The following is a 230686-nucleotide window of genomic DNA, read 5'->3' as shown; positions in this document are numbered from 1 at the left end:
ATGGTGGTTGGGGTGCTTCTTATATGGCCCGTATTGTTGGTCAAAAGAAAGCACGCGAAATTTGGTTCTTATGCCGTCAATATGATGCAAAAGAAGCATTAGAGATGGGCTTGGTTAACACTGTTGTTCCTTATGCCTCTCTTGAAAAAGAAACCGTTCGTTGGTGTCGTGAAATGCTTGAAAACAGTCCAATGGCATTACGTTGCTTGAAAGCAGCATTAAATGCGGATTGTGATGGTCAAGCAGGCCTGCAAGAATTAGCCGGTAATGCAACTATGCTGTTTTATATGACGGATGAAGGTCAAGAAGGTCGCAATGCCTTTAACGAAAAACGTCAACCTGATTTCTCTCGATTTAAACGTAACCCATAATGAGAAACGCCAAACTCTATTCATTCAGCCTACCTGTAGATGCAGGCGTTGTTCTGCGCTATCAAAGGCTAAAAACGCGTGATGGTTTTCTTGTCTGTTTAGAGCAAAATGGCAAACAAGGATGGGGTGAAATTTCACCTCTTCCTGAGTTTAGCCGTGAAACTTTAGAGCAAGCACAAGCATCAGCGCAATCTTGGTTAACTGCGTGGTGTGCGGGGGAAAACCCAGAGCACAGTGGACTGCCAAGCGTGGCATTTGGCCTAAGTTGTGCATTAGCAGAGCTTGAAGGCACATTGCCACTAGAGGCAAACTATCGCGCGGCACCTTTATGTAATGGCGACCCTGATGATTTGATTTTAAGCCTTAATGATATGGAAGGTGAGAAAGTCGCTAAAATCAAGGTGGGATTATATGAAGCGGTACGTGATGGAATAGTTGTTAACCTGCTATTAGAAGCCATTCCAGACTTAAAATTAAGATTGGATGCGAACAGAAGCTGGACACCAGCTAAAGCAGAAGGATTTGCGAAGTATGTAAACCCTGCATGGCGCGATCGCATTGCATTCTTAGAAGAGCCTTGTAAAACACCAGAAGAGTCGCTGGCTTTTTCGCAAGCAACAGGAATTAATATTGCTTGGGATGAAACAGTACGAGATGACGGGTTTGAAATAAAACCACAACCTGGTGTTACTACCATTGTGATAAAACCCACACTGGTGGGAAGCCTTGAACGTTGTCGCTCTTTAGTTGAGCAAGCACATGCTTTAGGGCTTGATGCTATTATTAGTTCAAGCATTGAAAGTAGCTTTGGGCTTACTCAATTAGCAAGAATTGCACAATGGTTAACGCCAAATAGTATTCCAGGACTGGATACCGTTGATTTAATTAAGCAGCAGCTTATTCGTCCTTGGCCAGATGTGGATATTCCGCTTATCTCTCTTGAACAGCTAGAGACTGTATGGCAACAGTAGCTCCATTTAAACAATGGCCGTGGCATCACTGGGCACAATTAAGCCCAAATGAAACGGCCATCATTTCAGGTGATTTACCTATTACATGGCAACAATTAAGTTGTCATATTAATCAATTAGCAAAACATTTTATTAAGCAGGGTGTTAATACCCAAAGCACAGTATTGTTACGTGGCAAAAATCATATCAATCTTGTTTTTACACTACTCGCTATTTTTCAATGTGGTGCGAAGGTTTTACCTCTAAATCCACAACTTCCTAAGTCCTTATTAGATGATTTACTGCCCCATTTAAACATTGATTTTTATGCTGATCTGAGTGAATCAATACAGGATCTAGAGGCTACCTTGCTTGATCTTAATGGTGTTGAGTTTGATAACAGATCACGCCAGCATAAAAATGAAATTTGGGATATATCATGGGCGCCTTCTCGTATGGCGACACTGATCTTGACCTCTGGATCATCTGGCTTACCTAAAGCTGCTGTACATACATTTGAAGCACATCTTTGTAGCGCTGAGGGTGTTCTATCATTAATACCTTTTGAAAAAAATGATAGCTGGTTGCTCTCTTTACCTCTATTTCATGTATCTGGGCAAGGTATTCTTTGGCGTTGGTTGTTACGTGGTGCAACGCTAGTGGTACGTGATATGCATCCTTTTAAAAAAGCGCTACAAGGTTGCACTCATGCTTCTTTAGTACCTACTCAACTTTGGCGTTTCTTGCAAAATAGTACTCAACAAGATAATCAGCAGCCTACTACCTTAAGATCTGTTTTATTAGGTGGAGCGATGATCCCTATTGAGTTAACACAAGATGCAGAACATCGTGGAATTCAGTGTTGGTGTGGTTATGGAATGACAGAAATGGCTTCTACTATTTGTGCAAAGCGTGCAGATGGTAAAGCAGGAGTAGGACTTCCACTAAAAGGCAAAGAAGTTAGGTTAGTGGATGATGAACTCCAGATAATGTCTGACAGTGTTGCGCTGGGGTATTGGTTTGACAGTAAATTAAAACCGCTATCGCTTACGGCTGATGGCTGGTATTCAACACGAGATAAAGGCTGTTTTAGTGCAGGCGAGTGGTGTGTTTTAGGCCGTTTAGACAATCTTTTTTTCAGTGCGGGTGAAGGAATTCAGCCAGAAGATATTGAAAAAATCCTTAATACACATCCAAGTGTTAGCCAATCTTTTGTTGTTCCTATCGATGATGCTGAATTTGGACAACGCCCAGTCGCAGTTGTGGATGCTGATATTGAAATAATCAATCAATTACCACAGTGGTATCACTCCCAATTAGCCGGATTTCAACGACCTGTTGCTTGCTTACAACTTCCTGAAAGTCTTAAAAATGGGGGAATAAAAATCTCCCGTAAACAAGTGCAAGAATGGGTGAAAGGGCAATTGTTAAGTTGATATTTATTTTTCACATTTTCTCTCAAAATCTATATTGTTAATGTAAAGCGTCGATAAAGAGGGGGGATAGTGAACAGGTTTCTTATGAGAAAGGCGCCCGAAGGCGCCTTATTGTTTTGCCGAGTTGCTCACAAGGCTTCTTATTATGCAGTTACTTAGCTTCTGCTTTTGCTAAAGCTTTCATTGCTTTTTCAACACCAGCGCCATATTCAGGATGGACTTTCTTAAATAAGGCAATTTGGCGTTTTTGTGTATCTTTACTTGCTTGGATTAATTCACCCGCGATGCGAGCAAACATACGTTGATGCTCTTCATCACTCAGTAATTCATACAGTGCACGAGGTTGGCTGAAATAATCTTCGTCTTCACGATGGTTCCAGTGATCTGCTGCACCTTCAATCGATAATGGTGGCTCTTTAAAATTAGGCTGTTCTTGGAACATACCACCATTATTTGGCTCATAAGTAATACCGCTACCACTATTGCCATCAACACGCATTGCACCATCACGATGATAATTATGGAATGGACATTTGGGTGCATTAACTGGGATCTGATGATGGTTAACACCTAAACGATAACGATGAGCATCACCGTAAGAGAATAGGCGGCCTTGTAGCATTTTATCTGGAGAGAATCCGATACCAGGAACAATGTTAGCAGGACTAAATGCTGCTTGTTCAACATCAGAAAAATAGTTCTCAGGATTACGGTTTAACTCAAAGTAACCCACATCAATTAATGGATAATCCGCATGAGGCCAAACTTTGGTTAAATCAAAAGGATTATAAGGTACAGTTGATGCTTCTTTTTCTGGCATCACTTGAATTTGTAAATTCCAACGTGGGAAATCACCGCGCTCAATAGCATCAAATAAGTCACGCTGTGAACTTTCTCTGTCTTGACCTACGAGGGTTTGTGCTTCATCGTCCATAAGGTTTTTAATGCCTTGTTGGCAACGGAAGTGGAATTTAACCCAAAAACGCTCATTATCTTTATTAATAAAGCTGTAGGTATGGCTACCAAAGCCGTGAATAAAGCGGTAGCTTTGTGGTAAACCACGGTCACTCATATCAATGGTTAATTGATGTAATGCTTCAGGTAAATGAGAGAAGAAGTCCCATTTATATGCCATATTGCGTAGGTTAGTTTTAGGGTCGCGTTTTACAACGTGGTTTAAGTCAGGGAATTTCAGCGCATCACGAAGATAGAAAACAGGGGTATTGTTACCCACCATATCCCAGTTACCTTCTTCAGTGTAAAATTTTAATGCAAAACCACGAATGTCACGTTCTGCATCTGCGGCACCTCTTTCACCAGCAACTGTTGAAAAGCGAGCAAACATTTCTGTTTTTTTGCCCACTTTAGAGAAAATTTTAGCGCGAGTATATTGTGTAATATCGTGAGTAACTTTAAATGTGCCAAAAGCGCCTGAGCCTTTTGCGTGCATACGTCTTTCAGGAATAACTTCACGATCAAAGTGAGCAAGTTTCTCTAGAAACCAGACATCTTGAAGCAACATTGGGCCACGAGGGCCTGCGGTCATTGAGTTATTATTGTCTACAACAGGTGCACCAGACGCCGTTGTTAGCTTTTTCTTTTCCATCACATATCTCCAGTTTATGAAATAGTAAACGTTCTAAAAAAATAGCATGTGTGAATAAAACGAAGCAAACAGCCTTATACTTATTATGGTTAATATTGACTGCAATTCCACTTTAACAATATTGACCTCATTAATAAAACCAATTAGACCAATAATATTGATAGTCGTAACTTATTTACATAGATTGAAAATTCTACAGATTAGCTTTCAATTTTGACTCAAATTGTTTAATAAATTTGTTGTATAATTATAAGTTAGGACAATTATTTGCTGGGGTAATAACAATGAAAAAATATTTATTGGTCGGCGCTATAAGTACACTATTTATGGCGGCAAATGCCAATGCAGTCTCAATGAATATTCAAGCAGGCAAACACTACACTGATGTTCGTGCAGGACTAGGTGATCCTAATGCGGGCCTTTCGTTTAATGGTAACTGGGCACGTAGCGATCATGATGGTCAATTAGGTAGCCTTGGTGCAAAATTTGCACTCCCTTTAGGTCCTTTTTCAGCAAGTGTTGGTGGTAAAGCACTCTATTTATCACCAAAAAATGGTGATGATGGCGCTGCTTTAGCAGGCGGTGTTGGACTTAACTGGGATGTTTTACCCTCTTTAAGTGTTTATGGTGAGGCTTATGGCTCTCCTGAAGGATTAACGTCTGGTAGCAAATCTTATTATGAAGCCGATGTGGGCGCACAATTAACAGTGTTTAAACCATTGCATGTCAATGCAGGTTATCGTGTGATTGAAATCGAAAACTCACATAATAGAAGTAATAATAAATTAGCTGATGGTTTCTATGTTGGTGCAGGTTTAAGTTTCTAAGCAAAACTTGCAGTAACGTTAAATAAAAAGCAGGTGTTGAAACAATCAACACCTGCTTTTTTGTTGTCTGTATAAAAAAATGATTAACCGACTTGAGGCAATAAACCAAAAGTGATGGCGACTTGAATACCGATCACAACTAAGCCACAAGTAAAGACAACGGCTAATGCACCTTTTCCACCCTTGACTTTGTATTTATCAGTGCTGTGTTGCTCTTGTCTTACTTTCCAAACTAATAAAGCAGGTAGTAGCAGTGCCAAAATAGATAATGCAATGGCAGCATAAGCTAATGCTTGTACAAAGTTAGGAAAATAAAGAGCACAAAGTAAAGGTGGAACGAATGTTAATAAGCTTGACTGCATACGACCTGTTGCACGATTACTGCGTTTAAATAGGTCAGCAAGATAATCAAATAAGCCTAGTGCAACACCAAGGAAGGATGTAGCTAATGCCAATGCGGCAAATAGGTTTACCGCAATATTGACGCGAGGCGTTGCAACGACATCGCGGATAGCGGTAAGTAGGCCATTTAAACCTGATTGTTGCGCCATAATTCCCATAAAGGTATTTGTAGGAATGGCTCCTAATGTGGCAATTTGCCATAAAATATAGGCAACAAGAGGGATCGCACTACCAGTAATAAAGATAATACGTAACTTTCTAATATCACCATTCATATAACTTACAATACTTGGCACGCTACCGTGAAAACCAAATGAAGTAAAAATAACAGGAATAGCAGAAAGAATAAGCCCTTGAGCGACAGGCATTGACGTTAAATTGACGCTTTCAACGTGAGGTAACATCACAACCAGCATAAAGATTAAGAAGAAAACTTTTGCTGTAAATAGCAGTCGATTGATCATATCAACTGATGTGGTACCAATACCCACCACAGCACCGCCAATCACTGTAAAGATAATAATACCTTGTGTGACAGAGAGTTCATGACCAATCCATGAAGATAGGGTAGATGAAAGCAATTCACCAGCACCGCTAATATAAGCTGTCGTCAATGCATACATCAATAAGAGTAGAGCAAGTCCAGTGATCACTTGACCACCAACACCAAGATAACGCTTAGCAATTGAACCAAGACCAGTATGAGGATCGTTGTATTGATAAACTTCCACTAGCAAGAGTGCGGTATAACTCATTAATAACCACAGTCCTACGAGTAATAGCATAATAGTACCAAAGCCAATACCCACCGCAGCCAGTGGCATTGCCAACATGCCTGCCCCAATTGTTGTTCCTGCAACAATAAAAACACTACCTATAGTGCGATTTTTCACTAAGTCCTCTGCTTGCTTGCTATTTTATTTATATAAAATGCAGAGTATAAGAATGGTAAATATCTGTCAAATTTTAATTACGTATGCTGTAACCATATCTTTACAGAAAATAAAGTGTGAATAAAAAAACGCCAATTAATAAATATCAATTGGCGCTTAAAAGAGGGATTAATTAAGGATATTAATCGTCAAGCTCTACCATTCGTCTTATCTGATCGCGATTAATTTGTTTCAATTGCCCAGTTTCTGCGTCTTTATAGGTAATTAATCCAGTTTTTTCATCTTCTTGGGGTTTATCTGTTGTTAAAATCGTTTCCCCATTTACTGTTTCTATTTTTTGTGGAGTTGAACAACCCGCAACTAATAAAAGTGATGTAGAGATAGCAACAACTGAGAAAATAGAATTTAATTTCATAGTATTTTTCCTTTTTTCATCAATGTAATTTAATTCTAGTCAATGATGGATAACAGTGTTAGAAAAAAAGGAAAAATAAGATAATTCAAATCATTCAGAGCAAATTTCTATTTCAATGTCACTAATAGGATGACAGCTACAAGGTAAGATTTCATCGGGTTGGATAAATGCTAAAGGTTCATTGCGATAGCAAACCTTGCCTTTCACTAAACGTAGACGACAAGAGCCACAATAACCTTCACGGCATTGGTATTCGACTTGGACTTTTCCATGCTCTAAAGCATCAAGCAATGAAGGATGGGTGTCAGTATGAAACTCTAGCGGTGTTGAAAGACCCTGCTGATGCAGGGTCACTTTATGAGATGCCATAACGTATCAGTGTTATTTCTCGGTATTACAGTTCAAAATTACTCAAGTCATCAGTATCAACTTGTGAATCAATTTGACCCACAAGATAAGAACTGACTTCAACTTCTTGAGGTGCTACTTGAACGTTGTCAGACACTAACCATGCATTGATCCATGGAATAGGATTTGAGCGTGCTTTAAATGGTAATTTAAGACCTACTGCTTGCATACGAATATTTGTAATGTATTCAACATATTGGCAGAGGATTTCTTTATTTAAACCAATCATAGAGCCTTCTGAGAATAGGTATTCAGCCCACTCTTTTTCTTGCTCTGCGGCTTCAACAAACAAGTCATAACATTCTTGTTCACATTCTGTGGCTATTTCTGCCATTTCAGGATCGTCTTGACCTGAGCGCAGTAGATTCAGCATGTGTTGTGTGCCAGTTAAGTGCAATGCTTCATCACGTGCAATCAATTTAATGATTTTTGCATTACCTTCCATTAATTCACGTTCAGCAAAGGCGAATGAACACGCAAAGCTCACATAGAAACGAATTGCTTCTAACGCATTAACACTCATGATACACAAATAAAGTTGTTTCTTTAATTTGCGTAAAGTCACATTAACGGTTTTGCCTTGAACATGATGATCACCTTCACCATACATATGATAAAGGTTAGTTAATCTGATTAACTCATCGTAGTAAGAAGAAATATCACGCGCACGTTTTAAAATTTCTTCATTTTCAACGATATCATCAAATACGACAGAAGGATCGTTAACGATATTACGGATAATATGAGTATAAGAGCGCGAGTGAATGGTTTCAGAGAATGACCATGTTTCAACCCATGTTTCTAACTCAGGGATCGAGATTAAAGGCAAGAATGCTACGTTAGGGCTTCTACCTTGAATCGAATCCAATAGTGTTTGATATTTTAAATTACTAATAAAAATGTGTTTTTCATGATCGGGTAACGCATTGTAGTCAATACGGTCACGAGAAACGTCCACTTCTTCTGGACGCCAGAAGAAGGAGAGTTGTTTTTCAATTAGCTTTTCAAAAATAGGATATTTTTGCTGATCATAACGCGCTACGTTAACAGGTTGCCCAAAAAACATGGGCTCCTTCATTTGATCATTTTTAACTTGTGAAAAAGTAGTATAAGACATAGCTTCCTCAATTAAATTTTACACGCGCCGCCTTCACAATCTGAATCTTCCGTCTCAACGACTTCTTCCAGATCACCCTGTACATCATCTGCACCATCACGGGTATTGTGATAATAAAGTGTTTTCACACCATATTTGTAAGCGAGCAGCAAATCTTTCAGCAGTTGGTTCATTGGAACCTTACCGCTAGGGAAACGAGTAGGATCGTAGTTAGTGTTCGCTGAAATCGCTTGGTCAACAAATTTTTGCATAATGCCCACTAACTGCAAATAACCTTCAATACTTGGCATTTGCCACAGTAATTCATAAGCGCCTTTCAAACGCTCATACTCAGGAACCACTTGACGTAAAATACCGTCTTTAGAGGCTTTAATGCTGATATAACCACGAGGTGGCTCGATACCATTGGTTGCATTCGAAATCTGAGAAGAGGTTTCTGATGGCATCAGTGCAGACAATGTTGAGTTACGTAAACCGTGCTCTTTAATATCTTTGCGTAAGCCTTCCCAGTCGTAATGTAGAGGTTCTTTTGTCAGAACATCTAATGATTTTTTATAGGTATCAATAGGTAGAATACCTTCAGCGTAAGTGGTTTCATTAAACCATGGGCATGCGCCTTGTTCTTTCGCTAATTCATTAGATGCTTTTAATAAATAGTATTGAATTGCTTCAAATGCACGATGAGTTAAGTTATTTGCACTACCATCAGAGTAGCGAACACCGTGTTTTGCTAAGTAATAAGCAAAGTTAATAACACCAATACCTAAGGTACGACGGCCCATAGCACCTTGTTTAGCGGCTAAGATCGGATAATCTTGGTAATCTAATAGCGCATCCAGTGAGCGAACAGCTAAACGAGCTAGCTCTTCTAAATCATCAAGATTTTCAATTGCGCCTAAGTTAAAGGCCGACAAGGTACAAAGTGCAATTTCACCATTAGGATCTTTAATATCATTTAATGGTTTAGTCGGTAGTGCAATTTCTAAACACAGGTTTGATTGGCGGATAGGTGCAATGGCCGGATCAAATGGGCTGTGCGTATTACAGTGGTCAACGTTTTGAATGTAAATACGACCTGTAGATGCACGTTCTTGCATCATTAATGAGAATAGCTCAACCGCTTTAACTTGTTTTTGGCGGATGCTCTTATCTTTCTCATATTGTACATATAGGCGTTCAAATTCATCTTGGTTGGCAAAGAAAGCATCATATAAACCTGGAACATCAGAAGGACTGAATAAGGTAATATCCTGACCTTTGATTAAACGTTCATACATTAATTTGTTTAATTGCACACCGTAATCTAAATGACGAACACGGTTATCATCAACACCACGGTTGTTTTTCAGTACTAGTAGGCTTTCAACTTCTAAATGCCACAATGGGTAGAACAGTGTGGCAGCTCCACCACGAACACCACCTTGCGAGCAAGATTTCACCGCAGTTTGAAAGTGTTTATAGAAAGGAATACAACCTGTATGGAACGCTTCGCCATTACGAATAGCACTGCCTAATGCACGAATACGTCCCGCATTGATACCAATACCTGCACGTTGAGAAACGTATTTTACAATAGCGCTTGATGTAGCATTGATAGAATCAAGGCTATCGTCACATTCAATCAATACACAAGAGCTAAATTGACGAGTTGGTGTTCTGACACCAGCCATAATTGGCGTTGGTAATGAGATTTTAAAAGTAGAAATCGCATTATAAAAGCGTTCGATATAGTCCATACGTGTTGCTTGTGGATAACGGGAAAACAAGCAAGCCGCAACTAAAACATATAAAAATTGTGCACTTTCGTAAATTTCGCCAGTAATGCGGTTTTGAACGAAATATTTACCTTCTAACTGTTTAACTGCAGCATAAGAGAAGTTCATATCACGTTGATGAACAATAAAATTATTCATCTGTTCAAATTCTTCTTGGGTGTAATCTTCAAGAAGATGACGGTCGTATTTACCTAAATCAACTAATTTTTTAACGTGCTCATAGAGCGTTGGTGGCTCAAATTGGCCATAGGCTTTTTTACGTAAGTTAAATACGGCAAGACGGGCAGCAAGATATTGATAATCAGGAGTTTCACCTGAAATTAAGTCTGCAGCAGCTTTTACCAGTGTTTCATGGATATCAGCAGTTTTGATACCATCATAAAACTGAATCTGAGAACGTAATTCAACTTGTGATACAGAGACATTTTCTAGGCCTTCAGCAGCCCAGGCGATTACACGGTGAATTTTGTCTAAGTCAATGCGTTCTTTATGACCATCACGTTTTGTGACGAGCAGGCTGTGATTCATGAGCGATGCACCTTTCTTGCATTAGTGCTACCTGAAATTTTATACCGCAAAAAAACGCTCCCGATGACAATGTGTGTCAAGGAGTCTTGTGGTGTGAAATTTAAGGAAACACAATATATAGGGGTTAGTTCAAATGGTGATAACAAGATAAAGGTAATTGAGAGATTGATCAAGTGTACAAATCTGATTGTTTCTGTGGATAAATAGGGGATAAATTTTTTAATAACTGCCCGTACCCTGCATAAATACAGGCAGTAAGAAACTCAAATTCAAGTGACAATGATGTAAAGTCAATTTTAAAAAATGTGATCGTTTGATGTTTTATTAAACCAAATCAAACTTTCAGTTTCACGAATTCGAGTTATGTGTCGATTGTGTGTGCACCATATAATTCACATCGACATTTGGCGCTAATCGGAATTTGTCAGTGATTGGGTTATAATGTAAGCCAATCATATTTTTGCTACGTAAGTCGGTTTCATCAACCCAACTGAGCAGTTCTGATGGACGAATAAACTTATTAGCATCATGTGTGCCCTTAGGTACCATATTTAGAATATACTCCGCACCTACCACCAGCATTAGCCATGCTTTTTTATTGCGATTGATGGTTGAGAAGAAAACATGTCCACCGGGTTTTACCAATTTTGCACAGGCTCTTACGACGGAAGAAGGGTCTGGAACGTGTTCTAACATCTCCATACAGGTGACAACATCGTAAGCATGTGGGTTATCATTCGCATGGTTTTCAACGGTATCTTGAATATAAGTCACAGGAATACCTGACTCTAGTGAGTGCAAGCGTGCAACTTGTAATGGCTCTGTGCCCATATCAAGGCCTGTAACTTCGGCACCGACACACGCCATACTTTCAGATAAAATACCGCCACCACAGCCAACATCGAGGACTTTTTTTCCAAATAAGCCGTCAGCACGTTCTTGGATATAGTTAAGTCTTAGTGGGTTTATACGGTGTAATGGTTTAAATTCACCTTCAAGATCCCACCAGCGTGATGCGACGCTTTCAAACTTGTCGATTTCATGCTGATCCACGTTAGCATGTAAAGAGGTTGTTTTATCATTCATCAGAAAGTATTACTCCTATTTTTATATTGCCATGATTCTACCAACGTTAGACGGTGAAATCGAAGAGAATAGCGAAAGGATCATTAATTTAGTTGTTTCCTTTTTCCAAAAATTGGCGATTTGTGGTATAGTTCTAAACCTTTGAATCCGTAGTATGAGGGACAGTGGCTCCATGAGCGACATTGCCAGAGAAATCACACCAGTTAATATCGAAGAAGAGCTGAAAAGCTCATATTTGGATTATGCGATGTCAGTTATTGTAGGACGCGCATTACCCGATGTTCGAGACGGACTGAAGCCAGTACACCGCCGAGTTCTTTTCGCGATGAATGTACTAGGAAACGATTGGAATAAACCTTATAAAAAATCAGCCCGTGTTGTTGGGGATGTTATCGGTAAATATCACCCGCACGGTGACATTGCTGTCTATGAAACGATTGTTCGTTTAGCACAGCCTTTTTCTATGCGCTACATGTTGGTTGACGGGCAGGGTAACTTCGGGTCAGTTGATGGTGACTCGGCGGCTGCAATGCGTTATACCGAAGTTCGTATGGCGAAAATCGCCCATGAACTGCTGGCGGATTTGGAAAAAGAAACGGTTGATTTTGTTCCTAACTATGATGGAACAGAACATATTCCAGCAGTTATGCCAACCCGTGTTCCAAACTTGCTAGTCAATGGTTCATCAGGGATTGCGGTGGGGATGGCAACAAACATTCCTCCACATAACCTAGGCGAAGTTATCAACGGCTGTCTTGCTTATGTTGATAACGAAGACATCACTATTGAAGAGTTGATGGAACATATCACGGGGCCTGATTTCCCGACTGCCGCTATTATTAATGGTCGCAGAGGAATTTTAGATGCTTACCGTACTGGTCGCGGAAAAATTTATATCCGTGCTCAGGCTGATATTGAAACTGATGAGAAAACCGGTCGCGAAACAATTATCGTAACGGAAATTCCTTATCAGGTGAATAAAGCGCGTTTAATTGAAAAAATAGCAGAGCTTGTTAAAGACAAACGCATTGAAGGTATTAGCGGATTACGTGATGAGTCTGATAAAGATGGCATGCGTATTGTTGTTGAAATCAAACGTGATGCTGTGGGTGAAGTAGTATTAAATCACTTGTTCTCACAAACACAAATGCAGGTTTCTTTTGGTATTAATATGGTTGCACTTCACCAAGGTCAGCCAAAGCTATTAAATCTAAAAGAAATTATTTCTGCTTTTATTCGTCACCGTCGTGAAGTCGTTACTCGTCGTACTATCTACGAATTACGCAAGGCGCGTGATCGTGCTCATATCTTAGAAGCACTGGCTGTTGCATTGGCGAACATTGACCCTGTTATTGAAATGATCCGCCAAGCACCAAACCCAGCAGAAGCAAAAGCAGCGTTAATCGCACAACCTTGGGATTTAGGTAGTGTTTCAACCATGTTAGAACGTGCTGGTGACAGCAATGTTGCTCGTCCTGAATGGTTAGAGCCACAATATGGTGTGCATGATGGTAAATACTATCTTACAGAACAACAAGCTCAAGCTATTTTGGATCTGCGTTTGCAGAAACTAACCGGTCTTGAACATGAAAAACTGTTAGATGAATACCGTGACTTATTGCTTCAAATTGCTGAATTACTACATATCTTAAGAAGCCCTGAGCGCTTGATGGAAGTCATTCGAGAAGAGCTAAATGCGATTAAAGATCAATATAACGATCCACGTCGTACTGAGATCACTGAAAATACAGCAGATATTAATATTGAAGACCTGATTAATGAAGAAAATGTGGTTGTTACACTTTCTCATCAGGGTTACGTTAAATATCAGCCACTTACCGATTATGAAGCGCAACGTCGTGGCGGTAAAGGTAAGTCTGCAGCAAGAATTAAAGAAGAAGACTTTATTGATCGTCTGCTGGTGGCTAACACCCATGACACCATTTTATGCTTCTCAAGTCGTGGTCGTCTCTATTGGATGAAAGTTTACCAGTTACCAGAAGCAAGTCGTGGTGCTCGTGGTCGTCCGATTATCAACTTATTACCTCTTGAGCAAAATGAACGTATTACGGCTATTTTGCCAGTGAGAGAGTATGAAGAAGGTAAGTTTGTCTTTATGGCAACGGCAAGCGGTACAGTGAAGAAAACACCTCTGCAAGATTTTAGCCGTCCTCGTAGCGCAGGTATTATCGCAGTCAACTTAAATGAAGGCGATGAGCTAATTGGTGTTGACTTAACCGATAGCACGAACGAAGTTATGCTGTTCTCTGCTGATGGTAAAGTGGTTCGCTTTGCAGAAGATTGTGTTCGTCCAATGGGCCGTACTGCGACAGGTGTTCGTGGTATGAAACTGATTGATGACGACAAAGTCGTTTCTCTGATCATTCCTCGTGGTGACGGCGATATTTTAACTGTCACTGAAAATGGTTACGGTAAACGAACTGCACAAAGCGAATACCCAACGAAGAATCGTGCTACACAAGGCGTTATCTCTATTAAAGTGAGTGAGCGTAACGGTAAAGTGGTAGGTGCAATTCAAGTTGAAGAAACTGACCAAATTATGATGATCACTAATGCAGGTACATTAGTTCGTACTCGTGTTTCAGAGGTCAGCATTGTTGGACGTAATACACAAGGTGTTACCTTAATTCGTACAACAGAAGATGAGTTGGTCGTTGGCTTACAGCGTGTTGAAGATGAAGATGACGCATTAGATGATGATGAGGTTAATGAGGTTATTAACGAAACATCATCTGAAGAGCCTGGATCAGATTTAGCTAATGATGCAGACGAAGAATAATATTTATCATTATTGTGATGTATAAATAAAAGAAAGCAGGCATAATTGCCTGCTTTTTTTATGGTGGTAGGATCAGTGCATCATCAGAAATAATTATCCTGATGATAAAGATCATATTATTCAGACATACAGTAACTTCTGCTAGAATAGAATAAGTTTCTTAAGCGGTAGGAATATTGATTAGGGTGGTTGTTTGAGATATCTCTCGTCCTTTAAAACATCGTTAAAAATTTCCCGCTACCTTTTTCGCGTATTAGGTATCATGTTGTGGGCGATGGGGGCATTATTAACAATGTTTTACCTCATCAATATATTTAATGATACAAAGTCAGATATTAGGCAAGAGTATAGTAATAACTACACTAATCTCCTCAGTTTTTTTCGACAAACTTCTGGCACCATCCGTGATTTACAATACCTTGCAGAACGTCATCAAGAGCAAATTAATTTAAATCCAGGTATAAAAAATTCATTATTTTATGAAGGGCCATTTTCACTTCATAAACTCAATGAAACGGCGAACTGTGAATTATTTAAGGGACAAACCAATAACTATTTTCGTTCGTTTAACAGTATCTTATATTATTGGAAAGATAATACTCCTGCATTACAAGGGATAAACCAAGTTTTCATGGTAGGCTCGCACAGTATGTGCATGATTAATTTCCCTTTGCGCGCATCACCAGTAGATACTGAAATGTTGAAAAAGATGGTTTACGAAAATACACGTAATTACATTAATCAACGGGCGCAAGGCAAAGAAGTTAATCAATACTGGATAGTTCCTGATGCAAAAGGGGATAGTGGCATTTTATATGTTATGTCACCAGTTTATGCTTCGGGCAAATTTATTGGATTAATTGGTATTGAAAGAGCAATTCGTCTTGAATATTTCTCTCCAGCCAAAGATAGAGTAATTTCTATCCATCTTCTAAATAGCCGAAATACTACAGTATTAAGCTATCCTGCAGAAAATACTTATCGTTCTGTTAAGCAAGTTGCTGATGTGAGTGCTCCTTATTTTGGTTTTGATGAAGATTTCAGTGAGTTAGTTGCAAAACGAAAACTATTGCCATCTTCTTTTAGTGTGGTGTACTCATTACCACTAAAGCAAATTCTAAATGAATTTAAATTCACTATTTTTAATGCTCTGATTTTAAATATTATTTCTGCCATTTTTATTTTTATTTTTGTGTGGATCTTCGAAAGAAAAATATTCTCACCAGCAGAAAATAACGCTTCCCGATTAGAAGAGCATGAACAGTTTAACCATAAAATTGTGGCATCGGCGCCTGTCGGAATTAGTATTCTGAGAATACGCGATGGTATGATCATTTTAAGTAACGAATTAGCACATAACTATTTTCGGTTACTTAGTCACAGTGATAAGCAAAATATTTTATCTATTATTGCTGAGAAAAGTAGCAATATGGTTGATGTGGTAACGAATAACCGCAATCACTTACAAATTAGTTTTGTTAATTCACGCTATCAAAATGAAGATGTGGCTATCTGTGTTTTAGTGGACATTAGTGCTCGTGTTAAAATGGAACGTTCGCTACAAAATATGGCAACAGCGGCAGAACAAGCTAACCAAGCAAAATCAATGTTCTTAGCTACGGTGAGTCATGAATTACGTACACCACTTTACGGCATTATTGGTAATTTAGAGTTATTACAATCCTTTGCGCAAAATGATGATACAAGTCGATTATTAAAAACGATGGATAACTCCTCATCATTACTGCTAAAAATTATTAGTGATATTCTCGATTTCTCAAAAATTGAATCTAAACAATTAAAAATTGAGATTAAACCGTTTAATTGTCGCCAAGTACTCTCTTTTGTTATTTCTAACTATTTACCTTTAATTGCGAAAAAAGATTTAGCTATCTACTGCTTTATCGAACCAGATGTACCTAAAATTGTAAATAGTGATCCTGTTCGTGTACAACAGGTTATTTCTAATTTATTGAATAATAGTATTAAATTCACTACGACAGGATGTATTACTTTACATCTTTATAAAGATGAGTATTACCTGTATTTTGATATTCATGATACAGGACGAGGGATCGGTGAGAAGGCATTACATGAGCTTTTTGAACCATTCTTCCAAGTTTCACAAAATACAGAAAGTGCATCTGAAGGGACAGGATTAGGTTTAGCTATTTGTGAAAAACTCATTAACTTAATGGATGGTGATATCAGTGTTGTATCACAAGAAAATATTGGTAGTCGATTTACAGTTCGAATACCACTTTATGGTGCGTTAGAAGAGAGAGAACTTGCTACTGAAAAGGATATGTATAAAGAGAGCACTGTTCGTTGTTTTATTAATATCAAAAACCTTTATTTAGAAGGGTTTATTGGGCGATATCTCAATTACTTTGGGTTGAACTGTGAATTATTAACAGAAGAAACAACACTGTCTTCAACGGATTTTATTATCACAGACTTTGATTATCCGAGAAAGCATCATTGCCAATTTATTAGGCTCAATGAACACTACCTCGAGCCATCCAAAAAGATAGCAGAGAACATATGGGTATGTAGTACTTATAAGTTAAATGAATTAACAAAAATAATACTACAATTACCGCAAAGCAAAATTGAAGCAAATTGTGTTGATATGGCTGAGCTGAATACAGATTGTGGTTTACAAGCGTTGACCATTTTGATTGTTGATGATCATCCAATAAATCGCTTATTACTGACCGATCAGCTGAAAAAAATTGGTTTTAATACAGCAACTGCAGAAGATGGGTGTGATGCATTAGCCTATTTAGCGAAAAATCATATCGATATTATTCTGACTGATGTCAACATGCCGAATATGAATGGTTATCAGCTTGCAACTCACATACGAGAAATGGGGAGCGATATGCCAGTCATTGGCGTAACAGCGAATGCAATAGCAGAAGAAAAGCAACGTTGTATTGATGCCGGAATGAATGATTGTGTGTCTAAGCCTGTATCGCTTTCTATTTTAAGAGAAGTTCTGGTAGGACATATACAGAAAAAGTAGCTTATGTGTCATCATAAACTTAATAAATAGAGAAGAGATTAATCTCTTCTCTATTTATTAAGTTTAATTGTACGGATAAGGTAGACATAAAGAATGATACCGTAAATAACACATTCTATGGCTTTTAGGGCATTATCAGATAAAGGATGAGTTATAAGATATTACATCGGTTTAATGCTTACTGGGTGGGATACTGCGAAGAATAAAGACAAAAAAGCAGAGAAGCTCCCAAAATAGGTTGAGCTTCCTGATTTTATCGGTACTGCAAACGGTCGCTTGAAAAGATCAATCTGGGCCGTTAATTTCTTTATCAATAGTTACTGATGATAAGTAATTAAGTAATGCAATATCGTTATCAACACCCAGTTTCATCATTGCTGATTTTTTCTGGCTACTAATAGTTTTAATACTACGATTAAGTTTTTTTGCGATCTCAGTGACGAGAAAGCCTTCAGCAAATAATCTCAGTACTTCACTTTCTTTAGGTGACAAACGTTTATCGCCATAACCATTTGCATTGACTTTCTCAAGTAGCTTCGCGACACTTTCAGGCATAAATTTCTTGCCTTTTTGCAACGCTGCCAATGCTTTAGGTAGATCCGTTGGAGCACCTTGTTTAAGTACAATACCTTCAATTTCAAGATCAAGGACGGCACTTAAAATAGCTGGGTTGTTATTCATGGTAAGTACAATAATCGACAAATTCGGGTAATGTCTTTTGATGTACTTAATTAGTGTAATACCATCACCATACTTATCACCAGGCATAGATAAGTCAGTAATTAATGCATCTGCATTTAACTTAGGTAAGTTGTTGATAAGTGACGTTGAATCTTCAAATTCACCGACAACATTGACCCATTCAATTTGTTCTAAAGATTTACGAATACCGAATAAAACGATTGGGTGATCATCGGCAATAATAATATTAAGGTTATTCATGTTTAATTGTTACCTTGCTGCAGCAACTGTTGAATCCATTTATCCAGTTGAGTGATACGTTCTTTGATCTCTAATTCATTATGATTTTTTATGTCATGTTCTAAATATTCACAGCTTTCTCTGAGATATTCTAAATCTAACATGGCAAAAACCCCTTTTAGACGATGAGCTGTTTGGGCTAGAGAATGAAAGTCTTTATTTGTTGCCTCTAAGTGTAGTTTCTCAACATCAATAGGAACAGTACTGATAAATAGTTCCTTATAATCACTACCATTCAACTTCTTCCTATAATTATTAAGAATTACTTCGTAATTATCAAGGTTATTATTTTCATCCAAAATACTCTCTTCAGTTGTATCTAGAGAAAATGACTCATTTTCTTCAATTAAATAAGTAACAGCTTCTATTAAAGGATCACCGAAGTTATAGTTACACTTTATTAAATCTTTTGATATTTTTTCAAATCCAACAATAGAGCTCATTAATAATATTGTTGGGGACTCAGGGCTATCATCCGGAGTATCTTTAAGTATGATATCGTATTCGGGATAAAGATTCTCTCTATTTTTATCAAAGTATGTCGCGCCGTATTTATCAAGTTGTCGGCAGATGATTTTTTCTATTTCAGGGTTTTTTATGGCGAGTTTTGCGCTTATTCCTTCCAATAATACGTTAAAAGCTCGTTCTTCCGTATCTATATGCTGGTATGGGAGTGCAATTCGGAAATGAGAACCAATACTTTCTTGGCTCTTAATTGTTAGCTCACCCTGAATTTTATTACACAACAAATGGCATAAATAAAAAATAATCCCAGAATTGGAATAATATTTATCTCCCATTGCTTGCCCTAGGAATGGGTATTTTATATTAGCGATATCTTGTGGTGTTAGCCCACTTCCACTATCAATAATATCAATAAGTATTTCTTCTTTATCTTTATTTTTAACTAAATTTAGATTAACAGTTATTTTTCCATAGTTAGTCGTACTAATGGCATAATTAATCAATGATAAAATAATCTTACTTAATGCGGGGCCATCATTAATTAAAAGTAAACCAGGCCTTATATTATTATGGAAATAAAGGGTTAAACCTTTTCTTATCATAAATGGTGATGCAGTTATCAAAATAGATTCAACTAATGTTGAAAGCTCAAATTCATCCTTGTGAATTTTCCATTCTTGATTTTCTAACTTATTAATTAACGTAATATTTTCTATCCATTCGGAAATGTAATTTGTTTTTTCTAATAATAAGCTAAGCAATTGCTGATGGGTACTTTCGGGCAATAATTCTTTGAATTGATAAACCATCTCATTTATATCTTTGATAGGACGCATTAATTCTAATGACATATTAGATAAGATCTTACGTCGTGCGATGGTATTTTTTTCATATTCTTGCTGTGCAAGTTGTAATTTTTTATTGATAAGTGCTTCGTTGTCTTTATTCAGAAATATGAATAATGACGTATTATCAATATTGCTGTTATTGCTGGTTCTAATCTCATAAATCTCATTATTGATCGCTGTTTGGATTAAGCCGTTATGTTCAATCGCCATCTGTCGGATCTTTGATAAATCGATATGAGGTAATAGTTTTTCAGCATGGCTGTTGCTAATAATTTTATGGTTAGAAGAAAAATTGTATACCAATAACCCGATTGGAAGATTAGAAATGATGTCGTTAGTCATCTCTTCTTTGATGCGTAGATTACGAGTCATTGAGATGTACGGGAAAACATACTTGTTACGTATATAGATGTGTCCGAAAACAGAAACTGAAATAAAAGCAAGTAGGCTAATTAATAACCAGATGTTTTTATAAGCAATCTCTTTGATAATTAATTTCAACGGATATTCATAAGAAAGTGAATAGGGAATGCCCACAATAGGTTGAGAAAAAATCAAAGAAGAGCCGTCGGTTGAAATTTCAATGCTATTTTTATCGTAAACCGACTGTTGGCCTGTTGGCAGTAATCTTAAGTAGTGCGGCGATAGTTCTGAAGGTAAAAAATTATTGATAGGTAAATCAAAAGCGACCACGCTAGTAAGTTGCCCTGGCACATTAAACATAATGCGGTAGGTATAGTAATAGATATTTTCTGTAGACATCTTTCTAATAGGGGAAAGACTCTCTTTTTCATCTAAAGCGGTTGATTGCATCAACAGCTCAGAGCGTTTGTTCTCAGCGGTTAGCGTTAGGTAGCTTTCTTTGTAACGAATTTCTGGTTTAAGGACAGAGTGAGTCGTAATTAAGATAAGATCATTTCCTTTACCATTTAGATAATAAAGTGAACTGTAATCATTACGTACACCCCAGATAATTTCGAGTGAATTAGCAAAGCGTTGTGCTAGCTGGAACGTTTGTTCGTTAGGTTTACCAAATATAATGGCATCTACAGTTTGATCTCGACCTTCAAGCCAAAAGACATCAGAGCGTAGTTTTATTGGAGTTAGTGGTAAAGATGGAAAGAGGGTCGTGTCTGATATTTTATTTGATAACTGAAAAAGCTGATTAGAGTGATAACGGTAATCTTCAACCTGCAAAGCAAATTTATGAGTCGTGTTGTTAATAGCATTCTTTTTACTATCGAGCCAAGTATCAAAATAGCTGTAAGCGTATAGAAAAAGTGATATGACCATAAAAAGAAGAAACAGGACATATAAGCGAGTTAGTGTATTTGGCTTGAGTTGGTTCAATGTACGCATTCAGTTTGCGAGCCTTTAAGAGACAATGTAGTTAAAAAAGAAAAGTTGAATAAACAATCACCATTATTCAGCCATTATATTAACAGGTTATCGCTTTAAAAGGGATATTCGGATGAACTTTGAGCAAACAAACAAAAAAAACAGATTTTTTCACAATAGAAGCTAGACAGCGGGGTCAGAGATAGGCATAATTCGGCGCTATGGAAGGATGGCCGAGTGGCTGAAGGCAGCGGTCTTGAAAACCGCCGATGGGAAACCATCCTAGAGTTCGAATCTCTATCCTTCCGCCAGAATTAGCCGGCTTAGCTCAGTTGGTAGAGCAACTGACTTGTAATCAGTAGGTCACCAGTTCGACTCCGGTAGCCGGCACCATATAAGAACCCGTTATCTTGTAAGAGATAACGGGTCTTTTCTTATCTCTATTTTATTTACTGTCATATTTTCACCATCATCTTTTTAAGTCTTTTGCCTTCTCTGTTGTTCCACATATCTCACAATACCCTCTTGTTTATTATTTCTAATTATCAAAATTTAACCACCATATTAATGGGTTAGCATTTTTTAAGCAAAAAAAGACTGAGAATTGAGCAAACGGATAAAAAAGTCATTTTTTTTACAATCAGGACTAGACAGCGGGGTCAGAGATAGGCATAATTCCGCGCTATGGAAGGATGGCCGAGTGGCTGAAGGCAGCGGTCTTGAAAACCGCCGATGGGAAACCATCCTAGAGTTCGAATCTCTATCCTTCCGCCAGAATTAGCCGGCTTAGCTCAGTTGGTAGAGCAACTGACTTGTAATCAGTAGGTCACCAGTTCGACTCCGGTAGCCGGCACCATATAAGAACCCGTTATCTCGTAAGAGATAGCGGGTTTTTTCTTTGATTAAATCTTAATGCTAAAGCATGTATGTACTAAAAAAACACCACATTAATAAAAAGATAGTGGTGTTTTTAGAGATTATAATGATTACCAGCCCATAACCGACCAGTTAAATACTCGCCCCAAGATTTTCACTTCTTCTAATGTGGAACGTTCATCAGGATAATCAACCGTATTATAACTACGAATGATAATAGTGTTATTAGGGAGCCGATGTAAAATTTTAACTCTTAAAAGATCACCTTGTTGAATAGCATAAATACCACCATCAACAATTTTTGTATGTCCTGTGCTGATAGTCACTATAGAGCCATCAGGAATAACAGGAGACATACTGTCGCCATGTACTTTAAAAGCAACGGCATCACTAGGTTGTACACCGTAGCGATTAAATGTAGAACGAGAAAATCTCAACAATTCCACCTTTTGATTATCAGTGGTACAACTTCCGAAACCAGCAGCTAATTCAATAGTAGTATAGAAGGGAATTTCAACTTCATCTCGTTCTATTGGTGTACTATTATCCCAATCATCAACTGGAGTCATTTCATTTACTGAAATGCCGTCATTTCTTTTTGCTCCTCGCCCATATTCTAACCATTCCGGTCGAATATCTAACCATTGACTTAATGCTAAGATGTTTGTTGGATCAGGAATTGATTCACTGTTTAACCATTTCCAGACTGCGGGTGCACTGACTTTTATGCCTTGTTGAGCTAACGCGTCTGCAATTCTTTTGCCCAGACCACGACCAGCAATCCCTGAATCTAAACAAGCTTCTTGAAGCCGTTTTGTGAACTCCGTTTTATTATCGTTTTTAACCATTGGTTAATTTCCTTTGCCGCTTGACGCCACGTTGGTTAAAATATAACATTAACCACTAGTTAATAAAAGTGCGAAAAGTACAAAATAGTAACTAAATAAACCAATACAAGAGTGGTAAGTAAAAATCACGTTGAGATAACGCCGTAAAATGCGGGTGATTTAGATGCATAAATGCCATGCCTTGTCGTGGTAAATGGATGACCAAGTTAGTAATGATAGGAAATCAAAAGGAGCATTAAATGAGACTAGCAGACTTGCCTAAATATTTTTCACCAAAAAGCATTGTATTCAGTGATGTAGGAACTGTTAAACCAGTAGATTCGCTTTCTGTGACTGATGTGATGACATCAATTAGCCTAGTTACGCGAAAAGGGCGTATGGGCATAGAGTTGTTTTTAGCTAAACATAATATTAGTTACCCAGATGAAGCGATAGAAAGTCTTTATCAATATGCGTTAACTCAGGTATACCAATATAAAGCCATTGATAAACTAATTGAAAATGATAAAGCCAAGGTTTTACATATTATTGCCAATTATGCCTTTCAAGATTATGCAAGAAGTGCAGCAAGCAAAAAGGTTTGCCCTGATTGCAGTAATGGATTTATTGAAGTTGACGTTTTTACTACCAAAAGCTATACATCAAAACCAGTTAAAGGCTTTGAGCGAAATCTTAAAAATGAACTTAAAGCCAAACCTACAGGTAACACTTCTTACCGAGAAGTGAGAGAGACAACTCGAATTGTTTGCCCTACTTGTAAAGGGAAAGCTGAAATTCGCTTGGCCTGCCGTTGTCATGGGCGTGGGCAAGTTTTAGATAAAAAAGAGAGTGAAAAGCAGGGGATATCAGTTTTTAAACCTTGTAGTAAATGCGCAGGGCGCGGATATCCTCGCTTAAAATTCAGTGAAGTATTAGCGCAAGTACAAACGGTGGTGAGTGTTTCTAAAACAGTTGCATACAGTAACTATAAGGCATTATTTGAACATTTAGTGGAAGAATGCTTTAAAGAAGAGTCTTTATCAGAAAAAATTCTTCAAGAAGTGACTATTAGGTAATGATTTTCTATACTTATTCATTTTTATAGAATTTAATTATTGACTTTTGGAAAAAATAAACATACTATATCCCCACAGTGAGAGATTTGTATCTAAAGACCTCACAACAGAATATAAAAAGCCTCACTTAATGAATTGACCCCAGTTTATTAAAGTGAGGCTTTTTTGTATCTGCATTTTCTTAACGAATATAATGTAACAATATTTGTTAACGCTTATTGTCAATTGAAGACCACAATGTGGTCTTTTTTTATATCCGCCATTTATCTAATTAGATAAATAAAACATAAACATACTCATGTTAAAACCGCGTTTAAATTTAAGTACGGCAGATGAGTATCTTATTTATTACATTTCCTCCTATTGGAGGTAAGCCATGAGAAACAATGAAAGAAAATCCAGATTTATGGGAACAGATATTTATTGCTATTTCTTCAATGAAAGAACAAGGAATATCAGCCTCTCTAGCTGGAGGAATGGCTATTCTTCGAGGTTTATATAACGGCGGAGGATGGAAACAAACCTCTATAGATGGGCTGATGTGTGCAATGTTTGCTTGGTTCATTAAAGATATTCTAATTTTATTTAATATTAATCATGAGTTTGCTTATTTAGCCAGTGTATTTATTGGTTATATCGGAGTAGATTCCGTGAGTAAACTTCTAAAAGGAAGAGCAGGAGTTAAAAATGGCTAAAATAGCGCGAGGTGAGCGTAATAATAACCCTGGTAATATCCGGCATGGTTCGAAATGGCAAGGGTTATCTGCTGAACAAACAGATAAAGACTTTTGCCAATTTATTTCACCTGAGTATGGAATACGAGCCATCTACAAATTATTACAAACGTACCAAAAAAAATATGGTTTAAATACGATTAAAACCATTATCAATCGTTATGCTCCGCCTAACGAAAATAATACAATAGGCTATATTAATCGTATTTCAAAAGAAATAGGTATCGAAATTGACATACCTATTAATACACAATTAAAAAATATCATTATTCCTTTAGCAATAGCGATTGTTAATATTGAACTTGGCTACCAACCCTATTCTGAAAAAGTCTTTGAAGATGCTTGGTTATTATTATGATTTCTTCATCTAGAATAATGGTAATAGTTATTTTATGCCTAGGCACAGGATTGGTTTGGTTGATTGATAAAAATAAATCTTTGAAAAATGAATACGATGATATTTATCAATCTCTTATTCAACAAATTGCAGAGAATAAAGAATATCAATTAAGAATTAATCGACTTAATCAACTGGATAGTCGCCATTTACAGGAACTTACTCATGCAAAAAAAGAAATTGCTCAGCTGCGTGATCTTAGTGAACACAATCCTAAGCGGGTGTACGTCAATGCCGAATGTCCAAAAGCCTCTGCCACTTCCACCACCGGCTTGGATGATGCAAACGCCGCCAGACCTACTGACTCCGCTATCCGAAATTATTGGTTACTCAGAGAACGAGTTGCGCAGTCAGAGCAGATCATTTTAGGTTTACAGGATTATATTCGCCAAGAGTGTATTAATAATGGGTGATCTTATTGTATGTACAGGTGTTTTTTTATAGACATAGTTATGACGAAGTGTCAGCTATATGTCATGATTATGAGTGCTTACATTATATCAACAGACTTAGTAATATAACGCTATCCAACGTCACTATTAAAAACACCATGAAAATCACCCTTGCCACACACCATCACCTTTCTGTGCTTATTGAGTTAGACTCTTATGCTCAACAAAATTCTTCGCGTATTGAAGAAATTAAAGCTTGGCTATCTAGCCAAGCTATTTATCTTATTGAAGTTAACGCAGAGGTAGTGGGTTATGGGGTGATCCATTCTCACTTTTTTGGTTATCCTTTTATTGAACTTGTGATGATAGCTCACGATCAGCGCGGAAAAGGCTATGGCAAAGCATTGATCTTATTTTTTCAAGAACAACTAACAACAGAAAAATTGTTTACGTCAACGAATCAATCCAATACTAAAATGAAGAATTTACTGCTTCAGCTAGGATTTATTAAAAGTGGTTGTATTGAAAATCTTGATGAAGACGATCCTGAAGTTATTTTTTGTTTTATACAATAAAAGCCATCTTAAGTAGATGGCTTATTATTAAAATATAAAAACTATGCTTGTGTTTTGCATTCGCATTGTTCTGTAATCTCAACCGGAATGTAATAATTAACGTCTTTTAGCAGAGCGCTTGGTTGAGCTATAAGGTGTTCAATTACATACTTATCTTTAAAAATATATTCCTCAATATCAGCTAATCCTTTCTTTCTTGGTACATTTAATTTTTTAAGTAAAATACCATAAATATTATAAATAATGTCTTTATAATCGAGTTTTAATAATTCTTCAGGAATACTAAATTTTAAATATTTTACATTCTCAATTTTAGCTTGATTAGTAAAATTTGGATTATAAAAATCAGATTTATTTTCTATCATCGTGGCATATTTTACCGTTAATTCATTATTGTTTTTTGATAAAATATTATGTGTAGCAAAAACACGATCATATTTGTAATTTGCTGTTTTAAAAAAAATTTTCCAATAGAATTCACGTGGTTTTTCAGTAATGAAATTCCAGTCAATAACATTAGCTTTATAAATATGGTCTATTCCTATTAGTGAAAGGGAATTAATTGTAACGATTTCAATATCTAAGTTAAAACCCTTAAATTTTCTTAATGGCAAGGTAAAGCCGTGTGCTAACCAATTTTCTTTTCTACGATAATTATAAGGCGTCATATTGAACAGCTTTTTAAACGCTCTTGAGAATGTTTGTTGAGAATCAAACTGATATTTTAATGCAATATCAAGAAGGGGGGTTCTTTGTAAGCGTAATTCAACCGCCGCGCAAGAAAGGCGTCTAGCTCGAATATAAGAGGCTAATGTAAGCCCTGTTTGTTCTTTAAACATGCGTTGAAGATGCCATTTAGAATATCCTGATTTTTGTGAAACATTTTCAAGTTTTAGATCTTTCTCTAAATTTTCTTCAATCCAATAGATAATATCTGTAATGACATTTTCGCTAAACATATTTTAACTCTAATTAAAAAATTATAATTGGTGATATAAAACAATACGGGTATTTGATAAATTTACATAAGATACTGTAATGAATTCATTGGTGATTGTAAATTTATAAAAATATTTATCATTATCTAGGTTTAAAATAAGACGTCATCGTTAATAAAATAAATGATTAATTTTAACTTATTGATATTTAAGGAGAAGTGTTTTTATTTAGAAAGGATGAACGAGTAATTAGATAGTCTTTTTGAGCAAAAATCTAAGCTAAAAATGTTATTTTTATAAAACTATTAATCTATTTATTTAAAAATAGAATAATAAATAGTTAAAAGACTAATTGAATAGAATATAACTACTGTTATTAAGCTTAATTTAAAAAAATCAACTAAAAATAGAGAAAATAAGAGCCATCGGAAAACTAAGAGGCCAAGTTAAAGCGATTAATAATGCACTTAAAAGGCGCATAGCAACGCTGGGATCTTTAGTTAAAAAGAAAGTAATAATAAACGAGAACACAGCGCCAATAAGGTAGCTTATTCCAATAACAGAGATAGCAGACATAACGAATCATTCAGTAAATAGACTGTGGTAATTGTACTCCAAAATTGTTAAAGAAACAGGGGAATAGGGCAAACTTTTCGATAAATGTCATTACTAATGTGCAAATTTTAAACATTCATCTCACTTTTGATCGCTAGTTTCTTTTGGGGGTGATCACACAAGATAATAACAAGGTTACATCCGAAAAATCAAAATAATGAAATATAGTGAATTGATTTAATTCGTTATTTATAACAATCTTTATTGTCTTGAACTGATGCTTACTAAAAAATAAAACAAGAAGGCATAGATCTTTTTTAGCGACTTCACTATAAAAATTGAAATTTGCAAATGATGATTTTTAAGGCACGGTAGTGATGCAGAGGTAAACTATATGTTTGTAAAATACGCAGGTTAATTATATTGCATCATAATATCAACAGAATGTAACAAATGGAATGAATACCATTTTATACATACTTGTAGATAAATTAGCTTATGGATGGCGCGACTTAATGGATTTAAGCGTTAGCTAGGAAGCATTTTAAATCCCCTTTTCAATCTTTAAAGGGGATTTATTTTTATGTCTGTTTTGGATAGGGATTAATAGCCGTCACTACATTAAAATGGTAACTTACCAAAGTAGTAACCCGTCAATGACGTTTATTTTGATGAAAATAAACGCTGTTTTGATTAATAAACAATTAGCGTGGTGGTTTTTATGATCCCTTATCAATCAACTTTGACGTTTTGGTTTGAAGAGTGCACACCAGAGCAATGGTTTAAAAAAGATCTGCTGTTTGATAAAGAAATTAACCGTAGGTTTGGTGAATTATGTTTAAGCGCAAGTCGTGGTGAACTTGCGTCATGGCGTGAAACTATAGAAGGGCGTTTAGCTGAAATAATTATCCTTGACCAATTTTCACGTAATATTTGGCGTGATACGCCAAAAGCCTTTGCACAAGATAATATGGCTTTAATTTTAGCGCAAGAAGCTGTTCGTTTACCTGAATATCTAACGCTAACCCCCGTTAAGCGTAAATTTATGATAATGCCATTTATGCATTCAGAATCACCTAAAATACACCAAGATGCCGTCGTATTATTTTCTCAACTTAATGACGAAAATACGTATCAATATGAACTACGACATAAAGAGATTATCGATAAATATGGCCGTTATCCTCACCGTAATCAAATCTTAGGCCGTACATCGACACCTGAAGAATTAGAATTTTTACAGCAACCTGGCTCTTCATTCTAAAAAAAATGCATACCTAGAAAAGGTATGCATTTTTGTTTCTTTTTTATGGTTGATTAATCAGCCATAAAATCGAGGTCACATTGTAATATGCCATAAGTTATAGAAAGCGATACGGCCTGATAATTCAGCAATAATTACCGCAACAGCACAAGTGACTAGTGTCATTTTTGATGCCTGTGCTTTTAGGGCAGTAAATCCTACGATAACAATACCCAATGCTAATACCGCTAATTGGAATCCCCAGAAAAGAGATTGGTCAGCACTCAGTTGAGGGCCTGTAAAGCCTAGGAAGCTCACATAACCTGAGCGTGTAGCAAAAGTGATAATAGCACCGATAATAAAGGACAATGCGCCTAAACGTCTTGCGCCTGTTGCCATTGCCAGTACACCGCCACCCACTAAGAGGGTCATCCAAAATTGCAAGGTGGTGTAATCTGTATTCCAGTTAGCAATAGTTGGAATGTGGTAAACCTGAGGGATTGACCAAACAAAAGCTAAACCAAAAACAACGGTAAGCAGATTACAAATTTCACGTAATCCTTTCCATTTTTTCATTATAGTGAGTGCGACAGTTGCAAAAGCAAATCCCGTAAACACACCACTTAGAAAGGCTTCGTTACTCATTGGAGAACGGCCAACACCTAAGAGCATATTGAAAAAACGCAGTGGTTGACCAACGTGTAACCCACCAATACCTAAGCCAATTAATGTTAAGACTAAGGCTAAAATATTGGCATTACGCAGTTGGTTATCATCAATCTGACCTAATTTTTTACTGATATAAGCAATAAGAAACAGGCCTGCTGCTGAAGAACCTAAAACAGTAAAAAAGACTAGAGGAAGTTCATGCATGGTTTATACCTCCGCCGCATTTTGAACTGAGCCGGTTTTATCACCAGAAGGTTTTGCTTCTTTGTGTGCTTTGATAACGATATTTGGATTAGTCAGGCTTGGATCTGGCATTGGTGCAATACCGCACTCTGTGCCATGTTTCGCTCTGATCACTTCAATATCATCAAAATCAAGTGCGCGTTGAGGACAAGACTCAACACAAACCGGTTTCATGCCTTGTGCTACACGTTCATAGCAACCATCACACTTAGACATGAGTTTTTTCTTCTCATCGAATTGTGGCGCACCATAAGGGCAACGCAATTCGCAATAACGGCAACCAACACAAATATCTTGGTTAACAACCACTAAACCATCTTCTTCACGTTTATGCATAGCGCCAGTTGGGCAACCTGCAACGCAAGTAGGGTTTGAACAATGGTTACAAGAAATGGATAAATAATAACTATAGATATTTTGTGTCCAGATCCCGTCTTGTTTTGCCCAGCTACCACCGCCATATTCATAAACACGGCGGAATTTAGGGCCTAAATCTAAATCTTTTTCATCCTTGCAACTGACTTGACATGTTTTACAGCCAGTGCATTTAGTGGAGTCAAAATAAAAACCATATTGCTTCATGAGTTAACTCCTTATGCACGTTTCACTTCAACAAGGTTTGTATGTTGCGGATTTCCTTTAGCAAACGGCGATGGGTGCCAGCTTGTTAATGTATTAATACATCCACCAGTATCTACACCTGTTGTATCAAGTGAACGCCATGCACCTTGTGGTACTGCAATCACACCAGGTAATACACGATCAGTAACTTTGACAAGAATATTTAAGCGACCACGTCCGTTATAAATTTCAGCGATATCGCCTGATTTTAATCCGCGTTCTTGCGCATCAATTGGGTTTAACCAGAATTGATGTGGGATAGCTTCACGTAACATGGCAACGTTATAATAGCTCGAATGGACGTGACCTTTATCGTGGAAACCCGTCATTTGCAGAGGGAATTTCTCTTTAAGCTTAACGTTCTCAACACCTTCTTCATTCTTACAATATTCTGGAATAGCAGGAATACGGTCGCCTTCAGGTAAAACCCAGCCTTCAGTATCTTGCATTAATTTTTCAGAATAAATTTCAATCTTACCTGACGCTGTTTTTAATGGATTAGCGATAGGATCTTGACGGAATGCTTCAAGTGCGACGTATTGATTACGATTAGGTAATTTACGATCGATAATTCCCATATCATTGGTTTCTGCAAAAGTAGGCAATGCAGGGTTTTTCTCACGCATTTGGTTATAGCAATACTCAATCCACTCTTCGTAAGTCCGGCCTTCTGTAAATTGCGCTTTAGTACCCATTTTTTCTGCAATATCGGTTAAGACATCATAGCAAGGGCGGTTTTCCCAAAGCGGTTTAATCGCATTTTGTAAGCGGACAACATAGTGGTAAGCACCACTTGCGTAAGAGTTATTGATAAGATCGTTTGTTTCGACTGTTGTCACATCTGGTAGTAGAATATCTGCGTATTTTGCAGAAGGTGTCATGTGGTTATCCCACACTAAAATAAACTCACATTTTGATTCATCTTGCAGTAAATCATGGGTTTTATTTAGATCAGCATGTTGGTTACCAATCACGTTACTGGAATAACACCACATAAATTTAATGCTAGTATCGAGTTTATCTTTATTTCTAACACCTGCATTTTTACTCGTTAATTCCTCGCCACGTGCAATCGCTTCAGACCACATAAATGTTGGGATCAGCGTTTTTACTGGGTTAGGAAGTGCAAAGCTTGCTACAGGATAAGCAACGTTACCGCCCCAACAGCCAGTATTTGTACCTGGACGGCCAATATGACCAGACATTAATGGCAACATCATAATAGAACGGCAGGCTTGTTCGCCATTGGTAGTACGTTGAATACCCCAACCTTGAGAGATCCATGCGGCTTTTGCATTACCAATTTCACGTGCTAATTGAATAATACGCGCAACAGAAATGCCGGTTAGTTTGCTTGCCCATTCAGGGGTTTTAGCAATACCATCAGGACCATTACCTAAAATATAATCTTTATAAGAGCCATTTTCAGGTGCTGATGCTGGAAGTGTTTGTTTATCCCAACCGACGCAATATTCACGTAAGAAATCTTCATCGGTGATACCTTCTTGGATCATCACATAACCTAATGCTGCAACTAATGCGGCATCGGTACCTGGATAAATCGGTATCCACTCTGCACCCAGTGTTGTCACACTGTCAGTACGACGAGGGTCGATAATGATAACTTTACTTTTGCTCTTATCTAACGCATTCAGCGTTTCATAGAACTGACCACCACCTGACATACGTGTTTCTGCAAGGTTATGACCAAACATTACAACGAGATCTGAATTCTCAATTTCTGTTAACAGAGATTCCAACATATCGCCATAAACATAAGGAACGATACCTGTTAATTGAGAGTAAGAATAAGTACCGTAGTCACTTAAAAAGCCACCTACAGTGCTTAATAAACGTTTACATGCGGTTCTACCGTGTAAGTTTGCGCCAGTAGAGCCTGTACCGTATTGATAATAAATTGCTTCATTACCATACTTTTCAATGGTGTATTTTAATTTTTCGGCGATGATTGATGTCGCTTCATCCCAAGAAATGCGTTCAAATTTACCTTCACCACGTTTACCAACACGCTTCATTGGATATTTTAAACGGTCTGGATTGTAGGTTTTCCAACGAACAGAACGACCACGCAGACAAGGACGAATTTGGTGAAGACCGAATGTTGAATCGTCATACATAGTTTCATTAGAAATACGACGAATAACGCCATCTTTCACATGAACTTTTAATGGACAACGGCTACCACAGTTCACTAAGCATGCACTGTATTTGATAGTTTCTGAAGTCTCATCAGGACGAATACCCTGGGGGGTTTGAGCATTAGCAGCGAATGGTAATGAAACCGTTCCTGCAACAGCGGCAGCACCAGAAATAACTGCTGCTGACTGAATGAATCCACGCCGACTCATTTCAGTAATAGAAGTATTATTTTTAATTTTTGACATTGACATTACCCTAACATTTTTCACAACAAGTAAAGTTGTATATATATGTTAAGTTATAACCCTTCTACCTATAATGATTTATATCAATATAAAAAATGTTAATAACGTTATCTAAAAAAATAATTATTAAACAAATGGTTACATTTTTTGATAAATACCACTTTAGTGGTAAATAAAATATCAAATAAATAGGATTTAACAATCAATCAATATATAAAAAATAATATATCGATTTTTAGTACATTATAATAAAACAAGATTGTTAACATGATAACAAAATAAAAAATTAAAAATATTTGTTAATACAAAAAATCAAAAAGGAGAGTTTATCTCCTTTCTGATTTTCGATAAAAAATGATTTATTGCTGATTATTCTCTACAGGAAATCTCAGTGCTCTTACATCATTTCCCGTTGGGGATTGGTGCACCCTTAAACCAAATTGGGGCAAAATAGCAAAAATATGATCAAAAATATCAGATTGAATCGCCTCGTATTGTACCCAAATAGTAGTGTTGGTAAACGCATAAATTTCAATAGGAAGCCCATCAGAGGTTGGTGCTAATTGTCTTACCATAATTGTCATTTGCTTATGAACATTAGGGTGATTTTTTAAATAAGCTTCAACATATGCGCGGAAGGTTCCGATATTGGTCATGCCCCGTTGATTTAATGGTGTTTGACATTCATTGCCTAAAGTTGCATTGAATTGATTAATTTCACTTTCCTTATTTTTGATATAAGGAGCTAATAAATGGGCCTTTTCTAGATCATCAAGTTGTTTTTTATCTAAAAAATGGATGCTATTAATATCAAGAGCAAGGCTTCGTTTAATACGACGTCCTCCTGATTTTGTCATTGCTTGCCAGTTTTTAAAGGAATCTGAAATTAGAGAATAAGTTGGAATGGTCGTAACCGTATTATCCCAATTACGCACTTTCACGGTTGTTAAACTGATATCAATGACGGCACCATCAGCACCATATTTAGGCATTTCTAGCCAGTCACCAAGGCTTATCATGTTGTTTGCAGATAATTGAATGCCGGCGACTAATCCCATAATAGGATCTTTAAACACCAACATTAATACAGCCGTCATGGCGCCTAAACCACTGAGTAAAATAAGAGGCGATTTGCCAATAAGTAGGGAAATAATCATTATCCCAATCAGTACAGAGGCGGCGAGTTTTAAGCTTTGAAAAATACCTTTTAATGGTAATCGGCCAAAGGAGGATGAATTTCTCATGATCTGCATACAGAGATCCATAATAGAGAAAAGCATCAATAAGCCGAAAATTAAACACCAAGCTTGTGCGCTGGTGGTGAGGATTTCTTGTGTTTTACCTGAACCCATCCAAACAAGTGCTTGGATATTAACAACGACACCTTGGATTAAAAAAGCAAAACGACTAAATAGTTTGTTTATTTCTAATGAAACTTGCCACTTTTGGTCATATTGATTGATGGCACTCGAAATTCGAGGTAGGACTAATTTGTGTAAAATAAAATGAAGAACAAGGGCAACAAGAAAAATAATGGCTAAAACGAGTAATAAAGAAGCGACTTGAGCGTATTCTTCATTGAATTGACGTATCCATGTAAGCAGTTGCTGCTGCATAAAATATCCTCATAGTTAATATGTATTGTGTATTAAGAGTACAGAAAAGAGATCTTAGTTCAAGGAGGTGAATTTTTTGTTACGAAAGGTGCGCGAGTAAATAAGGTGAGGAAAAAGAAAATAGATAGAATAAAAGCCAGAAATAGTCTTTTTTGCGATGAGGGGGCTATTTCTGGCTTTGAGCTGTTTATTATTTTAAATCAAATAATTACAGTAATCTAGTTGATGATAATTGTACAACAACTTGGTGCAAGTGAGTAATAAAAGAAGTCATTGATTTCATATTAAGTATCCTATTAATAAAATGTGATTTACGTCACAAATATTTTCTAAGATTGATTTTAATCACATTCTCATAACAGTCAATAGCTTTATGCAAAAATATTTTAAATTTTAAATTATTTTTTATGCAAAAGGCATTTTTTGCTTATTTAATCAGTGGTGTCTTATTGGTAAGTTTTTTATCTTATTGTTTATTAAGTTTTTTATTTCTTTTTGTTAACAATGCTCAGTTGACTTTTTTCTATTGTGATTTTCACTTGTTTTTTTTGCTTTAAGCTAAAAATGGAATCGAAAAAAGAAAGGAAATCACTCAATGAATATCGAAACAAAAGAAGAACGTTTACAAAAAATCTTACAAGGTGAGAAAGGTGCAATAGCACTGACACCTCCTGTATATGGTGCTCATGCTCAAGCCGTTATTGATTCTGATGTGGAAATTAAATTCAATCAGATAAAATCATCTCCTGATGATCCTGATAACGAAGTCAAAATGAATCGAGTTATCAAATATGAAGTGGTTGTCACGGGAATTAATCTACGTTTGGCTGAATGGCGTACAAGCCCAAAAGGCATTTTAATTTTGCCAAATAACAAAGATGTCTACATTACGATAGTAGATGACAGCAAAACAGAGATCTCGTTAACGGGCAATCGAAGTGGTGTGGCGTCATTACAATTAATTTTAAAAGATGAAGATGATGAAAATATTGTTTATTACGCAACGCCGATACAAATTCGTGTTACCCCACCTAAACCCAATCCTAATACCGACTGTTCATCGACTCATTGTGAAAAATTTGATGACTTGTTGACAATACGTTCAGAATCTATGCAATGGCCAAGTCAGTGGGAAAGTATATCTAAAAGTTTTGTAGTACATCTTCAAGATAAAGAAGGTGAGGATGTTCAAAATAAAGAGATCAAATTAGCTTACGATGTAGATAATAGTACATTAACTGTTGAGCCTGAAATTTATAATTCCGATGGCGAGAAAATCAATATTGGCAAAACTAACAAATACGGTATTGCAAACTTTAAAGTCAAATTTAAAAATAGTGAACCTAAACAAGTCGCTATATTCTATGCTGAAACTGAAAATAGCGAAGAACCAACGAAGCCAATTAAATCAAGAGATTATTATGTTGAAATGACAACGGAGAAATTACCTTCTCCTAAAGTGCCTGCAACATTAAATGGTATTCTCAGCTACCATAGTGAAAATTATTGCGTTAACGCAAATCTAATTTTAGGTCGTGACATTAGTGAAAGCACTCAAGTTGGATTTTATTTTAATGATCAACTTAAGATGTTGCCATGTACTGATAAATCAGCAGTTTCTGTGAGATTAGAAAATCAGTTATTAACAAATGGCATTCATTATATTTCTTTCTTTACGGTTGATATCTTCGATAATATCTGTTTTTCTCGACGTGAGCGTATTATTGTTGATAACTCTTTAACGGGGGAATGTAGTAAGCAAATTAAAAATATTGCGCCAAAACCTTGCATTAGTGTCACTATTCCACAGATTTGTGATCGCTACTTTAATTCCGTCAATATTAGGCTTGTTCCTTCCTTATGTTTACAAATTAAAAACCGTGTAGCGAAAATGAATATCCAAAAAATGGTTATCATCTTTAATGGTTATTCTAAGGTAAATAGTAGTGAAAGAACGTTGGTATATCGCTCAACATTAGAAATCTACGCCGATGATCCTCGTTTAGGGAATTTCTTGCACGATACAACTCCTAATAATGAGCCTATTAATATGGTTGAAATCGTTGAGCCTGCATTAGAGAGTATTTTGGCTGATGCATTGCCTAATATTGAAGTAGGGCAACTCGGTATTCAGGTAATGGTCTTTGAAAAAACAGGAAATTGTTACCTCTGTGGAGAAAATATGTATACGGTATCTCTGCGTTTACCTTGTGCTTAATACAACTCCATTCTAGTTTCTACTCAAGAGCCACATCATGTGGCTCTTTACTTAGCAAAAACTAATAGGAATATTATTATTTTATCGGCTATTAACGAGTCATTCTTTTTATTGCACTAGTTATCGATAAAATGGTGAGTGAGCTTAAAATAAGCTGTATACCAATCAATGCCATTACTAGAGCTACGGATGTTTCAGGCCCAAACGCAAGTAGAAAATAGGCGATAACGAGATCTAAAAAACCTACCAAGATATTAAACCAGCCATAAAAGTTATCTTTAATTTGTTTGAAGCCGATATTTAGACGCAATATCCCTGCAAAAATAAAGAGAAAGCCGATAAAAAAAGCTAGGCTAAGCATACCGTTTAGCGGATCGGTAATAAAAATATAACCAAGTAAAAGATAAATAAAACCCGCTAATAAAGTGATGAGCATTGACCAGCCTGAAGAGACTTGAGAATTGAAACCACCAATAATACTGGATATTGCACAGGCAAAGAAAACGATGCCGAGTAATACACTGATAACAACACCTGAAGAGAGAGGGTTAATAATACAGATAAAACCTGCAATAAAGCCCAATGTAGCGATAATATTCATTAAGGTACATTGTCTTTTAACCAGTTTCTCTGTTAGCTGAGATAAATTATTTTTATTAATATCTAACATAGCAACCTCTTTATGCTTATATTTTGGACATAAGTTAAATTATAGCAATTTTTGCTTATATAACATGACTTCTTTAAATAAAACTATAATTAAAAAGAGGTAGAGAAGGTGATAAATCACCTTTGAAATATAAAATTGAAGGAGTAAGGTAGTGGCTAAGGTAAAATGTTAATAAAAGTTATAGCGGAGGTAAAATGTCTGATGTTGTGTATTTAAATAATCAGTTTGTACCTAAAGAGCAGGCTAAAATATCTGTTTTTGACCGTGGTTTTTTATTTGCAGATGCGGTTTATGAAGTTACCGCAGTTATTGATAGTCAACTCATTGACTTTGACGAGCATTTCCAACGTTTACAGCGTTCGTGCAAAGAATTAGGATTATCCCTTCCTATCACGAAATTGCAATTAATCGATATTCATCAGAAGCTTATTGAAAGCAATCATCTTCATGAAGGGCTTATTTATTTACAAATAACCCGAGGTACTGATTCATCTCGCTTTTTTGATTTTCCGTCTTCATCTATTTCTCCCACAATTGTTGCTTTCGTTCAACACTCCACCGTAATTAATCACCCCAATGCCAAAAAAGGTATTTCAGTAGTTAGTGTTGACGATATTCGCTGGCAGCGTTGTGATATTAAAACCGTTGCATTATTAGCCGCGTGTTTAGCGAAACATTATGCACATCAACAAGGTGCTGATGATGCTATTTTAATAAAAAATGGCTATATAACGGAAGGTAGTTCAAGTAATTTTTTTATTATAAATCATGATAATGAAATTATTACACGACCTCTGAGTCAGGATATTTTACCGGGGATTACGCGCCAAGCAATTATTCAATTAGCGCAAGAAGAAGAGCTTAAAGTCATTGAGCGTTTATTTACGCTTGATGAAGCTAAAAAAGCAAAAGAAGCTTTTATTAGCTCGGCTACCACGTTAATTTGGCCTGTAATTTCAATAGATAATGAAGAGATAAATCAGGGGGAAGTTGGACATTTGTCTCAACGTCTACGAGAGATCTACCTTGATAAAGCACTTAAAAAATAATTGAATAGACAAATATACTTAATAAAATTTATCGCACTGTTTTTAGATTTTTATTGCAATATAACAGTGCGGTAAATTTATTATTCATTGTATTAATTATGATGTTCAATAATCATTACAGCGGTTGTATCTGGTTCTAAAGCCCGGAATATATGAGTAACATCACCGGGATAGCAAATATAATCACCGGGTTGCAATTCTTGTTGATTATCTATCGTTCCCACCATTGCACTACCACTAATAATAATAATGTGTTCAGTCACATTTTTACTGTGAGGATCTGACACCCTATCTTTTCCCGGTTGAGCAATTACGGTGTATATATCGCGCTTTGCCCCCATAGGGCAGGATGAAAGTAAAAAAGCATGGTAATACGCTTTTTCTGCACTAATTTTAAAACCATCACCTTTGCGAATAACTTTGACTTCAGGTTGTGGTGCTGAAATAAGTTGAGAAAACGGAATGTTTAATGCAACACAAATCGCCCAAAGTGTTTCAATACTCGGGTTTCCTTGGCCTGCTTCTAATTGAGATAATGTGGATTTTGCAACACCTGCTCGTCTTGCAATTTCAGCAAGCGAAAGGCCTGCTTTTTTTCTTTCTCGGGCAAGGGCCTGAGAAATAATTTCAATAGGCGCACAAGGCGATGACATCATAGCTTCCTTTAAAATCATCTTGCAAAAAAATAGATCGTTCAACATAATGAACGATATGTTCAATAAAAAATACGACATTTTATGAAAATTAACAGTCGGCTTGATAATAACGTACTTAGAGACATTCTGCTTGTTTCATTAGCAGATGGTATTGTTGGTATCTCTTATGGCGCTTTAGCTCATACACAAGGGTTTGATTTTTGGGTGCCATTAGTGTTATCCATTTTCGTTTTGGCGGGTGCTTCTGAGTTTCTTTTTATTGGTGTAGTGGCAATGGGAGGAAGTGCAATTTATGCAGCGCTTGCTGGATTAATGGTTAATGCACGACATATTCCCTTCAGTATGGCTGTAAAAGATTTACCCGGAAAAGGACTTAAATCATTATTAGGCTTTCATATATTAAATGATGAAAGTGTTGTATTTGGCTTATCTCAACGCACAGCTGAACAGAATAAACTTGCATTTTGGGCATGTGGGTTGAGCATTTTACTTGTTTGGCCTTTAGGAACCATGATAGGCGTTTATTTAGGATCATTTATTGTTGATATTAAGATGTTAGGGTTAGATGCGATGTTCCCCGCTATTATCTTGGCATTAAGTTTGCCAGCATTAAAAAATAAACTAACACGTAATGCTGCGATTATTGGTAGTGCCATTGCTCTTATAACAACGTTATTTTTACCTGTAGGGATACCTGTTTTATTGTCATTAGTTGGCGTGTTATTTGTGTTAAGGAGAATATAATGTCCACAGTATCTATTATTACAGGAATTGTTATTCTTGCTGTTGGCACATATGCTATGCGTCTTTCCGGAATATTACTTAATAATAGGTCCGGTGTTTCGCCTCGTGTAAAAGAGATACTTTCATTATCAGCAATTGTTATTTTATTTTCAGTGGCAACGACCTCAACATTTTTTGATGGCGATCAGCTTGCTGATATATCAAAAATTATTGGAGTTGGGGTAGCTGGAGTTTTAACTTGGAAAAAAAAGCCATTTATTATGATTGTGCTTAGTGCAGCAATAGTGACTGCTGGGTTACGTTGGCTAATAAAGCTTTGGGAATAAACCAACAATTAACGTTACGATGATAAAAGAGAAAGGAGGCGTTAATGCCTCCTTTCTAATAGTTTTTTAATTAACAGACGATTAATCATTTTCTGATAATTTGATTTCTAATGGTAGTGTGATAATAAAACCAATACCTCTATTATTAAGTCCTTCAGTCACAATTAATGAGGCTTGAATTTTATTAGCAAGATTTTGTGCAATGGATAACCCCAAGCCACTACCAGTTTCATTTGAACCAGGAACACGATAAAAACGTGAAAAAAGGGCATTAATATGTTCTTTTGCCACCCCAGGTCCGTCGTCACGCACAAAAATATTAATCCCTTCTGCATACCTATTCTCAATAGTGACTTCTACTTGGCTACCTCTAGGGCAATATTTAATAGCATTATCAAGTAGATTATTAAATATAGAGAGTAATGCCTGTTTATCAGTTTTAAGAGGTAATGGATGCCCTTCATTTAGTGATAATTCGATATTTTTACTAATTGCATATGGAACACGTTGTGCTATTGCATTACCAATGATGTTATAGATATCAAGAGTTTCTATTTTAAGTGGAAAATCATCACATTCTAATCGGGCTAAATCAATTAATTGATGAGAAAGAGCCGCGGCTCTATCAAGCGATTGCTTCATATCATCAATAATTTCTTCGCGTTCATGTTGATCATCGACTAAAGAGAGTAAATGTAATTGAGCAATAACCGCTGCAATAGGTGTTCTTAATTCATGGGCAGCATCTGCCATAAATTGTTTCTCACGAATATTCGCTGCATCAATTCTTGCCATTAACTGGTTTAATTCTTTAAAGATTGGACGTATCTCTTTAAATTGTTGACCGACATTAATGGGCGTTAAGTTACGAGGTTTACGATTAGAAATAAGTTCTGCAGCTTGTCTTAACGGGCGTAAACTAAAATAAGCTGTAATTAAAATAGCAAAAATAACCGTTGCTAGAATAAACAAAAAGGGCACAAATGTTCCTTCAACAGGGTTACCTATAACATGGCCCCTATCTTCAACGGATTCACCAATAAACACTTTTATTTTGTGTTTTTCTCCCCAACTAAAAGAGAGTATCCATTTTTCTCCCGCAACTGAGACTTTTTCTGACGCTAATGAAAGCACTCTGGTTGGAATAGGTAATTCAGGGCGATTAGTATAAATTAGGGTATTATTTTCATCTAAGGCGATAAACCAAGGTAAATATTGTAATTCATCATCTTCACCATTAAGCATAGCGTCGATGTACATACCTTGTAAGTTATGTGCAATTTCTTTGAGTACTTCAGGTTGGTCAGCAACACTCTCTAGAGTATTAGCAAAACCCTCAGCAATAATTTCTTGCTGTTTATTATAAATTTTTTCAAATTCAGCAAGATAATCAAATTGTATCCAAGCTAACCATACGCCCCAAAGCATAACAATAGAGATAATTTGAAGAACAATGGTGTAAATAAAGAAAGAACGGATCTTCATTTAGTTAGCTTCTTTTTTTAATAAATAACCCACACCACGCACCGTGATAATTCGCTCTTTACCTATTTTTCTACGTAAATTATGCATATGGACTTCAAGTGAATTACTTTCAATTTTATCATCTAGACCAAATAAGCGTTGTTCTAACTCGGATTTACGCACTACATTGTCAGTATTACGCATTAATTCGTATAGCAACTGATATTCTTTACCTGATAATAAAAGTAGTTCGTCATTTAAGGTGACTTGATGGTTTGCTGGATTAAGCTGTAAATCCCCAATAGACCATATTTGTGATGAAAAACCCGCCATTCTACGGCTAACTGCTTTTACACGGGAAATAAGTTCAGGCATAGCAAAAGGCTTTGGTAAAAAATCATCAGCCCCTGAATCTAATGTTTGTACTAAATTGTCGATTTGAGTTCGGGCCGTTAAAATGATGATCGGAATTTTTTCACCGTTCTTTCTAAGTGCAATAAGTTCATCTTGCCCATCACCATCAGGTAGACCCAAATCTAATAGCATTAAATCAAAAGGGCGCTGACTCAGCTGAACACGAGCATCAGCAAGTAACCTAACCCAACATGGGTGAAAACCGGCAATTTCAAGCCCACGACAAAGCGCTTTACCGAGTTGTAAATCGTCTTCAACCAATAAAATATTCATAATAATACCTATCTAAAATCGTCTAAAGAAAGTATAGGAGCCAAATAAAAATTGAGCAATATAATAAAATGTAAAATCAGGTTTGATTAATGAACTCTTAATGTAAGATAAAAATTTATTTAATATGCTTTTTTACTAAAAATAAGAAACTTTAAAAAGAAAATATTATTATAAATGGAGTGTCTAGATAATCTTGTTTTATATTTCGTTACTCCAAGGCATTTAATGTTAATTTTCAAAAATGAATTAAGATTTGAATCGTTGTTTTTGATTTTTTATAGCCAGTATGTTTCCACGTTATTATGCTAAGTTAATTTAAATGATTTATCTAAGATGCTTGTTATTTTTGAATAAAATATAACTTTAATTAAAAATAATTAAATTTGGTAGTGTGTTTGAGATAATGTAAATATAAAAAAATAATTTCATTGATTGATATGTCTGTTAAAATGATGCTTTATTGTTTTATTGAAATAAAATAATAGAATTATTATATCCCTGTTGTGCAACATTTTATTAGATTTAGATTATTTACTCTATTCATCTATACTCTTACAGTTGAACTCCGTATTTTAAAAGGAATTTAAATTTTATTAAAAGGAATTTATATGAAATTAGATGGTGTTATTTAGTATAAATTAAATCATTCTGTGTCAGAAATGCTCCCATCCCTCTGGGAGCATTTCACATGGCCGTTATTACTCACATAATGAGTCATCCCATAATTTTAAATCAAATGGTAAATTTAACGGTTTTGCTAGTTCACTCGCTATATTTTGAAATTCTGATTTTGCGTGTTCTAGACGTTGTTTATCACTTTCAGGAATAAAGTTATCTTTTGCTGGTAAGTCATCTAAGTTGTATTCTTCCACTAATACTTCATCGTCCCAACGCTGAAATAGCCAATAACTACCAGGCACCAGTGTATAATTAGTGCCTTTAATTAATGTTTTTCTATCAGATTGGTAATGCACGGGAATTAATTGATTAGCGACATTATCCCAGATCCAGCCTTTATAAGTGCTATCAGTTAAACGTGTTATCGACCAATGCATATCATCAGGCTGATAAAAATTAAGTTCTATTAGAGGTATATAAATTGGATTATCTGTGGAAAATGAGGCTTGAACGAGTCCATTTGTAAAATAGGAGATATCCAATATTTTGTTATTGTTGTTTAATTTTAAATGACAACCATCCCATTTTGTTATTTTCAAACCGTTTTTTTCTGGAACTTCTGGAATTGAAATTATGAGGTCTGTTGCACTGTCTTTGGCTGATGGATAGTAATGGCCTGTAATGTATTCATCATTACTGCCATAAAATTTCCATGTTGCTAAGGGGGTGTGCTTAAAATAGGCATTAAAAATAAAAAAAGAAAGTAAAGCAATAGTCAAAAAAAGAAAAATCAGTCGTGTTTTTATAGTCATTTTACTTTATTGCCTATTTTCTATTTACTCTTAAAGTTGTATAAATTTAGTGTAACAGAAATGAATCATTTAATTAAAGAAGGTAATATACTTTTACCAGAAAAAGGACATGTGTTTTATGTCATTAAGGTAAATATACTTAAATAGGATTTCACCATGATTAAAAATTCAGTTTTAGCTTCATACCCTTTTTTAAAAGAGATGGAAAATGATGAATATTATCCTGCTCACCTTGTAAAAAAAGGACAAGATTTACTTAAAATATTGTGTTTGAAAATTGAAGCAACTTCACCTAAAAAGTTATCAGAACTTTATGTTTTAACTCAAGAAACAACAGATCAATTTAATGATCTTGCTGAGGCTTTTTGTGAAGAAGGTAGTGATATTGAAACTGTTGCAAGAGAGTGTATTGCCGAAGATTTTGGTATTATTGCTGATGAATATGGTTTTAAAGATGCTGATATAGAAGAATTAATTGCAACAAGAGATTGGTAAAAAAGGATGAGAAAACAAGATAATGTTTTCTCATTTTTATTATTTTTAATTATCTAATTATATAAATAAAATTTATATAAAATAAAAGCAACGTATATTTATCTTAAGCTATTTACTATCTAGGCGAGAATAGAATAATTTAGTTGACAAAAAAATATTTATTAATAAACTAGCCTACAGTTTGGTCGATAAGACTCGTAAGCGTTTACGTTAATCAACGCATATAACTTATTTTTAGCCTGTTGTATTGGCAGTTATGTGCCGTTGTACAATCGTATTATTGGAGTCTTTCATTATGTCTTTTCATGACAAAAATTACTTTTTAGGTATTCCTAAACTACCTACCCGAGCAATGGTTTTTCTTGTTCCTTTTTTCCTTTCTTTTATTATGTCAGGTATTGTTGCTTTTATTAGCACCATCAAATCGTTAGGAATGGGTATGTATGTTATCTCCCCATGGTTAAGCTCTTGGGGGATCTCTTGGATGATTGCTTTTCCAACAGTCTTATTTGTATTGCCTATCGCAAGACGTTTCTCTCTGTTACTGGTTAAGCCTGCAAAATCGAATAACTAATTAGAAAAAAGATCAGTGTTCGGTGCTGATCTTTTTCATTCCACTCATTTCTTGTTTTATTTTTTCAAATAATATCTTATGACATTGTAGAAGATTAAAATAACGTAATAGTTTATTGAGTAACTCTTACATTTTTTAATAACTATAAGGTTTAAGTCAGAATAAATAATAACTAAGAAATAGATTATTTATCATCACAATGTGAAGTAGAGCATCGCCTTGATGGATAAGATCCGATAGCCTTAAACTTGTATATTAAATCCATTTATTTATAAGCGAAGTAGTTTTCTTTGCATAAATTCTTATTGGTAGCAGGAGGCTTTATATGAGTTTGTTGTTCTCCCCTAAAAAATTAGGCCCCCATCAGTTAGATAATCGTATTATTGTTGCACCTATGTGCCAATATTCGGCACAAGATGGTTATCCGACGACATGGCACACTATGCATTATGGGCAGCTTGCATTATCAGGTGCTTCGCTTGTGATTGTGGAAGCAACTGCCGTTGAGCCGAGAGGTCGTATTAGCTATAAAGATTTAGGTATTTGGTCTGATCAGCATGGCAGTGAATTAAAAAAATTGGTTGATAATATTAAGCAATATTCCTCTGCTAAAATTGGTATACAAATCGCCCATGCAGGACGTAAAGCATCAACCGATTTACCTTGGAATGGCGGTGTATCATTAGCACCAGATTCTCCTCATGGTTGGCAAAAAGTTGCACCTTCAGCAATTCCTTTTGGAAAAAATCATCAGCCTCATGCCCTGACGATTGAAGAAATTGAAGAGATAAAACAATCCTTTATTGATGCGGCGAAAAGAGCAGAATCAGCGGGTTTTGATGTTATTGAAATTCATGGCGCTCATGGATATTTATTGCATGAATTCTTATCCCCATTATCAAATGATAGAACAGATCAGTATGGTGGCGATTTTAATAATCGTAGTCGGTTATTAGCAGATGTTTTTGTTGGTGTGAAAAATGCTGTTTCTGACAATGTTTGTGTTGGTGTGAGGATTTCTGCAACAGATTGGGTTGACGGTGGCTGGGATCTTGAAAGTGCAGTTGCTTTAACACAACACCTTGAAGAATTAGGTTGCCATTATATTCATGTTTCTTCTGGTGGTTTATCTGATAAGCAAAATATTAAACTAGGCCCTAATTATCAAGTGCCATTTGCTCAGGCTATTTATAATGAAACACAATTGCCAGTTATTGCGGTTGGACTTATTACTGAGCCAGAACAAGCTGAAGCTATTTTATTAACAGAGCAAGCTGACTTTATTGCATTAGGTCGAGGTATTTTATACGATCCTCGTTGGCCTTGGCATGCGGCAGAAAAACTGAAACAAACCATAAAAGTTGCACCTCAATATTTACGTTGTGCGCCTCATGGTAGTAAAGATTTTTTTAAATAGTTATTTTTTAAGCCATGGATAGTCATAAATGTTATGTGATTATCCGTGGTTTTTTCGTCAATAAAGCTTCTCATGATAGAGAATAATAGTGGTGTAAGCTTATTGAATAATGAGATCGGATCATAAAGTAAAATGAAAATAAATCCTTTATTGCTTCAACCTAGGATTGCTTAAGACGATGTGTTTTGAATGCGAACACATCATCAGAGAATTAAGCATTCTTTGATGACTCATTAATTTATAGCGAGTCATATTATGAAAAATAAGCATTGGTCACGTGTAGAATATCTGCATGAAACAGTAAAAAATAAAAACATTATCATTAAAGGACAACATAGCTATTACAGTGATTGTTGGGATGAGGGTTTTGAAGCTTCGGTTGTGCGCTATCTTTATGGTGATGAAATTAGCTTGCAATGGAAACCATTATGGGAAATTGATAAATTATATATCGGTGATTATGTTTGTATTGGTGCACAAGCCGTTATATTAATGGGCGGAAATCATACCCATCGCCTCGATTGGTTCTCACTTTATCCTTTTATGGATAAAATTGAAGAAGCTTATATAGGTAAAGGTGATACTCATATTCAGGATGGTGCATGGATAGGAATGCGTGCAATGATAATGCCCGGGGTCACTGTTGGTGAAGGGGCTATTGTCGCTGCTAATAGTGTTGTTTCCAAAGATGTGGAACCTTATAGCATTGTAGGTGGAACACCAGCAAAACATCTTAAATATCGTTTTGATCCAAATGTGATTGAGCAACTTTTATTGTTAAATATTTATCAATGGTCAGAGACGAAATTTGAAGCGCTTAGGCCTTATTTATGTCAATCCTCAATTGATAAATTATTAATCGCAGAAGCAAATTTTATTGAATAAACATAGACCCCTAAATATAAAAATATTTAGGGGTTTTTACTTAGTTATTTTTGTAATATAGATTTATAATACTATATAAAATATGAAAAAATAACGTTATTATTATTTGACCTTTATCTCAAAATTAAAATATTTTTATTTTATAAAATTTGTTCTTATTTTTAATATGCTGATTATTTCTTGTGTTCTTATTATTTATCTTTTTTCTTTAGTGATTGATTTTGTTTTGAAAATACAAAATTAGTAATTTTCTTTTTTATTTATATTATAATTATATGATGAAGTTATTATTCATTTGCAATGGAGTTTCCTTGGTAAATTAATTTTTTTATAAAATATATAATGTGTAAAAAATAAAATACATATTACTCTATATATGAGTTTATTAATTATGGAGTGATATAAATATGATTTGTAATATCAGTTTCAAAATAAAATTATTGGCTATTATATTATTTTCATCTACATATTCTTATGCCAATAATACCACTTTATTAGGTGGAAATAGTAAAGCAGATGGTAATGAATCGACAGCAGTTGGATATAATACGTGGGCACATTCAGACCAATCAACGGCAATTGGTGCTAATGCGGGTGCTGAAGGGATCAATGCAACTGCAATTGGACATAAAAGTACAGCAATTGGTGATAATGCATTGTCATTAGGAAGTGGAGCTATGGCAATTGGTGAAGGATCTCTTTCTATTGGCTCTCAGGCATATAGTGAAAATAAAGACGCCATTAGTATAGGAAAAGGTGCAATAAATAATGCTGAAAATGGTGTTATTTTAGGAAGTGGTAGCCGTCTTTCTAATAGTGCAGATAATTCTGTGATTATTGGAAGTAAGTCAACAGGAACAGCGAATAACGCAATTATATTAGGCGATAAAAGCAGTAATAATCGAGATAATACGCTATCGATAGGGAGTGATACAAATCAACGACAAATTATTAATGTTGCAGCAGGAACACAAGATACAGATGCTGTGAATGTTTCTCAGCTGAAAGAAGAGAAAAATAATATTCTAATTGAAGCTGATAAGCGCATTAATGACAATAATATTGTTATTAATGATAAAATTGAGCAAGAAAAAAATGCGTTACTCAAAGCAACCACAACTCAAATAAATGAAAATAATAAAGTAATACAAAATGATATTTCTAAAGCAAGTGAAGCTGTATTAAAACAAAGTGAATCTAAAGCAAAGGTATTAGCTGATGATGCAAATAAAAAATCAAATCAATATACCGATAGTAAAATAAAAGAACATCAAGATACTATTATTAATTATCTTAATGAAGAAAAAAATGAATTTTATCTTTATACTGAAGATAAGCTTTCAGAAATGAAAGCTGGTGTGGAATCTTATACTGATGATAAAGTCAATGATATAAAAGAAGGAATAGAAAAGCATACTAATAAAAAAATTAGTGAATCTGAAAGTAATATTAAAAATTACACAAATGATAGATTTATTGAAATTGAAAATAGTGGTAAAGAGTATACTGATTTTAAAGTTAATGAGCATGATGTAAAAATAGTTGAGCACATTGGTAATGTTAGAGATGAAATTACGATATCAACAGAAGGGAAAGTTAAAGCATCAGAAAAAAGTGCTAATAGTTATACGGATATAGAAATTAGTAAAATAGCATCAGGAATGGAGGGACTTATTGGTAAAAATAATGAAAAAATAACAAAGGAGCGTGAGAAGTATATTACTCAAAAGGGAAATGAGTATATTAATATCACTAACAACATTATTAGTGAGAGAGATGAATCGTTGAAGGAATATATCGAAAGATCAAAACATGACTCTATTTCTATTGCGAATGAGTATACCAATAATAAAATTAAGAACATCTTTATTGATAACGATATTGCACTGAAAAATATGGATAATAAAATTGATAAGGCAGATAAGAGAGCAAGTGCTGGTATTGCTTCCGTTGCAGCTATGGCGAATATTCCCTATGTGACGGCTCACACTTTTAGCTTAGGTGTGGGGGTTGGTAATTATCGAGATGCTAATGCACTTGCAACAGGCGCCCAGTATCAAATAACAGAAAGTGCCATTATTCGTGTTTCAGCTTCATGGAATACAGAAGATCGCGGCGTTGTGGGTGGTGGTATTTCTTATGGTTGGTAACTTTATGTTATATCGTGCCGTTTAGGCGTGAAGCTGAAATAGGGTTGTTATTTTTCTATTTATAAGCTGGCTTTTATGCTGTAGCTTTGAATAATAAAGATGACAACCTTTTTTATATTACGAGTAAATTATGATCTATCTTCATTCTGGCGGTGGTGTTTGTGAAAAGCAGATAAGAGTTAATCAGGCTGCAACAGATAAAGCGCAAGAAATAGCAGAAACTAAAATGAAATCTGTAGCAGAAATAGCCTCACCTGTTGATTTTCCAAATAAACTTGATGCTATAGGTGCAATATTGTTGATAGAGCCTTCAATTGAATTTGCTCAGGAAGTAGGGCGTAAATATTCACAGTTTATCGATATTGTGATTGCAGAGAGTTCTGATAAAGGAAAAAAATTAACTGTTTGTCAGATTGAATTCGCGGTAGTTAAAATCTGTGTTCTCTAGGTTTTGACTTAATGTAGTTATCCACATTAACTGTGGATAACTCTTGTCTTACATGTTATTAATCTTATTTGTTGTTGATTTTATTGAAAATTTTCTTTTGATTGAAAAATATCCATTTGAATTAATTATTTTAATATCTTGTTATTATTAAGAATAATTTACGACATAATAAAATCATGTACTTTTTAATTAAGGCAGGTAAAAAGAGGTATTTTACTCTTTATACGAAGCTATTTGTCGAATAATGGTGTGGGTTTACCGGCATTATCGACAGCGACAAAATTAAATTGGCCATGGATCACTTCTTCTCGTCCTTCTGCGTACATATCTTCCAGAAAAATAGAGACATTAACAGTTAAGCTAGTACGTCCAACACGAATAACTTCACCTACAAGTTCAATAATCGTACCTGATGGGATCGGGTGATTAAAGTTAATCTTTTCGGTTGAAACAGTCACTAGGCGTTTACGACTAAAGCGTGTGGCGGTAATAAATGAGACTTCGTCCATCCAAGCTAATGCAGTACCACCAAAGAGTGTAGAGTGATGATTAGTAGTGGTGGGAAAGATAACTTTAGAAACACGAGTAACTGAATTTTTGATTTTATCTTGCAGTTCAGGAGATAAGTCAGAGATAGACATAACAATAAAGCCTTCTTCTTTTTGATACTGTAGGGAAATATTCCCCACAGTATAAAATAGAGTAAATTGAAAGCAAAGTAGATGAATGGCTGATAATGTCGTCAGTAATTAAAAGGTAATTTCGCCTGCTAGAAAAAGAGTAGCATCACCTGTAAGTAGAATACGGCCATTTTTTAATTCACAGTCGATATTTCCACCTCGCTTTGAGACTTGTCTTGCATGTAATTGTTTTTTATTGAGCTTATCGCTCCAAATAGGAACTAAGACACAGTGAGACGTGCCAGTAACGGGATCTTCATTTACTCCTTTTACCGGTGCAAAGAAACGAGAAATAAAATCAAAAGGTTTATCTCCTTTTGCAGTAATAATAACGCCAGGTAAATCTAACTGTGCTATTTGAGAAAAATCAGGTTGATAATTAATCACTTGATCTGGTTCAGACAAAAAGCAAACATATCTATCACGCGCTTGCCAAACTTCATTGATGGTTAAATTAAGTTGTGTTTCTAGTTGTGATTTTATGCTGTTATTTAACGTCGCAGGAATGGTTGGAAAATCAAGCGTAAAAAATGAGTCTTGGCAAGAGACGGTGAGCTCACCTGAAAGTGAATGAAATTTAAATAAATTATCTGGAACGTGTTTAATCGTCTTTAATACAAATGCGGTGGCTAATGTGGCATGCCCACATAATGGTACTTCTATTTTGGGTGTAAACCAGCGAATGTGATTATCTACTAAAAAGGCGGTTTCAGGTAAATTAATCTCACTGGCAAGTGCAATTAAGGTGGCATCAGGCAACCATTCTTCCAACAAAATGACAGCTGCGGGGTTTCCTGAAAAAGGTGTAGAGGAAAAGGCATTAACATAATAAATAGGAAGAACAGTCATCGCATTACCTTAGTGATAAACTATCAATAAATAGAAGATAATGAGATTAAGTGTTTTAAATACTAGGTGCAATATATAAAAATCACCTTTAAATAACAGGGTATAAAAGTAAAAAGCCATGCCTAAAAGTAGATGAGGCATGGCTTCAGTAACGAGCAAGTGAAATTAAGCTTGTGCTTTCTCTTTGCTATCTGCGCTTTGTAAAATCTTACGAACTGGAATAATCAGTGCAGCAAGAACAATGGCACAAATAACCAGTGCGATAGAAACATGAGAGAAGAAATCAGGCATAACATCCAATTTGTCTGGACGAATATTCCCACCCATTAAACCAGCAGCTAAATTACCTAATGCGCTTGCACAGAACCATAATCCCATGACCTGCCCACGCATTCTTGCTGGGGCTAAAATAGTCATTGTGGCAAGGCCAATTGGGCTTAGACATAATTCACCTAATGTCAGCAATAAGATGCTACCAATCAACCAAAGTGGTGAAACGCCTTGTCCTGTTGCGATAACGCTCTCAGATGCAAACATCATGACGGTAAAGCCACCTGCTGCAAATAAAATACCAATCACGAATTTAGTGATGCTGCTTAAATTCATATTCTTACGTGCCATCATTGGCCATAACCAACTAAAGACAGGAGCAAGAACAATAATAAACAGCGCGTTTACAGACTGGAACCAAACTGCTGGGATCTCAAAGCCCATAAAGTTTAAGTCTGTATAGTCATTGGCAAATAAGTTAAATGATGTTGGCTTTTGTTCGAATGCAGACCAGAAAAGGGCGGCTGAAACCAATAAAAGGAAACAAACAAATAAGCGAGAACGATCACTACTACTTAATCCAGCGAATAGGAATAAATAGATAAAATAGGCGATAACACTACCAGAAATCACGTAGACCATAAAGTTAGCCACAGCAACTGGGTTAAAAGGAATAACACCAGAAATAATAAGGCCAACAATTGCCATAAGAACGACAGATAACGCTAAAACCCATTGACCGACATTACGACGAACAACCGTTGGGCGATCCCAGCTTGAATCTAAACCAACTTCGCTATCAAAACGACGCATGGTCGGTACGGCGTAAAAGCGGAAAATCAGTAACGCAACAAGCATACCAATCCCACCGATACCAAAGCCCCAATGCCAGCCATAATCACGTACTAAGAAACCCGTGATGAGTGGTGCAATAAATGAGCCCATATTGATACCCATATAAAATAAGGAAAATCCACCATCACGGCGAGTATCATCCCTTTTATATAAGGTTCCTACCATCACTGTGACACAGGTTTTAAATAACCCTGTACCTAATACAATCAGTAATAAACCGATAAAGAACAGATCTTGTGACCAAAACGCAGAAAGTGCGATGGATAGGTGCCCTAATGCGATAAAGATAGAGCCATACCATACAGCTAGGCGTTGACCTAACCAGTTATCAGCGAGCCAACCTCCAGGTAGCGATGTTAAATAAACACCACCGGCGAAAATACCCACAATAGCAGAAGCCTGCTCTCTGGGGATTTCCATGCCACCCTCATAAACGGTTGCCGCCATAAATAGAATTAATAATGGGCGAATACCATAGAAAGAAAAGCGTTCCCACATTTCAGTGAAGAAAAGGGAGCTTAATGGATATGGGTGGCCAAAGAAAGTTCGGCTAGATTTTGAGTGAGTAGATTGCATCTTAAATTCCCAAAAAAAACCTCTACAGGTCGTTTGCAAGTAAAAAGAACAAAATATTAGCAAGTGATGAAACAAAACTATTTCATTCTGTTATCAGTATTCACTGCATTTAATTAATATATTTTTAACATACTTTTGTCAGAATTTAGTGACTAAAAGTATATTTAATACTTTATAAACCATTTTTTGGTGCAAAAGTCGATAAAAATCTCATTTTGCAATAGTTAACCTTGCAATTTTTTGAAAAAAGAGGACAAGAAAGTTTTAGAGGTCTTAACAAATGGGTGTTAAGAATGTTCTTAATAAACAATAAATTACAAAAAATAGAATAAAAAAAGTAACAATTAGGCCTTTAAATGTAAAAGTGTAATTTTTTGAAGAAAAAAAACTATTAACTGATCTTATTTGTGGATTTTTTGACTACTTTTCTTGTGGCGTTCTAAAGCTTAACCAAGAATAAATTAGATTAAAAAAGACAACAGCTGCGGTGAAATAAAAAACAGCTCTAAATCCATAGCTTGCAGCAACAAAAGCACCCATTAACGGTCCTGTAACATTTCCAACATCTCTTAGTGCTTGGTTATAACTAAAAATTCGACCAGCAATAGCAGGGGTAATGTTATAGAGAATAAGCGTTTGTACTGCAGGTAACATGGCCGCATTAACTGCGCCAAGTAAAAATCGTAACGCACCAAGTTCCCAATAATTACTGACCAGCGCCATTGGAATTAACATAAAAATAGAGAGCCCGAGGGTAAAAATAAGGACTTTATCAGGGCCAATTCGGTCGCCTAGCTTACCAAAGCGAGGGGCGCTAATAAGTGCAGCAATACCAGGTACAGAGGCAACAACGCCACTGATAAAGGCAAGGTTACTGACCGATCCTGTTAATTCACGGATATAAAGTGTCAAAATAGGCGTAACAGAGCCCGTTGCCACTTGTATGATCATTGTGGTGAAAAATAGACATACAACGAGTCTTTTGTTTTTAAGTGATGAAAAAACTTGTTTTGTGGTTAATGCGTCTTTTTTAGAAACAGGCGTGAAGTTTTCACTCACAAAAAAGAGGGTGACTAAAAAACAAATAAATAAAACCGCTGAAGTAATAAAGAATACAGGGCGCAAACCATAGAGGTCAGCAAGCATCCCTCCAATTAAAGGACCAATTAAAGCGCCACTTACGGCACCTGTTGAAAGGGTCCCTAATGCCCAACCACTTTTTTTGACAGGAACTTGAGTTGCAATTAATGCGTTAGCATTAGGAACAAAGCCACCTAATACACCTAGCAAGGCACGTAATACCAATAATTGCCATATATTTTGTGCAAAACCAATTAATACCATGACGATGGCCATGCCAAGGGCAGAGCGTAATAGCATTAATTTTCGACCTTTCCTATCAGATAATTTTCCCCAGAAAGGGGCGGCGATAGCAGAAAAAAGAAAAGTAATACTAAATGCTACACCCGTCCAAAGGTTAAGTTCTTCATGATCGGTTATACCTAATTCTTCAACATATAAAGGAAGAAAAGGCATAATCAAACTAAAACCTGCGCCAGTTAGAAAACAACCAAACCAGACAATATAAAGATTACGTTTCCAAGAATTATTTCGGGGCTTGAGATCCATGTTACTCCTTTAGCCGAGAACGAGAGAGTAAACCAAGAAAATAGGCTGAACATAACCGTAGTGACGTTGAATATTATGACAACGCATCGGTTTTCTTATTTATAGTGAATAAGAATATAGCCATGATACAGAATAAGTGCGATAGGTCTTGCTCTTATAATGTTTTTTGCAGGAGTTTACAGCGTGTGCTGTTGTTGATTTTATTATTGTTGTATCAGCGTGTTGTCATATTACAAAGTGGCTGCTTTGGAATAAAACAGCCACTTTGTAATTAATGTACTTTCTTTATTTCGTTATATAAAGAAGCATCACCTTCTGGGCGGGTTTTAAAGCGGCGATGCAGCCACATATATTGGTCTGGCGCACGTAAAATCTCTTGTTCAACCACTTTATTCATCGCTTTAGCAGTATTTTCCTCATTATCAACGGGGAAATCAGCAACAGCCGGAGAAATAATTAGCTCATAACCCTTACCTTCAGGTAAGCGTTTGGGTGTAAATGGAATTAATGCAGGTTTGCTGGTTCTTGCCAGAATATAAGTTCCTGTTGTTGTTGCCGCTTTATCAACAGCAAACAAAGGTACAAAAACGCTTTTCCGTGGACCATAATCATGGTCAGGTGCATACCAAACAATTTCACCCGCTTTTAAACTACGTATCATGCCTTTGACATCTTTTCTGTCGATCATCGATTTATTTGAGCGTAATCGACCCCATGTTTGTAGCCAGTCCATAACAGGGTTATCGTTAGGGCGGTAAACACCAATTCCTGGGTTATAGATACCAAAAATACGAGCACCCAGTTCAAGAGTAAGAAAATGTATCCCAATAAGTAAGATGCCTTTCCCAGTTTCATGCACTTTGGAAATATTTTCAATCCCGCTGACTTTAAACCAGCGCTTAACTCGCCAATCTGGCCAAAACCACGCCATACCAGTTTCGAATAATCCCATACCAACGGATTCGAAATTTTTATTAACTAGGGCTTCTCGCTCACTTTTTGGCATTTGTGGAAAACAAAGTTCAAGATTTCGTTCCGCTATTTGGAGTCGTTTTTTTAAAAAAACTTTAGAGAAACGGCCTAGGCGTGTACCTAGCCAATAAATGACAGGATAAGGAAGCAGAACCAGAATATAGAGTAATCCGATCCCAAACCAAGTCAGCCAATACTTAGGCTGCAAAAATGATTTTTTAAATGGAGGTGACTTTATCATAAGCCTATCTATTTACTATTTTTCCAATGAATATCTTATATTGTGACACTTTTTGGCGCAGATAAGAAATTTTGTCATAAATTAGGTGAAATTATTTCAATGCCTTGTAATGCAGTCACCAATTCAGCAATATTTTTTGCGGCCATTTTATCCATCACTTTGGCTCGATGAACTTCAACAGTTCTTATTGAAACACAAGCAACTTCAGCGATTTCTCGGTTCATTAAACCTTGAATAACATAATAAGCAATGTCTTTTTCTCTTGGGGTTAATGATGCATAGCGACGACGAATATCATGTGCTGTAAAACGGATATTTGTTTCAAGAAATGCGGCATCTAAGGCAGATAGCAGTGCATTGCTATCAACGGGTTTTTGTAAAAAATCAATAGCTCCCTTTTTGATCTCCTCCACAGCCATAGGAATATCACCATGGCCCGTTAAAAAAATCACAGAAAGTGTGCTGTGCTTATCAATTAAATGCTGGTGGACTTGTCTACCGTCAGGTTTTGGCATCCGCATATCTAATAGCACAACCCCTTGTTGATAGAGATTGACATTGTTGATAAAAAATTCGCTATCATTCCAAACATGGGCTGAATAACCTAAGCTTTCTAATAAAAACTGACAAGCATCAGTGACTGCAAGATCATCATCCACAAGGTGAATAGTGGGCATTTTTTCTCCGTTATTTATTTTTATTAGGGAAAATAAGTGTGATTTTTAATCCGATATTATTTTGCTCATTTTGTTGATTTTCAATGTGAATATCCGCACCTTGAGAAAGTAGTAATCGTTGGCAAATCACTAAACCTAATCCAAGCCCTTCCGTTTTTGTTGTTTGGAATGGAGAAAAAGGTTGTTCAAGCTGACTATGACTCATTCCGCCTGCATCATCTTCAATAACGACAAGCAATCTATCCGGTGCTTTGTGTGTACTTATCTTCAAGTGTTTCGCACCTGCTTGCAGGCTATTGGTGATTAAATTAGATAAAATTTGCTCTAATAAGGTTTCAGGTAAACACAGAGTATCATGCTCATCAACATTGGTTTTCAGTGAAACTTGTGGGTATTTTTCTTCTACACGTAAAAGTTTCCAAATATGGTGGATACACTCAGCGATATTCTGATGAGAAAGCGTAATTGTATCTGTGTTAGGTGTCTGTTTTCCAACCCATAAACGTAGATTTCTAATGATATCAGCACCGCGTTGTGCTTGTTTGTCTATTTGTTGCAATGCAGGTAATAGCGGGTGTGACTCATTTTCTTTTTTAAGACGAATAACACTACCTTGTGCATAACTTTTTATGGCAGAAAGAGGCTGATTAAGTTCGTGGGCAAATCCTGAAGCCATCTCCCCCAATATATTTAAGCGTTGAGCATGTTCTAATTCTTCTTTTTGCTGCCTTAATCGATTATGTGCATGCTCTAATTGTTGACTGCGACGTCTTACTAAATAACTAATCCACACTTGGTTTAAAATAAGAAAAAGAATAGCCGCCAACGAAAGACCAATAATAAATTGGTGTTGGATTGCCCAGCTTTTTGCATCTTGCCAAAGTTGTCGTTGTCGAGGATGTTGGTTGACTTCTCTGAGTAAGTTTTCAACTTGTGTATGTGACGCAGGGGCTCCCCATTTCATGGGTTTACTGTCATCTGTGAGTAAAATGCGAGTTACTTTATCAACTAACTCATCAGGCACAGTGTCTAATGCGGCGAATGACCAATTAGGATATAGGGGGGTACTGGTTAAACACGGCGTATTAGTTTGATAGGAAATCACTGGACGATAATCACTTTTTCGAATCAACCCCTCATTATCCATATTTTCTAGTAGGCAGACGGGAATAATTGCCGCGTTAATATCTTCATCTCGTAAGAGATAAAGCAAGGCATCAGCAGGAAAACCGGTGAAACGTAATGTGAAATCTTTATCGGGATCAATACCTTCTTCGCGTAGTGCTTTATAACCTAAAAGATAACCACCAAAAGCATCAGGAGCAATGGCACCCACACGCTTTCCTATTAGCTCGTGAACAGACGTAATTGGGCTGTCATTACGAACTAAAATCAGGCTACCAATCACATTTCGTGTTGTGTTATCAGGCTCATAACCAGAGCGTAAAGAGAGCAACCAGCGTAATGGAAAAGCATTATCTAATTGGATAAATTGCGCAGGGTTTGTTAGCAAGAAATCAACATTTTTTTTCGCTACTGCTAGCTTCATTTCTTCCAGATTTAAGGGAACTAACACAAAATTTTCTGAAGGAAATTGTTCATTTAATGTTTGAACAAGAGGCAACCAGTGTCTTTGTGTTGAAGCATCACCCCGTAAAGCTAAGACGCCAATGCTCCACTCTTTTGCAATGGCATGTAGAGGTAGTACAAAAAAGAGTAGCAATAATCCGATACTTACTGCTTTTCTTATCCCAATTGTCTGTTTTATCGTCATAAATATCTAATGTTAAATATTGTTTTGGATCAAGTTCATACCCAGTATGTGGTAAACCACAATAGGTGTTGTCTTCAGTAATTTTTACAATGCTCTTATAACAAAACACATACTTTTTACTTTCTATTTCCTTCACTCATTGTGAGATTGTGTTGTTGAGTGATGCTGGAGACAAATATGGATCTTGGAAAACGAAAATTTCTACAACAATTAGGGGTCCTTACTGCGGGTGCTTCACTGGTTCCTTTAGCTGAAGCCGGCATTAAATTATCACCTGAGCGTCGTGAAGGCTCGGAAGATAAACGCTATGGCATGCTGATTGATTTACGCCGTTGTGTAGGATGCCAGTCCTGTACTGTGAGCTGTAATATTGAAAATCAAACACCCCAAGGGCAATTTAGGACGACAGTAAACCAATATCAGGTTGCTATCAAGGGGCAAGAAGGGATAACTAACGTCTTGCTACCTAGATTATGTAATCATTGTGATGAACCGCCTTGTGTCCCAGTTTGCCCTGTCCAAGCAACTTTCCAACGTAAAGATGGCATTGTTGTTGTTGATAATGAACGTTGTGTTGGTTGTGCTTATTGTGTTCAAGCATGTCCTTACGATGCACGTTTTATTAATCACTCAACACAAACTGCGGATAAATGCACTTTCTGTGCGCATCGCCTTGAAGTCGGTTTATTGCCAGCCTGTGTCGAATCTTGTGTTGGTGGCGCACGTATTATTGGTGATATGAAAGATCCTAATAGCACTATCAGCAAAATGCTGCGTACACATGAAAAAGAGCTGAAAGTATTAAAACCAGAAAGTGGCACATTGCCACAAGTTTTCTATCTCGGCCTCGATGATGCATTTGTACAACCGTTAGCAGGTCAAGGACAACCAGCATTATGGCAGCAGGAGGTTCACTCATGATCTCGCAAGTCTCTCAAATTCAAGAAGTCATGGCGATCCCGCAAGAATATTTTTGGTTGCCTTGGGCTGTGCAGTATTTCTTTTTTATTGGTATTGCTTGCAGTGCAACACTTTACGCCTGTTGGCAGTGTTGGAAAGGCCGAGCCGGTAATCAACGTTTAGAAGCTGTTGCGGTATTTATTGCAGTAACCGCGGGTATTACAGCACCGCTTGCTTTAACTGCAGATTTACACCAGACCGCGCGTGTATGGCACTTTTATGCTTATCCAACACCGTGGTCGTGGATGGCATGGGGTTCAATATTACTGCCATTATTCTCGGCGTTTAGCATGCTTTACTTTGCGGCAATGGTTGTTCGCTTAGTGTGGAAACGTGAATATAAATTAACACGTTGGGTTGCATTAGCTTGCTCATTAACTGCAATTGGTTTGCTGTTATATACAGGGCGCGAAGCCTCTATCTTAAAAGCAAGACCTGTGCTGTATACCTATTGGTTACCGATCCTTCTGTTCTTTAGTGCAATGCAAGTACTACCAACATTGTTGGCATTAGGAACGCGCCGTGAACCTATACATCAACGTGAATTAGCGATGTGGTTTGTAAGTTCATTAATGTTATTAGCAGTATGTACGGGTTTTTGGGTTGCTGGCGATACTATTTCAGGTCAAGCCATTAGACAACAATTAGCAATGGGAAGTCTTGGCTGGTGGAGTGCTATGGGCGTTATCGTACTATGGGTTATCTCTGTTGCGATGGGACTTTTGATGGCAAAACAAGCCCGTTCGGTTGCATTTATTACCATGATGGCATTTGTATCAATGGGGCTTGCGTGGGTATTACGCTGGTTAATGTTGATGGGTGCGCAGTATCTTCCAAAATATAACATTATTACAAATCCTTATGAGTTTACGCTAGGCAATGATGGACTGATGGCAATCGTTGGAACATTTGGATTGTGGATAGCGTTAACCATCATCTTTAGAGAAAGTATTCGTTGGGTTGTCAGGAGAGTGCAGCATGGCTAAATTTACAAGACGTCAATGGCTTAAAGGTGGATTAGTTATCGGTGGTATTGCCGCATTTGCTGCCAGCTACCGTGATGTTGCTAAACGTGCCGTAGATGGTTTAGTTGATGGCACATCGGGTAAAGTGACACTTGATAGGATCAATGGTAACTCGTTATTACCTGAAGGTAAGGTTGTTAAAGAGAGCAATTGGCAAGCGAATACTGATCAATCTGTTTGTATGACCCAATGTTTTGGTTGTTGGACGCAATGCGGTGTTCGTGCTCGTGTTGATCGAGCAAACAATAAAGTATTACGTATTGCTGGTAACCCTTATCATCCACTTTCTCATGATCATCATTTTGGCTACAACATGCCAATTAAAGAAGCATTTGAAAAAATGGGGGGTGAAAGTGGGTTAGAAAATCGCTCTACGGCTTGTGCGCGTGGTGCAACCATGATGGAAAGCCTTGATAGCCCAACTCGCATTCTTGAGCCGATGAAACGAGTCGGTAAACGGGGTGAAGGTAAATGGAAACGCATTAGCTTTGAACAATTGATCCAAGAAATTGTTGAAGGCGGTGATTTGTTTGGAGAAGGTCATGTTGATGGTTTACGTGCGATCCGTGATTTAGATACTCTTATTGATCCCAAACAACCCTCATTAGGCCCTAAAGCTAACCAATTATTAATGACAAATGCGGGTGATGATGGGCGTGATACGTTTATTCGTCGCTTTGCTCAAAACTCATTTGGTAGTAAAAACTTTGGTGCTCATGGCTCTTATTGTGGATTAGCGTATCGTGCTGGTTCTGGTGCGTTAATGAACGATTTAGATAAAAACGCCCACGTTAAACCAGATTGGGATTACGTTGAATTTGCACTGTTCTTAGGAACATCACCAGCACAATCAGGTAACCCATTTAAGCGCCAAGGTCGCCAATTAGCTAATGCACGTATTCGTGACTCGTTTAATTATGTGGTTGTTGCACCTGCTTTACCGTTAACAACAACATTAGCTAACGATCATGGGCATTGGGTTCCTGTTCAACCAGGAACGGATGCCGCTTTAGTGATGGGAATGATCCGCTGGATCATTGAAAATAAGCGCTACAATGCAGACTATCTGTCAGTGCCAAGCGAAGTTTCAATGAAAAATGTGGGTGAGAAGAGCTGGACAAATGCGACTCACCTTGTGATCAGTGATGAAAAACATCCACTTTCAGGACAAATGCTCACCACGGCACATTTTAATGATATTGCTGAGGGGGAAGAGCAAAACTTAGTGTTATCACTAGATGGTGAATTAGTTCCTGCGACACAAGTCGATAAAGCACAATTATTTGCTACGCATAAAGTCACTTTAAAAACAGGCGCTGAAGTGACGGTAAAATCAAGTTTCCAATTACTTGATGAAGCGGCTAAACGTATGACACTGGCTGAATATAGCGAGCGTTGTAAAGTACCAGAAACGACCATTGCTGCATTAGGCCGTGAATTCACCGCTTATGGACGAAAAGCTGCTGTTATCTCTCATGGCGGTATGATGGGAGGAAATGGTTTTTATACTGCTTGGAGCGTGATCATGCTCAATGCACTAATAGGTAACTTAAACCTTAAAGGTGGGGTATCTGTTGGTGGCGGTAAATTTAATGGTGCAACAGATGGCCCTTGTTACAAAATGGATAGCTTTAAGGGTAAAGTGAAGCCAAAAGGTATGGTGTTATCGCGTAGTAAAGCAGCCTATGAAAAATCCGATGAATATCGTGAGCGTGTAGAGAAAGGGGAATCTCCATATCCGGCAAAAGCGCCTTGGTATCCGTTTGCAGCAGGGCAATTAACTGAGCAACTAGGTTCTGCATTAGCGGGTTATCCTTATTCATTAAAAGCATGGATCACGAATATGACCAATCCTGTTTATGGGATCGCTGGTATTCGTCAAGTAATGGAAGAGCGTCTTAAAGATCCGAAGCATTTGCCTTTAATTATCGGCATTGATGCCTTTATGAATGAAACAACCGCGCTGGCAGACTATATCGTGCCTGATACTCACAATTTTGAAAGTTGGGGATTTAGTGCGCCTTGGTCTGGTGTTCAAGTGAAAGCAAGTACCGCACGTTGGCCGATTATTGAACCTCGAGTTGCTAAAACAGCGGAAGGCCAACCAATCTCAATGGAAACATTCTGTATTGCTGTTGCCAAAGCCTTAGATTTACCCGGTTTTGGTGATAAAGCTATTGAAGATATGGATGGAAATTTCTATCCAATCAACAGTGCAGAAGATTACTATTTACGTGTTGCGGCTAATATGGCTTTTATGGGTGAAAAACCGGTTGCACCTGCAACTAATGAAGATATTTTACTGAGTGGTGTTGATCGAATTTTGCCAGCAATAACTTCCACATTAAAAAATGAAGAAGTATTGCGTGTTGCATATATTTACACCCGTGGCGGTCGTTTTGCTCCTTATGACAAAGCATGGAATGGTGATGAAACTGGACCTCAGTGGAAGAAACCATTACAAATTTGGAATGAGGAAGTTGCGAAAAATCATCATGCAATAACGGGTGAGCGTTATAGTGGTTGCCCAACTTATTATCCACCACGTCTTTCAGATGGTAGTGATATTCACCAGCACTATCCTGAAAATCAATGGCCATTAAAACTAATGTCCTTTAAGTCTCATGTCGTGAGTAGCTCTACGGGTATGATACAACGTTTACGAATGGTGAAACCGAGTAATTTGGTCGCAATTAATCCTCAAGATGGTAAAAAATGGGGAGTTAATCATGGTGATAAGGTTCGTATTGTAACACCTGGTGGGCAAGTTGAAGCTGAGATTAGTTTACTCGATGGTGTGATGCCAGGTGTTTTAGCGATTGAACATGGTTATGGGCATCAAGAATTAGGCTCTCGTCAACATTACTTAGATGAACAACCTTTACCGATGGATAAAGATATTGGTAATGGTATCAATCTTAATGATTTAGGGTTTGCTGATCCAACAAGAGAGATAACCAATACTTGGTTAGACTGGGTATCTGGTGCCTCTGTTCGTCAAGGTTTACCTGCTAAAATTGAACGTATCGCTTAATTATTTGCCTTGAACTTTAATCTATCACTTCACTCTTTAAGATGGAGAGTGAAGTGATAACAAAGTGAATAGTTTTTTATATTATAAAATATACATAATATTAGTTTAATTGTTTTAATATCATATGTACCCTACATACATAGTATTATAATGAATTTAAGGTGGCCAACACGCTTATTCGTCACCATGTTTACAGAGAGTAATAATAGGAATCGGACTCCTTTTTTCTTTTCTTTATTTTATAATTTAAAGGAATAAGACTACTTTTCATATATGTATTTTAAAATGTTATATATGAAAAATAGCTCAATTCTATTTTTTACGTTAATTTTTTCAGTAATATGTCTCTTGTGTGAATATACTGTGCTATTGCTAATACGTAGCTTTTTAGCTATTTGGTGATTAGGCAATTCGTTCATCCAATAATTAATAATTTTTTGCTCTTGTGTGCTGAAAATAGAACACATAGAGTGTTTATATGTTGGAAAAAATACTTGGCATCGCGATGTGAATAAAGACGTTTTTTCAAGCACCCAAGGAAGTACTCTTTTGGGAAGGATAAAACAGTTATTTGTCAATGCGATAGGTCTTTCCTTATCAGGATAGTTTGCATCAATGTAGAGATAAAGTCGGCAATTTCTTGTTAAAATGAAAAAGAGTTGCAAATGTTGGCAGTGTGCTATTTCTCGGCAATATCGGGTAAGGTCAATGAATATAATATCAGGCATAGAATGATTAATATAATTATTAGCTTCTTGTATAGATGATGCGTCAATAATTTCATGTCTTATATTTCTTTTGGAGAAATAATGCTTTATACCGTTACGAGTAAAGAAACATTCATCAATAATTAATACTTTCACAAATAACTTCCTTGTTTGTTGCTATTCTATTAATTTATTAAAATAAAGATAACTTCATTTTATGTCAATTCGGCTTATATGTTATTTTTTTTAAGATATATCGAATAAAATAATTATTATTACTCTCGTATTAAATGATGATTTATTTATTAATGTTGTTAGTTATTTCTCATAATATGAAAATTATGAATAGATAATATATAAGAAATTATTATGCGGAATGATAAAAACGAGAACAGGAGTACATTGTACTCCTGCTTTGCGTTCGCTATCTTTTTGTCGATCTTTTTATTAATGCTTGGTGTTGTCTGAAACAGAATCTTCAGATGACTCAATTTTATCAATACCTGCTTGAAGAATATGAATCAACTGTTTAGCTATGTCTGTTGTGAGCCAAAGTGTCTTATCTACAACTGCATTTTCTGGATGATGTTCGTTTTCAGGAAGATAATGTAAACGCAACATCATGGCATCGTAGATGTCAACGGTACTGATATCCCAGCCTACAACAGGATGTGTCTGTATAACTTCATTTTTTCTACTCATAATACCTCCTAATCATACAGCCGGTTTTGACTAAGAGAGAAGCTCCCACGCAATGTGGTTACTTTTCAGTATACGAGATTTATCATGATTAAAAAGATAAATTTTTGTTGTAACAAAAAAATGTGTGCTGGCTCTGATAAAAGAGTAATGCACCATTAACAGCCGAACAAATGTTATATGGTGCATTTTAGAAGAATATCAAGGGGTGAGATTAATTGACACTAATATCCCAGTGAACATTTTCATTCGCTAGGAATGGGATAAGTGCTTCATTACCACAAAGAATTTGCGCAGGTGCTTCAATGTTTTTTTCTGTTAGCGTAATGGTGCCTTCATTTACAGGTAACCCATAAAAACGTGGACCATTAAGTGAACAGAATGCTTCAAAGTGCGCTAATGCATCAAGTTCTTTAAACACGGTTGCATAGGCGGCTAATGCAGTAGGGGCGTTAAATACACCCGCACAGCCACAAGAGGACTCTTTTCGATGTTGCAAATGAGGTGCAGAGTCTGTTCCTAAGAAAAAGCGAGAATTTCCAGATGCTACTGCTTGTCTTAATGCTTCTTGGTGAACATTACGTTTAAGAATTGGTAGACAATAGAGATGAGGCTTAATACCGCCAACCAACATATGATTACGGTTAAACATCAAATGTTGCGGAGTAATGGTGGCACCGAGAAATTCATTTCCTTCTAGCACATACTGAGCCGCTTCTTTGGTTGTGATATGTTCAAAAACTATTTTTAGCTCAGGAAATTGTTTGCGTACAGGGGACATGACGTTATCAATGAAACGCGCTTCTCTATCAAAAATATCAATATGTGAAGCAGTAACTTCGCCGTGGATCAACAATGGCATACCGATTTTTTCCATCACACTTAAGATTGGATAAATCTTTGTAATATCAGATACACCATGGCTTGAGTTCGTTGTTGCATTTGCTGGGTAAAGCTTACAGGCAGTGAAAACACCTTGTAAAAAACCTTGTTCAACTTCTGAAGGCAGTGTGCTATCTGTTAAATAGCAAGTCATTAAAGGTTCGAAGTTATCACCAGCAGGAATAGCTGCTTTAATTCGATCACGATAAGCGCGAGCTGCTTCAATAGTTGTAACTGGTGGAACGAGGTTTGGCATGACAATAGCTCTGCCAAAATAATGACTGGTATAAGGAACAACGGTTTTTAGCATGTCATCATCACGAAAGTGAACATGCCAATCATCAGGACGGCGAATAGTGAGGGTGATAGGTTGTGCAGTGGTCATATACCGGCTCCGTGTGTCTTAGGAAAATCGAAAGATCAAGGATTGGATTGGACTAAGTAGTCAAGCCGGAAACGAATGCTAATACGAAAACGATTAAATAGCTACCATTTAATCGTATTTTTTATTATGTATTATAGAATATTGTAAGGGAAAACAGAGAATAAAATCAAAAGGTTACGAGGGTGACACAAATAGAAATGGCTCCTCCAACTGGACTCGAACCAGTGACATACGGATTAACAGTCCGCCGTTCTACCAACTGAACTATGGAGGAATAACACTAAGTGGCGTGTATCATATAGCGGTAGTTTTGATATGTCAAAGGACAATCCTCGATATTTGTTTAAGTGCGTAGATAAGCAACATTTCGTACGTTTCTAAAACGGATGCTCTTATAAAGAGGTGTGGTTTTTTGCAATAACGAATAAAAATAAGGAGATGAAGTGTTTAACAGTAAAAAATGGAGATCTTAAAAAAATACATTAACGGAAAAGAGAGGGAATTGGATCATGCGGATGATAGAAAGCAAAAAGCCCGCACTATAATAGCACGGGCCTTTCTAAATTTGGCTCCTCCAACTGGACTTGAACCAGTGACATACGGATTAACAGTCCGCCGTTCTACCGACTGAACTATGGAGGAAGCGTGTTCTCTTGAGAACGAGAAGGATGATAGCGAGGGTGATGAGCTTTGTAAAGTAAAAAAAGTGAAATAACAGTTTAAGTGGTTAAAAAATAACTAATTTATAGGTTTTAAATCAAATAAGGCTACTTTAAGATAAAAATATTCAATAAATCACACTAGGTAAAATGGAAAACATGAAAACGAGTGTTTTTATTAGTCATTAAGTTATAGAAAACTATTGATAAAACTTAGAGAAAAAGAGGCCAGTAAAACCAAAGAAGAAAATAAAAGGCTAGAAAGCAAAAAGCCCACACTATCACAGTGTGGGCTTTTCTAAATTTGGCTCCTCCAACTGGACTCGAACCAGTGACATACGGATTAACAGTCCGCCGTTCTACCGACTGAACTATGGAGGAAGCGTGTTCTCGTGAGAACGAGGCGAATAATAGCTATCCTTTGTCACCTTGTAAAGTAAAAAAATGAAAAAAAATACCGTTTGCTCAAGACTGCATCAAGTTGTTTCTTTTTTGATAAAAATGTATAAAAAATAAATGGTTATCAGTAGATGCCATGTACAATAAGATATTTCTATTATGAGGTGTAATTCTAAAGTCGATAAGAAGCACAAAGAGGTCTTTTCAAAAGAAAGTTTTTCATACTGTTTAAGAATACAATGTAAGGAATGCTGAGGTTAAAGAGAAGATCCAGAGATAATGAACATCACCGATTTATCAACGCCAATTTTAATTGAGTTCGAGGAATTTAAAAAAGCACTCCTTTCCCATACGAAAGATAAGGAAGGAGGTTGGGATACGGCTGTTTCTGGATTAGCGTTGTGTCATTATACAGCAACGACAGAATCAGAAGGGTGGATGTATGAGCCAAGTTTGGCTATTGCTGCTCAAGGTGCAAAACAAATAACAATAGGCTTAGAAACAAATTGTTATCGCCCTATGAATATGCTTTTGACATCATCTGATATACCTACTTTTGCTAAAGTTTGTGAAGCCTCTAAAGAGGCACCATTTTTAGCTATTTTACTTAAATTAGATCTCTCTTTATTGCCTGAATTGTTAGCTGAAAATCGATTTGAATTATTGCAAGAAAGCAATCAACATAGAGCTCAACAAGTCGTTCCCGTCACAGCACCAATATTACAAGCAGTCACTAGGCTTATTAAACTGATTGATACACCAGAGGATGTGCCTTTCATTGCTCCTTTGATCCAAAAAGAGATCCTTTATTACTTATTACGATCAAATGGTGGGGCTAGGCAGCAGTTATTAGCATCGCAACACCCTCAATGCCGTCAAATTAATCATGCGCTTGATTGGGTTAAGTTGCATTATCAAGACACTATTCGCATTGAAGATTTGACCACATTAGTAGGAATGAGTACCTCTTCATTTCATTTCCACTTTAAAAACCGAACGGGTATGACACCATTACAATATCAAAAATGGCTACGCCTTAATGAAGCCCGACGCATTATGTTAATTGAAATGGCAGACGTCTCTGAAGCCGCATTTAGAGTGGGATATGAAAGCCCATCACAATTTAGTCGTGAATATCATCGATTATTTGGTCTAGCTCCTTTAAAAGATATCCAACGATTAAAAGAATCTGACACTGAAAGGGTATCTTTGGATTATTAGGCAAGAATAATGGAGAAATGAGTTAAAGCAATAATGAATGATTGCGTTACAGTCATGCTATTAGATATTGGTATATAAAGGAGTTTGAAGTGGCTAACGTATTTATTATTAATGCATCAAAAGAATTTGATGGTTCTGAAGGAAAACTCAACGATCATTTAACGCAAGTTGCGACGACATTGCTATCTTCACATCAGATAAATGTGCAATCAACACGTATTGATGATGGCTACGATAATGATGAAGAAGTTGATAAATATTTATGGGCTGACGTTATTATTTATCAAATGCCAGCATGGTGGATGGAAGGTCCTTGGATCTTAAAAAAATATATTGATGATGTATTTAGTGCCGGTGGCGATAAACTATTTATTGATGATGGTCGCACACGAAAAGATCCTTCAAAGAAATATGGTTCGGGAGGGTTGCTACAAGGTAAAAAATACTTACTTTCTGTGACTTGGAATGCGCCATTTGAATCTTTTGAAGAACAAGAACAATTCTTTGAAGGAAAAGGTATTGATGCTGTGTATTTTCCATTCCACAAAGCAAATCAGTTTTTAGGCATGGAAGGATTGAAAACCTTCGGAATGTTTGATGTGGTAAAACAACCACAAATTGAAAAAGATATTCAGGCGTATAAAAAGCACTTAGAACAAGAAATTATTGGTTTGTATCATTAAACTTAGCCAAGTGTATTTATTGGCTATTTCTTATTTACAAGAGGTCTAAACAGCCACATGCGGTAGAAATGAAAAAGATAAATTAAAAGATGAGGAAACGTGGCTGACTTTAATAGAAAATATTGATGGGATAGCTAATAGCAAAAAGCCCGCGCTATGACAGTGCGGGCTTTTCTAAATTTGGCTCCTCCAACTGGACTCGAACCAGTGACATACGGATTAACAGTCCGCCGTTCTACCGACTGAACTATGGAGGAAGCGTGTTCTTCTTGAGAACGAGGCGCATAATAACGATGATATATCAGGGTGTCAACGCTAAAAGTAGATTAAATATCTGTTTGGTTGGTTTATCGACAAAGTGGTTAAATAATAGAAGTTATTCTCCGTGTCTTTACGGTTAACACGGAGAATGGATCAAGATTGGGGTGATAATTGTGATGCCGAAATAGATTGTTGGACAGGATCGAATGCCATCAAATAGACATCATAAAAATGAATTTCTTGTTTTTTACTAATAATCTCTAGAATGTCTTCTTTTATCTTTGGTGAAATTGCGGGATGTTGCTGAATTTCATTTACTGCTTCATCAGACAGTTTCTCAAAGGTATACCATTCACCGTTATAGCAAACTCTTAAATCAAGTACGCCAATATCTTCAAATTTATAGATAGGCTTAATATCAAATAGCAATACTCCGGCCATCACTAGGAACATTAAAGTAAAAAGCACCAGTGAAATAATGCCAAAATAAGGAGAGTAGATAAGTAATGCGGCAAGTAATATATAAGAGAGAACCATGCTGATACATAACCAGATATGGTTTTTCAAAAATTGACTATTAAAGTGTGGTTTTCCGTCTCTTTTTTCAGCTTTATTGATCCGGTCTAAATCACGCTCTAAGATTTCTTTTAATACATTCATTGTAAACACCTTAAGAGATGAATGTTGCAAACTTGTTTCTTGTTGCTAGATTATCACGGAGACAAGATAAGCAGGTAGAACAGTTTTTTTAAATTCTGAGATTAACTGTTATTGTAATGCCATTAAGATTATTCTTAGTTGTTGTTAATAATAGAGATAAAATATCAAATAAATTTTATACACAGTGATAAAAATAGAGGAAGAATTGTATTTTTAATGTGCAATTCGCATTTTTTTAATCTTTAGACGCATAAAACTATTGCTATTAAACTTGTCTCATGCGTTAATGAGTAAGGCCTCAATACAGACCTGATTTATGATTGACATTCTAAGTTAATGAGTTTTAAACAGCATCGCTTTTTGACCGTTTTCTTCATGTGTGCCCATAAGTTATAGGTAGTTCAGGCCAGTAGATGCCGAGAAGGCAACGTTTTATTGATATATAGGAAAGTCACATGTCTGACAAAATGAAAGGTCAAGTTAAGTGGTTCAACGAGTCTAAAGGCTTTGGTTTTATTACTCCAGCAGACGGAAGCAAAGACGTATTCGTTCACTTTTCTGCCATTCAAGGTAACGGTTTCAAAACTCTGGCTGAAGGTCAGAACGTAGAATTCACAATTGAAAACGGTGCAAAAGGTCCAGCAGCTGCTAACGTAACAGCTCTGTAATTTAAAGCCTTTTAAAAATTTTCTTCAAGCCTGTCACCTTATGGTGGCAGGCTTTTTCTTTATGGGTAAAATAAACAAAAAGAGAATGATAATATTTATCAGGAGAGAAAATGCAGATTAATGATAAGGTTGTTGTGAAAACGGATGGTGTTGACGATCGTGAAGGGATCATCCTACTTATTGAAGAATTTAACGAAGGTATTATGTATTTAGTATCACTCCCTGAATATCCAAAAGGAATTTGGTTTTTTAATGAAAAAGAGGGTGGTGAAGGGACATTTGTTAGGCCAATACAAGAAAAGTGATTTGTGTTTAGGTTCGGTTCATTTACAATTTTAAATCAGCTACTTATACTTTTGCTAAATTTTAGTGAGGAGAAGTCACCTTGGATACGCAAAGTTGTAGGTTAACAGTAACTCAGTTAACTCAAAATAAATTTATTCAAATCGATAGGTAGGCTGTTTTCTTCATTAAAACTGCTTACCATTTTTGGTGGGCAGTGCATTGCAATATTCCTTTCTTACATATTTCTGTGTTTGCACTTACCCAAAAAATTTCCTTTATATTACTAATAAACAAGGTAAAGGCATGTGCTACATTTTTTTCTCTCTATTTCCTCCACCTAGGTTGATACATTAATTCTAATACTCTGAACATTTAGAGATAAATTTTCATACTTATTTTTTAATCATCATGTAGAGGAAATAAACATGACGATGACACCTTATATTTTAAATTTGGTGATTGCCATGTGTCTTGGTGCTTTGATTGGGGCTGAGCGTCAATGGCGACAAAGAATGGCTGGTTTAAGAACGAATGCACTCGTTGCCACCGGAGCGGCTGTTTTTATCTTAAGTTCAATCGAGACTTCACCTGATAGTCCAGGCCGAATAGCGGCTCAAGTAGTTTCGGGAATAGGCTTTTTGGGCGCAGGTGTAATTATGCGTGAAGGAATGAATATTCGAGGATTAAACACAGCGGCAACACTTTGGTGTTCTGCGGGAATAGGTGTGTTATGCGGTTTAGGTTTGTATCAATTGGCGACTATAGCAACACTTCTTATACTTTGTGCCAATATTTTATTACGGGAAGCCGCTCAACGTATTAATGCTCAACCACAACACCAAGCAATAGATATTGAGCAACGTTACTCAATTCGAATTATTTGTCATGAAGAAGATGAAGTTTTGGTTAGAACCCTTATTCTACAAGCAATAAATGGTTTACATGTTCGATTACAATCTTTGAGTAGTGCAGATACATTGATGCCTAGCCAGCTAGAAGTTTGTGCAGAGTTGCTGGCAACTCCAGTTGAACAAAAAGAGATAGAAGCCATTGTTTGTCGTGTTAGCTTAGAAAAAAGTGTAAGTGCGATTAATTGGAAAATTGCAGCTGAACACCCTGCTTAACTGACAATAGTTTGAGTAAATGTATCTCTTATGATGACTCTCTATATTCTATATAGGGAGTTTTTTGTTCCCTTAATATAGGGAAGATATTAAAAAATAATTTAAAGAGAATATAAATGTTATAGAAAGTTATAAGCATATAACCATATTTCTTGTGAGCAAATAGACGTAATGGTTAATTTTAAAACTAAGCACCTTATTGAAGAATAGTGAGATCTGTATCATGTATTAAGTATTATTACTGATATATAAAAATAAAGTATTTTATTAATGTAATTATTATCAATGTAACTATTACTCTATGGGATAAAAAAATAGAACTTTTTTATTCATAACTGGTTAATTAAGAAGACACAGTAAGATAAGGGAATTATTTTCGTTTTATTTTAAACACTCATTTTTATGTAATTTGATTAATATGCAATTATTTATATTGTGGTTAACCCGTATATTGTGAATTTTAAGCGAAAATGACTGAATAGAGTTTAAGCGTATTTGATATGGTTTCTCTTTTTTATTAATTATTGATTTCAGATTGGTTTGATTTATCACTCTTTATTTTATTTTGAATAAACGATGATCATCAAAATCAAGTAAGCGTTTGCCACTAGTTATTTACTTATTAAATGAGGCACTTAGGTGTATTGTAGGACAAAAAATCGTTATTAAGGGGCTTAGTGCAGTATAGAATTTCGGATCGAAAAGCGTGTTTTCTATTGATTATACTAGGAATTTTTTTAATACCTAAATAATACTCTCAAATTATTTCAATGTATTTGGCGAAATATATATCAATGTTTTTTATCAGGTTTGATTTAAGTTTCAATTTTTGAGTAATATTTTTAATTTAACCAAATTAGTGTTAAGAGAAAGTAGGCCAAGAGGTGTTAAATGGCTAGTTTTACCCGCTACAGCAAAGCTGATGAATGGCCGAGTAATGTTGTTTATAATTGCTCATCAGTGATGTACAAATTTTTTTGAAAGAATGTAATTTTTTTTGTAAAAAGCATGTAGAAAAAATGATACCAATAAGTAATCTTATAATGAGAATAGAAAAGGCATACCAAGCATTTCTTAGTGTAAAATAATAATTTCATGAGTTTATTATTTGTAACTTTGTCAAGGATGTAAATCTTACTTATTACAGAAAGAGAATTATCTTAGAGTGAAATAGCTATGCCATTGTCATTTATTCCGAAAATAAATATAAAGGATTATTAGATATTGACCTTTTTTGATTTACTTAAAAAGATAAAAACAAGTTCGAACTACCATTAATTAAAAAAGTATGTCATCAAAAAAAAGTTGATAAACATTTCACGATAGCTATCTCAAAAAGATAGGCTCATTTCAATAGAACTGAAAGCAATACACAAAGTATTTGTATTCACGGCATGAATAATCTCAATTATTTTCGATTTGAAAAATAAAGTTACAATATTTTACTGATTTTTCTTTTCACGAAAAACAGAACACTTTTGTGGCGTAAATGATGGAACCTTGTTATTGCTTTTTAAGCTTGATCTAATAAATGAGATATAGATCTAGATTACTTAGATATATCAATATTTTTATTACCTTTTTATGAAGAGGAAATGCCTTTTTAAACCTAAAATTACTCAAAAAAGGGTAATAATAAGGGCTAAATTAGTGATAAGTGGAGCTGAATATTTAGATATGTATTTTAGTTATCTAAATAAAAATATAACGATATTTAAATGTCAGTCTGCGCCTAACTCTGTCAACATCAACTTTTGTTAAGCAATGGTGTTACTTAATATCAGCACTTTTGGCTCTGTAATGCATTAAGACTTGTGCTAGCTAGGTTGAAATGAAGGTTCTGAACACAGAAGGGAAGGGAAAGTGAAACAATACTCATCATTTTTAGGAGCAAAACAAATTACGATAAAAGTTAGTTTCAGCGATAAAAAGTAACATTTGATATTTTATCGTTTGTATTGATGATAATGGAGTAATCAATAAGATGTTATTTTGATCGTATTTATTTTGTTTTGTTTACATTGAAAAGGTATGGCTATACAAGTGTTAAGCATGGCGTGGTGTGTTTGTCTGCACAGACGTTTTCAACATTTAGCTGTAATCTCAAATAAAAGAAACAAAATTTATATTCGATTTTCTCCCTTTATGGATTAATTACTTTATATTAGGGATCTCCAAATCTTTTTTTTATAAAACTGAAATTAATATTTCAAATTTAGTCTATTTTTTTATAATAAAAAGAGGGGATTTTATAATATAAAAGGATTCAAATGACCTTAATATTTTATTTTTTCTTCATTAAATATAATGTCTATAATTTATTTATATTTATTTTACCAATATACGTAACCACACATTTCAAATGTTTTTTTAAATTATCATTTTACACACTAATTAAATAGGGCTTATTTTTATAAATTAACTTTCTTTTTTTTACATTTTTCTTAAGCCAAATATTGTATTATATGTATATGCTATTTTATTAGTTTGGTTGGTTTGAGATTGTTTTTTATTAAATTCATTTTTTATTTTTTTCTATTTTTAATATTAAAAACCTCACTAATATAAATATTCCCTGTTTATAAAATAGACTTCAAATCATAAATAAAACTTACTTATGTGAGGATATTATTTAACTGTGATTAATTTACAGTCAATAAAACTCTTATTAAGAGTTCTGTAATTTAAGTGTTAAAAGCTTATCTTTAAATATAAATATATTTATACTATTACGTATGAAACTTTAATGGTGTGGAAATAAATATTCAATGATTTGAGGGTGATGATGCATAACTAAGAATTTAATTTTATATGACTTATCCTTCTGAATCATAAAAGCATGGGCGTATCGCTATGATTTAAAAGAAAAAAATAATTAGTTAAATTAAGATAAAAAAAAGAATAACTAGAAATAATTATGATAGCTTGTTTTTTAAACAAATTGTAAATAAAAAGTGATCATTTCTGAGGGTTTAAGTAAATGATGAAAAAAATAATATCTGTAGAAATATTTATTAAACCGGAAGAGCTTGTTTAGATAAAGATGAGGAGTAGATATTGCAATATATGTTACTGTGATCAAAAAAATCTTCAATTGTGGATTTGTCAAATTTTTATGCTGTATTTTTAGGTTTATAAGTTTAATAGATCGTATAAAATAAAAAATTATCATTAATATTTTAATTTGGGTAGATAAGCTTATTAATTTACACAGAGTTTTATTACTTTTATCACTTGAATAGTTAATGAACTAATTCCATAATAATGATTATCTTTTTGTGATGTGACTCACATAGTATTTAAATTGGACTACTTTATCCGTTGAATAACTTAATCGTTAAGGAGTAAAGTTGTCGCGTTAGGATTATTCTTAACGAGCTATATTGGCGAGCATTTAAAGTTTACTTTTAATTTAAATGTTTTTTTCGCTACTTTTGAAAATGACCGTAACTAAGTAATACAAGGTAGTGTTACTACGAGTCATGTTCATAAAATGGGGCCTGGAAATTTAATATTACATTTATATTAATTTCCTTGGGATCTTTCATTAGGGAGATCCTCTTTGTTCAATATAATCGGACGGGATGTAAAGAGATGAGTACGGTTGAATTGCTTAAGCATATTTATGACATAAATTTATCGTATTTGCTTTTGGCGCAAAGGTTAATTAACCAAGAAAAGGCTTCAGCAATGTTTAGGCTTGGTATTAGTGATTCCATGGCTGATGCTCTTGCAGAGCTTACATTGCCTCAATTGGTTAAGTTGGCTGAAACAAACCAACTAATCTGTAATTTCCGGTTTGAAGACAGCGAAACAATAGAACAACTCACCAAAGAATCTAGAGTGGATGATTTACAACAGATCCATACTGGAATTCTTCTTTCTTCAAACTTGTTTCGTCAGTTAGCGGAACAAGATACTTCTGCAACAAAGAAACGGGCATAACAATGAGTGAGAAAAGTATCGTCCGAGAAGCGAAAGACATTCGCTTAGCAATGGAATTAATCACCTTGGGTGCCCGCTTACAAATGCTTGAAAGTGAAACTCAATTAAGTCGGGGGCGTTTAATTAAATTATACAAAGAATTAAGAGGGAGCCCCCCTCCAAAAGGAATGTTACCTTTTTCAACGGATTGGTTTATGACATGGGAACAAAATATCCATTCCTCTATGTTCTACAATGCTTACCGTTTTTTATTGAAAAATGGGGGATGTGTAGGTGTTGAGGCAGTTGTTAAAGCTTATCGTTTATACTTAGAACAATGTCCACCTGTTAAAGATCAAGAACCTATTTTAGCACTAACAAGAGCATGGACATTAGTACGCTTTGTTGAAAGTGGTATGTTACAACTTTCAGTTTGTACCAAATGTAATGGTTCATTTATTACACACGCACACCAACCTGCTAGCAATTATGTTTGTAGTCTTTGCCAGCCTCCTTCTCGCGCAATAAAAAAACGTAAACTTTCCGCCAATCCTGCCGATATTAACTTACAACTGTTGGATGGTCTTGAACAGTTTGCAATGTGATTCGAGATTGAAAGTTAAATATCAGGTTATAGAGCTTAGTTATCTATAACCTGAGCCGTTTCCTCTCCCACTCCTATCTCTTGCTGCTATGTTCGCCATTCTCTCTATAACGAAATTAGCTAAAGGGATATCGCGTGTTAGTACTCTTAGGATATATCGTGGTTATGAGCGCCGTCATCGGGGGATATCTTCTCGTCGGTGGTAGTTTAGGCGCCTTATACCAGCCAGCCGAATTTATAATTATTTTTGGTGCCGGTATCGGTGCTTTTATTGTAGGTAATAATGGTAGAGCAATTGTATCGACAATGAAGATCCTACCGAAATTACTTCGCAGTACCAATTACAATAAAGCGATGTACATGGATTTAATGGCACTCATGTTTCGTTTGTTGTCAAAAGCGCGTCAAAACGGCATGTTGGCATTAGAGAGAGATATCGAAAACCCACAGCAAAGTGATATTTTTTCCCAATATCCTCGCATTATGAAAGATGTCTATATGCTCAGTTTTATTACGGATTATATGCGTCTCATGGTGACAGGAAATATGAATCCTTATGAAATTGAATCTCTGATGGATGAAGAGATTGCAACTTTTGAGGAAGAGAGTGAAGTTCCTGCAACGGGATTATCTGCTATGGGTGATTCACTACCTGCATTTGGTATTGTTGCTGCTGTGATGGGTGTCGTTAATGCGTTAGGCGCAGCTGATAGACCTGCTGGTGAAATGGGCGTTCTCATTGGTCATGCAATGGTCGGAACTTTCTTAGGTATTTTATTAGCATATGGTTTTATTTCACCATTAGCTTCTCGACTCAGACAGCGCTCTAGTCAACAAATGAAAATGATGGAGTGTATCAAAACTACACTGTTATCTAGCATGAATGGATATGCGCCACAGATAGCGGTTGAGTTTGGACGTAAAACCCTCTTTCTGGCAGACAGACCTTCTTTTATTGAATTGGAAGAACATGTACGTCAGGTACGGACACCGATGCAGGCAAATCCTGATGCAATGAAAGAAGAGTAATTATGAAGAGTAATTCACAAATCATTCGAGTTAAAAAGCGAGGGAGAAAGCAACATCACGCTCACGGTGGTGCATGGAAGATAGCTTATGCTGACTTTATGACTGCAATGATGGCTTTCTTTCTTGTGATGTGGTTACTTTCAATCTCTAGCCCACAAGAATTAACTCGTGTAGCAGAATATTTTCGTACACCGTTAAAAGTCGCGATTGAAAAAGGACGATTTAGTGGAGATGCAACAAATCCTATTCCTGGAGGAGGGCGTGATCCTGTCTATAACGAAGGTGATGTCTTGCCAAAAGGCGAGGAAGATAAACAGCTCAATGAAAAGCAACAATTCCGCCGACTAAAAGATAATTTAGAACAAGTCATTTTAAATGATCCTAGATTAAAAGATCTGAAGCCTCATTTATTAATAGACATGATGGATGAAGGATTACGAATTCAAATTATCGATAAAGCAAATCGCCCAATGTTTAGAGTTGGTAGCGCCACCGTCGAACCTTATATGAAGGATATTTTGACGGCAATTGCCCCTATTTTAAATGACACACCATATAAAATCAGTTTATCAGGTCATACCGATGATATTCCTTATGCAAGTGGCGCTTTTAAATATAGTAACTGGGAATTGTCAACCGATCGCGCTAATGCCTCTCGCCGGGAATTAATTGGTGCAGGATTAGGTGAGTGGAAAGTGTTGCGTGTTGTAGGTATGGCATCAACAGTTCATTTAGTTAAAGAGGATGGTTTTGCTCCAGCTAACCGACGGATCAGTATTTTGGTCTTAACGAAGCAAGCAGAACAAAAAATTGTACAAGAAAATGAGCGGGTTGCACCGACAGTAACAGAGGCTATTGAAATTGAGCCTCTACTTTCAGGGCAAGAAACCCCACAAGAAAAAGCAGCAAATACACAGACGGGGTCGTCTGTGTCTTCTGCATCTGAGCTTCCCGAATCAAAAAAGGAAAATGTTGAAACAGGAGTTTCTGGGGAAAGTTTGCCATCACAATCGACAAATATTACTACAAAACAGGGAACAGCCCCCTAATTTGTTGGTAATCGCGTAAAGGTGAATGAGTAACGATGGATATTACTGAGTTTTATCAAACATTTTTTGATGAAGCAGATGAGTTGTTAGCTGATATGGAACAGCATTTACTGTTACTTGATCCAGAAAATCCAGATCAAGAACAGATGAATGCGATTTTCCGTAGTGCACACTCCATAAAAGGAGGAGCTGCAACATTTGGCTTCGTTAAACTTCAACAGACCACTCATGTGCTTGAAAACTTGCTCGATAGTGCAAGACGTCATGAGATGGCGCTCACCGACGACATTATTAACCTGTTTCTGGAAGCGAAAGATATTATGCAACAGCAATTGGATGCACATAAAAACTCACAAGAACCTGATGAGGAAACATTTAACTATATTTGTGAGAAGTTGCGTCAGCTGGCTCTCGATGTAAAAGAAGAACAATCAGCTCCTCATGTTGAGGCCGTTGCTGGATCTGAAACTTCAGTTTTACATGTCACTGAGACTGAAACTTCTGCCTCATCATCGGATGTGGATAGTGTACAAAATGACGCCATAGTAGCAGAAACATCGAAAATGGCTGCTGATGGACATTATTACCATCACATCATTTTGTCTGATCTTAAAGAGACCGATATTGATTTAATGCTTGATGAATTAAAACATCTTGGGGAAGTCAGCCAAGTTGAAAAACAACATCATGGCCTTGAGGCAATATTAAAAACAACCGCAACCGAAGAAGATATTAGTGCGGTACTCTGTTTTGTGATTGAGCCCGAACAAATCTCGTTTAGACAAAATACTACGACAGAAAAAACGGTAGAGCATATTGCGACATCAGAAGAGTGTGAAATATCTGCTGATGATGCTCATATTGAAGAACAAGTTGAGCAACCAGCGCCCGTTCAATCTGTTATTGCTGAGAAAGTAACACCATCAGAACCAGTTAAAACACCAACTGCGACAGTATCTGCACCTGCAAAAAGGCCAGCCACTGCACCAACACCTAAAACAGAATCAACCAGTATTCGTGTTGCGGTTGAAAAAGTTGATCAACTTATCAACTTAGTTGGTGAATTGGTTATCACACAATCAATGTTGGCTCAGCATAGCGATAGCCTTGAACCGTCTATATACAGCGATTTGTTAAGTTGTATTGCACAACTGCAACGCAATTCTCGTGATCTGCAAGAATCTGTGATGTCGATTCGTATGATGCCAATGGAATATGTATTTAGCCGATTCCCGCGAGTTGTCCGTGATTTAGCAGGAAAAATGAATAAAAAAGTTGAGCTAAACATGATTGGTAGCTCGACCGAACTTGATAAAAGTTTAATTGAAAAAATTATCGATCCACTGACTCACTTAGTCCGAAATAGCCTCGATCATGGTATTGAAATGCCAGCAGATCGCGTTGCTGTTGGTAAGCCAGAAGCAGGACAATTAACATTGTCTGCGGAGCATCAAGGCGGCAATATTTGTATTGAAGTGACTGATGATGGTGCAGGATTAAATCGCGAACGAATTTTGAAAAAAGCCATTTCTTCAGGGCTTTCAGTTTCTGAAAATATGAGCAACGAAGAAGTTGCTATGCTTATTTTTGCACCTGGGTTCTCAACCGCAGAAGTTGTGACTGATGTTTCTGGTCGCGGTGTGGGTATGGATGTTGTGAAACGAAATATCCAAGAGATGGGTGGTCAAATTCAAATTAGTTTTGAAGTGGGCAAAGGAACTCGTATTCGTATTTTACTGCCACTTACATTAGCTATTTTGGATGGTATGTCAGTTAAAGTACAAGACGAAGTCTTTATTCTGCCATTAGGTACAGTAGTCAGTTCTTTACAACCTGAAGAGGATGATATTTATCCATTAGCTGGTGATGAGAAGTTATTGCAAGTAAGAGGAGAATATTTACCTCTTATTGAATTGCATCGTACTTTTAATATTGAAGGTGCTCAAACAGATATTACTCAAGCGATTGCGGTTATCGTACAAAGTGCCGGACGCCGTTATGCTTTATTGGTAGATAAATTAGTTGGTCAGCATCAAGTTGTCGTTAAAAATATAGAAAGCAATTACCGAAAAGTACCGGGTATTTCTGCCGCAACAATTATGGGCGATGGTAGTGTGGCTTTAATTCTTGATGTACCAGAATTACAACGCTTAAGTCATACACAAATGACAAATAAGAAAAAGAATACAACTGCAAGCGCAGTCATTTAATAGTGAGGATAAAATAAGATTATGGCTTCGGAACATTTCGAGAAATTATCCGGTGAAACTGTTGGACAAGGATTTCTAATTTTTACGCTGGGCGACGAAGAATATGGAATTGATATTTTAAAGGTTCAAGAAATTCGTGGATATGATCAAGTTACTCGTATTGCTAATTCACCTAGCTTTATTAAAGGGGTAACAAATTTACGGGGCGTTATTGTTCCGATTGTTGATCTGCGTATTAAATTTTCACAAGAAAGTGTAACTTATAATGACAATACTGTTGTTATTGTGGTTAACTTATTAAATCGAATTGTAGGAATTGTTGTTGATGGTGTTTCTGATGTTCTTACGCTGAAGCCAGAGCAAATCTGCCCTGCGCCGGAGTTTGCGGTCACAATGTCTACAGAGTATTTAACAGGCTTAGGTACTTTAGATGAAAGAATGCTTATTCTTGTTGATATTGAGAAATTACTCAATAGTGAAGAAATGGAATTAGTTGATAGCGCAACAATTCAAGCTAAATAAGTTTTTATTTTTTAAAAAATAATCTAAATACTGTTCCGGTAAGCTTGCCGGAATAGCTATTTCTGTCTTTTTTATTTTATTAGCGAGTGCTAAAGCATTAAATTAACTTTAAGGTAAATTTAAAGATAAAAAAGAACTGTTAATTTGAGTTAAGTTCTATTTTATTATTTATTAATTTATAAGTAGCTATCACCAAGTTGTAATATTTTTCTACTGACGGAAATAAATATAAAGTTTTTTATACTTATAATTTTAATTAAAAACAAGTATTACCATCGCTTTTTAATGGGGCAAAAACGTGACTAAGACGAAATGAAACCTATAAAGTTTCTCTTAAGTCTGCCGATAACTTGCTCATTACCATTTATTATAAAAAAGGGAAACTATGTTTAGCCGAATGAAAATAGTGACTGGATTATTATCCATTCTTCTGTTGTTTGGTGTTTTGCAATTTATCTCCGGGGGAGTTTTTTACTCAAATATTATTGAGACAAGAAATGACCTGAATAAAACACTAACAATACAGGATCAACGTGAGCGCCTAGACGAAAGTTGGGCTAACTTACTCCAAGCTCGTAATAATATTAATCGCGCTGCGATTAGCTTTTTATTACAAGATAAAAACCTGAATGTGGATGATTCTCTTTCTGTTGACTATCTTACGGGTCTTGCTCGTAAAAATATGTCTCGTGCAGATGAGAAATTTAAAGAATTTGAAAAAAACATTACCGCTTATCAAGTTCACTCAGAAGATGATGTTCGTAGCCTAAAAGGGCGTTTTATCGAATATTTCTCTGCATTAAATCAATTGGAAATTTTACTTCAAGATAAGAATTTAAAAGATTTTTTTGAGCAACCAACGACAGGTTATCAAGATGCTTTTTATAAAGAATATCTTGCCTACGTTATGCGTAATGAGAAGTTTAATGATGAATTAAACGTGGCATTAGAAGCCTCTCACCAACGTACAGTTATCACAATGGTTGTTTTAGCCATTATCGTTATCTCTGCATTAATTTTATGCTGGTTTGCGTTACGTAATGCCTTGATTAGACCATTAAATTCACTTCTATTAAGTATTAAAACCTTCTCTGAAGGCGATTTACGTCCAAATATTGAAGTGAATGGCCGTAATGAAATGAGCTTGTTAGCAAATGGCTTAAAGCATATGCAACAAGAGCTTATTCAAACCGTTCGTGGAGTCTATCAGAGTACAGAAAATATTTATAACAGCACGAGTGAAATTGCGGCTGGAAATAATGATCTATCTGCACGTACCGAAGAGCAAGTGGCTTCATTAGAAGAAACCGCTGCTAGCATGGAACAGTTAACGGCAACCGTAAAACAGAATGCAGATAACGCTCGTCAAGCAAGTAACCTTGCTAATGATGCCTCAGATATCGCTCGTCAAGGCGGAAAAGTTGTTGCTAATGTGGTGCAAACAATGCACGACATAGCCGGAAGTTCTCAGAAAATCACCGATATTACTGCAGTTATCGATGGTATTGCATTCCAGACCAATATTTTGGCACTGAATGCGGCCGTTGAAGCAGCAAGAGCCGGTGAGCATGGTCGCGGATTTGCGGTAGTTGCCGGTGAAGTTCGTAACCTTGCACAGAGAAGTGCAGAAGCTGCTAAAGAAATAAAAACACTGATTGAAGATTCTGTAAGTCGTACTGAAACTGGCTCTGTGCTCGTTGAAAGTGCGGGTGAGACGATGACGCGTATTGTGGACTCCGTAACTCGTGTTACTGACATCATGGGCGAAATCGCTTCTGCATCAGATGAACAAAGTCGAGGGATTTCACAAGTTGGCCTTGCGGTGTCTGAAATGGATCGTGTCACTCAGCAAAATGCCTCTTTAGTAGAACAATCTGCAGCCGCTGCTGCTGGTCTTGAAGATCAAGCAGTTGCATTAACCCGCTTAGTTTCAATCTTCAAATTACCGGGTCAGGAAGAAAAAACGCTAGAAAGAAAGGAATCGGATGCAACCCCTGTAGTTAAAGCCGCTGCTCCACTTATAAAACCAGGAACCTCAGAAAAGAAAAAGAGCAGCAGTGTTGAAGATCCCGCTAACTGGGAAACTTTCTAACAACAACAAGTGGCTGACAAGCGGTGGCTTTTTACCACCGCTTTAAACGAGGTGAAGGCATGTTTAGGTTTCGCAAATTAAAGATATCCACCAGTCTATATTTATTACTGATGATGTTTTGCGTTATGCAGGTGATTTCTAGTGGCATTTCGCTAGGGATTGTCCATTTGAATAACGAACAGATCACCAGAGTTGATTTAGATACATCTAAGCGAGATGAGTTAGGATTAAGTTGGGCATCTTTAATACAAACACGTAATGCGATTAATCGTGTTGCTATCGCAGTGAAAACTGAACAGTCAACGGATTATATTCAATCTATTGAATCAATAGCACTTTCACGCTTGGAAACGGCGAATACTCATTTTCAAAATTTCCTTGCTGAAATAAATAAAGAGGCAATACCGACAGAAGAAAAAGAAATCGTTGAAGCGGTGAAAAATGATTACCACGTTTTATATGGTGCATTAACTGAATTACATAACATGTTAAAAAACGATAATTTCCAAGGTTTTTTAGACCAACCAACGGAACGTTATCAAACGGCAATGGAAAATTCATTTAACACTTATATGAATTATGTGCAGACAGAAATTACAGAATCGATAGAGCAAGGACATCGTTCTTATACTATCGCTATCTTAATGTTTATCGGCGCAATAGCGATGGTTATTGTTGTGTCAATCGCGGCTCACCGTTGGCTAAGTTTTAATATCATTAAACCTTTCGCAAGTTTAAGCCGTTATTTTAATGATGTTGCGACTGGTAAATTAAATCGTGAAATTCTTGTATTTACGGATGATGAAATAGGGGATGTGTTTAGACAATTACGAGATATGCGTGGTGAGCTAGCGCGTTCTATTCGTATTGTTCGAGATAACAGCCACGCTATGCATTCTGGCATTCAAGAAATTTCTAAAGGAAATACGGATTTATCCTCAAGAACTGAACAACAAGCTGCTTCATTAGAAGAAACTGCGGCAAGCATGGAAGAGTTAACAGCGACGGTAAAACAAAATGCTGATAACGCCCTACAAGCAAGTAAGCTCGCAGAATCTGCTTCTGAGACAGCCATGCGTGGTGGTCAAATTACGCATAGTGTTGTTGAAACCATGGATGCGATTACACAAAGTTCTCAAAAGATAGGAGCTATTATCAGTGTGATTGATGGTATTGCGTTCCAAACCAATATATTAGCACTTAATGCGGCCGTTGAAGCTGCACGCGCAGGCGAACAAGGACGAGGATTCTCGGTTGTTGCTGGAGAAGTTCGTAACCTTGCTCAACGTAGTGCTGATGCTGCAAAAGAAATCAAATTATTGATTGATGAATCTGTTTTACGAGTCTCTCAAGGTTCTCAACTCGTTAATAATGCAGGGCAGACAATGGAGGAACTCGTCACATCAGTAAATAAAGTCACTGAATTAATGGCAGAAATCGCCTCAGCTTCTGATGAACAAAGTAGAGGTATTCACCAAGTCGCTGATGCAGTCAGTCAGATGGATCAGGTGACACAGCAAAACGCTGCTTTGGTGGAGCAATCAGCATCTGCTGCCGCAGCATTGGAAGATCAGGCTAATAACCTTGTTGATGCTGTATCGGCATTCGAGTTGCCTGACACGGATGAGAGTAATACCTCTTCATCCCTAGAAGGTAATGGGTTGAAAAAAGCAGATAAAAAATCATTTTTTAAAAAGACCCATTAAAAAACAATGAAACGTAATGTTACTGAAGTCTTATCAGATATCGCTGCTCAACCGTTGGATATTTTTACTCAACGGTTCATGTTGTCCGATGATCAGTTCCAATCTATATGCCAATTGATTTATCAAAAGGCAGGTATTGTGCTGACTAACAACAAAAGGGAGATGGTTTATAACCGTCTCACTAGGAGGTTACGTGAATTACGGATGAATAACTTTGGTGACTATCTTGCGTTTCTTAAAAGTGATGTACGCAACCCTGAATGGCAAGAGTTTGTTAATGCTTTAACTACGAATCTCACTGCATTTTTCAGGGAAGCACATCATTTTCCTATTTTGGCGAAACATGCCAGAAAAAGAGCAGGAGCAGGGGGCGTCTACCGAGTATGGTGTGCAGCTGCATCTACTGGAGAAGAGCCTTATTCAATTGCGATGACTTTACGCGATGTTTTTGGGAATAACCCTTATAAAACCAAAATTATTGCCAGCGATATCGATACAAATGTGTTGGATAAAGCACGAAAAGGTGTTTACCGACAAGAAGAGCTTAAAACATTAAATGATGAATATTTGAAAAAATATTTTCTCAAAGGTGTCGGCGATTTTGAAGGATACGTAAAAATTAGACCACAAATCAGTGAAATGGTCTCTTTTCAGTATTTGAATCTACTCGACAAGCAATGGGATTTAGAAGGCAGTTTTGATGCGATTTTTTGTCGTAATGTCATGATTTATTTTGATAAAACGACACAACAAACCTTACTTAACCGCTTTACCTCATTACTTAAACCAGACGGAATGCTGTTTGTTGGGCATTCTGAAAATGTAAGCCAGCTTAGCAAGGATTTCTACTTGCATGGGCATACCGTTTACGGGCTGACACCAGCAAGGAGAGGTTATGAATAAAATAACGGTACTCTGTGTTGATGATTCGGCGCTAATGCGCCAAATCATGCGAGAAATCATCAACAGTCATAGCGATATGGAAGTTGTTGATTGTGCACCAGATCCTATAGTGGCTCGTGACTTAATAAAAAAGTACAACCCACAGGTATTAACGTTAGACGTTGAAATGCCACGTATGGATGGTATTGATTTCTTGGAAAAACTGATGCGATTAAGACCGATGCCTGTCGTTATGGTTTCATCATTAACAGCTAAAGGCTCAGAAGTAACGCTAAAAGCGTTAGAACTGGGTGCTGTTGATTTTGTGACTAAACCACAGCTTGGTTTACGTGAAGGTATGCTCGCTTATAGTGAACTGATTGCAGAGAAAATTCGTGCAGCCGCTCTTGCACGAATTAGTCGGCGCGAAGTTCAAGTAGTGCCTTCTAAATCATTGTCATTTACACCGATGATTTCGAGTGAAAAGTTGATTGCTGTAGGTGCATCAACTGGTGGCACAGAGGCTATTCGTAATTTTCTAGAACCATTACCCGTTACCAGCCCAGCGGTGTTGATTACACAACATATGCCAGCAGGGTTTACACACTCATTTGCAGAACGATTAAATCGTTTATGTCAAATCAGTGTAAAAGAAGCTGAAGATGGAGAACGTGTATTACCAGGGCATGCGTATGTTGCGCCGGGTGATTATCACATGGAGCTTCGTCGCAATGGTGCTAACTACCAGATCCACATTAATAAAGAACCTGCAGTAAACCGCCATCGTCCTTCAGTCGATGTACTATTTCGTTCAGTTGCAAAATATGCGGGGCGTAATGCCATTGGCGTTATTTTAACTGGAATGGGAAGTGATGGTGCTGCTGGGTTATTAGAAATGCGTCAAGCAGGAAGTTATACCTTTGCACAAGATGAAGCGAGTTGTGTCGTCTTTGGTATGCCTCGAGCTGCGGTTGAAATAGGCGCAGTTGATGAGGTGAAAAGTATAAGCTCAATGAGTAAAGCGGTACTGATGAAAATCAGTAGCACGCAATCATTGCGTATCTGATTAAGTTCAGTTTAAAAAGCAACACAGTAATTTGCCGATATATTTTGAAGGAGTTTTCAATGGCAAGTAAGGATCTGAAATTTTTAGTGGTTGATGATTTTTCAACAATGCGCCGCATAGTTCGTAATTTGCTAAAGGAATTAGGATTTACGAATGTAGAAGAAGCAGAAGATGGTGCTGACGCGTTAGCTAAATTACGCAATTCGGCAATTGATTTTGTGATAACAGACTGGAACATGCCAAATATGGATGGTCTAGAGCTTCTTAAAAATATTCGTAGTGATGCGGGACTTGCAGCAACACCAGTATTAATGGTGACCGCTGAAGCTAAAAAAGAAAATATCATTGCAGCAGCGCAAGCCGGTGCAAGTGGGTATGTTGTTAAACCTTTTACAGCAGCAATTCTTGAAGAAAAACTAAATAAAATTTTTGAAAAACTGGGCATCTAAGGAGTCGCAATGAGTGGGAATCCAATTATGCCGAAAGATAATATTGAAATGACATCTGATATTATCAGCCGGATCGGACAATTGACGCGGATGTTGCGCGACAGTTTGCGAGAATTAGGATTGGATAAAGCAATAGCCGAAGCAGCAGAAGCCATCCCTGACGCTAGGGAACGATTGGATTATGTTGCTCAAATGACCGCTCAGGCAGCTGAGCGTACATTGAATTGTGTCGAAGCTGCGCAGCCTAAACAGGATGCGTTAAGTGCCGATGCGACTAAGCTTACTGAACGTTGGGACCAATGGTTTGAACAGCCAGAAGAGCTGAAAGATGTACGCTCTCTTGTAACAGATACCCGCAATTATTTGCGGGATATCCCTGAGAGTACGGCTTTTACTAACAGTCAGTTACTGGAAATTATGATGGCACAGGATTTCCAAGATCTGACAGGTCAGGTGATTAAGCGCATGATGAGTGTCGTTCAAGAAATTGAAAAGCAACTCGTGATGGTATTAATGGAAAACCTGCCACCAGAGCAACTTGAAAAGTCTAATGTGAAAAAAGAGACTGATTCTTTATTAAATGGTCCACAGGTTAATAAAAACAATGCTGGTGTGATCAAAAACCAAGATCAAGTTGATGATTTGCTAGAAAGTCTAGGTTTTTAACCTGTGATGAGTTTTAGGGCGATAAGGACGTTGAGATATGCAGGACGCATTCGCTCTATGCTCTGCTCTTTTAGGATGGTGTACTTTATGGATAAAAAATCACGTAATAACGCTTTGATAGCCCACGCTATTGAAGAAAATGTAAGCCGCTTTTTTTAAGCGGCTTTCGATGTTGCTTAAATCAGGATCAATATAAGAAAGTACATTATTTTCTGTGAATTTCGCTGATTTCCTTATAATTAGCGACAATACTACCTTTATTGTTATTTTTATCATTAGATTGCTTTCTAAGCGCCTACCGCCATAGCCCAAAAAGCCCCGTAAATTTGCGATTGTTCAGCCCATCAATTTCCTCTGAATTTGTCATGCTTAGAGTCATTTCATTCATGCTTTTAATCTCATTATCTAAATCGGACAGACTGTGGCTGAAGATAGCGATCTCGAAAAAACAGAAGACCCCACACCCCATAAACGGGAAAAAGCTAAAAAGGATGGACAAATTGTCCGTTCTAAAGAGCTTTCATCCGTTTTAATGATCTTGGGTGGTGTGAGTTTGCTGTGGATGAGTGGTGGATTTATCACTCGTGGGCTACATGCCATGTTAACGGAAGGATTTACATTTAATCATCACCTTATTGGTAATGAGAATTTGTTGATCCCTCGATTTGGTAGCTTGATTAAACAAGCTGTTTTTGCGTTATCACCTGTGTTTTTTGGTTTAGTGCTTGTGGCAATTGGTGGCTCTGCTTTATTAGGTGGGATTAACTTTAGTAGTAAATCTATTAAGTTTGATCCGAAAAAATGGAACCCTATTTCTGGGTTAAAACGTATATTTTCAATGAATGCGTTAGCAGAGTTATTTAAAGCGATACTAAAATCAACCTTTGTGGGGATCGCGGCAACCGTTTTTTTATGGCACAACTGGAACGATATTCTTCATCTGATCACACTTCCTCCGCTTAGTGCATTAGCCAATGCGATGCAATTGCTGATTTTTGCTGTCTACATTACGGTTTTTATGCTGATCCCGATGGTGGCATTCGACATTATTTTCCAAATCCGTAGCCATCTGAAAAAGCTACGTATGACGCGCCAAGAAATTAAAGATGAATTTAAACAGCAAGAGGGTGATCCTCAACTTAAAGCGCGTATTCGTCAGCAACAACATGCTATGTCTCGCCGTCGAATGATGGCTGATGTACCGAAGGCTGACGTTATTGTTACGAACCCAACACACTATGCTGTCGCATTGCAATATAACGACAAAATGACCGCACCTAAAGTGTTAGCGAAAGGTGCAGGGGCTATTGCGTTAAAAATTAAAGAGATTGGTGCAGAAAATCGAATTCCGCTTCTAGAAGCGCCACCGCTTGCTAGGGCGTTATATCGTCACAGTGAAATAGGCCATGCAATACCTTCAACCCTTTATGCCGCGGTTGCAGAGGTGCTTGCATGGGTTTATCAACTGAAACGATGGAAAACCGAAGGTGGTTTAAAACCTAAACAACCTATGAACTTGCCAGTGCCTCCCGCACTGGACTTTGCTGGAGAAGATAATCGTCATGGCTAATTTGGCCTCATTACTCCGCTTGCCGGGAAATTGGAAAAGTTCTCAGTGGCAGATACTGGCAGGGCCAGTGCTTATCTTGTTGATACTGTCAATGATGGTATTGCCATTGCCACCTTTTCTATTGGATTTATTATTTACCTTTAATATCGCACTTTCGATCATGGTGCTGTTAGTGGCAATGTTTACAAAACGTACTTTAGACTTTGCTGCTTTCCCGACTATTTTGCTGTTTACCACGTTGTTACGTTTATCATTAAACGTTGCTTCAACACGTATCATCTTAATGGAAGGACATACAGGGCCAGAAGCTGCAGGGCGCGTTGTTGAGGCCTTTGGCCATTTCCTTGTTGGCGGTAACTTTGCTATCGGTATTGTGGTCTTTATCATCCTTATTTTGATTAACTTTATGGTTATCACCAAGGGTGCGGGACGTATTGCTGAAGTGGGTGCTCGTTTTGTATTAGATGGAATGCCGGGTAAACAGATGGCAATCGATGCTGATCTGAATGCGGGCATTATTAACGAAGATGAAGCTAAAAAACGTCGTAAAGAAGTTTCATTAGAATCTGACTTTTACGGCTCAATGGATGGTGCGAGTAAATTCGTTCGTGGTGACGCCATCGCAGGCTTAATGATCCTTGTGATTAACGTGGTGGGGGGCCTTATCGTCGGTGTCGCTCAACACGGAATGGCGTTAAACGATGCAGCAACGACTTATACTCTTTTAACCATCGGTGATGGTCTGGTTGCTCAAATCCCAGCATTGATTATCTCAACAGCAGCGGGTGTTATTGTTACTCGTGTTGCAACAGATGAAGATGTTGGGCAACAAATGGTGACTCAACTATTTGATAATCCTCGTGTACTGATGTTAACAGCTGGGGTGTTAGGCTTGTTAGGTTTAGTCCCGGGAATGCCTAACTTTGTTTTCCTCTTCTTCACAGCAGCATTAGGTGGATTGGGTTGGTATATTTTACGTCGTAACGCTAACCCTGAAGTGCAACAACAAAAAGAGATGGAAGAAGTTGAGAAGCAAAACCGTGTTGTTGAAGCGTCATGGGAAGATGTGCAACTGGAAGATCCATTAGCGATGGAAGTGGGATATCGCTTAATTCCAATGGTAGATAACCGCCAAAATGGTGAGTTATTAGGACGAATTAGCGGTATTCGTAAAAAGTTTGCTCAAGAGACAGGCTACCTTCCTCCTGTTGTTCATATTCGTGACAATATGGAGTTAAGACCTTCTTCTTACCGTATTTTGATGAAAGGGGTTGAAATTGGTCATGGAGAAGCGCATCCGGGGCGTTGGTTAGCAATTAATCCGGGTAATGCAGTCGGCTCTTTAGACGGTGATATCACTCAAGAGCCAGCTTTTGGTTTACCCGCGGTTTGGATTGATGACAGTTTAAGAGAGCAAGCACAGGTTCAAGGCTATACCGTTGTTGCGGCAAGTACTGTTATTGCAACGCACTTTAACCATGCATTAACGAAATACGCATCAGAACTATTTGGTCGCCAAGAAGCACAAATGTTATTTGATAGGGTCAGTAAAGAGCTCCCTAAAATGACAGAAAATATGATCCCAGATATGCTTTCACTCACGGTGTTGCATAAGGTATTGCAAAATCTGCTTTCTGAGCAAGTGCCTATTCGTGATATGAGAACCATATTAGAAGCCTTAGCAGAGCATGCACCAGAACAAAAAGATCCGGCCGAATTAACGGCAGTGGTTCGTGTTGCACTTCGCCGTGCGATTACACAACACTGGTTTGGTGATCAAGATGAAATCCAGGTGATTGGTTTAGATGCAAGCTTAGAACGTATTTTGGTTCAAGCAATGCAAAGTGGTGGTGGATTAGAGCCGGGTCTTGCTGAAAATATTGAACAACAAGCGGCAGATGCTGTACGCCATCAAGAGATGTCTGGTGGTGCTCCAGTATTATTAGTGAATCACACATTGCGTTCATTACTTTCACGCTTCTTACGGCGTAGTTTGCCACAATTGGCGGTGTTATCGAATATGGAAATTAGTGAAGGTCGTCGGATCCGTATGACATCAATGATTGGTGGGCAACCACATTAATCATTTTCGTTGATATACCGTTATCTACCGCTAAGGCCACTTTATTAAGTGGCCTTTTTTATATTGATAGACATGAAGAGGGATGTGTTCGCGCTTTTATTTATGATAAAGGGTAAAGCTGGTACATCAATAAATAGGTGGTTTGATGATGTTATGAAAAGTGTAGTAATAATTTGAATAATAAAGAAATAAAGGCTCAATTAATAGTGAAAATGTAGATAAGAGAAATAAAGTGTTACGAGAAGAAGATAGATAATAGTGATGTATAGTGGCTTAAAGTTAATAACGTTTTATCAATAAAGAAAAACGCCATCAAGATTGATGGCGTATCATGTGAATTCTAATAATTATCGAGAAAACCTAAACCTGAATTTTTCGCCCAGCTAATGTAGAGCGCTGTGCTTGACCATCAGAACCATAAAGGGTTGGGCTGTGGTTCTTCTGCAAAAAACGGATAGCATCACTATTACGAGAAATATGTTGCTCTAATAGTAATCCGTTATGTTGATTAAGATGTTTTAGCTCCGCCGTAATATCCATTATCTGTATCCATAAATCAGATAAGAATGGTAATCCGGTGTAAGGTTTTTCTACACCAGCTTGTAAGCTTAGCGTATGACGCTGTTGGTCTGTATGACCTAAAGCCGACAAGACAAAATTCTTCTGTTCAGTAACTTCGTGAAGTGCATTGATATCAATGTTACCTGCACACAATAACTGTTGTTCAGCACGTAGAATACTGGCAATAGTATTGAGCTGTGATAATTGAAGATCTAAAGTCTGGCGGAGTTCTTCCATCATAATCATTAAAATATTATTGAGTTATGCTTTCAGCAGCTTCACGGAAAAGAGCATCCGCGATTTTACCGCTGTCCATGGTTAAGGTTCCGTTGGCAATTGCTTCTTTTAAACGAGCAACTTTCTCAACGTTTATGTCTTTATTTCCAGGCTGAACAAGTTTTTTCTGTGCTTCACTTAATTTAACCGAAGTGTCACCTGTTGCAGTTTTTTGTTCAGTTGTTCCCGATTTACGTGAGCCCTGTGTAACTTCACCTGGGTTACGTTGTGCAATTGCGTTAATCGGAAGCAGTGGATTTGCGCGTTCAATACTCATAGGAAAATCCTTTGTTAGGCATCAATTAATAGTCAGATGAAGCCATTGTAAAACAACCTATGTGTTTTCGCCTATCATCTTGGTTCTTTATATCGGCTATAGAATCAAAAACTTTAATGTTACTTGTCATACTCGTCATACTTCAAGCCGTAGCGTTGTTGACTGCATTCACTCACACTAGTCACATACTTATGTATGCTCCTAGCGATTCGTTCATTTGTCGCCTAGCTACAGCTTGAATTATTTAGAGTATCTACTGGCGATGCTTTAAATTTGCGCCTAGCTACAGCTTGAATTATTTAGAGTATCTATATTAGATGCTTTAAATTGTTGTCTAACTACAGCTTGAATTATTTAGAGTATCTATATTAGATGCTTTAAATTGTTGTCTAGCTACAGCTTGAATTATTTAGAGTATCTATATTGATGCTTTAAATTGTCGCAATTATTTAGAGTAAAAAATGTAACGTAAGAGAGTTTACCTTGGCTTGCCATAACTGAAACGAGTAACAAGCAATTCAATATAGGCTTATTCTGCTTATCAGCTTTTTAATTTATTAAAGTGGGATGCGAACAGAGCCATTTTCAAGTGCTTCACCAGTGACGATTTGTCCTGATTTTACTCTTACTCGGATCGTTTCATTGGCCACGGCGTTGTTTACCGCTTTGCCCTCATAACGGATCTGAAAGTGAGGACCTTGTGCAAATACCGTTACTGTTTGTCCTGCTAAAATTGCCCAAGGGCGACGAACCATGGTTGATGTTAAGGGTTTACCTGCGGATATTTGTCTCATCGCAATCGCATTTTTAATTAATGCGGGATCGCGCAATACATCATAAGGCTGTTTTTCTAACTCGCCTGTTGCCATGCTGACAGTAGATATTTCAATGATGTCATCACGATTAATATCTTTTTTTGCGATTAAGTATTTACCTTTAACGCTAACATCAACTTGAATAAAACGACGTTGTTTATCACATTGAATGGGAATTGAAAGACGTCCCCAATTGCGAGAACCTGCGTGGCGTTGGATCTCTTGCGTTTGACACACTGGCCATTTCTCTTCAGGTGTTAAAACAGTGACTGTCACTTTATCGCCTTGTTGATGAAGCGCGACAAAGAAATCTTGTAGTTCTTCAGGGAGTGATTTAGCGATACTTACATTCACCATAAAGAAAAAAGAAAACAGACCGATAAGAGTTTTAACTAACATAGTTTGTATCACCTTACAGAGTTGATGCTAATTGTGCATTTGTACTTATTTAGCCAGCACAGTGTACATCGTCTCTACACGCCTTAAACGCATAAATAGCAATCCAATTTACGCCTATTCCTCCAATCATCTTTTTTTTGAGCGTTTATTCTGTCAACTGAAATTGTTTTATCAGCTGAGGTAAGTGGCTTAGCCACCAAGGATAGAAGATGCTCGATAAATTAGAAAATACGTTTCATTTTCAACAAGAAGCGCTCTCAATACGCAATAAACGCCAAGAAATCCTCGCTGCGAATATCGCGAACGCAGATACCCCAGGCTTTCAGGCTCGTGATATTGATTTTGCTTCTGAATTGAAAAAAACCATTGAAAACGGACGTACTGGTAGTCATGGCATGCAATTAGCGATGACATCAGAGCGCCATATCCCAATCAAACCTGGTTATCGCTTAGAGGCAGACTTACTCTATCGCGTGCCTCATCAAACTGCGATGGATGGTAATACTGTGGATATGGACATGGAACGTAGTAATTTTGCTGACAATAGCCTTAAGTATCAGGCTGATGTGACATTTATTAATTCACAAGTTAAAAGCATGATGTCTGTATTGCAACAGTAAGGTAAAGAGCATGTCTTTATTTAGTATTTTTGATATTTCAAGTTCAGCACTTTCAGCGCAATCACAACGTTTAAACGTGAGTGCCAGCAATATGGCAAACGCCGACAGTGTTGCGGGGCCAGATGGCGACCCTTATCGTGCAAAGCAGGTTGTTTTTCAGGTAAATGCACCAGCCGGCCAAGAAATTGGTGGTGTGCGTGTCACCGAAGTAGTGGATGATCCAGCCCCATTTCGTATGGAATATCAGCCAGGGCATCCTTTTGCCGATGAAAAAGGATATGTACGTATGCCGAATGTTGATGTCGTGGGTGAAATGATTAATACCATCTCTGCTTCTCGTAGCTATCAAGCTAACGTTGAAGTCATGAATACGGCAAAATCACTGATGCAAAAAACACTGATGATAGGTCAATAGGGAGAATAAATTGTGGGTATTTCCTCCTCAATGAATGAACCTTATGATAATACCATTATCGGGGATGCACCTTCTTCATACCATACGAAAAAAAGTGGTAGTGATGATATTAAAGGGAATTTCCTGACACTTCTCATCACCCAGATGAAAAATCAAGACCCAACAAACCCAATGCAAAATAATGAGTTAACATCTCAGTTAGCTCAAATTTCAACCGTTGAAGGTATAGAAACACTGAATAAAACAGTGAATAACATTGTTGGGCAAATTGATCAAAGTCAGGCATTGCGAGCATCTTCCTTAGTTGGCCGTGGTGTCATGGTCGCTGGGAATAAAATTGTTGTCTTTCAGCCAACCGATGGTAAAGATGAGACTGAAAAACCCGGTGACGGGGATGACACAATTCCAACACCTGATACTCAAAATGAAAAAACACGTCAGCAAATGGGAACGTATAAAGCAGATGATACGGACCCAAATACCCCTGATAGTGAACACCTTTTTTCAACACCTTTTGGTTTTGAATTACTCAGTCCAACCGATTCTCTTACGATAAACATCACCAATGCGAGTGGTGTGACTGTTCGTACGATCAATATGGACAAAAAGATGCTACCGGATGTTTATAACTTCTCTTGGGATTGTACAGATGAAGATGACAATCCTGTTCCAACAGGAAGCTATAAATTTACCGTTAACGCCACGCTTAATGATGCTCAGGTCCCTGTTAAGACACTGAATTATGCGCTGGTGAATAGTGTGTCCATGGTGGATGGTGGTGCCCGCCTTGATGTTGGCTTAGGTAATACCGTTTCATTGGATGAAATTCGTCAGGTTCTTTAACTAACACATATTCAACTTGGAGGGCGCATGTCCTTTTCACAAGCAGTAAGTGGTTTAAACGCAGCAGCCGCAAACTTAGATACTATCGGTAACAATATTTCTAACTCCGCAACCTACGGTTTTAAAGGTGCAAGTGTTTCTTTTGCAGATGTTTTTGCAGGATCTGGTGCAGGTCTAGGTGTTAAAGTTGCAGGTATTAGCCAAAACTTTAAAGATGGTAGTATCACAACGACTAACCGTCCAACAGACGTGGCGATTTCTGGCGGTGGTTTTTTCCGTATTGAAGATCAAAACGGCGGTGTTTTTTATTCACGTAATGGTGAATTCGGTAAAGATAAAAATGGTTTCCTGACTAACATGCAAGGTATGCGTGTAACAGGTTATCCAGTACAAAGCGTTGATGGTAAAAACGTGGTTCAAAAAGGGGCAACGCCAACACCTATTGTTATTCCTACTGATATGATGAATGCAAGTGCAACCGATAAAGTAGATATGACGGTTAACTTGAACTCAGCTGAAGAAGTCATTGATCAAACAACTCATGCGTTTGATCCTAAAGATAATGATTCTTATAACTTCAGTACTAACGTAACGACTTACGATAGCTTAGGTAATGAACATAACCTGAACTTATTCTTTGTAAAAACAAAAGATAATGAATGGGAAGTTCATGCTCAAGACTCCACAACAGGTGAGCCAGCTCAAAATCTAGGCAAGTTAGTTTATAAAAATAACGGTGTATTAGACGAAGCGGCAACCAGCATTAATAATTTCACTACCGTATCTTATAAAGGTTCAGAAACCATGAGTATGGCAATGAACTTTACAGGTAGTACCCAACAGAAAGTTGCTGAATCAAGCGTATCTAAATTAGCGCAAAACGGTTATCAAGCGGGTGAATTCACCAACTTCCGTATTGAGCAAGATGGCTCAATCATGGCGACCTACTCAAACCAACAAAGCCAAGTTGTTGGTCAAATCGCATTAGCTAACTTTGCAAATGCAGGTGGCTTAAGTTCACAAGGCGACAATATGTGGTCTGAAACTAACGGTTCAGGTTCACCGATCGTCGGTGTTGCAGGCTCTGGTGTATTCGGCAAATTAACCAATAACGCATTAGAAGCGTCTAACGTTGATATGAGCCAAGAGTTAGTCAACATGATCGTTGCTCAACGTAACTATCAATCAAATGCACAAACCATCAAGACTCAGGATCAAATCCTGCAGACTCTGGTTAGCTTGCGCTAATAACGCCGGAAATAATCTGTTATGGATCATGTGATTTATACCGCGATGGGCGGCGCCAGACACTCGATGGAAAATCAAGCTGTCGTGGCGAACAACTTAGCAAACGCATCAACGCCTGGATTCAAAGCGCAGCTTAGTGCAATGCGAGCCGTACCTGTCAATGGCGATACCTTACCAACTCGTACATTAACGGTAGCTTCAACGCCTGGTAGCGATCAGAGTCAAGGAACGATGAACTATACCGGCAGATCAATGGATGTTGCATTAAGTGATAACGGTTATTTGGCTGTTCAGCTTGATGACGGCACCGAAGCCTATACCCGAAACGGAAACATCCAACGTAATGCAGATGGCATGTTGATGGTGCAAGGACGTTTGTTAATGGGGGATAACGGTGCGATTGAAGTACCTCCTCAGGCAAATGTCAGTATTGCTAATAACGGTATTGTGACTGCGCATGTTCCCACTGATCCGCCAAAAATGTTGGGTCAGATTGGTCGTTTAAAAATGGTAAAACCAGAGCAAAACGACTTAGTTCGTGGTGATGATGGATTATTCCATTTATCACCGAAAGGAGCAGCGCGTGCTGGTGAGGAATTACCTGCGGATGATAGCGTGAAGGTGTTAGCTGGTGTGTTAGAAGGCAGTAATGTTAATCCAGCAGAAGCCATGGTCGATATGATAGCAAACGCAAGACGTTTCGAAATGCAAATGAAGGTTATTCATAGCGCTGATGAAAATGCGCAAAAGGCTAACCAACTGCTATCACTGAGTTAAATAGTGTAAGGGGAAAACCATGATCCGTTCTTTATGGATTGCTAAAACTGGGTTGGATGCACAACAGACAAACATGGATGTGATTTCCAACAACCTCGCAAACGTCAGCACCAATGGCTTTAAACGTCAACGTGCGGTTTTCGAAGATTTACTGTATCAAACAATTCGTCAACCGGGTGCGATGACTTCTGAACAGACTAACGCACCTTCAGGTTTACAAATTGGTACGGGTGTTCGTCCGGTTGCGACCGAACGTTTACATAGCCAAGGTAACTTAGCGCCAACAAATGGAACACGTGATGTGGCTATCAAAGGACAGGGTTTTTTCCATGTTCAGTTACCTGATGGCACAGACGCTTATACCCGTGATGGTGCATTCCAAATGGACCAGAATGGCCAATTAGTGACAACCAGTGGTTTCCAAGTTGTACCCGCTATTATTTTGCCTGATACCGCAAAGAAAGTGATGATTGGTCGTGATGGTACAGTCAGCGTTGAGATGGAAGGTGATCCTGCGCCACAACAAGTAGGCCAATTGACACTAACTACCTTTATTAATGACAGCGGATTAGAAAGTGTGGGTGAAAACTTGTACTTAGAAACCGCAAGTTCTGGCGCACCAACTGAAAATGCCCCGGGTATCAATGGCGCAGGCTTGTTGTATCAGGGATATGTTGAAACCTCTAACGTTAACGTGGCTGAAGAGTTGGTCAATATGATCCAAACTCAACGTGCTTATGAAATTAACAGTAAAGCGATTTCAACATCAGATCAGATGTTACAGAAACTAACGCAACTCTAATTTTGTTTGTTCATTAGCCTGACAGGATTTCCTGTCAGGCGTATTACTAAAAGAGTATCGAAGATGGATACAAAGGTCATTACTGACAATTCTGGGGCAAGAAAGCTTAGTGTCAGATGGCGTCGTCATCAACGTTTAGGTACCGCCCTGTTGGTACTGACACTGTCGGGATGCGCATATATACCCAAAAAACCGTTAGTAGAAGGTAACACAACTGCGGTTCCAACGGCACCAACGGCACCTGCACCTAATGGCTCTATTTTTCAGTCAGCTCAGCCTGTTTATTTTGGCTATCAGCCTCTATTTGAAGATAGACGCCCTCGAAATATCGGTGACACGTTGACTATCACATTGCAAGAAAATGTCAGTGCAAGCAAAAACTCATCTGCGAATGCAAGTCGTAATGGCAAAGCTGGGTTCCTTGCCTCGATTACGCCAAGGTTCTTGGAAGGATTGTTTGGTAATAGCCGTGCTGATATGGGTATGGAAGGAAACAGTGATTTTGGCGGTAAAGGTGGCGCAAATGCGAACAATACCTTTAAAGGCACCATTACTGTGACTGTCGATCAACTTCTCGCCAATGGAAACCTGCACGTTATTGGTGAAAAGCAAATTGCTATCAATCAAGGTACTGAATTTATTCGTTTTTCAGGTGTTGTGAATCCAAGAACTATCAGTGGTGCCAATACCGTAAATTCAACCCAAGTTGCTGATGCTCGTATTGAATATATCGGAGATGGTTATATCAATGAAGCACAGTCTATGGGATGGCTACAACGCTTCTTCTTAAATGTATCACCTTTTTAATGAGTAGGGTCCAGATGAAAAAAATAGCGATGAGCCTTTTCTTTATCGTGATGACATGTGTCGGTTTTTCCGCCCATGCCGAACGGATCAGAGATCTCACCTCTGTTGAAGGGGTAAGAGAAAATGCGCTGATTGGTTATGGTTTAGTGGTGGGATTAGATGGGACGGGCGACCAAACAATGCAAACCCCGTTTACCACACAAAGTCTGAATAACATGCTCTCACAATTGGGGATCACAGTACCACCCGGCACCAATATGCAATTGAAAAACGTTGCTGCGGTGATGGTAACAGCAAAATTACCGCCTTTTGGTCGTACAGGGCAATCAATCGACGTCGTTGTTTCATCATTAGGTAATGCAAAAAGCTTACGTGGTGGTACGTTGCTGATGACGCCACTCAAAGGTGTTGATAATCAGATTTATGCTTTGGCTCAAGGTAATATTGTGGTTGGGGGAGCAGGTGCATCCGCAGGCGGTAATAGCGTTAAAGTTAACCAATTGGCGGGTGGGCGTATTAGTAGCGGAGCGATTATTGAACGCGAACTACCATCACAATTTGGTCAAACAGGTCTGTTGAACTTGCAACTGAATGAAGAAAACTTCACATTGGCACAACATATCTCTGATACCGTTAATAAATTAAGAGGTGTGGGTACCGCGATCCCTTTAGATGCTCGTACAGTTCAACTACGTGTTCCTGTTGGTAAAAGTGAACAAGTACGTTTCTTGGCTGAAGTTCAAAATCTCGAAATTAAACGAGTTATTGCAGATGCAAAAGTGATCATTAATGCAAGAACGGGTTCTGTTGTTATGAATCGTGATGTGACATTAGGAAGCTGTGCGATTGCACAAGGCAACCTTTCTGTCACGGTTGATAGCCAAGTGAATGTAAGTCAGCCTAATACTCCATTTGCGGGTGGTAGCACTGTTGTAACACGTAATACAAGTGTGAATATGAGTGAACAAGGTGGCTCATTACAGCAAGTGAATGCAAGCGCAAGTCTAAACGAAGTGATCCGTACATTAAATGCATTAGGTGCAACACCGACTGATTTAATGTCGATATTGCAGGCAATGGAAAGCGCGGGTTGCTTACGTGCGAGATTGGAGATTATCTGATGAAAGATTTATCTCTGCTTTCTTCAATGCCGACGATGTCAACGCCGGCATATGACAGTAATGCATTGAATAAACTTAAATATCAGGTCGGGCAAAATACTGATCAACAAGGACTGCGCCAAGTGGCGCAGCAACTTGAAGGTGTTTTTGTTCAAATGATGTTAAAGAGCATGCGCGATGCAATACCTCAAGAGAGCATGTTTAATTCAGAAAGTACCAAAATGTACACATCACTTTATGATCAACAAATCGCTCAAGACTTATCACAAAAAGGCTTGGGCTTTGCTGACATGATAGAAAAGCAGCTTTCTGCAAAAGTGACGATGGAACCGAGCGAGATGGCTGGAAAAACGCCAATGCCATTAGATGGCAGTGATATTTTTCAATCCATGCCAACGCAAGCCTTGGGGCAAATGTACCGAGCAATGCAGCCTTACCAAAATGCAATTGAAAGTACGATTGGTAAACTTAAGGGGTTATCTGAAAGCAGTGCTTCTTTTGCATCTAAATTGTTAGGGCCTGCTAAACAAGCGACAGAAGGCACAGGTGTACACCATCTTTTAGTTGTTGCTCAAGCGGCGTTGGAATCGGGTTGGGGCAAACGTGAAATTCTAACGGGTGAAGGTAAGCCAAGTTATAATCTGTTTGGTATTAAAGCAGGAAATAGTTGGAAAGGACCTGTCACAAATATTATGACAACCGAAGTGATTGACGGTAAGTCAATTAAAATGCGAGATAATTTCCGCGTTTATGGCTCTTATGTTGAAGCTATTCAAGATTATCTCCGATTGATTACTGAAAGCCCTCGTTACGCTAAAGTGCCTCAAGCTCAAACTCCAGAACAAGCTGCTTATCGCATCCAAGAAGCGGGTTATGCCACCGATCCTGGTTATGCGAAAAAACTGGTTTCAATTATTGGTCAATTGAAAGGAAGTGGTGAGCAAGTTGCTAAAACCTATACTCACGATTTAAGCGATCTATTTTAATGCTTTCCCCTCAAGTTTGGAGGGGAAGTACCGATAATAAAGACCAGAGCATTCATTCCAATTTGCCAGCTATGCTCCGTGCATACGGGTGATGACTAAACGTAAAAGGATAGACAAATGTCCAACAGTTTAATTAATACAGCGATGAGCGGACTTAATGCGGCACAAGCTGCGATGAGCACTGTAAGTAATAACATCGCTAACCAAAATGTAAAATGGTACAACCGTCAAATGACTGTTTTTAATGAAAACAGCGGCACAATGACCGGTAATGGTTATATCGGTAATGGTGTTAATGTTAGCCGTATTCATCGTGAGTATAACGAATTTCTTGCCGGTCAAATGAACCGTGCAATGTCAAAACAAAGCGCACTTAATAGTTATACCCAAAATATCTCACAAATTAATGATTTGTTAGCAGATAAAGGAAATGATGTTTCGAGCGCTATTGACGAATTTTTTACAAGCTTACCAAACGTAACCAATAACGCAGAAGACAACCCTGCGCGTACAACGGTAATTGGTAAAGCGGAAGCAATGGTCAATATGTTTGCTAAAGCAGACCAATCATTGCGTGATCTAGAAAAAGATATTAATAGTCAGGTGACAAATACCTCTAAAAATATCAATGAATATACAAAACAGATCGCAAAATTAAATAACGAAATTAGTCGTTCTAAAGGCTTCAATGGCACTGATCCTAACGACTTATTAGACCAACGTGATCGTTTAATTCAAGAGCTAAACACACTGGTTGATGTTCAAGTCACTCAACAGGATGGTGGTTTTGTTAACGTCACATTTGCTAATGGTTTGCCATTAGTATCTGGTACTCGCTCTTATGAAGTTTCTGCTATTCCATCAAGTAAAAATAGCGAACGCCTTGTTATTGGTTATAGCAACGGTATTGATGACGTTCGTGAAGTGGATGCAAAACGTATTAACGGTGGCGAACTTGGCGGTGCTTACCGTAGCCGTGAAGAAGTGTTAGATCCAAGCCGTAACCAATTAAATCAATTAGCGTTAGTGTTAGGTGATCAATTTAATAAACAACACGAACAAGGTTTTGATTTAGATGGTAAAAAAGGCGAGAAATTCTTCGACCTTGGTGGCGCCCATGTAATGCCTAATGGTAAGAATAAAGGTGACGCAACCTTTGATGTGAAATATACCGATACCAAAGCAGTGAAAGCGGCTGATTATACTGTTAAATATGATGGTAGTAAGTGGAATGTTACGGTAGAGCCGGGCGGTCGTAAAGTTGATGCTAAAGTAAACGCGACGGGCGAATTAGAATTTGAAGGTATGAGTATCAAAATCAATGGTACTGCACAAAAAGACGATTCTATTATTGTTCAATCTGTAGGTAATGTGATTGCAGGTATGAATGTTGCAGTCACTGATCCAAGTAAAATTGCTGCTGCGGGTTCATTAAATGCAGATGGTGAAACTGCACCAAGTGATAACGAAAACATGAAAAAACTGTTTGAGTTACCCGATGAAAAAATCATTGACGGCAAAACAACAATTGCAGGTGGCTATGGTTCACTGATCAGTATGGTTGGTAATAAAGTGAATACGGCTCAAGTTGACTTTGATGCCCAGGTTTCTATTACTAAAAGTATTGTCGAACAACAACAGTCTGTTTCTGGTGTGAACTTGGATGAAGAGTACGGTGAGATGTATCGCATTCAAGAATACTACATGGCAAATGCAAAAGTTATTCAAACTGCAAACAGCATGTTTGATGCGATTATGCAAGTTTTCTAAGTAACCCTTCATCAGAATAAGGAATATCACTGTGCGTTTAAGTTCAAATCAAATTTTTAGCCAGCGAGTGGACAATATTACCAGTTCACAAAGCAAATGGATGACTGAAGGAAATAAAATCTCCAGCGGTCGTCGTGTTGAAAAACCATCAGATGATCCAATGGCAGCATCCCAAGCGGTTATGGTGAAACAATCTGAATCTCGTAACCAACAGTATGCAACTGCGCGTGGATTTGCAAAAAACAGCATGTCTTTGCAAATGAGCTTAGCCAGTCAAATGGTTAATATTACAACGAAAATTCAAGAGACACTGGTTGCAGCAGGTAATGATGGAACATTAAGTGATGAAGACCGTTCATCTTTAGCTGACCAATTACAAGGTTTAAAAGATCAATTAGTGGGTATTGGCAACACAAAAGATGGTGTTGGCCGTTATATTTTTGCAGGTTTCCAAACAGATAAACCTCCTTTTGTCGCTGATGCAACAGGTAAAATCACCTACCAAGGTGGTGATAAGCAAATTACCCAAAAAGTAGATAGCAATATTGAAATGGTCACTAACTTCACTGGGATTGAAACATTACAATCTTCAGGGAGTAAAGGAACTGCACCTGATATTTTTGAAGCATTAGATGGCGCTATTACTGCGTTACAAGAACCACTAATAGGTAAACCACAAGCTGATCGTGATGCCGCATTAGCAAAAATTGATACAGCGAATCGCGTTAACCGCGCAACCTTAAATAATATTTCTAGTGTTGAAGCGAAGTTAGGCTTACAACTTCAAGAGCTTGATAACTTGGATGATTTAGGCGCGGATACGTCGTTAAGAAATGCAAAACGTTTAAGTGAGCTGCGCGATTTAGATTGGACACAAGCAATTTCTGATTATTACCAAGAAGAGTCTGTATTACAGGCTTCTTATAAAGTCTTTAACGACATGAAAGAGATGTCGATGTTCAAGATGTATCGATAATTTTTATAGTACTGTCTCGCGACATTTTGATATCACCCCTGGTATTTATTTATCAGGGGATTTTTTTATTTATTAAAAGCAACAAACTATATTTTCTTTTTTAATGCTAAGAATAAGATTTTATCTTGAATCGAAGAAGCGTTGAAACCATGATGAAGGTAAAAATGTTTTGCGTTTTCAGTTAAAGCATGAACCATAATCGCTCTAACACCAATGTTTTCAGCTACATGATGACAACGCAAAACAGCATCTCTTAACAAATCGGCACCAAGATCTTTTCCATGAAAAGTTTTATCAACAGCAAATCTAGCTAAAACGATCACGGGTATTGGGTCTGGCATATTGCGACGAATATGACTAATTGCTTCAGTATGGTTAACACTACCTGTTGCTAAAGAATAGTACCCAACAACACGTTTTTTATTTTTTTCACAGACCACAAACGTACGGGATGCACCTAAAAATTGGTTTTTTAAACCTCTTTGTTTTATCCAGTTATCTAATACATTTTCACTACTATAAAAATCAGCCACTTCATGTGAATTTGATAACGGCTCAGGTGCTGTTATTTTTCCCATAATGGTTTTCTCATTAATAACTTTTCAAGAGCAGGGTCAATATCAACCGGCGCATCAATAATTTCTATAAACTCTGCATATTGAGCATCATTTAAATTAAAGGTTCTACGGTCTAAAATGACGTCTTCAGCAGCTTGGCATGCTGTCTCAAGAATAAAGTCAGTACGAGATTTATGGAGAATTTCAGCAGCAGTATCAATAAGTGCACGTTGTGATTCTTTAGCGCGAATATTGAGTTGTACATCAGCTTTCATATCACGCCTCCTTGTATAGCAATTGATATACATTGATTGTGGAATAAACAAACAATATTAGCTACAAAAAAGCAGATAAATTTTAATTCGAGGACTGCGATTAAAAATCAGTCGATTTAAATCTCAAGAAACCAACTGATGTAATATTAAAGTGATGCGATTAAACGTATCGCTAAAGACGCGCTCTGTAAATACAGGCAATGCAGGCATAATCATTGATAATGCTAACATACCGATAGTCAGTGTTAGAGGGAAACCAACCACAAAGACAGAAAGCTGTGGTGTCATACGGTTTAGAATACCTAATGAAAGGTTAAGAACGAGGAGTAGGGTGATTAATGGCATGGCTAGCATCATACCGTTAATGAATATAGTCCCGCCACTTTGGACTAAAGTTAGAATGGCTAAAGAATTAAATGTTTGATTTTCTATAGGAACTACATAGAACGTATCAACTAATATTGATATTAACCATAAATGGCCATCAAATACCAAAAATAGCAACATTGTTAGCATGTTGAAAATACGTGCCAAAATAGGCATGTTGGGGCCACCTGATGGATCGACGAAAGTGGCGAATGAAAGCCCCATCTGTAAACCAATCACTTCACCAGCATGACGAACAGACGCAAAGGCTAATTGCATTGATAACCCTAAAATCGTGCCAATCAGAATTTGTTGTAATAATACCCAAAAGGCAATAATCGAAAATAGAGGCACGTTGCTTTGTGGTAAACCGGGTGCGACTAATGCGGTTATCAAAAAGGCGAGTGCAATACGGAATTTCTTCGGGGTCTGCTTTTCACTAAATAGTGGTGCAGTGCTAAACAGTGCAAGAATACGCACAAATGGCCAGAAAAAATCACTAATGTAGCCGTTAAGCATTTCACTGGTCAGGGTTATCATTACAATTAACCAATCATTCCAGGAATGCCTGTAAATAAGTTATGCATATAATCGATAAGCAAACTTAGCATCCACGGGCCAGCTACTAAAATAGCCACTAATACCGCAAGAATTTTAGGGATAAACGATAATGTCATTTCGTTTATCTGTGTTGCTGCTTGAAGCATACTGATCACAAGACCGGTCACAAGCGCTGACAATAAAAGAGGGCCTGCGAGTGATAAAGCGATTTTCATCGCTTCTGTGCCCAGTGCTAAGACGGATTCTGGTGTCATGGATTTACCTCAGCGCTAATTAAAAAAGCTTTGTGCAAGCGAGCCCAGTATTAATTGCCAACCATCAACTAAAACAAAAAGCATAAGTTTAAAAGGCAATGACACTGTTGCAGGGGGCACCATCATCATACCGAGCGCCATTAATACACTGGCAACGACTAAGTCGATGATAAGAAAAGGAATAAAAATCATAAAACCAATTTGAAACGCGGTTTTTAGTTCACTGGTGATATAGGCAGGAACTAGAATACGCATAGGTACGCTTTCTCGTGTTTCAAATGCTGGGGCATCTGCAAGGCGTGCAAATAGAGCTAGATCTGTTTCGCGCGTTTGTTGCATCATAAATTCACGCAGGGGTTTTGAACCATTATCTAACGCTTGTTCAAAGGAGATTTTATCTTCACTAAAAGGCATATAGGCATCTTGATAAATTCTATCAAAAACAGGTGCCATAATGAAAAAGGTCATAAACAACGCTAAACCAAGAACAACTTGGTTTGGTGGTGCTGATGGTGTTCCTAACGCATTACGTAATAATCCTAGTACGATGATAATCCGTGTAAAACTGGTCATCATCAGCAAAACAGCAGGAATAAAGCCTAATGCTGTAATGAAGATTAAGGTTTGTACTGGCAGTGACCAACTTTGACCACCTCCCGGTAATGATTGTGTAATAACACTCGGAAACTGAGCAAACGCACTGGTTGGGAACAAGACTAAAACCAGTACACTAGCGAAGAGACGCCAACGCGTTAATGCGTTAAAAAAAGTGACACACTGATGCATTATGAGTTGCCTTTATCTCGCTTTAGCGTTTTTTGTAATAATTGAGTAAACAATGGCGATGTAGATGATGTTGTCGCTTCCTGCGAGGCTTTTTCAGGGATAGGTAACTTATGCAATAGGTTTATCTGCGACGATGTTACCCCTAATACAAGCCATTCCTGTTCAATTTCAACAACAACTACACGTTCTTTTGCACCTAATGAACAACTTGCCTTAACGTTAAGTTGGGTTGTTGCTCCTCTTAGTGAGCCACGGGCAAAGCCAAAACGGCGAAATAGCCACATAGCAACAATAATAAGAACAATAATGCCCGCAAGCGCTGTGCTAACTTGAGCAAGGCTTTGGCCTACAGGCAAGGGTTGTGTAGGTGTTTGAACTGTTTGTGTTGTAGCGGGCGCGGTAGTATTTACCGCACCTTGGCTGGAAAAGGAAGGAAGCTGTTCCATAAATTAACGACTCAGACGACGCATACGTTCTGATGGCGTAATAATATCGGTAATACGAATACCGTATTTATCAGAAACAACAACAACCTCGCCTTGAGCAATTAAATAGCCATTGATAAGAATATCAAGAGGCTCACCAGCTAAACCATCCAGTGAAACGACAGAACCTTGAGACAGGCTGAGTAATTTTTTAATGGTCATTTTGGTGCGACCTAACTCTACCGTTAATTTGACAGGAATATCCATGATCAAATTAATATCGGATAGATGATTAAGCGTATCGTCTTCAGGTAAAAGATGTTCAAATAAATCGGAACTATTATCCTGGCTTTTCCCAGTTTGCTGTTCCATTGCATCAGCCCACATATCCTCAGCCGATTGTGAATTATCAGTTGGGCGATTTGCATCACTCATTGGTTTGTTCCTCATCCAGAGCGTTTAAAACAGGGTTAATTAGGTGTTCAACACGAAGGGCATATTGCCCATTTACTGTACCGTATTGGCTTGTTAATACGGGCACACCATCAACATGTGCAATCAATCTTTCTGGTTTATCAATAGGGATAACATCCCCTTTTTTAAGTGTGAGCACTTTTGATAAACGCAGTGGGATGTCAGTAAAGTTTGCGACCAGTTCAAGTTCTGAATGCTGAACCTGGTTGACTAAACTATCTAACCAAACCCCATCTTCTTGACGAACATTTTCAATTGGTGGGTTGATCAGTCGTTCACGTAACGGTTCAATCATGGCAAATGGAATACAAATGCTAAATTCCCCGACCATAGAACCGATCTCTACCTGAAAAGGTGTCGTAACAACAATGTCATTCGGTGATGAGGTGATATTGGTAAATTTTACCTGCATCTCAGAACGAACATATTCAACTTGAATTTTGAAAATGGAATCCCAAGCATCACGGTAGGCATCAAGTGCCAATTTCAACATTTTGTTGATGATCCGTTGCTCTGTGTTGGTAAATTCACGTCCTTCCACAGGGATTGGAAAACGGCCATCACCACCAAACAGGTTATCTACCGCGATATAAACCAGGTTCGGTTCAAAGGTAAATAACGCGGTTCCTCGTAATGGTTTTAAATGCACCAAGTTAAGATTCGTTGGTACAGGTAAATTACGAGCAAAGTCGTGATAAGGGTGGATTTTAACGCCACCAACAGTAATATCAGGACTCCGACGGAGCATATTAAACAGCCCCATACGGAATTGACGCGCAAAGCGTTCGTTAATAATTTCTAACGACTGTAAACGTTCCCGAACCACACGACGTTGCGTGTTTGGGTCATAAGGCTGAATATCCGGTTCATTCGGATCCTTCGCTATCGCAGGTTCCCTGTTCGCGCTTTTGGCGTCGTCACCTGATGTGTCATCATTCAGCAGAGCATCAATCTCTGCCTGTGAAAGGATATTATCGCTCATAATGATTATCGCAGAATAAACGTGGTAAACAGTACATCGGAGAGGATCTGTTCAGATTCTCCCGGTACGAGAGTCGGTCTCAGCGTTTCTTTTACATCCGTCATTAGCTGGAGTTTTCCATTGTCTGTCGCAAGCTTGTTAGCTTGTTGACGAGAAAGCAGTAATAACAAGCGGCTACGAACTTCAGGTAAATAATCATGTAGACGCTTACGAGTGTCTTCATTATGCAATCTTAGTGTGATCCCTATGTAGAGCACTCTGTCTAAGTGTTCTTCGTCATCAATTAGATTTACCGTAAAGGGCTCTAATGACATAAAAACGGGTGCCGGTATAACTTTTTGCTGACTAGTGCCCGCTGAACCTGATTTAGCATGCTTCAATGCCCACCAACTATATCCACCGAATGCCGCTGCAATAATGGCGATCACCAATAATACGATGATCAGAATTAAGCTATAGCTTTTACGTTCATTGCTGTAATTAGACATGGACAGTTAAATTCCTGTTTTGTAGTGGATACGTGTTCACTGTTGTGGACTTCCATATCCATCTAAATCAACCTTAATTATCCCGCTATTTCTGTTTTTTAATGGCAGAAACAGATAGGGAAAAAACCATTAATTCTTACGTTTATTGACATAGTGTGTCCTCCCAATACATTTGTATTAGGCAAAAATATCAACACCACCACGAGCAGATGCTAATTCTTGAGGCGTAAGGGTTATCTTTTGTAGTGCCGGTTCAGAGGCTAATTGCATTGAATTACCCTCTCTTCCTTGATGATTATCGGCACCATCTCCACTAAATTGAGAGGAATCTGACATATTTTGTTGTTGCCAACCGTCATTAGTGTCGCTAGACACCTGACTTTGCGTGAGCTGGATCCCGTTTTCAGAGAGTGCTTGACGCAATTGATGCATGGCATTTTCTAATACAGAACGAACTTGGCCATTTTGTGACGCAAGGTGCAACTGTGCCTGTCCATCTTCTATTTTCATGCGAATATGCAATGAACCTAGCTCTTCAGGATGTAAACGTAATTCAGCTTTCTGTAAACCATTACGGCTAAACATGACAATTTGCTGATTAAGTTGTTGTTGCCACTCAGGGGTACCCACTTGTGCATTTAAAACCTGTGTTGCCATTGGTGAAAATTGCATTTGTGGTTGTGTTGATGAGTGAGCATGACCTGTAATGCCTTGTGAAGCTAAAGAAGGTGAGTTAGTGAGCGTGTTGTGAAGATCGCTTTCTGCAACACGGTTACCCGCTACCATTTGCTGCACAGCATTGTCTGCTAATTTTGTATTTGCAGCTTGCTTATCGCCATTTAGCAATGTATTCACTTTTTCTGCTGTTGGCGTTAAAAGTGTTGCGATGCTGTCTACTTTTTTAGTTGAGGGCTTGTCTGTTTGATTCGCGCTGACCAGCGTACTCTCTGTTGCCAATGTTGCAGTTTCAGGACGTAACTGTGCTAACAGTGACTTTTCATCTGATTTCGATAGATTGAGCTTGTCGGTAAGGTTGAAGTCCGACATATCTACATCTTTTGAAAGTGTGCGTGTCAACATGGCTAAATCTTCATTGTGCTTAACAGATTGCGGCTGTTGCAATGCGTGAACCCGCATTTCAGAAGGTAAGTTAAGACGTTTTAAGCCCGGTAATCCTGCTAGTTGAACAGGAAGTTCTGCGGCAAGTTCTTCAGCTGACATTAATGAAGAGGCGGTTCTATTTTCAACAATCGCTGCAAATTGTTCATTATCAGGTAATGTAAGCGAGAGTTGAGATGTATCTAGAGAAGGCTCTTTTGTCACGTTTAACTCGGTGGAAGCAGACACAAGCTGACTATCGTCTTCTTTTGTTTTGTCCTCATCTGAGTGTGTTTTATTCTCTTTGGTAGAATGGTTTGCGATATTGGCTGTCTTTTTATCACCCTGTGCTTGCTGGGGTTGAGAACCCAAAAGCTGTGCGAAAGTCGGGGCATTATCACCGGGTTGACTCTGTGTTGCAGATGCCGTTCCCGGGGAGGTTGCAGCGACATCCATGGTCAGAAGCGTTATCTCCATCAAGTTGTTCTCCGTAAAGTACTACGCTGTGCGTACTCGTCCATTTGTTTCTGTTCAATACGATCGAGATGTCGCTTACGGCTATCTTCAGCACGTTGCTCCAAAGTCTCAAATGCATTGAGTCGTTGCTGTTTTTCTCGCCATTGTTCAGTTGCAAGATCAAGTTGCGCCTGCCAATGTTGAAGTTGTTGTTTATGTTGTTCGATAGTCAATTCGAGCGTTTTGAGAAATTGTTGGTAGTTTTGCCACGATGCTGACGACATCCCCCCTAAATTCAACGTTTCGTTTAGACGTACACGGTATTCATCCTGATACCCAATCAACATATTGAGTTGCTGTTCCATTTGTTGATGACTCTGCCGGACCTGAGCCAGTTGAATAGCGGCTTGTTCAGCCGCTGTCTGTGCCAGTTCTCTCAGTGTCACTAAAGGTGACTGCTCCCGCATTGGAACCCTCTTTACTTTCTCTGATTATGTTCAGAATTAGTTTACTGTGATCAGTTGATTAAGTTGCTCACATGCACTTTGATAACTGCATTGCTCTTGGATATCTTGTTGTAAGAACTTCGCGAGAGACGGATAAAGAGCAATGGCTTTATCCAGCATAGGATCACTACCCGCGGCGTAAGCGCCTACATTAATTAAGTCTCGGTTACGTTGATAACTTGATAAAAGCTGTTTAAACACTTGTACACGACGGTAATGTGTTTTATCAATTAACGACGTCATTGCTCGGCTAATAGAGGCTTCAATATCAATAGCAGGGTAGTGCCCTGATTCAGCAAGTGAGCGAGAAAGCACAATATGACCATCTAAAATGGCGCGTGCGGAGTCTGCAATGGGATCTTGCTGGTCATCACCTTCCGTTAAAACGGTATAGAAAGCCGTGATAGAACCACCACCATCAACGCCATTACCTGCACGTTCGACCAATGCAGGTAATTTAGCAAAGACAGAAGGCGGGTAGCCTTTGGTTGCTGGTGGCTCACCGACAGCAAGGGCAATTTCACGTTGTGCCATACTATAACGGGTAAGTGAGTCCATAATTAACAGGACATGCTTACCTCTATCGCGAAAATCTTCAGCAATACGTGTGGCATAAGAAGCACCTTGCATACGAAGCAAGGGTGATACATCAGCGGGCGCGGCAACAACAACAGAACGAGCTAGGCCTTCAGTACCAAGAATATTCTCAATAAAGTCTTTAACTTCACGACCACGTTCACCTATTAAGCCAACAACAATGACATCCGCTTGAGTAAAACGCGCCATCATGCCTAATAGCACACTTTTACCCACACCCGAGCCGGCAAAAAGCCCCATGCGCTGACCGCGACCAACCGTTAATAATGCATTAATTGCACGTACACCCACATCAAGAACATCTGTAATCGGTGTTCGTTGTAATGGGTTGATCGGTGGTGTAATGAGTGGGGCACGATAACCAGTATCTGGTGGTGGTAAACCATCTAAAGGATAACCAGAACCATCTAAAACTCGTCCTAACAACGCATCACCTAGTGGTAATTGGCGACCTTCATTTTCACCGCCGGGGGTGGCTTGGGCATAAACACGAGCTCCAGGTGTTAATCCCTCGACTTCCTGTAAAGGCATTAACAACATCTGGCTACCATTAAACCCAACCACTTCACTTTCGACTTCTTCAACCGTTTTGCCAATGGTACGTTCTATTAAACATGTCGAGCCAAGAGGCATAACTAGCCCCTTAGCTTCCATGACTAGACCAGTTGCTCTGGTTAAACGGCCATATTGACGCACACGTGGAATTTTATTTAAACGTGCTTCTGCTTCACTGAGTTTTTCTAACCAACGCCCCAATCTTGCTGTCATTACAACGCCTCCGGTGCAGCAAGACGACAAAGCTCATGCCAACGAGTTGCAATCGTGGCATCAAGATCGCCATCATTTGTTACAACACGGCATCCACCCACATGAATACTGTTATCGGCAACAACTTTCCAACCATGAGCAGAAAGGGAATCACCCAGCTCTTTTTCAATTTGTGGAATATGTTTTGGATTCACTCGTAACTGTGGATTGCTTGAGAACATTTGTTCTTGTTGCAACATTAAGGTTATTTGTGCAAGCAATGCAGAACCATCACAGACAGCCGGTTGACCCAGAACTTCTTTGGCTGCTGTAAGGGCAATTTGCATTAAGCGTGATGCAATCACACTGTCTAGTCCATTCAGTGAATGTCTAAATTCAGCTAACAACCCTTGCCACTCATTAATTAATGGTGATTGTTGAGCAATGCCTTGGCGAATACCTTCTTCAATACCTGATTGTAATCCAGCCTGATAGCCTTCCTGATAACCCTGGTTTTTCCCTGCCTCAAAGCCTTCAGCGTGGCCCAATTTCTGGGCCTTGTCTTTCATGTCATCAAGCATATTAATTTGCTCAAGGACTTTCTGTTGCTGAACAACTTCTTTTTCCTGTTTTTCGACTTCCTTTTCGTCTTCTGTCGTTTCCTCGACAGTTAATGCCCAATCAGTGAGTTCTTTGGGAACCCAAGGCTTCCAGTTAGTATCAGTATGTTTATCAGACATAGGTATCGTCTCCTCCATGAAGAACAACCTCTCCAGTCTCTGCTAATTTGCGTACCACAAGCAGAATTGCTTTCTGCTCTGCTTCCACTTGAGACATACGAACAGGGCCACGAGAATTCAAATCATCACGCATGATTTCAGCAGCACGTTGCGACATATTGTTGAGGAAGTGATCGCGCAGCTCTTGATCGCATCCTTTCAATGCCACAACCAAGGAGTCGGATTCCACTTCCTGTAGAATGCGCTGGATAGAACGGTTGTCGATATCGATAAGGTTTTCGAACAGGAACATTTCGTCGATAATCTTTTGTGCCAATTCGCCGTCGTAATCGCGTACCGCAGTAATGACATTTTCTTCCTGCTGGCTTTTCATCAGGTTGATGATCTCAGCAGCAGTACGAACACCACCCATTTTGCTGCGTTTGAGGTTTTGGCCATCAAGCAGGTTATTCAGTACTTCAGTTAACTCTGCTAATGCTGACGGCTGAACACCACCAAATGTTGCGATACGTAGCATCACGTCATTACGTAATTTCTCATCAAACAGAGCAAGAATATCGGCCGCTTGACCCCGTTTGAGATGAACCAAGATGGTTGCAATAATCTGCGGATGTTCGTCGCGGATAATATCGGCAGCCATTTGTGGTTCCATAAAGTTAAGCGTCTCAATACCCGTTGTTGTTTCACGAGTCTCAGAGATCTCATCTAATAGATTATTTGCGCGTTCTTCACCCAGTGCTTTGACCAGAACAGAGCGTAAGTAATCGTTCGCATTCACATTCAACGCTGCATATTGAACAGCGTCTTCTTCAAAGCTTGCCATAACATCAATCAATTGCTGATTTGAGATATGGCGCATTGATGACATTGCAATACTCAGCTGTTGAACTTCGCGTGTACTTAGATGTTTAAATACTTCCGCCGCCCGGTCTTCACCGAGTGTTAGTAACATAACGGCGCTTTTTTCGGTTCCAGTTAAGTTATTACTCATTGTTCTTTACTCATCCATTGACGAATTACCATTGCGACGACACGAGGATCTTTCTCTGCCATTTCACGGATACGTTGGCTCTGCAATTCGGCACTGACACGTTTACGTGCTTGTTTACGTCTTGCTTCGTCATCTAATTCTGTTTCATCAACATCATCTTTAACTTGTAGCTTCGTTTTCAGCACGGCTTTCTGTGCGGCAATTTCAGCTTCACGGCGTTTTTCAAGCTGTGGTTTCACCAGTTTGCGCCATAAGATCCATGCGATGATGACAAGTAATAACCAGCGACCTAAATCTAATGCTTTCGCAAGAATTTCTGGGTTTTCCCATACAGGAACAGTAATGACTTTCTCTTCAATATCATTGAACTGTGAGTTCACGACACTTAATGAGTCACCACGTTCTTGGGAATAGCCCATCGCTTCACGAACAAGGCCTTCAATTTGCTGAATTTGTTCATCAGTAAGCGGAATTTGTTTGGTTTCAACAACAGGCTCTTCACCTTCAGCCGCTTCTTTCGTATCTTCAATCGTTTTATAGTTCACGATGACAGCAACAGAAAGACGTTCGACATTACCCACAGGGCGTTTTATATGACGAATTCGGCGGTCAACTTCATAGTTGGTTGTTTCATCTAAACGGCTATTACTGTTTGGATTACGCGTTAATGTACGATTAGTGCCCGTTGTATTGGCTTCATCTGTTTTCTCATCTTCTTGCGCTTTTGGTGCTTCAATTGGCGCTTGAGGTGGAGCAACAGGTTGATTAGACAATGCCCCTGGAACACCGCCCGCTAACATGCCGCCATTTTGCTCACTTTGGCTCAATTGTTTTGAACGCACAGCAGCTTGATTAGGTGGCTGATTCGGTTTGTACTCTTCAGCGGTTTCTTCGGTATGAGAGAAATCAACTTGAGCTGTTACCTGAGCATGAACATTTCCACGACCCACAATTGGACCCAGTAATGTTTCAATGCGTTGTTGGTAGCGGCTTTCTAGCTCTTGAACATATTTTAGTTGAATAGAGTTAAGGTCACGACCTAACGCATCAGGTTGTGTCAATAATTTTCCACTTTGGTCAACGATGGTCACACTGCTATCAGGCATCCCCGCAACACTGCTTGCAACGATATGCACGATGGCATTAATTTGACCTTCATCCAGCGCTCTACCCTGTAAAAGACCCACCGTAACGGATGCAGAAGGGGATTTCTGTTCACGAACAAAAAGGGATGGTTTTGGTAGTGCTAAATGAACACGAGCATTTTGTACAGGACCTAATGTCTCGATAGTGCGAGCAAGCTCACCTTCAAGTGCACGTTGATAGTTAATCTGTTCACTAAATTGGCTGATCCCGAACTTTTCTTTATCTAACAGTTCAAAACCGGCAGCACCGCCTTTAGGAAGTCCCGCTTGCGCGAGTTTCAGGCGTAATTCATGAACCTGATTGTCTGGTACCATGATCGCTGCGCCATTTTGTGACAAGCGATAAGGTACGTTCATTTGTGTTAACTGTGTGACAATTTCGCCACCGTCTTTATCGCTAAGATTACTATAAAGCACCTTATAATCAGGGCTTTGTAACCATAAAAATGCAGCAACAAAAATGGCAATTGCCGCCGAGCCCGCAATAATTAGCGGAATTTTCGGATCGGCTTTTATCCGGTTAATAATGGCGTTAAAACCCTTTTTCTGGTTCACAACGTCGGTTTTTTCGGCATTCATAGACAATCCTTGCCTTGTAGTTCGGGATGAATACTAAAAGCGTGGCGTAACAAAACAGACTCCCCTTACGCAAATAAATAAACCTACTCTCAGGTGTCTCATTATTGGCCTTTTGCGTTTCATTTAATGGCGTAATTAGCCCTTAACTTTTGCGTCAATTACTCGCTTTGGAATGAAGCCCCTGTGTTAGGGTATAACTCGGTAAGCGTGTTGGTTCACTTCCTTACTATGACATTGATTCAGTAATTGAATTAGATGATTAACGCAGAGGTTTATATGTCAATTCCAGCTATTGAAAGTGTTCTGGATAAAATGCAAATCCAGACTTTACAAGCATCCAATATTGCAAAACCCCAGCCAGTACAAGCAGGGTTTGCTACTCAGCTTGTTCAAGCCGTGGGTAAAATTAATGAAACTCGAATGAATGCAACCAACAAAGTGCAAGCGTTTACCTTAGGTACACCGGGTGTTGAATTAAACGATGTGATGGTAGATATGCAAAAATCTAGCATCTCATTACAAATGGGCGTGCAAGTGCGTAATAAGCTGGTCGCCGCTTATCAAGAAATTATGAGTATGCAGGTGTAGTGCCTTATCATTTGATAAAGGTGATTTTTCTTTTATATAGCTAATATATAGCTGTATAAGAAATACCTATTCAAAACAGAATGGGGCATCTCGCTCAACGTCATTGTATAGATGATATAAGCTTGCTCATTATGATAATGAGAGCCCCGATTTGTGTTGGCGTTTCATATTCAGAGATATTCATTTTCCATGAAATATGAATTTGAAACTTTATATCTAGCGCTAACGATAATATTTAAAGATTATCAAAGTGTTAGGTTATTAAAAGTTGCTTATAAAAATAGAATACTATTTAAAGTATCTTGCCTTTTTGGGAATTAACATAATGATTTCTTTTGAAGTAACAGGAACAACGATCAATTTACATTGGTCTGAATTTATAGATCTAAATAATATTGATTACAGCAAAAACCATGAGGTTATAAAAGAAATTCCTGAAGCATACGGTATCTATATTTTTTGGCGTCAATATGGTGATAAGCATGAATGTTTATATATAGGTAAGACAACAAACTTAAGATCTAGAATAAGAACGCAGTTAAATGCACGTGGGCTTATTGAGCATGTTAAAGGCGCTAAACGTGGGAAAAAAATTCTCTCCTATGCTGAGCTTGATATGCATGCTAATTGTTATGTGGATGATTATTTAGATAAGGTTGAGACATTTTTTATATCTGAAGCCTTATCTCAAGGGCATGATTTATATAATCAACAAAAAACTAAATTTTATGGTAACCCTATTATTAGCCATGGTGAAAATTATCCCAATATTTTTGAAGACACAATGTATATGCCAAATAAATAAAAATCATTGACAAATATAGGGATTAAATAACAAATCCATACTAGACCTTCCTCTTAGAGTAAGCCCTATCATCTTTTTAAACGTGATTTAAGGAGATGATTATGTGGGAACTTTTAAGAGATAATTGGTTTATTCTTATGTTATTACTTTGTCCGTTAATGCATCTCTTTATGCATAAACATCATGGTGAAAACAGTTCACATGATTGCTGTAAAAATAAAGATGAAACAGCGACAATAGACAAAAAGAAAACACATTTGGATGCTTAAATCGGTTACTTTATATTGCTATTGGGCTAAATAATTAGATTTAGCTCAATCCTATTTATTGAAAAATAGATTAACTTTCTGATTGAGCTGTACCTTGATGAAATCGTAGTTGCCAATCACCATGGGAATTTCTTATCCAAATAGATGAGTGGTAAGTTTGCTTTATTCTTTTGTTATCTTCTAATTGATAACTGATATAAGTTAACAGCACCACATCATCACTGAGTTGTGAACCTTGATAATTTTCTGAATAAACCTCTATATTGCTATTGTCGTTTATAAAGCTATTAACTGTGTCTGTTTTATTAACGCAAACACCAGAGCGACAAAGTTCTATAAACTCATTATGTAAAAGTTGAATAAGTACATTTGTATTTTTTCGATGGGTGCTTTTGTGACGTGTTTTTTCTTGTTGGATTATTTTTTATAAAGTTCGATTATGTTTATCTTTATTTCATTTGATGGTGAAATATACAGCATTGTGGGTTTTATTATCGTCAAAGGATCATATTATCTTAAACCACAAAAAATAAAATCAGCTCACATACAAATATGAATAGGTATGATAGTACTAAGGTTTTTATAACGTGATGAAAGAATAATGGGATTACTGGTTAAAGCACTGATAGGTGCATTTGTCGTGGTATTAATCGCTGTTTTATCGAAATCTCGCCATTATTATATTGCGGGACTAGTTCCATTATTTCCAACTTTCGCGCTTATTGCACACTATATTGTTGGTTCCGAACGCTCTATTGAAGCGTTACGTACCACCATTATTTTTAGTCTATGGGCGGTTATTCCTTATATGGTTTATCTAATTTCACTTTATGTGATGATTAACTATGTGAAATTATTTACAGCACTGGCTACGGCGGTGATCTGCTGGGTTATTGCTGCTTGGTTACTTATTCAACTATGGAATAAATTTCATGGATAGCGCATTTGTTCTTTCCTATTTATTCCCATGTTGAAAAATAAAAGTAGAGAGAATATGAGAAAATTACTACAACAAAAAATAATTCAAATATGTAATGACAAGATTTCAGCTAAAGGAGAGGGCGTGGGATTATCCTTTTATGCTTTTTTTACAAATAAAAATGACAACCCTGAATTATTAATGGAAGTCGCAACATGGTGGATAATGACGCATAAATTGGATCACTTTGAAAAAGCAGTAAAAATAAAAAAATTAGTACAATCAGAAATGGAATATCACGCCTGATTTTCCTGCAATACGGTTCATTTTTTTATAAAACAATTTTATTAAACTAAAAATTATTGATTATTATCACATTAAAGCGAGTCATAAACCGCTATGGTAATTACATGATTAATAACGTAAACGGTGATGATATGGAATATTGGTTTATTGCGTATAAAGTGCGTTCCAGAAATGGTGATACCTACGCCGGACATAAAATTGTAGAAACAGAAAGTGGGATCACACCCCATATTGCGTTAGATAAAGCATGTCAGGAAGTTGCTGAAGGGGCACAAGCTGATATTCCTGCGGTGAGAGTAGTTGCTTTTAATCGTTTATAAGACATTCTACCTAATAGAAAATCCTGCATTTTAGTTATGTGGGATTTTTTTTATTTAAATTTAAAGGCTGGTTATATAATGTACTTTTTTATAAGCCGATTTACTAATAGAAATAATAAAAAATAAGAGGTTCATTTATATTATTTAATTACATTGATCTGATAGAGTTTTTTCATTTCTTTTACTTAAATAAAATTCAATTATGTGATCTCGACTCTGCTAATTCATTTTTTATAATTGAATAAAAAAAGGCTTATGGGTAATGTGCTGGTGGGCTAAGGAATAGCTCAATACAAGGAAATAAAAATCATTAGTTTGATTTTTTGGTCATTATTAAAAGGAAATTTACACTATGACAGTATTAACCGTTTATTTATGTGGTACTGGCTCTAACTCATTTGATAATAATAACCCTACCTTCTGGCAAGGGGAATTAGTTGCCACTTTAGCGCAAAATAACCAAGGACGAGAGTTTGCACAGTGGTTTATTGTTGATGGCCCTGGTAGTGGTAATCTGCAAGAAGATGATTTATGGGTTGAAAGTCCTAATTACTCTGATATTAAAGGTTCTCTTTTTGGTAGTGGTTGGGAAGAAAACGTAAACCATGCGCTTTGTTTAATGAAAGGTAACTTTGATTGGCAACGTGAAAAATTGACAGAAGAGCAGTATAATCAGCTGAAAAAAGCCGGCATTCCTATTGAAGATGTTAAGGTAACAGGTTCTTTTTTATGGCGCAAATATGACTATGGCGATCGTCATGTCACTCAACAGCAACTCCAGCAACAAATTATTCGTATTTTTCGCAAAGATGGCATTATTCCAACACAAGTTAACTTAGTGGGTTGGAGTCGTGGTGGTATTACTTGCCATATGCTAGCAAATGCGATGTTGGCAGATCCTCAATTAAAAGATATTCCAGTCAATATCTTTGCTATTGATCCTGTTCCAGGTCCTCTGAATTTTCAACCTGAAAAAGTAACCTTAGGTAAAAACGTCAAAGAATATGTCGGATTTTATGCAAAAGATGAACGTTCAAAAGGATTTACATGTGTGATCCCAACGGTTTCATCTGAGACTAAAATGCATATCTTCCCTATATCAGGACGTCACGCTACATTGGTGGGTAATGCGTCTATTGATGGAAGTGAAGGTGAAAATGCATTATATGCACCAGGTTTAGTAGTACGCCATTTTGCAGAAATTTGTTTAACTCGCTGGGGTTGTGACTTAGCGAATAAATTAGCCTTAACGGATACACAAATTATGAGCTATCACACCGATATTGCTAATGATGCAGATAAATATACAGCAATGCGTCGTAAAACCTATTCTATCTATGAAAGCACAGGTAAAGATGAACGTAAGGTTTCATTAGGTAAAGAAGGTAAAGCATTCTCTGAGATCTTCGGCGTACAATATAATCCATCAGCAGGTTTAACTGCAGATTATTTATCAGATCAGCAACTCTATGACGTGATTAAATAAATTATTATTTATCAATTTATTATGATCTAATATGTCGCCCACATTAAGTGGGCGATTTCTATTTCAATCATGATCACATTATTTATCATTGTTTCTTACTAGGAAAATGATTGTTGATTTAATATACTTCCTTTCGAGAGCTAGCAGAATTTCATTAGACATAGACAGACTGTAGGAGGTTTCTATGCCTGAATTTACTGTTAGAGTTGAGTTATCCGATCCTGAAAATGCAGATTATGTGTTATTAACACAAAAGATGGAAAAAGAAGGATTTAAAAAAGAGATCCATGGTTTAAAAGGTAAATATATTCTGCCTCTTGCTGAGTTTAATTACCATACTGAAACTAAAGATCATAAAGAAGTTATCGAGTTGGCTTTTTCAATTGCAGAAAAAATAACCTTAAATCCAGCCATTTTAGTGACTGAAGTAAAAAACAGAGCTTGGAAAGGGTTAGAACGACTCTAAGATTATTTTTATAGAAATAGATAAGCAAAGTAATAAAGGCTCGAGGGGAGTCTGAACGTATTAAAATTAAAGGTTTTATTGCCTATTCTTCAGTATTGGATATCTATTCTTCTGCGTTTTTTACAATAAAAACGCACTATTCACATCACTATTTTACTCTTTATATTAAACAAATATCTTGTCGATGATATTGCAATTATCATTGATTGTTTTTTTATTACTTTAAATCACGGGATAAAGCGCATGAATTGGATTTTAAAATCATTTACACAACTAACGACTGATGAGCTGTATGCTATTTTAGCCTTAAGAAATCAGGTTTTTATTTGTGAACAGCAATGTGCTTATCAAGATCTGGATGGGGTAGATCAAAATGCCTTGCACCTGTTTACAAAAGAGGAAGAGAGCCAGCAATTTATCGCCTATGCACGCTTATTACCTCAAGGTATCGCGTTTAAAGAAGCCTCAATAGGGCGAGTGATTGTTGCTCAAAATCAGCGAGGGAATGGTATTGCTCATCAATTAATAAAAGAGGCAATTACAACTACGTGCCGTCAATTTAATACCCATACAATTAAAATAATGGCACAGGCTTATTTAGTGTCATTTTATCAATTACATGGTTTTGTTATTGATTCAAAAACGTATCTTGAAGATAACATTCCACATATTGATATGGTGTTAGTACAGTCTGTTTAATCGGTGTAATCAAAAAACAAATAATAAACAAGGTAAAGGTTGATCCTGACGTTACCGATAACAAATTAAGCTGAATAATAAGAGTGATTTTTTCTAAGTAAAGACGCCATTAGCTAATAAAACCGCTTTTGGCGCAGAGGAGAGTTATTTAAGATTGAGATCAGGATAATAACTATGTTCTGTAAACTGACCATAGCTATTTTGTACCCTCTGCTCTTGTTCAGTCTGTCTAATTAACACGCCGAGCTCATCTAGACGAGCTCGTAATAAATTTCGCGTCTCATTTTCGTTTTCTAAGATTTTCTTTAGCATATCTGTGAGGCGTTGTTGTAGTCTCAGCTCACCATCTGCAGGCTTTATCATCTTAGTGATATTCTCTACGCTTTTTAAATAATCCATTTCCATTTCTATCAGCTTGTCCCATTGCTGATCTTTGGCAAGCGTTAACATTTGCTCACTTGATTTTAAAACCTGCTCGTAAGCCACCATAATATCCATATTGTTGTCCACTCTAATTTAATAAGAATTAATCTGTGTGCCGATTTGTTGCCAAGCATCAGAAATTTCAGTTAAGAGCTTGATGACTTCATGAATTTTTTCTGGGTTATTTTTTAAGTTGGCATCGAGTAGCTGATTAACCATATAGTCATAAAGGAGCTCCAGATTCTCTGCAAGCTCGCCACCTTTTTCTTTATCCAGACCTTGTTTTAATCCATTACCAATAATATTAATCGCTTTAGAAATATTCTCGCCTTTACCAGCGATATTTCCTTGTTCCATTAATATTAAGGCACGGCGAAGGGCGCTAAGCGCCCCATTAAATAGGATCTGGATCAGCTGGTAAGGCGTGGCATTTAAAATCTCGCTTTCAACGTCGATTTGAGCATACATTTTACTGGCTGATTGTTGATACATAGTGTCCTACTTTTAAAAATTACATTAATAAACGGCCGATTGAGGCACTGGAGTTAGTCATGGAGTTGACCATTTTATCTAACTGTTGGAACTGGTTTTTATAACGTTCCATCGTGGCCGCAATATTACGTTCCGTGTTTTTAATTTGGCTATCTAATGTTTTCTTACGTTTTTTCACGCCATCAGTGGCGATATCTAACGTACCATCATTAGATTGTAGGGTTTTCTTTAGGTAATTATAGGTTTGAGTACCAAAACCTGTTTCTTTACCGTCACCCATAAAAAACTCTTTCACGTTAGCAGGTTTTTCTTTTAACGCTTCATCCAGTTTTTTACTATCAATATCTAAAGAGCCATCAACCTTAAATTTAATACCCATTTTATTCAGGGTATCTAGGTCTGATGTATTTTGTGAGCTTGTAACAAAACTCTTTAGTTCAGACATAATCATACGACTGGTGGTATCACCCAGTAATACACCATTATCTTTTGATGCTGCTTCGCCTTTCTCTACTTGGGTATATTTAGTTAGAGATTTATAAGTGCTGTTTAACTCGTTATAAGCCTCTGTCCAAGCTTGGATCGCTTTTTTCATTGGCTCAATATCACGAGCAACGTTTACAATTTCAGGCTTATCTGCTTTGTCTTTATTATCAAAGGTTGTTTTCTTTAGATTTAAAGTGATCCCTTCTGGTGCATCTTTAATCTCATTCGTCTGGCGCTCAATATCAATACCATTAATATTGACAATAGAGTTTTGAGCCTTAACAACCTGTGTCATTTTGGATGATTTATCAACCAAGTTAGAATCAGGATTGGATGGGTCCGACAGTTCAGTATTTTTAGGATCATAATTAAGGTATGAAGCGAGATCATCGTCACCAATTACCTCAATTTTCATTTCAGATTTTGTACCTTCTTTGCGAGAAGTTAGTGTTAAATAGTTTTCACCATCTTTCGCTTTAACAATACTTGCTGAAACATTACCTTCTTTTTTATTAATCGCATCACGTAATTCAAGAATAGACGTTTGATCATCGTTTAATTCAATACGTAATGGCTCTTTTTCACCTTCTTGTGTGATGATAAGAGTGCGCTTATTACCTTCACCTAATGTTTTACCTAATGATTTTTTAATATCATCGACAGGTTGTGTTTTCAAAGATTGTGACTTAGCTAATTGTTCAACAGAAATAGTGTAGTTACCCACACTGGCTTTGCCATCTGTAGTCACTTTAAAAGCATCAAATTCATCATCGACTTTTGTTGCAATAATTTCGTCGAATTTTTTTAAATTTTCTGACGCTTTTTGTAGCTTATCGAGCTGCCCACGAATTTTACCGTAAGCGGTAATTTGCGCTTCATAGCTTTTCATCTGTTTATCAAGGGGTTCAAGGCGTTTATTTTCCGCCGCCTCTAACTGTGCCAATGTTTGACTTAGAGGCATCCCTGAGCCTACGCCTAACGAAGTAATACCAGCCATACTGGTCTCCTTTCTGTGTTCGTAAAATAATCCTCAAAAAGCGTTATCGGTAGAATCGGCGAAAAGTTTACGTCTATTTGGTATTTTTGATGAGTGAAACAGGCTGACATATAGAAGCCTTTTATTGCCATTGGTGACCAAAGTCGAATTTAGAAGGGTAGAAAAAGGGTTGAGACGAAAATTGATAAAAATTTAATAAAAAAATAATAAATTAATTTCTTTGTTTATCATTGGCTTGACATTAATTCTATAAAAAAACGCAGAAATATTTGTAGGAAAAGTTAAAGGTTGTATGTGGGGTGCCGATAAACTTGTTGCCGGTGATTAACACCGAAAATGAATAGGCAAACTTTTATTTTATCGACTTGATTTTAAAGGAATCTAGCTATGGCACAAGTCATTAATACCAACTATCTATCTCTGGTAACTCAAAACAACCTGAACAAATCTCAGGGAGCTTTAGGAAGTGCAATCGAGCGTCTGTCTTCTGGTCTGCGTATCAACAGCGCTAAAGACGATGCAGCGGGTCAAGCGATTGCTAACCGTTTCACTTCAAACGTAAATGGTTTAACTCAAGCTTCACGTAATGCGAACGATGGTATCTCTATCGCTCAAACTACTGAAGGTGCTCTGAACGAAATCAACAACAACTTACAACGTATCCGTGAGTTAACAGTTCAAGCTAAAAACGGTACTAACTCTGCATCAGATATCACTTCAATCCAAAACGAAGTTAAAGAACGTTTAGATGAAATCACTCGTATTTCTGAACAAACTCAGTTCAACGGCGTTAAAGTACTGAGCGGTGAAAAAGCTGAGATGGTTATCCAAGTCGGTACTAACGATAACGAAACTATCAAATTTAACTTAGATAAAGTTGATAACGATACTTTAGGTGTTTCAACAGATAAACTGTTTGAAACAACTCCAGCAGGTACTGCGAAAGCTAAAGGTGATGCAGTTGCAGCCGCTGATATCGAAGCTGGTGCAGCATTTGACGGTATTAAATCTGCGACTAAATACGTAGAAGCAGGTGCTGAAGTTGCTGATAAATATGTAATCACTAAAGATGATGGTACAGAAGTTGTTGCTGGCTTGAAGGGTGATGGTGCTGGTAAAGTTGCAATTGATGGTGCTGAAGAAGCATTCAAAGCAACTGATGGTAAAGCTAAATTAGACGTTAAAGATGACGCTTTAGCAACATTAGACAAAGCTATCAACACAATTGATGAAAGCCGTTCTAAATTAGGTGCGATTCAAAACCGTTTCGAATCTACTATCAACAACCTGAACAACACTGTTAACAACTTATCTGCTTCACGTAGCCGTATCTTAGATGCTGACTACGCAACAGAAGTTTCTAACATGAGCCGTGGTCAAATTCTGCAACAAGCTGGTACTTCAGTACTTGCTCAAGCAAACCAAGTACCACAAACTGTTCTGTCTCTGTTACGTTAATTCGTACTCTGACACAAAAGATACCTTTCTATATCAAAGGCCCTCATCTGAGGGTCTTTTTTGTTTTTTATATTTAAACCCACTCTTTTTTAGTTTTATTTTTTCTTTCGATCATTTACTCTTTTTTTTTGCAATCAATTATTCCTTACAAATTAGCCAACTGGCTTTTATTGCTATTTTCGCGACGCCAAAAATCGTAAAACCCTCGATATTGATGACGATAGTGTTTAGGCAACGTTATTACAGAGACGTAATAACCAACCTATTCATTTAAAAATATTTTAAAATCAAGTCGAAGGAATATTTTATGGCACAAGTTATTAATACCAATGTACTGTCTCTAACAACTCAAAATAATTTAAACCGTTCTCAAAGTGCACTGGGTAACGCAATTCAACGTTTATCTTCTGGTTTACGCATTAATAGTGCAAAAGATGATGCAGCAGGTCAGGCAATTTCTAACCGTTTTACCGCTAATACCCGAGGTTTAACCCAAGCCGCACGTAATGCAAATGACGGTATTTCGATTGCACAAACGACAGAAGGTGCATTAAACGAAATCAACAATAACTTACAACGTATTCGTGAATTAACCGTTCAAGCAAAAAATGGTTCTAATTCAGAGTCAGACGTTAAATCTATTCAAGAAGAAGTTAAACAACGTACTGCTGAAATTAATCGTATCTCTGAACAGACCCAATTTAATGGTGTGAAAGTATTAAGTGGCGATAGTTCATTAGACTTACAAATTGGGGCAAATGATAAAGAACAAATTAGTGTTAATCTGAAAAAGATGGATGCCACTACTTTAGGGATTGATAAATTAGATTTGACCGCTAAACCAAGCAGTTTACATGGGAGTTCAACTACGACAGTTTCTGTCTCCGATGGCGATACTCCTCCTAAATATCAAGATGTTGATATCGATACAGCATCACTTAAAACAGGTTTAGCAGCAGGTGAATCTTTAGAAGGTGTTTACTATGCGTTGGATGCCAATGGTAAAGAAGATAAAACCCAATTGGCAATCGAAATAAAAGATAAAAATGGGGATGTTAAAACGTATAAAGCAACGCTGGATACAACGGGTGCTGTCGATACATCAACGCATAAATTTACAGTTGGTGGTAAAGTGGTTTTATCACAAGGCGCTGAAATTAAAGCATCTTCAACACCACCAACCATTAATGATGCACCGTTAAAAGGATTAGACGATGCATTAGCGCAAGTGGATAGCTTACGTAGCTCAATGGGGGCTGTTCAAAACCGTTTAGAATCGACTGTGAATAATCTAAACAATACTGTGACTAATTTAACTGCAGCAAACAGCCGTATTTTAGATGCCGATTATGCCACAGAAGTGTCTAATATGAGTAAAGGTCAAATCTTACAACAAGCCGGTACTTCGGTATTAGCGCAAGCAAACCAATTACCACAAAATGTATTATCACTATTAAGATAATAAAATAATAAAGAACAATTAGGCTGATTAATTTTTAGATAGAGGATCCAGATCCTTTGCTATTTAAAAGTTAATTCAGCCTATATTTTTAAATAGCGTATTTTTATTTTAGCTATTAATAAATGTAGAGTAATAACAATGGCACAAGTTATTAAAACAAATATCTTATCACTCACAACGCAAAATAATTTAAATCGTTCTCAAAGTGCATTGAGCAATGCCATTCAACGTTTATCTTCGGGTTTACGCATTAATAGTGCGAAAGATGATGCTGCAGGTCAGGCAATTTCAAACCGCTTTACCGCCAATACTCGAGGTTTAACCCAAGCCGTACGTAATGCGAATGACGGTATTTCGATTGTACAAACTGCCGAAGGCGGATTAAATGAAATTAATGACAACTTACAGCGTGTTCGTGAGTTAATCGTACAAGCAAAGAATGGTTCAAATTCCATTACAGATCTCAAATCGATCAAAGAAGAAATCAAACAACGTACTGCTGAAATTAATCGTATCTCTGAACAAACCCAATTTAATGGTGTTCATGTTTTGAATGATGATAATGAAATGACCATTCAGATAGGAACAAATGATAATGAAGTGATTAAATTTAAGTTAGATAAAATCAATAGTGATACTTTAGATATTGCAAACAATAAGTTATTAACAACATCAACAGTAAGAAAGGGTGAAACAAAAATAGGAGCAATTATTGATCCAAGCACACTCGGTATTAGCGGTATTACAGATTATAAAACAGGTTATTTAGTCGGTGAATATATTCTTGATGGTAAAGTGGTAAAAGATAAATATATTGCGGTATCAGGTAACCGATGGTACTTAGTGTCTGCGGGAGCTTTTGAAGCTGATGCAACAGATAAAACTAAACTTGTCATAAAAGCGAGTGCAATGGGTCCTGCTAATAACTTTACCCCTAGTGCAGGGCGTCTGGTTGAAGCTTTCAGTGTTAATGATGGTGCTCTTGCAGCGTTAGATTTTGCAATTAGTAAAGTAGATAACGCTCGTTCTGCATTAGGGGCTGTTCAAAATCGTTTAGATTCGGCGGTCAATAACCTGAATAATACGGTGACTCATTTAACGGCGGCTAACAGTCGTATTTTAGATGCCGATTATGCCATGGAAGTCTCTCATATGAGTAAAGGACAAATTTTGCAACAAGCGGGAACCTCGGTATTAGCGCAAGCAAACCAGTTACCTCAAAATGTATTATCACTGTTGCGTTAATCCTCTTCATCCTTCTGATAAAACAGATAAGTCATTCGATAATTTCCTGTGTGTTTTATCATCAATGTAATAGTTTTTTTAATTAATCATTTGTGAGTATTTCAACTCGCTATTAAGACGCTAAAATCGCATAAAAGAAAATGCTCTGATTTATATGTTATTTTTTTATGAACAGAATGCGTATTTGATGCGCTAATTTCTTTTAATGAGATAAATTATCAATTTAATTAACGGTTTTTCTAAGGATTAGCTGTGTATGTTTTAAGGTAAAGTAGTTCTCGTAATGCAATGACAAATTAATTTATCAATGAAAACCCAATTTTTGCCGAAAATTTGGCATAGGTGAAAAAGAGGCGCTTTTGTTTCACTGTTCAGCCGATTGCTAAATTTATTTCGCCAGATAATGGTTTCCGGTCTTTTATCCAAAGGTGTCTTTTGTTGTGAGTGATTTGTATACCGCCGAAGGCGTGATGGACAAAAATAGCCTCTGGGAGCGATATGTCCCGTTGGTTCGCCATGAAGCATTACGATTACAGGTCAAGTTACCTGCGAGTGTTGAATTGGATGATCTTTTGCAAGCGGGTGGGATTGGGTTATTAAACGCTGTTGAGCGTTATGACTCAATGCAAGGTGCTGCCTTTACCACTTATGCTGTTCAACGTATCCGTGGCTCTATGTTAGATGAGCTACGTAGTCGAGACTGGGCGCCACGTAGTGTGCGTCGCAATGCAAGAGAAGTGACTCATTCTATTCATCAATTAGAGCAGGATCTAGGACGACCCCCATTAGAACAGGAAGTTGCTGATCATTTGCAGATTGAATTAGCAGAATACCGGCAGATCCTATTGGATACAAATAACAGCCAATTGTTCTCTTATGACGAATGGCATGAAATTTACGGTGAAAGCTGTGAACCGTCTCAAGACGAAGATCATGATGACAATCCATTACAGATGTTATTAGAAAGTGATATTCGCCAAAGAGTCATAGACGCGATAGAATTGCTTCCCGAAAGGGAAAAAATGGTTCTTACTCTGTATTATCAGGAAGAACTTAATTTGAAAGAAATAGGCGCAGTGCTTAATGTCGGGGAATCCCGCGTAAGCCAGCTACACAGCCAAGCCATAAAAAGGCTGCGAGCACGCTTAAACCCAGAGAAATAGAAGTTTTGCTTATTTTTGTTTTTGTTTATTAAGACTACAACACAGGGCTTTATCTCTTATGTCTGTTTCAACACAAAAGAAACGGCCGCTAAGCCGTTACATTAAAGACTATAAACACAGCCAGACTCATTGTCTACATTGCCACAAGGCGCTTGATCGGATCTCTCTCGTATTCAATCGCCAAGTTATCAATAAAGAAGCCATTTCTGAAATGACGGATTTAATTGATGATGAAACGTGGGAAACGTTACAAGAGAAGTTTTCTGCGCTATGCCGTTTTTGTAGTGAGATTTACTGTAATAGTGAAACTGACTACTTTGACATTATGTCTTTTAAGCAGTATTTGTTTGAACAAACGGAGATGAGCCACAGTACTGTTCGTGAGTATGTGGTTCGTTTACGTCGGCTCGATGAATTACTGACTTCAACTAATTTTCCTCGTCAAGAATTTACGACAGAGAAAATTCAGTCAGACCTGAGTAAAAAGCTCACTCCCTCTGCATTTAGTAACTACAATATTGCGCTACGTAAGTACGAGCAATATCTCGATTGGTGTCAAGAGCCACCATCGATGAATAGCAGTCACTAATTGCGCTCAAGAGAGACCTTAAAAGGAGTAGCCTAGCCTACTCCTTTTTCTTTTGACTTAATTCAAGTTCCTTTCTGTTTCTTCTTACTTAATCTCTTTGTTGTTTTTCAATTTCTTTATTTATCGATGATTAAATACAATATTGTGTTTATAAATGCCATTAACATGACATTTGTAAGTAAAAAAAAAACGCCCCGGAGGGCGTAACTTTTAAGGTATACATAACGATATAATTCAATCAACTTCTAGGTTTTGGTTGACTTGGCGACAAGTATATTTACTAATTCAATAGTCGGCGATGGATAAATATAAAAAGAGTGAGAATAGTCACAGCATTAAGATAAATATCTATCTGGGCTATTTTTTATAAGCATTAGATTAATAAAAGAAAAAACCACCTTTAATCAAAGCTTTTTTAAAGGTGGTCTCAAAATAAAAAGAGAAAAAGAGGAGAGCTAATTAACTAATGGTCATTAAACTTGCATTACCACCGGCGGCCGCAGTATTAATGCTTAATGCTCTTTCATGTAATAAACGCTCTAACAATAAGCCCGTTTCACCTCGTGAAAATCCTTGAACAGAGATTATTGCCCCTTTGCGTTGAGCAATTTTCTGGCAAGTTTCACGTAATTGATCACCATCACCATGATAAATAACAGCATTTATTTTTGATGGTTCCTCAGCCCAGTTTTCAGTGAGTGTAATTGCTTTTCTGACAATATCAGGTAATTCACGGTATGTTTTTTGTGAGAACGAGCTATTGACGATAATGGCATGGCAACCTGAGGCGAGAACACCTGCTATTTGGGTTAGAACATCTTGCTCATTATCTGAAATACAAAGCACATTACCGCAAGGAACTAATTGGTAAGTATTACGTTCGCCAGTAGGGCCAGGTAATATACGTAATGTTCCTGCTTGGGATGCAAGTGCATATTTTTCTAAGGCTTCATAGTGTGATTTATCTGCTTTGTTTGATAACCATTCCATATATTTATTGTAAGTTTGTAAATTACGCATAGAAGTATCAAGCGGGAATGTTTCATCTTGACGCGCCAGTGTTTGCGTTGCTGCATTTTCAGGGCGTTTGGATAATAAGCGATACAGATAAACAGGGCCACCCGCCTTCGGGCCTGTACCAGATAATCCTTCACCACCAAAGGGTTGAACACCAACAACCGCACCAACCATATTACGGTTTACATATAAATTCCCCACTTTGGCATTTGATGCAACATAAGCGATAGTCTCATCAATTCGCGTATGAACGCCCATTGTTAAGCCATATCCTGTCGCATTAATCTCTTCGAGTAATGCAGGTAAATCTTGGCTTGCATAACGTACAACATGTAATACAGGGCCAAAAATTTCCCTTTTTAGAGAACTGACTTTATCTAATTCAATTAAAGTAGGTTGAACAAAAGTACTGTTATTTTCAATTTGTTTTGGCAGGTTATTGTGTGAGGCTTGATAAATGTCGTAACCCGCTGTGCGCATAACTTGAATATGTTTCTCAATACCTATTTTCGCTTCTTTATCAATAACAGGGCCAATATCGGTGGATAATAAACTCGGATCACCTATTACCGCTTGTGCCATTGCTCCTTTTAGCATCTCAATGGTGTGATCTGCTACTTCTTCTTGAATACATAAAAGACGTAACGCAGAACAACGTTGACCCGCACTATCATAAGCTGAAGCCATAACATCCGTAACAACCTGTTCGGTTAATGCAGAAGAATCCACAATCATGGCATTTAAACCACCAGTTTCTGCAATTAAAGGAACAGGGTGACCTTCGCTATCTAATCGACCAGCTAAGGTTTTTTGTAAAATATGTGCAACATCTGTCGAGCCTGTAAACATCACACCACGAACACGTTCATCAGCCACTAAACGTGCGCCAATCGTTTCGCCTTGACCCGGTAAAAGCTGTAGTGCAAAGCGAGGAACACCAGCTTGAAGGAAGAGTTCAACTGCTTTTGAAGCTATTAAAGGAGTTTGCTCTGCAGGTTTAGCAAGTACGGTATTACCTGCGGCTAACGCTGCTGCGATCTGTCCGCTGAATATGGCTAATGGGAAGTTCCATGGGCTGATACAAACCACAGGCCCTAAAGGGCGATGTGTATTGTTATCAAAATCTTGTGCAACTTGCGCCGCATAGTAATAGAGGAAATCAATCGCTTCTCGTACTTCTGCAATGGCATTACTATAAGTTTTGCCCGCTTCACGCACTAAAATTCCCATTAATGGACCCATTTGTTGTTCCATTAATTCTGCAGTGCGAACTAAAAAAGAGGCTCTTTGTGTAGGAGGCGTTGCAAACCATATTTCTCCATTTTCTTGAGCAACGGTTAAAGCAAAATCTACCTCGGCTTCAGTGGCTTCTCTTACTGTACCCACTATATCAGTATGATTTGCTGGGTTTAAAACAGATTGAAGCGCTTGTGTTTTTTCTGAAGAATTAAACGTATCACCTAACAACGGTTCACAATGTCTATTTTCAGTGGCTGAGGTTAATAATGCACTAGAGAGTGATGCCAAACGGTGTTCATTTGACATATCAATACCTGGTGAGTTTTTACGCTCATCACCATAAAGCTGATGAGGAAGTGGAATTTTAGGGTGTGAAAGCCCAATTTGCCCCTCAGCTTGTGCTATTTTATTGACTTCTTTGACCGGATCAGCGACCAACTCATCAAGGGAAATAGTGGTATCCGCGATCCGATTTACAAATGAGGTATTGGCTCCATTTTCAAGTAAACGACGCACTAAATAAGCGAGTAACGTCTCGTGTGTTCCTACTGGCGCATAAATGCGACAAGGACGACCCAACTTCCCGTCTGCTATTTTTCCTACAACTTGTGCATAAAGAGGCTCACCCATGCCATGTAAACACTGGAATTCATATTGCCCAGGGTAATAGTTTTGTCCTGCCAAATGATAAATTGCAGAAAGGGTGTGTGCGTTATGTGTTGCAAATTGAGGATAAATAAAGTTAGGTGACGCAAGTAGTTTCTTTGCACAAGCCAAATAGGAAACATCGGTATACACTTTACGAGTATAAACAGGGTAATCTTCAAGACCATCAATTTGAGCACGTTTTACTTCGCTATCCCAATATGCGCCTTTAACTAAACGGATCATTAAGCGACGACGGCTACGACGAGCTAAATCGATGACATAATCAATTACTAATGGGCAACGCTTTTGGTAGGCTTGAATAACAAAACCAATCCCATTCCAACCTGCTAATTCAGGCTCAAAACAGAGATTTTCAAGGAGATCGAGTGAAATTTCAAGTCTATCCGCTTCTTCAGCATCAATATTAATACCGATATCATATTGTTTTGCTTGTAATGTTAATGAGAGTAGGCGAGGGTAAAGCTCTGACATAACACGTTCATATTGTGCACGGCTATAGCGAGGGTGTAATGCTGAAAGCTTGATAGATATTCCTGGGCCTTCATAAATACCTCTACCATTAGACGCTTTGCCAATGGCGTGGATAGCTTGCTGATAAGAAACTAAATAATCTTGTGCATCTTTTTCTGTTAATGCCGCTTCTCCTAACATGTCATAAGAGTAGCTAAAGCCTTTCTCTTCAAGCTTACGAGCATTTGCTAATGCTTGAGAAATAGTTTCACCTGTAACGAATTGCTCCCCCATTAAACGCATGGCCATATCAACGCCTTTACGTACTAATGGCTCACCACTTTTGGTCAAGATGCGATTCAAAGAGTTAGAGAGTTTTTCTTCATTATGTGTAGAAACTAATTTACCTGTGAATAATAAGCCCCATGTCGCTGCATTCACAAACATCGATTGGCTTTGTCCTAAGTGTGAGCGCCAATTACCATGACTAATTTTGTCACGAATAAGGGCATCACGTGTGGCTTTATCGGGAATACGCAGTAACGCTTCCGCTAAACACATTAAAGCTACACCTTCTTGTGAAGAAAGTGAAAATTCTTGTAATAAGCCTTGTACAAGTCCTGAACGCCCAATGCCATTTTTTTGTTTACGTAATTTTTCGGCAATGGAATAGGCTAATTTATGCGTTGCTTGGGCTTCATTTTCAGGTAATGTCGCTTGTTGCAATAGCATAGGAACAGCCTGTATTTCAGGAGTACGATATGCAGAGGTAATAGCAGAGCGTAAAACAGATTGCGGGTGAATATGTTCAGCAAACTCTAAAAAAGGCTGATAATGAGCTGTTGGTGTTTCAGTCTCTCCTTCAAGATCTTGTTCAGCAAATGTTGTATTACTAATATTCACCTGATCATTTTCAATTTGTTCAAGATAATTGAAGATAGCTTGTTTAATTAACCAATGCGATGTTCTATCTAATTTTTGTGCAGCCTCTTTTAATCTATTGCGGGTATCTTCATCAAGTCTAACACCCATTGTTGTGCTACTCATGCAGTGCTCCTCATATTCTATTTCTCATTCACAAGTACTGTTACCCGTTATTTTTATTAATATCATTCATGTTGCAACTTTGTGCAACATTGTTAACAATTTATTTATAAATAATGTGAAAGTGGTCAGGTTTTATGTGTGATTAAAAATGAATCAATTTATATCTCTTTATATATCTATATAAATCAATTAATTATATTTATTTTATTGATGTTTATATTTATAATGTTGTTCAAATTAAGACAAATAGTGTGAAGTCATATACAAAAATTAAACATTTAAACGTTAATTTCTTGTTAAATGCAGTTAACCTATTCTAGGATTGATGTGAATGTTTTATCTGTTGCTGTAAGAAATTATTTTAATTAAAAACTGAAAAGATCATTAATGCGCAACGAAGTGCAACGTTCCTGTACAAGTCAGAAGCATATCGATGATCGAAAACAGATTTATGGAGAACTGCAATTATGGCTCTAACTTCGCCAATGCTAATTACATTTACGATCTATATTCTGGGTATGCTTTTTATTGGCTATCTAGCTTATCGCTCAACAAAAAACTTTGATGACTATATTTTAGGGGGGCGACGGCTAGGCAGTGTAGTGACTGCGCTTTCAGCGGGTGCTTCAGATATGAGTGGATGGCTATTAATGGGATTACCCGGTGTAGTTTTTTTTGCGGGTATTTCAGAAAGTTGGATAGCTATAGGGCTCTGTTTAGGTGCATGGCTAAACTGGCGCTTAGTTGCAGGGCGTTTACGTTTGCAAACTGAAAAAAATAATAATGCATTAACGTTGCCTGATTATTTGACTTCGCGTTTTGATGATAAAAGCAAAATGCTACGCATTATTTCAGCATTAGTTATTCTTACCTTTTTTACTATCTATTGTGCATCTGGTGTGGTCGCTGGTGGAATGCTATTTGAATCAACCTTCCATATTCCTTATCACGAAGCAATGATTTATGGTGCACTTGCAACAATTGCCTATACTTTTTTAGGTGGTTTTCTTGCAGTAAGCTGGACTGATACCGTTCAGGCAACACTCATGATTTTTGCTCTGATCCTGACACCGATTATTGTGATTTTCTCCATTGGTGGCATTGATACTTCTATTGCAATTATTAAAGCTAAAGATCCGTCTTATCTTGATATGTTCAAGGGTCTTGATTTTATCGCCATTATCTCTTTATTGGCGTGGGGATTAGGTTACTTTGGACAACCTCACATCTTAGCGCGTTTTATGGCGGCTGATTCGAATCAAACAATTCGCAAAGCACGTCGTATCGGCATGACGTGGATGATCCTTTGTTTAGGCGGAACGGTTGCAGTTGGTTTCTTCGGTATTGCTTATTTTGAAATGAATCCGGCACAAGCAGGGGCTGTAACGGCGAAAAATGAACGTATTTTTATGGAATTGGCATCGTTACTGTTTAATCCATGGATTGCAGGTATTTTGTTATCAGCCATTCTCGCCGCCGTAATGAGCACATTAAGCTGTCAGTTGTTAGTGTGTGCAAGTGCCTTAACAGAAGACTTATATAAGCCTTTCATTCGTAAAAGTGCTAGTCAAAAAGAACTGGTTTGGGTAGGGCGTGGGATGGTGTTATTAGTGGCTGTTATTGCTATCTTCTTAGCTCGAGATCCTAATAATAAAGTCCTCGATTTAGTCAGTAACGCATGGGCTGGATTTGGTGCCGCTTTTGGCCCTGTCATTCTTATCTCTGTGATATGGAAACGTATGACACGCAACGGCGCTTTTGCCGGAATGTTGATTGGTGCTTTAACGGTATTAGTGTGGATGCAATACAAGTGGTTTGGGTTATATGAAATTATCCCTGGCTTTGTTTTTGCTTCTATCGCCATCATTGCAGTAAGTCTTATGGGGAAAGTACCAAGTAAAGAGAACCAGCAACGTTTTGATGAAGCTGAAATGCAATACCGTAATACATAATAAAAATTTAACAAGTTAAAGAGAGAAGGGCGTTTATTTATTAAATAAACGCCCTTTTTAAATATAATTATTTATACTGGGTAACTTTATATTCAGAATTAATTTAAATTAACCTCTTCATAATACTCGAAACGATTATAAATAGTTGCTTTGCTAGTATCAATAAGCTCACCATTTTGTTTAATAGTACTAATTAAATCCCAGGTTAAACAATTATTATATTTATCCCATTCTCGACATGTTTGGTCATATTCTCTTATATCATCATAGAGGCTACTGAATAATTGTGTTTGATGTAATACTTTACCATCTGAGCCATAATTAAATTCTAATGTTATTTCATTGTTTTCAACTGTTTTTAATAAACGATCTTGTTTATCATAATGAAAATAGATGGTATTTCCTAAATTTTCAGTATCAGATTTAATCACCGTTTCTGAAGTGATTTTATTATCACTATAAGAAAATTGGCTTGTTTCAGAGCCCATTAATTTGCCATGCTCATCATAAAAATTAGAGACCTTATGTGTTAACTGATTTTGAGCATTTTCATGGTATAAGGTGTGTAAATATAAAGTATGAGTTCTATGGCGATTCTTTAGTTGATATTTAAATTTCATATCATAAGGCACTGACATTCTTAGAAGGTTGGTTTCTATATGTTCATGAATATATTCTTGTGTGGAAAAATCATACAGCATTAAACTTCCACATTCATCAAATTGAGCTTCACCTTTAAAAGCTTTAAATCTACCTTTGTCAGGTAATTGACTGCTTGTAATGACTGATTTCACTGGACCATTATAATAATCAAGCATACTAACCATATTCTTTGCTGAATTACTTTGTCTGTGTGTTTTATCGCACAAAGATCCTTTAGCAGAAGCTGAAAAACTTATGAGTGGTGTGCATAAAGAAAAAATAAAAAATAACTGTAATTTCATGTAATGAGCCATTTTAAAATTTTTATAAAAGGATGTTGTTTAATAGAAAGCGTCCATCATTATTTTCTAAGCAGTATAAAGGAAGATAATTTTCTTAGTAAGTATTACGCTATCATTAATTGATTTAAGTAGTTTTACATAAATTGCTTTTTGATGAAAGTGTTGATTACTACCTTATTGATATGTAGGTATATAAATAAAAAAATCAGTCTATTTTAGATAGTCTGATTTTAATATTATTTAGTTATCTATCAAAATAATAAAAAATATATAAATCACTCGTAGTAACTAAATTTATTATGAATAGTCGCTTTGCTATAATTAATAATTTCTTCATCAAACTTTATGGTACTTTCCAGTTGTTCTTCTAAGCAGTTATTGAAAGTATCCCATTCAATGCAAGTAGAAATAAATGCCTTGTCTTCCCCATTTATACCTTTGATATAATTTGATTGTTTAGTTATTTTCCCTTCAACATCATATTCATATTCCACATTAACTTTTCCATCTTCAATCACTTGTTGCAGTTTTCCTTGGGGATCATAAGAATACAATGTGGTGATAACATCAGACGTTGTTGCTGAAGATTGACTGATCTCTTTAATGATACGGCCCTCTTTATACTCAAATTGACTGGTAAACGTATCCATTAAAGCACCATCATGGGCATAGTATTGAGTGATTTTTTTATTGAGTCGGTTCTGTTCATCTTTAAGATAGGTTTCTTGCATATAGATAGAATGTGAACCATAGGCATTTTTTAGCTGAAATTGATATCGAGTAACAGAAGGGTTATCGGGGGATGTTCTTATCAAATTCGTTTCTACATTACCTTCAAAGTATTCTTGCATTGATGTACTGTCTTTAAGCAAGTTTCCACATCCATCAAGCTGAATTTCACCTTTTAATGCCTTAAATCGTCCATCATCAGGAATAGTGCTTGTCATGATGACTGATTTAACAGGGCCATTATAAGAGCTGAGCAGCATAATGGTACTATTGGCAATATTGATCTGTTTTGCAGCATCAGTACATTGGTTTGAAGATGCAAACACAGAGAAAGATGAAACAGCATACAGTGACAAGGTAAGAAGTAATCGTGATTTCATAAGGCCATCCATGATAAAGCAGTGTATAAGATATAATGCAAGTATAGGTAATTACATTGACAAATAGTATAGATGAAATACTTTACTTGCTCATGCACCAAAATGGATAAAGTACTCATTTTAATTTTTTAATGGAAACACTAATGCCCACACATTTTTCCTTTATTACAGATACCGCCACTTTAGCCATTTTTGATCTGCAGGCTATCCAACATCGGAAATTAGATACAGCAGATTGGTGGTGTATCCCAGATGACGAATTAAAAGAAATGAATAAAGGAAATATTGCATTTATTGGATTGGGTGAAGATGGTTTATACACGATTAACCTATGTGAAAAAATAGAGAAACCGGATGTAAAAATAAAAATAAATTGCCCTTCTGGAAAAATATTCATAGGTGCAGGTGAAGATACGACAGGAGGGGATCTAGAACCTAATGATCCGGCATATTGTTCAGGAGAGATTATTTTTTTACCAAAAGGAAATTATGAAGTCTCTTTAAGAAAAAAAAGTTATTCACTTTTTATTTCGATAATATCATGTAAATTAGAAAAAAATAGATTTAAAACAATAATACGTATTGATTAATAAAAATATAAATATCACTTTAAAATAATCTATATTTTATTAATTAAATTTAACTAATTAACTATTTTTAAATATTACATTGATAAATAGTTTATTATTGTTAATAAAACTATAAATAATTAAATAAATTTATTCTTTAAATGGAGATAAGGATCGTTGATTGACTTCTAATAAAAATAATAAATATTAAATAAAATAAAGAAAGGTTGTTTTTAATAATAATCTTAATATTTTTAATTAATTAAATTTTAATTGAAATTTAATCTAAAAAAGAAAATCAAAATAAGAATGACATTGTAAATTATATAGGTATAAATACTTACTTTAATAGTAAAGTAGTTGCGTGTTTAGAGTAAATAAGTAGATAATCATAATTACTTACATATTATTACGTAATAAATATAGAATAATGTTTTTTATAAACTACATTATTCGATGTCCTATTTGTATATTACAATCACCATAAACCAGTCTTATTTAGATATATTACCGGAGAGTTTTACTATGAATAAAATACTTCTTGCTACTATGATCGCAGGTATTTTTTCTACCACTGCTTTTGCTGCTTCAGATAATACTATTCGTTTCCAAGGTGAAGTTTCTGATGAAACATGTACTGTCACCGTTAATGGCAACTCTGCATTACCAGTTGTGTTATTACCCACAGTACCAGTGACTGCTTTAGACACAGCAGGCAAAACAGCAGGACAAACACCTTTTACTATCGCGGTAAGTGGTTGTACAGGTACTAAAGGAACTGATACAAATATTAAAACGATTTTTGTTGCCAATAATCTAACCACTGAAGGTCGTATTGGTAACTCTGCTGCTAATAACAATGTCAGTTTAGAAATCATCGATCCTGCAAACACAGGAACAAAAATTGATTTAACTGGTGTAGGTAATGATGGCCTGGTATTAAAAGCCAATGAAGAATCTGCATCTTATGATTATGCGGTTCGTTATTATGCTGATGATGTGGCCACAGCAGGTAAAGTAGAAGGTAGTGTGCAGTATTCTATCTCTTATCAATAATATTACTATGTCTCCTTTATATAAAGGAGACATTTTTTGATTATATAAGAGGAAGATAAAATGATAAAAAAAATAATCATGCTCATTGCAGTTCTTTTTTTAAGTTATAGTACAGCGGCTTTTTCAAGTGTTACGATGCTAAAAACCCGAATTATTTATTCTTCAGACTCACGTTTTGAAGTTTTAAAATTTATGAATAATGATGATATTCCTTACATCATGCAAATATGGGCGGATAAAAACAATCCAAATTCAACGCCGGATAATGCGGATGCTCCTTTTATAATTCAACCTCCCGTTTTTCGTATCGATCCTAAAATAGGGCGAGATGCCCGATTGATTTATATAGGAGAAGGTCTTCCTCAAGATAAAGAATCCCTTTTTTATTTAAATATCGCCCAGATCCCACCTAAAAATCTAAATCAAGATATCAAAGAAGGTAATAGTTTTACTGTTATTGTGCATCATAGATTAAAAATATTTTATCGTCCTAGCGCAATTGAATCACAGATCAATAATGTTGAAAAACAAATAACCTTTTTAAAAGACACTAATGGCAATATAACAGTTAAGAATAGCTCACCTTTCTTTGTATCATTTGCTTCGTTAGAAGCCACAAATACGTCAGGACAAAAATTTGCATTTAAGTCTACTATGATTTCTCCGCTCTCTACAGAAACTTTATTATCAGAGACAAACAATAAACTTTCATTCTCACCCGATAAGATAACTTATAAATATCTTAATGATTTAGGTGGACAAAATAGCGCAACATATTTAATTCATTAATTTAAATGGCATTGAAATGAAATTAACAGAAAAAAGAGTGGCTAAATTAAACAAGAAGTTAAGATTAATATTCTTAATTAGCTCCTTTACTTTTGTTATTCATACAATGCCTTTAGCTATTGCTGATGAGTATGAATTTGATCCTGCTTTATTATTAGGCAATAAAAACAATATTAATATGAATCAACTTCATGACAGTAATTATCTCTCTCCCGGTGATTACGATGTTGATATTTATATTAATAATCGTTTTGTAGAAAGAAAAACGATTAAATTTAAGTTAAATGATAACGATAAAGTGTTGCCTTGTTTTACGCTTAAGCAAATTGATGAAATGGGAATTTTGTTGAGCGATATAATGAATAATGAGAATACGCAATGCTTGTCATTAAACCAGATCAATAAAAATATCGTAGATACTTTTGACGCTGCAAACTTCAGAATAACGATAGCGGTACCACAAATCTTATTAAAGAGAATACCGCAAGGTTATGTTAATGAAGCGGATTTAGATGCAGGAAATACGATGCTGTTTACCAACTACACTGGTAACTATTATAAAAATAAATCGAGAGGGCAAACCTCAGACTATGGATTTGCAAGTGTTAATCTGGGCGTCAACTTAGGAACATGGCAATTTCGGCAACAAGCTTCTTATTCTTATAATTCTTCAAAGGCGGGGAGTGATAGTGATTTTAATTGGATAAGAACTTATCTACAAAAACCGATACTCTCATTAAAATCGACACTAGTGGTGGGAGATATTTATACGGCAGGTACACAGTTTTCTAGTTTGGCATTTAAAGGGATCCAATTGATGTCTGATGAAAGAATGCTGCCTGATTCACAAAAAGGGTATGCACCTGTTATCAGAGGTATTGCCACCACTACGGCGAGAGTGGTAGTAAAACAAAATGGCACTGAGATTTATCAAACGACAGTGTCTCCTGGTCAATTTGAAATTAATGATCTTTATCCCACTAGTTATGAAGGTGATTTGCTTGTCGAAATACATGAAGGAAATGGCAAAATCTCTTCTTTTACCGTGCCTTTTAGCGCATTACCCGAATCAGTCAGGGCGGGTCGGTTTAAATATAATTTCACCGCCGGAGAAGTGAATAATTTTGGCTCCGAAAATAGCTATTTTTCGGATCTTGCTTTGCAATACGGTTTAAATAATACCGTAACATTAAATACGGGATTACGTGTTGGGCATCAATATCAGGCAATATTTGCTGGTTCTGTTATTGCAACTAAATTAGGGGCTTTTGGATTTAATAGTGCACTTTCTAATGCTGAGATTAATGGTAAAAATTATCAAGGTGGACGATTAGGTATGAGTTATAGTCGTACTTTTAGTCCAACAAATACGGTTATTACATTGGCGGGTTATAAATATTCAACAGAAAATTTTCGTGAATATAATGACGTATTAGGTTTAAGAAAAAGTGCAAATGATGGCATGATTTGGAATTCCAATAGCTATAATCAAGAAAGCCAATTTACACTAAGCGTGAATCAAGCTTTAGATAAATGGGGACAGCTTTATATTTCTGGTTCCATCAGTAATTATTATGGTAATAAAGGGCATGATGCACAATATCAAATCGGATATTCCAATACTTATAAAGATATCGCTTACAATATTGCCTATAGTCGCCAAAAAACAGGGCAGATGATTGCCAATAATACATTCACATCAACAAAAACAGACTCTATTTCAGAAGATATGATTATGGTTTCTGTTTCTATGCCATTAGGGATGTCTGATTATTCACCAATGTTATCATTATCATCAAGTCATGCGAGTGATAACTCTAGTTATCAAGCTAACCTCTCAGGTTTGTTAGGTGAAGACAAAACGTTATCTTATAGTGTAAATACTGACTATGACACGCAAAACAGAGCAATAGGTAGCGGTTTACATGTGATTAAACAACTGCCATTTACGACACTATCAGGCAGTATTTCAAATGGTAAACATTACACTCAAGGGAGTATTGGTGTTCAAGGCGCATTGGTTGCTCATAGTGGTGGTGTAACATTAGGACCTCGTATTAGTGAATCATTTGCATTAATTGAAGCAAAAGGTGCGAATGGCGCGAGTGTAAGTAACGGAATGGGATCTAAAATTGACTATTTTGGTTACGCTATTGTGCCATCTCTGGTTCCTTATCAATATAACAATGTCAGTTTAGATGGGAAAAATATTCAAAATAATAATATTGAGCTTTTAGAAAATACGAAACAAATTGCGCCATATTCTGGGGCTAGCACTAAAATAGTATTTAAAACGCGAGTCGGATATCCTGTATTAATTGGTGTTAAACCAGAAACTCAGCTAGCACTGGGTGATAATGTTTACGATAAAGAAGGTCATATTGTCGGTATGGTTGGGCAAAGTAACCAAGTTTATGTTCGGGTTGAAAATAGAGAAGATACATTAATTGTTGGGAAAGAAGCAAATAGCTGTAAATTAACTTACTCAATACCCGAAGAAAAAGAAGCCGATAAACTTATTTTATTATCAGGTCAATGTTTATGAAATTAAATTGCCATTACTTTTCGTTTAAAACTGTTATTTTATCCGTGTTAATGTTGATCCCAACTTTTGTTTCTGCAACCTGCTATAAAATAACGACAACAAACACTAATCCTAGAAGCAATTATTATACAGAGCCTGGTAAAGGGACGGCAAAAAGTTGGGCCGGCGCGCGAGATGATTCTGGATCTATGGGTACAACTCCTAAAGTTATTAATGTTAATAATGATCAGTTCCAGCCTCTGGGTACTTTAGTCGCAAGTGGTTTTGTTTCTATGTTAGGTGCCGGTTATGAAACGTATGATCCTGAGCAAATACTATTTCGCTGTACAGCAGATGAGGAAGGAAAATTAAGAGAGTTCTATTCCACTAATGGCGATTATGCTTATGGCGGTAAAAAATTAGTTAATCCAGCATTAGGATTAAATGAAACTTATATTAGCCTTGCTAGAGGATTAGGCATCCGTATTAAAAATACCATAACCGGTGAATATTACAGCCGTTACTGGAAATCTCGTCCATTAACTAATTTAGACCGAGATAGCCAAAATTGGATCTTAGTAAAAGCCAAGGATTTCTCAAATATGGAAGTTGAGCTTTTTAAAATTAACTATGAAAGAACAGGGGATATGCCACCTGCGCAATCAAGTAGCGGATTAATTACCTTTGTTAACCAACCTGCCGGTTATATTGCCTTTCAGAGTTCTAATTATTCATATTTATTAAAAGATGGCAGTGATCATGCCTCAAATTATCATGGCTTTTATGCTTATTGGCTGGCTTCTGTAAATATGTCTCGTCGTATTTATATTCGAAATGCAGCAACTTGTTTTGTGCGTAATGTTACACCTTATGTGTCATTTCCATTAATTACCGTTAATGAATTGGCAAGTGGAAAAAAAGTTACATTACCTATCGATATTAATTTCTATTGCCAAATAGCGAGTCCGGCTAATGATGGAGTAGGAAATATGTTAACAGGTACGGGAACCGGTCAAACTGCAATGGGTTTTTTACCTCGTCCTGCTAATGTTAATAAAGCTATTGAGTTAGGGTTAACAGTGCCTAATGGAGGCGCTATCACGCATTTAGTCACGGATGGGTATGGAACTAATAATAATATGGCAAAAGGTGTCGGGGTAAGAATATATAGACCTAATGGCATGCCATTAAATTTATTATCGACTTTGGCGAGTGAAGGGCAAGGCGAAGCCTATGGCTGGTATTCTGTATTAGAGGATGCGCAATCACTCTCTTATAATAATGGTGTCTCTGAGTTAACAAAAACGTTGTATGCCTCATTGGAAGCATTACCGAGAGAGCAGATCACAATGGGTAAATTTAGTGCCACATTACAAGTTATTATACAGGTGCAATAATAATGAAGCGATTTAGGTTATTTATTTTATTACTCTGTATTTCTATTTTTGCGAATATTGTGAAAGCTGATTTAGCATTAGAAGGTTCTAGAGTTATTCTTTATCACTCTGATAGAGAGGCTTCATTTAAGATAAAAAATGATGGCGAGTTTCCGGTTATAATCCAAACATGGGTTGATGATGGAAATCCTGAAAATACACCAGAAACGATAACTGATGTTTCTGCTTTATCTTTACCTCCTGTATTGCAACTACAACCTAATAACTCACAATTAATTCGAATAATTAATAAATTTACGCATACAGACAAAGAAAAAGAAGCACTTTATTGGCTCAATTTATATGAAATAACACCCAAGCCAGTAAATAAAAAAGAAGATGAAAACTTAATTAATGTTGTGGTGAGATTGCAAATAAAAGTATTTTATCGCCCTGATCATTTAGTGATGAATATTTCAGAAGTTAGCCAATCGCTTATCTTCGCGAAATCAGATAAACAATTAACAATCGAAAATCCTACGCCGTTTTATGTCACGATAAAATCTGCATTTGGTGAACATAATCCTAATATCATTATTCCTATGTTAGAGCCCTTTTCAAAACAGCAAGTAACATTAGCCAATGAAAAAATAAACCAAATCAGCTATGTGCTTATCGATGATTTTGGTAGTGAATTTCAAAGTAAACAGGAGATGAAGTAGGGTTTTAGTGATTTATTTTTAGATTGTTCTATTAATTAGATATATATTTTATTTTAAATATCAGGAATTAGATATTGTTTGTATAAGCTTTATACCAAGATTGAGTTAATAATACACTTTGCTTATTAATCGTAAATATAAGGCAAAAAAAGAGCCATTTTGTCGCCATTTTCTTCCAGATACAAAAAAGCCACTTATCTCTAAGTGGCGTAAATGTCTGATTTATCAGCTTAAATTTGGTGGGTCGTGGGAGGCTCGAACTCCCGACCAATTGATTAAGAGTCAACTGCTCTACCGACTGAGCTAACAACCCGATGCGCAGATTATTCTCCTCTCAAAAGCGATGGTCAAGCCCTTATTTTAATTTTTTTTCAAATGGATAAAATATCGCCAGATAAATTAAAGAAAGGATCTTATCTGGTTATCAAAGCATCATTCATTTTACTAAAAGTGATCTTTTCATTACTTACACTGAGATTTGTGTCACAATAATTTCGCAAACATATTGCCACGTCAAAAAATAAAATAGTGGCAAAACAACATCAAAAATATGAACACATTTCAGGTATGGTATGGAAGAGCAAACAGAAATTTCTCCTCCCGCTAGAGTGAAAAATGCCACTCTACAACGCGGGCTAACAAATCGTCATATTCAATTAATTGCTATTGGTGGAGCTATTGGTACTGGTCTATTTATGGGATCAGGGAAAACCATTTCATTAGCTGGACCATCAATTATTTTCGTCTATATGATAATTGGCTTTGTCCTGTTCTTTGTTATGAGAGCTATGGGAGAGTTGTTATTATCAAATTTAGAATATAAATCATTTAGTGATTTTGCGGGTGATTTATTAGGGCCTTGGGCGGGCTTTTTTGTCGGTTGGACCTACTGGTTTTGTTGGGTTATTACGGGTATTGCCGATATTGTTGCTATAACGTCTTATATTAGTTATTGGGCGCCTAATTTTCCTGAATGGGGCACATCGTTTATTTGTGTGCTGACATTGCTTATTTTGAACTTAGCAACAGTAAAACTGTTTGGGGAAATGGAGTTTTGGTTCTCCATGATAAAAATAACAGCTATTGTTTCTTTGATCATTGTGGGGATTGTTCTCATTAGTATTGGATTTGAATCTCCAGCGGGACATACCGCGGCATTAGAGAATATTTGGAATGATGGGGGAATGTTCCCTAAAGGGCTAAGTGGTTTTTTTGCAGGCTTCCAAATCGCTATTTTTGCTTTTGTCGGAATAGAATTAGTAGGAACCGCAGCTGCTGAAACTCGTGATCCAGAAAAATCATTGCCTAAAGCCATTAACGCTATTCCTATTCGTATTATTACTTTCTATGTGCTGGCATTAGCAATTATTATGTCAGTCACACCATGGCGTTCTATTTTGGCGGATAAAAGCCCCTTTGTGGAATTATTTGTCATGATAGGAATACCTGCAGCTGCAAGTTTGGTGAACTTTGTCGTATTAACGGCCGCTGCGTCTTCTGCTAATAGTGGTATATTTTCTACAAGCCGTATGTTATTCGGTTTATCAAAAGAGGGCGAAGCACCAAAGCAGTTTAGCCAATTATCTAAGCGGGCTGTACCTGCCAATGGGCTGTTATTCACCAGTTTATGTTTATCATGTGGGATCGTATTAATTTACTTTATTCCCGATGTTATGCATGTATTTACCTTAGTAACAACAGTGTCGGCGTTATTATTTATGTTTATTTGGAGTATGATTTTATGCTCTTATTTAGCGTATCGTAAAAAACGCCCTCAGTTGCATGAGAAATCTATTTATAAAATGCCATTAGGTATTCTGATGTCGTGGCTATGCCTGACTTTCTTTGTCTTTATGACGGTGTTATTAGCTTTTGAACATGATACTCGCCAAGCGTTAAGTGTGACGCCATTGTGGTTTATTGCACTGGCTATAGGCTATCAATATGTTAAAAAGAACAAACAGAAAAAGAATGTTCAAAAATAAAACATTAATCACGCAATGAAAGAGAAAAGCCTTATTTAATCTAATAAGGTTTTTTTTGGAATTTTTTATTACTGATAAAATAATTATTTTATAAAAATTTATAATCTAAAATAAAGATATTATATTTATATACCCATAATCGCCTTATAGTCTTAGTTATTAATTTAATAAATGTATATTTTGTTATTTACTGAGTGAAAAACAGGCATTATTTAGGGGTAATAAAATATTTTTAAAATATGTTAACTACATCCGGTAATTTTTTAAAAATACACTATCCTACAATTAAAATAAAAGGAGGCGGTATGTATAAGAATATTTTGGTTCCCATTGATATTGATGAAGATAACCTGATGAACAAAGCAATTCCGTTAGTGGAAAATATTGCAAAAAATGAAGATCCTTATGTTCATTTTTTGTATGTACTCCCGAAACTTCCACAATCTTCTTATTATCGACTTGTTATGAATGGTGATCAATTAGATCAAGGATGCCTAAAAACATCAGCTGAAAAAGAGCTAAAAAAAATTATTGAACGGTTTGATTTACCTGAAGACAGAATGCAAACTCATATTTGCATAGGAACACCACGAGATGCCATATTGCAGATTGCAGATGAAGTAAACGCAGATCTAATCGTGATTGGCTCTCATAATCCTGAAGATGATTCTTATCATATTGGTTCAACAGCTGCTGATATTACACGCTACGCTAAACGCTCTGTTATGGTGGTGAGATAAGACTTAGTAGGCTGTATATTGCATAAGAGTAACTGCCATTTATAACAATACCGCTGTTATATTTCATTTTTATATAACAGCGGTTGTGTAATGAGATTGCGAGGATCGCACAAACCAATGGTTTTTATATTTGAAACACTTCCTTTTTTAATTACTATAAGCCATCTTCTAATAACGATAATCATCAAAAATCATGTTAAGAATTACTGCATTACTAGAAAATAAATCAGTCAATCCTGAGCTTCATTACTATCCTGGCTTATCATTATTATTAGAAGATGATGAGTGCCAAGCTAAAATACTTTTTGATACGGGAAAAGATTTTACCTTTGCTTCAAATGCGAAAAAGATGGGGATTGATTTAACTACATTGAAAACAATTGTTGTCTCTCATGGGCATTATGATCATTTTGGTGGACTTACGCATTTACCAGTAGGCTTTTTCTCCAATAAGCCACGAGTTATCGCTCATCCTCATCTATTTTCCGTTCGTTATTCAGCACTTTTTTTAGGCAATAAAAATATTAAATTTAAACGATTAGCTCCTTTTTTTGATCGCAAAAAACTTGAAACACAATTTTCTTTTGAATTAACAGAAGTTCCTTTAACAATTGAGAAGAATTTCATTTATTCAGGACAAGTAACACAACGCCAAGTGAGTAAACGCTATGGTGTTATTATTCATGAATTAGGCGAAGAAGATGATTATGTTCTTGATGATAGCTTTCTTGTTTGGCAAGGGAAAAAAGGTCTAGTGATTATCACCGGTTGTAGCCATTCGGGGATTGAATCCATCATTGGGCATGCAAAAAAAATAACCGGAAATAACCAAATTCAAGCGATTGTAGGAGGATTGCATTTACGTTGTGCAACACCCTCTGCATTACAACGTGCTAAAAAAGCCATAGATGAAAATATCGATGTGTATGGATGTCATTGCACTGGTGTATTAGGGCGAAAATACCTTAATGCGAAAGATTTTAATGCAGGGCAATCTTTATCTTTTGAATAAAAATAAACAGCAAAATTTATATCCTCACTTTAGAATAGTGTGAGGATATGAAGTAAAAAAGAGAATAAGTCGTTCAAAGGGAATCAAAAATTCGCTGATAAATCATTTTTACGATGTGATCTTTTTTCTGATTATATTGATGTACATTTTCAACATCTTCTTTTGCACTGAGTTTTGCATCTATATATAACTCTCTATCTTCTTTATGATTAATTAACCAATCTCTAAATAAAATATGTCTAAGATGCTCAGGGCAATTAGGTGCAAATACATGTAGATTCACATTAGGTGTTTCTAGTTTTAACATACGATGTTGATACCATGAAGGTTCTCTCACCGTAAGTTTATAGCCTAACTGATTTAACCAAGGAATATAGCTTGGTTCATCAGCAGGATCAGCAACAATTAAATCAATATCAATGATCGGTTTTGCATTTAACTCAGGTACTGCTGTTGATCCTATATGCTCAATAGCTAGGCATTTATCTTTTAATTTTTGGATAATCTGTTCTTTTTGTTGATTAAATAATGTTACCCATAATTTATTATATGGCTCAATCGTTATTACACTTGGTGTTGGTTTGCCATTTACCCATGGATTTTCATCAGGAGAACCTTCTTCAAAGGTACTGATTTTCTGTTTTAGATCTTGATTCATAAATATCTCATTTAAGGTTTTGGCAGATAGAAAATGAAAATAAATTTATTGAAATTACATTTAGGATAAAAGCAGAAGTTGCGATAAAAAAGAGATGAAATTTTTGTTTTTTGACCTGCATTCTAGCAAGTTAACTATTTAAAATGAAAAATTTAAGGTGCATTTAGTGCTATTTAGGCAGAAGATTAAACAATGCTTTTGGCAATAACTGATGCAGTATTATTGCCAAAAGAAAAGCGTGTTAATGGTTTTACTTGCGAATAACCATGACTGAACGTGAGGTGTTATTGACAATATAATCCGCTGTTGAACCCAGCAATATATTGCGTTGGTTACGTGAGCTTGAACCTATAATAATAGTATCTGCATCAATTTTTTCTGCTAACTCTAGAATATTATAATTAGGTGTGCCGATAACAGCATGGCATTGGTATTGCTCTTTAGGTAAGTTAAATTGTTGTTTTACACATTGCTCTAATTTTTCAGTTAGTAAAATTAGAGCTTGTTGCTTTTTCTCAACAACGGAAATGCTATCGCAATTAAGCCCATAAGCTTCTAAAGAGCGTAAATTAGGCATAACTGTAATAAAATGGAAATAATTTTCTGGTTTTGAGGCAAGGAAGTGAATATCAGCAATCATTCGTTGAATTCTGTTATCTTCTAATAAATCAATTGCAACAAGGTATTTGTTAGCCATAGTCTACCTTTTAAATAAATTAGCCCTTAAAGTAAGTATAAGTAAATTAGCTTACAAGTTGAAATTTAAAAGCAAATATTGCGATTATTGCATCATTATTTTGGGTTTTTAGGCTCTAAAAGATAAAAAAATGGTGTGGTGAACGAGTAAATCCTTTAAAATTTAGCCAATTGCCTAATCGCTATTTTTATTATTTTTACACATCCATGGAATGATCTCACTAGGTTATAGTTTATATGAGAAAATCAAGCGAAGACTTACTTAAATGTATTGCCACCATATTACAGTGGGTGCTTAATATTGGATTGCTTATTTTAGCAATTGTATTAGTCAGTTTTCTTATCAAAGAAACTTATGTAATTGCTTCATTATTATTTAATTTAGGTGCACAAGAGTCATCTTATCAATTACTAGAAGGCATTTTGATCTACTTTCTTTATTTTGAGTTTATTGCGCTTATTGTTAAATATTTTTTATCTGGAGGGCATTTCCCGCTTAGATATTTCATCTATATCGGTATTACTGCAATTGTGCGTTTGATTATTGTTGAACACAAAGATTCTGTGGATACTTTAATCCAATCAGGCGCAATTTTACTGCTAGTTATCGCATTATTTATTGCCAATACTGAAAAGTTAAAACGGACTTAAAAATCGATAATTTATGTTTACTTAGCTACTGAGCATAAAAAACAGTCTTAAGAATAAAATAAGGTTTCCGCAAGATTGAGAGAGGTATGTTATTATCCCTCTCAATTTTATTAGGGGTTATACAAAAATATTACTATGTCCTATCAATGTCCATTATGTCACCAGGCACTTTCTCTTCGGGCTCACAGTTGGGTATGTGAAAATAATCATCAGTTTGATTGTGCGAAAGAAGGGTATGTAAATTTACTACCAGTGCAATTTAAACGCTCGAAAGAGCCGGGTGATAGCGCTGAAATGATAAATGCTCGCCGTGAGTTTTTAGATGCAGGTTTTTATCAGCCAATGAGAGATAAAGTGGCTGATTTACTACAAACATTGTTGCCTATAGATAATAGTGTTGTATTGGATATTGGTTGTGGCGAAGGCTATTACACCCACCAGTTTTATCAAAATTTAAAATTACATAATCCACAAGTGTATGGCTTAGATGTTTCTAAAGTTGCGATTAAATATGCAGCTAAACGTTATTCATCTATCCATTTTTGTGTGGCTTCAAGCCAGCGTTTGCCATTTTGTGATGCTTCTTTAAATGCGGTTATTCGTATTTATGCACCTTGTAATAGTGATGAATTAGCCAGAGTTATTGTAAATAATGGATATATTATTACAGTCACTCCTGCACCTCGCCATTTATACCAGCTAAAAGCACTGATTTATTCAGAAGTACATCTTCATCCATTAAAAGAAGAACAATTTGATGGTTTTAATAAAGTGGCTGAACATCAAGTTGCTTATATGATGAATTTAAACGGTAAGCAGGCATTTGATTTATTACAAATGACGCCGTTTGCATGGCGAGCAAGTGAAGAAGTGAAACAGTCATTATCTGAAAGTGAACGTTTTGAATGTGAAACGGATTTTTTAATTCGTGTTTATCAACGTCGTGCTTAATAACGAAAAACAATAAATAATTTATGATGTAAATAAAAAAGCTTAGGCGTGATATCAAACCTAAGCTTTTTATTGTGTTCTGTTAAATTGGTGATTATTTAGCGTACATAAATAATTCAAGATGTTCGAATACAATATTAAAGCCGATAGCAATTAATACGATCCCACCAATAATTTCTGCTTTTTTCCCAAGCACTGGGCCAATATAGCGCCCAATTAGCATACCTAATGTTGCCATGATCATCGTCATCATGCCAATGGTCATCGCAGTATGAACAATATTTACTTGAAGGAATGCTAAACCAACACCAATTGCCATTGCATCAAGGCTTGTTGCTATGCCTGTTGCAATTAATGAGAGTGAGCCATGGCGTTGTGGTGCGTCGTCTTCGCAAGGACATTCATCACTACGTTTTAGGCTTTGATAAATCATACGGCTACCAAGAATAAATAATAGCCCGAAAGCCACCCAGTGATCCCATTGAATAATATATTGGCTAGTATATAAACCTAATGCCCAACCGATAACGGGTGTGCTGGCTTCAATAATACCAAATATAAATCCAGTACGGAGTGCTTCACGAAAACGAGGTTTATGTAATGTGGCACCTTTACAGACTGCAACAGCAAATGCGTCCATAGAAAGAGCAAGGGCGAGGATGATAGTAGCGTAGAAACTCATAATAAAGCCTCGGTTGGGGTATTTCCATATACACACAATTGACCCCCAACCAAAGAAGTACAATTATGTGTCTATGGTCTTGCCAACCGTATTACGGCATCTGCACCACGCTAAATAAAAATAAGCGAGTATGTTGACACAGATTTCTTAAAATAATTAAGTCTTATTTTAAGACAGGCTACTCCCCAATGACTTGATGCAGAAGATAACATATTATTTCTGAAAGGCAACATATTATTTATTATATTTCAAAGATGATATTGATAATAATTATCATTATTAACTTTGGCGATTTTAAATATATTAGAAACGTTTTTTAAATGTTAAAAAAATGATAAGTTTCAATGTGATAAATTATTAACCATGTAATAAACAATAGATTATAATTATATTTATAATAAAAAAATATTTTTTTTAATTGAGAGTAATACACCTAAAGATAATAAGCTTAATTTCTTCAAATATTAAATGAATATTAAATAAGCCTATATTTAATGAGTCTATATTTAATGTTTATTTTCTGTTTTTAATAATCAGATAAAAATAAAAAATAGATTTTTTTAAAAAAAGTGTTTTTTAATTTAATTTATTAATTTTATTTTTTTCTTTAATTATCTATAGGTTAAGTGATTATTAAAAATAAAATTTATAGTAATAAAAAAGCCATTCAAAATGAATGGCTTTTTAACTAAAATAAGGTTAATTAGTCACATTGTACTTTTATTGCTAAACCGCCGCGTGATGTTTCGCGATATTTAGCATTCATGTCTTTACCTGTTTCATACATAGTTTCAATGACTTTATCGAGAGAAACTCGTGGTTCGCTGGTACGACGAATGGCCATACGTGCCGCATTAACTGCTTTTACTGAAGCAATGGCATTACGTTCGATGCATGGAACCTGTACTTGTCCTGCAACTGGGTCGCACGTTAAACCGAGGTTATGCTCCATACCGATTTCAGCAGCAATGCAGACTTGCTCTGGGCTTCCACCTAATAATTCAGCAAGACCCGCAGCTGCCATTGAACAAGCTACGCCGACTTCGCCTTGGCAACCCACTTCAGCACCAGAGATTGAGGCATTCATTTTGTAAAGAATACCAATTGCCCCTGATGCTAAGAAATAACGTAAGTAGGTTTCTGGTGTCACAGGTTCGATACAACGATCGTAGTAAGCCAATACTGCTGGCACGATACCACATGCGCCATTAGTTGGTGCAGTTACAACACGTCCACCTGCTGCGTTTTCTTCATTTACGGCCAGTGCAAACATGTTAATGAGATCAACGACTTTCATTGGATCGTTTGATAAGCTGTTGCTTGATGTTAATAAACGATTTAATGCAGCCGCACGGCGAGGTACACGTAATGGGCCTGGCAATACACCTTCTGTATTTAAACCGTGTTCAATACATTCTTGCATTGTTTTATAAACATCAGCGAAATAGGCATTGATTTCAGCTTGGGTGTGCAGATCTAGCTCGTTTTTCATCATTAAGCTAGAAATGGATAAACCCGTTTCTTTACAGTGCTTTAATAACTCTTCTGCACTAGCATAAGGGTATGAAACAGGTTTGCTATTAAGTGTTGATTTGCCAAAATTTTCTTCATCAACAATAAAACCACCACCAATAGAGTAGTAAGTTTTTCTATATATTTCTTTGTCACCAGCAAAAGCATGAATAGTCATACCATTCTCATGTAATGAGAGATTGTCATTACTGAAATGCATGCTTTCTGCTGGGAAATCGACAACTTTTAAACCGTTCGCTAATGAAAGTTTGCCTGTTTCTTCAACTTCACGAATAAAACCGGGGATGCTGTCAATATCGACAGTAGCTGGTGCGTTACCTGCTAAGCCCATAATGATAGCGATATCAGTATGGTGACCTTTACCTGTCAAAGACAAGGAGCCGTAAACATCAACAGCTACACGAGTGACAGACGCAATCAATTCCTGGTTGACTAAATCATCGACAAATTCTTTACCCGCTTTCATTGGCCCTACAGTGTGAGAGCTAGATGGTCCGATGCCCACTTTAAACATGTCGAAAACGCTAATCACGTCAGACTCCTTAATAATAAGAGAGAGGGTTAAAAAAGAATAAAATATAGTTATTTATAGTAAAGGGATCGTTTTTACGATTATATCGTCCCGTTAATGATGTAGTTTACAACATTTTTTTAAAATAGCTAAGTAGAGTTGTGAAGGCGATGATAAAAAGCACAAGCTGAACAGAAAATAACGCTTTAAGTGATATGTAAAGCAAGTTTATGTAAAATAGCTGCCGTTAATCCCCAGACAAGATGTCCATTATAAGGGTAAAAATAGATCCGATGATTTTCGCCTGAACGACGAAAATCGAGTGGCTGATAATGTTGTGCATTGAGCACGTGACTTAATGGCATTTCAAAGATAGACGCAACTTCAGCTGGGTTTTGGCGTAAAGATAAACCTGCTGGGATTACACCCACGATGGGAGTAACCAAATATCCACTTGAACTTTGCAATGGAGGTAATTGCCCAATCACTGAAACAGCATTGGGGGGAATAGCAACTTCTTCGTGAGCTTCTCTGAGTGCGGTTTCAATAAGGTTATTATCTTCAGGATCACGTTTTCCACCAGGTAAAGCGACTTGACCTGCATGAGAGCGTAATGTTGATGCGCGTTCTGTTAATAATATGGTTGGATTAGGTTTATTGATAATCGGCAGCAATACAGCTGCCGTTTTTTGAGCATGAAGTGGCTGATTTACCCTATCATTAGGTAATGTGAGTTGAAAACGATTGATAAAAGTATCAATGGGTGTCATCGACAGTAGACTCATTTAAAACAGTTAATATTTGCCCAAGTTTATCGAATGTTTCTTGGTACTCTTTTTCAGCAACACTATCAGCGACAATACCGCCACCCGCCCAACAGTAAATCTTATTTTTTTCTGTCAATAAAGTACGGATGCTGATATTGGTATCCATTGTGCCACAAAAACTAATGTAGCCAATGGCACCGCAATATCCATGACGGCGGTGTGGCTCTAATTCTTCAATGATTTCCATTGCCCTGATCTTAGGTGCGCCAGTGATCGAACCGCCGGGAAACGCAGCTCTTAATAAATCGGTTGCTGTTAGATGTGAGGGAAGTTGTGCTGTAATAGTACTGACTAAATGGTGTACCGCTGGAAAACGTTCAACAACAAACAGTTCTGGTACTTTAACGGAACCTGTAACGGCAACTTTTCCTATATCGTTACGCATAAGATCAACAATCATTAAATTTTCTGCGCGATCTTTACGTGAGTTTTGGAGCAGTAAAGCTTGTTCATCATCTTCTTCGGGGGTTGCTTTGCGAGGCAGAGTTCCTTTTATTGGGCGTGTTTCTATTTTACTATCAGCTAAATGAATAAAACGCTCTGGTGAAACACTTAACACAAAATTATTGGGCAAACACATAAAAGACGAAAAAGGTGCTTTATTTGCTTGATTTAATGTTAAAAATGCATTCCATTCACTACCAACATAGCTTGCGCAAAAACGTTGAGCCAAATTAACTTGATAGCAATCACCAGAAAGTAAATATTGATGAATTTTAGCAATTTTTTCGTTGTATTCAGCATTGCTAATGTTCGATTGCCAGTCTGTGGTTAATGCAAATGGAGTATCAATCAATGTGGATATTTGGTTTTCTAGCCATTGCAATCGCTCATCAATATTGTCATAACTAATTAAAGTGGCTTTTTTTAATTTATGATCAACAATTAAAGCCCAATCATAAATTCCAATAGCCATATCTGCAAAATTGAGTTCATTTTTAGCGTTTTCAGGTAGTTTTTCAATGCGACGACCTAAGTCATAACTCCAAATACCTAAAGCCCCACCTAAAAACGGCAATGAGTCATTGTATTCTGGATGAAAATTAAACTGTTCTAGTTCTTGTTGGATCAATGTAAATGGATCTTTTTTAGAGCGTCTGATTGCACCATTTTTTTCTTTAATCGTTGTGGTTTGCTTGCGAGTTTCTAAAGTTACAAGAGGATCAGAGACAATAATATCAAAACGGTTATGAGGATGTTCGGCAAAGCCAGAATGAAGTAAACTAGACCAAGGCAATGAAGCGATGGGAGAGAATATCCGTAGTGCTAGATCTGGAGTATAAATGAGCTCACGTTGTTGTAATTGCATATCCATCTTATGACCATGTAAACAAAGTATGTTGTATCATTCGCACAATGAATTGTAATCAAAAAGATTATATTCATGTAAATACAAAATAGAAGTTGATAAAGATAAGAGTAACATTATGTTTCTAGGAATGCCTACATTAACACATGAAGAACAACAAAAAGCAGTAGAAAAAATTCAATCTCTTATGGCTGAGGGAATGAGCAGTGGAGAGGCTATTCAGTTGGTTGCTCAGGAATTAAGAGAAAAGCACACAACGCGTGAATCGGTTTCTATCATATTTGATGACGAGAATGAATAAAACATTTTTTTAACAAATGTCACAAATATGTTGTTAACCCTATGCTATGCTTAATGGAAACACATCCTGTTTTAAGGGATATTTTCGGGAGGTTATATGAAATTAAGCAAGTTAGCAGGTCAAACAGGGATACTTGGTGTCGCTCTTTTACTTGTTGTTTCTTTTGGAGCATCTGCGGAAAGTGTCGATAATGTTAATAAAGATGTTGTACGTTCTGCGCCTTTTGCAAGTTGCGTTAATTTAGACAACAACCAACTTGTTGCTAGAGTGAAGAATGATTATCTACAGAATCGTCTTCCTCGTTGGCAAGAAGATAAAAAGGCACTGGGTCCGAAACCTGTAGCAAGTATCAATGCTAATGAAGTTATCAAGATGGATAATAACTATCAGATGGTATTGAATGTTCGTGGGGCGAGAACAGACCTTCGTTACAACGTTCAAGTTAATTGCGATGAAAATACCATCACTTATGTTTCACCTAAATAATGAATAAGTGGTGTTTTTCGTTGTTAACTGATTGAAAAAAAGAGATAAACTTAAGTTTATCTCTTTTTTTGTCATTAAATTTTATCAAAAAAGTGCTATTATTTTTTCGCTTGAGGCTCATAAGGTAAACGAGAATAGTGTTGGCTTCTTGCTCGATAAAACATTAGTCTTTCTTGAAAAAAAGCATGGAGCGCTTGAGGTTGCTCTCGTAAAACTGCGTCAGCAACAACGGGCATATTATATCGCTCTTTAAAGGCAACTCCTGAAGCTGCTAAGCTTACGTTTATTTTGTCTTTTTCTTCTTGTGTTAATTCTGAAAGGTTATAACCCATCATCTTCCTCCCTATAACAATATGAATAAAGTAAAAGAGCATGCTTATTAATGCAAGTAAATAAAGATATTAGTCATTATATAATGATAAAAAACATACGCATTATTTAGAATATTTTTTAATCAGCACCATTAAATATAACAATAAAATATAAATATTTACTAATTGTTATACTACTTTATGGGTAATTCTAATAATGAAAATGATAAAAATTACATTTATACACATAATTAAATTGATTTTAAAATAGACTAAAAAATAATTTACCTCTACAAAGAGTAAATAAATCTAATCTTTAATTTGATTTAGATCAATGAAAAAAACAGAGAAGTTTGCATCAAAAATAGATAAATATTGTTAATTTATTGGGTAGGGGGGATCTATGTGTTTGTTTTATATTACTTGATAAAAGTGGGGGGTAACATATTGAAATATTGATGTAAAAAAATGCCCTGTTGGGGAAACAGGGCGAAAAATAATACAACACCAGGGAAAAACATAGTATAAATAAAATTAACTAAATGGTTAATAGGTAAACTTACGTGATTCTTCATTTTTTTATTAATATGAAATAAATATTTAATACTCTTTAATTAGTATTCAAAAAAAAGGAGTGCTATTAATGAATAGTAAGTGAATAAAAAAGAGAAAGGATGCCAATCAATGGCATTCGTAAAAATGAGAAATAAAAAGATATATTTAAATTTAAATATTTAGATAGGTTTATAAGAGAAATTATAAAGTATACGTTTTGTTTTACTATAATACCTTATTAATATTAAAGCACTTTATTGATTTTATAATATAAAATGTTTATTGTTAATGATTATAAAAATCTTATTTCTTAAATGTTAATTATCAGAATGGCTAATCCAAGCTTCAAGATATTACTTTAACGAATCGTTTTTATTTTTCATTTTTAAATTTATTTTAGATATAAGTAAAGTTATTTGCTGATGTTTTTTTAAGCTATATGTTTTTTTTCTAAAATGACTGATTAACTTAATTATTAAAGTGTTAATTTTTCTTTTTTGAGTTAATGAAATTAAGAAATATTTATTTATCTTAATGATATGTATGTTTTTTTTATTTTTTAATATTGTTCGTTTTAGTTAATGAGATAATTAAATTTAAATACTAACATGTAAAAAAATAAACAAAAAATATACATATCGTATAATCTTGTGTTACATTTAATTCGCTTTTTACACAGCAACTTTTGATATTACATAAAGACATACTCGGATCATTAATTGATTCAATCATACGGTGTTTATTCGTTTTTATTTCAATAGCGATGTAAGGATAAGTTATATACGTTATTATACAGGGGGATTAATTTGACTGGGCTAATAAACTTTGCAAATAACATTTTATGGGGATATGTCCTTATCTACTTACTTCTAGGAGTCGGTATTTATTTTACTATCCGTACTGGGTTTATACAAATCCGACATTTTAGTCATATGTTCTCTATTTTAAAAAATAGCCATAAGTCAGATAAATCAGGGATCTCTTCCTTTCAGGCGTTATGTACAAGCTTAGCTGCGCGAGTAGGAACCGGAAATTTAACCGGTGTCGCTATTGCATTAACGGCAGGCGGGCCTGGTGCTATTTTTTGGATGTGGGTTGTTGCTCTAATCGGTATGGCAACATCTTTAATTGAAAGTACATTAGCACAACTTTATAAGACAAAAGACGATGAGGGTAATTATCGTGGGGGACCTGCTTATTATATGACGAAGGGATTGAAAATGCGCTGGATGGGCGTTCTCTTCGCTATTTTCCTCATCATTGCTTTCGGTTTAGTTTTTAATGCGGTTCAAGCTAATTCAATTGCGCAAGCAACAGCATCAGCCTTTAATTTTGATCCATTTTATGTTGGCATCTTTTTAGTGGTAACTAGCGGATTTATTATTTTTGGTGGTCTACGTTGGGTTGCTCGTGTTGCAGAGTTAGTCGTTCCTATTATGGCAACTGCTTATTTATTATTAGCCTTCTGGGTTGTTGCTGATCATATTGAACGCTTACCTGATGTTTTCCTTTTAATCTTTAAAAGTGCTTTTGGTTTACAAGAAGCTGCCGCTGGTGCGATAGGTTACGGTATTAGCCAAGCAATGACTCAAGGTATTCAACGGGGTTTATTCTCTAACGAAGCAGGAATGGGATCAGCTCCTAATGCCGCCGCTTCTGCAACACCTTATCCGCCACACCCTGCATCTCAAGGTTATATTCAAATGCTTGGCGTATTTATGGATACGTTGGTTATCTGTAGCGCAACAGCAGTGATTATTTTGTCATCAGGAGTACTCGATAGTTATCCTGAAGGCATTAATGGCATTCAATTGACACAATTAGCGCTGTCATCAAGTGTTGGTGGTTGGGGAAGTACCTTTATTGCTATTGCTATTTTCTTCTTTGCTTTTACCTCGATTATTGCCAATTATGCTTATGCAGAAAGTAATATGATTTTCCTTGGGCGTAATCATACAACAGGGTTATTCCTTTTACGTTCAGCTGTATTAGCAATGGTGATGTTTGGTGCTTTGGCAGATATGCCTCTTGTTTGGAAAATGGCTGATCTCTCGATGGGATTAATGGCAATGACAAATTTAATTGCCATCATATTGCTTTCAGGTGTTGCATTAAAATTAGTCAAAGATTACAACGAACAACGACAAGCCGGTTTATTGCCAACTTTTGATATACGCCAATATCCAGAGTTACAAGCGGATATTGAAGATGGCATATGGGAAAATAATATCATTCCTGATGAGCCTTTAGTTCGGTGTGAAAAAGTCAGCAATAACTGAAAAATATAAAAAAAGAGTCAAAACGGAAAACCCATATTTTTTAATATGGGTTTTTTGATTACAATTTAACTTTGGGAATAATCAATCAAGGATCAGAAATGAGGTCTAGTCGGTATTATATAGGATTACTTATTGTAGTAGGTCTCTTAAGTAGTTGTGCTCAACAACCTGAATTTATTGATAGAGGCAATTATATTGCTAAAGTTATCCCTAATAAGCAGGATGCTAAGGACTGTGTTAAATATCTAGTCATGCATTATACCGCGCTAGATGATGAGCGTTCATTGAAGGTTCTCACTGCTGGGCGAGTCAGTAGCCATTATCTTATTCCCACACATCCTTCAACTATTGATGGAAAACCTGTGGTTATTTCATTAGTAGATGAAAAACAAATTGCTTGGCATGCAGGTGTTAGTCAATGGGGAGAAGCGACAAGCTTAAATCATTGTTCTATTGGTATTGAGATAGTTAACCTGGGCTACCGTGATAATGGAAAATTTAGGTATTGGTATTCTTATACAGCAGATCAAATTGTGACTATTTCAAGTGTGATGAAAGATATTATTGAACGCTATGATATTGAGCCTCAAAATGTTTTGGGTCACAGTGATATTGCACCTTTAAGAAAAGTTGATCCGGGTCCTTTATTTCCTTGGGAACGATTAGCAAACCAAGGAATAGGTGCTTGGCCTAATAAACAGTTAGTACAAACTTATTTAGCAGGTAGAGATCCTTCTGAGCCCGTTGATGTTGCAAACTTCCAAAAGCTATTACAGCAATATGGTTATCAAACACCCACAAATGGCGTATTAGATAACAATGCACAAAAAGTCGTGAAGGCTTTCCAAATGCATTTTAGATCAGCAAAGGCCAATGGGATCCCTGATGCTCAATCAGAAGCTATTTTAATGGCTTTGATTGAGAAATACCGAACTTAAAATTTCCGTTGATGGGATGAATAGATAGCAAAAATATAGGTAATCAAAAAGAAAAAAGCGTCTCCAATATAAAAGTTGGAAGACGCTTTTTTTGTGAACTCACAATCAGTGTTACAAATTACGAGCTATAGACTAATTATTTCGCTGTATTTTCTACTGAAAGATTTTTTTCTTTAAGATTTAAGCTAACGAACAGTGAAATCACGAATGCGATCGCACCGGGTAATACCCAACCTAAACCATAATCAGAAAGTGGGATATAGCTAAATAATTGCAGTAAATCAGCATTTAACCATTTCAATTGTTTCAACGTATCGAAAAGACTCATTAATACGATGATGGCAATAGTAAAGCGATAGGTAAAGCGTGGTGATTTTAATTTATTACGAATAAATTGTAGTAATACTAATGTGACTGATGTTGGATAAATCATCAATAACGCAGGAATGGTTACGCGTAATAAAGTATCAAGGCCAAACGTTGATACGATTGTGGTCATTAATGTAAAGACAACAACCCAGAAGCGATAGCCTAAGCGGTGATGGAATGTCGCAAAATAGTCAGCTGCAGCACTTGTTACACCCACGAGTGTGGTCATACTTGCTAATAAAACAATTCCTCCCATTAGCCAAGTACCGACAGAGCCAAATAAGGCATCAACATAACGAGAGAATATTTGACCACCATTTGTGGCATTGAGTGCAGGATCTGCAAAAACAGAAACAGAGTGGCTAGTAGCTCCTAAATAGAAAAGGCATAGATAAAGTGCAGCTAACAGTAAAACTGAAATGAGTCCTGCTTTTACGGTAATAAAACCAATTTGGCGTGGTTCAGTAATTCCTTTGGTATACAAAGCACGCGCAACGATACCACCGAATGCCATAGCAGAAAGGACATCCATGGTTTGGTAACCATCTATAAAGCCAGAGAAGAAACCATTAACAGCATAAAGACCTGTTGGTTCTCCAATAGGAGAAATAGGTTTAGCCACAACGGCAATGCCGACAACAACCAGCAAGACTAACAGTGCTGGAGTCATAAATTTACCAATAGCGCTGATCATCGTGCCTTGTTTTAGCATGAAAAACATGCTTGTAATATTGAAAACAAGCGCGAAAGTCAGGTGTGTTGCGGTATTTTTCTCAATAAGACCTAACGGCAGGAAGCCCATTTCATAGGCGGTGTTAGTCACACGAGGCATCGCGAAAGTAGAGCCTACGATAAGATATAGTGCAACCCAGAAAATGACAGCAACCCATGAAGGTAAATCAACAGAAAGACGCTCACCACGTCCTCGAATTGCGACAATGACTAAGGTAAGAAAAGGAAGTAAGACACCCGTAACAAGAAAACCTAAGGATGTGCTAAACCAAAGGCTACCCGATTGAAAACCCGCCATTGGGGGGAAAATAATATTACCAGCGCCGAGGAAGAGTGCGAAAACCATCATTCCAAGAACGAGCATGTCTTTTGTAGAAAGCATAACTAAAACTACCTGTCTGTGAAGAAAATATATTAATGATTTATATTTGTTATTCTACTCTGAGCCTATTTAATAGCTGAATATGTTGTAAAAATGCAGTTTGAATAACGAAAAGTGAATTGATAGTAACAAATTCTGAAGGATATGTAAGAAGAAAGGCAGATTTAACGCTCATTTAACAGTAATTATAGAATAATAAAAGGCTATGTTTTTGGTCAAAAAGCAGTGTGATCCTCTGCTAAGGATCACAAATGCTATATAATTTTGTAGACATTCACGATAAAACACAAAAAAGATCGTGTTTAAATAAATTTATTGATAGCGACTGCAACACCGTGCTCTTCATTAGAAAGTGTGACGAATTTGGCGACTTTTTTCACTTCATCAGGGGCATTTCCCATTGCAACACCTAAAGCTGCATATTTCAGCATTGCTAAATCATTACCTTGATCACCGATACACATAATTTTTTCTGGAGTAATTTTTAAATGTTCAGCGACTTTTTGAACCGCACTTCCTTTATTGACATTGGTATTTAGTACTTCAATAAAATAAGGGGCACTACGTAATATGCTGTATTGTTCGTAAATATTGGCAGGTAAATATTGGATGGCGTTATCTAAAACGGCCGGAGCATCAACAATCATAAATTTACTAAAATACATATCAGATTGCATTTCATTAAGTGGACGGTAGTAAAGAGGTGTCCAAGATAAGAAGGCTTCTTGGCAAGTGAAATGGCTAATATGACGATTAGTTGTATAAATTTTATTATCACTAATGACGTGAAAATGAACGCCTATCTCACGAGAGAGATTTTCAAAATAGAGGTAGTCTTCAAAATTGAGTAAATCTTGAATAATGACTTCACCATTATCTGCTTGATGAATTTGGCTTCCATTATTACTAATACAGTAACAATCAGAAGTATCAAGACCGAGTATCTTTAAATAAGGGGAGATGCCATTAAAAGAGCGCCCCGAAGCTAGCACAATCTTAACACCAGCTTCTTTTGCTCGTTGAACCGCATTTTGTACTTCGGGCGTGATTTCGTGTTGTTTGTTGAGTAAGGTTCCATCTAAATCAATAGCGATAAGCTTAATACTCATTAGCATCCCCATATTAAATAAAAGCAATCATGATAAAGGAAGGGCGAAGCGGTCTATCATCACATAGTTAGAGTATTATTTATGTGACATTAAAGGCTATCTGTATAATGTCACATAAATAGAAGGGTTAATCACAACAAGGTGATTGTAAATGTAAGGGTTGTTTGGTTTCTAATACGATCTCTTGATTTTGCCGAAAGTCGAAAGGCGTAATGCCATACTCTTTACGGAACATATAAGTAAAGTGAGACTGCGAACCAAAGCCAAAATCGAGGGCGATATCAAAGATAGAACGTTCACTTGTACGTAATAAATGGATAGCGCCAGCCAATCTACGTTGACGAATATACTTTCCTAAAGAGGTGCCTGTGACTTCTTTAAAGATTTTCTGCATGTGCCAAAGAGAATACCCAGAATAAGCCGCCAACTCTTCAAGATGGATAACACGGCCTAAATGCTCCTCAATCCATTTACTTAGCGCGCAAACCAATGCGAGATGATTATCTTGTGGCATTACAGTTCCATTCTATCAATGAAGTTAAGGTAAAAATCAAAATTAACTCCCTAATCTTATACAAAAAGTGGCAGACAGAGAAATCCATATTAATGGATAGCTATTTCTTATCGTTGGCAAAATGTGTAATAAAAATAAAAAGTGTTCATTTCGCCGACAATTTATAGAAAAATAGTGCAAATTATCTCAATTTTGTCGAGGAAGCGTTTATCTTTCATAATGAAAGTTATGCTAAATTCACTCATAGAGATAATTGATTGCGAATTTTATAACAACAACTCTCTGTGTTGTTATCGTATTTAAGCGAATGCTTATAATGTTATTAATCATACTAACAAAATGTATTTAAAGGATTTTAAATTGAACGCAAAGAAAATAATTATTAGTTTAATTATTGCATTAGCCATTAGCTTTGGTCTCTATCTTATGGCTTTAGACAACTTTTGCGATCGCGGAGAAGACTTTCAGCAAGGCCTTTGTCGGTTTACCACATTATTCCCCTCCAAACATAGTTAAAAAGTCGCTTTTCTTATTATTTTTCGCCTAGCATAAAATGTATTTGTTATTCAAGTCAGATTAGTGTTTTAATGGGGGCTTGAAATAAACAAAATCGTAAATATTAGTTTACACGTTAAGTTGATAAAATAATAAAAGAAGAGGATGTATGGCGAGAGAGTCGCAACAGACAGAACTTAAGCGCGGTCTGAAAAATCGACATATCCAGCTTATTGCGCTGGGTGGTGCTGTCGGCGCTGGTCTGTTTCTTGGTATAGCGCAAACCATTAATATGACGGGCCCATCAGTAATACTAGGATATGCTATTGGTGGTTTTATTGCGTTTATGATCATGCGCCAATTGGGCGAAATGGTTGCCGAAGAACCAGTTGCGGGTTCGTTTAGTCACTTTGCCAATAAATATTGGAGCCCTTTTGCCGGCTTCTTATCTGGTTGGAATTACTGGGTGATGTTTATCCTTGTTGGTATGGCAGAATTAACTGCAGCAGGAAAATACATTAACTATTGGTTGCCTGATATCCCTGTTTGGGTTTCCGTTGCTATCTTCTTTGTGGCAATCAACTTAATCAATTTGATTAACGTTAAAATGTATGGTGAAACCGAGTTTTGGTTTGCCATTATTAAAGTATTAGCAATTGTTGGTATGATTTTATTCGGGAGCTACTTGCTGGCAAGCGGCAATGGTGGGCCTCAAGCTTCTGTAAGTAATTTATGGGAATTAGGTTTCTTTCCTCATGGTTTTACGGGCTTTATGTCGGCATTAGCAATTGTCATGTTCTCTTTTGGTGGACTTGAGCTAGTGGGGATCACGGCAGCTGAAGCTGAAAATCCAAAAGTAAGCATCCCGAAAGCGACTAACCAAGTTGTTTATCGTATTTTAATTTTCTATATCGGTTCATTGTTGGTGCTACTGTCACTTTATCCTTGGACTCAAGTAGTGAAAGGTGAAAGCCCATTTGTACTGATTTTCCATAATTTGGATAATTTCTTAATCGCAAATATTTTAAATGCTGTGGTATTAACAGCTGCATTATCTGTTTATAACAGCGGTGTTTATTCTAATAGTCGTATGCTTTATGGTTTGGCAAAACAAGGTAATGCACCACATGCACTTTCTCGTATTAATAAACGCGGTGTGCCAGTTGTGTCATTACTCTTGTCTGCAATTGCGACTTCATTAGGTATTTTAGTTAACTACTTATTACCTGATCAGGCGTTAGAGCTATTAATGGCATTGGTTGTTACTACGTTAGTGCTTAACTGGATTATGATTTGTTTGGCGAATTTAAAATTCAGAGCAGCAAAAATGAAAGAGGGTGTAGAGCCTTTCTTTAAAGCACTTTGGTATCCTTATGGTAACTATATTTGTCTTGCTTTTTTATGCATGATTTTAGTGATTATCTTATTTATGCCACAAGTGAATATTTCGGTGATCTTAATGCCATTCTGGATTGCGTTCTTGTGGGTTGGATTTAAGATTTCTCGTATGAAGAAAACGCCAGATAATGCTCAAGCAAGTCAAGATATTTAAGTTACTGCAGATTGGTTGAGTTACTTTATTGAACAAAAAACGCATCTCAATGATGCGTTTTTTTATGCTCTATATTTTTATTGTTCACACTTATTCTGATAGGCAAAAATAAGAAGTTACTGCCAACGTAACCAAGCAAATAACACGTTACCATTGTTATAAGTACCAGGTACATACGTTGCTTGTAGTGAAAGGTGCCCATAACCAACAGACACTAACGGCAAAGGCAGTGGCATAGGAATATAGTTATATTCATGGCGAGCAGTAATACTCAGTGTAAATCCTGCGCCCATTCGGAAACCGTCTTTATCACCGGGATACCACATTTTCTCAAAACCATAGCCCATAATAGGTTGTACACGGTTATTTGAGTCCATAAATGCCATTGCATAAAGAGAATGCCAATCACCATCACTGTCATAACGATATTTCCCCATACCAAAACCCCAAGGGGTTTCGTTATAGCGATCCGTTTTTTCTTTATCGTAAGTAAAACGGTTATGCCAAGTCCAAACAGGTAAATAGTAGTTATATTGGTCGTTATCCCAAGTTTGATTGATATTACGTTTGAATTTCCCCCAATAACTCTCTTCGTTATTAGATTGAGATACATTATTGGTAGTTTGATGATTTTCTGTAGTAATAATCTGATGTGGGATTGAATTATTTTCAGAAGCGGAAGCAGTTGTTGTTAACGCAAGCGAAAACAACGTGGTTGCTAATACGCTAGGGTGAAAATAGGTTGAAAACATAATATAACTCCGAGTACGGCATTGCTATGATTCTGGTGATGACAAATAAACGTTACTAATAGTGTTATTTAATCGACAAGTATTTAAGATAAGAGGTATCTGAAACTTTACTTCTTAACTAAAATCTTAAGGGATAAGAATCGGTTATAAAGAAAATAAACAAGTTTGTTGTATTTATGAATGTGTTTGTTTGAGGCATTCAATATTGTTATCTTTTAATGGTAACGTATTGTTTTTAATTTAAAATTAAGTTTTTATTAGATTGCTAATAAATAGCTGATAAATAAGGTTAAAGAGAAATAATTTTAGGTTGGTTATTTTCAACAGCAAAATCCCATAAAATAGCTATTTTTATGACTTAATGAAAATATTGAGATAAATTTAATATCAATAACATTAGGTTATAAAAAGAGATTAATTTCCAGCGGATAATAGAGTAACGAATAAGAAGAGTTAAATAAAAAAAGAAAAAAACAGAGGTTGGTTTATAAAACGTTTAGGTTGTGTAGTTTTTTTAGTGGGATGTCGTTTTTTATGCAGATTATCCTAAAGCAAAAACGTATGAGTAAACATCATTCACACGTTTTCAGGAAATATATTGTTTATTATTGAGATAATTTTTCTTGGCTAATAACAAGGAGTCGGTGAGTATGAGTATCACGATCCTTACCCCAGCAGAAAGCATCCCAGTTATTGTAGAAATCTTCAATACTGTCAATTAAGTGCAGAGGTCTATCTTCCTCAGTTCCATCTGAAGCATAAATATAATGACCTTTGCTAAAAGCCCATAAAATCATATCAATCCAAAAACCTTTACCATCAGAAGTTTGTTCTTCATCAGTAACGACGATATTATGAACTTTTAAAAGATTACAGAAAAAAGTACGAGGCAATTCTCTGATCGCATCACGATGTTTAGGTATACGGGAACGCCAAACTTTTATTTGAGTACACGTTGTTTTTCCATAAACGATATCTTTTCGAAATCTAAGTTCAACAAGGTAGGCTGTTTCACTTTCTTTATCTGTGGTGATAAGTCTGTATTGATCTTTACGTAATGATTTAACTAAACGGTATCCTATTGGTGTATTAAAACCTTCTAAATCAATATCTTTTACACCTTGGGTAATAAACTGAAGTGTATGTTCAATATTTTTAGCTGGTAGTTTTAACTTTTCATTAAAGTCTGCATCAGGAATAAGATAAGGCATTGATTGTCCATTATTCTGTTGCGATGGTTCATTTTTCATTTAGCCCCTCCGCATAGTGTGATTGTCCAGAAATGCATTATAAATACCTCATCTAGCAGATAATATATCGATTGTCGTTAAAATGAACAAAATAATTTATTTTATTCTTCTTATTTAAAGATAGCTAAAATATATTTATTAAATTAATGCTTTGTGCAATATAGGCTATTGGTTTTGTGTTTATTATATACAATCTTCGCTGATTTATCTTACTGAATCACAAATCTCAACAATAGAGAATTTATAAATCGAGATTAGCTATCAAACTAGCATCTTTATCTTGAGCATGCGATACTCCTTATCGCCTGAATTTACAGGCTTTGGCTCGGGGCGCCTTATGGCTGAGATGAACCCGTATAACCTGATCTGGATAATGCCAGCGTAGGGAAGTCAAGGTAACTCTGCTGATTAACAGAGCCCGACTTTTCTGTAACTGGTGAAAGGAGGAGTTAATCAGTGAGATTCAATGCATTGTCTATCGCAGGCACCGATCCTAGTGGTGGTGCCGGTATTCAGGCTGATCTGAAAACATTTTCCGCACTGGGTGTCTATGGCACAACAGTAATGACAGCACTTGTTGCTCAAAATACCTGTGGTGTCCGTAGTGTCTATGATTTATCCCCTGATTTTGTTGCTGCTCAATTAGATGCTGTCTTGTCTGATGTTCGCATTGATAGTGCCAAAATTGGCATGCTCTCTAATGCTTCGATTATTGATGTGGTTTGCGAGAAACTTCAACAATATGCCATTCCTTTTGTTGTGCTTGATACGGTTATGATTGCAAAAAGTGGCGATCCTCTATTACAGCCTGATGCGGTTAATAAAATGATCCGTCAGCTTTTACCGTTGGTAGATTTGATCACTCCTAATTTACCCGAAGCAGCTGCACTGCTAGGTTGTGAAGTCGCTCAAGATGAAATAACGATGAAGCAACAAGGTTATGCATTGCTAAAGCAAGGATGCAAAGCCGTGTTAATGAAAGGAGGGCATTTAACAGAAGATGAAAGCCCTGATTGGTTATTTACTCAAGATGGCGAGTGGCGATTTACCTCAAAACGCGTTAATACGAAAAATACCCACGGTACAGGATGCACGCTTTCAGCCGCTTTAGCTGCTATTCGTCCTCAAGTCTCTAATTGGCAAACTTGTGTTGAGCAAGCAAAAGCCTATTTACAACAAGCGCTAGAACATGCGGATAGTTTAGAGGTTGGGCAAGGTTTTGGCCCAGTACATCATTTTCACCGCTGGTGGTGATACTAAAAAGCCCCTCAATAAAAGGGGCTTTATCGTCAAATCTATCAGTTAAGCAATTAAGCAATTAAGCAATAGTGACAGATTTATCCAAATAAACATCTTGTACGGCGTTAATCAGTGCAACTCCGTCTTTCATTGATTTCTTAAAGGCTTTACGCCCTAAGATAAGACCCATACCACCTGCACGTTTATTAATCACCGCAGTACGAACGGCATCTTCAAGGTCATTATTACCAGAAGCGCCACCAGAGTTAATTAATCCTGCGCGCCCCATATAGCAGTTTGCTAATTGGTAGCGAACTAAATCAATTGGGTTTTCAGTCGTGAGTTTCGTGTAAACGCGCTCATCAGTATGACCAAAACCAATCGCTTTAAAGCCACCGTTATTTTCAGCCATTTTTTGTTTAACGATATCAGCACCAATAGTCGCCGCTAAATGGTTTGCCTGCCCCGTTAAATCTGCACTTGCATGGTAATCTACACCATCTTTTTTGAACGCTGGGTTGCGTAAATAAGCCCATAATACAGTGACCATACCCAATTCATGAGCACGTTCAAAGGCCATTGAAATTTCTTCAATTTGGCGACGGCTTTCTTGTGAACCAAAATAAATAGTCGCACCCACTGCAACAGCACCCATTTCAAAGGCTTGCTCTACGCTGGCATACAGTGTTTGGTCATATTGCGCTGGGTAGCTTAGGGTTTCGTTGTGGTTTAATTTCACAAGAAAAGGAATTTTGTGTGCATAGCGACGAGAAACAGAAGCAAGAACACCATAAGTAGAGGCAACACAGTTACAACCTGCTTCAATCGCCAACTCAACAATATTTTTTGGATCAAAATAGAGAGGGTTTGCTGCGAAAGAGGCCGCCGCTGAGTGCTCAACACCTTGGTCAACAGGTAGAATAGACAGATAACCCGTTCCCGCTAAACGCCCGTGATTAAACAGGGTTTGCATTGAACGTAACACGCTATTAGGGCGATTATTATCAATCATTACACGATCAACAAAGTCAGAACCTGGCAGGTAGAGATTTTCGCTTGGGATGGTTTGGCAACGATGGTCTAATAATGATTTTGCATCAGCACCTAACAAACTTACTATATCAGTCATTACATACTCCAGTTCATGATGAGATGAGAGTGATTGTCATTTATCTACATTAAGATAACAAGTCACATTGAGGCGGTAACCGGCAGTGGATCGCTTCAGGTAACACAATAAATTCAAATTTATTCCCTAAAAGGGGTTCTCCATCTAAATTAAACACCATTTCATGAGAAGCACTAATGTTTACCCAGCGACTTTCTCGCTCAATTATCTTGTTATTTTTCTTGCTATCAAACATGCTGTTTAAAATAGAGGGGAGAAGTTCGTGAGCTTCAACAATGGTGATATTGAGTTTATTGTCATTAATTAAGGCTTCAGAGCATAATTTTTGTCCGCCACCAGCTTGGCGGCCATTACCGATAGCTAGAATAAGAGACTCGCCTTCCCAATGGAAATTTTCAGCTTCAATAGTGCAATAATCAGCTTTTAAAGAATCGATACTTAAAAGACCATTAATAAAATAGGCAGCTCCACCTAATGCTGATTTTAATGCTTCAGGAGTCTCGGTTGTAATTTTGGTTCCAAAACCGCCTGATGCCATATTAATAAAATAGTGCGTCTTGTTCACTGAGATAACATCAATGGGAACAGCTCGACCTTTAACCGCTAAATTAAGTGCATTTTCCATATCACGAGGGATTTGTGCGCTGGTGGCAAAATCATTTGCTGTGCCTAATGGAATAATGCCCAGTGTTGGTAAAGATGAGGGTGAAAGATGAATTAATTCAGAAACAACGCTATTAATCGTTCCATCTCCTCCTGCGGCAATTACCGTTTCTGCTTGTATATCTATAGCTTCTTGTACAAAACGGCGTATATCACTGGCTTCCCAAGTTACTCTTACTTGGAGGTTAAAACCTTCGTTACGTAATTGGTAAACTGCTTTTCTCAATGCGCTGTTGTTAGCGCTTTTTCCATTAATGATCAGCAAACTAATTTTACTCATTGATGAATCCCTTTAATTGAATCACTCTTTTAAAGGTAATGGATATCGAGAAAATTACTATTTTTTTTACAAATGATAACGAAAAAGGGAATGTGTTTACGTAAAGGAGAGTTGATAACGGGAATGAAAAAAGAAAAGGCAAATCCAAGGGAGATTGGATTTGCCAAGGAGGTGGTTCCTAGTCTTACTGTATTCATTCTAGTTCTTTATTTTTCGGAACTGATGATACGGTAAACAAATCATTATTGATGTGATCTGTATTTGAAATTGATCACTTTAAATCAGATTATGACGCTTTACTTCACTTCTACAGCATCAATCTTATGCGGCTGACGTGTTGTTGTACCTTGTAGGTTGCGGATCAGCAGTGCGAAATCTAAATCAACATCTTCAGGAACAGATAAATAAACCATGTGACCATTACCTGGTGCAACATCAGTTGGTTGCTGTTTTTTGTTAAACAATTCTTCTAAGGTAAATTGAATATTGCCGGTTGGTGTCATTAATTCTAGGCTATCACCTAAAACAAATTTATTTTTAACATCAACTTCGGCTAAACCGTTTACGCGTTTGCCGGTGAATTCACCGACAAATTGTTGGGTATCAGAGACAGAATAACCATATTCATAAGTTTGGTATGCATCATGGGTATGACGGCGTAAGAAACCTTCTGTATAACCGCGATGTGCTAAGCCTTCTAATGTCGTTAGCAACGTTGGATCGAATGGTTTGCCTGCAACAGCATCATCAATTGCACGACGATACATTTGTGCTGTACGGGCACAGTAATAGAAGGATTTAGTACGGCCTTCTATTTTCAGAGAGTGCACACCCATTTGAGTTAATTGCTCTACGTGTTCAATTGCACGTAAGTCTTTAGAGTTCATGATATAAGTACCGTGCTCATCTTCGAACGCAGTCATATATTCACCAGGACGTTTGGCTTCTTCAATTAAGTAAACTTTATCTGTTGGTGCGCCAACACCTAAAGTAGGCTCAACGTTTTTAACTGGAATTGGCGTGTATTTTTCAACGATATTACCCACATCGTCTTCTTTGCCTTCTTCGACTTTATATTCCCAACGGCAAGCGTTAGTACAAGTACCTTGGTTCGGATCACGTTTATTGATATAGCCAGATAGCAGGCAACGGCCTGAGTAAGCCATACATAATGCACCATGAACGAAAACTTCTAATTCCATATCAGGAACTTGCTTACGAATTTCAGCAATTTCATCAATAGAGAGCTCACGAGACAGGATCACTCGCGTTAATCCCATTTGACGCCAGAATTTTACGGTTGCCCAGTTAACAGCATTGGCTTGTACTGAAAGGTGAATATCCATTTCAGGGAACGCTTCACGTACCATCATGATCAAACCCGGATCAGACATAATCAGCGCATCAGGACCCATATCAATGACGGGTTTTAAGTCACGGATAAAGGTTTTTAATTTAGCATTATGGGGTGCGATATTAACCACAACATAGAAGCGTTTACCTAATTCATGGGCTTCTTGAATACCTTTGGCAAGGTTTTCGTGGTTAAACTCATTATTACGCACACGTAAGCTATAACGTGGCTGACCTGCATAAACGGCGTCTGCGCCATAAGCAAATGCATAGCGCATATTTTTTAATGAGCCAGCAGGAGAGAGCAATTCGGGTGTAAACATGGTTAATTTCCTGGTTCTGATTTCAAGTCAGTCCCCCACACATTGGGTAGGGGTATATCATAAAGGGGAGGATTCTAGCGCTTAAGTGTAGCGAGGTTCAATGTATTCCTGAAAAAATATCATCGAAATCGATAAGCTTGTGTCTCCCAACGATACCCTTGGCCATAAATTGAGCGAATAAATTCAATTTGATCGTTAAGTTGCTCAAGTTTACGTCTTAAGTTTTTAATATGGCTATCAATGGTTCTGTCCGTCACAATGCGGTAATCATCATAAAGATGATCCATTAGCTGATCACGAGTTAATATTTTTCCGGGTTGTGTCGCTAATGCTTTGAGTAGACGGAATTCAGCTGTGGTTAAGTCGAGAATTTTATTGTTATATTGGATTTGATAAGCCTGCTCATCAATGATAACTAACTTATCGCTTTGAACAATATCTTGTGGTCGATAAAAACGGCGTAATAAAGTTTTGACTCTGGCTACGACTTCTCTTGGGCTGTAGGGTTTGCAAATATAATCATCGGCGCCAATCTCAAGTCCAAGCAATCTATCTACTTCCTCTGTTTTGGCTGTGACCATAATGATGGGAATATCAGAAAACTGACGTAACTCTTTACAGATCGTAATGCCATCTTTAACGGGCAACATCAGATCTAATAATATTAAATCGTAATGTTGTTGTTTTACACAATGGCTAACTTCAGCACCATCTGCTAGCCAGTGAGTTTGATATCCTGAAGCTTGAAGATAATCAATAAGTAATTGAGCAAGCTTGGGTTCATCTTCAACTATAAGGATTGAATAGGGTGATTCGGCAGCAGTCATTATTGGCTCAGTGGTTATAGGCTTAAAGATCATCAGAATATGCAGGTAATTCTATAAGAATTTTCATGCCTCCTAAAGATGAAGGCATAGCACTTATTTTACCATTATGAGCTTCAACGATATTTTCGCAAATCGCAAGACCTAATCCAGAACCGCCACTAGCACGATTTCGTGAGCTTTCTGCACGATAAAAGCGTTGGAAAACGGCTTGATACTGTGATTTATCCAATCCAGGCGCGCTATCTTCTAAGGTTATCAATACACAGTTATTCTCTTTTTTTGTCTTGATATGTAATTGTCCACCAGCATAGGTATAGCGCACACTATTTTCTAATAGATTATGAAAAAGCTGAATAAGCCGGTCAGGATCGGCTTGTACAATTAATGGAGAGATATCATCTAATTCAGTATATAAGGCAATATCTTTGGTGTGATATGTGTGGCGATAAGAAGCAACAGCTAATAAAATCACCTCATTAATATCAATAAAATCTTTACGATAAGTGAGTGAGCCTCTATCTGATAATGAAAGTTGGTGGAGATCATTCACCAGTTTTGTCAGGTTTGTTACTTCGAATAAAAGGGAGTTTAATGTCTCGGACGTGGGCTTTCTTACACCATCTTGTAACGCTTCTAATTCCCCTTTTAAAATAGCGAGGGGTGTACGTAACTCATGTGAAATATCAGCCATATAATCACGACGAATTTGCTCATTTTTCTCTAGTGTGCTGGCGAGTTGGTTAAAGTCTGTGGCGAGCTGGCTGATTTCATCTTTACTACTGGGTGTTACACGAACAGCAAAATCACCAGCGGCTAATTTATGTGTGGCTTCGACCAGTCGTTTAACGGGGCGTATCATATTGCGAGAAAGGATCAGTGTAATAAGTAAAGCTAAAAGAACGGTTAAACCTGCAATTATCCAACTGGTACGCAGTTGTTGTTTATCAAAACTGATATCCGCTTCACTACTAATCTTATCAGCGGCACTGACAATCACCCAACCTACAATTTCATCATGAGAAGTAATTGGTTTTTTGAAGGTTTCTTCAGGAAATTGATTGTCATGACCAAATAAGCGCTTCATGTTTTTATCAACAATCCAAAACTGTGTGCGCCAGCCTTTTGGTGGAGGGCCTTCACTGCTTTGGCTTATTTGGTCAATACTGCGTAATATTTGATAAAGAGAACGATCATCTCTATTGAGAAAACGCCAGTCACCGGTTAAAGCATATTGATCTGTTAAGGCTTCAGCTAAAAGAGTTGCACGCTGTTCACTGTTTTTCTTGATATAGCCAATAAACCCTTGTTGAAAGCTACCTCGAATACCAATATGCATGGCAAGAACTACAACCATACAGGTAGCGAAAATCACCAAGAACAGCTTGCTTCTCAGTTTCATGCTTTAGCCTCTTTCTTGCTGAAACGGCGTTGTTGCCAACGTTCACGCAATCCATCAAAAAATAGATAAATAACTGGGGTGGTATAAAGGGTTAAGAGTTGGCTCATTAATAACCCACCTACGATTGTTATCCCTAAAGGTTGTCTTAATTCTGCACCATCTCCGCTTCCTAACATCAATGGCAATGCGCCAAATAATGCGGCAAGGGTTGTCATAATAATCGGGCGAAAACGCAATAAGCTCGCCTGAATAATGGCTTCTTTGGCTGACAATTTACCCTCGCGTTGGGCAGTGATCGCAAAATCCACCATAATAATGGCATTTTTCTTCACAATACCAATGAGTAACATAATGCCAATAAGTGCAATCAAGCTAAAAGGTGTATCAAAAAGCTGTAACGCTAATAACGCACCGACACCGGCGGAAGGAAGGGTGGATAAAATGGTGAGTGGATGAATATAGCTTTCATACAGTACACCTAATACCAAGTACACAGTCACAATAGCCGCTAAGATAAGAATAAGCTGTGACTTAATGGTTTCTTGGAAGATCTGTGCCGTACCTGCAAAGGTGCCCCTTACGGTATTGGGTACGCCCAACTCGGTCATTGTGCGTTCAATAGAATTAATTGCATCAGCTAATGTATAACCTTCAGGAATATTAAAAGCAATCGTTGAGGCGGCAGATAATCCTTGATGGTTGACGCTCAATGGCGCATTGGCAGGATACCAACTTGCAAATGCAGAGAGCGGAATGCGCTCACCTTGGTTATTTACCACATACATTTTATCTAACGCAGAAACGTCTTGTGTATACTGTTCAGACACTTCCATGACGACTTTGTACTGATTGAGTGGGGCATAGATAGTGGAGATCTGACGTTGACCAAAAGCATTATTCAGCAAGTTATTCGCATCACTGACATTAATACCTAATTGTGACATGGTATCTCGATCGTAAGTTAGTGCCATTTCAGCACCTTTATCTTCTTTATCTGAGTTAACATCCACAAGTTGAGGCAGTTCGCCTAATGCTTTACGTACAATGGGTTCCCATTTACGTAATTCGCTTAAATCATCAGCGAGTAAAGTAAATTGATAACTGGCATTAGCCTGACGCCCACCTGCTCTAACATCTTGCACAGGCATTAAAAAGAGGTTAGCGCCAGGTTCATTAGCGAGTTTGGCACGTAAACGATTGATCACTTGGTTGGCACTATCAGTACGCTCTGACAGTGGATTGAGGGAAATAAACATAAACCCACTGTTAATACGCCCCCCTCCCGTAAAGCCCGTTACGCTATCTACGTCTTTATCTGCATTTATTTCTTGCATAAAACGGGTCATTTTTTCTTTCATTGATTGGAATGAAATACTTTGGTCAGCACGGACAAATCCCATTAATCGGCCAGTGTCCTGGTCGGGAAAAAATGTTTTAGGTGCGCTGATATACAGGTAAGCATTTAGGCCTAAAGTCGCAAGAAAAATCGCCATAATCCAGCGTCGATGGCGCAGAGCCCCTTGTAATGTGACACTGTAACCTTGTTGAGCGCGGAAAAGTAACTTACCAAATCCTCGCAAATGCGATTGTGCTTTGGGTTTGACACCTTTTAATAAATGCGCACACATCATGGGGGTCAGTGTTAACGAAACAAATAAAGAAATAGCGATAGCTGTGGTTAACGTAATAGCAAATTCTTTAAATAATCGTCCAACAAGTCCATCCATTAATAGCAGAGGGATGAATACCGCCACGAGAGAAATACTCATCGAAAGTACGGTAAAGCCGACTTCTCCAACCCCTTTTAAAGCGGCTTCTTTAGGTTTTAAACCATTCTCAATGTGGCGAGAGATATTTTCGAGTACCACAATGGCATCATCAACCACAAAACCGGTAGCAACGGTTAATGCCATCAATGAAAGATTATTTAAACTAAAGCCACAAAGATACATGGCTGAAAAAGTACCAATTAATGAAACGGGTACAGCAACGGCAGGAATAAGCGTAGCACGGCCTGAACGTAAAAATAAAAATACGACTAGAATTACGAGTGCGACAGCAATGGCTAACGCACGTTCAACTTCTGCTAATGATGCGCGGATAGTGGGGGTTCTATCTTGGGCAACTTTTAAATCGACATTGGCTGGAATAAGTTCACGTAATTCAGGAAGTTCATCACGAATACGGTTAACCGTTTCAATAATATTGGCTCCCGCTTCACGGCGAATAACCAGTAAAATAGCAGGTTCGCCGCCACTCATCCCTGCTGCGCGTGAGTTTTGTACCGAATCAGTGACTTGCGCAACATCGCCTAAACGCACAACAGCTTCTTGATTGTAATGCACGATGATTGGGCGATATTCAACCGCTTTGCTTAACTCGTCATTGGTTTGAATTTGCCAACGATTTTCATCATTATTGACAAAGCCTTGAGGGCGTCGCACATTCGCTTGGTTAATTGCTTTTCTCACATCATCAAGGCTAACATTTTGGTTAAATAGCGCATCAGGATTGAGAGCAACACGTATTGCGGGTAATGATCCTCCACCAACAGAAACTTCACTTACTCCTTCAATTTGTGAGATTTTTTGTGCAAGGCGGGTTGATGCCAGATCGTAAAGCTCTCCTGTATTTTGTATGTCAGAGGTCAACGTTAAGATCATTATCGGTGCATCAGAAGGATTTGATTTATAATAACGTGGGCGACTTGGCATTCCGGAAGGTAATAAGCTTTGTGACGCATTTAGCGCTGCTTGCACATCACGAGCAGCAGTATTGATATCTTTATTCAAGTCAAATACCAACGTAATGCTGGTACTGCCAAGCGAGCTACTAGAGGTCATCTCATCAATACCCGCAATTCGCCCTAAAGAGCGTTCAAGCGGTGTAGCAACAGAAGATGCCATAGTTTCAGGCGAAGCCCCAGGTAATGAGGCATAGATATTAATAACGGGATAATCAACCTGAGGCAAAGGCGCAACAGGAAGTAACATAAAGCCTAATGCACCACAAAGAGAAATTGCTAAACTAAGTAATGTGGTTGCTACAGGTCGTTGAATAAAGAGGGCGAAGAACTTCATGATACAGCCCCGTTATTATTCTCAATGTGTTTATTGCGGTTTACATAGAGTGATAATTTATCAAACAGTAGATAAATCACTGGCGTAGTAAACAGAGTTAAGATCTGGCTCATAATTAAGCCTCCGACCATACAAACCCCTAATGGCTGGCGTAATTCTGCACCCACACCAGTACTTAACATTAAAGGTAAAGCTCCGAGAAGTGCCGCCATTGTTGTCATTAATATTGGACGAAAACGTAATAAACACGCTTGGTAAATAGCCTCGTAAGGGGTTAAACCTTGTTCTCGTTCTGCTGCAAGGGCAAAGTCTATCATCATGATCGCGTTTTTCTTTACGATCCCAATAAGCAAAATGATCCCAATAATAGCAATAATATCAAGCTCATTACCCGCGGCCATTAATGCGAGCAATGCGCCGACACCCGCGGTCGGTAGTGTAGATAAAATAGTAATAGGGTGAATGAAACTCTCATATAACACACCGAGCACAATATACATTGCTACAATAGCTGCGATAATCAGCCATAAAGTACTTGAAAGTGCACTTTCAAAGGCGAGTGTTGCACCTTGGAATTGAGTAGTGATATCTCTTGGCATCGAGATTTGCTCTTCCGCCAATTTTACCGCTTTGACTGCTTCTTCAAGAGACGATTTTTCGGCAACATTAAATGAGAATGTTGCTGAAGGAAATTGTTCTTGATGATTAATCGAAAGTGGTGCTAAGCGCTGTTCTACCGAGGCAATTGAAAGCAGTGGTACCATAGCGCCATCTTTGCCAGTTAAATGTACAGCTGAGAGCGCCTGTAAGCCATCACCGCTGCGAATATCTTGTTCTAATACAACACGGTACTGATTTGCTTGAGTGTAGATAGTTGAAATTAAACGCTGACCAAAAGCATTATAAAGTGCGTTATCAATCTCACTCATTGTAATGCCTAGGCGACTTGCAGAATCTCTGTCCACTTTGATATACGCCATCATGCCACCGTCTTGCCAATCGCTGCTGATGTCGGTTAGTTCTGGGCTGTTTTTTAATGATTGAGAAAGCTTTGGTACCCAATACGCCAATTCATCTAATGATGTTGCTTGCAACGTAAATTGATATTGAGTACGAGAAACTTGCGTGTCAATTGTTAGATCTTGTGTGGGTTGCAAATAGAGCGTTATGCCTGAAATAGAGGCTATGCGTTCTTGTAGACGAGGAATTATTGTATCAATACGCGAGTCGCGTTGATCAAGGGGTTTTAATGTGATTTGTAATCGACCTGTATTGAGTGTTGCATTACTACCATCAATGCCGACAAAACTGGCAATATTATCAACCGCAGGATCATCAATGAGTTTATCAACCACTTGCTGCTGTTTTTCAACCATCGATTGATAAGAAATAGATTGTGAGGTTTCGATGGTGCCTTGTAATAATCCATTATCTTGTAATGGGAAAAAGCCTTTAGGAATAAACATATACAGCAAAACAGTCAACACCAAAGTGCTGAGTGCAACACCTAAGGTTATCCATTGATGGTTTAACACACGTTTTAACCACACGGCATAAACGGCAATCATTTTTTCAAAGAAGCGTTCACATGCTATTTCAAAACGATTGTGTTTGATTTCATTTTCAGGCTTTAGCAATCGCGCGCACATCATTGGCGTTAATGTCAGCGAAACCACCGCAGAGATTAGAATAGCGACAGCAAGGGTGATTGCAAACTCTCTAAATAGACGGCCAACAATATCTCCCATAAATAACAGGGGGATCAGTACGGCAATCAGAGAGAACGTTAGTGAAATAATGGTAAAGCCAATTTCGCCGGCTCCTTTTAAAGCGGCTGTTAACGGCTTATCACCACGCTCAAGGTAGCGGGAGATATTTTCAATCACAACAATGGCGTCATCGACAACAAAGCCGGTCGCAATCGTTAATGCCATTAAGGTGAGATTATTGACAGAAAAACCACAGAAATACATTACTGCGAATGTACCTACTAATGAAAGTGGTACGGCAATGCTTGGAATTAAAGTTGCGACACCATTACGTAAAAAGAGATAAATCACCATCACTACAAGTGCGATAGCTAAGCCAAGCTCAAATTGTACATCTTTAACTGATGCCCGGATCGTTGTGGTTCTGTCGGTTAAGATCTCAACATTCACTGATTTAGGTAAATTAGAGACTAAATCTGGTAATAAATTACGAATATTATCAGTGGTATCAATAACGTTAACGCCGGGCTGACGTTGAACATTTATAATAATTGCCTGTTCGTTATTTGCCCATGCACCTAACTGGTTATTTTCAGGTGCTTGCTCGATAGTTGCGATATCAGATAAACGAATAGGCGCATCATTTTTATAGGCAACGATGAGTTGGCGATAATCTTCTAATGATTTCATTTGGTCATTAGCCGATAATGTTACGGAACGAGTAGGGCCATCAAGGCTTCCTTTCGCTGAGTTAACGTTCGCATTATTGATTGCTACACGAATTTTTTCGCTGTCTAAACCGTAGGACGCTGCGGCTTGTGCATTGAGTTTGACTCTAACTGCGGGACGCTGACCACCGGCTAATGCCACTAAACCTACACCATTAACTTGTGAAATTTTTTGCGAAATACGGGTTTCAACCATATCTTGCAACTGTGTCATCGGTAATGTTGAGCTCGTCACCGCTAAAGTTAAAATAGGCGGATCAGCTGGGTTTACTTTGCTGTAAATCGGTGGGTAAGGCAAATCGGAGGGTAGTAGATTCGTCGCTGCATTTATCGCAGCTTGTACCTCTTGTTCTGCAACATCTAATGGTAAGGTTAATTGGAACATCAGAGTGATCACTGAAGCGCCACCAGAGCTTTGTGATGACATCTGTTTTAACCCAGACATTTGCCCAAATTGTCGTTCAAGTGGTGCAGTGACAGCGGATGTCATCACATCAGGGCTTGCTCCAGGATAGAGAGTAACGACCTGAATTGTCGGGTAATCAACTTCAGGTAAGGCAGACACTGGCAACATACGATAACCAACGATACCAGCTAACAGTATGGCCACCATAAAAAGAGTTGTTGCAACTGGGCGCAGAATAAATAAGCGAGATGGTCCCCCACCTGTACCGTGTGTTTTTTCGGTCATTACGCTTTCTCCGCAACTACACGGTTATTTTCTTTATTTTTAGGTACTGTAGGTGTCACGATTTCGACTTTTGCATCTTGTGTTAATCTATCCACACCATCCGTTACAACACGCTGATCTGCTGATAAACCAGAAGCTATCACAACTTTTTCTGCATTTTGTAAGGCGACTTCCACGCGTAATTTGCTAACTTTATTTTCGTTATTCACAACCCAAACAAAGTGACCTTCATTACCCATTTGCAAAGCCGCATTCGGAATAACAACCGCTTTTTCTAATGTGGTGATATAAAGACGGACATTGACGAATTGATTAGGAAATAATGTTGTCTCTTGTTGCGGGAAACGTGCTTTTAATTTAATGGTGCCAGTAGTGGCATCAATTTGGTTATCAACACTAAATAATTTTCCTTGAGCTAATTCAAACTGGTTATTTCTGTCTAATGCGGTGACAGGCAAATCAGCACTATTCTTACGTGCTTGAATAACTTTTGCTAAATCTTGTTCTGGCAATGTAAAAAGCACATCAACGGGATCCATTTGATTGATAACCACAATCGGCGTTGATGAGCCACCTGAAATATAGTTACCCACGTCAACTTGTTTTAATCCCACACGACCTGAAATCGGTGCCGTAATCTTACTGTAAGTTAATTGCAGCTGTGCATTACTGATTGTAGCCTCATCAATACGGATACTTGCTTCTGACTGTTTCACTAAAGCTTGCTGATTATCCAACTCTTGTTGTGAGACTAAATTCGTTTTTGCCAACTTCTGATAACGCGCTAAATCAAGACGTGCATTAGCTAATGTGGCTTGATCTTTTGCAAGTTGTCCTTTGGCTTGGGCTAATTGCACTTCAAATGGGCGAGAGTCAATTTCTGCTAATAAATCACCTTTTTGAACCTGCTGCCCTTCCGTGAAATGTAAAGCCATTAATTGACCTTCAACACGACTCGTCACTGTGACGCTATTAGTTGCTTTCACTGTACCTAAAGCTGATAAAAATTGAGGCACATCTTCTTGTATTGATGTTGCAACCTGAACGGGTGGCATAGGAGGGCGACGAGATCCAGTTGTACTTCGACTTTGTGAGCTTGTTGCTTGAGTTCCTTTATTTTCAGGTGTAGTTGTTTTTGCTGCATTAAATTGCCAATAGGCGTAAGCACCTGCGACTACGACGATTAAAGCGATAATAAGAGAAACTCTTTTTTTAGCATTTTTATTTTTATTCATTACTTTTGTGATCCCACTGGCAACTAGCTAATCAGAAATACTGAAATGAAATTTTGGAATAGTGACATTCTACCTGTTTTTACACAGTTAAAAATGGAGGAAATATGGAAATTAAGTCAAGGAATGTGTTTTATTGGCTTTATTTTAAGCAGTTAAAATAAAATGATACTGGCATTATTTTATCGTTGTTATTCAATAAGCCATTATTTATTAAAAAACGGACAAACAATAGCGTGGCTTAATTGTTTATATAGGGATAATTAAGTAGAAAATAATTTATTGATAATCAGTAAGTTATTTTGCTTGATGTTTTTTTGAACGCATAACTATTTTGTACAAATGCCTGTAACTATGATAAAACGCAATAGTTAGTTATAATTCTTAGATAATTATGCTTTCCAGTGATAGAATGCCAACCTTGTTTTTCTCTGTGTTTGAACTCTTTTCAAAGAATAACAATCCAGTATGAAATTCACCGAGCTTTAACTCTGTCTTAAAATAATCATTTTTGTAAAAATTAGCCTAAATATAAAGGCGTAATAAAATAATTAGAGGTTTTTAGTGTCAACTGCAAACACACCTGACGATGGACAAAAACCGAGCCTGAATGCATTTAAACAGCCTCGCGCATTTTATCTCATCTTCTCAATCGAATTATGGGAACGTTTTGGCTATTACGGTCTGCAAGGGATCATGGCCGTTTACCTGGTTAAAATGCTGGGCATGGGTGAGGCGGAAGCAATCACCGTTTTTGCTGCATTTACCGCATTGGTTTATGGTTTTGTTGCTATCGGTGGATGGCTTGGGGATAAAGTTCTTGGTACTAAAAGGGTTATTATCCTTGGGGCAATCGTACTGGCAATTGGTTATGCAATGGTGGCTTTCTCAGATCACGATAAAGATGTGATTTATTGGGGACTTGCAACCATTGCTGTAGGTAATGGTTTATTTAAAGCAAATCCATCCTCATTACTTGCAACCTGTTATGAGAAAAACGATCCACAATTAGACGGTGCATTTACCATGTACTATATGTCTATCAACGTAGGTTCGTTCTTATCTATGCTAGCAACACCATGGTTAGCAGCTAATTATGGTTGGGATGTAGCATTTGCATTAAGTGTTGTAGGTATGCTGATCACCTTAGCAAACTTTATGGTTTGTCGAGGATGGATCAAAGATAAAGGCTCTAAACCTGATTTTGAACCGCTTAATTATTTAAAATTGTTATTAACGCTGGTGGGGATCGTTGCTTTAACGGCAGTATCGACTTGGTTATTACATAATAATGAAGTGGCAAGTTGGTCTTTAGCCGTGATCTCATTAGGTATCATCCTTATTTTTGCGCGTGAAACCTTTATGATGAAAGGGGCTGCTCGCCGTAAGATGATTGTGGCATTTTTACTGATGGTTGAAGCAGTGGTCTTTTTTGTTCTTTACGATCAAATGCCAACATCTTTAAACTTCTTTGCGATCCATAACGTTGAACACTCAATCTTAGGTTTTAGCGTTCAACCAGAGCAATTCCAATCACTTAATCCATTCTGGATCATGTTAGCAAGCCCATTATTAGCAGCTGTATATAACTTTATGGGCGATAAATTACCTATGCCTTATAAGTTCACTGTTGGAATGTTCTTAAGTGCAACAGCATTTTTAGTGTTACCACTGGGTGCAAGCATGGCAAATGAAGCAGGGATTGTCTCTTCATGGTGGTTAGTCGCAAGTTATGGTTTCCAAAGTATTGGTGAGTTAATGATTTCAGGGCTTGGCCTTGCAATGGTTGCCCAACTTGTACCACAGCGTTTAATGGGCTTTATCATGGGTGCTTGGTTCTTAACTTCGGCAGCTGCTGCAATTATTGCAGGTAAAGTGGCAAGTTTAATGGCGGTACCAGAAGATGTTCAAAGCGCACATGCCTCATTAGAAATCTACAGCAGTGTCTTCCTACAAATCGGTATTGTGACTGGTGTTATTGCAATCTTAATGCTTTTAACTGCACCAATGCTGAGCAAAATGACACAGTAATGTGTCGCATTAAAAAAGAAAGCTGAAGAAAATAGAGGATGCCACAAGGCATCCTTTTTTGTGTTGAGGATTACCTAATTCAGAAAAATTGCCGCCATAAAAAATACCGCCCTAATAAGGGCGGTATTGTATAAGGGGTCATTTATAACATTGATAAAGACTTAACCAACCACTTTATCAATTTGTAATGCAACGTCTTTTTCATGGGTAGCTGGCTTTACCGCAGTCCAACCTTTATAAGCCAAAGGTAAGAATGCGACAGCAATTGCTAAGAATGAGACTCCTGCGACATAATAGGCGCCCGCCATAGCTGTTTTTTCTAACCATGCACCTGTTAACATTGGAGTTAATCCACCAAACACGGCATAAGCCATATTATAAGCAAAAGACAATCCTGAAAAACGAATCGATGGTGGAAATGCTCTTGTACTAACAATTGGTGTTGTTGCAATCGCACCAACGAAAAAGCCCATCAATCCATAATTAAATGCCAACTGAAAACCTGACATTGCTGTATCTAAATTGCCATAGAAATGGAATGCAGTAACAATCAAACCACCCCATGATAATGTCATTGAAACACGTGTTCCTAATTTGTCGCCAATCCAGCCCCAGAAGATACAACCTAAAGTTAAGGTTAATGTTGCAACACAGTTCGCTTCCAATGAGGTGGTTCTATCAATTTTGTAAATCCCTTCAACAATTACACTAGGTGTCATCAATATGGTGACAACAATGGCTGTTGATAAAGACCAAGTTAATGCAGCCGTAATTAAACACGCTTGTTTATGGTTTTTAATAACAGAAATTACAGGCATTTCTTGTGCTAAGGCTTTTTTTGCGGCCATCTCTTTAAAGATTGGAGTTTCTTGCAAGAATCGACGCAAGTAAACAGAGATTAAGCCAAATATTCCGCCTAAAATAAAGGGAATACGCCAAGCAAAATCATTAACTTCTTGAGCGCTATAACTGCGCTGAACGATAATTGCGACGATCGATCCTAATAAAATACCGCCAGTAATACCTGATGTTAATGTTCCAACACCTAAGCCATAACGTTGTTTTGGTGTATGTTCTGCAATAAATACCCAAGCACCTGGCATTTCGCCACCGATAGCAGCACCTTGCATGATACGCATTAATAACAACAATAATGGGGCTGCGATCCCAATGCTGGCATAAGTGGGTAATAAACCAATAATTAATGTTGGAACAGCCATTAAAAAAATACTTAAAGTAAACATGCGTTTACGGCCAATAATATCGCCGTAGTGTGCCATAATAATGCCCCCCAAAGGGCGAGCGAGATAACCGGCAGCAAAAATACCTAATGTCTGCATCTGTGCAATAAAGGCGTTATCACCGGGAAAGAACAAATGGCTCAATGTTTTCGTAAAGAACACGAAGATCACGAAATCATAGAACTCCAAAGTTCCTCCTAGTGAGGATAAACCCAACGTTTTATAATCGTTGCGATTTAATGGTCTTGCCGTAGGTTGACTCAACGGCTGAGTGGAGTGTGATTGTGATGTCATAATAACAACCTATAATAATCATCGTGATAAAATAAATAACTAATAAAGTCACAAATACATTCTTTTAGGATCAGCAAATAAAATAGGGTGGAAATAAATAACATTAAGTGGTTATTTATAGGCTATTTACGTGAGAAAGAATAATGTTGTGATGATGGTTTAAGTTATAACAGGAAGCTCTTAATGATGTAAATAGGTTAAAATAAAACAATCAAATAGACTTGAAAGCTAACAATTATCAAGTTTAATATCTATAATTTATCTATATCGCAATATGTTATATCAATAAATAGGAAATGCCATATATAATATAAAAATATTACATATTGTTTTTTATGAGGTGAATTTTAATATTTTTAAATAAAAACGAGGTGATATTGAATATATTTATTATGCTTTAAATAAACGATTAAATAATAAAATCGATATGAGTTTAATTTATTATTTTTTGTAAAAAAAGTTATTATTAGATAATTAATAAAGCTATTCGTATTAATAGTGAAAGATATGATCTGATAGGAAATAGATTATTAGTATATTCTACTGTATGTTAAATTTGGCTTTTGTGGGTATTAGTTTCAATAAATTAATAATTATTGGAATTAAATGCCAATTAATTTTGTAATCATAATCATATTTTTGTGTTTTTATGCATGATGTGATTTTTTTGAGCGACTTCTTAAATGAAAAATAAAAACAAAAATAAGCATCAAAAAAGTTATTTTTGGTTATAATTACAACAGTAAGTCAATTGAACTGTCGGAGGATTTATGGTCTCTATCTCTATGAGTGCTATTCTCTTAGCTACAATTGTTCTGTTTGCCTCACTTTCTGTCGTTGCATTAGGTGGTGGTTTAGCGTTAAAAACCATTCTAAATAACACCAAATACAGTGATAATTATGCTCTGAGTGCTTCTGTTAAAAAAACCTTTATCACATCGCTGATCATCGTATTGCTACTCATTTACTATTACCTTTCAACAACGGCTTAATTATTTATTGTTGGTTACTCAAAAAAACGCCACTGTATTTTATTAACAGTGGCGTTAGTGTAATGATTTATTATTGCGTTATTTTAAACTAAGAAAATGGTGGCTAAACCTAAGAATATAAAGAAACCACCAGTATCTGTAATGGCGGTTATCATCACACTAGAACCAATGGCGGGATCTTTACCTAATTTAATCATGGTCATCGGGATTAATACACCCATCATGGCGGCCATTAAGAGATTAAGCACCATTGCCATCGTCATAACTGCGCCCATAGCAAGGTCACCATAGAGGAAGAAGGTGACAATACCCATTATCCCTCCCCAAACAATACCGTTGATAAAGGCGACACCAAGCTCTCTTAAAATTAAGAATGAGAAGCTTCCAGTTTGAATTTGGTGTAGTGCTAAGGCACGTACAATCATTGTAATAGTTTGATTACCTGTGTTACCCCCAATACCAGCAACAATTGGCATTAGTGTGGCGAGGGCAACTAATTGTGAAATAGTATCTTCAAAGACACCGATAACACGGGAGGCAACGAAAGCAGTACATAAGTTGATAGCAAGCCAAGTCCAACGTGTTTTAACAGCTTGTCCAACTGGAGCGAAAACGTCTTCTTCTGGGCTCAAGCCCCCCATACGACGAATATTGGTATCGCTCTCTTCATGCATGTTATCAACAATATCTTCAACGGTTAATCGCCCCATAAGAAGGCCATTGCTATCAACCACAGCAGCTGAAATTAAGTCATAACGTTCGAACGCGCCCGCAGCATCTTCGCCTTTTTCTTCTGGCATAAAACTGACGGTATCTGTTTTCATCACATCTGAGACAAGTTTGTCAGGAGATTGCGTTAAAACAGTGGTTAATGGAAGTTCGCCCAAAAGATGATTTTTATTATCAATAACGAAAATTTTATCCGTTGCTTCAGGAATAGAGCCTCGTTGGCGCAGATAGCGTTGTACGGTTTTTAACGTTACATTGCCTCGCACAGTGACGAACTCAAAGTCCATCATTTGACCAACGCTGTCTTTTGGATATTGCAGGACTTCTCTTATCCTATTACGCAGGCTTGGTTCTAAATAGGTAAGAAGGCGACGCATTGTATCGCGGGGTAAGTGCTCTGCAATGTATGCTTGCTCATCCACATGTAATGTGGCGACCGATCGTAATAATTCACGGTCGGTCATATCTTTAATTAAACTGTCCCAAACGGCGACAGACGCTTCGACTAAAACAGCACCACGTTCATTATTATCAACCAAATGCCACAATGCGAGACGTTCGTCATAGGGAAGGGCTTCAAGAATATCTGCAATATCTGCCGCGTGTAGATCTTGTAGTAATTCTCGAACAGTGGTGATTTTTTCATGAAGTTCATGGTGGCTCAGCCTATCATTTTCACTTGCTTCCCCTAAAACGGTTTCAACAAAATGATCATCTTCAAGAAAGATACTCAAAATTTGCTGACGCAGGAGTGCCACTTTTTGTGAATACGGATTGATGGCAGCCGCAGTATCATTGTTGATAGCTGGTTGAGACATGTTATTCCTTTTTAATTCTTACGAGGGAGATAACCATTAACACTAATTATTCCATTTTAGGATGATTATCGGTTTTCTCCGTATAAAAAATATGAATCTTGAACAATATTGCGTTGATGATGTTCATATTATGGTCACAAATCAAACCTATGTTGTTATGTGATAGTTGTTGTATGATAGATGCAACAAAAGACGCATTGGCTAGCGTCTTTTTCTGTATAATATCATATTGTTAAGCAGATTCCTCTTTTATATCCAGTTTCCAACCAGGAACTGACTGCCAATGCTCTTGTTCTTTTTCTAAATCCAATTCCATCAATGTGTTATCAGAAAGATATTTTTTAGGAAAATAAAGAGTCCAGTGATTTTCATCAGTAACTAAACGCAAAGATGCTGGTTTTGTCGTTGATTGTCGCTGATTATTAAGTAAAGTTGCTAACCTCAGTATTTGTACAAGTGGGAAATACTGTTTCTTTTTATAAAGATTAAATTTAGGTAGTTCATCCAGCTTAATCCCTTTTCGGTGATAGCGAACTAAGGTTGTTAATAATAGCTGTTGTTCTTGATTAAAACCCGGCAAATCTGTATTTGAAAGAATATAGGCAGAATGGCGGTGCAATCCACTTAAATTAATGCTTAATCCGACTTCATGTAACATGACAGCCCATACTAAAATAGCTTCTAGATCAGGGCGAACGAGTTTAGGATTTTGTTGTGCCCATTGTTCGTAAAGGGATTGCATGGTTTCAAGCACGCGCTTTGCTTGCTCTCTATCAATATTATAGTGTTCGGCAAGGCTTTTTGCTGTACGTTGGCGAATATCTTGATGGCGAAATCTACCTTCCATTTCATAAAGCACACCTTCACGTAGCGCACCATCAGATAGATGTAGTGCTTTTAATCCTAAAGAATCAAAAATGCCACATAAAATCGCTAAACCCGGTACAAAAACATGTTTACGCTCATCGGATAATCCCGGCAATGAGATATCTTTAAATTTCTTAAAGCGTAACACTTGCTTTGTTAACATAAGTAGACGTTCGGGGGTGATAACACCGTCTTTTTCGCCAAACTCAACTAAGATCTCATGAGCTGCTTTAATTGTACCCGATGCGCCTAAAGCCACATCCCATCCGGTCATTTTATATTGCCATGCAATTTTTTCCATTTTACGTGCTGCTTTTTCTCGCGCTTTACGAAAAGCAGATTCGCTGATTTTTTGCTCAGGAAAAAATTGACGACTAAAACTAACACAACCCATGCGCTGGCTTTCAATTAAGATCGGCTCAAAATTTTCGCCAATAACCAATTCTGTTGAGCCACCACCAATATCAATAACGAGTTTTCTACCTTTTTCCGATTGTGTATGTTCAACGCCCATAAAGATAAGCCGGGCTTCTTCATGTCCAGAAATAATTTCGATAGGGTAAGGGATAACTTCTTTTGCTCGTTGGAGAAAGACTTTAGCGTTAGTCGCAACACGTAATGTATGTGTGCCAACGACGGTAACATTTTCGGCAGGAAAACCCTGTAACCTTTCAGCAAAAAGGGAAAGGGCGGAAAGTCCACGTAACATAGACTCTTCGCTTAATTCATTATTATCGTCAAGGCCATCAGCGAGATAAACACGCTGTTTTAAGCGACTTAATACTTGCAATGCGCCATTAACAATGCGCGCAATTATCATATGAAAACTATTAGAACCGAGGTCAATAGCTGCAATTTCTAAAGGGCGTGGTGAAGAGTCATCTTGTGATAAAGGCATAAAATTACGCTCGTTCCCCTGGTTGTTCTAACAATTTAATGTACTCATAGACAGCAAGCTGGGAACGAATTTTACGTTTATTTCCACGAGGAACATAGCTATTTGTTAAATCTTTATCAATAAAACGCGCTTTAACGGTGTCATTAAATTGAATATCTAATATATCAAGAACACGCTGTTTTAGTTGAGGATCAAGCAAAGCCACTGCAACTTCAATACGATAGTCAAGATTTCGCGTCATCCAGTCGGCAGAAGATAAGAAGATTTTTTCATCACCTTTATTAGTAAAGACATAAACACGATCATGTTCTAAAAAACGATCAACGATACTGGTGACTTGAATATTCTCACTAAATCCTGGCTGATTAGGGACTAAAGAGCACATACCTCGCACTAAAAGTCGGACTTTGACTCCCGCTTCTGATGCGTCATAAAGACGATTAACTAACTCTTCATCGACTAAATTATTCACTTTTAATGTAATACCTGCGGGATGCCCAGCTTGAGCACTGTGAATTTCATTAGTAATTAGTTGGTTTAAAAGAGTTCGTGAATTTTGAGGTGAAACCATCAAATGCTCAAAAGTAACAGGGCGATAAGGGTTTTCAATAAAGCTAAAAACGCGACGTACTTCATTGGTAATTTCAGTATTTGCAGTTAAGAGCGAATAGTCAGTATAAAGGCGCGCCGTTTTTTCGTTAAAATTCCCTGTACCAATATGGGCATAGCGAATAATTTCGCCATCTTCTAAGCGAGAAATAATAAATAATTTCGCATGAATTTTTAAACCTGGCGCAGAGAATATAACGTGAACACCCGCTTCTGTTAGGCGTTTTGCCCAATGAATATTGGCCGCTTCATCAAAACGAGCTTGTAATTCTACAACCACAGTGACTCGTTTACCGTTGTGTGCAGCATGGATCATGGAGTCTATAATTCGAGAGTCTTTTGCAACACGGTAAATATTGATTTTAATTGAAATAACGCTTGGGTCAAAAGAGGCTTGGCGCAACAATTCCAGCACATGTTCAAAAGTATGATAAGGATAATAAAGTAAGACATCTCGTTCCCTAATGGCATCAAAACCATTACGGAAATTATCGAACCAAATATGGCGTAAACGCGGAATAGGCTTATTTAATAGAAATTTGCTACCTTCATTTGGAAAGTTAATAAAGTCTTTAAAATTATGATAACGCCCTCCTGCAATAACGGAGTCGTTATTTGATAAACCTAATTTACTGCGCAGTAATGCCACCATCTCATCTGGCATATCACGTTGATAAACAAAACGCACAGGCTCTGCGGTAAGGCGTTGTTTTAAGGTTGAGGACATCATTTCAAGTAAACTTGATTCCATTTCTGTCGCAAGATCGTACTCCGCATCTCGCGTCATTTTCATAGAATAAGCATTCAATGAGTCATAATCAAAAAAACCTTTAAAAACTTCATCAAGGCAGTAACGTAAAATATTATCCAATAAAATCATGGACTTTTTCTTACTACGCCCTTGATCAGTTGGCAAAATAACAAAACGAGGAACTTTATCTGATGGAATTTCTAATAAGGCGTAATGAATAGTTTGCCCTTGTGCAATTTCAACGGCCAAATAGGTATAGTCATCTTTAAGAAATTCAACCAAATTGGTTTCAGGATTAATTAAAATAGGCGTAATGTGTTTTCTTAAGTTTTGACGAAAATATTGGCGTAACCAGATTTGTTGATTAGGTGATATTTGACGTTCATTGATTAAGAAGATTTGATTTCGTGCCATTTCAAGCAATAAATCGTTATATAAAGCATCAAATTCTTGGTCAGCCTTAGCCACTTTTGATTGAATTTTTTTGATAAGATGGCGAGCATGACTTGAAGCAGAGCGAGAGCCTCGCTCTTCATTAATTAAGATACGGCGTTTAACATCAGCAAAACGGACTTTATAGAACTCATCAAGATTATTTGAATAGATCCCCAGAAACCTGACTCTTTCAATTAACGGGTTTCGTTTGTCAGCCGCTTCTTGTAATACACGTTCATTAAACGCAAGCCAACTGATCTCTTTATCAATATAGAGTCGTTCCTGGGACATCTGAACTCCAACTAGGGTTAAAGTTAAATCTTAATATCTGAATAAATCAGACATGTTGCTTAATAGTCGCACCCGGTTTGACAAAATTTTCGGGTTTTGCTTCTTTGGCTTTTTGCTCAAAATAAGGTGCTTGGAATGTACACATTCTAATTGCAGAACGATAGGCACCGTTAACAAAAAACTCATCTATTAAATCACCTTCTTTTTTAAAGCCAAGCTTTTCATAAATATGAATCGCTTTAGCATTCTCTTTATCAACGATTAAATAGAGTTTGTATAAATTAAGTACAGAAAAAGCATAATCCATCGCTAATTTTGCTGCTCGTGCTGCATAGCCATGACCTTGATGTGCAGGTGCAATGATAATTTGGAATTCGGCACGACGATGAACATAATCAATTTCAACCAACTCGACAAGTCCCACTTTAGTGCCTTCACTTTCAGCAATAAAACGGCGTTCACTTTGGTCGTGAATATGTTTTTCATATAAGTCACTTAACTCAATAAAAGCCTCATAAGGCTCTTCAAACCAATAGCGCATAACACTGGCATTGTTATCAAGTTGATGGACAAAAGAGAGATCTTCTCGTTCGAGAGGACGTAATTTTATAGGTGGAACTTTCCTACCACCGGACATAAGCACCTCGGTGAATGCATTGAATAAAAAAGAGAAAAGGGTGACACAAAAAAAGTCACGCGGGCTACAGTGTAGCACAATGTGACTTTTTAGCTTAAGCGAAATAGTTAATCAAGGCTGCCGAACAACGCAATATCATCAAGGAAAGCTTGATTATTCTTCATAGTCAATCGGTCTTCAGCTAACCAGCTGATTGCTAATGGGTAGATACGATACTCTTCTATTTGTATTCTAGCTTGTAATGATTGTTCAGTGTCATCCGGCAAAACAGGAATACGTGCCTGAATAATCATTGGGCCACCATCAAGTTCTTCGGTAACAAAATGGACGGTAACACCATGAAAAGACTCTTTATTTGCTAAAACTTGGCGATGAGTATGCAACCTCGGATATTTAGGAAGCAAAGAAGGGTGAATATTTAATAATTTATGCTGATAATGAGTGACAAAACTAGGTGATAGAATATGCATAAAACCTGCTAAAACCACGATATCAGGCTGATAAACATCAATTTTTTCGATTAGCGCTTTATCGTAATCAGCTCTATCATTAAATTGGGATGGATCAATAAAATAGGCTGGAATATCAGCCTGTTTTGCACGTTCGAGGCCATAAGCATCCGCTTTATTGCTAAAGACAGCAACCACATTACCTGTGATTTTATTTGCCCTACAGGCGTCAATAATCGCCTGTAGGTTGCTGCCGTTTCCTGAAATAAGGACAACGATATTTTTCATTCACATGTTTTCATTAGTTAATAATGACTTGTGCTTCACCTGCGGCTTGTGGCGCAATTTCACCGATAAGCCATGCATTTTCACCACATTCTGCAAGGTGTGCTAATGTTTTTTCAACATCATCTGGATTAACCGCAATTAATAGTCCGACACCACAGTTAAAGGTGCGGTACATTTCATGTGTGCTAACTTGTCCCGCTTCTTGTAACCACTTGAAGACGATAGGCCATTCCCAACTGTGACTTTTGATACGAGCTTGCGTATTTTCAGGTAGTACGCGAGGAATATTCTCCCAGAAACCGCCACCTGTAATATGTGCAACTGCATGAATATCAACATTCTCAATTAATGACAGCAGTGATTTCACGTAAATACGTGTAGGCGCTAATAGGTGATCGGCAAGTGATTTTTCACCTAATGATGTGTTATCAGCTTGTGTATTGCTGACTTCAAGAATTTTTCTGACTAATGAATAACCATTAGAATGAGGGCCGCTGGATGCTAAAGCAATTAATGCATCACCTGTTTTAACTTTACTGCCATCAATAATCTCTGATTTTTCAACCACGCCGACACAAAAGCCTGCGATATCATAATCATTGCCATGATACATGCCGGGCATTTCTGCTGTTTCGCCACCTACTAATGCACAGCCTGATTGTTTACAGCCTTCAGCAATACCAGTTACAACCCGAGCTGCGGTATCGACATCTAATTTTCCTGTGGCATAGTAGTCAAGGAAGAAAAGGGGTTCGGCGCCTTGAACAATTAAATCGTTGACACACATTGCGACTAAATCAATACCGATGTCATCATGGCGATTTAAATCCATCGCAAGGCGGAGTTTTGTACCCACACCATCGGTGCCTGAAACTAAAATAGGTTCGCGGTATTTAGATGGAATTGCACATAGTGCACCAAAACCACCTAAACCCCCCATAACTTCAGGACGGCGAGTTTCTTTTACTACACCTTTGATACGATCGACTAAAGCATTACCTGCATCAATATCGACACCGGCATCTTTATAGCTGAGAGAGGATTTGTTAGTCACGTAGAGCCCTCACGGCAAGTTGCTGTTAAGAAAAAATGTGTGCGGACGCTATTCTAACAGGCAAAGCAAACGTTTGCGAGGATCTTCTTTCTAGGTCACAATTATTCATGTTGGTGTGGTTAAAAGCTGTGCGCTTGATCAATATCAATAGAAAAACGATGGAATGTTGGCAAAAAAGCGGTATAATCTCGCGATTTTTTTGTCAGGCTGCGTCGTACATTAGGAGAAATTATGAAGATCGTTGAGGTAAAACACCCACTCATTCAACATAAATTGGGGCTGATGCGAGATCATGATATAAGCACTAAGCGCTTTCGTGAACTGGCTTCAGAAGTTTCCAGTCTACTGACGTATGAAGCTACCGCCGATTTAGCAACAGAGACGGTAACAATTGAAGGTTGGTGTGGTCCGGTAGAGATAGAACAGATTAAAGGAAAAAAAATCACAGTAGTTCCTATCCTCCGTGCAGGTATCGGGATGATGGATGGAGTATTAGAAAATATTCCTAGTGCCCGAATCAGTGTAGTTGGCGTTTACCGCGATGAAGAAACCTTAAAACCCGTCCCTTACTTCCAGAAATTAGCATCCAATATTGAAGAGCGTATGGCTCTTGTTGTTGACCCTATGTTAGCAACAGGCGGCTCTATGATTGCCACAATTGATTTATTAAAAAATGCGGGCTGTACTTCAATTAAAGTATTAGTACTGGTTGCTGCTCCAGAAGGTATTAGGGCATTAGAAGAAGCTCATCCAGATGTGGAGTTATATACTGCATCGATTGATAGCCATCTTAATGAGCATGGGTACATCGTTCCAGGTCTTGGCGATGCTGGTGATAAGATATTTGGTACAAAATAATAATTAAGCCGACTTTGATAGTCGGCTTTTTTTTGGACCATTTATTTTTTCTATACTCTACATATTTAAGGAGCAGTTAGATGACTAGTGCGAGTGGGCCTAGACAGCAACATGGCGACTTAAAATAAGACGAGTATAAAGTTAAAAATACAAACCAATTTCACATTCATATTAAAGAGAGGTCGTAAGCATGACTCGTCGTGCAATCGGGGTAGAAGAGCGCCCACCATTATTACAAACAATTCCGTTGAGCCTTCAGCATCTGTTTGCAATGTTTGGCGCTACCGTACTTGTGCCAATATTATTTAAAGTTAATCCGGCAACAATATTGTTATTTAACGGGATCGGAACCCTGCTTTATCTCTTTATTTGTAAAGGACGCATTCCTGCTTATCTAGGTTCAAGTTTTGCGTTTATCTCACCAGTGCTTTTGTTGTTACCATTAGGGTATGAATTAGCGCTTGGGGGATTCATCGTTTGTGGCGTGTTATTTTGTCTTGTGGCAGGTATTGTAAAAATAGCAGGGCGAGGCTGGATTAATGTGATGTTTCCACCTGCGGCAATGGGCGCAATCGTTGCCGTTATTGGGTTAGAATTAGCAGGAACCGCGGCAGGAATGGCGGGTTTATTACCAAGTGCAGATGCACCAGTAGATAATCAAACATTGCTTATCTCTATGGTCACTTTAGGTGTCACTATTTTAGGTTCAGTGATGTTTAGAGGATTCCTTGCAATTATTCCTATTCTTATAGGGGTATTAGCAGGTTATGCGCTTTCTTTCTTCTTAGGGGCTGTTGATGTTACGCCTATTAAAGAAGCTAATTGGTTTGCATTACCGACATTCTATTCACCACGTTTTGAATGGAGTGCAATCTTCATTATTCTGCCTGCGGCATTAGTGGTTATTGCTGAACACGTTGGTCACCTTGTTGTTACAGCAAATATTGTGCAACGCGATTTAATGAAAAATCCAGGCTTACATCGTTCTATGTTCGCAAACGGTTTCTCTACCATAATTTCGGGTTTCTTTGGTTCAACGCCAAATACCACATATGGTGAAAATATTGGTGTTATGGCAATTACCAAAGTCTATAGCTCATGGGTTATTGGTGGCGCGGCAATATTTGCAATCTTATTATCCTGTGTAGGTAAATTAGCCGCCGCTATTGCTGCTGTTCCTGTTCCAGTGATGGGCGGAGTATCTTTATTGCTTTATGGTGTCATTGGTGCATCAGGTATTCGTGTCTTGTTAGATTCAAAAGTGGATTACAACAAACCGCAAAACTTGATATTAACTGCCATTATTCTGATTGTTGGTGTGAGTGGCGCTTCAATTCACATTGGTGCAGCTGAATTAAAAGGCATGGCTTTAGCAACAGTTGTGGGTATTGTTTTAAGCTTAATCTTTAAATTAGTCAGTGTTGTTCGACCTGAATCAGAATTTGTAGATAACACGATTGAATCAGTCAGTGGTACTGCAAATAAAAAATAAGTGATATGTTGAAGTTAACGAAAAAGGCGGATTATATCCGTCTTTTTTATTGCACCCTGTTTTTATGTTAAAATTAAAAACTAAGATATTTGATTTTTTGAGTGTTTAAAACTTAGAAAAGCATCAATAATTCAATCATGATGTTTATTTAAATAAAATAAATGAGACAATGGATGTCTGTTCTTATGCGAAATAGGCATTTAGTTACTGTTTAAGTGATATTCGTTTTAAGGTTGGGAAAGACTCAAAAAAGGTATAACGTAATTTATGGAAAAACTCATTGAAATTTATGATTTCATAACATCAAAGCAAATATTTACCACAATATTCTTAGTTGTTGTGTTGCTGGTGGTATGGTTTCTCGCCAAGATGATTTTCCGCCGAATTGCAAAGCGATTACTTTTTTTATTTACTGAACTTTCAGATGAAGAAACGATAGAAGACATTGCTAAAAAGAGTGCCTCTATAGTTGCAGTAACATTAGTTCTTTATATTAATCAGCTACTACCTTCTTTTTCTCATGAGATGAATGTTATCTTTGAGACGGTTGCTCGAGCTTTTATTATTATCAATATTGCCTCATTGCTTAATAATGCTCTCGATATTTTTAACATTAGGCATGCAAAAAAGGCGTGGCATCGGAACAATTCCATTAAAGGTTATATTGAAATTGCCAAAATCGTCGTTTGGATAATTTCTTTTATTTTGATCATTGCACTTTTTACTGAACAATCACCACTTATTATTATCTCAAGTTTTGGTGCCATTGCTGCGGTATTAATGTTTGTTTTTCAACATACTCTTATCTCATTTGTTGCCAATATTCTTATTTCTAACGGTAAAGTCTTAAAGCTTTATGATTGGATAGAACTTCCAAGTAGTAATATTAGTGGTGAGGTGATTGATATCGCATTACACACTATCACAGTCCGTAATTGGGATAATACGATTTCACGTATTCCAACCAAAGATTTTTTGACGGAAAAATACACTAACTGGCAACCGATGTTTTCATCTGGAGGACGTCGGATTAAACGTAGCTTTTATATTGACCAATCTTCGATTTCATTTGCAACGGAAGAATTGGTCCTTGAATTAAAAAATACAGTTCCTCTTCGTAAAAGCATAGAAGCTATGCTTGAAGGCAAAGAAGAAGAGATTGGCGATATTAATGTGTGGCTAGAAACAAAAGGGGTCACCAATTTACAGCTATTTAGAAAGTACATGCTAAATTGGATAAAAATGCGTGGTGATGTTAGGCCTGATATGTATTTAGTGATAAGAACAATGCCACCAACCCCCATGGGATTACCCGTAGAGTTATACTGTTTTACCAGAGCGACGACATGGGTAGAATATGAAGAAACACAATCTGAAATTTTTGAGTATATAAATGCATCAGCTAAATATTTTAAGCTTGATATTTATCAGCAACCTTCAGGTAATGATGTTGCGAAATTAAAATTCAGATAATAAAAACATTAATTAAACAAAGAATACTTTTTTTAATTTTATGCTAAATAATTTGAGGTATAGCTTGGCAACTCGTGTAAATAAACAAAGTCAATGATAGGGCAACTTGAAGCATGAGGAGTTCATAAAATAAGCTATCACGAAAATCTTGCTGTTATCTTAATCAGTATCATGTGCTTTTTTAATATTGGTTCTGACCTTGTGAGAATTTGTGTTAGAATCACCGCGTTTATTAAACTATTCAGGTGAGGTGCTTCTGAATACGCCGTCACAGCTATCATTACCACTATCTCTGCCCGATGACGAGACATTCGATAGCTTTTATGCAGGAGAAAACGCGTCGTTAGTCGCGGCAATTCAAACCGCCATTCATCAATCCCATGGCAGTTATATCTATTTCTGGTCCCGCGACGGGGGTGGAAAAAGCCATCTATTACATGCTGCATGCGCTGAACTTTCATTAAAAGGTGATGCCGTTGGCTATGTTCCACTTGATAAACGAGCCTATTTTGTTCCCGATGTCCTTGAAGGCATGGAGCATCTATCATTAGTTTGTATCGATAATGTTCAATGTATTGCAGGTGATGAAGAGTGGGAGCTTGCCTTATTTAATCTTTATAATCGCGTTTTAGAGCATGGTCGAACTTGTTTATTAATTACTGGGGATAGACCACCTCGCCAAATCGAATTACAACTTCCTGATCTTGCGTCTCGGCTAGATTGGGGGCAAATTTATCGTTTGCAGCCATTAAGCGATGAAGAAAAAATTCAAGCATTACAATTAAGGGCAAAGCTTCGTGGTTTTGAGTTACCTGAAGATGTAGGTCGCTTTGTGTTAAAGCGCCTTGATAGAAAAATGCGGACACTCTTTGAAATGCTTGATGAACTTGATCATGCTTCTATTGTAGCTCAACGAAAACTCACCATTCCCTTCGTGAAAGATATTCTTAAACTGTAGCTTTTACCTCAATATTATCCCTCATCAAATTAGGTGAGGTGAATAACACAAATTTTCCTCTATTGTTTAAATTAAACCAATTAAAAGTAATGATTTTTCGTTATTTTTAATGGTGATTTTTTGTATTAAAAACTATAAAAAAACCGCTTGTCTTTATAAAAGGCAAGCGGTGAGAAATACAAACAATAAAGGAGGAGGGTTAAATAATTAGTGTGCTTCTACTACTTTAGTTTTCTTCTGAGGTACCAGTAAGAAAATCAGATAAAGTGCAGTAATTGCAACCGTGTATCCTGTGAAAATTAACCAGAATGATTTCCAGTCAACGGCACCATTTGTGGTGTATAAGTCAATGACCCAGCCACTTAACATTGCACCTAAATAAGTACCAAAACCGTTCACTAAGGTCATAAACATACCTTGTGCAGTTGAACGATATTGTAATGGGATCTCTTTTTCTAAGAACAGTGAACCTGAAATATTAAAGAAGTCGAAAGCACAACCATACACAATCATTGATAATAATAAGACGATTTGTCCTAATGATGTGTAATCGCCGTAAGCAAAGAAACCGAAACGTAAAATCCAAGCAATCATACTAAATAAAACAATAGTTTCGATTCTTACTCGTTTTAGTAACAGAGGTAGGAATAAAATAAAGACGACTTCTGAAATTTGTGAAATAGATAAAAATACAGAAGGATAACGTGCAAAGAATGAATCATCGGCGTTTGGTAATGCTGCAATATCCTGCAGGAATGGTACACCAAAAGTATTCGTAATTTGCAGAACAGATCCTAATAGTGTTGCAAAGAATAAGAAAACAACCACGTTTCTCTTTTTGAAAACTTGCAAAATATTAGAAAGACTAAATGCCACTTCTTCTGTTTTAGCTTCATTTTTATCAACCGCTTTTGTTGCAGGTAAGAACATGGCAAAAACAGCGAGAATAATAGAAGCAATTGCAGCCACAAAGAGTTGATGATAGCTATTACCTAAACCTAAGAAACTAATAACCCACATGGCCGCGATAAAACCAACTGTGCCGTAAACGCGGATCTTTGGAAAGTAGTTGTTAGGTTCTAAATGTTTTTGCTCTAACAGTTCAAAGATGATGCTGTTTGCCATTGAAATACTTGGCATAAAGAACAATAAATGCAACAAGGTAGCAAAAAATAATGTAGTGACAGTCGTCATTTGCGACATCAACACTAATGCTAATGCAGAAAAAATATGCAGGGTAATAAATACTAATTTGCGGTTATTTATTTTATCTGCAATAAATCCCATGATGACAGGTGCGATAAGTGAGGCAAGCCCAAGAGCACTGAAAATAAGCCCAACATCACTACCTTTAAAATGCAGTTCTCCAAAGAGGTACGAGGCAAATGTTACCAGCCAAGATCCCCATATAAAGAACTGGAGGAATGAGACAAGTTTTAATCTAAGTACGATATTCATCTGTTTTCCTATTAGCCTAGCAATCACCCGACACCATAATGATGATTGGTTAGTTTTAATTGCCCATAATGTTGGCTATAACGTTGTTTATTTCATATACATCTATAACTTCATTTCACACCGATTAATTGTCATCAAATTAAAAGTTAACAACTAAAGAAGAGATAGAGTAAATAACAAATTGAAAGATTATTGCTGTATTGCAGTGCTGTTTAAAATGTATTTTTTTTGTTAATTTCTTTCTTGGATGATAATGAAAAAATAGAGTGGCGAGAATTTAGTGTTTATCAACTCTGCTATCATATTTTCTGATGTCCATGATATGTAGGAACGCATTTGTGTAAAGAGACTTGAGTCACAATATAAATGAAACACATGATTATTTTTTTCTTTTTAAGGTGACCTATAGCGGGATAGTGTGATCTTGATAGACTATCCAAAAAATGATGATTTATTAGCCATAAAAAATATGAAACTGAGATGAATTTTTTTGAAAGCAAAAAGAGATTAATTTTTTTCTGTTGAGGGAATAAAGAACACTTTATTAATTGTTGTGTTTACAATTTAATAACATTTGGTGATTTATGCCTAAATGGGGAAAATAGAGTAAACGGTTGCGGTATTAATGATAAAACATAAAGAATAAAGCCTATCTCACGTATCGTGAAGTATAGGCTTTAATTTTCTGATCCTAGCTAAATTTTCCTGTTCTTAGCTAAATAACTCTTTCACTTGCTCAGGTGGGCGGCCTAAACGGGCTTGATTTCCAACAACCACAATAGGGCGCTCAATAAGCTTAGGATTTTCATGCATTGCTTGAATTAACGCATCTTGCGATGTTTCGTCAGCAAGTTTGAGTGTTTTATAGATCTCTTCTTTTGTACGCATTAATTTTCTTGCATCATCAAACCCTAGCGCTTTAAGAAGTGTTTTAAGTTCGGTTACTGAGGGCGCTGTATCTAAGTAGAGATTAATCTCAGGGGTTACTTGCATTTCTTCTAATAAATGTAAGGTTTCACGGCTTTTTGAACAGCGTGGATTGTGATAAATCGTCACTTTCTTGGTCATGTTGTCCCTTATTTAAATTGACTGTCTCTTTGCTGTATTTTTCTTAACTGATCAATACGCGCATCAAAGCGTGCTTGGTCGTTACTGCCCAGTTTAACTTGTCTGCTTGCATCACCTAAATAACGGATCGCTGTTTCAAAGTCACCTCGGAGTGCTAAATCTTCAGCATAAGCCGCTAATTCATGGGCTCTATCACCTTGTTTAGCTGAGTTTTCTGCCATTAACTGCCAGCCAATAGGATCATTTGGATTATCAAAGGTATAACGATAAAGCAGGCGATTAGCTTCGTTATATTGTTTATTATGTATATAAGAATTAGCCAAGTTAGCAATAATAACGTTGTTATTAGGGTTCTGTTTTAATGCCAATTGCAATCTTGCGACAGCATCACTTGCCCGATTTTGCTCTAAATCGATATCTGTCATTGCATCGATAAGCCAAATATTATTAGGTTCTTTTTCTAACATTGGCGTGAGTAATTTTCTTGCGTCATCAAATTTACGATCACGAGAGTAAATGAGTATTTGCGCATAATTGGCGGCTAATTTTTCAATCGCAGTACCTTGCTTAAACTGATCAAGCGTGGTTTGAAATGCATTATCTGCAGTGGGATTTTTATTTAGCATGGTTAACACACGCATTTTAGCGAATAGAAAATTTGCTGACTGAGGAAGTTGGCGTGCTGGATATTGGCTGGCTCGGCTTCTTGCATCAGATAATCGGCTATCCGGTAAGGGGTGTGTTAATAACATTTCAGGCGGTTTAGAACTATAGCGAACTTGGTCAGCAAGAATTTGCATAAAATCAGGCATCCCTTTGGGGTCAAACCCCGCTCGATAGAGTGTTTGAATTCCAATACGATCAGCCTCTTGCTCGTTCATTTGTGTAAACGTGATCATATTCTGCTGCATCCCCGCCATACTCCCCGTAAAGGTTGCAAGACCTGCATTGGGATTTGCCATAAATATCAGGATAGAGCCTAATACCCCAGCAAGTGCAAGAGGGGTTGTTTTTGCTTGGTCTTCCAGCATTCTTGCTAAATGACGCTGAGTAACATGCGTGATTTCGTGAGCCATGACAGAGGCTAACTCACTTTCATTTCGGCTATAGCGAAAGAGTGCGGAATGTAAAACAATGTTCCCCCCAAAATAAGCAAAGGCATTAATATTGGGATTATTGACTAAGTAAAAATGAAAGGGTGTTTTGACTGAGCTAGCATTAGAAACCAGCTTTTGCCCCAAATTATTAATGTAGTTAGAAAGCAGAGGGTCAAAAACTAATGGTGCACTATTTCGCAGTTGGCGAGTATAGTAATCTCCCATAGCAATTTCTTGGTTAATACTTAGCGTTGAACCTGCAGTGGTTCCCATATCAGGTAAAGAGTCTTCAATATCAATCGCAGCATGCGCTGGCAATACTGATGTTGATAGCAACGCAGAAACAAGAAGCGCGACTAATGGTTTTTTAAGTCTGAGTTTCATACAACTATATCCTGATGGCTATCTTAACGAAAAATTAATAATTAATGATGTATGATAGCAAAACCTAACGTAAAATCTGTCAAAAGATTATTGCTTATATGAATGAATATATATAGCTCTATTGTTCTGATTATTATAAAGGATCTTTATTTTCATGCTGGACTTGCTTGTTCAATGGTACAAACGCCGATTTGCTGATCCACAAGTTATCGCCCTTGTGGTTATCTTAATTGCAGGCTTTTTAATTCTGTACTTCTTCAGTGGCATACTCGCTCCTTTGTTAGTGGCAATTGTGCTTGCCTATCTTTTAGAGTGGCCAACTCATTTACTTGAGAAATTAGGATGCGCCCGCATATGGGCGGTATCAATTATTCTGACACTCTTTATTGGTATTAGTGCTATCGTTATTTTGATTTTAGCACCCACAGTTTGGCAACAAGGGATGACACTAATTTCTGATATCCCAAATATGATCAATAAGTTCAATGCATTTGCACATGAATTGCCTGATCGTTTCCCCGCATTAATGGATGCGGGTATTGTTGATATGATGGCAGAAAACTTACGTAGTAAGTTCTCAACAGTCGCTGAATCTGTCTTAAAGGTATCTTTAGCTTCATTAATTGGCGTTATCACACTTTCTATTTATCTTATTCTTGTTCCTTTAATGACGTTCTTTTTGCTTAAAGATAAGCAACAAATGCTTAATACCGTACGTCGTGTTTTACCAAAAAATAGAATACTGGCAGCGCAAGTTTGGATTGAAGTTAATCAGCAAATAACCAATTATATTCGTGGCAAAGTGACAGAAATGGTTATTGTTGGCATCTTTACTTATTTTGTTTTTGCCTTCTTCGATCTACGTTATTCCGTACTGCTTGCTGTTATTGTAGGTGTCTCTGTTTTAGTACCTTATGTTGGCGCTGTTTTAGCGACGATCCCTGTGATTGTTATTGCGCTTTCTCAATGGGGATTAGGCTCTGATTTTTGGGCGTTATTTATCGCTTATCTTGTTGTTCAAGGATTAGATAGCAACTTATTAGTACCGATTTTGTACTCTGAAGCAGTAAATATGCATCCTTTAGTTATTATCTTATCCGTGATTATATTTGGTGGTATGTGGGGATTTTGGGGGGTTTTCTTCGCTATCCCATTAGCAACATTGATAAAAGCAGTATTGCATGCATTACCTGATGAAATTGCAAATGAGCAACATATAAAGAAAAGTTAAAGATAGTTTTGAGTTAGCAAAAAAACAGACAGTGAAAACTGTCTGTTGTCTTATCAATACAGGTATTTATTTACGGATGCTGGGCGAGATATTCGAGAACGATTTGATGGTGATTAGTCGTTTTAAAGCTATCAAAAACGTGTTCAATAACGCCATTTTTATCAATTAAGAAAGAAGTACGATGAATACCATCGTAAGTTTTTCCCATAAATTGCTTTTCTCCCCAAATACCAAATTCTTCTGCAACTTTATGATCTTCATCTGAAAGTAATGTGAAGTTTAACATTTCTTTTTCAGCGAAACGGGAAAGTTTTTCTGATTTATCTGTGCTAATACCCAATACTTCGACTTTGGCCTTTTTTAATGTATCCATTTCATCACGTAAGCCACAAGCTTGTGTCGTACAGCCTGGTGTCATTGCTTTAGGATAAAAATAAACGAGCACGCGTTGACCAGCGAAATCAGATAAATTAATTATTTCTCCATCTTGGTCGGGCAGACTGAATTGAGGTGCCTTTTCACCGGCTTTTAATGGGTTCATTTGGTCATTCTCCATTTTTTACTGTTTCATCATCAGACTATTTACGATACTTATTGTGCCTTGAGCGTTTAGCTCTGTACATAACTGATTGAATTTCTCATTAATAACAAGACCGTGATCATCTAATGGGTTATGCGCCGTGATTTGTATTTCTAAACGGGCAGGTGTGCCATCTTCTGACGGGTGCGTTTTAGAAATTAATTCAGCAAGATTAAAATTATGCTGGCTAAACAAATTAGTAAAGCGTTCTACAATACCGGGCGCATCTTCAATATCAACCTTCGCTGCAATGGTTGAAGGATAGGTAATGGGAGCCCCATTTTTGGTTCTTTTCATGACGGTCAATAAATCAAGTTCCGCACTTTTAATCGGCAACAACGCTTCTAGCTGTGCGATAGCGTTCCAGCCACCTGAGAGTAGCATGATAAACGTAAACTCTTGACCAAACATCGCAAGTCGGCTGTCCTCGATATTACATCCACATTGGCTGACTAATTGTGTAATGGTATCAACAATACCTGGGCGATCAGCGCCTAATGCAGTAATGACGAGAAAATGTTTATCAGGTATGGGCAAAATGAGGTTCCTTTTGACTTTCAGTTTATTCTTAACAGGTAAACACAAATTTTGATTTCTGCCAAGATCCCTTGCTCACTATCTTCAATTATTATATCTCTTTAATTCATATCAAAGAATATTAGCAAATTTCATTAGAAACCTAGAGTTAAGTAGTTTTCAATAGAGCAATGAATGAGTACCATTGAGTATACGTCTATCTCGGAGCAATGATTATGGTGAATAACGAATTTAATTTTACAGGCAGTATGGTGGCATTGGTTACACCAATGGACGCAAAAGGCAATGTTGACCGGGTTAGTTTACGTAAATTAGTTGACTATCATGTTAATGCAGGCAGTGCTGCCATTGTTTCTGTCGGTACAACTGGTGAGTCTGCAACATTAAGTCATGACGAACATGTTGATGTTGTTTTAATGACATTAGATATGGCAGATGGACGTATTCCTGTGATTGCAGGTACGGGTGCTAATGCAACATCTGAAGCTGTTTGGTTTACACAACAATTTGAAAACAAAGGTATTGCAGGTTGTTTAAGTGTGACGCCATATTATAATAAACCTTCACAAGAAGGCTTGTATCAGCACTTTAAAGCGATTTCTGAAAGCACCGCACTACCACAAATCCTGTATAATGTGCCAGGACGCACGGGATGCGATTTATTGCCAGTAACAGTTGCACGTTTAGCCAAGTTGGATAATATTGTGGCAATTAAAGAGGCGACAGGGAACTTAAGTAGGGTTAGTCAAATCCAAGAGTTGGTTAATGATGATAGTTTTATCTTATTAAGCGGAGATGACGCATCATCATTAGACTTTATGCAACTTGGCGGCCATGGTGTTATTTCGGTTACTGCTAACGTTGCTGCGTCAGAGATGGTAGAATTATGTCGATTAGCAAATGCGGGTGAGTTTGCAAAAGCACGTGAACTTAATCGACGGCTGATGGACTTGCATCATCAGTTATTTGTTGAACCTAATCCAATCCCAGCTAAATGGGCGTGTCAACGTATTGGATTGATTGAAGACGCCACATTGCGCTTACCTATGACTCCGTTGACATCATCAGGTCAGCAAATTGTCGAGAAAGCGCTGTTAACAGCGGGAATACTGTAAAACTTAGGGAATTTTAATGGCAACACTATTGCATAAATCAAAGATTATGAAAGTCGCGGGTCTGTCGCTGGTGGTTCTACTGGCAGCCTGTTCAAGTGATCAGCGCTATAAACGTCAGGTCAGTGGTGATGAGTCTTATTTAGAGACGGCAGGGCTAAAGAATTTAGCTATTCCGGCGGGTATGGTGTTGCCTTTGCAAAATGGGGAATATGATATTCCAACCCCTAAAAAAACTGAGCCAGTAGGCTTAGCGCTTGATATTCGTCCACCGACTCAAGCTCTGAACTTATTAAGTGGTTCACGTAGTGAAAATAATGCAGATAACAGCAAACTGTTCTTACCTAGCACTCCTGAAAATACAACACTGTATGAGCAAGTAACGGCTATCTTAAAGGATAAAGGCGTTGCTATTGTAAAAAGTGATGCAGGGCAAAAAGAAATTCATACTGATTGGATAACATGGCTACGTGCAGATGAAAACGTGCCTTTCCAAACACGTCAACGCTTAGTCATAGCTCAAACGGGTAATGTAATTTCATTAACAGTGACTAACGAAGGTTTACGCCAAGGCGAAACAGACGTTACTGATCCAGCTGAAGTAAAACGTTATAATATTTTAATGCTTAATGAGCTGGTTGATGGTTTAAACCGTATGCGTAATTTAAGCGAAAATACAGCTACAAGTAATCTTCAAGGTATTATTGATGTCCAGAGTGGCAGTGATAATGCAGGGCTTCCAGTGATTATTGTACGTGCGCCATTCGATGTTGTTTGGGATAGATTACCAATCGTATTAGAAAGCGTGGGAATGAAAATGGGCGACCGCACTCGTTCTAAAGGTTCAGTTGAAGTGACCTATAAAGGAATGAGTAGCGCAAACTGGAGCTCGTTAGGTGTTGATAGACCAACTGTAGAAGAAGCGGATTATAAATTACAAGTGGGTGATTTAAATAACCGTAGTAGCCTACAATTTATCAGTGATAAAGGTAAACCATTAACACAATCACAGAATGATCAAATGGTTGCAGCGTTGAAAGCCGCTTTCAGTAAACCTGTGAAATAGGTATTCCGCTTTATAAAATAAAGAGAAGCCGCACAACATTAGTTGTGCGGTTTTTTTTGTGTTTTTAATCGGCAGAAATCTCTACTTATTTTTATTTTTGGAGATTTAAATAGAGATTCATTATTAAATTCGTCATTAATTGAATGCTCTTTTAATGATAGTGTTTAATTTGGTGTTGTTAATAATATTAATCTTAATGCAATGCTCTTAAATTTATGTAATATTGCGTCAATTCTTGTTCTTAATAAAAATAACAAAGCATTCTCTAACTATATGAAGGAGTATTTATGAGTGCGGGTGATATGATTATTCACTTGATATTAAGTGGGATACTTATTGTAGGTGTTTATCAATTTTATTTTTTTACTCAACGATATACATTGAGAGAAGTGAAAGTAATTAATTCACCTGTTGATGAAAAAATTCCTTTCTGGCCTTGGTGGTCATGGATTTATAGTTTCTTATATTATCCCGCAATTCTATATCTTAACTGGATTATTCAAGACTCAAGACAATTTATTATGATTGTTTTTAGTTATATAGTGCTGTTAGTCATGCAAATGTTTTTCTTTGTAGTATTTCCTGTTGCAACCCCTGCACATTGGCGAACCATTAACCCAGGAAAAACAGCATCAGAGAAATTTCTTAAGTTTGTTCAACACTTTGATGACTCATCAAACTGCTTCCCTAGTATGCACGTTTCAGTTGCAACACTTACTGCTTGTCTTGCATATGCAACATTAGGGCCTTGGGTTTTCTTATTCCCATTATTTATTGCTTTATCTTGTATGTTTACCAAACAACACTATTTAATTGATTTACCAGCAGGCGCCTTATTAGGTTGGTTTGCTTATGAAATCTATTGTCTCATTATGTAATAAAAAATTTATACCATTTTTATTCGTAGGTATATTTAAAAAATACAAAGTTAAATGAATAAAAATATCTTGTTGAAACTTAGTAATAAGAAATATAACCAAATTAGTTTCTAATAAAAAAGAAATTAATTTGGTTTTTTTATTCAAAACAACTCAATATAGGTGTAATAAAAAATGAATTAATTATTGAAAATAATATAACTCTAAAAAGGAGATGATACAGTGATATAAACTAAAAATATTCTTATTTTGATTTTTTATATCCGCTATATTCTTACCTTATTATAGAATTTCTCTTTATTACTTTTAATGGTTAATTGTTATTGCTTTAAATATTAAAGATAATAATGCACTTTTATTCTCTATAAATAGTGCTGTTATCAATGTGTTATCTTCAAGATTTTTTAGTGATAGCTCTCACGTTTTAAAAGCTTTTTTATCTAATCTAGAGTAGAGTATGGGAAGCAAATTTCTTGTTAAACCTATCACATCTTTGGAGTGTGTCAGATGCAGAAAAAAGCTGAGTTGTATCGTGGAAAGGCCAAGACAGTCTATACCACTGAATCTTCTGATTTTCTTATCCTTGAATTCAGAAATGATACATCAGCGTTAGATGGCCAACGTATTGAACAGTTTGATCGTAAAGGCATGGTAAATAATAAATTTAACCATTTCATTATGAATAAACTGGAAGAAGCGGGTATCCCAACGCAGATGGAACGTTTGCTTTCTGATAATGAAGTGCTAGTCAAAAAACTCGATATGGTGCCTGTTGAATGTGTTATCCGCAATCGTGCGGCTGGCTCATTAGTTAAACGTTTAGGCGTTGAAGAAGGTATGCTTTTAAACCCACCTATTTTTGATTTATTCTTAAAAGATGATGCGCGTCATGATCCTATGGTGAATGAATCTTATTGTGAAACCTTTAATTGGGTATCTAAAGAAAACCTCGCAGAAATGAAACGTCTTAGCTATAAAGCAAACGATGTCCTTAGCGAATTGTTTGATAAAGCAGGGCTTATTTTAGTTGATTTTAAACTCGAATTTGGTCTATTCCACGGTAAAGTCGTATTGGGTGATGAATTCTCTCCTGATGGTAGCCGTCTATGGGATAAAAATACCTTAGATAAAATGGATAAAGACCGTTTCCGTCAAAGCTTAGGCGGATTAATTGAAGCATACGAAGAAGTTGCACGCCGAATTGGTGTTTCTTTAGACTAAATACGCAAACGATTACGTAAAGAGAAAACAATATAATAAAAAAGGTCAGCTTAAAAACTGACCTTTTGTTTTTTCAAAAAGAGTATTAAAAGAACATGATTAAGCAGTTATATTGATAAAATTACGTTTAATAATAAGAATAATCATCGTAATCCTAAACTTACTAATAATTGTTTAATTTCATTATTAAGTGCAAGACTATCAATATATTGATTAATTAATGGTGTTGGTTCAATGAGTGCATATTTGCATAAGAAAATTAGGAAATAGCCCACATACACATCAACCGCAGTCAGATTTTTGCCACAAATATAAGGATTAGCACTGGCTAGCCCCGTTTCTAAACAATGAAAGGCACGTTCAAATGAACCAAAACCAGAGGACTTTTGTTGTTCTTCATTCAACTCCACACCGAGATCTTTGACTGTAAATGCTGCTTCAATAGGGCCTGCGGTAAAAAAGAACCAACGATAATAGGTAGCTCTTTCAGGAGAATTTAGTGCAGGTGCGAATCCTTTCTCAATAAACTTATCCGCTAAATAAGCACAAATTGCGGAAGTTTCTGTAACAATATATTCGCCATCAACTAATGCAGGAACCTTCGCCATCGGATTAATTGCAAGGTATTCAGGACTATGCATTGGTTCGCCATAAGCTAATTCAATGCGCTGATATGGTACATTTAATATCTTTAAGAAAAGCTCAACTGTGTTGCCGCGAGACATTGTATTAGTATAAAGGATAAGTTCACTCATGATGTTTCCTTACTGTGTTGATTGACATAATGTTTGTTTAAACTGAAATCGCTAAACGAGGAACAGCAAGGAAGATATTACGGAAGTTGAGTGTCAGTTATTGTCAGGAGCATCTTTGAGGATCTCTTTTTTCCATCTATCGAGCAAATAACTTTTTGGATAAGGCAAATTATCACTTAATACATCATAAGAAATAATCCTATCGAGTCTAAAATGGCGATAACTTTGGCGTAATTCACACCATGCAGCAATGACTTGCGAGTCTTGAAAATAGCCAACCGCAATCGGCCAAATAATACGATGACTTAATTGTTTTTGAGCGTCTTTATAATCAATTTTCGCTTTTTTCTCTTCACGTAAACTTAAGCGTAAATCTTTAGCAATAGTATGGTTAACTTCAATAATTCGATTTGTAGGAACAAATAATGTGTTTTGCTCCAGTAATGTTTGATGCTGTGTTGTGACTACGGCATTAATTTTATTAATCGCACGTAATGCCGAGTAGCTTAATTCATTATCTGTATTATTTTCAACCCAACGTAATCCTAAGATAAGGGCTTCCAATTCATTAATATCAAAGGTTAATGGAGGAAGTAATAATCCTGATCTCAATTGATAACCTATACCCGCTTCGCCCGTAATTTCAGCACCTTGATCACGTAGAGATTCAATATCACGATAAATCGACCGTACACTTATGTGTAATTTATTAGCGAGCGACTCAGCAGTTATCGGATAACGGTTTTCTTTTAGAATTTGTAATAAAGTGAGTAAGCGCTGGGTCCGAGTCATTAAGATCTCAATGTGTTAACAAAAAATACGATGATTAGGAATAAGAATTCTATTATGAAATGACTAAAGTGTGTTGAGTTATTTTCTCTAATAGTCTCTATTACCTTACTCTCAAAAAATAGGGAATAGAGATGACAATTTTTTGTTATTATCTCAAATCAAGTGATAAATTTACTCATAATAAAGATAAATTAGCCTATTAAAACCGTGGGGATATGTTATGCGTTGGAATGATCGCCGAAGAAGTAATAATGTAGAAGACAGAAGAGGGCAACCTTCCTCTGCATCTGGTGGTGGCAATCTCCCATTAGGATTAATTGCACTTTTACTGCGTACTAAATATGGTTTTGTAATAATTATTGTTTTAGTTATCGCCAGCTTTATGGGATTTGATTTTAACACGTTAACAGGTGGCAATAATCAAGCACCACAACGTAATGAACAACAAACCGCACTCTATAATGAAGCTGCTGATTTTAGTAGTGTTATTTTAGCCAGTACAGAAGATTTCTGGCGAACAATTTTTGCACAAGCAGGAAAACAATATAGTGATCCTAAACTTGTGCTATATACCAATAGCACGACAACACAATGTGGAACGGGCACAAAAATAATGGGACCATTTTATTGTCCCGCGGATCGAAAAATCTATCTTGATCTCTCCTTTTATAATGAAATGAAAAATAGCTTAGGTGGTGGTGGTGAATTTGCCCAAGGCTATGTTATATCTCATGAAGTTGGTCATCATGTTCAGCATTTGCTAGGTATTACAACCCAAATGCGCGAAAAACAACAAATGGCTCGCTCAAAAGCAGAAGCAAATCGTTTATCTGTAAAATTAGAACTACAAGCTGACTGTTTTGCTGGAATGTGGGGGCATTTTATTGCAGGTGAGGGCCGTATTGATGAAAGTGATTTATTAACGGCAATTAAAACAGCGCAAGCTATCGGCGATGATAAATTACAGCAACAACAGCAAGGTTATGCTGTACCTGACAGTTTTACACATGGTAGCGCAGAACAGCGTAAAACTTGGTTTATGCGTGGGTATAACAGTGGCAATATTAAATCTTGCGATACATTTGCTTCTTCGTCTTTGAACTAATACCATTCTTTGGTAAATAAAAGACAATTAACACTATAAAGAGAAAGGGTTAGGAACAAACATGAGCAATGTTGATCCCTCATTATTAATTTTGCTGGTTCTCGCTGGGCTCGGCATTATTAGTCATAATATGACTGTGACGTTAGCCATGCTGGCTTTGTTAGTCATTAAAATAACACCATTAAATCAATATTTTCCTGTTGTTGAAAAATATGGTATGACTATAGGGATCTTAATTCTTACCATCGGCGTAATGACTCCCATTGCAACGGGGCGTATATCAGGACAAGAAGTTCTTAATTCATTCTTAAACTGGAAATCACTATTAGCGATTGCTATTGGTATCGCTGTTTCTTGGCTGGGGGCTAGAGGCGTTTCTTTAATGAATAACCAGCCGTCAACGGTTGCCGGCTTATTAGTGGGAACGGTTATTGGAGTAGCGCTTTTCCGTGGTGTTCCAGTTGGGCCATTAATTGCAGCTGGTATTCTTTCATTATTAATTGGCAAATCCTAGCGGTGTCATTCTCTCATTTGCATCAATACCAGCAAAAGTTAGCGCGATTTGGGCTGCGTCAATTACTGCTATTAGCGGGCGAACCTACATGGCAAACAGAACAGATCCAGCAAATTACCCAGTTATGCCAAGGTGATTGGATAACGATTTCATCTTGCCAACCTAATGCTATTTTACCAGAGCACGCTATTCGTCTGTTAGGACGAGAGTTTCTACATGCTGTTTTTGATGCTAATGAGGGATTTAATACTGATGCTTTAGCCATGTTAACGGGCACATTAAAAGCCGGTAGTTTATTGATCCTGTGTTTACCCAATATTGAAAGTTGGGATAGCTACATAGATAACGATAGTCAGCGCTGGAATGATGCTCAAGGTGCACTTTCAACACCGAACTTTATGGTATGGCTAAAAGATATCACATTAGGTGATGAGCAAGTGATTGTGTGGCAACAATCAACAGTATTAAAGTTGCCTACAATGATTGAAAAAGCTAAACCTTGGGTACTTCCACAGGGTGAACCAACCACAGAACAGCAAGTGATTTTAGATAATTTGCTTATATCGACATCTGGTGTTTGGAGTGTTATTGCACCACGAGGGCGTGGAAAATCTGCGCTTGCTGGTATGTTTATCGAGCAATATCAAGGTAATGTGATAGTTTGTGCACCTGCTAAGAATAGCACTGATGTTTTATCTTCCCATACCAACAAAGCTATTTCATATTACTCTCCTGATAATTTATTAGCACTGTGCAAAAATAATGAAATTCAAAGTGATTGGTTGATTATTGATGAAGCTGCTTCTCTACCAATTGCACAATTAGAAGTGCTATGTGGTTATTTTCCTAATGTGTTAATGACAACCACAGTACAAGGTTATGAGGGGACAGGGCGTGGTTTTATGCTTAAATTAGGAGGTAATATTCCTCATTTACGCACTTATCAATTACAAACACCAATCCGCTGGGCTAAAGATTGTCCATTAGAAAATTGGCTTAATCAGTTGTTATTACTTGATGAGCCTGAGCATGATTTTGAACGTCAGCAACAAGGTGAAGTCGATATCCAGAAGCTTCAAGGAAATTGGCATAATAATATTCCACAGCTACATGGGTTTTATCAACTACTTACTAGTGCGCATTATCGAACAACACCGTTGGATCTACGGCGTTTACTTGATGGTCAAAAACAGCATTATTGGTCAGCGACAATCAATAAAAAAATCGTGGGTGCCGTGTGGTGTATTGAAGAAGGGGGATTACCTTTCGAACTTGCTTATGATGTATGGCTAGGTACTCGTAGGCCTAGAGGTAATCTACTTGCTCAATCATTAGTCACCTATGGTTTAACACCAGATGCGGTGTGTTTAACCTCATTGCGCATTAGTCGAATCGCCGTTTTACCTCAATATCGGCGCCAGAAAATTGCTGCAACTTTAATGACTAATATTGTAATCGAGAGTCAAAAACAGGCTATTGATTACCTTTCAGTGAGCTTTGGTTACACCGAAGTTTTAGCGCAGTTTTGGATGAAATGTGGCTTTCAAATAGTACGATTAGGGGTACATAAAGAGGCTAGTAGTGGATGTTATGCAGCAATGGCCATTTATCCACTAACAGAAAAAGGTGAACAGTTATTGCACTCGTCTTTAAGCGCTTTTGCTTTGCAATATCAGCAGATAAAAAAGCAAACAGGTATCTGTTTATCAACGAAATTGCTACCCCATCATATTGCTACATCACAAGACACTTGGTTAATGATGGCAGGTTTTGCATTTGCTCATCGTCCGGTACTTACTGTTTATGAGAGTGTGGCCAACTTTTTGGTAGGTTATGAGCAACACTACCCGTTATTAGTGGCTTTTTTTGTAGAAAATAAAACAGTTGAGCAGTGTGTGGCTGAATTTTCTTTATCAGGAAAAAAAGTCTTAACTAAGCAACTAAGAGAACAATGCGCGAAATTAATGACTGAAAAAGATCCTCAATTAACATCGCATTATCAACAGTGGTTAGCTACTTATTCTCATCCTTCTTGTTTTGATTTTGTTTAGGCCAATCATCTTCATCATCCCATTTATCATTAAAATCACGGTGTGGGGGCAATTTCCGCTTATTTTTAAGAAATTGTTTAGGATCGATTTTGTTCATATCTTTAATTGCGTTAATAATAATTCCCACTAAAAGAATTAAAATAACCCACCAATAGTCAGCAAACCAGTGCATAAATAAACCTTCTGTTTTAAAATCGTTATTGAGAATGAGGATCTTTTTTATTTAACGCTATAAAATAACCAGATACAGCATAAGTTGGAAAAGTACAGTATGAAACGGATATTATTGATTATAGCAGGTTGGTTATGCGTTGGATTAGCCACGCTGGGTGTTATTTTACCTGTATTACCCACAACACCTTTTTTATTACTTGCTGCATGGTGTTTTTCACGCTCATCAACACGCTTTCATCATTGGTTGCTTTACCGCTCTTGGTTTGGCTCTTATTTACGTTATTGGCAAGCTTATCGCGCTATGCCTAAAGGGGCGAAACCTAAAGCTATTTTAGTGATTTTAATTACTTTTGCGATTTCACTGTGGTTAGTATCGATGCTATGGGTCAGAATATTATTACTCATAATCCTAGCTTGTTTGTTAATTTTTATGTGGAGACTTCCTGTAAACGATCAACAAGAAGCCCCATGTGAGAAATAATTTTATTCAGGCAAAACAATATAACGTGAAAATATCTCGTCAAGATCCGCTAATAACCATTGTTTACCATAAATATCTTCTTCTTCTAACACTGATTTAAGAATTTCAGGTGTGTAAGCAAGTGAGGCTTCATGAGAAAGTGGCCAATAACTGATATGCCAAGGTTCGTAAGCAATATCGCTCTCTTTATGAGTAAAAGTGCGATAAAAATCATACGCTGACATATTCTCTGTTAACCACTCATTAAGCTCTGCAAAATAGCCTCCGTCTTCATACTCCCAAGGTTCTAACTGTAATGATTGCCCTTCAGGCAAGCGAAAGGGATCATAAATATCAATTTCGGTTCCCCAATGGTGGCGACTTGCACCAGGTAACGCTGACCATTTTAAAATCGCGGTACAGCGTTCGCCTTCTGATAATGAATGAATATCTATTGGTTTGCTTTGTGCATCTAAAACAGGACGAGTGCCTTCAAATTTACCATTCCATATTGCTAGTTGGCGATTAAAATCGCGAAAAGAACTGGCTGGCATTAATTTAAAGCCGGCTTTTGTTGCCTGTTGTTGCAAGGCTAAAAAGGCTTTTGCTGCATTAAATTGTAAACGGTGTTGACCGGATAAAGTGACTAAATGCTCAGTAGAGCGACCTGTTAGCATTAAAGGCGTTATCATAAAATAAGTTGCTCCATCACTCGCTGATAAATTCGACTAAGTTGCTGTAGATCTGCTGCATTAACACATTCATTCACTTTGTGAATAGTTGCATTTACAGGGCCTAACTCAACAACTTGCGCTCCCATTTGAGCTATAAATCGCCCATCAGAAGTGCCTCCGCTGGTGGAGAGCTCTGGATCTAAATTGGTATAATGTTTGACAGAATAACGAACCGCTTCAAGCAATTTACCTTGACCAGTAATAAAAGGTTGACCAGATAAAGACCATTCTAAATGGTAACGAAGTTGGTGTTTTTGCAACAAAGCCTCTGTACGTTGACGAATTTCTTCATCAGTAATTGCGGTGCTAAAACGGAAATTAAATTGGATAAACAACTCACCAGGAATAACATTATTACTGCCAGTACCCGCATGAATATTAGCAATTTGCATGGTTGTCGCTGGGAAAAATTCGTTGCCTTCATCCCAAACCGTATTGACTAATTCTTGAATAAAAGGGGACGCAGTATGAATAGGATTTTCTGCAAGGTGAGGGTAAGCAACATGCCCTTGTACACCTTGAATTAATAAATTCGCTGTTATTGAACCTCGGCGGCCATTTTTTACCATATCACCTAATTGATGTTGGCTCGAGGGTTCACCGACAAGGCAATAATCAAGCCGTTCGCCACGTGACATTAAAGATTGCACAACTTTTACCGTACCATCAGCTGCTTTTGCTTCTTCATCAGAGGTAATTAAAAAAGCCAGTCGTCCACGATGATCGGGATAAGAACGTACAAAACGTTCTGCTGCGATAATCATTGCTGCAAGAGAACCTTTCATATCAGCAGCACCGCGACCATAAAGCATGCCATCACGTATTGACGGTTCAAACGGTGGTTGTTCCCATAATGCTGGATCACCAGTAGGAACCACATCTGTATGACCCGCAAAGGCTAGAGTCTCTCCCTCACCTCCACGACAAGCCCATAAATTCTCTGTTTCACCAAAAGGCATTCTTTCAATAGTAAAACCAAGAGGAGCTAGCCTATCAATAATCAATTGTTGACAACCTTGATCGTCAGGGCTTATCGAAGGACGTGAAATTAATTGTTGTGCAAGTTCAATAACAGGACAGGACATAAATATTAGGCTCCTGTAAAGGTTAAATAGTCATTGGTATTAAAACCGACAATAAATCGGTTATCTGATGAGACAAGAATAGGGCGCTTAATGATAGCGGGTTTATCTAACATCAGTGAAATAGCGGAGGTAACATCCGTGATTGCATTTTTTTCTTCATCAGATAATTGACGCCAAGTTGTTCCTCTTTTATTCACAAGTGTCTGCCAATCTAAATTTTCTGTAAAGGTGCGTAATAATGCTTCCGTCAAACCCTCTTTGCGGTAATCATGAAACGCGTAAGGAACATGATTATCATCTAGCCATTTACGTGCTTTTTTGATTGTATCGCAATTTTTTATGCCGTACATGGTATATGTCAGGTTTGTCGTGGACATGATATTTTCCTTATATGACAATACGTAATATTAGTATTGATGAGAATGAGTGTTATACAATTCCAAAGTAACAGCTTTTGTTGTAGTGAAAAATCCTATTTACATTATAAAATATATCGGATATTAAACTGTCACGTTAGTGTAACGAATTGTGTAGCGTAGAGTAATACAAATACGAATAAAGATTTCCGTTGGTAAAAGAGAATATGAAAAGTATTTCACTGAGTCTTATATTACTTTTACTTTCTTCTTTTAGCTGGGCAGATGAAGAAAATGACAGTCAAAAAGTTGATGAGTATAAAATAGCCTTAGAAGCTTTTTTTAACAGTGATTATTTATTGTGTTTGGGCGAAGGGAAATGGCCTGTATATAGCAATGAAGATGATGCACCTTGGGTGTTAGAAAGAATGCATGCATTAGTTGAGGCGGGATTGATTGAACAAACAGCAAATGGAGAAGAATGGGTGTTCAATCTCAGTGAAAAAGGACGCAAAGCGTGGCAACCTTACCAAGACTTCTGCTATGGCCATCTGTTTATTAGCCAAATAAAAGAGATCCAACCGATAGGATCAGGGAAAAGTAAAATTTATTTCTATTATGGTGTAAAAGGTATTCCTTCGTGGGCAACCAATGAAGAAATACAATCTGCTTTTAGTGAACTTGATATTGTCATAAATGGAATTAATCGAGAGCTTTATCAGTTAAATATTGAAAAAATGCCAGATAACCATTTTAAAGTATTAAGTTATCCTGTTCCCATTGAGTAATTAATGATTCAATACACACTTAAGCAAAATATTCAATAATAACTCTGATTACCCCGACCCTGTGTCGGGGTAAAACGTTTAATACTGGTGCTTAATAAGAATAAGACTGGCAGCTAAACGAGAAGTAACTTGCAGTTTCTTTAAAATGTTACGAATATGAACTTTCACTGTTTCTTCAGAAATAAATAAGTTTTCAGCAATTTGTTTGTTTTTCATACCAACTGACACTTCATGAAGGACATCAAGCTCCCTTTTCGTAAGAGCTGAAAGTGGATCAGAATAGTTTTGTCTAAGTTGAATATATTGCCAAACACGCTCGCTATAAACAGGATGCCCAACAGCCGCTTTACGCAAGCTTAGTAACAGCATATCTAATTCACATTCTTTTAAAAGATAACCGTTTGCGCCTGCATCCAATGCGGCATAAACATCGTTGCGTGAATCAGAAACGGATAAAACAAGAACGTAAGATGTTAAACCAGAACGTCGAAGTGTTCGAATAGTATCAATACCTGAACGCCCTTGCAGATTTAAATCCATCATAATTAAATCTGGATTTAATTGTTTTGCAGCGGTTACAGCCTCTTGAGCATTGCCACTTTCGCTTACTACGACAAAATCCTTGTCTTTTTCTAACAATAGCCGTAATCCATATCTCATGATAGGGTGATCATCCACTATCATAATTGAGTAGCTAGGCATAACCCCTCTCCCTAAAAAAAAATAATAATGTGCGTAATCTTTCCAAAAGTAGAAAATAAAAAAGTAAATTCCAAATGAGGAATAAAAATTAGAATCAGACATCTTATTAAAACAATAAGAAAATAAAATTGACGGTTGGCAATATTACACCAATTATTGTTACGGGTAAAAAAGAAAATAACCAAAACGCTTAACAAAAAACCTAATTCTATAAAATCTTTATCGTTACAATGAGTTGTATGGAGATGTGCCTATTTGAAAAATAATCAACAAGCGAAAATAGTTATTGTTTTTTAAATAATATAAAAAATTTAATTATTTTAAATGTTAATTTAATATCTGATAAATAATAAACAAACATTGTCTTTTTTCTGTTCGAGTTTATTACAGTGGGGAAAATTAAATGACGTTAATAATATACCTATAACTAGGTATTAATTGTATATAATAAATCTAGAGTGTATTGATCTTAGATGGTCATTTTCATTCGTATTCAAATGAGTAAAACGTCTTTTAATCGAACCCAAAGGGCTGTTTTTAATAGCTGTTTTTATTTTAAGTGATCACTATTAATATCATTCAATACCTAAAATAGCTGAGTAGGTTGTTTTATAAGCTTTTGTTGCGATAAAAATAAGCAAAAAAGATCAGTGCGTTCTAGTTTATTAAATTGAAAAAAGTGTCGTAGCCGTCATGATTTAACGCTCCATTACCATTATACTAACGAAGCCCTTACCCTATTGATACAAAGGATATGAAGATGGAAGACAAATTAAAACAAAGCGCTCTAGATTTTCATGAATTTCCCGTACCAGGCAAAATCACAGTAACACCTACAAAACCGTTAATTACCCAACGTGATCTGGCATTAGCTTATTCGCCGGGTGTTGCAGCACCTTGTTTAGAAATTGCAGCCGATCCTCTAGCTGCTTATCGCTATACCGCTAAAGGTAACCTTGTTGGGGTGATTTCAAATGGTACAGCAGTGCTTGGACTTGGAAATATTGGAGCCTTAGCTGGTAAGCCTGTAATGGAAGGTAAGGGCGTTTTGTTTAAGAAGTTTTCTGGTGTTGATGTTTTTGACATTGAAGTTAATGAAACGGACCCTGATAAACTTGTTGATATTATTGCTTCATTAGAACCTACTTTTGGCGGTATTAACCTCGAAGATATTAAAGCACCAGAGTGTTTTTATATTGAGCAAAAATTGCGTGAGAGAATGAATATCCCTGTTTTCCATGATGATCAACATGGTACAGCGATTATCTCAACTGCCGCGATCCTCAATGGTTTACGTATTATTCGAAAAGATATTAGCAAAGTAAAATTAGTGGTATCAGGGGCGGGTGCAGCTTCTATCGCGTGTATGAATCTATTAGTCGCTTTAGGACTCACACGTGAAAATATCACAGTATGTGACTCAAAAGGCGTTATCTACCGTGGTCGTGAAGCTAATATGGCAGAAACCAAAGCCGCCTATGCGATTGAAGACAATGGTACGCGTACATTAGATGATGTTATTAATAATGCCGATATTTTCTTAGGTTGTTCAGGGCCTGGTGTATTAACACAAGAAATGGTTAAAAAAATGGCGCGCGATCCACTTATTCTTGCGCTTGCAAATCCAGAGCCTGAAATTTTACCGCCATTAGCAAAAGCAGTGCGTTCTGACGCGATTATCTGTACGGGTCGTTCAGATTATCCAAATCAGGTTAATAACGTATTGTGTTTTCCATTCATTTTCCGTGGTGCATTAGACGTTGGCGCGACTGCGATTAATGAAGAGATGAAACTCGCATGTGTGCATGCTATCGCAGAGCTTGCACTGGCTGAGCAAAACGAAGAGGTCGCTTCAGCGTATGGTGATCAAGAGCTCTCTTTTGGTCCAGAATATATTATTCCAAAACCGTTTGATCCACGCTTGATTGTAAAAATTGCACCTGCAGTTGCAAAAGCAGCCATGGATTCAGGTGTTGCAACACGTCCAATTGAAGATTTCTCGGTTTATATCGAACATCTTAATGAGTTTGTTTATAAAACTAACTTATTTATGAAGCCTATTTTCTCTCAAGCGAAAAAAGAGAAAAAACGCATTGTTTTAGCTGAAGGTGAAGAAAACCGCGTATTACATGCCACACAAGAACTCGTTACATTAGGTTTAGCAACTCCAATCTTAATTGGTCGGCCTAGTGTTATTGAAATGCGTATTCAAAAACTGGGTTTACATATTCAAGCTGGCAAAGATTTTGAAGTAGTGAACAATGAAAACGACCCACGTTTCAAAGAATATTGGCAAGAATATCACCAAATTATGAAACGTCGAGGTGTCTCTCAAGAACAAGCTCGTCGCGCAATGATTGGTAATCCAACGCTTATAGGTGCCATTATGGTACGTAGAGGTGAAGCTGATGGCTTGATTTGCGGTACAGTAGGGAGCTATGCAGAGCACTTCGAAATCTATAAAAATGTATTTGGTTTACGTGAAGGTATGGAAACGGCAGGAGCAATGAATGCACTGTTATTACCAAGTGGTAATACTTTCATTACAGATACTTACGTTAATGAAGATCCAACTGCCGAACAACTGGCGGATATTACTCTGATGGCAGCGGATACCATTCGCCGTTTTGGTATTGAACCAAAAGCTGCGCTAGTTTCTCGCTCAAGTTTTGGCTCCTTTGATAGTCCATCATCAATCAAACTTAGAAAAGCGTTAGAAATTATCAAACAACGCGCACCTGAATTAGAAATTGATGGTGAAATGCATGCCGATGCTGCATTAGTAGAGTCTATTCGCCGTGATGTGATGCCTGATAGTCCATTAAAAGGTTCTGCGAATTTACTTATTATGCCAACGATGGAAGCGGCACGTATTAGCTATAACTTATTACGAGTAACCAGTTCTGATGGTGTGACAGTGGGGCCAGTTTTAATGGGGGTCGCTAAACCGGCTCATATTTTAACGCCAATTGCATCAGTACGTCGTATCGTAAACATGGTGGCATTAGCGGTTGTTGAGGCTCAAGCCCAATCACAAAATTAATTCTTATAATTAGCTGTATTATATACAAAAGGCGCCTTTTTAAGGCGCTTTTTTATATTCATGAAACTATGTAAAGCATTAAATGCAAATTAATATAATAATGATATTGATAATTATTAGCAATAATATTAACCTATGCGTCCAACTGAATATAGGTATATATAACTAATAGGATGATTATGTTTTTCTCAATATCAAAAAGGATCTTACTGCTAGTTTCATTAATAAGTCTTTCAGCATGTCATTCGATAGAAAAGCAACCTGTATCAGCTGTAGATCTGACAATTATTCAGTCGGCAAACATCATTGATACTCAGACTGGGCAATCTATTACGTCAGATACTCTGCTAGCTCGATTAGCAAACCAACCTCGTGTGATCATTGGTGAGAAACATGACAATGCTTATCATCATGATATTGAATATTGGTTAATGACTGAATTAGCTAAAAAACGTCCTCAAGGATCGGTTTTACTAGAGATGCTAACGCCAAGTCAGCAATCCTTAGTTGATAGTACGAAAAAACGTTATTCAGGTTCTGAATATCTACGGGATGAACGTCTAATGGCGGCATTAAAATGGAATTCCGGTTGGCCTTGGAAATGGTATGGCGATATTGTTAAAGCAGGGCTAAGTGCAGATTATCCTTTATTAGCTGCCAATATCGATCGTAGTGAAATATCTAGTGCATATAAAAAACCACCTATTATTGAGGGGGGACATTCAACTGATGCATCCGTTCGCCAACTTATTCAAAAAACCATCGAACTTTCTCATGGTGGCGCGCTTGATAAAACGCAAGCAGAAAAAATGACGATTATTCAGCAATTGCGAGATCGCGCAATGGCACAAAGTTTATTAAACGCTCCTACTCCTGCGCTTTTAATTGCAGGCTCTTTCCATGCCACAAAGGTAATGGGTGTTCCTTTGCATGTTGCTGATTTAGCACCGAATGAACACGTGATTGTTGTGATAATGACGGAAGAGGGAAGTGATGTCACTTCAGTTCATGCCGATTATCTTTGGATAACACCTGTTGCATTACCTTAATTTATTGATAACACGATTATGCTTATTTCCTCTTGTATGGATCAAATGCCAAAATTCCAGCTTTGTAGTTCTAAAGCTTTAATTTTTGCTATCGGTGTACATGCTGTTTTTGTCATGGCTTATTTTTATTTTAATAAAGAGAATACGGTATTAATACAAGAGCCTGAACTCGCTGTGATGATGAGCTTGAGTGAAAATGTACAAGCGCTCAGTGATGAAAAACAGGTTGTTGGCATGGATCAACAACTTGCGGTGGCAAGTCATAAAAAGGTAGAGCAAGATATTGCTGAAAAACAACCTGATCTGATTGTGAATGAAAATGCTGATATCCTTATCGAAAAACCTAAAAAAAGGGTCAATGTAGAGCAAACAGCTAAAGTCACACCTGTTACATCACCAGTAAAACCAGCACCTATTATTAGTGAAAATGTGTCTAGCCAATCAGCACCTTCAAGTAGTCGCTCCGCGGCGAGACAGCAATCAAATGATGTTAGTGCAAATTATGACAGTGATTCAGACAGCTCAGAAAGCGCATTAGCATTATGGCAAGCTAAAACAAAAGGGCATCTTAATCGCTATAAAGCCTATCCTGAAGAGGCAAAAAGCAAAGGTAGAACGGGTATTTCTAAAGTGCGCTTTATTGTTGATGAACAAGGTTATGTCATATCGAGTGAATTAATTCTTAGTAGTGGCGTGCGTTCTTTAGATAGAGAAGCACAAAGAGTACTCAAACGTGCTGAGCCCTTACCGATACCGCCTATAGAGTTATTGTCGAAAGGTAAAATAATGGTTGAAATGCCAATTGAGTTTTCTACACTAACGTTCTAACGACAGGTTAAAAAGGAAATAAAACGTTATGCTAGTCGCAACAAAAAAACGGATGACGTTGCAATTAACGAGTGCGATCATGGCTTTGTTAATTTCAGCAACACCTGCATTGGCTCAAAATCAAAAGGACTCCCTAGTGACGCCACCAAAAGCGAATAAAGTGCCTCATGTGATGACAGAACATGGCGATGCACGTACCGATAATTATTATTGGCTAAGAGATGATTCACGCAAAGATCCTAAAGTGCTTGATTATCTTAATGCTGAAAATGCCTATACCGAATCCGTAATGAAAGAAGGTAAGGCATTAGAAGAAACACTCTTTAATGAAATGGTGAGCCGCATGGCTCAAAATGATGAGTCTGTGCCTTATATTTATAATGGCTATACTTATCGTACTATTTACCAAGAAGGTAAAGATTTCCCTATTTATCAGCGTAAACCAGTTAATAGCGAGGGTGAATGGGAAGTTCTTGTTGATGGAAACGAACGTGCTAAAGGGCATGAGTTCTATCAATTAGGTGATCTGACTATCAGCCCAGATAATAAACGTATAGCGATTGCTGAAGATAAAGAAGGGCGAAGAAACTATAATGTAGCTTATAAAGAGTTATCGGATAACGCATGGAAAGAGAATGTGTTAACGAATATCTCGGCAAATTTAGTGTGGGCAAATGATAGCAAAACACTATTTTATGTTGATAAAGATCCACAAACGCTACTGCCTTATCAAATTTATCGCCATCAATATGGCACTGATCGTCAACAAGACGTTAAAATCTTTGAAGAAAACGACGATCGCTTTTATACATGGATGGGTAAAAGCAAATCTGAAGATTACATTTTGGTGTCAATTGAAAGCTCAACAACGTCAGAGTCTCGCTTAATTGATGCAAATGCACCAGAAAAACCAATGGTGATTTTCTCTGCACGCCAAGAAGGCCGAGAATATGATATCGACCATTTTAATGGCGAATTCTATATTCGTTCGAATCATGAAAGTGAATTGTTTGGTCTTTATAAAACCGCATCAATTGATAAGCCTTGGGAAACCGTCATTGCACCACAAAAAGATGTCGATTTAGAAGGTTTTGATCTGTTTAATCGCTGGTTAGTTGTAGAAGAAAGAAAACAAGGCCTAGTATCATTGCGCCAGATTGATTGGAAAACAGGTCAATCAACTAATGTCACATTTGACGATCCTGTTTATATGGCATGGTTAGGATTTAACCCTCAAGCAGATAGTGAAGAGCTTCGCTTTGGTTATACATCCATGACAACACCATCTTCAACTTATCAATGGAATATGCAAACACATCAAAAGCAACTGCTTAAACAGCAAGAAGTAAAAGGCTTTGAACGTGATTTGTATGAAAGTGAGCGCATTTGGGTAAAAGCACAAGACGGTGTTGAAGTGCCTGTATCATTGGTTTATCGCAAAGACTTATTTAAGAAAGGTGAAAATCCTATCTTAATTTATGGTTATGGCTCTTACGGTAGTAGCATTGATCCATCATTTAGTTCACCTCGTTTAAGTTTATTAGACAGAGGTTTTGTCTACGCAATTGTGCATGTGCGTGGGGGTGGTGAACTAGGCAAGCGTTGGTATAACCAAGGTAAAATGGAGCATAAAGTTAATACTTTTACTGACTTTATTGATGCTACTAAATATCTAATTGCTGAAGGTTACGGAGCGCCTAAACACGTTTATGCCATGGGCGGCAGTGCGGGTGGATTATTAATGGGGGCCGTTGTGAATATGGCGCCAGAGTTATACCGTGGCGTCGTATCACAAGTTCCATTTGTTGATGTTGTGACAACAATGCTCGATGCTTCAATTCCATTAACGACAGGGGAATATGAAGAGTGGGGAAATCCTGCGGATAAAGACGTTTATTTCCGCTTAAAATCCTATAGTCCATACGACAATGTGGTTGCGAAAGCGTATCCTCATTTATTAGTCACTACAGGATTACATGATTCACAAGTACAATATTGGGAGCCTGCAAAGTGGGTTGCTAAATTACGTGAATTAAAAACAGATAATAATTTATTATTACTTGATACTAATATGAGTGCAGGACACGGTGGTAAATCAGGACGTTTTAATCGTTTACGTGATACTGCAAAAGAATATGCTTTTATTCTGATGTTAGAACAACCGAAAGTCTATTTTAAAGATCAAAATATTAATTAGATTAATAAGTAATAATAAATAAATTTAATAAAATTAGCCTGTCTCTCTTTAAGAGAGGCAGCGCTATTATTTAAATTTTATATAACAATAATAATGTTTTTTCTTATTTTAATTTTTATATAAAGCAACGTGAGCCTATTTAAATAAAAATAAAGAATAGGTTTATTATGAAATTTACAAGGAAAATACTTGGCACTCTTATATTATTTTCGGGTGTTAATCATCTTGTCCTCGCATCTGAAACAGATAAAGCAGTTCAATTTAGTAGTTTAAAAGTTTCATCAGCACAAAAAGAGACACCAGAACAAAAAGCATTGGGAAAGCCCGGCGCTTATAGCTCTATTGGTGAAATTAATAATCTCGAATCTGTTGAACAAACATTACGCTCAACGCCAGGGACGTATACTCAAATGGATGTAAGTCAACCTGGTGTTAGTGTCAATATTCGCGGACTTAGTGGTTTTGGTCGCGTTAATATGATGGTGGATGGTGTTACGCAAACGATGTATAGCACATCACCTAGTCAATATGCTCATGGTGCACAACCCTATAATCAATTTAATACGATGATTGATCCGAATTTTATTATTAAAATTGATATTTCTCGTGGTCAACAAGATGGTGAAAATAGTATCAATGCTTTAGCAGGTAGTGCCAATTTTAAAACAATTGGTGTCGAGGATATCTTATTTAAAGGGAATTCATGGGGTGTAAGAAGTAAAGCAGCTGGTGGTACGAATGGATTAGGTTATAACGGCATGGTCGCTTTTGCCGGACAACGCTCTTTATTTAATGATAATGGTACTATTGGTGCAATGCTTGCATTGAGTGGGCACAAAATAGAATCGTCTTATAAAAATGGTGCGGGTTTTAATAGTGAAGAATTTGCGACAAGTAAAGAATTTAATCAGAGACCACACTCAGAACTCACTAAAATAAATATAAAGCCGAATGATTCTCATGAAATAGAATTAAGTGGTCGTTTTTATAACAACAATTTTAATCGTCGCAAAATTGATGCCAAAGATTACTATGCAAAATATCGCTATACACCTTTAAATGATTTATTTGATAGTGAAATTCTGCTTAGCCACAGCCAAGCATCACAAAAGTTTGAGGGCGATTCTCTTGTAAGTTTGCGAGAAGCAAATGCTAAAAATATATCTGATTCATTAGTGGCGAAAAATACCAGTCGCTTTAATTATGGTGAATTAGATATGGCATTAACGCTGGGCTCTAAATTAATGTCAACAGAATACAAACGTAATGTTACTGCACCTTCTAGTGATCCATGGCAATCACAAAATATGATTGAATATAACTCCTTTGCACCTAAAGGAAAAAATGATTTAACCAGTTTCTTCTCACAAATGAAATTTGAATATGACATTTATACGTTAGATCTCAATTTAAATTATGTGGATTATCATATTAAAGGGCGTAAACCTGCTTGTGATCCAACTGCTGCCTGTTTCCCTGAAGGTGAAATGAATATTAATCGCCATGATAGAAATTGGGATCCAGGCATGTTACTTTCCGCTGAAATTATTCCTGAATTTCAGCCGTTTGTCAGTTATGCACAAACAATGAGAGCACCTACCTCACAAGAGATCTTTTTTGCCAATGAAGGTGGCGCTTCAATGAATCCATTTTTGAAAAGTGAAAAGGCCGATACTGTTCAAATTGGTTTTAATAGCTATCGTCCAGATTTAATTATTGAAGGTGATAGTTTACGATTTAAAGGATTGTGGTATCACACAAAAATTAAAGATTACATCTCTAGTGATTCTTATTTTGTATGTAAAGGTGGTGTGCGTTGTAAAAATGACGGCTCTTTAACGGATGAGGATTATGCGGGAATTGAATATGATGGCAATATTTTCTTGTATACCAATAGCCTTGAGCCTGTAACTTTACGTGGTTATGAACTTCAAGCAAATTATGATGCAGGGGTATTTTACACAAACCTTTCTTATAGCGATCAGC

205 protein-coding genes, 9 tRNA genes and 2 riboswitches (2 of these 216 running past the window's edge) are annotated in these 230686 nt (G+C 37.1%); of the genes, 113 read left to right on the top strand and 101 right to left on the bottom strand.

The genetic code is table 11. The features are described 5' to 3' along the window. The 3 genes in view from menB to menE are tightly spaced (each overlapping or abutting the next) and all read left to right on the top strand, a layout consistent with a single transcriptional unit that may run on beyond the window. Window positions 1–371, top strand: the 3' end of a protein-coding gene (gene menB / locus ABN256_RS04220) for a 1,4-dihydroxy-2-naphthoyl-CoA synthase (protein WP_036935597.1). Its footprint begins 487 nt before the window's first position; only the last 371 of its 858 coding nucleotides appear in the window; its start codon lies beyond the left edge, outside the window; the stop codon is at window positions 369–371. Continuing rightward, window positions 371–1342, top strand: a complete 972-nt coding sequence (gene menC, locus ABN256_RS04215) for an o-succinylbenzoate synthase (protein WP_197269024.1) — start codon at window positions 371–373, stop codon at window positions 1340–1342. Before menB ends, menC begins: the two co-directional genes overlap by 1 nt. Beyond that, window positions 1330–2757, top strand: a complete 1428-nt coding sequence (gene menE / locus ABN256_RS04210; protein WP_197269025.1) for an o-succinylbenzoate--CoA ligase — start codon at window positions 1330–1332, stop codon at window positions 2755–2757. The genes menC and menE overlap by 13 nt, the downstream gene beginning before the upstream one ends. A gap of 151 nt (window positions 2758–2908) precedes the next feature. Here menE and ABN256_RS04205 read toward each other — a convergent pair whose 3' ends face one another. Continuing rightward, on the bottom strand, window positions 2909–4363 hold the full coding sequence (locus ABN256_RS04205; protein WP_072068593.1) for a catalase: 1455 nt from the start codon (window positions 4361–4363) through the stop codon (window positions 2909–2911). 284 nt (window positions 4364–4647) lie between these two features. On the opposite strand from ABN256_RS04205, the gene ABN256_RS04200 reads away from it, so the two are divergent. Continuing rightward, window positions 4648–5190: a YfaZ family outer membrane protein gene (locus ABN256_RS04200; RefSeq protein WP_349439168.1), complete on the top strand. Its 543-nt coding sequence runs from the start codon at window positions 4648–4650 to the stop codon at window positions 5188–5190. Between the two features lie 83 nt (window positions 5191–5273). On the opposite strand, the gene tyrP is transcribed toward ABN256_RS04200, so the two are convergent. The 6 genes from tyrP to ubiG form a co-directional block, all read right to left on the bottom strand. Then, complete coding sequence (gene tyrP, locus ABN256_RS04195) at window positions 5274–6485, bottom strand: tyrosine transporter TyrP (protein ID WP_196553751.1); 1212 nt, start codon at window positions 6483–6485, stop codon at window positions 5274–5276. Between the two features lie 181 nt (window positions 6486–6666). Continuing rightward, window positions 6667–6900, bottom strand: a complete 234-nt coding sequence (locus tag ABN256_RS04190) for a YgdI/YgdR family lipoprotein (protein ID WP_349439167.1) — start codon at window positions 6898–6900, stop codon at window positions 6667–6669. Window positions 6901–6990: 90 nt separating this feature from the next. Then, complete coding sequence (yfaE, locus tag ABN256_RS04185; protein ID WP_115350016.1) at window positions 6991–7269, bottom strand: class I ribonucleotide reductase maintenance protein YfaE; 279 nt, start codon at window positions 7267–7269, stop codon at window positions 6991–6993. A 25-nt stretch (window positions 7270–7294) separates the two neighbouring features. Continuing rightward, complete coding sequence (nrdB, locus tag ABN256_RS04180; protein WP_349439166.1) at window positions 7295–8425, bottom strand: class Ia ribonucleoside-diphosphate reductase subunit beta; 1131 nt, start codon at window positions 8423–8425, stop codon at window positions 7295–7297. A gap of 11 nt (window positions 8426–8436) precedes the next feature. After that, window positions 8437–10728, bottom strand: coding sequence for a class 1a ribonucleoside-diphosphate reductase subunit alpha (nrdA, locus tag ABN256_RS04175; RefSeq protein ID WP_072068587.1), 2292 nt, complete (start codon window positions 10726–10728; stop codon window positions 8437–8439). 348 nt (window positions 10729–11076) lie between these two features. Continuing rightward, window positions 11077–11814, bottom strand: a complete 738-nt coding sequence (gene ubiG, locus ABN256_RS04170) for a bifunctional 2-polyprenyl-6-hydroxyphenol methylase/3-demethylubiquinol 3-O-methyltransferase UbiG (protein ID WP_196553749.1) — start codon at window positions 11812–11814, stop codon at window positions 11077–11079. Window positions 11815–11986: 172 nt separating this feature from the next. On the opposite strand from ubiG, the gene gyrA reads away from it, so the two are divergent. Further along, complete coding sequence (gyrA, locus tag ABN256_RS04165) at window positions 11987–14614, top strand: DNA topoisomerase (ATP-hydrolyzing) subunit A (protein ID WP_349439164.1); 2628 nt, start codon at window positions 11987–11989, stop codon at window positions 14612–14614. 193 nt (window positions 14615–14807) lie between these two features. Further along, entirely contained in the window at window positions 14808–17642 is a 2835-nt protein-coding gene (gene rcsC / locus ABN256_RS04160; protein WP_196553748.1) for a two-component system sensor histidine kinase RcsC, read from the top strand. A gap of 285 nt (window positions 17643–17927) precedes the next feature. Here rcsC and rcsB read toward each other — a convergent pair whose 3' ends face one another. Further along, complete coding sequence (gene rcsB, locus ABN256_RS04155) at window positions 17928–18584, bottom strand: response regulator transcription factor RcsB (RefSeq protein WP_036935620.1); 657 nt, start codon at window positions 18582–18584, stop codon at window positions 17928–17930. 2 nt (window positions 18585–18586) lie between these two features. Next, window positions 18587–21295, bottom strand: coding sequence for a phosphotransferase RcsD (gene rcsD / locus ABN256_RS04150; RefSeq protein ID WP_196553747.1), 2709 nt, complete (start codon window positions 21293–21295; stop codon window positions 18587–18589). A 202-nt stretch (window positions 21296–21497) separates the two neighbouring features. On the opposite strand from rcsD, the gene ABN256_RS04145 reads away from it, so the two are divergent. The 4 genes from ABN256_RS04145 (at window position 21498) to ABN256_RS04130 (ending at window position 22130) form a co-directional block, all read left to right on the top strand. After that, window positions 21498–21585: transfer RNA gene (locus ABN256_RS04145), tRNA-Ser, on the top strand. Window positions 21586–21591: 6 nt separating this feature from the next. Continuing rightward, window positions 21592–21667 (top strand) — tRNA-Thr (locus tag ABN256_RS04140). Window positions 21668–21960: 293 nt separating this feature from the next. Continuing rightward, window positions 21961–22048 (top strand) — tRNA-Ser (locus ABN256_RS04135). A gap of 6 nt (window positions 22049–22054) precedes the next feature. Then, window positions 22055–22130 (top strand) — tRNA-Thr (locus ABN256_RS04130). A 130-nt stretch (window positions 22131–22260) separates the two neighbouring features. On the opposite strand, the gene ABN256_RS04125 is transcribed toward ABN256_RS04130, so the two are convergent. Beyond that, the gene (locus tag ABN256_RS04125) at window positions 22261–22998 is read right to left on the bottom strand and encodes a S24 family peptidase (protein WP_349439162.1); all 738 of its coding nucleotides are present in this window, start codon (window positions 22996–22998) and stop codon (window positions 22261–22263) included. Between the two features lie 239 nt (window positions 22999–23237). On the opposite strand from ABN256_RS04125, the gene ABN256_RS04120 reads away from it, so the two are divergent. The 5 genes from ABN256_RS04120 (at window position 23238) to ABN256_RS04100 (ending at window position 26151) form a co-directional block, all read left to right on the top strand. Continuing rightward, window positions 23238–24053, top strand: coding sequence for an antitermination protein Q (locus tag ABN256_RS04120; RefSeq protein WP_349439160.1), 816 nt, complete (start codon window positions 23238–23240; stop codon window positions 24051–24053). 386 nt (window positions 24054–24439) lie between these two features. Continuing rightward, window positions 24440–24748, top strand: coding sequence for a phage holin, lambda family (locus ABN256_RS04115; RefSeq protein ID WP_196553745.1), 309 nt, complete (start codon window positions 24440–24442; stop codon window positions 24746–24748). Continuing rightward, window positions 24741–25145, top strand: coding sequence for a structural protein (locus tag ABN256_RS04110; protein ID WP_196553744.1), 405 nt, complete (start codon window positions 24741–24743; stop codon window positions 25143–25145). Before ABN256_RS04115 ends, ABN256_RS04110 begins: the two co-directional genes overlap by 8 nt. After that, window positions 25142–25597: a lysis protein gene (locus tag ABN256_RS04105; protein WP_196553743.1), complete on the top strand. Its 456-nt coding sequence runs from the start codon at window positions 25142–25144 to the stop codon at window positions 25595–25597. The genes ABN256_RS04110 and ABN256_RS04105 overlap by 4 nt, the downstream gene beginning before the upstream one ends. A 137-nt stretch (window positions 25598–25734) precedes the next feature. Beyond that, window positions 25735–26151: a GNAT family N-acetyltransferase gene (locus ABN256_RS04100; protein WP_196553742.1), complete on the top strand. Its 417-nt coding sequence runs from the start codon at window positions 25735–25737 to the stop codon at window positions 26149–26151. Between the two features lie 41 nt (window positions 26152–26192). On the opposite strand, the gene ABN256_RS04095 is transcribed toward ABN256_RS04100, so the two are convergent. Together ABN256_RS04095 and ABN256_RS04090 are read right to left on the bottom strand one after the other, a co-directional pair. Then, window positions 26193–27110, bottom strand: a complete 918-nt coding sequence (locus ABN256_RS04095) for a helix-turn-helix domain-containing protein (protein WP_349439159.1) — start codon at window positions 27108–27110, stop codon at window positions 26193–26195. 375 nt (window positions 27111–27485) lie between these two features. After that, window positions 27486–27665, bottom strand: coding sequence for a GhoT/OrtT family toxin (locus ABN256_RS04090; RefSeq protein WP_072068574.1), 180 nt, complete (start codon window positions 27663–27665; stop codon window positions 27486–27488). A gap of 700 nt (window positions 27666–28365) precedes the next feature. Between ABN256_RS04090 and ABN256_RS04085 the strand changes: the two genes are divergently transcribed. Then, window positions 28366–28908 (top strand): DUF924 family protein, encoded by a 543-nt coding sequence (locus tag ABN256_RS04085; RefSeq protein WP_197269033.1) that lies wholly within the window; start codon window positions 28366–28368, stop codon window positions 28906–28908. 75 nt (window positions 28909–28983) lie between these two features. On the opposite strand, the gene ABN256_RS04080 is transcribed toward ABN256_RS04085, so the two are convergent. The 4 genes from ABN256_RS04080 to ABN256_RS04065 form a co-directional block, all read right to left on the bottom strand. Beyond that, window positions 28984–29760 carry a dimethyl sulfoxide reductase anchor subunit family protein gene (locus tag ABN256_RS04080; RefSeq protein ID WP_349439157.1) on the bottom strand — a complete coding sequence of 259 codons (777 nt, stop codon included), beginning with the start codon at window positions 29758–29760 and terminating at the stop codon, window positions 28984–28986. Window positions 29761–29763: 3 nt separating this feature from the next. After that, window positions 29764–30381 (bottom strand): DMSO/selenate family reductase complex B subunit, encoded by a 618-nt coding sequence (locus ABN256_RS04075; protein WP_023581764.1) that lies wholly within the window; start codon window positions 30379–30381, stop codon window positions 29764–29766. Window positions 30382–30392: 11 nt separating this feature from the next. Further along, the gene (locus ABN256_RS04070) at window positions 30393–32825 is read right to left on the bottom strand and encodes a DMSO/selenate family reductase complex A subunit (protein WP_349439156.1); all 2433 of its coding nucleotides are present in this window, start codon (window positions 32823–32825) and stop codon (window positions 30393–30395) included. Window positions 32826–33184: 359 nt separating this feature from the next. Further along, a complete protein-coding gene (locus ABN256_RS04065; protein ID WP_196553737.1) occupies window positions 33185–34441 on the bottom strand; it encodes a mechanosensitive ion channel family protein in 1257 nt (418 codons plus the stop codon). Between the two features lie 595 nt (window positions 34442–35036). Between ABN256_RS04065 and ABN256_RS04060 the strand changes: the two genes are divergently transcribed. Further along, a complete protein-coding gene (locus ABN256_RS04060; protein WP_197269034.1) occupies window positions 35037–36659 on the top strand; it encodes a hypothetical protein in 1623 nt (540 codons plus the stop codon). 91 nt (window positions 36660–36750) lie between these two features. Here the strand turns inward: ABN256_RS04060 and ABN256_RS04055 are convergent, their stop codons facing one another. Further along, window positions 36751–37329, bottom strand: coding sequence for an HdeD family acid-resistance protein (locus ABN256_RS04055; protein ID WP_109407851.1), 579 nt, complete (start codon window positions 37327–37329; stop codon window positions 36751–36753). A gap of 194 nt (window positions 37330–37523) precedes the next feature. Here ABN256_RS04055 and ABN256_RS04050 point away from each other — a divergent pair, with 194 nt between their 5' ends. Next, complete coding sequence (locus tag ABN256_RS04050; protein ID WP_197269035.1) at window positions 37524–38378, top strand: D-amino-acid transaminase; 855 nt, start codon at window positions 37524–37526, stop codon at window positions 38376–38378. Between the two features lie 92 nt (window positions 38379–38470). On the opposite strand, the gene ABN256_RS04045 is transcribed toward ABN256_RS04050, so the two are convergent. Beyond that, window positions 38471–39031: a helix-turn-helix domain-containing protein gene (locus ABN256_RS04045; protein WP_072068566.1), complete on the bottom strand. Its 561-nt coding sequence runs from the start codon at window positions 39029–39031 to the stop codon at window positions 38471–38473. Between the two features lie 84 nt (window positions 39032–39115). On the opposite strand from ABN256_RS04045, the gene ABN256_RS04040 reads away from it, so the two are divergent. Together ABN256_RS04040 and ABN256_RS04035 are read left to right on the top strand one after the other, a co-directional pair. Next, a complete protein-coding gene (locus ABN256_RS04040; RefSeq protein WP_196553734.1) occupies window positions 39116–39778 on the top strand; it encodes an AzlC family ABC transporter permease in 663 nt (220 codons plus the stop codon). Further along, on the top strand, window positions 39775–40104 hold the full coding sequence (locus ABN256_RS04035) for an AzlD domain-containing protein (RefSeq protein ID WP_196553834.1): 330 nt from the start codon (window positions 39775–39777) through the stop codon (window positions 40102–40104). Before ABN256_RS04040 ends, ABN256_RS04035 begins: the two co-directional genes overlap by 4 nt. 81 nt (window positions 40105–40185) lie before the next feature. On the opposite strand, the gene ABN256_RS04030 is transcribed toward ABN256_RS04035, so the two are convergent. The 3 genes from ABN256_RS04030 to ABN256_RS04020 form a co-directional block, all read right to left on the bottom strand. Continuing rightward, window positions 40186–41589: an ATP-binding protein gene (locus tag ABN256_RS04030; protein WP_196553733.1), complete on the bottom strand. Its 1404-nt coding sequence runs from the start codon at window positions 41587–41589 to the stop codon at window positions 40186–40188. Next, window positions 41590–42255, bottom strand: a complete 666-nt coding sequence (locus tag ABN256_RS04025) for a response regulator (protein ID WP_115350000.1) — start codon at window positions 42253–42255, stop codon at window positions 41590–41592. A gap of 698 nt (window positions 42256–42953) precedes the next feature. Next, window positions 42954–43685: a hypothetical protein gene (locus tag ABN256_RS04020; protein ID WP_349439154.1), complete on the bottom strand. Its 732-nt coding sequence runs from the start codon at window positions 43683–43685 to the stop codon at window positions 42954–42956. A 156-nt stretch (window positions 43686–43841) separates the two neighbouring features. Here ABN256_RS04020 and ABN256_RS04015 point away from each other — a divergent pair, with 156 nt between their 5' ends. The 6 genes from ABN256_RS04015 to ABN256_RS03990 all read left to right on the top strand — a co-directional run bounded on the left by ABN256_RS04015 (window position 43842) and on the right by ABN256_RS03990 (window position 49654). Next, entirely contained in the window at window positions 43842–44180 is a 339-nt protein-coding gene (locus ABN256_RS04015) for a DUF5713 family protein (protein WP_197269038.1), read from the top strand. A gap of 295 nt (window positions 44181–44475) precedes the next feature. Then, window positions 44476–44754: a DUF2798 domain-containing protein gene (locus ABN256_RS04010; protein WP_072068559.1), complete on the top strand. Its 279-nt coding sequence runs from the start codon at window positions 44476–44478 to the stop codon at window positions 44752–44754. Between the two features lie 325 nt (window positions 44755–45079). After that, window positions 45080–46171 (top strand): NADH:flavin oxidoreductase/NADH oxidase, encoded by a 1092-nt coding sequence (locus ABN256_RS04005; protein ID WP_196553729.1) that lies wholly within the window; start codon window positions 45080–45082, stop codon window positions 46169–46171. 255 nt (window positions 46172–46426) lie between these two features. Continuing rightward, window positions 46427–47056, top strand: a complete 630-nt coding sequence (locus tag ABN256_RS04000) for a CatB-related O-acetyltransferase (RefSeq protein ID WP_197269039.1) — start codon at window positions 46427–46429, stop codon at window positions 47054–47056. Window positions 47057–47463: 407 nt separating this feature from the next. Beyond that, the gene (locus ABN256_RS03995; RefSeq protein ID WP_197269040.1) at window positions 47464–49206 is read left to right on the top strand and encodes a YadA-like family protein; all 1743 of its coding nucleotides are present in this window, start codon (window positions 47464–47466) and stop codon (window positions 49204–49206) included. 130 nt (window positions 49207–49336) lie between these two features. Further along, window positions 49337–49654, top strand: a complete 318-nt coding sequence (locus tag ABN256_RS03990; RefSeq protein WP_197269041.1) for a hypothetical protein — start codon at window positions 49337–49339, stop codon at window positions 49652–49654. A gap of 230 nt (window positions 49655–49884) precedes the next feature. Here the strand turns inward: ABN256_RS03990 and ABN256_RS03985 are convergent, their stop codons facing one another. From ABN256_RS03985 to ttrS, 7 genes are all read right to left on the bottom strand, one after another. Beyond that, window positions 49885–50295: an acyl-CoA thioesterase gene (locus tag ABN256_RS03985; RefSeq protein ID WP_072068555.1), complete on the bottom strand. Its 411-nt coding sequence runs from the start codon at window positions 50293–50295 to the stop codon at window positions 49885–49887. A gap of 108 nt (window positions 50296–50403) precedes the next feature. Further along, window positions 50404–51183 (bottom strand): PhzF family phenazine biosynthesis protein, encoded by a 780-nt coding sequence (locus ABN256_RS03980; protein ID WP_340893390.1) that lies wholly within the window; start codon window positions 51181–51183, stop codon window positions 50404–50406. Window positions 51184–51348: 165 nt separating this feature from the next. Continuing rightward, a complete protein-coding gene (locus tag ABN256_RS03975; protein WP_115349994.1) occupies window positions 51349–52884 on the bottom strand; it encodes a peptide MFS transporter in 1536 nt (511 codons plus the stop codon). A 420-nt stretch (window positions 52885–53304) separates the two neighbouring features. After that, window positions 53305–54513, bottom strand: a complete 1209-nt coding sequence (gene mdtG, locus ABN256_RS03970) for a multidrug efflux MFS transporter MdtG (RefSeq protein WP_072068552.1) — start codon at window positions 54511–54513, stop codon at window positions 53305–53307. Between the two features lie 271 nt (window positions 54514–54784). Continuing rightward, window positions 54785–55726, bottom strand: a complete 942-nt coding sequence (locus ABN256_RS03965; RefSeq protein ID WP_196553724.1) for a Kdo(2)-lipid IV(A) acyltransferase — start codon at window positions 55724–55726, stop codon at window positions 54785–54787. Between the two features lie 74 nt (window positions 55727–55800). Then, on the bottom strand, window positions 55801–56403 hold the full coding sequence (gene ttrR / locus ABN256_RS03960; RefSeq protein ID WP_072068550.1) for a tetrathionate respiration response regulator TtrR: 603 nt from the start codon (window positions 56401–56403) through the stop codon (window positions 55801–55803). A 10-nt stretch (window positions 56404–56413) separates the two neighbouring features. After that, window positions 56414–58177, bottom strand: a complete 1764-nt coding sequence (gene ttrS / locus ABN256_RS03955) for a tetrathionate respiration histidine kinase TtrS (protein ID WP_072068549.1) — start codon at window positions 58175–58177, stop codon at window positions 56414–56416. 177 nt (window positions 58178–58354) lie between these two features. Between ttrS and ttrB the strand changes: the two genes are divergently transcribed. The 3 genes from ttrB to ttrA are packed head-to-tail and all read left to right on the top strand — an operon-like array spanning window position 58355 to window position 63196. After that, window positions 58355–59098, top strand: a complete 744-nt coding sequence (gene ttrB / locus ABN256_RS03950) for a tetrathionate reductase subunit TtrB (RefSeq protein ID WP_072068548.1) — start codon at window positions 58355–58357, stop codon at window positions 59096–59098. Continuing rightward, window positions 59095–60123: a tetrathionate reductase subunit TtrC gene (gene ttrC / locus ABN256_RS03945; RefSeq protein WP_196553723.1), complete on the top strand. Its 1029-nt coding sequence runs from the start codon at window positions 59095–59097 to the stop codon at window positions 60121–60123. Before ttrB ends, ttrC begins: the two co-directional genes overlap by 4 nt. After that, window positions 60116–63196, top strand: coding sequence for a tetrathionate reductase subunit TtrA (gene ttrA, locus ABN256_RS03940; RefSeq protein WP_197269046.1), 3081 nt, complete (start codon window positions 60116–60118; stop codon window positions 63194–63196). The genes ttrC and ttrA overlap by 8 nt, the downstream gene beginning before the upstream one ends. Before the next feature lie 260 nt (window positions 63197–63456). On the opposite strand, the gene ABN256_RS03935 is transcribed toward ttrA, so the two are convergent. The 6 genes from ABN256_RS03935 to ABN256_RS03910 all read right to left on the bottom strand — a co-directional run bounded on the left by ABN256_RS03935 (window position 63457) and on the right by ABN256_RS03910 (window position 66909). Beyond that, complete coding sequence (locus tag ABN256_RS03935) at window positions 63457–64059, bottom strand: response regulator transcription factor (RefSeq protein WP_196553721.1); 603 nt, start codon at window positions 64057–64059, stop codon at window positions 63457–63459. Between the two features lie 291 nt (window positions 64060–64350). Then, window positions 64351–64605 carry a biofilm formation regulator BssS gene (gene bssS / locus ABN256_RS03930; protein WP_064720401.1) on the bottom strand — a complete coding sequence of 85 codons (255 nt, stop codon included), beginning with the start codon at window positions 64603–64605 and terminating at the stop codon, window positions 64351–64353. Between the two features lie 211 nt (window positions 64606–64816). Further along, window positions 64817–65869, bottom strand: a complete 1053-nt coding sequence (pyrC, locus tag ABN256_RS03925) for a dihydroorotase (protein ID WP_349439150.1) — start codon at window positions 65867–65869, stop codon at window positions 64817–64819. A 198-nt stretch (window positions 65870–66067) separates the two neighbouring features. Continuing rightward, window positions 66068–66143 (bottom strand) — tRNA-Asn (locus ABN256_RS03920). 292 nt (window positions 66144–66435) lie between these two features. Next, a tRNA-Asn gene (locus tag ABN256_RS03915) sits at window positions 66436–66511 on the bottom strand. A gap of 322 nt (window positions 66512–66833) precedes the next feature. Continuing rightward, window positions 66834–66909: transfer RNA gene (locus tag ABN256_RS03910), tRNA-Asn, on the bottom strand. 297 nt (window positions 66910–67206) lie between these two features. Between ABN256_RS03910 and ABN256_RS03905 the strand changes: the two genes are divergently transcribed. Further along, window positions 67207–68148, top strand: a complete 942-nt coding sequence (locus tag ABN256_RS03905) for an AraC family transcriptional regulator N-terminal domain-containing protein (RefSeq protein ID WP_196553719.1) — start codon at window positions 67207–67209, stop codon at window positions 68146–68148. 89 nt (window positions 68149–68237) lie between these two features. Next, window positions 68238–68831, top strand: a complete 594-nt coding sequence (locus ABN256_RS03900; protein ID WP_196553718.1) for an NAD(P)H-dependent oxidoreductase — start codon at window positions 68238–68240, stop codon at window positions 68829–68831. Window positions 68832–69012: 181 nt separating this feature from the next. Here the strand turns inward: ABN256_RS03900 and ABN256_RS03895 are convergent. Together ABN256_RS03895 and ABN256_RS03890 are read right to left on the bottom strand one after the other, a co-directional pair. Continuing rightward, window positions 69013–69088, bottom strand: a tRNA-Asn gene (locus ABN256_RS03895). Window positions 69089–69245: 157 nt separating this feature from the next. Further along, complete coding sequence (locus tag ABN256_RS03890) at window positions 69246–69752, bottom strand: YlaC family protein (protein WP_340893384.1); 507 nt, start codon at window positions 69750–69752, stop codon at window positions 69246–69248. A 455-nt stretch (window positions 69753–70207) separates the two neighbouring features. On the opposite strand from ABN256_RS03890, the gene cspE reads away from it, so the two are divergent. From cspE to flhA, 17 genes are all read left to right on the top strand, one after another. Next, window positions 70208–70420 (top strand): transcription antiterminator/RNA stability regulator CspE, encoded by a 213-nt coding sequence (gene cspE, locus ABN256_RS03885; RefSeq protein ID WP_004243573.1) that lies wholly within the window; start codon window positions 70208–70210, stop codon window positions 70418–70420. A 110-nt stretch (window positions 70421–70530) separates the two neighbouring features. Further along, window positions 70531–70725, top strand: coding sequence for a protein DsrB (gene dsrB / locus ABN256_RS03880; RefSeq protein ID WP_109407827.1), 195 nt, complete (start codon window positions 70531–70533; stop codon window positions 70723–70725). A gap of 405 nt (window positions 70726–71130) precedes the next feature. Further along, window positions 71131–71829 carry an MgtC family protein gene (locus ABN256_RS03875; RefSeq protein WP_072068540.1) on the top strand — a complete coding sequence of 233 codons (699 nt, stop codon included), beginning with the start codon at window positions 71131–71133 and terminating at the stop codon, window positions 71827–71829. A 3594-nt stretch (window positions 71830–75423) separates the two neighbouring features. After that, entirely contained in the window at window positions 75424–75774 is a 351-nt protein-coding gene (gene flhD / locus ABN256_RS03870) for a flagellar transcriptional regulator FlhD (RefSeq protein ID WP_036935704.1), read from the top strand. 2 nt (window positions 75775–75776) lie between these two features. Continuing rightward, window positions 75777–76358 carry a flagellar transcriptional regulator FlhC gene (flhC, locus tag ABN256_RS03865; protein WP_006533207.1) on the top strand — a complete coding sequence of 194 codons (582 nt, stop codon included), beginning with the start codon at window positions 75777–75779 and terminating at the stop codon, window positions 76356–76358. A 134-nt stretch (window positions 76359–76492) separates the two neighbouring features. After that, window positions 76493–77386, top strand: coding sequence for a flagellar motor stator protein MotA (motA, locus tag ABN256_RS03860; protein WP_036935706.1), 894 nt, complete (start codon window positions 76493–76495; stop codon window positions 77384–77386). A gap of 2 nt (window positions 77387–77388) precedes the next feature. Then, on the top strand, window positions 77389–78435 hold the full coding sequence (gene motB, locus ABN256_RS03855) for a flagellar motor protein MotB (RefSeq protein WP_196553716.1): 1047 nt from the start codon (window positions 77389–77391) through the stop codon (window positions 78433–78435). Window positions 78436–78470: 35 nt separating this feature from the next. Continuing rightward, window positions 78471–80645 carry a chemotaxis protein CheA gene (gene cheA, locus ABN256_RS03850; protein WP_340893380.1) on the top strand — a complete coding sequence of 725 codons (2175 nt, stop codon included), beginning with the start codon at window positions 78471–78473 and terminating at the stop codon, window positions 80643–80645. A 21-nt stretch (window positions 80646–80666) separates the two neighbouring features. After that, the gene (gene cheW, locus ABN256_RS03845) at window positions 80667–81167 is read left to right on the top strand and encodes a chemotaxis protein CheW (RefSeq protein WP_023581802.1); all 501 of its coding nucleotides are present in this window, start codon (window positions 80667–80669) and stop codon (window positions 81165–81167) included. A gap of 385 nt (window positions 81168–81552) precedes the next feature. Further along, window positions 81553–83259, top strand: a complete 1707-nt coding sequence (locus ABN256_RS03840; protein ID WP_115349987.1) for a methyl-accepting chemotaxis protein — start codon at window positions 81553–81555, stop codon at window positions 83257–83259. Window positions 83260–83318: 59 nt separating this feature from the next. After that, window positions 83319–84965, top strand: coding sequence for a methyl-accepting chemotaxis protein (locus tag ABN256_RS03835; protein WP_197269049.1), 1647 nt, complete (start codon window positions 83319–83321; stop codon window positions 84963–84965). A gap of 6 nt (window positions 84966–84971) precedes the next feature. Then, window positions 84972–85868, top strand: coding sequence for a protein-glutamate O-methyltransferase CheR (cheR, locus tag ABN256_RS03830; protein WP_072068535.1), 897 nt, complete (start codon window positions 84972–84974; stop codon window positions 85866–85868). Beyond that, window positions 85861–86913 (top strand): protein-glutamate methylesterase/protein-glutamine glutaminase, encoded by a 1053-nt coding sequence (locus ABN256_RS03825; RefSeq protein ID WP_109407821.1) that lies wholly within the window; start codon window positions 85861–85863, stop codon window positions 86911–86913. The genes cheR and ABN256_RS03825 overlap by 8 nt, the downstream gene beginning before the upstream one ends. Before the next feature lie 59 nt (window positions 86914–86972). Continuing rightward, window positions 86973–87362, top strand: a complete 390-nt coding sequence (gene cheY, locus ABN256_RS03820) for a chemotaxis response regulator CheY (protein ID WP_023581807.1) — start codon at window positions 86973–86975, stop codon at window positions 87360–87362. Window positions 87363–87371: 9 nt separating this feature from the next. Next, entirely contained in the window at window positions 87372–88028 is a 657-nt protein-coding gene (gene cheZ, locus ABN256_RS03815) for a protein phosphatase CheZ (protein WP_023581808.1), read from the top strand. Between the two features lie 421 nt (window positions 88029–88449). Continuing rightward, on the top strand, window positions 88450–89598 hold the full coding sequence (gene flhB, locus ABN256_RS03810; protein WP_072068533.1) for a flagellar biosynthesis protein FlhB: 1149 nt from the start codon (window positions 88450–88452) through the stop codon (window positions 89596–89598). Next, window positions 89591–91681, top strand: coding sequence for a flagellar biosynthesis protein FlhA (flhA, locus tag ABN256_RS03805; RefSeq protein ID WP_072068532.1), 2091 nt, complete (start codon window positions 89591–89593; stop codon window positions 91679–91681). Before flhB ends, flhA begins: the two co-directional genes overlap by 8 nt. A gap of 360 nt (window positions 91682–92041) precedes the next feature. On the opposite strand, the gene ABN256_RS03800 is transcribed toward flhA, so the two are convergent. The 3 genes from ABN256_RS03800 to flgA form a co-directional block, all read right to left on the bottom strand. Next, a complete protein-coding gene (locus ABN256_RS03800) occupies window positions 92042–92479 on the bottom strand; it encodes a flagella synthesis protein FlgN (protein WP_072068531.1) in 438 nt (145 codons plus the stop codon). A 16-nt stretch (window positions 92480–92495) separates the two neighbouring features. After that, window positions 92496–92795, bottom strand: coding sequence for a flagellar biosynthesis anti-sigma factor FlgM (flgM, locus tag ABN256_RS03795; protein WP_036935733.1), 300 nt, complete (start codon window positions 92793–92795; stop codon window positions 92496–92498). A gap of 557 nt (window positions 92796–93352) precedes the next feature. Then, complete coding sequence (flgA, locus tag ABN256_RS03790; RefSeq protein WP_349439148.1) at window positions 93353–94009, bottom strand: flagellar basal body P-ring formation chaperone FlgA; 657 nt, start codon at window positions 94007–94009, stop codon at window positions 93353–93355. A 209-nt stretch (window positions 94010–94218) separates the two neighbouring features. Between flgA and flgB the strand changes: the two genes are divergently transcribed. From flgB to flgL, 11 genes are all read left to right on the top strand, one after another. Beyond that, window positions 94219–94629: a flagellar basal body rod protein FlgB gene (gene flgB / locus ABN256_RS03785; protein ID WP_072068529.1), complete on the top strand. Its 411-nt coding sequence runs from the start codon at window positions 94219–94221 to the stop codon at window positions 94627–94629. A 10-nt stretch (window positions 94630–94639) separates the two neighbouring features. Beyond that, window positions 94640–95044 (top strand): flagellar basal body rod protein FlgC, encoded by a 405-nt coding sequence (flgC, locus tag ABN256_RS03780; protein WP_023581815.1) that lies wholly within the window; start codon window positions 94640–94642, stop codon window positions 95042–95044. Window positions 95045–95056: 12 nt separating this feature from the next. Then, window positions 95057–95887, top strand: coding sequence for a flagellar hook assembly protein FlgD (locus ABN256_RS03775; RefSeq protein ID WP_072068528.1), 831 nt, complete (start codon window positions 95057–95059; stop codon window positions 95885–95887). Between the two features lie 27 nt (window positions 95888–95914). Further along, on the top strand, window positions 95915–97135 hold the full coding sequence (flgE, locus tag ABN256_RS03770) for a flagellar hook protein FlgE (protein ID WP_072068527.1): 1221 nt from the start codon (window positions 95915–95917) through the stop codon (window positions 97133–97135). A gap of 21 nt (window positions 97136–97156) precedes the next feature. Beyond that, complete coding sequence (locus tag ABN256_RS03765) at window positions 97157–97912, top strand: flagellar basal body rod protein FlgF (RefSeq protein WP_196553714.1); 756 nt, start codon at window positions 97157–97159, stop codon at window positions 97910–97912. A 19-nt stretch (window positions 97913–97931) separates the two neighbouring features. Further along, window positions 97932–98714 (top strand): flagellar basal-body rod protein FlgG, encoded by a 783-nt coding sequence (flgG, locus tag ABN256_RS03760; protein ID WP_072068525.1) that lies wholly within the window; start codon window positions 97932–97934, stop codon window positions 98712–98714. Window positions 98715–98777: 63 nt separating this feature from the next. After that, window positions 98778–99521, top strand: coding sequence for a flagellar basal body L-ring protein FlgH (locus ABN256_RS03755; RefSeq protein WP_196553713.1), 744 nt, complete (start codon window positions 98778–98780; stop codon window positions 99519–99521). A gap of 14 nt (window positions 99522–99535) precedes the next feature. After that, on the top strand, window positions 99536–100642 hold the full coding sequence (locus ABN256_RS03750; protein ID WP_072068523.1) for a flagellar basal body P-ring protein FlgI: 1107 nt from the start codon (window positions 99536–99538) through the stop codon (window positions 100640–100642). After that, entirely contained in the window at window positions 100642–101628 is a 987-nt protein-coding gene (gene flgJ / locus ABN256_RS03745; RefSeq protein ID WP_197269052.1) for a flagellar assembly peptidoglycan hydrolase FlgJ, read from the top strand. The genes ABN256_RS03750 and flgJ overlap by 1 nt, the downstream gene beginning before the upstream one ends. A 117-nt stretch (window positions 101629–101745) precedes the next feature. Beyond that, window positions 101746–103398, top strand: a complete 1653-nt coding sequence (flgK, locus tag ABN256_RS03740) for a flagellar hook-associated protein FlgK (protein WP_349439145.1) — start codon at window positions 101746–101748, stop codon at window positions 103396–103398. Window positions 103399–103429: 31 nt separating this feature from the next. Next, window positions 103430–104374 (top strand): flagellar hook-associated protein FlgL, encoded by a 945-nt coding sequence (flgL, locus tag ABN256_RS03735; protein WP_196553710.1) that lies wholly within the window; start codon window positions 103430–103432, stop codon window positions 104372–104374. A gap of 86 nt (window positions 104375–104460) precedes the next feature. On the opposite strand, the gene ABN256_RS03730 is transcribed toward flgL, so the two are convergent. From ABN256_RS03730 to fliF, 15 genes are all read right to left on the bottom strand, one after another. Continuing rightward, window positions 104461–104952: a GNAT family N-acetyltransferase gene (locus ABN256_RS03730; protein ID WP_349439144.1), complete on the bottom strand. Its 492-nt coding sequence runs from the start codon at window positions 104950–104952 to the stop codon at window positions 104461–104463. After that, the gene (locus ABN256_RS03725; RefSeq protein ID WP_075673024.1) at window positions 104940–105206 is read right to left on the bottom strand and encodes a type II toxin-antitoxin system TacA family antitoxin; all 267 of its coding nucleotides are present in this window, start codon (window positions 105204–105206) and stop codon (window positions 104940–104942) included. Before ABN256_RS03725 ends, ABN256_RS03730 begins: the two co-directional genes overlap by 13 nt. A 123-nt stretch (window positions 105207–105329) precedes the next feature. Continuing rightward, window positions 105330–106112, bottom strand: a complete 783-nt coding sequence (gene fliR, locus ABN256_RS03720; protein ID WP_072068517.1) for a flagellar biosynthetic protein FliR — start codon at window positions 106110–106112, stop codon at window positions 105330–105332. Between the two features lie 5 nt (window positions 106113–106117). Next, a complete protein-coding gene (fliQ, locus tag ABN256_RS03715) occupies window positions 106118–106387 on the bottom strand; it encodes a flagellar biosynthesis protein FliQ (protein ID WP_036935757.1) in 270 nt (89 codons plus the stop codon). Between the two features lie 15 nt (window positions 106388–106402). Further along, on the bottom strand, window positions 106403–107173 hold the full coding sequence (fliP, locus tag ABN256_RS03710) for a flagellar type III secretion system pore protein FliP (RefSeq protein ID WP_072068515.1): 771 nt from the start codon (window positions 107171–107173) through the stop codon (window positions 106403–106405). After that, window positions 107173–107619 (bottom strand): flagellar biosynthetic protein FliO, encoded by a 447-nt coding sequence (fliO, locus tag ABN256_RS03705; RefSeq protein WP_072068514.1) that lies wholly within the window; start codon window positions 107617–107619, stop codon window positions 107173–107175. Before fliO ends, fliP begins: the two co-directional genes overlap by 1 nt. Before the next feature lie 3 nt (window positions 107620–107622). After that, window positions 107623–108033 (bottom strand): flagellar motor switch protein FliN, encoded by a 411-nt coding sequence (fliN, locus tag ABN256_RS03700; RefSeq protein ID WP_006533153.1) that lies wholly within the window; start codon window positions 108031–108033, stop codon window positions 107623–107625. Continuing rightward, window positions 108026–109054, bottom strand: a complete 1029-nt coding sequence (fliM, locus tag ABN256_RS03695; RefSeq protein ID WP_072068513.1) for a flagellar motor switch protein FliM — start codon at window positions 109052–109054, stop codon at window positions 108026–108028. Before fliM ends, fliN begins: the two co-directional genes overlap by 8 nt. A 5-nt stretch (window positions 109055–109059) precedes the next feature. After that, window positions 109060–109542, bottom strand: coding sequence for a flagellar basal body-associated protein FliL (fliL, locus tag ABN256_RS03690; RefSeq protein ID WP_006533151.1), 483 nt, complete (start codon window positions 109540–109542; stop codon window positions 109060–109062). A gap of 177 nt (window positions 109543–109719) precedes the next feature. After that, a complete protein-coding gene (locus ABN256_RS03685; protein WP_349439142.1) occupies window positions 109720–111117 on the bottom strand; it encodes a flagellar hook-length control protein FliK in 1398 nt (465 codons plus the stop codon). Continuing rightward, window positions 111117–111563, bottom strand: coding sequence for a flagellar export protein FliJ (gene fliJ, locus ABN256_RS03680; RefSeq protein WP_006533149.1), 447 nt, complete (start codon window positions 111561–111563; stop codon window positions 111117–111119). Before fliJ ends, ABN256_RS03685 begins: the two co-directional genes overlap by 1 nt. A 36-nt stretch (window positions 111564–111599) precedes the next feature. Further along, entirely contained in the window at window positions 111600–112967 is a 1368-nt protein-coding gene (fliI, locus tag ABN256_RS03675) for a flagellar protein export ATPase FliI (protein WP_099075753.1), read from the bottom strand. Next, entirely contained in the window at window positions 112967–113686 is a 720-nt protein-coding gene (gene fliH, locus ABN256_RS03670) for a flagellar assembly protein FliH (protein WP_036935771.1), read from the bottom strand. Before fliH ends, fliI begins: the two co-directional genes overlap by 1 nt. After that, a complete protein-coding gene (gene fliG / locus ABN256_RS03665; protein WP_006533145.1) occupies window positions 113679–114677 on the bottom strand; it encodes a flagellar motor switch protein FliG in 999 nt (332 codons plus the stop codon). Before fliG ends, fliH begins: the two co-directional genes overlap by 8 nt. Next, on the bottom strand, window positions 114674–116401 hold the full coding sequence (gene fliF, locus ABN256_RS03660) for a flagellar basal-body MS-ring/collar protein FliF (protein WP_349439140.1): 1728 nt from the start codon (window positions 116399–116401) through the stop codon (window positions 114674–114676). Before fliF ends, fliG begins: the two co-directional genes overlap by 4 nt. A 276-nt stretch (window positions 116402–116677) precedes the next feature. Here fliF and fliE point away from each other — a divergent pair, with 276 nt between their 5' ends. The 3 genes from fliE to ABN256_RS03645 all read left to right on the top strand — a co-directional run bounded on the left by fliE (window position 116678) and on the right by ABN256_RS03645 (window position 118063). Beyond that, the gene (gene fliE / locus ABN256_RS03655) at window positions 116678–116989 is read left to right on the top strand and encodes a flagellar hook-basal body complex protein FliE (RefSeq protein ID WP_072068509.1); all 312 of its coding nucleotides are present in this window, start codon (window positions 116678–116680) and stop codon (window positions 116987–116989) included. 325 nt (window positions 116990–117314) lie between these two features. Then, complete coding sequence (locus ABN256_RS03650) at window positions 117315–117794, top strand: GIY-YIG nuclease family protein (protein ID WP_196553706.1); 480 nt, start codon at window positions 117315–117317, stop codon at window positions 117792–117794. Window positions 117795–117895: 101 nt separating this feature from the next. Next, window positions 117896–118063, top strand: coding sequence for a DUF2933 domain-containing protein (locus tag ABN256_RS03645; RefSeq protein WP_196553705.1), 168 nt, complete (start codon window positions 117896–117898; stop codon window positions 118061–118063). A 70-nt stretch (window positions 118064–118133) separates the two neighbouring features. Here the strand turns inward: ABN256_RS03645 and ABN256_RS19180 are convergent, their stop codons facing one another. After that, a complete protein-coding gene (locus ABN256_RS19180; protein ID WP_502929686.1) occupies window positions 118134–118481 on the bottom strand; it encodes a nuclear transport factor 2 family protein in 348 nt (115 codons plus the stop codon). A 183-nt stretch (window positions 118482–118664) separates the two neighbouring features. Between ABN256_RS19180 and ABN256_RS03640 the strand changes: the two genes are divergently transcribed. From ABN256_RS03640 to ABN256_RS03615, 6 genes are all read left to right on the top strand, one after another. Beyond that, window positions 118665–119003 carry a GlpM family protein gene (locus ABN256_RS03640; RefSeq protein ID WP_072068506.1) on the top strand — a complete coding sequence of 113 codons (339 nt, stop codon included), beginning with the start codon at window positions 118665–118667 and terminating at the stop codon, window positions 119001–119003. A 54-nt stretch (window positions 119004–119057) separates the two neighbouring features. Further along, window positions 119058–119288: a DUF6500 family protein gene (locus tag ABN256_RS03635; protein WP_196553703.1), complete on the top strand. Its 231-nt coding sequence runs from the start codon at window positions 119058–119060 to the stop codon at window positions 119286–119288. Window positions 119289–119392: 104 nt separating this feature from the next. After that, window positions 119393–119608 (top strand): hypothetical protein, encoded by a 216-nt coding sequence (locus ABN256_RS03630; RefSeq protein WP_006533140.1) that lies wholly within the window; start codon window positions 119393–119395, stop codon window positions 119606–119608. 352 nt (window positions 119609–119960) lie between these two features. Further along, window positions 119961–121094, top strand: coding sequence for a hypothetical protein (locus ABN256_RS03625; protein ID WP_196553702.1), 1134 nt, complete (start codon window positions 119961–119963; stop codon window positions 121092–121094). Between the two features lie 184 nt (window positions 121095–121278). Beyond that, window positions 121279–121560: a hypothetical protein gene (locus ABN256_RS03620; protein ID WP_196553701.1), complete on the top strand. Its 282-nt coding sequence runs from the start codon at window positions 121279–121281 to the stop codon at window positions 121558–121560. Between the two features lie 243 nt (window positions 121561–121803). After that, entirely contained in the window at window positions 121804–122259 is a 456-nt protein-coding gene (locus ABN256_RS03615) for a GNAT family N-acetyltransferase (protein WP_196553700.1), read from the top strand. 144 nt (window positions 122260–122403) lie between these two features. Here ABN256_RS03615 and fliT read toward each other — a convergent pair whose 3' ends face one another. Genes fliT through fliD form a run of 3 tightly spaced genes read right to left on the bottom strand, consistent with a single transcriptional unit; the run spans window position 122404 to window position 124657 of the window. After that, the gene (gene fliT / locus ABN256_RS03610; protein WP_072068502.1) at window positions 122404–122757 is read right to left on the bottom strand and encodes a flagellar protein FliT; all 354 of its coding nucleotides are present in this window, start codon (window positions 122755–122757) and stop codon (window positions 122404–122406) included. Window positions 122758–122775: 18 nt separating this feature from the next. Next, the gene (gene fliS, locus ABN256_RS03605; RefSeq protein ID WP_023581844.1) at window positions 122776–123174 is read right to left on the bottom strand and encodes a flagellar export chaperone FliS; all 399 of its coding nucleotides are present in this window, start codon (window positions 123172–123174) and stop codon (window positions 122776–122778) included. A 19-nt stretch (window positions 123175–123193) separates the two neighbouring features. Continuing rightward, window positions 123194–124657: a flagellar filament capping protein FliD gene (fliD, locus tag ABN256_RS03600; RefSeq protein ID WP_196553699.1), complete on the bottom strand. Its 1464-nt coding sequence runs from the start codon at window positions 124655–124657 to the stop codon at window positions 123194–123196. Window positions 124658–125044: 387 nt separating this feature from the next. Between fliD and ABN256_RS03595 the strand changes: the two genes are divergently transcribed. From ABN256_RS03595 to fliZ, 5 genes are all read left to right on the top strand, one after another. After that, complete coding sequence (locus ABN256_RS03595) at window positions 125045–126115, top strand: FliC/FljB family flagellin (RefSeq protein WP_196553698.1); 1071 nt, start codon at window positions 125045–125047, stop codon at window positions 126113–126115. A 307-nt stretch (window positions 126116–126422) separates the two neighbouring features. After that, the gene (locus ABN256_RS03590; protein ID WP_349439138.1) at window positions 126423–127577 is read left to right on the top strand and encodes a FliC/FljB family flagellin; all 1155 of its coding nucleotides are present in this window, start codon (window positions 126423–126425) and stop codon (window positions 127575–127577) included. Window positions 127578–127715: 138 nt separating this feature from the next. Beyond that, window positions 127716–128822 (top strand): FliC/FljB family flagellin, encoded by a 1107-nt coding sequence (locus ABN256_RS03585; protein ID WP_349439136.1) that lies wholly within the window; start codon window positions 127716–127718, stop codon window positions 128820–128822. Between the two features lie 440 nt (window positions 128823–129262). Further along, entirely contained in the window at window positions 129263–129985 is a 723-nt protein-coding gene (locus ABN256_RS03580) for an RNA polymerase sigma factor FliA (RefSeq protein ID WP_036912728.1), read from the top strand. A gap of 58 nt (window positions 129986–130043) precedes the next feature. Continuing rightward, entirely contained in the window at window positions 130044–130574 is a 531-nt protein-coding gene (gene fliZ / locus ABN256_RS03575) for a flagella biosynthesis regulatory protein FliZ (protein ID WP_006533125.1), read from the top strand. Between the two features lie 459 nt (window positions 130575–131033). Here the strand turns inward: fliZ and putA are convergent, their stop codons facing one another. After that, window positions 131034–134996, bottom strand: coding sequence for a trifunctional transcriptional regulator/proline dehydrogenase/L-glutamate gamma-semialdehyde dehydrogenase (putA, locus tag ABN256_RS03570; protein WP_340893343.1), 3963 nt, complete (start codon window positions 134994–134996; stop codon window positions 131034–131036). A 467-nt stretch (window positions 134997–135463) separates the two neighbouring features. Here putA and putP point away from each other — a divergent pair, with 467 nt between their 5' ends. After that, window positions 135464–136948, top strand: coding sequence for a sodium/proline symporter PutP (putP, locus tag ABN256_RS03565; protein ID WP_340893340.1), 1485 nt, complete (start codon window positions 135464–135466; stop codon window positions 136946–136948). 98 nt (window positions 136949–137046) lie between these two features. Here the strand turns inward: putP and ABN256_RS03560 are convergent, their stop codons facing one another. Further along, on the bottom strand, window positions 137047–137892 hold the full coding sequence (locus ABN256_RS03560; RefSeq protein WP_340893338.1) for a hypothetical protein: 846 nt from the start codon (window positions 137890–137892) through the stop codon (window positions 137047–137049). Window positions 137893–138167: 275 nt separating this feature from the next. After that, complete coding sequence (locus ABN256_RS03555) at window positions 138168–139001, bottom strand: hypothetical protein (RefSeq protein ID WP_196553692.1); 834 nt, start codon at window positions 138999–139001, stop codon at window positions 138168–138170. 143 nt (window positions 139002–139144) lie between these two features. Between ABN256_RS03555 and ABN256_RS03550 the strand changes: the two genes are divergently transcribed. The 6 genes from ABN256_RS03550 to ABN256_RS03525 all read left to right on the top strand — a co-directional run bounded on the left by ABN256_RS03550 (window position 139145) and on the right by ABN256_RS03525 (window position 146037). Continuing rightward, window positions 139145–139591 (top strand): DUF6386 family protein, encoded by a 447-nt coding sequence (locus tag ABN256_RS03550; protein WP_197269063.1) that lies wholly within the window; start codon window positions 139145–139147, stop codon window positions 139589–139591. Window positions 139592–140095: 504 nt separating this feature from the next. Beyond that, window positions 140096–140626: a fimbrial protein gene (locus ABN256_RS03545; RefSeq protein ID WP_072068492.1), complete on the top strand. Its 531-nt coding sequence runs from the start codon at window positions 140096–140098 to the stop codon at window positions 140624–140626. Window positions 140627–140686: 60 nt separating this feature from the next. Further along, window positions 140687–141415, top strand: coding sequence for a fimbrial biogenesis chaperone (locus ABN256_RS03540; protein WP_196554036.1), 729 nt, complete (start codon window positions 140687–140689; stop codon window positions 141413–141415). Between the two features lie 16 nt (window positions 141416–141431). Then, on the top strand, window positions 141432–143960 hold the full coding sequence (locus ABN256_RS03535; protein WP_349439132.1) for a fimbria/pilus outer membrane usher protein: 2529 nt from the start codon (window positions 141432–141434) through the stop codon (window positions 143958–143960). Next, window positions 143957–145336, top strand: a complete 1380-nt coding sequence (locus tag ABN256_RS03530; RefSeq protein WP_349439131.1) for a fimbrial protein — start codon at window positions 143957–143959, stop codon at window positions 145334–145336. The genes ABN256_RS03535 and ABN256_RS03530 overlap by 4 nt, the downstream gene beginning before the upstream one ends. A 2-nt stretch (window positions 145337–145338) precedes the next feature. Beyond that, on the top strand, window positions 145339–146037 hold the full coding sequence (locus tag ABN256_RS03525; protein WP_349439130.1) for a fimbrial biogenesis chaperone: 699 nt from the start codon (window positions 145339–145341) through the stop codon (window positions 146035–146037). Between the two features lie 237 nt (window positions 146038–146274). Here the strand turns inward: ABN256_RS03525 and ABN256_RS03520 are convergent. Next, window positions 146275–146350: transfer RNA gene (locus tag ABN256_RS03520), tRNA-Lys, on the bottom strand. A gap of 259 nt (window positions 146351–146609) precedes the next feature. On the opposite strand from ABN256_RS03520, the gene cycA reads away from it, so the two are divergent. From cycA to ABN256_RS03505, 3 genes are all read left to right on the top strand, one after another. Beyond that, window positions 146610–148022, top strand: coding sequence for a D-serine/D-alanine/glycine transporter (gene cycA, locus ABN256_RS03515; protein WP_196554039.1), 1413 nt, complete (start codon window positions 146610–146612; stop codon window positions 148020–148022). A gap of 305 nt (window positions 148023–148327) precedes the next feature. Then, on the top strand, window positions 148328–148762 hold the full coding sequence (locus ABN256_RS03510) for a universal stress protein (protein ID WP_115349971.1): 435 nt from the start codon (window positions 148328–148330) through the stop codon (window positions 148760–148762). A 193-nt stretch (window positions 148763–148955) separates the two neighbouring features. Beyond that, complete coding sequence (locus tag ABN256_RS03505) at window positions 148956–149774, top strand: MBL fold metallo-hydrolase (RefSeq protein WP_196554040.1); 819 nt, start codon at window positions 148956–148958, stop codon at window positions 149772–149774. A 73-nt stretch (window positions 149775–149847) separates the two neighbouring features. On the opposite strand, the gene ABN256_RS03500 is transcribed toward ABN256_RS03505, so the two are convergent. Together ABN256_RS03500 and ABN256_RS03495 are read right to left on the bottom strand one after the other, a co-directional pair. After that, on the bottom strand, window positions 149848–150432 hold the full coding sequence (locus tag ABN256_RS03500; protein ID WP_023581863.1) for a GrpB family protein: 585 nt from the start codon (window positions 150430–150432) through the stop codon (window positions 149848–149850). 250 nt (window positions 150433–150682) lie between these two features. Then, on the bottom strand, window positions 150683–151129 hold the full coding sequence (locus tag ABN256_RS03495; protein ID WP_197269065.1) for a universal stress protein: 447 nt from the start codon (window positions 151127–151129) through the stop codon (window positions 150683–150685). 236 nt (window positions 151130–151365) lie between these two features. On the opposite strand from ABN256_RS03495, the gene psiE reads away from it, so the two are divergent. Both psiE and rlmA read left to right on the top strand, forming a co-directional pair. Beyond that, the gene (psiE, locus tag ABN256_RS03490) at window positions 151366–151779 is read left to right on the top strand and encodes a phosphate-starvation-inducible protein PsiE (protein ID WP_072068485.1); all 414 of its coding nucleotides are present in this window, start codon (window positions 151366–151368) and stop codon (window positions 151777–151779) included. Window positions 151780–151914: 135 nt separating this feature from the next. After that, window positions 151915–152730 carry a 23S rRNA (guanine(745)-N(1))-methyltransferase gene (rlmA, locus tag ABN256_RS03485; RefSeq protein ID WP_196554041.1) on the top strand — a complete coding sequence of 272 codons (816 nt, stop codon included), beginning with the start codon at window positions 151915–151917 and terminating at the stop codon, window positions 152728–152730. A 94-nt stretch (window positions 152731–152824) separates the two neighbouring features. Here rlmA and mntP read toward each other — a convergent pair whose 3' ends face one another. From mntP to pabB, 4 genes are all read right to left on the bottom strand, one after another. Beyond that, window positions 152825–153412, bottom strand: coding sequence for a manganese efflux pump MntP (gene mntP, locus ABN256_RS03480; protein WP_196554042.1), 588 nt, complete (start codon window positions 153410–153412; stop codon window positions 152825–152827). A gap of 59 nt (window positions 153413–153471) precedes the next feature. Next, window positions 153472–153611: riboswitch (yybP-ykoY riboswitch) on the bottom strand. 504 nt (window positions 153612–154115) lie between these two features. Then, the gene (locus tag ABN256_RS03475) at window positions 154116–155477 is read right to left on the bottom strand and encodes an L-serine ammonia-lyase (RefSeq protein WP_072068482.1); all 1362 of its coding nucleotides are present in this window, start codon (window positions 155475–155477) and stop codon (window positions 154116–154118) included. 185 nt (window positions 155478–155662) lie between these two features. Next, entirely contained in the window at window positions 155663–156226 is a 564-nt protein-coding gene (locus ABN256_RS03470; protein WP_115349968.1) for a CoA pyrophosphatase, read from the bottom strand. Then, window positions 156213–157598 (bottom strand): aminodeoxychorismate synthase component 1, encoded by a 1386-nt coding sequence (gene pabB / locus ABN256_RS03465; RefSeq protein WP_349439127.1) that lies wholly within the window; start codon window positions 157596–157598, stop codon window positions 156213–156215. Before pabB ends, ABN256_RS03470 begins: the two co-directional genes overlap by 14 nt. A gap of 112 nt (window positions 157599–157710) precedes the next feature. Here pabB and ABN256_RS03460 point away from each other — a divergent pair, with 112 nt between their 5' ends. Both ABN256_RS03460 and yebF read left to right on the top strand, forming a co-directional pair. After that, window positions 157711–157893 carry a YoaH family protein gene (locus tag ABN256_RS03460; protein ID WP_072068479.1) on the top strand — a complete coding sequence of 61 codons (183 nt, stop codon included), beginning with the start codon at window positions 157711–157713 and terminating at the stop codon, window positions 157891–157893. Window positions 157894–157989: 96 nt separating this feature from the next. Continuing rightward, window positions 157990–158379 (top strand): protein YebF, encoded by a 390-nt coding sequence (gene yebF, locus ABN256_RS03455; RefSeq protein WP_197269067.1) that lies wholly within the window; start codon window positions 157990–157992, stop codon window positions 158377–158379. Between the two features lie 98 nt (window positions 158380–158477). Here yebF and ABN256_RS03450 read toward each other — a convergent pair whose 3' ends face one another. After that, the gene (locus tag ABN256_RS03450; protein ID WP_072068477.1) at window positions 158478–158711 is read right to left on the bottom strand and encodes a DNA polymerase III subunit theta; all 234 of its coding nucleotides are present in this window, start codon (window positions 158709–158711) and stop codon (window positions 158478–158480) included. 1340 nt (window positions 158712–160051) lie between these two features. Between ABN256_RS03450 and ABN256_RS03445 the strand changes: the two genes are divergently transcribed. Both ABN256_RS03445 and ABN256_RS03440 read left to right on the top strand, forming a co-directional pair. After that, the gene (locus ABN256_RS03445; protein ID WP_196554045.1) at window positions 160052–161524 is read left to right on the top strand and encodes an alanine/glycine:cation symporter family protein; all 1473 of its coding nucleotides are present in this window, start codon (window positions 160052–160054) and stop codon (window positions 161522–161524) included. Window positions 161525–161622: 98 nt separating this feature from the next. Then, on the top strand, window positions 161623–162462 hold the full coding sequence (locus ABN256_RS03440; RefSeq protein WP_196554046.1) for an N-acetylmuramoyl-L-alanine amidase: 840 nt from the start codon (window positions 161623–161625) through the stop codon (window positions 162460–162462). 136 nt (window positions 162463–162598) lie between these two features. Here the strand turns inward: ABN256_RS03440 and brnQ are convergent, their stop codons facing one another. The 3 genes from brnQ to ABN256_RS03425 all read right to left on the bottom strand — a co-directional run bounded on the left by brnQ (window position 162599) and on the right by ABN256_RS03425 (window position 165568). Further along, window positions 162599–163945 (bottom strand): branched-chain amino acid transport system II carrier protein, encoded by a 1347-nt coding sequence (gene brnQ / locus ABN256_RS03435; RefSeq protein WP_197269068.1) that lies wholly within the window; start codon window positions 163943–163945, stop codon window positions 162599–162601. Window positions 163946–164247: 302 nt separating this feature from the next. Further along, the gene (gene yidA / locus ABN256_RS03430) at window positions 164248–165054 is read right to left on the bottom strand and encodes a sugar-phosphatase (RefSeq protein ID WP_196554048.1); all 807 of its coding nucleotides are present in this window, start codon (window positions 165052–165054) and stop codon (window positions 164248–164250) included. A gap of 127 nt (window positions 165055–165181) precedes the next feature. After that, entirely contained in the window at window positions 165182–165568 is a 387-nt protein-coding gene (locus tag ABN256_RS03425; RefSeq protein ID WP_006533085.1) for a helix-turn-helix domain-containing protein, read from the bottom strand. Between the two features lie 339 nt (window positions 165569–165907). Here ABN256_RS03425 and mgrB point away from each other — a divergent pair, with 339 nt between their 5' ends. Both mgrB and ABN256_RS03415 read left to right on the top strand, forming a co-directional pair. After that, entirely contained in the window at window positions 165908–166084 is a 177-nt protein-coding gene (mgrB, locus tag ABN256_RS03420) for a PhoP/PhoQ regulatory lipoprotein MgrB (RefSeq protein WP_164526450.1), read from the top strand. Between the two features lie 148 nt (window positions 166085–166232). Beyond that, window positions 166233–167615 (top strand): amino acid permease, encoded by a 1383-nt coding sequence (locus tag ABN256_RS03415; RefSeq protein ID WP_072068450.1) that lies wholly within the window; start codon window positions 166233–166235, stop codon window positions 167613–167615. Between the two features lie 116 nt (window positions 167616–167731). On the opposite strand, the gene pagP is transcribed toward ABN256_RS03415, so the two are convergent. Beyond that, entirely contained in the window at window positions 167732–168367 is a 636-nt protein-coding gene (pagP, locus tag ABN256_RS03410; RefSeq protein WP_072068449.1) for a lipid IV(A) palmitoyltransferase PagP, read from the bottom strand. 605 nt (window positions 168368–168972) lie between these two features. Next, the gene (locus ABN256_RS03405; protein ID WP_196554049.1) at window positions 168973–169617 is read right to left on the bottom strand and encodes a hypothetical protein; all 645 of its coding nucleotides are present in this window, start codon (window positions 169615–169617) and stop codon (window positions 168973–168975) included. A gap of 316 nt (window positions 169618–169933) precedes the next feature. Next, a riboswitch (TPP riboswitch) is annotated at window positions 169934–170022 on the top strand. 51 nt (window positions 170023–170073) lie between these two features. On the opposite strand from ABN256_RS03405, the gene thiD reads away from it, so the two are divergent. Further along, window positions 170074–170871 carry a bifunctional hydroxymethylpyrimidine kinase/phosphomethylpyrimidine kinase gene (gene thiD / locus ABN256_RS03400; protein ID WP_196554050.1) on the top strand — a complete coding sequence of 266 codons (798 nt, stop codon included), beginning with the start codon at window positions 170074–170076 and terminating at the stop codon, window positions 170869–170871. 64 nt (window positions 170872–170935) lie between these two features. On the opposite strand, the gene fbaB is transcribed toward thiD, so the two are convergent. The 8 genes from fbaB to ABN256_RS03360 form a co-directional block, all read right to left on the bottom strand. Beyond that, window positions 170936–171985: a class I fructose-bisphosphate aldolase gene (gene fbaB / locus ABN256_RS03395; RefSeq protein ID WP_109407737.1), complete on the bottom strand. Its 1050-nt coding sequence runs from the start codon at window positions 171983–171985 to the stop codon at window positions 170936–170938. A gap of 49 nt (window positions 171986–172034) precedes the next feature. Beyond that, window positions 172035–172928, bottom strand: coding sequence for a lipid kinase YegS (yegS, locus tag ABN256_RS03390; RefSeq protein ID WP_196554051.1), 894 nt, complete (start codon window positions 172926–172928; stop codon window positions 172035–172037). A gap of 296 nt (window positions 172929–173224) precedes the next feature. After that, window positions 173225–174604, bottom strand: a complete 1380-nt coding sequence (trhP, locus tag ABN256_RS03385; protein WP_075674055.1) for a prephenate-dependent tRNA uridine(34) hydroxylase TrhP — start codon at window positions 174602–174604, stop codon at window positions 173225–173227. Between the two features lie 119 nt (window positions 174605–174723). Continuing rightward, on the bottom strand, window positions 174724–175431 hold the full coding sequence (gene baeR, locus ABN256_RS03380; RefSeq protein ID WP_072068476.1) for an envelope stress response regulator BaeR: 708 nt from the start codon (window positions 175429–175431) through the stop codon (window positions 174724–174726). Window positions 175432–175453: 22 nt separating this feature from the next. Continuing rightward, the gene (gene baeS, locus ABN256_RS03375; protein ID WP_196554052.1) at window positions 175454–176830 is read right to left on the bottom strand and encodes an envelope stress sensor histidine kinase BaeS; all 1377 of its coding nucleotides are present in this window, start codon (window positions 176828–176830) and stop codon (window positions 175454–175456) included. Then, the gene (gene mdtC / locus ABN256_RS03370) at window positions 176827–179910 is read right to left on the bottom strand and encodes a multidrug efflux RND transporter permease subunit MdtC (protein ID WP_349439124.1); all 3084 of its coding nucleotides are present in this window, start codon (window positions 179908–179910) and stop codon (window positions 176827–176829) included. Before mdtC ends, baeS begins: the two co-directional genes overlap by 4 nt. Continuing rightward, a complete protein-coding gene (locus ABN256_RS03365) occupies window positions 179907–183038 on the bottom strand; it encodes an MdtB/MuxB family multidrug efflux RND transporter permease subunit (RefSeq protein ID WP_196554054.1) in 3132 nt (1043 codons plus the stop codon). Before ABN256_RS03365 ends, mdtC begins: the two co-directional genes overlap by 4 nt. Next, window positions 183038–184273, bottom strand: coding sequence for an MdtA/MuxA family multidrug efflux RND transporter periplasmic adaptor subunit (locus ABN256_RS03360; RefSeq protein ID WP_196554055.1), 1236 nt, complete (start codon window positions 184271–184273; stop codon window positions 183038–183040). Before ABN256_RS03360 ends, ABN256_RS03365 begins: the two co-directional genes overlap by 1 nt. A 561-nt stretch (window positions 184274–184834) precedes the next feature. Between ABN256_RS03360 and dtpA the strand changes: the two genes are divergently transcribed. Then, window positions 184835–186301 carry a dipeptide/tripeptide permease DtpA gene (gene dtpA / locus ABN256_RS03355; RefSeq protein ID WP_196554056.1) on the top strand — a complete coding sequence of 489 codons (1467 nt, stop codon included), beginning with the start codon at window positions 184835–184837 and terminating at the stop codon, window positions 186299–186301. Window positions 186302–186462: 161 nt separating this feature from the next. Here dtpA and ABN256_RS03350 read toward each other — a convergent pair whose 3' ends face one another. After that, on the bottom strand, window positions 186463–187836 hold the full coding sequence (locus tag ABN256_RS03350) for an MFS transporter (RefSeq protein WP_197269073.1): 1374 nt from the start codon (window positions 187834–187836) through the stop codon (window positions 186463–186465). 770 nt (window positions 187837–188606) lie between these two features. Between ABN256_RS03350 and ABN256_RS03345 the strand changes: the two genes are divergently transcribed. After that, entirely contained in the window at window positions 188607–188828 is a 222-nt protein-coding gene (locus ABN256_RS03345; RefSeq protein WP_349439123.1) for a hypothetical protein, read from the top strand. A gap of 83 nt (window positions 188829–188911) precedes the next feature. Here ABN256_RS03345 and mgtE read toward each other — a convergent pair whose 3' ends face one another. From mgtE to purM, 6 genes are all read right to left on the bottom strand, one after another. After that, complete coding sequence (mgtE, locus tag ABN256_RS03340; RefSeq protein ID WP_072068437.1) at window positions 188912–190375, bottom strand: magnesium transporter; 1464 nt, start codon at window positions 190373–190375, stop codon at window positions 188912–188914. A gap of 232 nt (window positions 190376–190607) precedes the next feature. Continuing rightward, window positions 190608–192140, bottom strand: a complete 1533-nt coding sequence (gene ppx / locus ABN256_RS03335; protein WP_349439122.1) for an exopolyphosphatase — start codon at window positions 192138–192140, stop codon at window positions 190608–190610. Window positions 192141–192144: 4 nt separating this feature from the next. Beyond that, window positions 192145–194226, bottom strand: a complete 2082-nt coding sequence (gene ppk1 / locus ABN256_RS03330; protein ID WP_072068435.1) for a polyphosphate kinase 1 — start codon at window positions 194224–194226, stop codon at window positions 192145–192147. 46 nt (window positions 194227–194272) lie between these two features. Beyond that, entirely contained in the window at window positions 194273–194863 is a 591-nt protein-coding gene (gene speG / locus ABN256_RS03325) for a spermidine N1-acetyltransferase (RefSeq protein ID WP_072068434.1), read from the bottom strand. 107 nt (window positions 194864–194970) lie between these two features. After that, window positions 194971–195600 (bottom strand): phosphoribosylglycinamide formyltransferase, encoded by a 630-nt coding sequence (purN, locus tag ABN256_RS03320; protein ID WP_349439120.1) that lies wholly within the window; start codon window positions 195598–195600, stop codon window positions 194971–194973. Between the two features lie 13 nt (window positions 195601–195613). Next, window positions 195614–196654, bottom strand: a complete 1041-nt coding sequence (purM, locus tag ABN256_RS03315; protein ID WP_349439118.1) for a phosphoribosylformylglycinamidine cyclo-ligase — start codon at window positions 196652–196654, stop codon at window positions 195614–195616. Between the two features lie 231 nt (window positions 196655–196885). On the opposite strand from purM, the gene upp reads away from it, so the two are divergent. From upp to hda, 4 genes are all read left to right on the top strand, one after another. Next, window positions 196886–197512 carry a uracil phosphoribosyltransferase gene (upp, locus tag ABN256_RS03310; protein WP_196554060.1) on the top strand — a complete coding sequence of 209 codons (627 nt, stop codon included), beginning with the start codon at window positions 196886–196888 and terminating at the stop codon, window positions 197510–197512. Window positions 197513–197702: 190 nt separating this feature from the next. Beyond that, window positions 197703–199004, top strand: a complete 1302-nt coding sequence (gene uraA, locus ABN256_RS03305) for a uracil permease (RefSeq protein WP_109407723.1) — start codon at window positions 197703–197705, stop codon at window positions 199002–199004. 267 nt (window positions 199005–199271) lie between these two features. Next, the gene (locus ABN256_RS03300; RefSeq protein WP_072068429.1) at window positions 199272–200477 is read left to right on the top strand and encodes a mechanosensitive ion channel family protein; all 1206 of its coding nucleotides are present in this window, start codon (window positions 199272–199274) and stop codon (window positions 200475–200477) included. Window positions 200478–200727: 250 nt separating this feature from the next. Next, on the top strand, window positions 200728–201435 hold the full coding sequence (hda, locus tag ABN256_RS03295; RefSeq protein WP_036938961.1) for a DnaA inactivator Hda: 708 nt from the start codon (window positions 200728–200730) through the stop codon (window positions 201433–201435). Window positions 201436–201642: 207 nt separating this feature from the next. Here the strand turns inward: hda and ABN256_RS03290 are convergent, their stop codons facing one another. From ABN256_RS03290 to bepA, 3 genes are all read right to left on the bottom strand, one after another. Continuing rightward, window positions 201643–202893 (bottom strand): MFS transporter, encoded by a 1251-nt coding sequence (locus ABN256_RS03290; protein WP_109407721.1) that lies wholly within the window; start codon window positions 202891–202893, stop codon window positions 201643–201645. Between the two features lie 711 nt (window positions 202894–203604). Beyond that, window positions 203605–203961: an arsenate reductase (glutaredoxin) gene (arsC, locus tag ABN256_RS03285; RefSeq protein ID WP_072068427.1), complete on the bottom strand. Its 357-nt coding sequence runs from the start codon at window positions 203959–203961 to the stop codon at window positions 203605–203607. A gap of 8 nt (window positions 203962–203969) precedes the next feature. Continuing rightward, window positions 203970–205442, bottom strand: coding sequence for a beta-barrel assembly-enhancing protease (bepA, locus tag ABN256_RS03280; RefSeq protein WP_196554061.1), 1473 nt, complete (start codon window positions 205440–205442; stop codon window positions 203970–203972). A 154-nt stretch (window positions 205443–205596) separates the two neighbouring features. Here bepA and ABN256_RS03275 point away from each other — a divergent pair, with 154 nt between their 5' ends. Then, window positions 205597–206673, top strand: a complete 1077-nt coding sequence (locus ABN256_RS03275) for an AI-2E family transporter (protein ID WP_349439116.1) — start codon at window positions 205597–205599, stop codon at window positions 206671–206673. Window positions 206674–206743: 70 nt separating this feature from the next. On the opposite strand, the gene bcp is transcribed toward ABN256_RS03275, so the two are convergent. Together bcp and ABN256_RS03265 are read right to left on the bottom strand one after the other, a co-directional pair. Beyond that, the gene (bcp, locus tag ABN256_RS03270; RefSeq protein ID WP_072068424.1) at window positions 206744–207214 is read right to left on the bottom strand and encodes a thioredoxin-dependent thiol peroxidase; all 471 of its coding nucleotides are present in this window, start codon (window positions 207212–207214) and stop codon (window positions 206744–206746) included. An 18-nt stretch (window positions 207215–207232) separates the two neighbouring features. Next, the gene (locus tag ABN256_RS03265) at window positions 207233–207790 is read right to left on the bottom strand and encodes a glycine cleavage system transcriptional repressor (protein WP_072068422.1); all 558 of its coding nucleotides are present in this window, start codon (window positions 207788–207790) and stop codon (window positions 207233–207235) included. A 215-nt stretch (window positions 207791–208005) separates the two neighbouring features. Here ABN256_RS03265 and dapA point away from each other — a divergent pair, with 215 nt between their 5' ends. From dapA to purC, 4 genes are all read left to right on the top strand, one after another. Continuing rightward, the gene (gene dapA, locus ABN256_RS03260) at window positions 208006–208905 is read left to right on the top strand and encodes a 4-hydroxy-tetrahydrodipicolinate synthase (RefSeq protein WP_023581903.1); all 900 of its coding nucleotides are present in this window, start codon (window positions 208006–208008) and stop codon (window positions 208903–208905) included. Between the two features lie 16 nt (window positions 208906–208921). Beyond that, a complete protein-coding gene (gene bamC, locus ABN256_RS03255) occupies window positions 208922–209968 on the top strand; it encodes an outer membrane protein assembly factor BamC (RefSeq protein ID WP_349439114.1) in 1047 nt (348 codons plus the stop codon). A gap of 287 nt (window positions 209969–210255) precedes the next feature. Continuing rightward, window positions 210256–210846 (top strand): phosphatase PAP2 family protein, encoded by a 591-nt coding sequence (locus tag ABN256_RS03250; protein ID WP_196554064.1) that lies wholly within the window; start codon window positions 210256–210258, stop codon window positions 210844–210846. A 507-nt stretch (window positions 210847–211353) separates the two neighbouring features. Next, a complete protein-coding gene (gene purC, locus ABN256_RS03245; protein ID WP_072068417.1) occupies window positions 211354–212067 on the top strand; it encodes a phosphoribosylaminoimidazolesuccinocarboxamide synthase in 714 nt (237 codons plus the stop codon). Between the two features lie 143 nt (window positions 212068–212210). On the opposite strand, the gene ABN256_RS03240 is transcribed toward purC, so the two are convergent. Both ABN256_RS03240 and ABN256_RS03235 read right to left on the bottom strand, forming a co-directional pair. Further along, a complete protein-coding gene (locus ABN256_RS03240) occupies window positions 212211–212822 on the bottom strand; it encodes a glutathione S-transferase family protein (RefSeq protein WP_196554065.1) in 612 nt (203 codons plus the stop codon). 93 nt (window positions 212823–212915) lie between these two features. After that, window positions 212916–213614: a helix-turn-helix transcriptional regulator gene (locus tag ABN256_RS03235; protein ID WP_196554066.1), complete on the bottom strand. Its 699-nt coding sequence runs from the start codon at window positions 213612–213614 to the stop codon at window positions 212916–212918. Between the two features lie 220 nt (window positions 213615–213834). On the opposite strand from ABN256_RS03235, the gene ypfJ reads away from it, so the two are divergent. The 3 genes from ypfJ (at window position 213835) to ABN256_RS03220 (ending at window position 217284) form a co-directional block, all read left to right on the top strand. Then, entirely contained in the window at window positions 213835–214719 is an 885-nt protein-coding gene (gene ypfJ / locus ABN256_RS03230; RefSeq protein WP_349439112.1) for a KPN_02809 family neutral zinc metallopeptidase, read from the top strand. A gap of 61 nt (window positions 214720–214780) precedes the next feature. Further along, on the top strand, window positions 214781–215233 hold the full coding sequence (locus tag ABN256_RS03225) for a DUF441 domain-containing protein (RefSeq protein WP_006533030.1): 453 nt from the start codon (window positions 214781–214783) through the stop codon (window positions 215231–215233). Window positions 215234–215235: 2 nt separating this feature from the next. Continuing rightward, entirely contained in the window at window positions 215236–217284 is a 2049-nt protein-coding gene (locus tag ABN256_RS03220; protein WP_349439111.1) for a tRNA(Met) cytidine acetyltransferase TmcA, read from the top strand. Here ABN256_RS03220 and ABN256_RS03215 read toward each other — a convergent pair. Continuing rightward, window positions 217247–217456 carry a YpfN family protein gene (locus ABN256_RS03215; protein WP_036936107.1) on the bottom strand — a complete coding sequence of 70 codons (210 nt, stop codon included), beginning with the start codon at window positions 217454–217456 and terminating at the stop codon, window positions 217247–217249. The genes ABN256_RS03220 and ABN256_RS03215 overlap by 38 nt on opposite strands. 99 nt (window positions 217457–217555) lie before the next feature. Here ABN256_RS03215 and ABN256_RS03210 point away from each other — a divergent pair, with 99 nt between their 5' ends. Further along, window positions 217556–217939 carry a DUF454 family protein gene (locus ABN256_RS03210; RefSeq protein WP_072068409.1) on the top strand — a complete coding sequence of 128 codons (384 nt, stop codon included), beginning with the start codon at window positions 217556–217558 and terminating at the stop codon, window positions 217937–217939. A gap of 2 nt (window positions 217940–217941) precedes the next feature. On the opposite strand, the gene ABN256_RS03205 is transcribed toward ABN256_RS03210, so the two are convergent. Genes ABN256_RS03205 through ABN256_RS03195 form a run of 3 tightly spaced genes read right to left on the bottom strand, consistent with a single transcriptional unit; the run spans window position 217942 to window position 220114 of the window. Next, complete coding sequence (locus ABN256_RS03205) at window positions 217942–218610, bottom strand: M15 family metallopeptidase (RefSeq protein ID WP_349439109.1); 669 nt, start codon at window positions 218608–218610, stop codon at window positions 217942–217944. After that, window positions 218607–219737, bottom strand: a complete 1131-nt coding sequence (gene dapE / locus ABN256_RS03200) for a succinyl-diaminopimelate desuccinylase (RefSeq protein ID WP_072068407.1) — start codon at window positions 219735–219737, stop codon at window positions 218607–218609. The genes ABN256_RS03205 and dapE overlap by 4 nt, the downstream gene beginning before the upstream one ends. A gap of 5 nt (window positions 219738–219742) precedes the next feature. Continuing rightward, window positions 219743–220114 (bottom strand): ArsC family reductase, encoded by a 372-nt coding sequence (locus tag ABN256_RS03195; protein WP_072068406.1) that lies wholly within the window; start codon window positions 220112–220114, stop codon window positions 219743–219745. A 206-nt stretch (window positions 220115–220320) separates the two neighbouring features. Here ABN256_RS03195 and ABN256_RS03190 point away from each other — a divergent pair, with 206 nt between their 5' ends. After that, on the top strand, window positions 220321–220881 hold the full coding sequence (locus ABN256_RS03190) for an SEN1982 family lipoprotein (RefSeq protein ID WP_072068405.1): 561 nt from the start codon (window positions 220321–220323) through the stop codon (window positions 220879–220881). Window positions 220882–220959: 78 nt separating this feature from the next. Here the strand turns inward: ABN256_RS03190 and ABN256_RS03185 are convergent, their stop codons facing one another. Next, window positions 220960–221583 (bottom strand): response regulator, encoded by a 624-nt coding sequence (locus ABN256_RS03185; protein ID WP_072068404.1) that lies wholly within the window; start codon window positions 221581–221583, stop codon window positions 220960–220962. Window positions 221584–222343: 760 nt separating this feature from the next. Here ABN256_RS03185 and maeB point away from each other — a divergent pair. From maeB to ABN256_RS03160, 5 genes are all read left to right on the top strand, one after another. Next, window positions 222344–224626 carry an NADP-dependent oxaloacetate-decarboxylating malate dehydrogenase gene (maeB, locus tag ABN256_RS03180; protein WP_072068403.1) on the top strand — a complete coding sequence of 761 codons (2283 nt, stop codon included), beginning with the start codon at window positions 222344–222346 and terminating at the stop codon, window positions 224624–224626. 179 nt (window positions 224627–224805) lie between these two features. Next, window positions 224806–225675 carry a ChaN family lipoprotein gene (locus tag ABN256_RS03175; RefSeq protein ID WP_349439107.1) on the top strand — a complete coding sequence of 290 codons (870 nt, stop codon included), beginning with the start codon at window positions 224806–224808 and terminating at the stop codon, window positions 225673–225675. A gap of 18 nt (window positions 225676–225693) precedes the next feature. Beyond that, window positions 225694–226503 carry an energy transducer TonB family protein gene (locus ABN256_RS03170; protein WP_072068401.1) on the top strand — a complete coding sequence of 270 codons (810 nt, stop codon included), beginning with the start codon at window positions 225694–225696 and terminating at the stop codon, window positions 226501–226503. A gap of 28 nt (window positions 226504–226531) precedes the next feature. After that, window positions 226532–228700 carry a S9 family peptidase gene (locus ABN256_RS03165; protein WP_349439105.1) on the top strand — a complete coding sequence of 723 codons (2169 nt, stop codon included), beginning with the start codon at window positions 226532–226534 and terminating at the stop codon, window positions 228698–228700. A gap of 167 nt (window positions 228701–228867) precedes the next feature. Next, window positions 228868–230686 carry the 5' portion of a TonB-dependent receptor gene (locus tag ABN256_RS03160; RefSeq protein WP_197269079.1) on the top strand. Its footprint extends 425 nt past the window's final position, so the window shows 1819 of its 2244 coding nt (coding positions 1–1819); the start codon lies at window positions 228868–228870; the stop codon falls past the right edge of the window.

The sequence above is a fragment of the Proteus sp. fly-1008 genome, assembly GCF_040140305.1.
Lineage (GTDB): Bacteria > Pseudomonadota > Gammaproteobacteria > Enterobacterales > Enterobacteriaceae > Proteus > Proteus vulgaris_B.
The sequence above is the reverse complement of the archived record's forward strand: the minus strand, read 5'-3'. Positions and strand labels throughout refer to the sequence as shown.

Bases quoted from the DNA above. Each gene is read 5' to 3' on its own strand.
- bepA (WP_196554061.1), bottom strand. From the start codon at position 205,442: ATGAAACTCAGACTTAAAAAACCATTAGTCGCGCTTCTTGTTTCTGCG.
- ABN256_RS03240 (WP_196554065.1), bottom strand. From the start codon at position 212,822: ATGAGTGAACTTATCCTTTATACTAATACAATGTCTCGCGGCAACACA.
- ypfJ (WP_349439112.1), top strand. From the start codon at position 213,835: ATGCGTTGGAATGATCGCCGAAGAAGTAATAATGTAGAAGACAGAAGA.
- ABN256_RS04085 (WP_197269033.1), top strand. From the start codon at position 28,366: ATGATCCCTTATCAATCAACTTTGACGTTTTGGTTTGAAGAGTGCACA.
- arsC (WP_072068427.1), bottom strand. From the start codon at position 203,961: ATGACCAAGAAAGTGACGATTTATCACAATCCACGCTGTTCAAAAAGC.
- ABN256_RS03530 (WP_349439131.1), top strand. From the start codon at position 143,957: ATGAAATTAAATTGCCATTACTTTTCGTTTAAAACTGTTATTTTATCC.
- nrdB (WP_349439166.1), bottom strand. From the start codon at position 8,425: ATGTCTTATACTACTTTTTCACAAGTTAAAAATGATCAAATGAAGGAG.
- cycA (WP_196554039.1), top strand. From the start codon at position 146,610: ATGGAAGAGCAAACAGAAATTTCTCCTCCCGCTAGAGTGAAAAATGCC.
- ABN256_RS03460 (WP_072068479.1), top strand. From the start codon at position 157,711: ATGTTTCTAGGAATGCCTACATTAACACATGAAGAACAACAAAAAGCA.
- mdtC (WP_349439124.1), bottom strand. From the start codon at position 179,910: ATGAAGTTCTTCGCCCTCTTTATTCAACGACCTGTAGCAACCACATTA.
- nrdA (WP_072068587.1), bottom strand. From the start codon at position 10,728: ATGAATCACAGCCTGCTCGTCACAAAACGTGATGGTCATAAAGAACGC.
- fliQ (WP_036935757.1), bottom strand. From the start codon at position 106,387: ATGACACCAGAATCCGTCTTAGCACTGGGCACAGAAGCGATGAAAATC.
- ABN256_RS04090 (WP_072068574.1), bottom strand. From the start codon at position 27,665: ATGTCTGCTATCTCTGTTATTGGAATAAGCTACCTTATTGGCGCTGTG.
- ABN256_RS04010 (WP_072068559.1), top strand. From the start codon at position 44,476: ATGTCTTTTCATGACAAAAATTACTTTTTAGGTATTCCTAAACTACCT.
- fliH (WP_036935771.1), bottom strand. From the start codon at position 113,686: ATGTCTGATAAACATACTGATACTAACTGGAAGCCTTGGGTTCCCAAA.
- ABN256_RS03495 (WP_197269065.1), bottom strand. From the start codon at position 151,129: ATGGCTAACAAATACCTTGTTGCAATTGATTTATTAGAAGATAACAGA.
- menE (WP_197269025.1), top strand. From the start codon at position 1,330: ATGGCAACAGTAGCTCCATTTAAACAATGGCCGTGGCATCACTGGGCA.
- psiE (WP_072068485.1), top strand. From the start codon at position 151,366: ATGAGAAAATCAAGCGAAGACTTACTTAAATGTATTGCCACCATATTA.
- ABN256_RS03500 (WP_023581863.1), bottom strand. From the start codon at position 150,432: ATGAATCAAGATCTAAAACAGAAAATCAGTACCTTTGAAGAAGGTTCT.
- ABN256_RS04075 (WP_023581764.1), bottom strand. From the start codon at position 30,381: ATGAAGCAATATGGTTTTTATTTTGACTCCACTAAATGCACTGGCTGT.
- fliM (WP_072068513.1), bottom strand. From the start codon at position 109,054: ATGAGCGATAATATCCTTTCACAGGCAGAGATTGATGCTCTGCTGAAT.
- ABN256_RS04125 (WP_349439162.1), bottom strand. From the start codon at position 22,998: ATGGTTAAAAACGATAATAAAACGGAGTTCACAAAACGGCTTCAAGAA.
- ABN256_RS04055 (WP_109407851.1), bottom strand. From the start codon at position 37,329: ATGTTAGATATTAATAAAAATAATTTATCTCAGCTAACAGAGAAACTG.
- ttrC (WP_196553723.1), top strand. From the start codon at position 59,095: ATGATCTCGCAAGTCTCTCAAATTCAAGAAGTCATGGCGATCCCGCAA.
- ABN256_RS03615 (WP_196553700.1), top strand. From the start codon at position 121,804: ATGAATTGGATTTTAAAATCATTTACACAACTAACGACTGATGAGCTG.
- ABN256_RS03425 (WP_006533085.1), bottom strand. From the start codon at position 165,568: ATGCCACAAGATAATCATCTCGCATTGGTTTGCGCGCTAAGTAAATGG.
- ABN256_RS03635 (WP_196553703.1), top strand. From the start codon at position 119,058: ATGAGAAAATTACTACAACAAAAAATAATTCAAATATGTAATGACAAG.
- ABN256_RS04040 (WP_196553734.1), top strand. From the start codon at position 39,116: ATGAAAATTAACAGTCGGCTTGATAATAACGTACTTAGAGACATTCTG.
- ABN256_RS03825 (WP_109407821.1), top strand. From the start codon at position 85,861: ATGAATAAAATAACGGTACTCTGTGTTGATGATTCGGCGCTAATGCGC.
- ABN256_RS04205 (WP_072068593.1), bottom strand. From the start codon at position 4,363: ATGGAAAAGAAAAAGCTAACAACGGCGTCTGGTGCACCTGTTGTAGAC.
- dapE (WP_072068407.1), bottom strand. From the start codon at position 219,737: ATGTCCTGTCCTGTTATTGAACTTGCACAACAATTAATTTCACGTCCT.
- cheZ (WP_023581808.1), top strand. From the start codon at position 87,372: ATGAGTGGGAATCCAATTATGCCGAAAGATAATATTGAAATGACATCT.
- ttrA (WP_197269046.1), top strand. From the start codon at position 60,116: ATGGCTAAATTTACAAGACGTCAATGGCTTAAAGGTGGATTAGTTATC.
- ABN256_RS03650 (WP_196553706.1), top strand. From the start codon at position 117,315: ATGATTTCTTTTGAAGTAACAGGAACAACGATCAATTTACATTGGTCT.
- flhA (WP_072068532.1), top strand. From the start codon at position 89,591: ATGGCTAATTTGGCCTCATTACTCCGCTTGCCGGGAAATTGGAAAAGT.
- bcp (WP_072068424.1), bottom strand. From the start codon at position 207,214: ATGAACCCATTAAAAGCCGGTGAAAAGGCACCTCAATTCAGTCTGCCC.
- ttrS (WP_072068549.1), bottom strand. From the start codon at position 58,177: ATGACGATAAAACAGACAATTGGGATAAGAAAAGCAGTAAGTATCGGA.
- ABN256_RS04065 (WP_196553737.1), bottom strand. From the start codon at position 34,441: ATGCAGCAGCAACTGCTTACATGGATACGTCAATTCAATGAAGAATAC.
- gyrA (WP_349439164.1), top strand. From the start codon at position 11,987: ATGAGCGACATTGCCAGAGAAATCACACCAGTTAATATCGAAGAAGAG.
- ABN256_RS03995 (WP_197269040.1), top strand. From the start codon at position 47,464: ATGATTTGTAATATCAGTTTCAAAATAAAATTATTGGCTATTATATTA.
- ABN256_RS03965 (WP_196553724.1), bottom strand. From the start codon at position 55,726: ATGATAAAGTCACCTCCATTTAAAAAATCATTTTTGCAGCCTAAGTAT.
- rlmA (WP_196554041.1), top strand. From the start codon at position 151,915: ATGTCCTATCAATGTCCATTATGTCACCAGGCACTTTCTCTTCGGGCT.
- mntP (WP_196554042.1), bottom strand. From the start codon at position 153,412: ATGAGTTTCTACGCTACTATCATCCTCGCCCTTGCTCTTTCTATGGAC.
- cheW (WP_023581802.1), top strand. From the start codon at position 80,667: ATGGCTTCGGAACATTTCGAGAAATTATCCGGTGAAACTGTTGGACAA.
- fbaB (WP_109407737.1), bottom strand. From the start codon at position 171,985: ATGACTGATATAGTAAGTTTGTTAGGTGCTGATGCAAAATCATTATTA.
- ABN256_RS04120 (WP_349439160.1), top strand. From the start codon at position 23,238: ATGAGACTAGCAGACTTGCCTAAATATTTTTCACCAAAAAGCATTGTA.
- ABN256_RS04105 (WP_196553743.1), top strand. From the start codon at position 25,142: ATGATTTCTTCATCTAGAATAATGGTAATAGTTATTTTATGCCTAGGC.
- upp (WP_196554060.1), top strand. From the start codon at position 196,886: ATGAAGATCGTTGAGGTAAAACACCCACTCATTCAACATAAATTGGGG.
- ABN256_RS03890 (WP_340893384.1), bottom strand. From the start codon at position 69,752: ATGAATGTATTAAAAGAAATCTTAGAGCGTGATTTAGACCGGATCAAT.
- fliO (WP_072068514.1), bottom strand. From the start codon at position 107,619: ATGGAACAGCTTCCTTCCTTTTCCAGCCAAGGTGCGGTAAATACTACC.
- cspE (WP_004243573.1), top strand. From the start codon at position 70,208: ATGTCTGACAAAATGAAAGGTCAAGTTAAGTGGTTCAACGAGTCTAAA.
- fliP (WP_072068515.1), bottom strand. From the start codon at position 107,173: ATGCATCAGTGTGTCACTTTTTTTAACGCATTAACGCGTTGGCGTCTC.
- ABN256_RS03525 (WP_349439130.1), top strand. From the start codon at position 145,339: ATGAAGCGATTTAGGTTATTTATTTTATTACTCTGTATTTCTATTTTT.
- ABN256_RS03640 (WP_072068506.1), top strand. From the start codon at position 118,665: ATGGGATTACTGGTTAAAGCACTGATAGGTGCATTTGTCGTGGTATTA.
- yfaE (WP_115350016.1), bottom strand. From the start codon at position 7,269: ATGGCATCTCATAAAGTGACCCTGCATCAGCAGGGTCTTTCAACACCG.
- mgrB (WP_164526450.1), top strand. From the start codon at position 165,908: ATGTATTTAAAGGATTTTAAATTGAACGCAAAGAAAATAATTATTAGT.
- yegS (WP_196554051.1), bottom strand. From the start codon at position 172,928: ATGAGTAAAATTAGTTTGCTGATCATTAATGGAAAAAGCGCTAACAAC.
- cheR (WP_072068535.1), top strand. From the start codon at position 84,972: ATGAAACGTAATGTTACTGAAGTCTTATCAGATATCGCTGCTCAACCG.
- ABN256_RS04060 (WP_197269034.1), top strand. From the start codon at position 35,037: ATGAATATCGAAACAAAAGAAGAACGTTTACAAAAAATCTTACAAGGT.
- fliG (WP_006533145.1), bottom strand. From the start codon at position 114,677: ATGAGTAATAACTTAACTGGAACCGAAAAAAGCGCCGTTATGTTACTA.
- ABN256_RS04020 (WP_349439154.1), bottom strand. From the start codon at position 43,685: ATGACTATAAAAACACGACTGATTTTTCTTTTTTTGACTATTGCTTTA.
- flgA (WP_349439148.1), bottom strand. From the start codon at position 94,009: ATGTTAGTTAAAACTCTTATCGGTCTGTTTTCTTTTTTCTTTATGGTG.
- purN (WP_349439120.1), bottom strand. From the start codon at position 195,600: ATGAAAAATATCGTTGTCCTTATTTCAGGAAACGGCAGCAACCTACAG.
- ABN256_RS04070 (WP_349439156.1), bottom strand. From the start codon at position 32,825: ATGTCAAAAATTAAAAATAATACTTCTATTACTGAAATGAGTCGGCGT.
- bamC (WP_349439114.1), top strand. From the start codon at position 208,922: ATGGCAACACTATTGCATAAATCAAAGATTATGAAAGTCGCGGGTCTG.
- ABN256_RS03350 (WP_197269073.1), bottom strand. From the start codon at position 187,836: ATGACATCACAATCACACTCCACTCAGCCGTTGAGTCAACCTACGGCA.
- ABN256_RS03345 (WP_349439123.1), top strand. From the start codon at position 188,607: ATGGTCTCTATCTCTATGAGTGCTATTCTCTTAGCTACAATTGTTCTG.
- ABN256_RS03630 (WP_006533140.1), top strand. From the start codon at position 119,393: ATGATTAATAACGTAAACGGTGATGATATGGAATATTGGTTTATTGCG.
- ABN256_RS03540 (WP_196554036.1), top strand. From the start codon at position 140,687: ATGATAAAAAAAATAATCATGCTCATTGCAGTTCTTTTTTTAAGTTAT.
- flgB (WP_072068529.1), top strand. From the start codon at position 94,219: ATGCTCGATAAATTAGAAAATACGTTTCATTTTCAACAAGAAGCGCTC.
- pyrC (WP_349439150.1), bottom strand. From the start codon at position 65,869: ATGACCACTGCACAACCTATCACCCTCACTATTCGCCGTCCTGATGAT.
- ABN256_RS03835 (WP_197269049.1), top strand. From the start codon at position 83,319: ATGTTTAGGTTTCGCAAATTAAAGATATCCACCAGTCTATATTTATTA.
- ABN256_RS04050 (WP_197269035.1), top strand. From the start codon at position 37,524: ATGTCTGATGTTGTGTATTTAAATAATCAGTTTGTACCTAAAGAGCAG.
- ABN256_RS03625 (WP_196553702.1), top strand. From the start codon at position 119,961: ATGACAGTATTAACCGTTTATTTATGTGGTACTGGCTCTAACTCATTT.
- flgE (WP_072068527.1), top strand. From the start codon at position 95,915: ATGTCCTTTTCACAAGCAGTAAGTGGTTTAAACGCAGCAGCCGCAAAC.
- ABN256_RS04045 (WP_072068566.1), bottom strand. From the start codon at position 39,031: ATGTCATCGCCTTGTGCGCCTATTGAAATTATTTCTCAGGCCCTTGCC.
- flhC (WP_006533207.1), top strand. From the start codon at position 75,777: ATGAGTGAGAAAAGTATCGTCCGAGAAGCGAAAGACATTCGCTTAGCA.
- ABN256_RS03185 (WP_072068404.1), bottom strand. From the start codon at position 221,583: ATGCCTAGCTACTCAATTATGATAGTGGATGATCACCCTATCATGAGA.
- fliL (WP_006533151.1), bottom strand. From the start codon at position 109,542: ATGTCTAATTACAGCAATGAACGTAAAAGCTATAGCTTAATTCTGATC.
- ABN256_RS03250 (WP_196554064.1), top strand. From the start codon at position 210,256: ATGAGTGCGGGTGATATGATTATTCACTTGATATTAAGTGGGATACTT.
- ABN256_RS03725 (WP_075673024.1), bottom strand. From the start codon at position 105,206: ATGAAAGCTGATGTACAACTCAATATTCGCGCTAAAGAATCACAACGT.
- ABN256_RS04015 (WP_197269038.1), top strand. From the start codon at position 43,842: ATGATTAAAAATTCAGTTTTAGCTTCATACCCTTTTTTAAAAGAGATG.
- putP (WP_340893340.1), top strand. From the start codon at position 135,464: ATGGCTCTAACTTCGCCAATGCTAATTACATTTACGATCTATATTCTG.
- ABN256_RS03170 (WP_072068401.1), top strand. From the start codon at position 225,694: ATGCTTATTTCCTCTTGTATGGATCAAATGCCAAAATTCCAGCTTTGT.
- ABN256_RS03440 (WP_196554046.1), top strand. From the start codon at position 161,623: ATGAGGTCTAGTCGGTATTATATAGGATTACTTATTGTAGTAGGTCTC.
- ABN256_RS03905 (WP_196553719.1), top strand. From the start codon at position 67,207: ATGAACATCACCGATTTATCAACGCCAATTTTAATTGAGTTCGAGGAA.
- ABN256_RS03590 (WP_349439138.1), top strand. From the start codon at position 126,423: ATGGCACAAGTTATTAATACCAATGTACTGTCTCTAACAACTCAAAAT.
- menC (WP_197269024.1), top strand. From the start codon at position 371: ATGAGAAACGCCAAACTCTATTCATTCAGCCTACCTGTAGATGCAGGC.
- putA (WP_340893343.1), bottom strand. From the start codon at position 134,996: ATGAGTAGCACAACAATGGGTGTTAGACTTGATGAAGATACCCGCAAT.
- dapA (WP_023581903.1), top strand. From the start codon at position 208,006: ATGGTGAATAACGAATTTAATTTTACAGGCAGTATGGTGGCATTGGTT.
- fliN (WP_006533153.1), bottom strand. From the start codon at position 108,033: ATGAGTGATGCAAATCGCCCAACTGATAATTCACAATCGGCTGAGGAT.
- dsrB (WP_109407827.1), top strand. From the start codon at position 70,531: ATGCAGATTAATGATAAGGTTGTTGTGAAAACGGATGGTGTTGACGAT.
- ABN256_RS03620 (WP_196553701.1), top strand. From the start codon at position 121,279: ATGCCTGAATTTACTGTTAGAGTTGAGTTATCCGATCCTGAAAATGCA.
- bssS (WP_064720401.1), bottom strand. From the start codon at position 64,605: ATGAGTAGAAAAAATGAAGTTATACAGACACATCCTGTTGTAGGCTGG.
- fliZ (WP_006533125.1), top strand. From the start codon at position 130,044: ATGTCTGTTTCAACACAAAAGAAACGGCCGCTAAGCCGTTACATTAAA.
- ABN256_RS03645 (WP_196553705.1), top strand. From the start codon at position 117,896: ATGTGGGAACTTTTAAGAGATAATTGGTTTATTCTTATGTTATTACTT.
- ttrR (WP_072068550.1), bottom strand. From the start codon at position 56,403: ATGCCCACTATTCACCTTGTGGATGATGATCTTGCAGTCACTGATGCT.
- ABN256_RS03875 (WP_072068540.1), top strand. From the start codon at position 71,131: ATGACGATGACACCTTATATTTTAAATTTGGTGATTGCCATGTGTCTT.
- ABN256_RS04110 (WP_196553744.1), top strand. From the start codon at position 24,741: ATGGCTAAAATAGCGCGAGGTGAGCGTAATAATAACCCTGGTAATATC.
- ABN256_RS03560 (WP_340893338.1), bottom strand. From the start codon at position 137,892: ATGAAATTACAGTTATTTTTTATTTTTTCTTTATGCACACCACTCATA.
- ABN256_RS03365 (WP_196554054.1), bottom strand. From the start codon at position 183,038: ATGACCGAAAAAACACACGGTACAGGTGGGGGACCATCTCGCTTATTT.
- ABN256_RS03215 (WP_036936107.1), bottom strand. From the start codon at position 217,456: ATGCACTGGTTTGCTGACTATTGGTGGGTTATTTTAATTCTTTTAGTG.
- yidA (WP_196554048.1), bottom strand. From the start codon at position 165,054: ATGAGTATTAAGCTTATCGCTATTGATTTAGATGGAACCTTACTCAAC.
- ABN256_RS04005 (WP_196553729.1), top strand. From the start codon at position 45,080: ATGAGTTTGTTGTTCTCCCCTAAAAAATTAGGCCCCCATCAGTTAGAT.
- maeB (WP_072068403.1), top strand. From the start codon at position 222,344: ATGGAAGACAAATTAAAACAAAGCGCTCTAGATTTTCATGAATTTCCC.
- fliE (WP_072068509.1), top strand. From the start codon at position 116,678: ATGTCAATTCCAGCTATTGAAAGTGTTCTGGATAAAATGCAAATCCAG.
- mgtE (WP_072068437.1), bottom strand. From the start codon at position 190,375: ATGTCTCAACCAGCTATCAACAATGATACTGCGGCTGCCATCAATCCG.
- fliR (WP_072068517.1), bottom strand. From the start codon at position 106,112: ATGATAACCCTGACCAGTGAAATGCTTAACGGCTACATTAGTGATTTT.
- ABN256_RS03975 (WP_115349994.1), bottom strand. From the start codon at position 52,884: ATGCAATCTACTCACTCAAAATCTAGCCGAACTTTCTTTGGCCACCCA.
- ABN256_RS03750 (WP_072068523.1), top strand. From the start codon at position 99,536: ATGAAAAAAATAGCGATGAGCCTTTTCTTTATCGTGATGACATGTGTC.
- fliT (WP_072068502.1), bottom strand. From the start codon at position 122,757: ATGGATATTATGGTGGCTTACGAGCAGGTTTTAAAATCAAGTGAGCAA.
- ABN256_RS03980 (WP_340893390.1), bottom strand. From the start codon at position 51,183: ATGACTGTTCTTCCTATTTATTATGTTAATGCCTTTTCCTCTACACCT.
- cheY (WP_023581807.1), top strand. From the start codon at position 86,973: ATGGCAAGTAAGGATCTGAAATTTTTAGTGGTTGATGATTTTTCAACA.
- ABN256_RS03175 (WP_349439107.1), top strand. From the start codon at position 224,806: ATGTTTTTCTCAATATCAAAAAGGATCTTACTGCTAGTTTCATTAATA.
- ABN256_RS03235 (WP_196554066.1), bottom strand. From the start codon at position 213,614: ATGACTCGGACCCAGCGCTTACTCACTTTATTACAAATTCTAAAAGAA.
- speG (WP_072068434.1), bottom strand. From the start codon at position 194,863: ATGTCCGGTGGTAGGAAAGTTCCACCTATAAAATTACGTCCTCTCGAA.
- ABN256_RS03405 (WP_196554049.1), bottom strand. From the start codon at position 169,617: ATGAAAAATGAACCATCGCAACAGAATAATGGACAATCAATGCCTTAT.
- ABN256_RS03275 (WP_349439116.1), top strand. From the start codon at position 205,597: ATGCTGGACTTGCTTGTTCAATGGTACAAACGCCGATTTGCTGATCCA.
- flgJ (WP_197269052.1), top strand. From the start codon at position 100,642: ATGAAAGATTTATCTCTGCTTTCTTCAATGCCGACGATGTCAACGCCG.
- yebF (WP_197269067.1), top strand. From the start codon at position 157,990: ATGAAATTAAGCAAGTTAGCAGGTCAAACAGGGATACTTGGTGTCGCT.
- pagP (WP_072068449.1), bottom strand. From the start codon at position 168,367: ATGTTTTCAACCTATTTTCACCCTAGCGTATTAGCAACCACGTTGTTT.
- flgG (WP_072068525.1), top strand. From the start codon at position 97,932: ATGATCCGTTCTTTATGGATTGCTAAAACTGGGTTGGATGCACAACAG.
- ABN256_RS03685 (WP_349439142.1), bottom strand. From the start codon at position 111,117: ATGGAGATAACGCTTCTGACCATGGATGTCGCTGCAACCTCCCCGGGA.
- ABN256_RS04100 (WP_196553742.1), top strand. From the start codon at position 25,735: ATGAAAATCACCCTTGCCACACACCATCACCTTTCTGTGCTTATTGAG.
- flgC (WP_023581815.1), top strand. From the start codon at position 94,640: ATGTCTTTATTTAGTATTTTTGATATTTCAAGTTCAGCACTTTCAGCG.
- ABN256_RS03755 (WP_196553713.1), top strand. From the start codon at position 98,778: ATGGATACAAAGGTCATTACTGACAATTCTGGGGCAAGAAAGCTTAGT.
- ABN256_RS03360 (WP_196554055.1), bottom strand. From the start codon at position 184,273: ATGAATAAAAATAAAAATGCTAAAAAAAGAGTTTCTCTTATTATCGCT.
- baeS (WP_196554052.1), bottom strand. From the start codon at position 176,830: ATGAAACTGAGAAGCAAGCTGTTCTTGGTGATTTTCGCTACCTGTATG.
- ABN256_RS03225 (WP_006533030.1), top strand. From the start codon at position 214,781: ATGAGCAATGTTGATCCCTCATTATTAATTTTGCTGGTTCTCGCTGGG.
- flgM (WP_036935733.1), bottom strand. From the start codon at position 92,795: ATGAGTATTGAACGCGCAAATCCACTGCTTCCGATTAACGCAATTGCA.
- flhD (WP_036935704.1), top strand. From the start codon at position 75,424: ATGAGTACGGTTGAATTGCTTAAGCATATTTATGACATAAATTTATCG.
- ABN256_RS03205 (WP_349439109.1), bottom strand. From the start codon at position 218,610: ATGATAACGCCTTTAATGCTAACAGGTCGCTCTACTGAGCATTTAGTC.
- ABN256_RS04000 (WP_197269039.1), top strand. From the start codon at position 46,427: ATGAAAAATAAGCATTGGTCACGTGTAGAATATCTGCATGAAACAGTA.
- ppk1 (WP_072068435.1), bottom strand. From the start codon at position 194,226: ATGTCCCAGGAACGACTCTATATTGATAAAGAGATCAGTTGGCTTGCG.
- mdtG (WP_072068552.1), bottom strand. From the start codon at position 54,513: ATGGATCTCAAGCCCCGAAATAATTCTTGGAAACGTAATCTTTATATT.
- ABN256_RS04200 (WP_349439168.1), top strand. From the start codon at position 4,648: ATGAAAAAATATTTATTGGTCGGCGCTATAAGTACACTATTTATGGCG.
- flgK (WP_349439145.1), top strand. From the start codon at position 101,746: ATGTCCAACAGTTTAATTAATACAGCGATGAGCGGACTTAATGCGGCA.
- ABN256_RS03300 (WP_072068429.1), top strand. From the start codon at position 199,272: ATGGAAAAACTCATTGAAATTTATGATTTCATAACATCAAAGCAAATA.
- rcsB (WP_036935620.1), bottom strand. From the start codon at position 18,584: ATGAATAACCTTAATATTATTATTGCCGATGATCACCCAATCGTTTTA.
- ABN256_RS03730 (WP_349439144.1), bottom strand. From the start codon at position 104,952: ATGGGAAAAATAACAGCACCTGAGCCGTTATCAAATTCACATGAAGTG.
- ABN256_RS04095 (WP_349439159.1), bottom strand. From the start codon at position 27,110: ATGTTTAGCGAAAATGTCATTACAGATATTATCTATTGGATTGAAGAA.
- ABN256_RS03210 (WP_072068409.1), top strand. From the start codon at position 217,556: ATGAAACGGATATTATTGATTATAGCAGGTTGGTTATGCGTTGGATTA.
- ubiG (WP_196553749.1), bottom strand. From the start codon at position 11,814: ATGAATGATAAAACAACCTCTTTACATGCTAACGTGGATCAGCATGAA.
- ABN256_RS04115 (WP_196553745.1), top strand. From the start codon at position 24,440: ATGAAAGAAAATCCAGATTTATGGGAACAGATATTTATTGCTATTTCT.
- ABN256_RS03800 (WP_072068531.1), bottom strand. From the start codon at position 92,479: ATGGAAGAACTCCGCCAGACTTTAGATCTTCAATTATCACAGCTCAAT.
- ABN256_RS04025 (WP_115350000.1), bottom strand. From the start codon at position 42,255: ATGAATATTTTATTGGTTGAAGACGATTTACAACTCGGTAAAGCGCTT.
- ABN256_RS04190 (WP_349439167.1), bottom strand. From the start codon at position 6,900: ATGAAATTAAATTCTATTTTCTCAGTTGTTGCTATCTCTACATCACTT.
- uraA (WP_109407723.1), top strand. From the start codon at position 197,703: ATGACTCGTCGTGCAATCGGGGTAGAAGAGCGCCCACCATTATTACAA.
- brnQ (WP_197269068.1), bottom strand. From the start codon at position 163,945: ATGCTTTCTACAAAAGACATGCTCGTTCTTGGAATGATGGTTTTCGCA.
- ABN256_RS04080 (WP_349439157.1), bottom strand. From the start codon at position 29,760: ATGCATGAACTTCCTCTAGTCTTTTTTACTGTTTTAGGTTCTTCAGCA.
- ABN256_RS03555 (WP_196553692.1), bottom strand. From the start codon at position 139,001: ATGAAATCACGATTACTTCTTACCTTGTCACTGTATGCTGTTTCATCT.
- baeR (WP_072068476.1), bottom strand. From the start codon at position 175,431: ATGACTGCTGCCGAATCACCCTATTCAATCCTTATAGTTGAAGATGAA.
- ABN256_RS03985 (WP_072068555.1), bottom strand. From the start codon at position 50,295: ATGTCTATCTCTGACTTATCTCCTGAACTGCAAGATAAAATCAAAAAT.
- ABN256_RS03550 (WP_197269063.1), top strand. From the start codon at position 139,145: ATGCCCACACATTTTTCCTTTATTACAGATACCGCCACTTTAGCCATT.
- ABN256_RS04030 (WP_196553733.1), bottom strand. From the start codon at position 41,589: ATGAAGATCCGTTCTTTCTTTATTTACACCATTGTTCTTCAAATTATC.
- ABN256_RS03535 (WP_349439132.1), top strand. From the start codon at position 141,432: ATGAAATTAACAGAAAAAAGAGTGGCTAAATTAAACAAGAAGTTAAGA.
- ABN256_RS03545 (WP_072068492.1), top strand. From the start codon at position 140,096: ATGAATAAAATACTTCTTGCTACTATGATCGCAGGTATTTTTTCTACC.
- ABN256_RS03470 (WP_115349968.1), bottom strand. From the start codon at position 156,226: ATGACACCCATTGATACTTTTATCAATCGTTTTCAACTCACATTACCT.
- ABN256_RS03595 (WP_196553698.1), top strand. From the start codon at position 125,045: ATGGCACAAGTCATTAATACCAACTATCTATCTCTGGTAACTCAAAAC.
- ABN256_RS03840 (WP_115349987.1), top strand. From the start codon at position 81,553: ATGTTTAGCCGAATGAAAATAGTGACTGGATTATTATCCATTCTTCTG.
- ABN256_RS03585 (WP_349439136.1), top strand. From the start codon at position 127,716: ATGGCACAAGTTATTAAAACAAATATCTTATCACTCACAACGCAAAAT.
- ABN256_RS03450 (WP_072068477.1), bottom strand. From the start codon at position 158,711: ATGGGTTATAACCTTTCAGAATTAACACAAGAAGAAAAAGACAAAATA.
- cheA (WP_340893380.1), top strand. From the start codon at position 78,471: ATGGATATTACTGAGTTTTATCAAACATTTTTTGATGAAGCAGATGAG.
- fliD (WP_196553699.1), bottom strand. From the start codon at position 124,657: ATGGCTGGTATTACTTCGTTAGGCGTAGGCTCAGGGATGCCTCTAAGT.
- ABN256_RS03165 (WP_349439105.1), top strand. From the start codon at position 226,532: ATGCTAGTCGCAACAAAAAAACGGATGACGTTGCAATTAACGAGTGCG.
- pabB (WP_349439127.1), bottom strand. From the start codon at position 157,598: ATGGATATGCAATTACAACAACGTGAGCTCATTTATACTCCAGATCTA.
- purC (WP_072068417.1), top strand. From the start codon at position 211,354: ATGCAGAAAAAAGCTGAGTTGTATCGTGGAAAGGCCAAGACAGTCTAT.
- ABN256_RS03290 (WP_109407721.1), bottom strand. From the start codon at position 202,893: ATGAATATCGTACTTAGATTAAAACTTGTCTCATTCCTCCAGTTCTTT.
- motB (WP_196553716.1), top strand. From the start codon at position 77,389: ATGAAGAGTAATTCACAAATCATTCGAGTTAAAAAGCGAGGGAGAAAG.
- ppx (WP_349439122.1), bottom strand. From the start codon at position 192,140: ATGCCTTTATCACAAGATGACTCTTCACCACGCCCTTTAGAAATTGCA.
- fliJ (WP_006533149.1), bottom strand. From the start codon at position 111,563: ATGCGGGAGCAGTCACCTTTAGTGACACTGAGAGAACTGGCACAGACA.
- ABN256_RS03190 (WP_072068405.1), top strand. From the start codon at position 220,321: ATGAAAAGTATTTCACTGAGTCTTATATTACTTTTACTTTCTTCTTTT.
- ABN256_RS03510 (WP_115349971.1), top strand. From the start codon at position 148,328: ATGTATAAGAATATTTTGGTTCCCATTGATATTGATGAAGATAACCTG.
- ABN256_RS03415 (WP_072068450.1), top strand. From the start codon at position 166,233: ATGGCGAGAGAGTCGCAACAGACAGAACTTAAGCGCGGTCTGAAAAAT.
- fliF (WP_349439140.1), bottom strand. From the start codon at position 116,401: ATGAATGCCGAAAAAACCGACGTTGTGAACCAGAAAAAGGGTTTTAAC.
- fliS (WP_023581844.1), bottom strand. From the start codon at position 123,174: ATGTATCAACAATCAGCCAGTAAAATGTATGCTCAAATCGACGTTGAA.
- ABN256_RS03505 (WP_196554040.1), top strand. From the start codon at position 148,956: ATGTTAAGAATTACTGCATTACTAGAAAATAAATCAGTCAATCCTGAG.
- ABN256_RS03990 (WP_197269041.1), top strand. From the start codon at position 49,337: ATGATCTATCTTCATTCTGGCGGTGGTGTTTGTGAAAAGCAGATAAGA.
- ttrB (WP_072068548.1), top strand. From the start codon at position 58,355: ATGGATCTTGGAAAACGAAAATTTCTACAACAATTAGGGGTCCTTACT.
- ABN256_RS03195 (WP_072068406.1), bottom strand. From the start codon at position 220,114: ATGTCCACGACAAACCTGACATATACCATGTACGGCATAAAAAATTGC.
- rcsD (WP_196553747.1), bottom strand. From the start codon at position 21,295: ATGCGTACATTGAACCAACTCAAGCCAAATACACTAACTCGCTTATAT.
- fliI (WP_099075753.1), bottom strand. From the start codon at position 112,967: ATGACAGCAAGATTGGGGCGTTGGTTAGAAAAACTCAGTGAAGCAGAA.
- ABN256_RS03765 (WP_196553714.1), top strand. From the start codon at position 97,157: ATGGATCATGTGATTTATACCGCGATGGGCGGCGCCAGACACTCGATG.
- trhP (WP_075674055.1), bottom strand. From the start codon at position 174,604: ATGTTTACACCCGAATTGCTCTCTCCTGCTGGCTCATTAAAAAATATG.